The organism is Pandoraea pnomenusa, assembly GCF_040391475.1.
Classification (GTDB): domain Bacteria; phylum Pseudomonadota; class Gammaproteobacteria; order Burkholderiales; family Burkholderiaceae; genus Pandoraea; species Pandoraea pnomenusa_C.
Genome location: NZ_JBEBXS010000007.1, coordinates 57,269 through 239,564, shown reverse-complemented (window position 1 = coordinate 239,564; position 182,296 = coordinate 57,269). Strand labels below are relative to the sequence as shown.

The 182,296-nt window shown below is 64.1% G+C and carries 159 protein-coding genes, 2 tRNA genes and 3 pseudogenes; 79 read left to right on the top strand and 85 right to left on the bottom strand.

The features are described from left to right. The 11 genes from ABWO90_RS10470 to ABWO90_RS10420 all read right to left on the bottom strand — a co-directional run. A partial coding sequence (locus ABWO90_RS10470) for a glycine--tRNA ligase subunit alpha (protein ID WP_353191147.1) occupies positions 1 to 385 on the bottom strand: 385 nt, incomplete at its 3' end. Between the two features lie 250 nt (positions 386 to 635). After that, on the bottom strand, positions 636 to 2,192 hold the full coding sequence (lnt, locus tag ABWO90_RS10465) for an apolipoprotein N-acyltransferase (protein ID WP_353191163.1): 1,557 nt from the start codon (positions 2,190 to 2,192) through the stop codon (positions 636 to 638). Positions 2,193 to 2,216: 24 nt separating this feature from the next. Further along, positions 2,217 to 3,092, bottom strand: a complete 876-nt coding sequence (locus ABWO90_RS10460; RefSeq protein WP_353191146.1) for a CorC family transporter — start codon at positions 3,090 to 3,092, stop codon at positions 2,217 to 2,219. Positions 3,093 to 3,245: 153 nt separating this feature from the next. Then, complete coding sequence (locus ABWO90_RS10455) at positions 3,246 to 3,941, bottom strand: gamma-glutamylcyclotransferase (RefSeq protein WP_353191145.1); 696 nt, start codon at positions 3,939 to 3,941, stop codon at positions 3,246 to 3,248. A 13-nt stretch (positions 3,942 to 3,954) separates the two neighbouring features. Continuing rightward, complete coding sequence (ybeY, locus tag ABWO90_RS10450) at positions 3,955 to 4,542, bottom strand: rRNA maturation RNase YbeY (protein WP_353191144.1); 588 nt, start codon at positions 4,540 to 4,542, stop codon at positions 3,955 to 3,957. Next, positions 4,539 to 5,582 (bottom strand): PhoH family protein, encoded by a 1,044-nt coding sequence (locus tag ABWO90_RS10445; RefSeq protein ID WP_353191143.1) that lies wholly within the window; start codon positions 5,580 to 5,582, stop codon positions 4,539 to 4,541. The genes ybeY and ABWO90_RS10445 overlap by 4 nt, the downstream gene beginning before the upstream one ends. Positions 5,583 to 5,705: 123 nt before the next feature. Continuing rightward, positions 5,706 to 7,049, bottom strand: a complete 1,344-nt coding sequence (miaB, locus tag ABWO90_RS10440) for a tRNA (N6-isopentenyl adenosine(37)-C2)-methylthiotransferase MiaB (protein WP_353191142.1) — start codon at positions 7,047 to 7,049, stop codon at positions 5,706 to 5,708. A gap of 197 nt (positions 7,050 to 7,246) precedes the next feature. Then, entirely contained in the window at positions 7,247 to 8,191 is a 945-nt protein-coding gene (locus tag ABWO90_RS10435) for a metal ABC transporter substrate-binding protein (RefSeq protein WP_353191141.1), read from the bottom strand. 11 nt (positions 8,192 to 8,202) lie between these two features. Then, positions 8,203 to 9,066 carry a metal ABC transporter permease gene (locus ABWO90_RS10430; RefSeq protein ID WP_353191140.1) on the bottom strand — a complete coding sequence of 288 codons (864 nt, stop codon included), beginning with the start codon at positions 9,064 to 9,066 and terminating at the stop codon, positions 8,203 to 8,205. Further along, positions 9,063 to 9,869 carry a metal ABC transporter ATP-binding protein gene (locus ABWO90_RS10425; protein ID WP_353191139.1) on the bottom strand — a complete coding sequence of 269 codons (807 nt, stop codon included), beginning with the start codon at positions 9,867 to 9,869 and terminating at the stop codon, positions 9,063 to 9,065. Before ABWO90_RS10425 ends, ABWO90_RS10430 begins: the two co-directional genes overlap by 4 nt. Continuing rightward, positions 9,866 to 9,988, bottom strand: a complete 123-nt coding sequence (locus tag ABWO90_RS10420; protein WP_353191138.1) for a hypothetical protein — start codon at positions 9,986 to 9,988, stop codon at positions 9,866 to 9,868. Before ABWO90_RS10420 ends, ABWO90_RS10425 begins: the two co-directional genes overlap by 4 nt. A 1,065-nt stretch (positions 9,989 to 11,053) precedes the next feature. On the opposite strand from ABWO90_RS10420, the gene ABWO90_RS10415 reads away from it, so the two are divergent. From ABWO90_RS10415 to ABWO90_RS10400, 4 genes are read left to right on the top strand one after another with little or no spacing between them, the layout of a single operon-like run. Then, on the top strand, positions 11,054 to 12,976 hold the full coding sequence (locus tag ABWO90_RS10415; RefSeq protein ID WP_353191137.1) for a PrkA family serine protein kinase: 1,923 nt from the start codon (positions 11,054 to 11,056) through the stop codon (positions 12,974 to 12,976). Between the two features lie 15 nt (positions 12,977 to 12,991). Continuing rightward, positions 12,992 to 14,254 (top strand): YeaH/YhbH family protein, encoded by a 1,263-nt coding sequence (locus ABWO90_RS10410; RefSeq protein ID WP_353191136.1) that lies wholly within the window; start codon positions 12,992 to 12,994, stop codon positions 14,252 to 14,254. A gap of 37 nt (positions 14,255 to 14,291) precedes the next feature. Next, a complete protein-coding gene (locus ABWO90_RS10405; protein WP_353191135.1) occupies positions 14,292 to 15,836 on the top strand; it encodes a SpoVR family protein in 1,545 nt (514 codons plus the stop codon). Further along, positions 15,836 to 16,255, top strand: coding sequence for a VOC family protein (locus ABWO90_RS10400; RefSeq protein ID WP_353191134.1), 420 nt, complete (start codon positions 15,836 to 15,838; stop codon positions 16,253 to 16,255). Before ABWO90_RS10405 ends, ABWO90_RS10400 begins: the two co-directional genes overlap by 1 nt. A gap of 116 nt (positions 16,256 to 16,371) precedes the next feature. On the opposite strand, the gene ABWO90_RS10395 is transcribed toward ABWO90_RS10400, so the two are convergent. Further along, a complete protein-coding gene (locus ABWO90_RS10395; protein ID WP_353191133.1) occupies positions 16,372 to 17,739 on the bottom strand; it encodes a GGDEF domain-containing protein in 1,368 nt (455 codons plus the stop codon). A gap of 881 nt (positions 17,740 to 18,620) precedes the next feature. On the opposite strand from ABWO90_RS10395, the gene ABWO90_RS10390 reads away from it, so the two are divergent. The 7 genes from ABWO90_RS10390 (at position 18,621) to ABWO90_RS10360 (ending at position 24,259) form a co-directional block, all read left to right on the top strand. Continuing rightward, entirely contained in the window at positions 18,621 to 19,355 is a 735-nt protein-coding gene (locus ABWO90_RS10390) for an ABC transporter permease (RefSeq protein ID WP_353191162.1), read from the top strand. 68 nt (positions 19,356 to 19,423) lie between these two features. Beyond that, positions 19,424 to 20,308: a glycine betaine ABC transporter substrate-binding protein gene (locus tag ABWO90_RS10385; RefSeq protein ID WP_353191161.1), complete on the top strand. Its 885-nt coding sequence runs from the start codon at positions 19,424 to 19,426 to the stop codon at positions 20,306 to 20,308. 56 nt (positions 20,309 to 20,364) lie between these two features. After that, positions 20,365 to 21,012, top strand: a complete 648-nt coding sequence (locus ABWO90_RS10380; protein ID WP_353191132.1) for an ABC transporter permease — start codon at positions 20,365 to 20,367, stop codon at positions 21,010 to 21,012. Further along, entirely contained in the window at positions 21,009 to 22,208 is a 1,200-nt protein-coding gene (locus ABWO90_RS10375; protein WP_353191131.1) for an osmoprotectant ABC transporter ATP-binding protein OsmV, read from the top strand. Before ABWO90_RS10380 ends, ABWO90_RS10375 begins: the two co-directional genes overlap by 4 nt. A gap of 198 nt (positions 22,209 to 22,406) precedes the next feature. Then, positions 22,407 to 23,645, top strand: coding sequence for a mechanosensitive ion channel family protein (locus ABWO90_RS10370; protein ID WP_353191130.1), 1,239 nt, complete (start codon positions 22,407 to 22,409; stop codon positions 23,643 to 23,645). A gap of 132 nt (positions 23,646 to 23,777) precedes the next feature. After that, positions 23,778 to 23,921: a hypothetical protein gene (locus ABWO90_RS10365; RefSeq protein WP_353191129.1), complete on the top strand. Its 144-nt coding sequence runs from the start codon at positions 23,778 to 23,780 to the stop codon at positions 23,919 to 23,921. Beyond that, positions 23,915 to 24,259 carry a type II toxin-antitoxin system PemK/MazF family toxin gene (locus ABWO90_RS10360; RefSeq protein WP_353191160.1) on the top strand — a complete coding sequence of 115 codons (345 nt, stop codon included), beginning with the start codon at positions 23,915 to 23,917 and terminating at the stop codon, positions 24,257 to 24,259. The genes ABWO90_RS10365 and ABWO90_RS10360 overlap by 7 nt, the downstream gene beginning before the upstream one ends. Positions 24,260 to 24,354: 95 nt before the next feature. Here ABWO90_RS10360 and ABWO90_RS10355 read toward each other — a convergent pair whose 3' ends face one another. Both ABWO90_RS10355 and ABWO90_RS10350 read right to left on the bottom strand, forming a co-directional pair. Then, entirely contained in the window at positions 24,355 to 25,479 is a 1,125-nt protein-coding gene (locus ABWO90_RS10355) for an alkene reductase (protein WP_353191128.1), read from the bottom strand. A 178-nt stretch (positions 25,480 to 25,657) separates the two neighbouring features. Next, positions 25,658 to 26,944, bottom strand: a complete 1,287-nt coding sequence (locus ABWO90_RS10350) for an MFS transporter (protein ID WP_353191127.1) — start codon at positions 26,942 to 26,944, stop codon at positions 25,658 to 25,660. 225 nt (positions 26,945 to 27,169) lie between these two features. Here ABWO90_RS10350 and ABWO90_RS10345 point away from each other — a divergent pair, with 225 nt between their 5' ends. After that, on the top strand, positions 27,170 to 27,886 hold the full coding sequence (locus ABWO90_RS10345; protein WP_353191126.1) for a TetR/AcrR family transcriptional regulator: 717 nt from the start codon (positions 27,170 to 27,172) through the stop codon (positions 27,884 to 27,886). A 70-nt stretch (positions 27,887 to 27,956) separates the two neighbouring features. On the opposite strand, the gene ABWO90_RS10340 is transcribed toward ABWO90_RS10345, so the two are convergent. Together ABWO90_RS10340 and ABWO90_RS10335 are read right to left on the bottom strand one after the other, a co-directional pair. Then, positions 27,957 to 29,582: a methyl-accepting chemotaxis protein gene (locus ABWO90_RS10340; RefSeq protein ID WP_502922590.1), complete on the bottom strand. Its 1,626-nt coding sequence runs from the start codon at positions 29,580 to 29,582 to the stop codon at positions 27,957 to 27,959. Between the two features lie 272 nt (positions 29,583 to 29,854). Beyond that, positions 29,855 to 30,445 carry a helix-turn-helix domain-containing protein gene (locus tag ABWO90_RS10335; protein WP_353191124.1) on the bottom strand — a complete coding sequence of 197 codons (591 nt, stop codon included), beginning with the start codon at positions 30,443 to 30,445 and terminating at the stop codon, positions 29,855 to 29,857. 218 nt (positions 30,446 to 30,663) lie between these two features. Between ABWO90_RS10335 and kbl the strand changes: the two genes are divergently transcribed. Continuing rightward, positions 30,664 to 31,881 carry a glycine C-acetyltransferase gene (gene kbl, locus ABWO90_RS10330; protein ID WP_353191123.1) on the top strand — a complete coding sequence of 406 codons (1,218 nt, stop codon included), beginning with the start codon at positions 30,664 to 30,666 and terminating at the stop codon, positions 31,879 to 31,881. Between the two features lie 2 nt (positions 31,882 to 31,883). After that, positions 31,884 to 32,846, top strand: coding sequence for an NAD-dependent epimerase/dehydratase family protein (locus ABWO90_RS10325; protein WP_353191122.1), 963 nt, complete (start codon positions 31,884 to 31,886; stop codon positions 32,844 to 32,846). A 196-nt stretch (positions 32,847 to 33,042) separates the two neighbouring features. On the opposite strand, the gene ABWO90_RS10320 is transcribed toward ABWO90_RS10325, so the two are convergent. After that, the gene (locus ABWO90_RS10320; protein ID WP_353191121.1) at positions 33,043 to 33,186 is read right to left on the bottom strand and encodes a hypothetical protein; all 144 of its coding nucleotides are present in this window, start codon (positions 33,184 to 33,186) and stop codon (positions 33,043 to 33,045) included. 444 nt (positions 33,187 to 33,630) lie between these two features. Between ABWO90_RS10320 and ABWO90_RS10315 the strand changes: the two genes are divergently transcribed. After that, positions 33,631 to 34,542 (top strand): hypothetical protein, encoded by a 912-nt coding sequence (locus ABWO90_RS10315; protein ID WP_353191120.1) that lies wholly within the window; start codon positions 33,631 to 33,633, stop codon positions 34,540 to 34,542. Positions 34,543 to 34,652: 110 nt separating this feature from the next. Here the strand turns inward: ABWO90_RS10315 and ABWO90_RS10310 are convergent, their stop codons facing one another. The 3 genes and pseudogenes from ABWO90_RS10310 to ABWO90_RS25045 form a co-directional block, all read right to left on the bottom strand. Then, on the bottom strand, positions 34,653 to 35,969 hold the full coding sequence (locus ABWO90_RS10310; RefSeq protein WP_353191119.1) for an ABC transporter ATP-binding protein: 1,317 nt from the start codon (positions 35,967 to 35,969) through the stop codon (positions 34,653 to 34,655). Between the two features lie 10 nt (positions 35,970 to 35,979). After that, positions 35,980 to 36,624 (bottom strand): annotated as a pseudogene (locus ABWO90_RS25050) (ABC transporter permease subunit); the annotation flags it as partial. Positions 36,625 to 36,710: 86 nt separating this feature from the next. Then, positions 36,711 to 37,719 (bottom strand): annotated as a pseudogene (locus ABWO90_RS25045) (ABC transporter permease subunit); the annotation flags it as partial. A 534-nt stretch (positions 37,720 to 38,253) separates the two neighbouring features. On the opposite strand from ABWO90_RS25045, the gene ABWO90_RS10300 reads away from it, so the two are divergent. Further along, complete coding sequence (locus ABWO90_RS10300; RefSeq protein ID WP_353191117.1) at positions 38,254 to 39,840, top strand: tetratricopeptide repeat protein; 1,587 nt, start codon at positions 38,254 to 38,256, stop codon at positions 39,838 to 39,840. A gap of 51 nt (positions 39,841 to 39,891) precedes the next feature. Here ABWO90_RS10300 and ABWO90_RS10295 read toward each other — a convergent pair whose 3' ends face one another. Continuing rightward, positions 39,892 to 40,965: an AI-2E family transporter gene (locus tag ABWO90_RS10295; RefSeq protein WP_353191116.1), complete on the bottom strand. Its 1,074-nt coding sequence runs from the start codon at positions 40,963 to 40,965 to the stop codon at positions 39,892 to 39,894. Then, a complete protein-coding gene (locus ABWO90_RS10290) occupies positions 40,952 to 41,911 on the bottom strand; it encodes a LysR substrate-binding domain-containing protein (RefSeq protein ID WP_353191115.1) in 960 nt (319 codons plus the stop codon). Before ABWO90_RS10290 ends, ABWO90_RS10295 begins: the two co-directional genes overlap by 14 nt. 190 nt (positions 41,912 to 42,101) lie before the next feature. Between ABWO90_RS10290 and ABWO90_RS10285 the strand changes: the two genes are divergently transcribed. Together ABWO90_RS10285 and ABWO90_RS10280 are read left to right on the top strand one after the other, a co-directional pair. Continuing rightward, positions 42,102 to 42,902: a TerC family protein gene (locus tag ABWO90_RS10285; protein WP_353191114.1), complete on the top strand. Its 801-nt coding sequence runs from the start codon at positions 42,102 to 42,104 to the stop codon at positions 42,900 to 42,902. A gap of 194 nt (positions 42,903 to 43,096) precedes the next feature. Then, positions 43,097 to 43,453, top strand: coding sequence for a TFIIB-type zinc ribbon-containing protein (locus ABWO90_RS10280; protein WP_353191113.1), 357 nt, complete (start codon positions 43,097 to 43,099; stop codon positions 43,451 to 43,453). Positions 43,454 to 43,530: 77 nt separating this feature from the next. On the opposite strand, the gene ABWO90_RS10275 is transcribed toward ABWO90_RS10280, so the two are convergent. The 4 genes from ABWO90_RS10275 to ABWO90_RS10260 form a co-directional block, all read right to left on the bottom strand. Beyond that, positions 43,531 to 43,607 (bottom strand) — tRNA-Met (locus ABWO90_RS10275). Positions 43,608 to 43,805: 198 nt separating this feature from the next. Next, the gene (locus ABWO90_RS10270; RefSeq protein ID WP_353191112.1) at positions 43,806 to 45,464 is read right to left on the bottom strand and encodes an MFS transporter; all 1,659 of its coding nucleotides are present in this window, start codon (positions 45,462 to 45,464) and stop codon (positions 43,806 to 43,808) included. A gap of 171 nt (positions 45,465 to 45,635) precedes the next feature. Further along, positions 45,636 to 47,297 (bottom strand): sensor histidine kinase, encoded by a 1,662-nt coding sequence (locus ABWO90_RS10265; protein ID WP_353191111.1) that lies wholly within the window; start codon positions 47,295 to 47,297, stop codon positions 45,636 to 45,638. 134 nt (positions 47,298 to 47,431) lie between these two features. Continuing rightward, positions 47,432 to 48,121 (bottom strand): response regulator transcription factor, encoded by a 690-nt coding sequence (locus ABWO90_RS10260; RefSeq protein WP_039393077.1) that lies wholly within the window; start codon positions 48,119 to 48,121, stop codon positions 47,432 to 47,434. Positions 48,122 to 48,323: 202 nt separating this feature from the next. On the opposite strand from ABWO90_RS10260, the gene recA reads away from it, so the two are divergent. The 8 genes from recA to ABWO90_RS10220 all read left to right on the top strand — a co-directional run bounded on the left by recA (position 48,324) and on the right by ABWO90_RS10220 (position 56,795). Beyond that, entirely contained in the window at positions 48,324 to 49,385 is a 1,062-nt protein-coding gene (gene recA, locus ABWO90_RS10255) for a recombinase RecA (RefSeq protein ID WP_353191110.1), read from the top strand. 187 nt (positions 49,386 to 49,572) lie between these two features. Continuing rightward, on the top strand, positions 49,573 to 50,118 hold the full coding sequence (gene recX, locus ABWO90_RS10250) for a recombination regulator RecX (protein WP_353191109.1): 546 nt from the start codon (positions 49,573 to 49,575) through the stop codon (positions 50,116 to 50,118). A gap of 307 nt (positions 50,119 to 50,425) precedes the next feature. Then, on the top strand, positions 50,426 to 51,112 hold the full coding sequence (locus ABWO90_RS10245) for a DUF2889 domain-containing protein (protein WP_353191108.1): 687 nt from the start codon (positions 50,426 to 50,428) through the stop codon (positions 51,110 to 51,112). Then, entirely contained in the window at positions 51,109 to 52,275 is a 1,167-nt protein-coding gene (sucC, locus tag ABWO90_RS10240) for an ADP-forming succinate--CoA ligase subunit beta (RefSeq protein ID WP_353191107.1), read from the top strand. Before ABWO90_RS10245 ends, sucC begins: the two co-directional genes overlap by 4 nt. 79 nt (positions 52,276 to 52,354) lie before the next feature. Continuing rightward, complete coding sequence (gene sucD / locus ABWO90_RS10235; RefSeq protein WP_353191106.1) at positions 52,355 to 53,236, top strand: succinate--CoA ligase subunit alpha; 882 nt, start codon at positions 52,355 to 52,357, stop codon at positions 53,234 to 53,236. A 191-nt stretch (positions 53,237 to 53,427) separates the two neighbouring features. Next, complete coding sequence (locus ABWO90_RS10230; protein WP_353191105.1) at positions 53,428 to 54,156, top strand: TerC family protein; 729 nt, start codon at positions 53,428 to 53,430, stop codon at positions 54,154 to 54,156. Positions 54,157 to 54,380: 224 nt separating this feature from the next. After that, on the top strand, positions 54,381 to 54,902 hold the full coding sequence (locus ABWO90_RS10225; RefSeq protein ID WP_353191104.1) for a pilin: 522 nt from the start codon (positions 54,381 to 54,383) through the stop codon (positions 54,900 to 54,902). A gap of 87 nt (positions 54,903 to 54,989) precedes the next feature. Further along, positions 54,990 to 56,795, top strand: a complete 1,806-nt coding sequence (locus ABWO90_RS10220) for a Wzy polymerase domain-containing protein (protein WP_353191103.1) — start codon at positions 54,990 to 54,992, stop codon at positions 56,793 to 56,795. A gap of 127 nt (positions 56,796 to 56,922) precedes the next feature. On the opposite strand, the gene thiD is transcribed toward ABWO90_RS10220, so the two are convergent. Beyond that, positions 56,923 to 57,759 (bottom strand): bifunctional hydroxymethylpyrimidine kinase/phosphomethylpyrimidine kinase, encoded by an 837-nt coding sequence (thiD, locus tag ABWO90_RS10215; RefSeq protein WP_353191102.1) that lies wholly within the window; start codon positions 57,757 to 57,759, stop codon positions 56,923 to 56,925. A gap of 211 nt (positions 57,760 to 57,970) precedes the next feature. Here thiD and ABWO90_RS10210 point away from each other — a divergent pair, with 211 nt between their 5' ends. The 7 genes and pseudogenes from ABWO90_RS10210 to ABWO90_RS10180 all read left to right on the top strand — a co-directional run bounded on the left by ABWO90_RS10210 (position 57,971) and on the right by ABWO90_RS10180 (position 63,937). Further along, a complete protein-coding gene (locus ABWO90_RS10210; protein WP_006400971.1) occupies positions 57,971 to 58,141 on the top strand; it encodes a rubredoxin in 171 nt (56 codons plus the stop codon). A 39-nt stretch (positions 58,142 to 58,180) separates the two neighbouring features. Then, the gene (locus tag ABWO90_RS10205; protein ID WP_353191101.1) at positions 58,181 to 59,632 is read left to right on the top strand and encodes a hypothetical protein; all 1,452 of its coding nucleotides are present in this window, start codon (positions 58,181 to 58,183) and stop codon (positions 59,630 to 59,632) included. Between the two features lie 151 nt (positions 59,633 to 59,783). Beyond that, a complete protein-coding gene (locus ABWO90_RS10200; RefSeq protein ID WP_353191100.1) occupies positions 59,784 to 60,353 on the top strand; it encodes a YqgE/AlgH family protein in 570 nt (189 codons plus the stop codon). Further along, complete coding sequence (gene ruvX / locus ABWO90_RS10195) at positions 60,350 to 60,778, top strand: Holliday junction resolvase RuvX (protein ID WP_353191099.1); 429 nt, start codon at positions 60,350 to 60,352, stop codon at positions 60,776 to 60,778. The genes ABWO90_RS10200 and ruvX overlap by 4 nt, the downstream gene beginning before the upstream one ends. Positions 60,779 to 60,864: 86 nt before the next feature. Next, positions 60,865 to 61,818, top strand: a pseudogene (locus tag ABWO90_RS10190) (aspartate carbamoyltransferase catalytic subunit); the annotation flags it as partial. Between the two features lie 7 nt (positions 61,819 to 61,825). Beyond that, on the top strand, positions 61,826 to 63,094 hold the full coding sequence (locus ABWO90_RS10185; protein WP_353191098.1) for a dihydroorotase: 1,269 nt from the start codon (positions 61,826 to 61,828) through the stop codon (positions 63,092 to 63,094). A gap of 6 nt (positions 63,095 to 63,100) precedes the next feature. Then, complete coding sequence (locus ABWO90_RS10180) at positions 63,101 to 63,937, top strand: lysophospholipid acyltransferase family protein (RefSeq protein WP_353191097.1); 837 nt, start codon at positions 63,101 to 63,103, stop codon at positions 63,935 to 63,937. Positions 63,938 to 64,098: 161 nt separating this feature from the next. Here the strand turns inward: ABWO90_RS10180 and ABWO90_RS10175 are convergent, their stop codons facing one another. The 6 genes from ABWO90_RS10175 to ABWO90_RS10150 all read right to left on the bottom strand — a co-directional run bounded on the left by ABWO90_RS10175 (position 64,099) and on the right by ABWO90_RS10150 (position 71,038). After that, complete coding sequence (locus ABWO90_RS10175; protein ID WP_353191096.1) at positions 64,099 to 65,148, bottom strand: symmetrical bis(5'-nucleosyl)-tetraphosphatase; 1,050 nt, start codon at positions 65,146 to 65,148, stop codon at positions 64,099 to 64,101. 127 nt (positions 65,149 to 65,275) lie between these two features. Then, positions 65,276 to 66,367 (bottom strand): MraY family glycosyltransferase, encoded by a 1,092-nt coding sequence (locus tag ABWO90_RS10170; RefSeq protein ID WP_353191095.1) that lies wholly within the window; start codon positions 66,365 to 66,367, stop codon positions 65,276 to 65,278. Continuing rightward, positions 66,361 to 67,503 (bottom strand): glycosyltransferase family 4 protein, encoded by a 1,143-nt coding sequence (locus ABWO90_RS10165; RefSeq protein ID WP_353191094.1) that lies wholly within the window; start codon positions 67,501 to 67,503, stop codon positions 66,361 to 66,363. The genes ABWO90_RS10170 and ABWO90_RS10165 overlap by 7 nt, the downstream gene beginning before the upstream one ends. 19 nt (positions 67,504 to 67,522) lie before the next feature. Next, complete coding sequence (locus ABWO90_RS10160; RefSeq protein WP_353191093.1) at positions 67,523 to 68,653, bottom strand: glycosyltransferase; 1,131 nt, start codon at positions 68,651 to 68,653, stop codon at positions 67,523 to 67,525. After that, on the bottom strand, positions 68,650 to 69,789 hold the full coding sequence (locus ABWO90_RS10155; RefSeq protein ID WP_353191092.1) for a glycosyltransferase family 4 protein: 1,140 nt from the start codon (positions 69,787 to 69,789) through the stop codon (positions 68,650 to 68,652). Before ABWO90_RS10155 ends, ABWO90_RS10160 begins: the two co-directional genes overlap by 4 nt. A gap of 13 nt (positions 69,790 to 69,802) precedes the next feature. After that, complete coding sequence (locus tag ABWO90_RS10150) at positions 69,803 to 71,038, bottom strand: oligosaccharide flippase family protein (RefSeq protein ID WP_353191091.1); 1,236 nt, start codon at positions 71,036 to 71,038, stop codon at positions 69,803 to 69,805. 341 nt (positions 71,039 to 71,379) lie between these two features. Between ABWO90_RS10150 and ABWO90_RS10145 the strand changes: the two genes are divergently transcribed. From ABWO90_RS10145 to waaA, 4 genes are all read left to right on the top strand, one after another. Next, a complete protein-coding gene (locus ABWO90_RS10145) occupies positions 71,380 to 72,777 on the top strand; it encodes a phosphomannomutase/phosphoglucomutase (RefSeq protein ID WP_353191090.1) in 1,398 nt (465 codons plus the stop codon). 200 nt (positions 72,778 to 72,977) lie between these two features. After that, positions 72,978 to 73,946, top strand: coding sequence for a lipopolysaccharide heptosyltransferase I (gene waaC, locus ABWO90_RS10140; protein WP_353191159.1), 969 nt, complete (start codon positions 72,978 to 72,980; stop codon positions 73,944 to 73,946). Beyond that, positions 73,943 to 74,857, top strand: a complete 915-nt coding sequence (gene kdoO / locus ABWO90_RS10135) for a Kdo hydroxylase KdoO (protein WP_353191089.1) — start codon at positions 73,943 to 73,945, stop codon at positions 74,855 to 74,857. The genes waaC and kdoO overlap by 4 nt, the downstream gene beginning before the upstream one ends. Positions 74,858 to 74,860: 3 nt before the next feature. After that, positions 74,861 to 76,168, top strand: coding sequence for a lipid IV(A) 3-deoxy-D-manno-octulosonic acid transferase (waaA, locus tag ABWO90_RS10130; protein WP_353191158.1), 1,308 nt, complete (start codon positions 74,861 to 74,863; stop codon positions 76,166 to 76,168). Positions 76,169 to 76,296: 128 nt separating this feature from the next. Here waaA and ABWO90_RS10125 read toward each other — a convergent pair whose 3' ends face one another. The 4 genes from ABWO90_RS10125 to ABWO90_RS10110 all read right to left on the bottom strand — a co-directional run bounded on the left by ABWO90_RS10125 (position 76,297) and on the right by ABWO90_RS10110 (position 79,864). Next, a complete protein-coding gene (locus ABWO90_RS10125; protein ID WP_353191088.1) occupies positions 76,297 to 77,838 on the bottom strand; it encodes a TolC family outer membrane protein in 1,542 nt (513 codons plus the stop codon). A gap of 11 nt (positions 77,839 to 77,849) precedes the next feature. Then, positions 77,850 to 78,173 (bottom strand): rhodanese-like domain-containing protein, encoded by a 324-nt coding sequence (locus ABWO90_RS10120; protein ID WP_353191087.1) that lies wholly within the window; start codon positions 78,171 to 78,173, stop codon positions 77,850 to 77,852. 160 nt (positions 78,174 to 78,333) lie between these two features. Beyond that, entirely contained in the window at positions 78,334 to 79,002 is a 669-nt protein-coding gene (locus tag ABWO90_RS10115; RefSeq protein WP_353191086.1) for a protein-L-isoaspartate O-methyltransferase family protein, read from the bottom strand. Between the two features lie 118 nt (positions 79,003 to 79,120). Further along, a complete protein-coding gene (locus tag ABWO90_RS10110; protein ID WP_353191085.1) occupies positions 79,121 to 79,864 on the bottom strand; it encodes a TetR/AcrR family transcriptional regulator in 744 nt (247 codons plus the stop codon). A gap of 98 nt (positions 79,865 to 79,962) precedes the next feature. Between ABWO90_RS10110 and ABWO90_RS10105 the strand changes: the two genes are divergently transcribed. The 4 genes from ABWO90_RS10105 (at position 79,963) to ABWO90_RS10090 (ending at position 82,885) form a co-directional block, all read left to right on the top strand. Further along, a complete protein-coding gene (locus tag ABWO90_RS10105; RefSeq protein ID WP_353191084.1) occupies positions 79,963 to 80,745 on the top strand; it encodes an SDR family NAD(P)-dependent oxidoreductase in 783 nt (260 codons plus the stop codon). Between the two features lie 166 nt (positions 80,746 to 80,911). Continuing rightward, entirely contained in the window at positions 80,912 to 81,178 is a 267-nt protein-coding gene (locus ABWO90_RS10100) for a YkgJ family cysteine cluster protein (protein WP_353191083.1), read from the top strand. A 117-nt stretch (positions 81,179 to 81,295) separates the two neighbouring features. Beyond that, complete coding sequence (locus tag ABWO90_RS10095) at positions 81,296 to 81,934, top strand: DUF1439 domain-containing protein (protein WP_353191082.1); 639 nt, start codon at positions 81,296 to 81,298, stop codon at positions 81,932 to 81,934. A gap of 108 nt (positions 81,935 to 82,042) precedes the next feature. Beyond that, positions 82,043 to 82,885: an undecaprenyl-diphosphate phosphatase gene (locus tag ABWO90_RS10090; RefSeq protein WP_353191081.1), complete on the top strand. Its 843-nt coding sequence runs from the start codon at positions 82,043 to 82,045 to the stop codon at positions 82,883 to 82,885. Positions 82,886 to 82,958: 73 nt separating this feature from the next. Here ABWO90_RS10090 and trmB read toward each other — a convergent pair whose 3' ends face one another. Both trmB and ABWO90_RS10080 read right to left on the bottom strand, forming a co-directional pair. Continuing rightward, the gene (trmB, locus tag ABWO90_RS10085; RefSeq protein ID WP_353191080.1) at positions 82,959 to 83,753 is read right to left on the bottom strand and encodes a tRNA (guanosine(46)-N7)-methyltransferase TrmB; all 795 of its coding nucleotides are present in this window, start codon (positions 83,751 to 83,753) and stop codon (positions 82,959 to 82,961) included. A gap of 206 nt (positions 83,754 to 83,959) precedes the next feature. Then, positions 83,960 to 84,436, bottom strand: coding sequence for a winged helix-turn-helix transcriptional regulator (locus ABWO90_RS10080; RefSeq protein ID WP_353191079.1), 477 nt, complete (start codon positions 84,434 to 84,436; stop codon positions 83,960 to 83,962). A 91-nt stretch (positions 84,437 to 84,527) separates the two neighbouring features. Between ABWO90_RS10080 and ABWO90_RS10075 the strand changes: the two genes are divergently transcribed. Continuing rightward, positions 84,528 to 85,814 carry an MFS transporter gene (locus ABWO90_RS10075; RefSeq protein ID WP_502922589.1) on the top strand — a complete coding sequence of 429 codons (1,287 nt, stop codon included), beginning with the start codon at positions 84,528 to 84,530 and terminating at the stop codon, positions 85,812 to 85,814. Here ABWO90_RS10075 and ABWO90_RS10070 read toward each other — a convergent pair. The 7 genes from ABWO90_RS10070 to ABWO90_RS10040 all read right to left on the bottom strand — a co-directional run bounded on the left by ABWO90_RS10070 (position 85,794) and on the right by ABWO90_RS10040 (position 94,073). Then, a complete protein-coding gene (locus ABWO90_RS10070; protein ID WP_353191078.1) occupies positions 85,794 to 86,645 on the bottom strand; it encodes a DUF2894 domain-containing protein in 852 nt (283 codons plus the stop codon). The genes ABWO90_RS10075 and ABWO90_RS10070 overlap by 21 nt on opposite strands. Continuing rightward, positions 86,638 to 87,306 (bottom strand): OmpA family protein, encoded by a 669-nt coding sequence (locus ABWO90_RS10065; RefSeq protein WP_353191077.1) that lies wholly within the window; start codon positions 87,304 to 87,306, stop codon positions 86,638 to 86,640. The genes ABWO90_RS10070 and ABWO90_RS10065 overlap by 8 nt, the downstream gene beginning before the upstream one ends. Beyond that, positions 87,303 to 90,329: a DUF802 domain-containing protein gene (locus ABWO90_RS10060; protein WP_353191076.1), complete on the bottom strand. Its 3,027-nt coding sequence runs from the start codon at positions 90,327 to 90,329 to the stop codon at positions 87,303 to 87,305. Before ABWO90_RS10060 ends, ABWO90_RS10065 begins: the two co-directional genes overlap by 4 nt. Further along, positions 90,310 to 91,107: a DUF3348 domain-containing protein gene (locus ABWO90_RS10055; protein ID WP_353191075.1), complete on the bottom strand. Its 798-nt coding sequence runs from the start codon at positions 91,105 to 91,107 to the stop codon at positions 90,310 to 90,312. Before ABWO90_RS10055 ends, ABWO90_RS10060 begins: the two co-directional genes overlap by 20 nt. 796 nt (positions 91,108 to 91,903) lie before the next feature. After that, positions 91,904 to 93,085, bottom strand: coding sequence for an MFS transporter (locus tag ABWO90_RS10050; protein ID WP_353191074.1), 1,182 nt, complete (start codon positions 93,083 to 93,085; stop codon positions 91,904 to 91,906). Between the two features lie 128 nt (positions 93,086 to 93,213). After that, entirely contained in the window at positions 93,214 to 93,795 is a 582-nt protein-coding gene (locus ABWO90_RS10045; RefSeq protein ID WP_353191073.1) for a TetR/AcrR family transcriptional regulator, read from the bottom strand. A gap of 204 nt (positions 93,796 to 93,999) precedes the next feature. After that, a tRNA-Gly gene (locus ABWO90_RS10040) sits at positions 94,000 to 94,073 on the bottom strand. An 856-nt stretch (positions 94,074 to 94,929) separates the two neighbouring features. Here ABWO90_RS10040 and ABWO90_RS10035 point away from each other — a divergent pair. Then, positions 94,930 to 95,328, top strand: a complete 399-nt coding sequence (locus ABWO90_RS10035; RefSeq protein WP_353191072.1) for a hypothetical protein — start codon at positions 94,930 to 94,932, stop codon at positions 95,326 to 95,328. An 89-nt stretch (positions 95,329 to 95,417) separates the two neighbouring features. Here the strand turns inward: ABWO90_RS10035 and ABWO90_RS10030 are convergent, their stop codons facing one another. From ABWO90_RS10030 to ABWO90_RS10005, 6 genes are all read right to left on the bottom strand, one after another. After that, entirely contained in the window at positions 95,418 to 95,660 is a 243-nt protein-coding gene (locus ABWO90_RS10030) for a helix-turn-helix domain-containing protein (RefSeq protein WP_353191071.1), read from the bottom strand. Positions 95,661 to 95,733: 73 nt separating this feature from the next. Further along, the gene (locus ABWO90_RS10025; RefSeq protein WP_353191070.1) at positions 95,734 to 96,321 is read right to left on the bottom strand and encodes a hypothetical protein; all 588 of its coding nucleotides are present in this window, start codon (positions 96,319 to 96,321) and stop codon (positions 95,734 to 95,736) included. A gap of 1 nt (position 96,322) precedes the next feature. Beyond that, complete coding sequence (locus tag ABWO90_RS10020; protein ID WP_353191069.1) at positions 96,323 to 97,192, bottom strand: DUF4747 family protein; 870 nt, start codon at positions 97,190 to 97,192, stop codon at positions 96,323 to 96,325. Positions 97,193 to 97,654: 462 nt separating this feature from the next. Next, a complete protein-coding gene (locus ABWO90_RS10015; protein WP_353191068.1) occupies positions 97,655 to 100,147 on the bottom strand; it encodes an autotransporter family protein in 2,493 nt (830 codons plus the stop codon). Between the two features lie 405 nt (positions 100,148 to 100,552). After that, complete coding sequence (locus ABWO90_RS10010; RefSeq protein WP_353191067.1) at positions 100,553 to 101,104, bottom strand: hypothetical protein; 552 nt, start codon at positions 101,102 to 101,104, stop codon at positions 100,553 to 100,555. 416 nt (positions 101,105 to 101,520) lie between these two features. Beyond that, positions 101,521 to 103,737 carry a TonB-dependent siderophore receptor gene (locus ABWO90_RS10005; protein ID WP_353191066.1) on the bottom strand — a complete coding sequence of 739 codons (2,217 nt, stop codon included), beginning with the start codon at positions 103,735 to 103,737 and terminating at the stop codon, positions 101,521 to 101,523. Between the two features lie 254 nt (positions 103,738 to 103,991). Between ABWO90_RS10005 and ABWO90_RS10000 the strand changes: the two genes are divergently transcribed. Then, positions 103,992 to 104,804, top strand: coding sequence for an AraC family transcriptional regulator (locus tag ABWO90_RS10000; RefSeq protein ID WP_353191065.1), 813 nt, complete (start codon positions 103,992 to 103,994; stop codon positions 104,802 to 104,804). Positions 104,805 to 104,845: 41 nt separating this feature from the next. Here ABWO90_RS10000 and ABWO90_RS09995 read toward each other — a convergent pair whose 3' ends face one another. Next, positions 104,846 to 105,460, bottom strand: coding sequence for a pyridoxamine 5'-phosphate oxidase family protein (locus tag ABWO90_RS09995; RefSeq protein WP_353191064.1), 615 nt, complete (start codon positions 105,458 to 105,460; stop codon positions 104,846 to 104,848). A gap of 231 nt (positions 105,461 to 105,691) precedes the next feature. On the opposite strand from ABWO90_RS09995, the gene ABWO90_RS09990 reads away from it, so the two are divergent. Both ABWO90_RS09990 and ggt read left to right on the top strand, forming a co-directional pair. Beyond that, positions 105,692 to 106,594, top strand: a complete 903-nt coding sequence (locus ABWO90_RS09990) for an HNH endonuclease (RefSeq protein WP_353191063.1) — start codon at positions 105,692 to 105,694, stop codon at positions 106,592 to 106,594. Positions 106,595 to 106,835: 241 nt separating this feature from the next. Further along, positions 106,836 to 108,578 (top strand): gamma-glutamyltransferase, encoded by a 1,743-nt coding sequence (gene ggt, locus ABWO90_RS09985; protein WP_502922588.1) that lies wholly within the window; start codon positions 106,836 to 106,838, stop codon positions 108,576 to 108,578. Between the two features lie 49 nt (positions 108,579 to 108,627). Here ggt and ABWO90_RS09980 read toward each other — a convergent pair whose 3' ends face one another. Beyond that, the gene (locus ABWO90_RS09980; protein WP_353191062.1) at positions 108,628 to 109,278 is read right to left on the bottom strand and encodes a glutathione S-transferase family protein; all 651 of its coding nucleotides are present in this window, start codon (positions 109,276 to 109,278) and stop codon (positions 108,628 to 108,630) included. A 115-nt stretch (positions 109,279 to 109,393) separates the two neighbouring features. Between ABWO90_RS09980 and ABWO90_RS09975 the strand changes: the two genes are divergently transcribed. Further along, positions 109,394 to 110,548, top strand: coding sequence for a pyruvate dehydrogenase (locus ABWO90_RS09975; RefSeq protein ID WP_353191061.1), 1,155 nt, complete (start codon positions 109,394 to 109,396; stop codon positions 110,546 to 110,548). On the opposite strand, the gene ABWO90_RS09970 is transcribed toward ABWO90_RS09975, so the two are convergent. Continuing rightward, a complete protein-coding gene (locus tag ABWO90_RS09970) occupies positions 110,545 to 111,003 on the bottom strand; it encodes a MarR family winged helix-turn-helix transcriptional regulator (protein ID WP_353191060.1) in 459 nt (152 codons plus the stop codon). The genes ABWO90_RS09975 and ABWO90_RS09970 overlap by 4 nt on opposite strands. Positions 111,004 to 111,189: 186 nt before the next feature. Here ABWO90_RS09970 and aceE point away from each other — a divergent pair, with 186 nt between their 5' ends. Then, a complete protein-coding gene (gene aceE / locus ABWO90_RS09965; protein WP_353191059.1) occupies positions 111,190 to 113,877 on the top strand; it encodes a pyruvate dehydrogenase (acetyl-transferring), homodimeric type in 2,688 nt (895 codons plus the stop codon). Positions 113,878 to 113,920: 43 nt separating this feature from the next. Here the strand turns inward: aceE and ABWO90_RS09960 are convergent, their stop codons facing one another. Both ABWO90_RS09960 and ABWO90_RS09955 read right to left on the bottom strand, forming a co-directional pair. After that, complete coding sequence (locus ABWO90_RS09960; RefSeq protein ID WP_353191058.1) at positions 113,921 to 114,547, bottom strand: LysE family translocator; 627 nt, start codon at positions 114,545 to 114,547, stop codon at positions 113,921 to 113,923. 129 nt (positions 114,548 to 114,676) lie between these two features. Continuing rightward, a complete protein-coding gene (locus ABWO90_RS09955) occupies positions 114,677 to 115,453 on the bottom strand; it encodes an NAD(P)H-dependent oxidoreductase (RefSeq protein ID WP_353191057.1) in 777 nt (258 codons plus the stop codon). Positions 115,454 to 115,543: 90 nt separating this feature from the next. Between ABWO90_RS09955 and ABWO90_RS09950 the strand changes: the two genes are divergently transcribed. After that, positions 115,544 to 116,452: a LysR family transcriptional regulator gene (locus ABWO90_RS09950; RefSeq protein ID WP_502922587.1), complete on the top strand. Its 909-nt coding sequence runs from the start codon at positions 115,544 to 115,546 to the stop codon at positions 116,450 to 116,452. Between the two features lie 23 nt (positions 116,453 to 116,475). Here the strand turns inward: ABWO90_RS09950 and zapE are convergent, their stop codons facing one another. Next, positions 116,476 to 117,516 (bottom strand): cell division protein ZapE, encoded by a 1,041-nt coding sequence (zapE, locus tag ABWO90_RS09945; protein ID WP_353191055.1) that lies wholly within the window; start codon positions 117,514 to 117,516, stop codon positions 116,476 to 116,478. Between the two features lie 337 nt (positions 117,517 to 117,853). On the opposite strand from zapE, the gene ABWO90_RS09940 reads away from it, so the two are divergent. Continuing rightward, positions 117,854 to 118,387 carry a glyoxalase superfamily protein gene (locus ABWO90_RS09940; RefSeq protein ID WP_353191054.1) on the top strand — a complete coding sequence of 178 codons (534 nt, stop codon included), beginning with the start codon at positions 117,854 to 117,856 and terminating at the stop codon, positions 118,385 to 118,387. Between the two features lie 52 nt (positions 118,388 to 118,439). On the opposite strand, the gene ABWO90_RS09935 is transcribed toward ABWO90_RS09940, so the two are convergent. After that, positions 118,440 to 118,877: a GFA family protein gene (locus ABWO90_RS09935; protein ID WP_353191053.1), complete on the bottom strand. Its 438-nt coding sequence runs from the start codon at positions 118,875 to 118,877 to the stop codon at positions 118,440 to 118,442. 199 nt (positions 118,878 to 119,076) lie between these two features. Between ABWO90_RS09935 and ABWO90_RS09930 the strand changes: the two genes are divergently transcribed. Continuing rightward, a complete protein-coding gene (locus ABWO90_RS09930; protein WP_353191052.1) occupies positions 119,077 to 119,934 on the top strand; it encodes an arylamine N-acetyltransferase family protein in 858 nt (285 codons plus the stop codon). Positions 119,935 to 119,955: 21 nt separating this feature from the next. Here ABWO90_RS09930 and ABWO90_RS09925 read toward each other — a convergent pair whose 3' ends face one another. Then, positions 119,956 to 121,182: an MFS transporter gene (locus ABWO90_RS09925; RefSeq protein WP_353191051.1), complete on the bottom strand. Its 1,227-nt coding sequence runs from the start codon at positions 121,180 to 121,182 to the stop codon at positions 119,956 to 119,958. A 120-nt stretch (positions 121,183 to 121,302) separates the two neighbouring features. On the opposite strand from ABWO90_RS09925, the gene ABWO90_RS09920 reads away from it, so the two are divergent. Next, positions 121,303 to 122,292, top strand: a complete 990-nt coding sequence (locus ABWO90_RS09920; RefSeq protein WP_502922586.1) for a LysR family transcriptional regulator — start codon at positions 121,303 to 121,305, stop codon at positions 122,290 to 122,292. Positions 122,293 to 122,325: 33 nt separating this feature from the next. Here the strand turns inward: ABWO90_RS09920 and ABWO90_RS09915 are convergent, their stop codons facing one another. Next, complete coding sequence (locus ABWO90_RS09915) at positions 122,326 to 123,303, bottom strand: LysR family transcriptional regulator (protein WP_353191050.1); 978 nt, start codon at positions 123,301 to 123,303, stop codon at positions 122,326 to 122,328. 152 nt (positions 123,304 to 123,455) lie between these two features. Here ABWO90_RS09915 and ABWO90_RS09910 point away from each other — a divergent pair, with 152 nt between their 5' ends. From ABWO90_RS09910 to ABWO90_RS09880, 7 genes are all read left to right on the top strand, one after another. Continuing rightward, a complete protein-coding gene (locus ABWO90_RS09910) occupies positions 123,456 to 124,694 on the top strand; it encodes an ABC transporter substrate-binding protein (RefSeq protein WP_502922585.1) in 1,239 nt (412 codons plus the stop codon). A 50-nt stretch (positions 124,695 to 124,744) separates the two neighbouring features. Next, a complete protein-coding gene (locus ABWO90_RS09905; protein ID WP_353191049.1) occupies positions 124,745 to 126,244 on the top strand; it encodes a CoA-acylating methylmalonate-semialdehyde dehydrogenase in 1,500 nt (499 codons plus the stop codon). Positions 126,245 to 126,277: 33 nt separating this feature from the next. Further along, positions 126,278 to 127,207, top strand: coding sequence for a 3-hydroxyisobutyrate dehydrogenase (gene mmsB / locus ABWO90_RS09900; protein ID WP_353191048.1), 930 nt, complete (start codon positions 126,278 to 126,280; stop codon positions 127,205 to 127,207). Positions 127,208 to 127,426: 219 nt separating this feature from the next. Further along, positions 127,427 to 128,338, top strand: a complete 912-nt coding sequence (locus ABWO90_RS09895; protein ID WP_353191047.1) for a bestrophin family protein — start codon at positions 127,427 to 127,429, stop codon at positions 128,336 to 128,338. Between the two features lie 68 nt (positions 128,339 to 128,406). Beyond that, entirely contained in the window at positions 128,407 to 128,763 is a 357-nt protein-coding gene (locus ABWO90_RS09890; RefSeq protein ID WP_353191046.1) for an ArsR/SmtB family transcription factor, read from the top strand. Next, positions 128,747 to 129,700 carry an SRPBCC family protein gene (locus ABWO90_RS09885; RefSeq protein ID WP_353191045.1) on the top strand — a complete coding sequence of 318 codons (954 nt, stop codon included), beginning with the start codon at positions 128,747 to 128,749 and terminating at the stop codon, positions 129,698 to 129,700. The genes ABWO90_RS09890 and ABWO90_RS09885 overlap by 17 nt, the downstream gene beginning before the upstream one ends. A 236-nt stretch (positions 129,701 to 129,936) precedes the next feature. Beyond that, complete coding sequence (locus ABWO90_RS09880) at positions 129,937 to 130,344, top strand: DUF4148 domain-containing protein (RefSeq protein WP_353191044.1); 408 nt, start codon at positions 129,937 to 129,939, stop codon at positions 130,342 to 130,344. Between the two features lie 117 nt (positions 130,345 to 130,461). Here the strand turns inward: ABWO90_RS09880 and ABWO90_RS09875 are convergent, their stop codons facing one another. Next, positions 130,462 to 131,364, bottom strand: coding sequence for a ferritin-like domain-containing protein (locus ABWO90_RS09875; RefSeq protein ID WP_353191153.1), 903 nt, complete (start codon positions 131,362 to 131,364; stop codon positions 130,462 to 130,464). 254 nt (positions 131,365 to 131,618) lie between these two features. On the opposite strand from ABWO90_RS09875, the gene ABWO90_RS09870 reads away from it, so the two are divergent. Beyond that, positions 131,619 to 132,062, top strand: coding sequence for a hypothetical protein (locus ABWO90_RS09870; protein WP_353191043.1), 444 nt, complete (start codon positions 131,619 to 131,621; stop codon positions 132,060 to 132,062). Between the two features lie 71 nt (positions 132,063 to 132,133). Here ABWO90_RS09870 and kefC read toward each other — a convergent pair whose 3' ends face one another. Both kefC and kefF read right to left on the bottom strand, forming a co-directional pair. Continuing rightward, positions 132,134 to 134,068 carry a glutathione-regulated potassium-efflux system protein KefC gene (kefC, locus tag ABWO90_RS09865; protein WP_353191042.1) on the bottom strand — a complete coding sequence of 645 codons (1,935 nt, stop codon included), beginning with the start codon at positions 134,066 to 134,068 and terminating at the stop codon, positions 132,134 to 132,136. Then, positions 134,068 to 134,817 (bottom strand): glutathione-regulated potassium-efflux system oxidoreductase KefF, encoded by a 750-nt coding sequence (kefF, locus tag ABWO90_RS09860; protein ID WP_353191041.1) that lies wholly within the window; start codon positions 134,815 to 134,817, stop codon positions 134,068 to 134,070. Before kefF ends, kefC begins: the two co-directional genes overlap by 1 nt. Before the next feature lie 232 nt (positions 134,818 to 135,049). On the opposite strand from kefF, the gene ABWO90_RS09855 reads away from it, so the two are divergent. Continuing rightward, positions 135,050 to 135,343 carry a hypothetical protein gene (locus ABWO90_RS09855; RefSeq protein ID WP_353191040.1) on the top strand — a complete coding sequence of 98 codons (294 nt, stop codon included), beginning with the start codon at positions 135,050 to 135,052 and terminating at the stop codon, positions 135,341 to 135,343. Positions 135,344 to 135,397: 54 nt separating this feature from the next. Here the strand turns inward: ABWO90_RS09855 and ABWO90_RS09850 are convergent, their stop codons facing one another. From ABWO90_RS09850 to ABWO90_RS09820, 7 genes are all read right to left on the bottom strand, one after another. Beyond that, positions 135,398 to 135,856 (bottom strand): cupin domain-containing protein, encoded by a 459-nt coding sequence (locus ABWO90_RS09850; RefSeq protein WP_353191039.1) that lies wholly within the window; start codon positions 135,854 to 135,856, stop codon positions 135,398 to 135,400. Positions 135,857 to 136,055: 199 nt separating this feature from the next. Then, on the bottom strand, positions 136,056 to 137,471 hold the full coding sequence (bcaP, locus tag ABWO90_RS09845) for a branched-chain amino acid transporter BcaP (protein WP_353191038.1): 1,416 nt from the start codon (positions 137,469 to 137,471) through the stop codon (positions 136,056 to 136,058). A 621-nt stretch (positions 137,472 to 138,092) separates the two neighbouring features. Next, complete coding sequence (locus ABWO90_RS09840; RefSeq protein WP_353191037.1) at positions 138,093 to 138,941, bottom strand: SH3 domain-containing protein; 849 nt, start codon at positions 138,939 to 138,941, stop codon at positions 138,093 to 138,095. Between the two features lie 159 nt (positions 138,942 to 139,100). Next, entirely contained in the window at positions 139,101 to 140,774 is a 1,674-nt protein-coding gene (locus ABWO90_RS09835) for an inorganic phosphate transporter (RefSeq protein WP_353191036.1), read from the bottom strand. 40 nt (positions 140,775 to 140,814) lie between these two features. Continuing rightward, on the bottom strand, positions 140,815 to 141,921 hold the full coding sequence (locus ABWO90_RS09830) for an S-(hydroxymethyl)glutathione dehydrogenase/class III alcohol dehydrogenase (RefSeq protein WP_353191035.1): 1,107 nt from the start codon (positions 141,919 to 141,921) through the stop codon (positions 140,815 to 140,817). A gap of 143 nt (positions 141,922 to 142,064) precedes the next feature. Beyond that, complete coding sequence (locus tag ABWO90_RS09825) at positions 142,065 to 142,739, bottom strand: cupin domain-containing protein (RefSeq protein ID WP_353191034.1); 675 nt, start codon at positions 142,737 to 142,739, stop codon at positions 142,065 to 142,067. A 101-nt stretch (positions 142,740 to 142,840) separates the two neighbouring features. Then, the gene (locus ABWO90_RS09820) at positions 142,841 to 144,562 is read right to left on the bottom strand and encodes a putative bifunctional diguanylate cyclase/phosphodiesterase (protein ID WP_353191033.1); all 1,722 of its coding nucleotides are present in this window, start codon (positions 144,560 to 144,562) and stop codon (positions 142,841 to 142,843) included. Between the two features lie 506 nt (positions 144,563 to 145,068). Here ABWO90_RS09820 and yfiR point away from each other — a divergent pair. From yfiR to ABWO90_RS09800, 4 genes are all read left to right on the top strand, one after another. After that, positions 145,069 to 145,644: a regulatory sequestration protein YfiR gene (yfiR, locus tag ABWO90_RS09815; protein WP_353191032.1), complete on the top strand. Its 576-nt coding sequence runs from the start codon at positions 145,069 to 145,071 to the stop codon at positions 145,642 to 145,644. Then, the gene (gene dgcN / locus ABWO90_RS09810) at positions 145,641 to 147,032 is read left to right on the top strand and encodes a diguanylate cyclase DgcN/YfiN (RefSeq protein ID WP_353191031.1); all 1,392 of its coding nucleotides are present in this window, start codon (positions 145,641 to 145,643) and stop codon (positions 147,030 to 147,032) included. The genes yfiR and dgcN overlap by 4 nt, the downstream gene beginning before the upstream one ends. A gap of 65 nt (positions 147,033 to 147,097) precedes the next feature. After that, complete coding sequence (gene yfiB, locus ABWO90_RS09805) at positions 147,098 to 147,688, top strand: outer membrane lipoprotein YfiB (RefSeq protein WP_353191030.1); 591 nt, start codon at positions 147,098 to 147,100, stop codon at positions 147,686 to 147,688. Between the two features lie 268 nt (positions 147,689 to 147,956). Next, a complete protein-coding gene (locus tag ABWO90_RS09800; protein ID WP_353191029.1) occupies positions 147,957 to 149,240 on the top strand; it encodes an SGNH/GDSL hydrolase family protein in 1,284 nt (427 codons plus the stop codon). Between the two features lie 80 nt (positions 149,241 to 149,320). On the opposite strand, the gene ABWO90_RS09795 is transcribed toward ABWO90_RS09800, so the two are convergent. Beyond that, positions 149,321 to 149,977, bottom strand: a complete 657-nt coding sequence (locus ABWO90_RS09795; protein WP_353191028.1) for a 2-hydroxychromene-2-carboxylate isomerase — start codon at positions 149,975 to 149,977, stop codon at positions 149,321 to 149,323. 261 nt (positions 149,978 to 150,238) lie between these two features. Between ABWO90_RS09795 and ABWO90_RS09790 the strand changes: the two genes are divergently transcribed. Then, complete coding sequence (locus ABWO90_RS09790) at positions 150,239 to 151,291, top strand: YeiH family protein (protein WP_353191027.1); 1,053 nt, start codon at positions 150,239 to 150,241, stop codon at positions 151,289 to 151,291. Positions 151,292 to 151,446: 155 nt separating this feature from the next. Then, complete coding sequence (locus tag ABWO90_RS09785) at positions 151,447 to 151,617, top strand: hypothetical protein (RefSeq protein ID WP_353191026.1); 171 nt, start codon at positions 151,447 to 151,449, stop codon at positions 151,615 to 151,617. Positions 151,618 to 151,693: 76 nt separating this feature from the next. Here the strand turns inward: ABWO90_RS09785 and ABWO90_RS09780 are convergent, their stop codons facing one another. From ABWO90_RS09780 to ABWO90_RS09745, 8 genes are all read right to left on the bottom strand, one after another. After that, positions 151,694 to 152,587 (bottom strand): glycosyltransferase family 2 protein, encoded by an 894-nt coding sequence (locus ABWO90_RS09780; RefSeq protein ID WP_353191025.1) that lies wholly within the window; start codon positions 152,585 to 152,587, stop codon positions 151,694 to 151,696. Positions 152,588 to 152,602: 15 nt separating this feature from the next. Further along, positions 152,603 to 153,904 (bottom strand): O-antigen ligase family protein, encoded by a 1,302-nt coding sequence (locus ABWO90_RS09775; RefSeq protein WP_353191024.1) that lies wholly within the window; start codon positions 153,902 to 153,904, stop codon positions 152,603 to 152,605. 119 nt (positions 153,905 to 154,023) lie between these two features. Further along, a complete protein-coding gene (locus ABWO90_RS09770; protein WP_353191023.1) occupies positions 154,024 to 154,371 on the bottom strand; it encodes a hypothetical protein in 348 nt (115 codons plus the stop codon). A gap of 58 nt (positions 154,372 to 154,429) precedes the next feature. Next, positions 154,430 to 154,642: a hypothetical protein gene (locus ABWO90_RS09765; RefSeq protein ID WP_353191022.1), complete on the bottom strand. Its 213-nt coding sequence runs from the start codon at positions 154,640 to 154,642 to the stop codon at positions 154,430 to 154,432. 332 nt (positions 154,643 to 154,974) lie between these two features. Then, positions 154,975 to 157,752 carry a hybrid sensor histidine kinase/response regulator gene (locus tag ABWO90_RS09760; RefSeq protein WP_353191021.1) on the bottom strand — a complete coding sequence of 926 codons (2,778 nt, stop codon included), beginning with the start codon at positions 157,750 to 157,752 and terminating at the stop codon, positions 154,975 to 154,977. After that, complete coding sequence (locus tag ABWO90_RS09755; RefSeq protein ID WP_502922592.1) at positions 157,749 to 158,552, bottom strand: response regulator transcription factor; 804 nt, start codon at positions 158,550 to 158,552, stop codon at positions 157,749 to 157,751. Before ABWO90_RS09755 ends, ABWO90_RS09760 begins: the two co-directional genes overlap by 4 nt. Positions 158,553 to 158,978: 426 nt before the next feature. Next, a complete protein-coding gene (locus ABWO90_RS09750; RefSeq protein ID WP_353191019.1) occupies positions 158,979 to 160,280 on the bottom strand; it encodes a UDP-N-acetylglucosamine 1-carboxyvinyltransferase in 1,302 nt (433 codons plus the stop codon). A gap of 227 nt (positions 160,281 to 160,507) precedes the next feature. After that, complete coding sequence (locus tag ABWO90_RS09745) at positions 160,508 to 161,290, bottom strand: GntR family transcriptional regulator (RefSeq protein WP_353191018.1); 783 nt, start codon at positions 161,288 to 161,290, stop codon at positions 160,508 to 160,510. Between the two features lie 472 nt (positions 161,291 to 161,762). On the opposite strand from ABWO90_RS09745, the gene ABWO90_RS09740 reads away from it, so the two are divergent. From ABWO90_RS09740 to ABWO90_RS09715, 6 genes are all read left to right on the top strand, one after another. Next, positions 161,763 to 162,005 carry a DUF3311 domain-containing protein gene (locus ABWO90_RS09740; protein ID WP_353191017.1) on the top strand — a complete coding sequence of 81 codons (243 nt, stop codon included), beginning with the start codon at positions 161,763 to 161,765 and terminating at the stop codon, positions 162,003 to 162,005. Then, positions 162,002 to 163,480, top strand: a complete 1,479-nt coding sequence (locus ABWO90_RS09735; protein WP_353191016.1) for a sodium:solute symporter family protein — start codon at positions 162,002 to 162,004, stop codon at positions 163,478 to 163,480. The genes ABWO90_RS09740 and ABWO90_RS09735 overlap by 4 nt, the downstream gene beginning before the upstream one ends. Continuing rightward, positions 163,477 to 164,676, top strand: coding sequence for an amidohydrolase family protein (locus tag ABWO90_RS09730; protein WP_353191015.1), 1,200 nt, complete (start codon positions 163,477 to 163,479; stop codon positions 164,674 to 164,676). The genes ABWO90_RS09735 and ABWO90_RS09730 overlap by 4 nt, the downstream gene beginning before the upstream one ends. Then, the gene (locus ABWO90_RS09725; RefSeq protein ID WP_353191014.1) at positions 164,673 to 165,929 is read left to right on the top strand and encodes a cyanate transporter; all 1,257 of its coding nucleotides are present in this window, start codon (positions 164,673 to 164,675) and stop codon (positions 165,927 to 165,929) included. The genes ABWO90_RS09730 and ABWO90_RS09725 overlap by 4 nt, the downstream gene beginning before the upstream one ends. Before the next feature lie 235 nt (positions 165,930 to 166,164). Further along, positions 166,165 to 167,184, top strand: coding sequence for an alpha/beta hydrolase family protein (locus tag ABWO90_RS09720; RefSeq protein WP_353191013.1), 1,020 nt, complete (start codon positions 166,165 to 166,167; stop codon positions 167,182 to 167,184). Between the two features lie 6 nt (positions 167,185 to 167,190). Continuing rightward, complete coding sequence (locus ABWO90_RS09715) at positions 167,191 to 168,669, top strand: MATE family efflux transporter (protein ID WP_353191012.1); 1,479 nt, start codon at positions 167,191 to 167,193, stop codon at positions 168,667 to 168,669. Positions 168,670 to 168,678: 9 nt separating this feature from the next. Here the strand turns inward: ABWO90_RS09715 and ABWO90_RS09710 are convergent, their stop codons facing one another. Beyond that, positions 168,679 to 169,590: a LysR substrate-binding domain-containing protein gene (locus ABWO90_RS09710; RefSeq protein WP_353191011.1), complete on the bottom strand. Its 912-nt coding sequence runs from the start codon at positions 169,588 to 169,590 to the stop codon at positions 168,679 to 168,681. 250 nt (positions 169,591 to 169,840) lie between these two features. Between ABWO90_RS09710 and ABWO90_RS09705 the strand changes: the two genes are divergently transcribed. The 3 genes from ABWO90_RS09705 (at position 169,841) to mdoH (ending at position 175,024) form a co-directional block, all read left to right on the top strand. Continuing rightward, the gene (locus ABWO90_RS09705) at positions 169,841 to 170,494 is read left to right on the top strand and encodes a LysE family translocator (RefSeq protein WP_353191010.1); all 654 of its coding nucleotides are present in this window, start codon (positions 169,841 to 169,843) and stop codon (positions 170,492 to 170,494) included. 358 nt (positions 170,495 to 170,852) lie between these two features. Next, positions 170,853 to 172,406, top strand: a complete 1,554-nt coding sequence (locus ABWO90_RS09700; RefSeq protein WP_353191009.1) for a glucan biosynthesis protein G — start codon at positions 170,853 to 170,855, stop codon at positions 172,404 to 172,406. Continuing rightward, positions 172,403 to 175,024, top strand: a complete 2,622-nt coding sequence (gene mdoH, locus ABWO90_RS09695) for a glucans biosynthesis glucosyltransferase MdoH (protein ID WP_353191008.1) — start codon at positions 172,403 to 172,405, stop codon at positions 175,022 to 175,024. The genes ABWO90_RS09700 and mdoH overlap by 4 nt, the downstream gene beginning before the upstream one ends. Positions 175,025 to 175,103: 79 nt before the next feature. Here the strand turns inward: mdoH and ABWO90_RS09690 are convergent, their stop codons facing one another. Further along, positions 175,104 to 175,913, bottom strand: coding sequence for a peptidoglycan DD-metalloendopeptidase family protein (locus ABWO90_RS09690; protein ID WP_353191007.1), 810 nt, complete (start codon positions 175,911 to 175,913; stop codon positions 175,104 to 175,106). A 449-nt stretch (positions 175,914 to 176,362) separates the two neighbouring features. Here ABWO90_RS09690 and ABWO90_RS09685 point away from each other — a divergent pair, with 449 nt between their 5' ends. The 3 genes from ABWO90_RS09685 (at position 176,363) to ABWO90_RS09675 (ending at position 178,449) form a co-directional block, all read left to right on the top strand. Continuing rightward, positions 176,363 to 176,566, top strand: coding sequence for a cold-shock protein (locus tag ABWO90_RS09685; RefSeq protein ID WP_353191006.1), 204 nt, complete (start codon positions 176,363 to 176,365; stop codon positions 176,564 to 176,566). 232 nt (positions 176,567 to 176,798) lie between these two features. After that, positions 176,799 to 177,434 (top strand): LysE family translocator, encoded by a 636-nt coding sequence (locus tag ABWO90_RS09680; protein ID WP_353191005.1) that lies wholly within the window; start codon positions 176,799 to 176,801, stop codon positions 177,432 to 177,434. A 247-nt stretch (positions 177,435 to 177,681) separates the two neighbouring features. Then, the gene (locus ABWO90_RS09675) at positions 177,682 to 178,449 is read left to right on the top strand and encodes a flagellar brake protein (protein WP_353191004.1); all 768 of its coding nucleotides are present in this window, start codon (positions 177,682 to 177,684) and stop codon (positions 178,447 to 178,449) included. Between the two features lie 89 nt (positions 178,450 to 178,538). Here ABWO90_RS09675 and ABWO90_RS09670 read toward each other — a convergent pair whose 3' ends face one another. The 3 genes from ABWO90_RS09670 to ABWO90_RS09660 all read right to left on the bottom strand — a co-directional run bounded on the left by ABWO90_RS09670 (position 178,539) and on the right by ABWO90_RS09660 (position 182,239). After that, positions 178,539 to 179,678 carry a helix-turn-helix transcriptional regulator gene (locus ABWO90_RS09670; protein ID WP_353191003.1) on the bottom strand — a complete coding sequence of 380 codons (1,140 nt, stop codon included), beginning with the start codon at positions 179,676 to 179,678 and terminating at the stop codon, positions 178,539 to 178,541. A gap of 134 nt (positions 179,679 to 179,812) precedes the next feature. Then, on the bottom strand, positions 179,813 to 181,171 hold the full coding sequence (locus ABWO90_RS09665) for a hemolysin family protein (protein WP_353191002.1): 1,359 nt from the start codon (positions 181,169 to 181,171) through the stop codon (positions 179,813 to 179,815). 156 nt (positions 181,172 to 181,327) lie between these two features. Next, a complete protein-coding gene (locus ABWO90_RS09660) occupies positions 181,328 to 182,239 on the bottom strand; it encodes a LysR family transcriptional regulator (RefSeq protein WP_353191001.1) in 912 nt (303 codons plus the stop codon). Positions 182,240 to 182,296 lie beyond the last annotated feature (57 nt).

The following is a 182,296-nucleotide window of genomic DNA, read 5'->3' as shown; positions in this document are numbered from 1 at the left end:
CCCAGCCCAGGCCCCAGGCGCCGAGCGTGGGGTTTTCCCAGTCGTCTTCCACGAAACGCACGTCGTTTTCGTTCAGATCGAGACCGAGCGCGCGCAGCGAACCCAGATACAGGTCGAGAATGTTCTCCGGGGCCGGCTTGAGCACCACCTGGTACTGGTAGTAGTGCTGCATGCGGTTCGGATTCTCGCCGTAACGGCCATCCTTGGGACGGCGCGACGGCTGCACATAGGCGGCGCGCCACGGCTCCGGGCCGATCGCGCGCAGGAACGTGGCAGTGTGCGAGGTACCGGCGCCGACCTCCATGTCGTAAGGCTGGAGCAACGCACAGCCTTGCTTGTCCCAGTAATCCTGCAACGTCAGGATGACTTGTTGAAAGGTAAGCATGATGAATTCGCGCGGACGAACAGAGAAAAATGCGGATTTTGCGCAGTCTTTCGGCCCGGCCGCGAGCGCGGCCGAAAAACTAAAACATTGAATTTTAGCGGGAATTCGACCCGAATGGGGCGTCGGTGCCCAACGGCCGCGGCACGGCGAATTTTCGCCGCCGCGCTGGCCGAAGGCACTTGCATTCCGTGGCTCCGGTTCGATGACTCGCATCGACCGGCCGATGACGCGTGCGGCGCCGGCGCGCGACTCAGCGAGCGCGGCGCGAAATGGCTGTCACGACCAGTCCGAGGCCCAGCGCCACGAGCGCGAGCACCAGTGCGGGCACGTTGCCGAAGCGGATGTAGGGCGTGAGGCCGCTGTATGGCTGCACGCTGCCGGTGAGCACGCCGGTCGTCATGGCGGGCAGGCGGGCTTGCACACGCCCGTGGGCGTCGATGATCGCCGTGGCGCCGGTGTTCGTGGCGCGCAGCATCGGTCGTCCCGTCTCCAGTGTGCGCATGCGCGCGATCTGCAGATGCTGGTCGAGCGCGATGGTGTCGCCGAACCATGCGAGGTTGGTCGAGTTGGCGAGCACGGTGGCGGGCTCGGGCATGTTGCGCAGTGCCTGCGCAATCTCCTCGCCGAACAAGTCTTCGTAGCAGATGTTGAGCGCCACGCGCTGATCGCGCACGACGAACCCGCCCGGCGTGGCGGTGCCACGCAGGAAGTCGCCCAGCGGGATATGCATCATGTCGACGAACCAGCGAAAGCCCCACGGCACGAATTCGCCGAAGGGCACGAGATGGTGTTTGTCGTAGCGGTAGAGCGTCGGGTCGCGCGGGGTCACGCCGAACAAGCTGTTGGTGAGGTCGGTCGGGCCGTTCGGGGTAAGCGTGGCGCCAACGGCGCCGAGCACGACGTGAGAGCCGGTCTTGTCGGCGAAGTCGCGGATCGACTGCGCGATGTCGGGCGGAATGCCCTGCTGCAGTACCGGGAACGCCGTCTCCGGGGTCATGATGAAATCGGCCGGTGCGGCCACGATCATGTCGCGATACAGCGTCATGGCGTGTTCGATACCGGCGCGCTCGAACTTCATGTCCTGCGCGATATTGCCCTGGAGCAGGCGAACGGTCAGGGGGTTGCCCGACGGCGCGGTCCACGCGTGGCGCGTCAGTCCCGCGCCGATGCCCAGCAGCGCGAGCACGCCCGCGACCGCGGCCAGACGCCGGGCCAGACGCACCGTCGCGACGAGAGGCAGCACGGCGCGTGCGAACCACGCCGCCGTGAGGGCCGCAAGTCCGCCGATCCCATAGACACCGACGAGCGGCGCGAAACCGGCGAGCGGGCCGTCGACATGGGCATAACCCGGCGAGAGCCACGGGAAGCCGGTAAACACCGTGCCGCGCAGCCATTCCGCGAGCGTCCATGCGCCGGCGAACGCCAGCGCGCGCCACGGACCTGCCGGTCCGACCCAGCGCGTGGCGAAGGTCGCGAGCGCCGGATAGAGGGCGAGATAGATCGAGAACAGCACCACCGCCGCGCCCGCCATGATGGCGGGCATGCCGCCGTAGGTGTGCATGCTGACGTACAACCACCAGATGCCGGAGACGAACGATGCCACGCCGAAGCAGCCGCCGAGCCAGGCGGCGTCGCGGCGCGAGGCGCTGCGCTCGACGAGCGCGAACAGCCCCGCCATGGCGAGCAGTTGCAGCCACCAGATGTCGCGCGGCGCGAAGGCCAGCGTCTGTGCAATGCCGGCCAGACCGGCGAGCGCACGGGCACGCCAGGCCGGCCACGTGCGCCCCTCGGGCGCGTGGACGGTCATTTCCTGCATGGATCGATCGATGGGTTAGTCAGGCTGGGCGGCAGGTGTCGGTTCCACGCGGCGCAGCAGCAGCATGTGAACCTGACGGCCGTCGGCACGCAGCACTTCGAACACGAGATTTCCGACGCGCATGCGCTCACCGCGGCGCGGCACGCGACCGAACTGGTGCGTGATCATACCGCCGATCGTGTCGTTTTCGTCATCGTGGAACTGGGTGCCGAACGCTTCGTTGAATTGCTCGATCTCGGTGAGCGCGCGAATGCGATACGAGCCGTCGGGCGCGGCGATGATGTTGTCTTCTTCCTCATCGAAGTCGTATTCGTCCTCGATGTCGCCGACGATCTGTTCGAGCACGTCCTCGATCGTGATGAGGCCTGCCACGCCGCCGTATTCGTCCACGACGATGGCGATGTGATTGCGGTTCACGCGGAAGTCGTGCAACAGCACGTTCAGACGCTTCGACTCGGGAATGAACACGGCCGGGCGCAGCATGTCGCGCACGTCAAAATCGTGGTTGGCGTAGTAACGCAGCAGATCCTTCGCGAGCAGAATGCCGATGATGTTGTCACGATTGCCTTCGTAGACCGGATAGCGCGAGTGCGCCTGCTCCAGCACGAACGGGACGAATTCTTCGGGGGTCTGTTCGATGTTGATGGCGTCCATTTGCGCGCGCGGCACCATGATGTCGCGGGCGCACAGATCGGCCACCTGGAATACGCCCTCGATCATCGCCAGGGAATCGGCGTCCATCAGGTTGCGGGCGTGAGCGTCTTGCAGAATTTCGAGCAACTCTGCGCGCGACTCCGGTTCCGGGGAAATCAGGTCGGTGAGGCGTTCGAGCAGAGAGCGAGGTTTTTCGGTGTTTTTTCGACCGGGTCGACTGGGATAAGGGTCGTTCATGACGGCGCGTCCAAGTTGGGCGGACGCCGAGCTGTTTCAGGAACCCCAAGGATACACCAGATGTGCGGCAACACCGCGACAGGCGTCGGGGCCATTCGGTGTCGTTTGTTGCGTTTGGTTTCGTCGACTTGAGCGATGTCAAACGCGGGCGTGTCAGTCTTCGCGCGGCGCACCGCAACGGTGCAGCACGGCTTCGAGCGCCGGATCGGCCATGCCGGCTTCGCGCAGTGCCTTGACCGTGCGGGCGACGTAATCGTGCGTGGTGCCGTAGCGACCCTGCGCGCAGTCGAACACCTGGCGGATGATCGGGTCGGGCAGGCGGCCCGCGTAGCTCTTCACGTCGCGGCGCATCACGAAGGCGAGCGCCGGGCGCGTCGTGCCGTCGGCAAGGCGGCAGTTCAACCATGCCGGACGATAGGAACCCATCGCCATCTCGCGATACCAGAGCGTTTCGAGTTCGGCGCGCGCCCTGGCCGCCGACAGCCGCAATGCCACGCCGGCGCACGAGCCGCCCCGGTCGAGCGCCAGGACGAGACCGGGCTGCTCGGGTGTGCCGCGATTGACGCGCGACCACAGATACAAGCCGCGGTGGTAACCGTGGACACGGGCGTGCTGGCTCTCCTCGACGGGCATGCCCGGATTCCAGATGAGCGAACCGTAGGCAAAGATCCAGAGGTCGCGGCGGCCATCCCAGTCGACGAGTGCACGGTCCAGCGAGCCGATCAGTTCGTCGTGGCTCAAATGACGAGGCGCGCCGAGATCGGGGGGGTATTGATCGCATGCCGGCCCACTCGATGCGCGGGCCGGGGCAGGTGCGCTGGCGTTCGGCGGGTCGGGGATGCGGTCCATGCTGTGAGCGGGCTCAGGTGCGGCGCGGCTTGGCCGGGCCAGTGGATTTGGGGGGCTTGGCGGCCTTCGCGGCCTTCGCAGCGTGCGCCGGTGCCGCGACGGACTTCTCGGCGGCGTAGGGATCGGCGTAGCCCAGTCCGGCGAGAATCTCCGTTTCCAGGCCTTCCATCTCCTGCGCTTCGTCGTCTTCCTCGTGGTCGTAGCCCTGCGCGTGCAGCACGCCGTGCACGATCAGATGCGCGTAATGCGCTTCGAGCGTGATGCCTTGCTCGTTCGCTTCTCGCTCGACCACCGGGCAGCACAGCACGATGTCACCACTGACCGGATCGCTTTCGTCTTGCGCGTAGGCGAACGTCAGCACATTGGTGGCGTAATCCTTGCCGCGATAGCCGCGATTGAGTGACTGGCCTTCCTCGGCGTCGACGAACCGGAACGTGAGTTCGGCGTCGGCCAGCAGGGCCGCCTGCACCCAGCGGCGCAACGTCGTGCGCGAGAGCAGCGCCTTGTGTTCGGCGAACGCCGGGCCCGCCACGAACTGGCTCGTGAGCGTGAGCGCGTGGCGTGGCGCACGCCCGGCGCGCTCACCAGTGCGCTCACTCATGCCTTGCCTCGGGAGGCGCGCGCAGCCGGGGCTTCGGGCAGATCGAGGCCGGCCTCGGCGTGTTGCGTGTGTGCGTCGTAAGCCTCGACGATGCGGGCAACCAGCGGGTGGCGCACCACGTCAACGCTCGTGAAGCGGGTCATGGCGATGCCGCGCACGTTTTTCAGAATCACCTGCGCTTCCATCAGGCCACTCTTCTGACCGCGCGGCAGGTCGACCTGGGTGGTATCGCCCGTGACGACCGCCTTGCTGCCGAAACCGATACGCGTGAGGAACATCTTCATCTGCTCGGGCGTGGTGTTCTGCGCCTCGTCGAGAATGATGAAGGCGTGATTGAGCGTGCGCCCGCGCATGTACGCCAGCGGTGCGATCTCGATCATCTGCTTCTCGAAGTATTTCTGCGTCTTGTCGAAACCGAGCAGATCGTAGAGCGCGTCGTAGAGCGGACGCAGGTACGGGTCGACCTTCTGCGCGAGATCGCCGGGCAGGAAGCCCAGGCGTTCGCCGGCTTCCACGGCCGGACGCGTGAGCACGATGCGCTTGACTGCGTCGCGCTCGAGCGCGTCGACGGCGCACGCGACCGCCAGGTAGGTCTTGCCGGTACCGGCCGGGCCGATGCCGAACGTCACGTCGTGCGAGAGGATCTGCTTGAGGTACTCGCGCTGCGCCGGGGTGCGGCCGTGCAGGTCGCTGCGGCGCGTGTGCAGCACGGGCGAGCCGTCTTCCGTCTCGCCGGCGGCGAACGGGTTGTCGTCGCCGTGACGCACGGTCGGGGCGAGGCCCTGGCGCGTCTCGACCAGACCCAGCTGGATATCGTCGACGGACAGCGGTTCGGTGGCGCGGTTGTAGAAGCTCTCGAGCGCCTGCGTGGCAATGACGGCGCTCCTGCCGCGAACGGAGAAGCGATGCCCGCGGCGGGTAATCGAGACGTCGAGTGCCTGTTCGATCTGGCGGAGGTTTTCGTCGAGCGGGCCGCAAAGGTTGGCCAGACGGCGGTTGTCGTCGCGCGGGGCGGTGAATTCTTGGACGGGTGCTTTCAAGATGATCCGGTCGGGTGCCTGTTCAGGTCGTTCGATGGAGTCGCCGGGGGCGGCATTGGGCAAACGGTGCGTGTGCGCCGTTCGTCGATTGCCGCCGGGTCCGTTCATGTTTGCAGATTTCGTTCAGTGTGTGGTGACCAGTTCGCCACGCAGCGAGTGCGGATAGGCGAACGTGATCACGACGTCGGTCATCTGACCGATGAGGCCGGCGCGCTGGGATTCCGGGGCGGGGAAGTTCACCACGCGGTTGTTCTCGGTGCGGCCCTGCAGTTCGTTCGGGTCTTTGCGCGATACGCCTTCGACCAGAATGCGCTGGCGCGAGCCGACCATGCGCTGGCTGATGCGCGCGGCGTTTTCCTCGATGACGGCCTGCAGGTGCTGCAAGCGGCGCAGCTTGACTTCGCGCGGCGTGTCGTCGGGCAAGTTGGCCGCAGGCGTGCCCGGGCGCGGGCTGTAGATGAACGAGAAGCTCGTGTCGTAGCCGATGTCGTGAATCATCGCCATGAGCTTCTCGAAGTCTTCTTCCGTCTCGCCGGGGAAACCGACGATAAAGTCCGACGACATCGACATGTCCGGGCGCACCTGACGCAGGCGGCGGATGATCGACTTGTATTCGAGCACGGTGTAGCCGCGCTTCATGGCCGAGAGTACGCGGTCGGCGCCATGCTGCACCGGCAGGTGCAGATGGCTCACGAGCTTGGGCACCTTGGCGTAGGTGTCGATCAGGCGCTGCGTGAATTCCTTCGGGTGGCTCGTGGTGTAGCGAATGCGCTCGATACCCGGCACTTCTGCCACGTACTCGATGAGCAGCGCAAAGTCGGCGATCTCGCCGTCGGCCATCAGGCCGCGATAGGCGTTCACGTTCTGACCCAGCAGCGTGATCTCGCGCACCCCTTGCTCGGCCAGGCCGGCGATCTCGGTAAGCACGTCCTCGAACGGGCGCGAAACTTCATCGCCGCGCGTGTACGGCACCACGCAGTAGCTGCAGTACTTCGAGCAGCCTTCCATGATCGAGACGAACGCCGTGGCGCCTTCGACCTTGGCCGGCGGCAGGTGGTCGAACTTCTCGATTTCCGGGAACGAGATGTCGACCTGCGAGCGGCCGGTCGAGCGACGCGCTTCGAGCATCTGCGGCAGGCGGTGCAGGGTTTGCGGGCCGAACACCACATCGACGTAAGGAGCGCGTTGCACGATGGCCGCGCCTTCCTGGCTGGCCACGCAGCCGCCCACGCCGATCACCAGGTCCGGCTTGATTTCCTTCAGGGCGCGCATGCGTCCCAGATCCGAGAACACCTTCTCCTGCGCCTTTTCGCGCACCGAGCAGGTGTTGAACAGGATGACGTCGGCGTCTTCGGGGGTGTCGGTCTTTTCGAGACCTTCGGCTGCGCCGAGCACGTCCGCCATCTTGTCGGAGTCGTACTCGTTCATCTGACAGCCGAACGTCTTGATGTAAATCTTCTTTGCCATTGAGTGTGCGCCGTTCGCAGTGGTTGACCTGGGGGCGTCCGCAGTGATGTTTCAGGGGTTCATCGGCTCGGGTCGCGACGAAAAAGCGGCGGCCCAAACGCAAAAGCCGGCGTGGCCGGCCTGTCCGGACCTCCGTAGCGGGGCCGGTGTGTGGTGCACGCATTATACCGCGTGCACCGGCGGGGGATACCTGACGACTAGCGGTTGTCCTTCATCGCGGCGGCAACGGCCCGGATGTTGTGCTGGAACAACTGGAGATAAGTCGACGCTTCCGGATTCTGGGACAGCGCGTCGGAGTACAGCTTGCCGTCGACCGTGACCTTGGCGTCGCGTGCAATGCGCTGCACCAGTCGCGGATTCGAGATGTTTTCCATGAAGACCGCCTTGATGCCGGTGCGGCGGATCACGCGGATCAGGTTCGCCACGTCCTTGGCGCTCGCTTCGCTCTCCGTCGACACGCCTTCCGGCGCCAGGAACTTGATGCCGAAGCGCTGGCCGAGGTAGCCGAACGCGTCGTGCGAGGTCAGCACCACGCGGCGCGACGGCGGAATCGGCGCGAGCTGCTTGTTGGCCCAGGTGATGAGGTCGTCGAGGGCGCCACGGTAGTTCTTCGCGCGATCGGCGTAATACGTGGCGCCCGCCGGATCGGCCTGCGACAGGGCGGCCGCAATGTTGTCGACCATCGTCTTCACGCGCTCCGGATCCTGGAACATGTGCGGATCGGACACCGTTTTGCCTTCGTCTACCATGGTGCGCGGCTTGAGGCCCTTGGTGACCGTGACGAGCGTACCGGGATAGTGGCTCGCCTTGATCAGGCGGGGCAACCAGCCTTCGAAACCCAGACCGTTGACGAAGAAGAGCTTGGTGCCGGAAATCTTGGCGACGTCCGCCGGGGTGGGCTCGTAGACGTGGGTGTCCTGATCGGGGCCGACGAGCGTGGCCACGTCGACCCGGTCGCCGCCGACCACCTTCACGATGTCGGCCAGGATGCTGAAGCTCGCACCGACCGGCAGACGCGTGTCTTGCGCGCGTGCCGGGCCGGCGAGGGTCAGCGCGAGGGCGACCAGTGTGGCGAAAAGCCCAGCACCAAGCCACGACTTGCCGCCCGACGCGTTGCTGCCCCTTTGACCCAATCCGAACATGTTTTCCTCTCTTAAGGCGCCGGGGCTTTCGCAGTCGCTGCGCTGCCCGGCGAAATCAGCAGGGCGCCCAGATAGGCGATCCCTGCCGTCAATACGATGGCCGGCCCGGAAGGGCAGGCCAGGTAATACGACAACAACAGACCAATCACGCTCGACGCGCTGGCCACCAGCCACGCGACGAGCAGCATGCCCGGCAGTGTGCGAGCGACGAGCCGGGCGGTGGCCGCCGGCAGCATCATCAGCCCCACGGCCATGAGCGTGCCCATCGCCTGGAACCCCGCGACGAGGTTCATGACCGTGAGCACGGTGAAGCCGAGGTGATAGCGCATGACGCTCTTGCCCTGGCTCTGGCCGAGGAACGTCGGGTCGGCGCTATCCAGCACGAGACCGCGATAATGCCACCCGAACCAAAGGAGCGTCACCGTCGCGATCGCCGCCACCAGGATCAGCGACGGGTCGTCGACGGCCAGCACCGAACCGAAGAGCAGATGCATCAGGTCGACGCTGTTGCCCCATTTCGACACGATCACCACACCGCCGGCGAGCGCCAGCAAATAGAAACCTGCAAACGATGCCCCCTCGTCGAGCCGGGTACGGCGGCTCGACAGCCCGGCGAGCAGTGCCACGAGCAAACCCGCCACCATGCCGCCGCCCGCCATCCACGGCAGCGACAGGCCGCCGATCAGATATCCGACGGCCGCGCCAGGCAGCACCGCGTGCGAGAGCGAGTCGCCCATCAGGCTCATGCGGCGCAACAGCAGGAAGACGCCTACCGGCGTGCAACCCAGCGACAGCGCGAGGCTGCCGACGAGCGCATGCCGCATGAAGTCGAATTCCGCGAACGGGCCGACGAGCAAATCGAGCACGACGCTCATCGATGACCTCCGCGCGGGGGAGCGATCGCGCCCGGGATGGCACCCGGCGCAGGCGCCGCGGGTCCGCCGGCGGTAAAGGCGGTATAGCCGCCGGCGCCCGACAGGCCCGTATGTGCGCCGCCTCCAGTGCCGCCCGACCCATCCGCAGGCGGGAAGGCGCCGTGCAGGCATTCGGCCGGTGCACCCGATGACACCAGTCGTCCGGCCATCACGGCAACGTGCGCGAAGCGTTCAAGCACTAGCGGCAGGTCGTGGAGTACGGTCACCACCGTGCGTCCCTCGTTGCGCCATTGATCCAGCAAGGCCAGCAACAGTTCCGCTGACGGTACGTCAATACCGGTCAGTGGTTCGTCCAGCAAAACGATCGGCGCGTCTTCCACGATCAGACGCGCGAAGCGCGCGCGCTGCCATTGCCCGCCGGAGAGGACTTCCAGCGCCTGCGTGCGCTTGTCGGCGAGACCCACGCGGGCCAGGGCGTCGCGGGCGCGCTCGAACTCGTCGTGCCCGAGACGGCGCGCGTCGCCGGTGCGCCGCCATGTGCCGGTCAGCACGTATTCCTCGACGCACATGGGAAAACGGTGATCGGTCTCGGGGCGCTGCGACAGATAGGCGACGGGGCCGTCGCAGACGATGCGGCCGGCCGAGGCCTTCTGCAGGCCGGCCAGCGCGCGCAGCAGGGTCGTCTTGCCGCCGCCGTTGGGGCCGACCACGGCCGAGAGCACGCCGGGCGCAAACGTGGCGCTCACGCCCTCGAGCGCGACATTGGGGCCGAAGCGGACCGAGAGGTCCTGGCAACCGATCACGAGGCGACTCCTTGCACTGCCCAATAGACGAGCGCCCAGAGCGGAACCAGCACGAGCAACATCAGTGCCGTGCGTTCCCAGCCAGCGAGACGGTATAGCCAGACGGAAAAGCGGATCATGGAAGAGACGGGCGATGCCCAGCCACAGTTTGCAACTGTGTAATAAATGCAACAAAGTTGCATTATTGCATGAAATGACGCCCCCGCGTTCCGGCCTGCTCAGACCGAAGCGCAGGGCGATGCTCGAGGTGTCCGGTGGGGCGAACCTCGGCGACGGGCGAGCGGGCATCGAGGGGACACACCGCGTTACATATCCGCGCAGCACATTTTGGCTAACCGGCGTAACATGGGTTCACGCTCGATCGACTGGCACGGCGTTCGCTTCATTCCATAGATCGGCAATTTGCAAGGTTTCGATGAGACGTCGGCATGGTGCAGTGCCGCGACCCGGCCGGTGCTCCGGCGAACGCGGTCGAGGTGCCCGCGAACGTGCCGATATCGCCGAGGAGGTTTGCCCGTTCGGACATCCATCAGCCGTCGACTTTTCACTCGCGTTCGCCATGCACAGGGCATGCCGTTCGCACGACCTTCGCGACATCGCGCCGTCGCGTTGCTTCGACAGGAAAGCACTCTCTCTCGCGCCCACGTCTTCGCATGCGTCGACGTCGCTGGGCGACCCACTTTTTTTCCCAACAACATTGCACGACCACGATCGAACGATCGTCCGATAGTTTGGTGATTAAATAGGATTCCTTAATGATTTTCGAGCGAGGAAGTGCAGACAAACCCGAATGCGCAATGCGTGCGAGGGTATTGGAAAAAACGCTCGAAAATCGACGAATCTCAGTGAGCGTGCGCAATGCGTAGAGTGCGTGGAAACCCTTGTGAAAAGGGGGTTATCGCGATTGGTTGCGATTGGTTAGCGCTGCGGAAAATATCTAGCGACAGTTTTTTTGTTTTGAGCATATGATGAGTTAACGGTTGCAATTTTCACTGACACGTTTAAAGTCAACCTAAACCGATTTTGAGTCGTTCATGTGAGGGAGGGGACAGTGCGAAAGGTTTCGCGACAGTCGCTCCGGCATGCAGTGAGCCAGGTCGAAACCATTGCGCAGTCATCCGGGTCTTAGGCAACAGAGCGGGCATCGCGTCGCGATGTTTTCCGATGAAGCGGGGGTGAGGCATATGGATATTTTCAGCCACTACACGACACGTTTCGAAGCACGCAAGGAAGAGGAATACAGCATCCAGGAATATCTGGAGATCTGTAAGAAGGATGCGACGGCTTATGCCACGGCCGCCGAACGCATGCTGCGCGCCATCGGTGAGCCGGAACTCATCGACACGCACCACGACCCGCGACTCTCGCGGCTGTTCTCGAACAAGATCATCAAGATCTATCCTGCCTTCCGTGACTTCTACGGCATGGAAGACACGATCGAGCAAATCGTTTCGTTCTTCAAGCATGCCGCCCAGGGGCTCGAAGAACGCAAACAGATCCTGTACCTGCTCGGGCCCCCGGGCGGCGGCAAGTCGTCGCTGGCCGAGAAGCTCAAAGCGTTGATGGAAGACGTGCCCATCTATTGCCTGAAGGGATCGCCGGTGCACGAGTCGCCTCTGGGTCTGTTCTCGCCCGAGGAAGACGGCAAGATTCTCGAAGAGGACTTCGGCATTCCGGTGCGGTATCTCAATACGATCCCGTCGCCGTGGGCCACCAAGCGTCTGAACGAGTTCAACGGCGACATCACCAAGTTCCGTGTGGTGAAGGTGCGCCCGTCGGTGCTCCAGCAGATTGCGATAGCCAAGACCGAGCCGGGAGACGAAAACAACCAGGACATCTCGTCGCTGGTCGGCAAGGTCGACATCCGCAAGCTCGAGGAATTCCCGCAGGACGACCCGGACGCTTACTCGTACTCCGGCGGCCTGTGCCTGGCCAACCGTGGCCTGCTCGAGTTCGTCGAAATGTTCAAGGCGCCGATCAAGGTACTCCACCCGCTGCTCACGGCCACGCAGGAAGGCAACTACAAGGGCACGGAAGGGTTCGGGGCGATTCCGTTCGACGGTATCGTGCTCGCCCACTCGAACGAAGCGGAATGGCAGAGCTTCAAGGGCAATCGGAACAACGAGGCTTTCCTCGATCGTATCTACATCGTGAAGGTGCCGTACTGCCTGCGCGTGACCGACGAGGTGAAGATCTACGAGAAGCTCGTGAAGAACAGCTCGCTCGCCAATGCCCCGCGCGCGCCGAACGTGCTCAAGATGCTCGCCCAGTTCGCCGTGCTCACGCGGCTGAAAGAGCCGGAAAACTCCAACATCTTCTCCAAGGTCCGTGTCTACGACGGTGAGAACCTCAAGGACATCGACCCGAAGGCCAAGTCGTATCAGGAGTACCGCGACTACGCCGGGGTGGACGAGGGCATGACGGGCATGTCCACGCGTTTCGCCTTCAAGGTGCTCTCGAAGGTTTTCAACTTCGACAACACCGAAGTGGCGGCGAACCCGGTGCACATGTTGTATGTGCTCGAACAGCAGATCGAGCGCGAACAGTATGCGGGCGAAGTCGAGAAGCGCTATCTCGCCTACATCAAGGAATACCTGACGGCCCCGTTCGTCGAGTTCATCGGCAAGGAGATCCAGACGGCCTACCTCGAGTCGTATTCCGAGTACGGCCAGAACATCTTCGATCGCTACGTGAACTTCGCAGACCTCTGGATTCAGGATCAGGAGTATCGCGATCCGAACACCGGGGAAATTCTGGATCGCACCGCGCTGAACGACGAACTGGAGAAAGTCGAAAAGCCGGCCGGGATCACCAACCCGAAGGACTTCCGCAACGAGATCGTCAACTTCGTCCTGCGCGCACGTGCGAACAACGCGGGCAAGAATCCGCTCTGGACGAGTTACGAAAAGCTGCGGGCGGTCATCGAGAAGCGCATGTTCTCCACGACCGAGGATCTGCTGCCGGTGATTTCGTTCAATGCGAAGTCGTCCAAGGAGGATCAGGAAAAGCACGCCAACTTCGTCAACCGTATGGTGGAAAAGGGCTATACCCCGAAGCAGGTTCGCCTGCTTGTGGAATGGTATCTGCGCGTGCGCAAATCCTCGTAACCCATCGGGGCCACTATGTCAGCAATCATCGACAGACGGCAAAACGGCAAGAACAAAAGCGCCATCAACCAGCAGCGTTTCATCAAACGCTACCGCGAGCAGATTCGTCGCGCGGTGGCGAAGGCGGTGGGCGGGCGCAAGATTACCGATATCGATGGCAGCGGACAGGTCTCGATCCCGGTGAAGGACATTTCGGAACCGTTGTTCCACCACGGGCCCGGCGGGCGACGGGAGATGGTGCATCCCGGCAACCGCGAGTTCGTGGTGGGAGACAACTTCGAGCGTCCGCCATCGGGCGCGGGCGGCGGCGGCAGCCGTGCCAGCGACTCGGGAGAGGGCGAGGACGACTTCGTCTTCAACCTCTCGCGCGAGGAGTTTCTGAAATTCTTCTTCGAGGACATGGCCCTGCCGGACCTCGCCAAGCGTCGGCTGGCGCAGATTCCGGAGTTCCGCAAGGTTCGCGCGGGCTATTCCATCGACGGCACGCCGTCGAACCTGAACGTGATTCGCACGATGCGCAGCTCGCTGGGCCGTCGTATCGCGCTCACGGCGCCGTATCGCAAACAGTTGCGCGAGCTCGAAGCCGAGTATGCGGATGTCGTCTCGCGCGAGGGCGATACGTCGCCCAGAGCGCTTGCGCTGGCCCATGAGATCACGCATCTCCGCACGCGCGTCGAGGCGATTCCCTACATCGAGAAGCTCGACCTGCGCTACTCGAATCGGGTCATGCAGCCGCGTCCGCAGGCGCAGGCGGTCATGTTCTGTCTGATGGACGTCTCGGGCTCCATGGACCAGAGCCGCAAGGATCTCGCCAAGCGCTTCTTCATGTTGCTCTATCTGTTCCTGCGGCATAACTACGAGCGCATCGACCTGGTGCTCATCCGTCACCACACCACGGCCAAGGAAGTCAACGAAGACGACTTCTTCTATGCGCGCGAATCGGGCGGCACGGTGGTGTCGAGTGCGCTCAAGCTCATGGCGGAAGTCATCGCCGACCGGTACTCGCCGAGCGACTGGAATATCTACGGCGCGCAGGTCTCCGATGGCGACAACTGGGACGGCGATTCGCCCATCTGCCGCGACATTCTCAACCAGACGATCATGCCTGCCGTGCAGTACTTTGCGTATGTGGAGGTGGCGAGCGCCGAGCCGCAGAATCTGTGGAACGAATACCTGTCGGTCAAGCAGCAGCACCCCAATTTCGCGATGCAGCGCATCATGGAAGCGGCCGAAATCTACCCCGTACTGCACGACCTGTTCAAGAAGAAGGCGGCCTGAAAGCCGTTCGGGGCGGGCACCGCAACGAGGACGCATCATGGCGTACATATCCACCGGTTCCGAATGGACGTTCGAGCTGATTCAGCGGTACGAGCATGAGATCGCGCGCATTGCGAGCGACTTCAAGCTCGACACGTACCCGAACCAGATCGAGATCATCACCGCCGAGCAGATGCTCGACGCCTACGCGACCGTCGGTCTGCCCATCGGCTATCACCACTGGTCGTATGGCAAGCACTTCCTGTCGTCGGAGCGCGGATACAAGCGCGGGCAGATGGGGCTGGCCTACGAGATCGTCATCAACTCGAACCCTTGCATCGCGTATCTGATGGAAGAGAACAGCATGACCATGCAGGCGCTGACCATCGCGCACGCCAGCTACGGTCATAACTCGTTCTTCAAGGGCAACTATCTGTTCCGCACGTGGACCAGCGCCGACGCCATCGTCGACTACCTGCTGTTCGCGCGCAACTACATTACCGAATGCGAGCAGCGCTACGGCGAGCAGTCGGTCGAACTGCTGCTCGATTCGTGTCACGCGCTCATGAACTATGGTGTGGATCGCTACAAGCGGCCGAAACGCCTGTCGCTCGCGCAGGAGCAGGCGCGCCAGAAGGAGCGCGAGAACTACCTGCAGATGCAGATCAACGATCTGTGGCGCACGCTGCCCCATCATGCGTTGCGTGACGACGATGAGGACGATGGCCTCGATCCGACAGAGTCCGACGAGCCGCCGTTCCCGGGCGAGCCGCAGGAGAACCTGCTGTATTTCTTCGAGAAGAACGCGCCGAAGCTGGCACCGTGGCAGCGCGAGATCGTGCGCATCGTGCGCAAGCTCGCACAGTACTTCTATCCGCAGCGTCAGACCAAGGTGATGAACGAGGGTTGGGCGACGTTCTGGCACTACACGATTCTCCAGCAGCTCTACAAGGAGAAGCTCGTGAACGACGCGTTCATGATGGAGTTTCTGCACGCGCACACGAACGTGGTGTATCAGCCGTCGTTCGACAGTCCGTACTACAGCGGACTCAATCCGTATGCGCTGGGCTTCGCGATGTTCCAGGACATCCGTCGCATGTGTGAGGAGCCGACCGAGGAGGATCGCCGTTGGGCGCCGGATATTGCCGGCAGCGACTGGATCAAGACGCTCGACTTCGCAATGCGCAACTTCAAGGACGAGAGTTTCATCCAGCAGTTCCTGTCGCCCAAGGTCATTCGCGATCTCAAGCTGTTTTCCGTGCTCGATGACGATCGCGACAGCCGACTGCGCGTCACCGCAATTCACAACGATTCGGGCTATCGCGAAATTCGGGAAATGCTGGCGCAGCAGTACAACCTGAGCGAGCTGGAGCCAAACATCCAGGTCTCGCAGGTGGACCTGCACGGCGACCGTTCGCTCACGCTGCGTCACGTGCAAAGCGATCGCCGTCCGCTCGATGACGGCTTCGAGGAAGTGCTCAAGCACGTGGCCCGCCTCTGGGGCTTCACGGTGCGGCTCGAAACGGTCTTCGAAGACGGTCGCAGCGAAATGACGCACGAGACCAAGGTCGAGAAGCGGCGGCGCTACGCGTTGAGCGCGTGATGAAGATTCCGTTCGTCGCGCTCGATCATGTGGTGCTGCGTACCAACGACATTGCCCGGCTCGAACACTTCTACATCGACGTGCTCGGCTGCACTCGGGAGAAGGTGCAGGCCGACATCGGGCTGGTGCAATTGAGGGCGGGCGATGCGTTGATCGATCTGGTCGATGTGAGCGGCGTGATCGGGCGTCAGGGCGGCGCCGCGCCGGGGCCGGAAGGCCACAATCTCGATCACTTCTGTTTGCGCGTGGAACCGTTCGACGACGACGCGATCCGGCGGGGGCTTGCCGCCCATGGCGTAACGTTGGGAGACGTCGTGCAACGCTACGGTGCGCACGGGGAAGGGCCGTCTTGCTATCTCAACGATCCGGACGGCAATACCGTCGAACTCAAAGGACCGCCGACGCGGCCTCGTGTCTGAACATCCCTCCGAACGGCGCGTGTTGCAGCGGATCTGTTCGCTGCATTGACACGCCGGACACGCCTGAAACAGCCGAAGTCCCCCAAGTCCCTCAGTCCCTCAGTCCCTCAGGTCCCTCAAGCGGCCATTTGTCCAAGCACGCTCTGATCACGCCCTTTGTGCTTGGCCTGATAGAGCGCCTTGTCGGCGCGCTCGAGCATGGCGCTGATGACGAGCGGCTCGCCCGGCTGCCAGGACGCAATCCCCACGCTGATCGTGATCGATTCGCCGTCGTCGCGCGCCTGCGTCGGCAGCATGTCGGTGCTCGTTCGCTTGACCGACTCGCGGATGCGGTCCGCCACACGCAGCGCCGCGTGCTGATCGATTTCAGGAAGTACCACTGCAAACTCCTCGCCGCCCAGACGCACCGCGAAGTCGCTGGGCAAGCGAATGCAGTGCTGAATCGTGTTGGCAATGCGTTGCAGCACGGCGTCGCCGAACGGGTGTCCGTAACGGTCGTTCACCTGCTTGAAGAAATCGATATCGATCAGCAGCACCGACAGCGGAATCGCATGTTGTTGTACGCGATCGGCAACGAGCCGGATACGGTTATCGAAGTAGCGCCGGTTATAGATGTGCGTGAGCGGGTCGATGAAGACCTTCTCGACCAGATCGGTATTCGTGAGCGCGAGCGACTGATACTGCCGCGTAATTTCCCAGACCAGGGCAAGCGTTGCCACACCGGGCGACGCCAGCGCCAGCAGGCGGGCGGCGTACCACTGATACGACGCCTCGTTCGGCGCCGTGAGCGACAACACCAATTGGCACAGCGATATGGAAACGACAACCCACACGAGCAAAAACAGCTTGTGCGACAACCGTGTCACCGCCGCGATGCGCCACCACAGTGCAACATACGCCACGAAAAGCGCACCGATGGCGAGCGTCTCGACGTCGATGCTGCCCGCAATGTGCGGCGTGACAAGCGAGCGTCCGGCCGCGACGACCGACAGCGAGACCGTCACCCAGACGATCAGCACCGTTGCACCGTAGCGTGCGGCTTCGGAGTAACCGGGGCGCGTGTGCGGATCGCTGCGCGTGCGCGAATAGCTTCGCACGCTGAGCATCACATACGCGGCGAAACTGGCTTCGGCGACGAGCCACAGCCAGAACGGTGCGCGCGTGACATTCGTGGAGATGCCCGCCAGCTGATTGGCGAGCAGCACGCCTTCGGTGAACATGAACAAACCGCGCAGCAAGAACGCGCAGCCGAATTGCGCGAAATAGCGTTTGCCGTTGTAGAGATACTGCACGCCGAGCAGACACGCCGTGGACAGATTGAGGATGCCGCCAGCAGAGACGAGAAAGAACGTCAGCAGCGGATTCACCGTGCCTTCGAGCGCACGTGTGAGAAATCCTGCGAGGGTGAGAGCGGCGCACGCGACCAGAATGGTGGTCGCGGCAACGCGATTGCCCTGTTCGGTACGGCTGATGGAACTTTTCATAGTTGTTATTCGCCGATCAACGACCTCGTGCCTCGCGCACGATCGCGTTTTCCTACGTTTCAACCAGCGCGCCGCAACTCGCCGCAAGGTCATGGCCTCGCGTTATCGTCACGTTTCCCCGATTCACGCTAAATGGTTGAAAACTAAGATAAACCTTGGAGAATACACGAGTTTTTACGCGTTGACACCCGTTTCCAGGGACGCATTCCATTTTCCTGTCTCGTTGACGTAAACACGGGGATTTCGGGGTGCTTCAAACGGTCGATTGAATGGTCGGGGACACAGATTCCGGGCGTCGGAAAATAAATCAATGCGGCACGGTGATCCGCTCTGCGGAATGTTAAAACGGCCGATTTCGAGACGGGGAATGCGGGGCGTGTGTCAGCCCAGTGATGGCGGGGGATTGCCGTGTGTGCAATTAATTCGGAGTCCGATTCATATGAAGAATATGCACCGTAAGCGTGTGTAAATGCGCCGGATTCTTCACTAAAATCGTGCTACGGGTTGGCATCGACGCACTATCTGTACTAGAATAAAAAAAGCTAATCGCTGCGATTGGCCCATAGAAACAAAAGCGTTGCCGGTGTTCCTCGTTGCGCCGGCGATCAGTTCCATCACGCAATGAGCTCGTGCAGTAAAACATTCGCGCGCTTTCAATAAGCGTGCATCGAGAGGCCCAGGCGCCCACGGCGTCGAAAGCTCGTCTCTCATGTCGCATTCCGCGACGCCTGGTTCGTCACCGTCGTCTTCCACAGACCTTCGGAGCGAACACTTCACAATTCGCAAGGCAGCTAACAGTTGTCATGCTTGTTTGACCGCGTTGTCACGCGGGGCGAATGCTATTGCCTCGCGCCAACGCTGCCAACCCATTCAAAGGGAGCATGAACGTGGCGAAGCAGTATCGCATTCTCTATCTGGCCGGCTTCGGACTGCTCGGTGTCGCCGCCGCAGTCACCGGTCTGGTGTATTGGCTGGGCGTGGACGCGCTCGTCAAATACCAGGGCGACCTGGTGTACTACACCCAGCAGCACCTGAAGCTCGTGGCGATTTCGATGGCGATGGCCATCCTGGTCGGCGTGCCTGCCGGTGTGCTTATCTCGCGACCGAAGTTCGAGAAACACGCCGAACGCGCCGTGCAGATCTTCAACATCGGCAATACGCTGCCGTCGCTCGCCGTGCTGGCGTTGTCGATGGCGGTGCTCGGCATCGGCGATCGTCCCGCCATTCTGGCGCTGTGGCTCGCATCGTTGCTGCCCATCGTGCGTAACGCGTACGAGGGCTTGCGGCAGGTGCCGCCCGCGCTGCGGGAATCGGCGCGCGGCATGGGCATGACGCCGGCGCAGGTGCTGTTCCGCGTCGATCTGCCCAATGCCATGCCGGTGATTATCGGCGGCGTTCGCACCGCGCTCGCGATCAACGTCGGCACGGCGCCGCTCGCGTTCCTGATCGGCGCGGACAGCCTGGGACAACTGATTTTCCCGGGCATCTATCTGAACGACCAGACCAAGCTGCTTCTCGGCGCTGCCGGGACCGCGCTGCTCGCCCTTGTGCTCGACGGCATCGTCGCCTTCGCGAGCGGGCTCTGGTTCGCACGTCACGGCGCCCCAGCGCGCTGAGACAAAGGAGACCCACACGTATGCAAGCAACGAAATCTCGAACACTGGGCGGTGTGCCCTCGCGCTGGATGCGCCGGATCGGCACCGCCGTCGTGGCGCTGGGCGTCATGGTGGCAAGCGCTGCGGCCGGTGCAGCCACGCTGACCATCGGCGGCAAGAACTTTACCGAACAGCTCATTCTCTCGGAGATGACGGCACAGTACCTGCGTAGCAAAGGGTACGACGTCGAGCTCAAGAACGGCCTGGGCAGCGTGGTCATGCGCCAGGGGATGGAGAGCAACCAGCTCGACATCGTCTGGGAGTACACCGGCACGTCGCTGATCGTCTACAACAAGGTGACCGAGAAGCTCGACCCGCAACAGACCTATGAGCGCGTGAAGGAGCTCGACGGCAAGATCGGCATCGTCTGGCTCAACCCGTCGACGTTGAACAACACGTACGCATTCGCGATGCCGGGCAAGATCGCCCGGGAGGAAGGCGTCGAGACGGTCTCGCAGCTCATCGACCGATTCCGTGCGAATCCGAAGATGCAATTCGCCTTCGACATGGAGTTCGTCGGCCGCTCCGACGGCCTGGAGCCGATGGAGCAGCTCTACGACTTCCATCTCGAGCGTCGCAACATCAAGCAGATGGATCCGGGCCTGGTCTATACGGCGCTGAAGAACGAGCAGATCGACGCCGGCCTCGTCTACACGAGTGACGGCCGCAACAAGGGTTTCGACCTGAAGGTGCTGGCCGACGACAAGGGCTTCTTCCCGGCCTATGCCGCCACGCCCGTGGTGCGCAAGGAAGTGCTCGACGCCAATCCCCAACTCGCCGACGAACTCAATGCGTTGTCCGCGAAGATCAACGACGAGAACATGCGCGACATGAATGCCCGGGTGGACATCGACCATCAGGCCGTGGCGCGAGTGGCGAGCGACTTCCTCAAGCAGGAAGGACTGGTGCAGTGAGCGCAAGCGTTCATTCGCTCGCCAAGGCACCTGAAGCAAACTGATCGAGGAGTCCCATGATTGAATTTTTGACGCATAACTGGCACCGCATCCTGACCCTTACGGGCCAGCATGCGTGGCTGGTGGCCGCTTCGGTCGGGGCGGCCATCGTGGTCGGCGTGCCGTTGGGCGTGCTGGTCACGCGCTTTCGCTGGCTGTCGGGCCTGGTGCTCGGGCTGGCCACCGTCGTGCTCACCATCCCGTCGATCGCGCTGTTCGGCCTGATGATCCCGGCCCTGTCGGTCTATGGCATGGGCATCGGCCCCGCGCCGGCCGTGGCCGCCGTGTTCCTGTATTCGCTGCTGCCGATCATGCGTAACACGAGCCTCGCGTTGCGGCAGATCGACCCGAGCATTCGCGAAGCGGGCATCGGCATCGGCATGACGTTCTGGCAGCGTCTGCGCCTGGTGGAATTGCCGCTGGCCGTGCCGGTGGTACTGGGCGGCGTGCGCACTGCCGTCGTGATGAATATTGGCGTGATGGCCATTGGCGCCATCGTCGGGGCCGGCGGTCTCGGGGTGTTGATCACCCAGGGGATCAGCCAGAGCGATACCCGGCAGCTTGTCGTGGGTGCGGTCATGGTGAGTCTGCTCGCCATCGTTGCCGACACCCTGTTGCACCGCCTGCAGCGCGTGCTGACACCGAAAGGAATCCGAACCGTATGATTACACTCGACAATCTCACCAAAAGCTTCGTCCAGAAGGACGGCACGCCTGTCACGGCCGTGAATTCGGTCAGCCTCGAGGTGCCGCCGGGCGAAATCTGCGTCTTCCTCGGCCCGTCGGGGTGCGGCAAGACGACCACGCTCAAGATGATCAACCGGCTCATCAAGCCGACATCCGGGCGCATTCTGCTCAACGGCGAAGACACCGGCAACATCAACGAAATCGAACTGCGCCGCCACATCGGCTACGTGATTCAGCAGATCGGTCTGTTCCCGAACATGACCATCGAAGAGAACATCACGGTGGTGCCGCGTCTGCTCGGTTGGGACAAGAAGCGCTGCCGCGAACGCGCGACCGAACTGATGGGCATGGTTGCACTCGACCCGAAGCGTTATCTGTCCCGCTATCCGCGTGAGCTCTCCGGTGGCCAGCAGCAGCGTATCGGCGTGATCCGTGCGCTGGCGGCCGATCCGCCCGTGCTACTCATGGACGAGCCGTTCGGTGCCGTCGATCCGATCAACCGCGAATCGATTCAGAACGAATTCCTGCAGATGCAGCGCCAGTTGGGCAAGACCGTCATCATGGTCAGTCACGATATCGACGAGGCGATCAAACTGGCGGACCGCATTGCGATCTTCCGTCAGGGGCGTCTGGTGCAATATGCGCAACCGGATGCGCTGCTCGCGCGACCGGTCGACGAATTCGTCGCGAGCTTCGTGGGGCACGACCGCATTCTCAAGCGTTTGCTGCTGGTGCGCGCGGAAGACGCGGCCACGCCGCAGCCGACCGTCAAGCCGCAGACGACGCTGGCCGAAGCCTACGGCATGATGGACGAGCTCGACACGCGCTCGTTGGTCGTCGTCGACGAAAGCGCCCGCGCATTGGGCTACATTGCGCGACGCGACACGCGCCATGCGCAGGGCACGTGCGGCGAGCGGGTGCGCGACTTCAAGGCATCGGCGGTGGCCGGCGACAACCTTCGGGTGCTGCTTTCGCGCATGTACGAGCACAATCTGGCGTCGCTGCCGGTGCTCGGCGACGACAATCAGTATCTCGGCGAAGTGACGCAGGATTCCATCGCCGACTATCTGAGTTCGGGCAAGTCGCGCGGCAATGGCGGTGGCACGATTTCGGCGCCGTCGCTCCCGGGTGCGCCGAATGTGGTCGCGAGCGTGCCGTTCGGCGCGTCGATGTAAGCGTTTTGTCCGGTCGTGGCGCATGGGGATGCCATGCGTCCGCCGGACTTGAGGGAAGCGAGCGCCTTGCCGGCGTTCGCTTGCTGGGAAATCGATGACGGTCCGGTGCGGCCGTCATTTTTGCATTTGCGCATGCGGTCGGTGGCGGGAAAACACCATCGTGGTAATCGGCACTGTGTGTCGTCAAGGAGTAGCGGGATGACGTGGGAAGCGATGTTGGCGTGGGTCGACAAGGCGCCGTGGGCACGGCTGGTCGTAGCGTTGGCGATACTGATCGTGGTCGCACTGCTGGTGCAGGCCGTGGCGCAGTTCCTGATCGTGCGCGTGGTGCGCATCGTCGTGCAGCGCACGGCCAACCGCTGGGACGACGCGTTGCTCGCGCATCGCGTGTTCCACCGTGTCGCGCATATTCTGCCTTACGTGGTCGTTCAGTTCGGCATCTCGTGGGTGCCCGATCTGCCGCCCAAGGCGGTGCTGGTCATTGCCAATGTCGCGCTGGCCATGTCGCTCCTGTATGCGACGCTCGCCGTCGCCGGCATGCTCGACGCCGCGCAGTCGGTCTACGCGCATTCCGAACACGCGCGCACGCGTTCGATCAAGGGCTACGTGCAACTGGGCAAGATCGCGTTGTACGTGGTGGCGACGATTGCGATCGTCGCGACGATCATCGATCGTTCGCCGTGGTTGCTGCTCTCCGGGCTCGGCGCAATGTCGGCGGTGTTGTTGCTGGTGTTCAAGGACACCATCATGTCGTTTGTTGCGAGCGTGCAGTTGACGTCCAACGACATGCTGCGCGTGGGTGACTGGATCGAAATGCCGCAGGTAGGGGCCGATGGCGACGTGGTCGACATTGCGCTGCACACGGTGAAGGTGCAGAACTGGGACAAGACCATCACGACGATTCCGACGTGGCGTCTGATCTCCGAGAGTTTCCGCAACTGGCGCGGCATGCAGCAGTCCGGTGGGCGGCGCATCAAGCGCACGCTTTGTATCGACGCCGGGAGCGTCGGGTTTCTGGACGAGCAGGAGATCGCACGCTTGTCGACGTTGCATCTGCTTGCGCCCTATCTGACGGAGAAGCAGCGTTCGCTGGCAGACGCCAATGCGGCGCTGGGCACGGCGGCGGGCGTGGTGGCGAACACGCGCCGTCTGACGAACATCGGCACGTTCCGCGCGTATGCGCTGGCGTATCTGAAGGCGCATCCGAACATTCACGAGGGCATGACTTGCATGGTGCGTTCGCTGCAACCGTCGGCGACGGGCATCCCGATCGAGCTGTACTGCTTCACGAACACGATCGTCTGGGCCGAGTACGAGCGCGTACAGGGCGACGTGTTCGATCACTTGCTTGCGATCCTTCCCGAATTCGGCCTGCGCATGTACCAGAATCCGGCGGGCGCGGACTTCGTGCGCTGGCAGGGAACGAGCGCGACGTAATCGACTTGCTGTCGTGGCGCTTCAGGAAAATTCCGGAATACTTTCGAGTCTGTTTACTTTGAAGTGCTGCACTGCGACGATGTTTCTCAATCCACGTGAGAGGGAGAGCGGGGTATCGAATCGGAGTGCAGGATGAATCAGGGTATGGAGTTGAGCACCACGGCGGATGCAGGAAAGGAAGCGTTCGTGTTTGGGCCGGTCGACGATGAGAGCGAAGAGGAACTGGCATTGTGGGATTCCGCCAGTGACTTCGACGATGAGGAGTGGACATGGTGAGGCGTGGAGAAGTCTGGGTCGTATCGCTGGATCCTGCCGTGGGAAGCGAAACGAAAAAGACGCGTCCTTGTGTCGTTGTCTCGCCTGAAGATATGCATCGGCAACAGCAGACAGTGATCGTCGCACCTTTGACATCGTCGCCGCAGGCGTCACGCTTTCGTATTCCGACGATGTTTCGCGGGCAACCCGGTGCGGTGAACGTCGGTCAAGTGAGGACGATTGATCGGAGGCGTCTCGTGCGCCGTACCGGCGCGTTGGATGTGTCGTCGTTGCGCGGGACGCTTAGCGGGTTGCGAAACGCGTTCGCGGATGACATGTGTGGCGACCATCGCGAATAGTGCGGCACAGACAAAAGGGCTCCTGACGGAGCCCTTTTTCATTCGTTGGCGTCACATCGTCGAGCACCGTGTGGTGCAGACGACGCGACATCGCTTCATGCCGACGCTTCATCCAGCGTCGGATAGTCGACGTAACCGCGGGCGTCGCCGCCGTAGAGGGTGTCGCGATCCAGGGCGTTGAACGGACCGCCGCGCTTGAGGCGTTCCACGAGGTCCGGGTTCGCGATGAACGGCTTGCCGAAGGCGATCAGGTCGGCCAGGTTTTCCTTGCGGGCCTTGAGCGCCAGCGCGAGATCATAGCCGTTGTTCGCCATGAACGTGCCCTTGAAGAGGCGGTGAAGCTTCTGCAGATCGAAGCCGTTCTCCACTTCACGCGGACCGCCCGTCGCGCCCTCGACGACGTGCAGATACACGAGGCCGAAGCGGTTGAGTTGTTCGACGGCATAGGTAAAGACCGGCTCGGGATTGCTGTCGCCGCAGTCGTTCGCCGGGCTGATCGGCGAAAGGCGAATGCCGACACGATCGGCGCCCCAGACGTCGACGACGGCCTGAGTGACTTCCAGCGTCAGGCGCACGCGGTTCTCGATGCTGCCGCCGTACTGGTCGGTGCGATGGTTCGTCTTGTCGCGCATGAACTGGTCGAGCAGATAACCATTCGCCGCGTGAATCTCGACACCGTCGAACCCGGCACGCTTCGCGCACTCGGCCGCGTGACGATACTGTTCGACGATGCCGGGGATTTCAGACGTTTCCAGCGCACGCGGCGTCGGGTGCGGCTGGAAGCCCTGTTCGGTGAACGCCTTGCCGGCCGGTTGCACGGCCGACGGTGCCACGGGCAGTGCGCCGTCGGGTTGCAGCGACGGGTGCGAGATGCGGCCCACGTGCCACAGTTGGCAGAAGATCTTGCCGCCCTTGGCGTGCAGCGCGTCCGTCACCTGCTTCCAGCCGGCGACCTGCTCGTCGGTGTAAATGCCGGGCGTGTAGGCGTAGCCTTTGCCTTGCTGCGAAATGTTGGTGGCTTCGCTGATGATGAGGCCGGCCGACGCGCGTTGCGCGTAGTACTCGGCGACCATCGGGCCGGGTACGTCACCGGTGCTCGCGCGGCTGCGCGTGAGCGGCGCCATCACGATGCGATTGCTCAGTTCGAGCGGGCCGAGGGTATACGGCGAAAAGAGATCCGTATCCAGTGCGGCGAGGGGAGTGTGTTGCGAGTCCGTCATTGCTGAAGGTCCTGTGAAAGTGGGGATGCTGTGCTGCACAAAACTTGCACAGGTTACGGCAATTCCCGCGGGTTTGCTGATGGCGCCAAACCTTGCCGGCGTGTCAGCGTGTCGCCATCGGTGCTGGATGCGCTGCGCCAGTGAAGGGCAGCGCATCGCGACGTAACGCTGTCCGCTCTCAGGCGCTGGCCGGCACCGGCTTGGCCGGGGCGTGCCGCGCAATGCGCAGCACCATGAACGCGCCGATGATGCACACCCCGCCCGAGAGCATCGACGCCATCGTGTAATTGCCGAGCGTGGCGCGCAACGAGCCGGCAACGAGCGCTGCGGTGGCGGCGCCGAGCTGATGGCCGGCCACGATCCAGCCGAACACGATCGGGGCCATCGTCTTGCCGAAGACATCGGTCGTCAGGCGCACCGTCGGCGGCACCGTCGCGATCCAGTCGAGTCCGTAGAACAAGGCGAAGAGCGGCAGGCCGAAGAAGTCGAAGCCGAAGGCATACGGCAGATAGATCAGCGACAGTCCGCGCAGTCCGTAGTACCAGAACAGCAGCACGCGGCTGTTGTAGCGATCGGAGAGCCATCCCGAGAGCGTGGTGCCCACGAGATCGAGCATGCCCATCGCGGCGAGAATGCCGGCGCCCTTGACTTCGGAGATGCCGTAATCGCCGCACATCGCGATGAAGTGCGTTCCGATGTAACCGTTGGTGCTTGCGCCGCAAATGAAGAAACTGAAGAAGAGCAGCCAGAAGTCGCGCTTGCCGGCGGCCATGCGCAGCACGGAGAGGGCATGGGCAAGCGGATTGCCCTGACCGAGCGGTACGTCGGGGGTGTCCTCCGGCGCGCCGACGGGACGCAGCCCGACCGAGCCCGGACGCTCGGGCACGAGCAAGGCTACGAGCGGCAGCACGGCTGCGGCGACGATGGCCACGATCAGCACGACCGGTCGCCAGCCGAAGCGCTCGGTTATCGCCGCCATCATCGGCAGGAACACCATTTGTCCCGTCGCCGAACTCGCCGTCAGAATGCCCATCGCCAAGCCGCGATGCGTATGGAACCAGCGGTTTGCCACCGTTGCCGCCAGGGTAACGGCAGCGACCCCGGTGCCGCCGCCCACCATCACGCCCCAGATCAGCACCATCTGCCACGGCGCGGTCATCAGCGACGAAAGCGCCGTACCGGATGCCAGCAGCAACAACGCGACCATCACGGTCGGACGAATGCCGAATCGCTGCATCGCGGCTGCCGCAAACGGGCCGGTCAGCCCATACAACGCCAGGTTGACGGAGATCGCGAGCGAAATCGTGGCACGGCTCCATCCGAAGTCGTGCTCGAGGGGCACCATCATCACGCTAGGGGTCGCGCGAATGCCCGCCGACGCGAGGAGGACCAGAAAAATGACACCGACCACAATCCACCCGTAGTGGAAGCGGCCGTCGATGCGCCTTGCAAGTGCTGCCTTCATGGCGAGATTCCTTGGCGTCCGGTGGCGAATTGGGTTGCCATGCCGGGAACGTTTGCGAGGGGCGGGCTGTCTACGCTCATTCGGATGTTTGTGACAGCTCGGTAACATGAGGTTGCCATGTTATGAACCGATCGGTAACATGTCAAGTATTCCATTGCGACGGCAGGGCTATCATCGCTCGATGCCGCCAATCATCGGATTCACCGTTCAGGGAGCGCCAGACGAATGGCCAAATCGACAACGCCAGGCACGCCGCAAACCGTGACGGGCCAGGGCACGAGCAGCGAGGGCACGGCGACACCGGTGCGTCGACGCCGCGCGGTGTCGCGTTCGGGCAAGACGGCACGACACGTCACGCCTGCGCCGATAGCGCAGCAGCACCTGCTGGATGCCGCCGTGGAGCTGTTCCACACGGAGGGCGTGCGTGCGGTGGGGGTGGACGCCGTCGTCAAGCGCGCGGGCGTGAACAAGATGAGCCTGTACCGCCAGTTCGCGTCGAAGGACGAGCTGATTCTGGCGTACCTCGATCACATGCAGACGGCGAGTCTCGCACGCATCGACGCGAGTATCGCGAAACACGAGGGCGAACCGCGTGCGCAATTGCTGCAGATTTTCGTGGACCTCGCCGAGCGGGCGAGTCAGTGCGGCTATCGCGGTTGTCCGTTCGTGAACGTGGCGGCCGAATTCCCGGACCCCGAACATGCGGCGCGCAAGTCGGTGGTGAATTACAAGGCGGAAGTCGTGCAGCGTTTCACGACGCTGGTGACGGCGGCCGGCGTGCAGGCACCGGCGCCGCTGGTTGACGCGCTATCGCTGATTCTCGAAGGGGCGTACGCCGCGAGCCAGACCTTCGGGCCGGGCTCGGCGCCGCTGCGTATTCTGCCGACGGTCGCGCGTCAGATCATCGATGCCGGGCTGGCCGGCGAGTTGAACGCGGCGTGAGCGCGCCGGGGGCGCCGGGCGCGCCGGGCGCACGTCAGGCGCCCACCGAAGCGACATCCGGACTGCGGGATCAGGCGGCGAGGCGTTGTCGCGCTACGGCGGCGGTGCCGTGCGCGCCGTCATCGAGGGCGGCGCTGACGAACTGACTCTCCGACGTCATGCGAAACGCGGCTACTGCCTGGTCGAGCAAACGCGCCTGATCTTCCATCGACGCGGCAGCGGCAGCAGCCTGCTCGACGAGCGCCGCGTTCTGCTGCGTCACCTCGTCCATCTGCGTCACCGCCCGGCCGACTTGCTCGATGCCGTGGCTCTGCTCCTCGGACGCTGCCGAAATCTCCCCCATGATGTCCGTCACCCGGCGCACGGCCTGCACCACGTCGTGCATCGTCTGACCGGCCTGCGCGACGAGAACCGAACCGTCCTGCACGCGACCGTTCGAGGCTTCGATCAGCTCCTTGATTTCCCTGGCGGCGGCAGCGCTGCGCTGGGCAAGCGTGCGCACCTCGCCGGCGACCACGGCGAATCCGCGTCCTTGTTCGCCGGCCCGCGCGGCTTCCACGGCAGCGTTCAACGCAAGAATGTTGGTCTGAAAGGCAATGCCGTCGATCACGCTGATGATGTCGACGACCTTGCCCGAGCTTTGCGAGATCCCTTCCATCGTGGCCACGACCTGATCGACCACCTGACCGCCGCGCACGGCGATCGAGGAGGCGTTCTCGGCGAGTTGACGGGCCTGACGCGCGTTATCGGCGTTCTGGCGCACGGTCGACGTCAGTTCCTCCATCGACGACGCCGTCTCCTCCAGTGCCGCCGCTTGTTGTTCGGTGCGTGCCGACAGATCGGTGTTGCCTTCGGCAATTTCGCGCGCCGCGATCGTGATCGCGCTGGTGCCGCCCCGGATGCGTCCGATCATCTGCTGAAGGTTGGCTTGCATGCGTTGCATCGCAAACAGCAAGCTGGCGCCGTCGCCGCGGCGCAGACGCACCTGCGTGAGCAGGTCGCCGTCGGCAATGCGAGTGGCGATATCGGCGGCATATTCCGGCTCGCCGCCAAGACTGTCCTGCACGTTACGAATGATGAGCAGCATCACGCCCGACACGGCCAGACCGATGACGGCCAGCATCGCGCCCCAGCGCAACAGCGCACCCACGAAGGCGGCATTGATGTCGTCGACGTAGACGCCGGTGGTCAGATACCAGTCCCACGGCGAATACGCGCCCACACGGCTGATCTTCTCGACCGGCTTCTCCGAGCCGGGCTTGGGCCAAAGATACGTGACGAACGGATCATTGGTGCGCGCGGCGGCGACGATGTCCGAAAACATGAGCTTGCCCGACGGATCGCGGAACTGACTCATGTCCTTGCCTTCGAGCTTGGGATTGACGGCGTTCAGCACGATGATGCGCTGCGAGTTCAAGATACCGAAATAGTTGTCGCCGTCGTAGCGAATCGCCCCGATCTGTTCGCGGGCGAGTTTCTGCGCTTCGGCGACGGGGATTTCCCCGCGCTCGGCGCGCGCGGCGTAATGCTTGACCAGACTCAGGCCGGAATCGACCACGTGTGTCAGCCCTTCGCGACGCTCGGCGAGCATCGTGTTGCGCTGTGCCCAGGCACCCCAGACGGCCATCGCGAGCAAACTCACCCACATCAATGCCACGGCAGACCACAACTTCGTTTTCAAACTCAACTGCTGCATCACTTCGTCTTCCCCACTGATTCCGCTTCGGTGTTTGCCGCTGGTATCACGGCTGCGGCGGCTGCGCGTGACGTGCGACCTTGTCCGCGCGGTCCGATTGTCGATCGATTGTCAGTGCTCATGATGAAAGCACGGACCGAACGTGTGCTAACGGCAGTTCGTGCGTGGACTTGAGTGAGGCGCATGCGTGAGCGCGCCGCGCGGCCGGGGTGACCCGGGCGGCGGCGCTGGGGCTCGAGCAGGCTTCAGGGGAGACGACGAGCGGGGTGCGCTCAGCCGTGGATGACCACCATCAGGCCGCGTGCGACGGACTTGCCGACGTTGCGGATCGCGTGGGCGCGGTCGGCAGGGTAGCGGGCGGTTTCGCCCGGTTTGGCGCGTCGGGCGTAGTGCTCGACCTCGATGTCGATCTGGCCGTCGAACACTGTGAAGTGCTCGCGCGTGCCCGGATCGTGCGGCTCGGAGACCAGTGCGGCGCCGGGTTGCAGCGTCAGCTCGTACCACTCGAATTTGCCCGCGAGCTCCATGGGACCGAGGATCTTCAGTTGGTAGGTATGGTCGGTGCCGGCGAGCGTCGGCGTTTCATGCTTGCCGACGATGCGTACCGGTTCCGGGTCGCCCGCCGGGGCGCCGAGCAACTGGTCGAGCCGCACGCCCAGTGCATTGGCCAGGCGCCACGCCACGGCGATGGTCGGGTTGGCCTTGTCGCGCTCGATCTGCGAGAGCATGGACTTCGAGACGCCGGAAGCGCGCGAGAGCGTCTCGAGCGTCATGCCGCGCTCCTTGCGCAGTTGCTGAATCATGTCGCCGACGGGCGGCGGGGTGCTCGGCGCCGACGCCGTGGCAGATGGGGTACTTGCCATAAGGGTTCCGGGATATTAGAATTTTTCAATATATTGAAACTTGTTCAATATAAAGTATAGTTTCCGATAAGGTGGATGGCGCAATAGTAGCAGAGCACGCCGCGCTGTCCTGCCCGATATTCATGGCTTCAGAACGCTGCCCGTCCATCGACGCCGGCAGCGTTCCCCCGGCGGCGCCGCACAACGGTGCCGCCGTCCGCACAAAGGAGATGCGCACGATGACCGCACAAACCCCGGAGGCCCGCGAGGGCTTCTACCGGCAACTGACCGAACGACTGGAAGACACGCGCCGCCAGGGCCTTTTCAAGCAGGAACGCGTGCTCATGTCGCGGCAGGGGCCGGAGGTCATGTGCGACGACGGGCAGACACGCATCAACCTGTGCGCCAACAACTATCTCGGGCTCTCGGGCAGCGAGGTACTCGTCAAGGCCGGTCAGAAGGCGCTGGAAGACTTCGGCTTCGGCCTGTCGTCGGTGCGTTTCATCTGCGGCACGCAGGGCCCTCACAAGGAACTCGAAGCGCGCATCGCCGCCTACCTCGGCACGGAAGATGCCATCCTCTATGCTGCAGCCTTCGACGCCAACGGCGGTGTGTTCGAACCGTTGTTCGACGAACAGGACGCCATCATTTCCGACGCGCTGAATCACGCCTCGATCATCGACGGCGTGCGTCTTTGCAAGGCACAGCGCCTGCGCTATGCGCATAACGACATGGACGACCTGGAGCGCCAGCTGCAGGCGGCTGCCGGGGCGCGTCATCGCATCATCGTCACCGACGGCGTGTTTTCGATGGACGGCACCATCGCGCAGCTCGATCGCATTGTGGCGCTGGCCGAGCAGTACGGCGCGCTCATCATGATCGACGAGTGTCATGCGACCGGATTCATGGGGCCGACGGGCCGAGGTACGCACGAGCATCACGGCGTGCTGGGCAAGATCGACATCATCACCGGTACGCTGGGCAAGGCGCTCGGCGGCGCGATGGGCGGCTTCACGGCCGGCCGTCGCGAGGTGATTGAGACGCTGCGTCAGCGTTCGCGTCCGTATCTCTTCTCGAACAGCCTCGCCCCGGCGATCGTGGGCACGTCGCTCGCGGTGTTCGACGAACTCGAGCATTCGTCCGCACGACGCGAGCAACTGCACGCGAACACGGCATTTTTCCGTCAGGAGGTGGCGGCGCTCGGCTTCACGATCAAGCCGGGCACGCACCCGATCGTGCCCGTCATGCTGTTCGACGCCACGCTCGCGCAGCGTTTCGCACAGCGTCTGTACGAACTCGGTGTGATCGCCACCGGCTTCTTCTACCCGGTGGTGCCGCAGGGGCAGGCGCGCGTACGCGTTCAGCTCTCGGCGGCGCACACCCGTGAACACCTGACCCGTGCGCTGGCGGCATTCGCTCAGGCCGGCAACGAACTCGGCATTCTCAAGCAAGGTTGAACATGGAACGCATCCTCATCATCGGCGCCAACGGGCAGATCGGCAGCGAGTTGGTCGAGGCCCTGGCGGCCCAGTACGGCAACGAGAATGTCATCGCCTCGGATATCGCGCCCGGACCGTCGCGTCACCCGGTCCATTACGAGACGCTCGACGTCCTCGACGCGGGGCGTCTGGCCGCGTTGGTCGAGCGCTTCGGCATCACGCAGATCTTCCACCTGGCCGCGCTGCTGTCGGCCACGGGCGAAACCCGCCCGCTGCAGGCCTGGACCCTCAACATGAACGGCTTGCTCAACGTGCTCGAACTCGCACGCGAGCGCAAGCTGCGCGTGTTCTGGCCGTCGTCGATTGCCGCGTTCGGGCCGCATACGCCGGCGGTCGAAACGCCGCAGCTCGCCATCATGGACCCGACCACGATGTACGGCATCAGCAAGCAGGCGGGCGAGCGCCTGTGCGAGTACTACTTCACGAAGTTCGGCGTGGACGTGCGCAGCTTGCGCTATCCGGGCGTGATCAGCTACAAGACGCCGCCGGGCGGTGGCACGACCGACTATGCGATCGACATCTTCCAGGCAGCGCGACGCGGCGAGACCTATACGTGTTTCCTGAAGGAAGATGCCACGCTGCCGATGATCCACATGCCGGACGCCGTGCGCGCCACGCTGGAATTGATGAACGCCGACGCTGCGCGACTGCGCGTGCGCTCGTCGTATAACGTGGCCGGGGTCAGCTTCGACCCGGCGACGCTCGCGGCAGCCATTGCGCGTCGGGTGCCTGGTTTCACGGTGAAATACGCGCCCGACTTTCGCCAGGCGATCGCCGAGACGTGGCCGCACACGCTCGACGACACGCACGCGCGTTACGACTGGGGCTGGAAGCCGGCTTACGATCTCGACGCGATGGTCGACGACATGCTCGCTAACGTGCCGCTGGACTGGCATGCCCCCGCATTGGGAAACGCCGCCTGAAGGGAGGGCCGAAGCGCAGAAATGAGCGGGGGCGGCGATGACTATGCCGCGCGACGTCCGACGTGACGTAGGGGGTCGGGCGAGACGCCGGTCACTGACTCGGCGACGGTGAATTTTGAAGACGGCTCGAGCAAGGCGCGTGCGATGTTTCGTCGTACGCGCCTTGTTGCATTTGGCGCCGGGTTTGCCTTGCCGCTTACCTTGGGTGATGGACCGCGTAGTAAGCGAGCGCGGCGATGACCGCACACGTCACGGCGAACGCGCGCCGACGCCAACGATAGGCAGGACTCAGGCTGATGGCGCGAACCCGGCCTTCTTCTTTCGAGTGGTAGTAGCTCATATTGCGTCTTCTCGGATCTGGTGCACGGTCTTCGCCGCGAAAAGAACCCGCGCGACAGTGTGTCGATGCGCCCCCCGGCGCATGGTTCGCGAGTTCTGAATCGATTATGCGACCGCACAAAAACGACCGCGAATCAGTATCTATACCGATAGGTGTGGCCTTTTTGACACGGTTCGTGTGGTGCACAACGCGTTTCGACGGAGCCTTCGGATCGTGTTTTTCCATGATTTTCGAATGCAAGTGGCGGTCGCCGGAGCGTGGCGGTGCGGCTTCTCGGGCGAATCGCTCGAACCGCGAGATTCTCGAAATGCGAAGTTCATGCAGAATCCACAATTCCCCGCTTGCATGCCGCGTGGCGCGCTGAAACAATGCCCGAAAACGACGGCCGCACGCAGTGGCCGCTTTCAGATCGTCGTTGAGCTCACGCCTGGGGAGGGTTGTGCCATGACGCCGAAATCGTGCCGCACCATCGCATGCGGCCAGTGCGGAACCGCCGTCCGGCGCGCCGCCTGTTCGACTTTTTCCTTCGTCGCCGCGAGCCTGGGCGCCGTCATTGCCATGCACACGGCCGATGTGCACGCACAGGAAGCCATGCTGCGCGCCAACAATCAGGTCTGGCTGGGCGCCGGCGCCCAGCAGTTGCACTACTGGGAGACCATCGCACCGGGCAAGAGCGATTCCGAACGCGGCACCACGGCGGCATTCGCCCTGGGCGCATCGACGCAGCGACAACTGTTCGGCGTGTCGAACCTCTATTTCAGCGGCACGGTGCGCGTGGCGCACGGCAATGTCGACTACGGCGGCTACTTGCAGGATCTGACAGGCCGGGTCGTTCAGCCGAACTATCAAATGACGACGCGCTCCACGGCCACGGACGTCACGCTCAAGGCCGGCAAGGCGTTCCCGTTTCATCTGGGCACCTGGAACGCGCAGGTGGTGCCTTATGTGAGCTACAGCTACCACGACTGGATTCGCGACAGCAGTCGCGACCCGTATGGCTTCTACGAACGCTATCGGCATCACGTGGTCGGCGGCGGGCTCATGGGGCAACTGGAAGTGACGCCCAGGCTCGTGGCGACCGCCGATATCCGGGCGGGCGCGATGGTCGGGGCGTCAATGACGCAGGCGGGCTCGCAGAATACGTTCAGCCTCGGCAACAAACCGGTGGTGGTGGCCGGGCTGGGGCTCGACTACGCCGTGGCGCGCAACTTCCACGTGAACGCGACGTATGAGTGGTCGCGCTTTCAGTACGGCCGCTCCGGCGTCACGCAGGTCGCGCCGGGCATGAACGCCTACGAGCCCGACTCGAAGACGATTACCCAGACGTGGATGATCGGCGCGGGTTACGCGTTCTGACACGCCACGCGCTGCGGCTGCCGACGGCCGCATGCCAGCCGTGATCCCAAACGACAACGCCGCGCGGCTGGAAAGCTCGCGCGGCGTTGTCGTTAGAGGCGGATCGGCGATCAGGTTGCGCCTTCGACGTCCTCGAGACTGAACGTCTCCGTATGGTCGTTGTACGAGAAGATCTCGGCGTAACGTCCCCAGTTGATGGCGGTATCGAGCGTTTCCTGAGCGAGATCGTCCGACATCGAGTCTTCCAGCTCCTGCTCGAAACGCACGCGCGGCGCCCGTTGTCCGCGACGCTCCTGCAACACGGCGCGGATCTTCGCGGCGAGCGGCACGTGACGCAGCAGATGCTCGGCAAACAGTACCTTGCGCTCCTGCGTGCTCACGTCCACGAAACGCTTGCCTGCGGGCGTGAGCAGAATGTCGCCCTCCTTGAGTTCCGCGAAACCCAACTGGTCGAGAATTTCCGCCACGGGGAAGAGATCGTCGACTTCGAGCAGCAGCGTCTGCGCGATGTCCGGCAAGTCGGCGCGGCCGTTGTAGGGCGGCACGGCAAGCGCTTCGAGCAGACCGGCCATCAGGTTGGTCGAGACCTCATGCAACGGGCTCGACAGTTCCAGCGGCATCTTCTGCGTGGTGTGTGCATTGCGGCGCGAGGTCATCAGCGCGTAGATGTCGTCGACCATCTTGCGGAAGGCCGGATCGAGGCGGTTGCGACGATGCGCGAACGGCACCTTGATCTCGGCGACCACGCGGCCCGGATTCGACGACAGCACGAGGATCCGGTCGCACATGAACACGGCTTCCTCGATGTTGTGCGTGACGATCAGGATCGACTTGATCGGCAACTGACGCTGGCTCCACAGGTCGAGCAGGTCGGTACGCAGCGTCTCGGCCGTGAGCACGTCGAGCGCGGAGAACGGTTCGTCCATGAGCAGCAGCGTGGGGTTGACCACGAGGGCGCGGGCGAAGCCCACGCGCTGACGCATCCCGCCGGAGAGTTCGCGCGGATAGGCGTTTTCGAAGCCGTCCAGACCGATCAGGTCGATGGCGGCCAGCGCACGTTTGCGACGCTCCTTCGGCTCGACGCCGAGCGCTTCGAGTCCGGCTTCCACGTTCTGCAGCACGGTGAGCCACGGGAACAGCGCGAACGTCTGGAACACCATCGCCACACCTTCGGGCGGGCCTTCGAGCGGTTGTCCCAGGTAGCGGATGTCACCGGCGCTCGGCTGGATCAGGCCCGCGATGATGCGCAGCAGGGTCGACTTGCCCGAGCCGGAGCGGCCGAGCAGGCCGACGATCTCGCCTTCGTGCAGTTGCAGATTCACACCGTCGAGGACCTGACGTTCGTCGCTGCCCTTGCGGAAACCGCGGCTGACGTTGGCGAGCGAGAAGATCTCTTTTCCGGCAATCGGTTGGGTATCGTTCGGCATCACGGTCCCTTCAATTCAGGCGAAGCTTGTTTTCGGCGATGGCGTACATGGGGCGCCACAGCAAGCGGTTGAACAGTACGACGAACAGCGCCATCACGGCGATGCCCAGCAAAATGCGCGGATAGTCGCCCGCGGCCGTGGTTTGCGCGATGTATGCGCCCAGCCCGTGCGCGGCAACCTTGTCGTCGCCCCACTGCACCCATTCCGAGACGATCGAGGCGTTCCATGCGCCGCCCGAGGCCGTGATCGCGCCCGTCACGTAGTACGGGAAGATGCCGGGCAGCATCACCTGACGCCACCACTGCCAGCCGCGAATGCGGAAGTTGGTGGCGGCTTCCTTGAAGTCGTTCGGGAACGTCGTGGCGCCGGCGATGACATTGAACAGGATGTACCACTGCGTGCCCAGCACGATGAGCGGCGAGAGCCAGATGTCCGGATTCGCGTGGAAGTGGACGATGGCGACCACGAAGATCGGGAACAGCAGGTTGGCCGGGAACGCGGCGAGGAATTGGGCCAGCGGCTGGATACGCTCGGCCAGCTTCGGACGCAACCCGATCAACACGCCCAGCGGCACCCAGATGGCCGAGGCGATGGCGATCAGGACCATCACGCGTACCAGCGTGATCAGGCCGAGACCGAACACGCGCAGCACCTCGGAGAAGCCGACCTCGGCGAGCACGAAGTCGCAGATCTTCCAGGCGGCCCACACCCCCATCACCACGAGCACCGTGGCCCACAACCAGTCGATCACGCGCGAGAGACGGGTGTTCGATTCCGAGTGGATCGCTGCGGGCAGCGAGATGGGCATGCGCATGCGGGCGATCGTGCGCAGCAGCTTGCCGAACGGGCGCAGCAGGTACTGGATCGCGCGCGTGCGCTGGATCATGTTCAGCACCCACGACTCGGGCGCGGCTTGCGAGACGGTGTCTTCCAGGCGGAACTTGTCGGACCACGCGACCATCGGGCGGAACAGGAACTGGTCGTAGATGATGATGACGACCGTCATCGCCAGGATCACCCAGCCCACGGCGTGCAGGTCACGCTGGAGGATGGCCGTGGCGAGATACGCGCCGACGCCCGGCAGCGTGACCGTCTTGTCGCCCACGGTGATGGCCTCGGACGCCACCACGAAGAACCAGCCGCCCGACATGCTCATCATCATGTTCCAGATGAGGCCGGGCATCGAGTAGGGGACGTCCAGTTTCCAGAACCGTTGCCACGGCGAGAGGCGCAGGTTCACGGCCACTTCCGCCAGATCGCGCGGCTGGGTGCGCATCGACTGGTAGAAGGAGAAGGTCATGTTCCACGCCTGGCTCGTGAAGATTGCGAAGATGGCGGCGCATTCGGCGCCGAGCACGCGTCCCGGGAAGAGGGCGAGGAAGAACGTGACGGTAAATGAGATATAGCCCAGCACCGGCACCGACTGGAGGATGTCGAGCATCGGCACGAGCAGCTTCTCGGCACGTCGGCTCTTGGCGGCGAGCGTGCCATAGACGAGCGTGAAGACGAGCGACGCGATCATGGCCGCGAGCATGCGCAGCGTGGTGCGCAAGGCATACTCGGGCAGATTCGACGGGTCCAGCGATATGACTTCGGTCTGCAGGTCGGCCAGCGGCGCCCAGGTCTGGCGAATGCCCGACGAACTGACCATCAGAAAGCCGATGATGATCGGGAAGGCGATGAAATCCCAGCGATTGGGCAGCAGGCGTCGCGCAGTGGCGGGGATGAACGGACGGGCTACGCGCGTCATCAAGACCTCGAGAGATTGAGGGTTCGGACGAACAACAGGACTCGGCGTCGGGATGCGGCGCGGGCGGCGACAGGCACGCGCGCAAGGACGGCAGCGGATGCTACCAGATTGCCCCGTAAAAAGATGTTAAAGCGCATGGTACAGGCTGGCAAACCGGGCACCGTATGCCCGATTGTGGTTTTTATGCTGCACTGCGCAAAGTCGTGGTTTCGATGGGCGATACTCCGCGTCGAGGGCGACGGGTATCGCGGGTGGTGAGCGGACGGTGAGCGGACGGTGAGCGGGCGCCGGAAGTCCGTCGGACCGACGTCGGAACCCGGGTCCGGATGCGAAATCGATGTGCTGAAGATGTGAACTTTATGGGCATTGCGCAGACCAATCCCCGCGGCTTGCTTCGCGCCGTGCGGTGGTGTAGTGTGCACCGCTCGATCGGGCCACGGCGCTGCTTGCCGGGGCGGCGAGATGCCATTCCGGTGGTTATGCGGCATGCCGGCCCGTCCCCCTCCAATTCCAAGACAAGCAAGGATGCGCCGCATGACGACGCCATTAGACGCGCGTTGCGAGCGTGCACGACAACTGAGTGCCGCCGGCCGGCTCGACGAGGCGATCGCCGAGTTGCGTCAAGTTCTGAAACAATCCCCCGAATTTCTGCCCGCCCTTGAAGGGCTTGCCTATGTCTCGCTGCGCATGAGTGCGTTCGAGGCGGCGGCCGACGCGTTCGACCGTGTGCTCGCGCTCGTGCCACAGCCCGGCGCGCAAGCCTGTTTCGATGCCGCGATGGCCAGCCTTCAGGCCGGGCGTCAGATGCGCGCCGAAGCGCTCTTCGAAGCCACGGTGCAGCAGTCGCCGGACATGATCGGCACGATGCACACCGTGGGCCTGACCTGGGCGCAGGCGGGCGATAACGCCCGGGCGCTCGTCTGGTTCGAGCGCACGGCCGCGAAAGCGCCGGCGCTGTGGCAAGCCCATTTCAATCGAGGGCGCGCGTTGGGCGCCCTCGGGCGTTACGACGAAGAGATTACGGCCTACCGTCTGGCCAACGCCATCGCCCCGCAGCAACCCGATCCGCTCGTGAATCTGGGCGTGGCGCTGCGCGAGCAGCACGCGTTCGCCGACGCGCTGCAATGCCTGCAAGACGCGGTGAAGCTGGCCCCTGACCATGCGGGTGCGCGTACCAACCGGGCGCAGACCAACCTGCTGCTCGGCGATTTTGAGCATGGCTGGCACGACTATGAGTGGCGCTGGGACGGCGACGGGCAGAAGCGGCGCTTTACCGACCGTCTCTGGGACGGGCGCACGTCGCTCGAAGGCAAGACCATATTCGTCTACTGCGAGCCGGGCTTCGGCGATACCCTGCAGTTCGTGCGCTTCCTGCCGCGTCTGGTGAAGATGGGGGCGAATGTGGTGCTGTCGGTGCAGGCGCCGCTCGTTACGCTGCTCGGTGGCGTGGCCCGAGGCGTGACGGTGCTTGGCGAACACATGCCGGTCCCGTCGTTCGACTGGCAGGTCCCGTTGCTCAGTCTGCCGCATCTGCTGGGTGTAGGGGGCGACGTGGCGGTGCATTCGCCGTATCTGCGCTCCAGCGCGTCGCGCGAAATCATCTGGCGTTCGATGCTGGGCGCAAAGCCCGAAGGCGCGTTGCGAGTCGGGTTCGTGTGGCGCGCACGCCCGTTCCCGCCGCATCGCGACGTGGCGCTCGCGCATTGGGCGCCTGTCTTCGAATCCGGCGCGCAGTGCTTTTCGTTGCAGGTCGACGCGACCGACGAAGAGCGCGCCGAGCTGGCCCGTTATCCGAATGTGCGCGATATCGGCGCAAAGCTCAGCGATTTCGCGGAGACCGCGGCCGTCATTGCGCAGATGGATGTCGTGATTGCCGTCGACACGGCAGTGCTGCACGTGGCAGGCGCGTTGGGTAAGCCGGTTTGGGGGCTGCTCAATTTCACCCCGGACTGGCGCTGGCAATTGACGCGTCGCGACAGTGACTGGTATCCGTCGGTCACGCTCTATCGTCAGCCCGAACGCGGCGATTGGGACGGCGTGATGGCGCAGGTCGGCCAGGATCTGGCCGCGCTCGCGCGCGGCGAATCGACGAGGCTGGCCGCCGAAGTGGCGCAGTCATAGTGTCTTGCCAGCACGCCGTGCCGGGTGGCGCGGCGCGCTGGCGTGCGGACGTCAGCCGGCATCGGCCTGATCGTCCTCTTCGTCGCGCATGCGCGTGTAGATGTTCCAGCACGAGATGAAGAGGGCGGCGACGAGCGGGCCGATCACGAAGCCCGTCAGGCCGATGAGCGACATGCCGCCGAGCGTGGAGATCAGCACGAGCCAGTCGGGCAGCTTGGTGTCCTTGCCGACGAGGATCGGACGCAGCACGTTGTCCACGAGACTCACGATGGTGCCGCAGAACGCGAACAGCACCACCCCCTTCCAGATCGCTCCCGACAGCAACAGCCAGATGCCGACCGGCACCCACACCACGGCTGCCCCCACCGCCGGCAGCAGCGACAGAAACGCCATCACCACGGCGGCGAGCACGTATCCCTGAATGCCGAGCACTGCAAAGATGAAACCGCCGAGCGCGCCCTGTGCGACCGCTACGGCGATGTTGCCTTTGACCGTGGCTCGCACGACCGTCGTAAATTGCCGGATCAACTGGCTCTTGTGACGCTCGTCGAGAGGGAGTCCACGGCGGATCCATGCGCCGAGCACGGTACCGTCGCGTAGCAGGAAGAACAGCAGATAGAGCATCACGCCGAAGCTCACCAGCAACTGCGCGGTGTTCTGGCCGATGCTCACTGCGTAGACGGCCACCAGGCGCCCGATTTGCGCCGCGCCATCGCCGAGCTTGAGCTGAATGGCGTTGATGTCCTGCACCCCGGCGAGATCCATGATGCGATGCACGCTGGCGGGCAGGCGATCGAGCAGGTGCTGGAAGTCGACGGTGAGCTGGGGCAAATCGGTACGGAAGCGCACGAGCGCCGTGCTGACTTCCTGCGTGAGCATGCCGACCACGATGGTGAGTGGCAGGATCACGATCAGCAGCACGATCGCGAGCGTGGTGAGGGCGGCGAGATTGCGCCGTCCGCGCATGCGAAGCAGTATGCGCCGCTGCACCGGCTGGAACAGCAGGGCGAGGATCGTTCCCCAGAAAATGGCGCCGAACAGCGGAAACATGATCCATCCGAACGCGACCGTGACAACGAACAGCATGAGGTGAAAGAACTTGCGCTGGTCGCTACGACTCGACATGGGGCTTCCTCGCAGATGACGACGGCGCGGGCGGCGCGTCTGGGGTTCTTATAGCAGAATCGGACGTCTCGCCGATGGATTGGATGATGCGCAGCACGAGCGGATGCCCCTCGCCGCGACGCGACCGGATCGCGTGGATCTCTTCATGCACGCTGTCCGGACGCCCGAGCCAGCGCAGGCCCCGCAGCATCGAGACGTCGCCGGCCCCCGCCTCGCTCAGGGGAAAGACACCCATACCGCGCGTGGCGAACACCGCCATGAGCGCGCTGTCTTCGAACTCGCCGACGATATTGGGGCGGATACCCTGGGTTTCGAACCACTGGTCCAGCCTGGCCCGCAGCGCGGAGTGGCCGGTCGGCAGGAGCACGGGCAGATCGGCGAGGCATTGCGGGAACGCCTCGCGCGACGCGTTGCGCACCACCGAGGCCGGCCCATACCAGTCGACCGGCGATTCGACGAGGCGTTCGCTCGCGAGTCGCAGCGTCGGGTTGTACGGTGCAGGCTGGCTGGCGAGTACCAGATCGAGCTTGTGCAATGCGAGTTCGGCGAGCAACTGCTCGTGCTCGCCCTCGTGGCAGACGAGCCGCAGGGCAGGGGTGTCGAGCACCGGTGCGAGGATGGCGTGCGCGGCGAGCTTGGAGATGCCGTCGGCGAGTCCGATGGCCAGACGCGCCACGCGCCCGCTGGCCGCTTCCCGAACTTCGTCCGGAATCGACTGGCCCAGGCGGAAGATCTCTTCGGCGCGGCGAAACGCGGCCTGCCCGGGCTCGGTCATCGTCACGCCGCGGCCTGCGGGCTTGAGCAACTGGTGGCCGAGCGACTTTTCCAGTTCGCGCACCTGCGCACTGATTGTCTGAACCGCCATGTCGAGCCGCTCTGCCGCGCGGGCAAAGCCGCCTTCCTTGACGACGACCCAAAAATAGTAAAGATGTCGGTAGTTCAACATGTTGATGTAACTTCGAAAAAACCGAACTAGCACGAAGTATATAGCTGGTTTTTGCGAAGCATGAGTTCGACGATGATGCTGTCCTGAGCTCGCATCCTACGTTTGGTGCGGGGAGACTGAAGGGAAGGAAACGGGAGACGCGCCGTACGGGCGGCTGTCCCGATAACCATACGGAAACTCTGGCGCACAAATGGACTATTTACTTGCTTTGGCGGCCGACCCCGCGGTGTGGGCATCGCTGGTCACCCTGGTGGTCATGGAGGTCGTGCTCGGCATCGACAACCTGATCTTCATCTCGATCCTGAGTAACAAGCTGCCGTTGTCGATGCGTGCGCGCACACAGCGCATGGGTATCGGGCTGGCGCTGGTCATGCGTCTCGGGCTGCTCAGCACCGTGGCCTGGATCGCGAAGCTGACGACGCCGCTGTTCGAAATGTTCGACCATGCGTTCTCGTGGCGCGACCTGATTCTGATTGCGGGTGGTCTCTTCCTCGTGTGGAAAGCGACGAAGGAGATGCATCACCACGTGGCGAACGGTGCGGACGATGCGGACGATGAGGCCGGGGCATCGGCGGATGGCGAGACGCCGTCGAGCACCGGCACGCTGGTCACGATCACGGCACGTGCTGCGGTGATGCAGATCCTGATGCTGGACCTGGTGTTCTCGATCGACAGCATCGTGACCGCTGTGGGCATGACCGAGCATATCCCGATCATGTTCGTGGCAGTGATTGCCGCAGTGACGGCCATGCTGTTTATGGCGGGCCCCCTCTCGCGTTTCATTGCGGCGAATCCGACGGTAGTGATGCTGGCGCTGGGCTTCCTGCTGGTGATCGGTATGACGCTGATTGCGGAAGGCTTCGGGTCGCATGTGCCGAAGGGCTACATCTATGCGGCGATGGCGTTCTCTGCATTCGTGGAAGCACTGAACATGATTACGCGGCGAGCCAAGGCGCGTCGCCAGGCGGAGAAGGCGCGCGTGCTGCACTGAACGGTGTAAGGCGGCAACGGAAGCCGTGACGTGAATCCGAGGCGGCGCCGGTGAAAACCGGCGCCGCTTTTCCATTTGCACGACGGCGCTTCCGTTCGGATTTTTCGATGTCGGGTGAATGAAAATGCAGGTTTTTCCGTTACGCGACGCCCGATACATTGAGGGCGTTGTCTTTTACGTGACGGAGCGAAACGATGAAATGCCCTGTGTGCGGTACCCCGGACTTGCTGATGACGGAGCGTCAGGGGGTAGAGATCGACTATTGCCCGACGTGTCGCGGGGTTTGGCTCGATCGTGGCGAGCTGGACAAGCTGATAGAGCGCACCGATGGCGGGCCGGCGATGACGTCGCCGGCACAGTCGGCACGCAGCTACGAGCGAAAGCCGCGTCCCGAGCGCGAGGTGCGGGAGCGAGACGACGACACCCGGTTCGGCCATCATCGCGAATCGCATGATCGGCGCGATGCTCACCACGGCCACGACGATCGCCGACGTCACTACGATCAGCCGCGTAAAAAGAAGTCGCTGCTCGAGATGTTCGACTTCGATTGATGCCAGCGGTCAGCGGGTGAGGTGAATTCGACGGACGAAAAAAAACGGCTTCCATCGCTGGAAGCCGTTCTCAAATTTGGTGGCGAATCAGGGACTCGAACCCCGGACCTGCGGATTATGATTCCGTCGCTCTAACCGACTGAGCTAATTCGCCGTAGAAGAAAGATTATAGGTAGGCCCCCATAGGCTGTCAACATCTTTTTTGCGATACCGATAAAAAACATGCAACCGGCATCGCGAAGCGGTGGCCGGAGGTCATCCATCGCTGCTTCAAATGACAACGCCGGGGCCCAAGGGCCCCGGCGTTGAGGATCTGTCGATCCATGAACACCGTGTCTGGCGGGGTGACCCGTCAGTCGTTGGCGTAGATGTCGACGTCCTTGGTCTCCTTGATGAACAGCGTACCGATCACGAAGGTGATGAGGGCGATGATGATCGGATACCAGAGGCCCGAGTAGATGTTGCCCTTGGCAGCCACGATGGCGAATGCGGTTGCCGGCAGGAAGCCACCGAACCAGCCGTTACCGATGTGATACGGCAGCGACATCGACGTGTAGCGAATGCGCGTCGGGAACATTTCCACCAGCATGGCGGCGATCGGGCCGTACACCATCGTCACGAAGATCACGAGAATGGCCAGCAGTACCACGACCATCGGCTTGTTCATCTGCGCCGGGTCGGCCTTCGCAGGATAACCGTCGGCCTTGAGCGTGGCCGCCATGTTCGTCTCGAACGCCTTGATCTGATCCTTCGCGTCGGCGGCGCGGCCGTCGACCGACGGGATCACCTTGTCGCCGATTCGCACGCTGGCCATGGTGCCGGCCGGTGCTGCCTCGTTGTTGTAGTTCAGACCGGAGCGCGACAGGAAGCTCTTCGCGATATCGCACGAGCTCGTGAAGCGCGACGTGCCCACCGGGTTGAACTGGAACGAGCACTCGTTCGGATCCGCAATGACGGTGATCGGCGAGCGTGCCGTAGCCGCTTCGAGCGCCGGGTTGGCGTAGTGCGTGAGCGCCTTGAAGATCGGGAAGTACAGCAGCGCCGCGAGCAGGCAGCCGGCCATGATGATCGGCTTGCGGCCGATCTTGTCCGACAGCGCGCCGAAGAACACGAAGAACGGGGTGCCGATCAGCAGGCCCAGCGCGACCATGATGTTCGCGGTGTTGCCGTCGACCTTGAGCACCTGCGTCATGAAGAACAGCGAGTAGAACTGGCCCGTGTACCAGACCACTGCCTGACCGGCCGTGAGACCGACCAGCGCCAGGATCACGATCTTCAGGTTCTTCCACTCACCGAACGACTCCTTGAGCGGTGCCTTCGAGGTCTTGCCTTCGGCCTTCATGCGCTGGAATGCCGGCGATTCGCTCAGTTGCAGACGAATCCACAGCGAGACCAGCAGCAGCACGATCGAGAGCACGAACGGCACGCGCCAGCCCCACTCACCGAATGCGTCCTCGCCCATCACCATGCGGGTACCGAGAATCACGAGCAGCGAGAGGAACAGACCGAGCGTGGCGGTCGTCTGGATCCACGCCGTGTAGAAGCCGCGACGGCCATGCGGCGCATGCTCGGCAACGTACGTGGCAGCACCGCCGTACTCGCCGCCGAGCGCCAGGCCCTGCAGCAAGCGCATGGCGATGAAGATCACCGGTGCGGCGATACCCCACGACGCATAGCTCGGCAACAGACCGACGACCAGCGTGGACAGACCCATCAGCGTGATGGTCACGAGGAACGTGTACTTACGACCCACGAGGTCACCGATGCGGCCGAACACGATCGCGCCGAACGGACGCACCGCGAAGCCCGCCGCAAACGACAGCAGCGTAAAGATGAACGCGGCCGTGGGATTGATGCCCGAGAAGAAGTGCTTGCTGATGAAGGCGGCCAACGAACCGGCCAGGTAAAAGTCGTACCACTCGAACACCGTGCCCAGCGACGACGCGAAGATGACTTTTCTTTCTTCTTTCGTCATCGGCGCGTGGGAGGTGGCTGTCGTTGCAGTAGCCATGCGGTTGTCTCCTGTAATGTAAGCACGCCCCTGGGACGCACCCGGGCCGTTGCATTTGATTATTGGAGGACAACCTTACCGCCGTCTGACGCCAAACTGACTCGAAGCTTACGCCCCTAGGGAATTACCCTCGACTTTGGCGGGAAATTGAACGTATTTCGCGTGATTTCGTCACGCATGAGGGTTTTCGATAGGCGCATCGGCGAGCGGTAACGTCACGCGAATGAGCGTGCCGGTTGCTTCGGGGTGCTGCGCGTCGACATGGTCGAGCACGCTCACATCGCCGCGATGGATCTGCACGATCTCGCGCACGATCGCGAGGCCGAGTCCGCTGCCGTCGCTGTCGCTGCCGAGAATGCGGTAGAAGCGCTCGAACACACGCGGGCGCTCCGAGGACGGAATGCCCGGCCCGGTGTCTTCGACTTCGAGATGCACGAAGCCGTCGGATGCCTCGTGCCGCAGGCGCACCGTCACCTTGCCGCCTGCGGGCGTGTAACGGATCGCGTTGTCGATCAGGTTGTTGAGCATCTCGCGCAGCATGACCGACTGGCCGGACATATGCACCGGGAAGGGCGGTTCTTCGAAGCCGAGATCGATGCGCTTCGCGAAGGCTGCCTGGAACCAGTCCTGCATGGCACTGCGCGCGAGCACGCTGAGGTTGACCGGCGTGAACGCGGCGGCGTCGTTCGCACTGTTTTCCGCGCGTGCCAGTGCCAGCAACTGATTGACGAGGCGCGCCGCCTGCTCCGAGCTCACCGCGATTTGCGAGAGCGAGCGCCGCAGTTCGTCGGGCGATGTCTGGCGCAGCGCAAGCTCGGCCTGCATGCGCAGTCCGGCCAGCGGCGTCTTGAGTTGATGGGCGGCGTCCGCAATGAAGCGCTGCTGGAGTTTCATGTTCTGCTCGAGACGTTCGAGCAGATCGTTCAGCGAATTGACGAGCGGCGCGATCTCCGGCGGTGCCTGACGCGCTTCAAGCGGTGACAGATCGTCGGGGCGTCGGGCACGGATGTGCTCCTGCAACGCATGCAGCGGGGCGAGCCCGCGCGACAGCCCGAACCACACGAGGATGATGGCGAGCGGAAGAATCACGAACTGCGGCAGGATCACGCCCTTGATGATCTCGTTGGCCAGTTGGCTTCGCTTGTCGAGTGTCTCCGCCACCTGCACCAGCGCCATACTGCCGGGCGGCTCCATACGCGGCAGGTCGACGTAGGTGAACGCAACGCGAATGTCGTTGCCGCCAACCGTCTCGTCGCGAAACTGCACTACGCCGGGCTGCGGACGGTCGTCTTCATGTGGCAGCGGGAGTTCGGCGGTGCCCGCGACGAGCTCGCCCTTCGCGCCGAGTACCTGAAAGTACACGTTGTCGGTGGCGTCGGCGCGCAGCAGGTCGCGCGCGGGCATCGGCAGCGTGAGCGTGACCTGTCCGCGATCGGCGTGGACTTGTTGGGCGAGCACGTAGGTATTGGTTTCCAGCGCCCGGTCGAACGGGCCGTTGGCAATCGACTTGGCGACGAGATACGTCACGGCGATGCTCATCGGCCATAGCAGCAGCAGTGGCGCCAGCATCCAGTCGAGAATTTCGCCGAAGAGCGAGCGCGGTGGTGGCTCGGCCTCACGCTCCAGCGGCGCGCCGAACCCAGGGCGCACGAACGGATCGGCGTAAGGATCGAACGGATCGGCGGCGTCGGCGGTGTCGGGTCCCTCGGAGGCGTCGTGTCGCGAGGCGCCGTCACGTCTCCCGAAACGCGAGAACGCACGATTCCCGGTGCGCGACGGCGCGTCAGGATCCGCGTGCGCGGGGCGATTCGGGTGACGGAAGCTCAGGCGCATCGGGCGGGGAGGCGAAAGCGGCCGGGGGCCGGGGTAGCGGGAAATTGCCGGGAGGGGTTGGCGCGCGAGACATTCGCGCACCGCTCATGTGCCCGTGCGCCGCATGGATGGGAAATACGGAAACCCGAGACCCCCTACGCGGCGTTGGCGGGCGCGGCCGCCGGCTTCTCCAGACAATACCCCAAGCCGCGGATCGTGGCGATGCGCACGCCGCTCGGCTCGATCTTCTTGCGCAGCCGGTGCATGTACACCTCGATGGCGTTGTTGCTCACTTCCTCGCCCCAACCGCACAGATGGTCGACGAGCTGCTCCTTCGACACGAGCCGGCCCGTGCGCAACAACAGTACCTCTAGCAACTCGAGTTCGCGCGCCGACAGGTCGAGCATCTGCTCATTGATATAGGCGGTGCGTCCGACCTGATCGAAGCTGAGCGGACCGTGCCGGATGACCGTGGAGCCGCCGCCGGCGCCGCGCCGGGTGAGCGCACGCACGCGGGCTTCGAGTTCGGCCAGTGCGAAGGGCTTCGCCATATAGTCGTCGGCACCGAGATCGAGACCCTTCACGCGAGCGTCGACGCTGTCGGAGGCCGTCAGGATCAGCACGGGCAGATGAGAATTGCGGGCTCGCAGTCTGCGCAGGACTTCATGGCCGGGCAGGCGGGGCAGGCCGAGGTCGAGAATCAGCAGGTCGAACGTCTGGGCGGATAATGCGGAATCGGCTTCGAGCCCGGTCTTGACGTGATCGACGGCGTAGCCCCCCTGGCGCAGTGAGCGGGTCAGGGCGTCGGCCAGAATGCTGTCATCCTCTGCGATGAGAATTCGCATGGGCGTGATAGGCTTGTGTAGGCACCGTTGCCTGACGGCAGCGGTGAGTCTCCTGTGATGTTGCGGCGCGTGGTTCGCGGCTTTTTTAGTCGTTTCGGCGTTTTCGGACAACAGGTACTTGCAAAGAGCACTGGTTTTTTATACAGTACCGGCAGTCACGCGTCACTCGAGCCGTCTCGCTCATCATATCAAAGGACGATTCATGGAAGAAAGCAAGAAAGGGTCTGCCAACCTGTCGGCCGAGAAAGGCAAAGCGCTCGCCGCTGCCCTCGCGCAGATCGAGAAGCAATTCGGCAAGGGCTCGATCATGCGTCTGGGCGACGGCGAGGTCGAAGCGGACATCCAGGTCGTCTCGACCGGCTCGCTGGGTCTGGACATCGCGCTTGGCGTCGGTGGCCTGCCGCGCGGTCGCGTGATCGAAATCTACGGTCCGGAATCGTCGGGCAAGACCACGCTCACGCTGCAAGTCGTGGCGGAGATGCAGAAGATCGGCGGTACGTGCGCGTTCATTGATGCCGAGCACGCGCTCGACGTCGGCTACGCCAACAAGCTGGGCGTTTCGGTGCCGGAACTGCTGATCTCGCAGCCGGACACGGGCGAACAGGCCCTCGAAATCGCCGACGCGCTGGTGCGTTCGGGCTCGATCGACCTCATCATCATCGACTCGGTGGCGGCGCTGGTGCCGAAGGCCGAAATCGAAGGCGAAATGGGCGACTCGTTGCCGGGTCTGCAGGCACGTCTGATGTCGCAGGCGCTGCGCAAGCTGACCGGTACCATCAAGCGTACGAACTGCACGGTCATCTTCATCAACCAGATTCGTATGAAGATCGGTGTGATGTTCGGCAACCCGGAAACGACGACGGGCGGTAACGCACTGAAGTTCTACTCGTCGGTGCGTCTGGACATCCGTCGTATCGGCTCGATCAAGAAGGGCGACGAGGTGGTCGGTAACGAAACCCGCGTCAAGGTCGTGAAGAACAAGGTGTCGCCGCCGTTCCGCGAAGCGATTTTCGACATCCTCTACGGTCAGGGTATTTCGCGTGAAGGCGAGATCATCGACCTGGGCGTGAATGCGAAGATCGTCGAAAAGGCCGGCGCCTGGTACAGCTATAACGGCGAGAAGATCGGCCAGGGCAAGGACAACGCGCGTGAGTTCCTGCGTGAAAATCCGGACATCGCCCACGAGATCGAGAACAAGGTACGTGCTTCGCTCGGCGTGACGGCGATCAACGAGACCGGCGAGATCGAAGAAGACGAGGCGTAAGCCCTTCGCTTCGGCAGTCTTCGGAACGGCAACGCGAAGCCTCACGGCGGCGCGTTGCCGTTTTTGCTTTCCGGCGCAGAACCGACATGTCGATGCCGGACGAGTTGCCGTCCCGATGGCATTGTTCGTGTCACATCCGTCAAGTGTGCCGCTTGCTTCCCTTGCCTCCCTTAGTCACGATGCGTTCATGATCCATCGCCGTCCTCCCCGAGATTCCAACGCACCGCCACCCCCTCCCGGTGACGATGCCGTCGCGGCCAAGCGGTCGCGCAAACCGACGCTGAGCCTCAAGGGGCGCGCGCTGTCCTATCTTGCACGTCGTGAATACAGCCGTGCCGAGCTGCGTCGCAAGCTCTCGCCATATGCCAACGAAGAGGACCCCGAAGCACTCGATCGCTTGCTCGACAGTCTTGAGCAGGAGCGCTGGCTGTCCAATGAGCGATTCGCGGAAAGTGTGGTGAACCGCCGCGCCTCGCGTCTGGGGACGACGCGCATCGTCGGCGAGCTCAAACAGCATCAGGTCGATCCCGAGACGGTGGCCGCCCTGACGGAACAACTGCGCAGTACCGAGCTCGCGCGTGCCCGCGCCGTGTGGCAGAAGAAGTTCGGCGAAGTGGCCACCACGCCTGAGGCGCGAGCCAAACAGATGCGATTTCTCGCGTCGCGCGGTTTCTCGAGTACCGTTATCAGCAAAATCGTGCGTGGCGCGGACGAGTACTCCGACGACCGGTGAGCATCGTCTCATCGTTTTCCTCATGAATCGTCGAGGATTCATCGGCAAAGTACCGGCTCGATGCGCGAGCGTGTAAGCCGCATGAATGCTGGCATGACATTCAGATAAATGTCACACGATACGTGCTGTCACGCTTATCGCGATATGGCGTTGCACCATGCGTGCCGTTCCCGGGGATTTTTGAAAAACCGACCGGCGGGTCGGCGAATTCCGCCTTATGCGGCGGGCTTCTGCTGCACTGCGGAAGGCGTCGCCTCCGCCTATGCTAGAATCAAGATCTTTCCGCGTTCATGCATTGCACACTCGCATGCCGCTCTCTGAGCCAGCCCCTCGTACCCTGCGTCACCGCCGCTCGATCGCTGTCGAAGCGTATTCGCGCGATGACGGCCTATGGGACATTGAAGCCCGTCTGACTGATCACAAGGATCGGGATTTCGCATTGGCGACGGGACTTCGCAAGGAGGGCACGCCGATTCACGAGCTTTGGCTGCGTTTGACGATCGACGAAGATTTCGAAGTGCATGACGCTGAGGCCGTTTCCGATTGGGTGCCGTATCCCGGCATTTGCGATCAGATCGGCCAGCAATACCGTCAATTGATCGGACTTAACCTGCGTCGCGGTTTCCGCCACGCGGTGCGCGAGCGCCTTGGCGGCGCCGCGGGTTGTACGCATTTGACCGAACTATGCAGTGTCCTGCCCACGGCAGCGATCCAGGCCTTCGCCGGCGTGGTGATCCACACCCCCGACACGGCGCTCAAGGCCGCCAACGACGCGCAGGCGTCGACACCCCCTTTCCAACTCGGACATTGTCACGCCCTGCGGTTTGATGGCGAGGCGGTGCGCCGGTTTTACCCGCGCTGGTTCAACGGCCGCGCAAACGATCGAGCGAACGAGCCCACGACGCCCGTCACAACAGAAGCGGTGCGCGATGGTGCCTCGACTCGCAAGCTCGAACCCAAACTTCCAACTCAGCAAGAAGGGAATCACGCATGAAGATTCATGAGTATCAAGGCAAGGAAATCCTCCGGAAATTCGGAGTCGCGGTGCCCCGCGGCATTCCGGCGTTTTCCGTGGACGAGGCCGTGAAGGCAGCCGAAGAACTCGGCGGTCCGGTTTGGGTGGTCAAGGCCCAGATTCACGCAGGCGGTCGCGGTAAGGGCGGCGGCGTGAAGGTGGCCAAGTCGCTCGAGCAAGTGCGCGAATACGCCAACCAGATCCTCGGCATGCAACTGGTCACGCACCAGACCGGTCCGGAAGGTCAGAAGGTCAATCGCCTGCTGATCGAAGAAGGCGCCGACATCAAGAACGAACTGTACGTCAGCCTCGTGGTTGACCGCGTCACGCAGAAGATCGTGCTGATGGGTTCGAGCGAAGGCGGCATGGACATCGAAGAAGTCGCCGAAAAGCATCCGGAACTGATCCACAAGGTCATCGTCGAGCCGTCGATCGGCCTGACCGATGCCCAGGCCGACGACCTGGCCAAGAAGATCGGTATCCCCGACGCTTCGCTCTCGCAAGCCCGCACGATCCTGCAAGGTCTGTACAAGGCCTTCTGGGAAACGGACGCTTCGCTGGCCGAAATCAACCCGCTGAACGTGAGCAGCAACGGCACGGTTACCGCGCTGGACGCCAAGTTCAACTTCGATTCGAACGCCCTGTTCCGTCACCCGGAAATCGTTGCGTACCGCGACCTGGACGAAGAAGATCCGGCTGAAGTCGAAGCCTCGAAGTTCGATCTGGCCTACATCTCGCTCGACGGCAACATCGGCTGCCTGGTGAACGGTGCCGGTCTGGCAATGGCCACGATGGACACCATCAAGCTGTTCGGCGGCGAGCCGGCGAACTTCCTGGACGTGGGCGGTGGCGCCACGACCGAGAAGGTCACCGAAGCGTTCAAGATCATGCTGAAGAACCCGAACCTGACCGCCATTCTGGTCAACATCTTCGGCGGCATCATGCGTTGCGACGTGATCGCCGAAGGCGTGATCGCTGCCTCGAAGGCCGTCTCGCTGAAGGTACCGCTGGTCGTGCGCATGAAGGGCACGAACGAGGACCTGGGCAAGAAGATGCTCGCCGAATCCGGCCTGCCGATCATCTCCGCGGACAGCATGGAAGAAGCTGCCCAGAAGGTTGTCGCGGCTGCCGCAGGCAAGTAACCAGAACAGTCGAAGCCTGCAGCGGCGCCGCCCCGAGGGGCAGGCGAGCGCTGGGCAACCAGACGAAGGAAATCAAGCAATGTCGATTCTGATCAACAAAGATACCAAGGTCATCACCCAGGGTATTACTGGCAAAACCGGCCAGTTCCATACCCGCATGTGCCGCGAATACGCGAACGGCAAGAACGCGTTCGTCGCTGGCGTGAACCCGAAGAAGGCCGGCGAAGACTTCGAAGGCATTCCCATTTTCGGTTCGGTCAAGGACGCGAAGGCCCAGACCGGCGCCACCGTGTCGGTGATCTACGTGCCGCCCGCAGGTGCTGCTGCTGCCATCTGGGAAGCCGTCGAGGCCGATCTGGACCTGGCGATCTGTATCACGGAAGGCATTCCGGTTCGTGACATGATCGAAGTGAAGGACCGCATGCGTCGCGAAGGTCGCAAGACCCTGCTGCTCGGACCGAACTGCCCGGGCGTGATCACGCCGGACGAACTGAAGATCGGCATCATGCCGGGTCACATCCACAAGAAGGGTCGCATCGGCGTGGTGTCGCGCTCGGGTACCCTGACGTACGAAGCCGTTGGTCAGCTGACGGCTCTGGGTCTGGGCCAGTCGACCGCCGTCGGTATCGGTGGCGACCCGATCAACGGTCTGAAGCACATCGATGTCATGCAGATGTTCAACGACGATCCGGATACGGACGCCGTGATCATGATCGGTGAAATCGGTGGCCCGGACGAAGCCAACGCGGCCGAGTGGATCAAGGGCAACATGAAGAAGCCGGTCGTCGGCTTCATCGCAGGCGTGACGGCGCCTCCGGGCAAGCGCATGGGCCACGCCGGCGCGCTGATCTCGGGCGGTGCCGATACGGCCGAAGCCAAGCTGGAAATCATGGATGCCTGCGGCATCAAGGTGACCCGCAACCCGTCGGAAATGGGCCGTCTGCTGAAGTCGATCCTGTAATTTCCGCTGGATGACCGTGGTGCAGCCGCCGGAACCGGCGGCTGTGCACACAGTCGAAAAAAGGGAGCCCGGAGCATCGGGCTCTTTTTTTTGCCAAGGCGCCTTGCGCGTCGTCGGCGGCATCCTTCGGGTTTGCTGCCCTCGCTGCAAACATTTGGTTCGTACCGCCTGTTTTCGAGGATATCCCCGCCATGCTTGCGTTTTTTGCCGAGCTGAATTGGGCTGCGGTCCTGCAGATCATCATAATCGACATCCTGCTGGGTGGCGACAATGCCGTGGTGATCGCGCTTGCCTGCCGTAACCTGCCGGCCAAACAACGATTGCAGGGCGTGATGTGGGGCACTGCCGGCGCCATCGTCCTGCGCGTGATCCTGATTGCGTTCGCCGTCACGTTGCTTGCCGTGCCGTATCTCAAGGCCTTGGGCGGGTTGTTGCTGCTCTGGATCGGTACCAAATTGCTGGTGCCCGACCATGACGCGCACGACTCCGTGAAGCCGGCCGACAAACTCTGGACGGCAGTGAAGACCATCATCGTGGCCGATCTGGTCATGAGCATCGACAACGTGATCGCCATCGCCGGTGCGGCGGAAGGCGCCGCCGGTCATCATCAGTTGCCGCTCGTGATCTTCGGTCTTGTCGTGAGCATTCCGCTGATCGTCTGGGGCTCCCAACTGGTACTCAAGGCGCTCGACCGGTTCCCGTTCATCGTGATCGCCGGGGCGGCACTGCTCGGCTGGATCGCGGGCGGACTCATCGTTTCCGATCCGGGGATCGGCCACCTGCTGCACCTGCCGGGCGACGCCGAGGACTACACCCACTATGTGGCGTCGGCGATCGGCGCGGTGCTGGTCGTGGCGCTCGGGCTCGCGCTCAAGCGTCGCAGCGACGCGCGTCAGTCACGTGCAACCTCTTCGGAATAAACGGGTCCATTTTCGGGATCTCGGCATTCCGCGATCTCATTCCGGGAGCTTCGCTCCCGATTCGGACGAATCGTCCCATCGTTGGATAGGACGATTCTCCCAAGCCATACGGCGCCGCCTGATTTGATCTATGGCAGGACGTTCGCCGTTGGGGGTGTGGCATACTCCGCCCACTTCCCCCCGAAGTCCCTTTCGTTTTCATTGCTTTCGCAGGGAGTTACACAATGCGTCGTTTCGGCCACCGGACCACCGGTCTCGCCAAGTCCCGGGGATTCACCCTTATCGAGTTGATGATCGTGCTCGCGATCATCGGCGTGCTGGTCACGGCAGCCGTTCCGTATCTGCAGAACTATCTGGTGCGTGCGCGCGTCGTCGAAGGGCTGGGCGCCGCGGCGTCGGCCAAGGCGCTCGTGAGCGAGAACGCCATGCATGGCGCGCCGTTCAACAGCGGCTGGCAGGCACCTAGTGCGACCGACAACGTCAACGCCGTGAGCATCGATTCGGTGAGCGGCAATGTCACGGTCGCCTACACGCAGCGTGCCGGCGACGGTGCCCTCGTGCTGGTGCCGACGAGCGCGGGTGCCAACGGCACACCTACGGCGCTGACGGTCGGCAAGGCCCCCGAAGGCCAGATCGTGTGGACCTGCTATGCGCAGGGTCGCGCGGGCGCACCGGGCGGCGCGACGTTGCCGGGCAAGCTGGCCCCGGCCGAGTGCCGCGGCGCCGAGGCGCCCAAGGCGGGCTGAGCCCAGCCCTTGAAATGGCCGCCACCTGGCGGTCATTTTTCGTTATGCTTGCGCATCTTCCAACCGGTGCACTGCACGGCGGCGATCTTGTTTCCTCCTCTGCTTCTCTCATTGATCGGGCTGACCCTCGCCCTGATCTGGGCCTTGCCCTACAACCTCGTCAAGCACACCTATCCGATCTCCACCTTCTATGCCGAAGCGTTGGCGTTCTCGCTCTTCGCGGTCCTCGGTGTGCTGTCGATGATTGCCGTGTGGCAGCGCGACGCGCGCGCGCTGCGCATGCCACGTATTACGTGGATGCCGCTGGCGTTCGTGGCGATCATCCTCGTGCAGCGGGCCGCGATGCCCACCGAACTGCCACAGTTGATGATGACGGCGCTGTTGTACGGCGTGGCGATGATCGTGGCGGTAAATGCGGGGTTCTGGCTGGCGCAACTCGGCTGGCGCGGCGTGCTGATGCGCTGGAGTGCCGCAGCGCTCACCCTCGGCGGCCTGTATGCGGTCGGCGCACAACTGGTGCAGGCATTCCATCTGGAAGCCCACGTGCCGTGGTTCGTGGCCAAGTACACGGTGACGGTCGCACGACGTCTGTTCGGCAACATGTATCAGCCGAATCATCTGGCGACGTACCTCTCGCTTGCCAGCGCAGGCGCGTTCTACCTCTGGTACTTGCGCAAGATGCCGGCGTGGCTTTGGGTGGTGGTGTGTGCAGCGTTCGACGTGGGCATCTGCCTGACCGGATCGCGCACGCCGTGGCTGCAACTGGCGCTGCTTTCGGCGTTCGGCCTGTGGATGGTGTGGACGGAGCGCGCCGATCCGACGCGTACCATGCGCCGCTCCATGCGCTGGTTCGTGCCGGTGGCGATCCTGCCGTTGCTCGCCCTGGTGACGATGTTCGTCGGCTGGGCCAACGTTGCGTGGGGATGGCAGCTTGACGGGAGTGCGGTCGCACGGATGCATCAGGCCGGACAAGTGACCGGACGTCTGAATCTGTGGGAATACGGGCTGGCGATCTTCCGTGAGCACTGGTGGTTCGGTGCGGGCTGGTCGAACTACATCGACGCGCAGTTCGCGCTGGTCGACAAGCTCGGTCCCGTGGAGATGGCCGATAACGCGCACAACGTACTGCTCGACCTGCTCGCCAAAACGGGCATCGTCGGTACGCTGGCCGTGTTGGTGCCGCTCGGCTTCTGGTTCGCGCGCGCCGTGCGCGACATCAAGAATGCCCCGATTGCGCTCGCCTTCGTGCTGCTCGGCATGCTGGCGATCCACGCCATGCTCGAGTATCCGCAGCACTACGCCTTCTTCCTGCTGCCGGCACTGTTCCTGCTCGGCTTTTGCGAGACGAAAGCGATCGACAGTGTTTCGCCGACGGCCACCGGGGCCATCAACGGCGTGATCGTGTTGTTCGCGTGCGTGGCGATTCCGTGGTTGATCGCCGATTACCAGCGCGTGGAAGTCGCGTACCGCGCGGGCAAGATCGACACCTACCGCACCGATCCGGCGCTTTTCTTCGCGCCGTATGGCGATTACGCGGTCACCGGCGCGTTGCTGCTCAATCGCGATCAGCTCGACCATAAGCTCGCGGCGCATCGTGAGGCACTGGCGCTCGGTGCCGGCCCAACGATGATCAAGCGCTACATCGTGCTGCTCGCGCTCGCGGGACGCGACGACGAAGCGTTACTCGACATTCAACGTCTGAAGAACTACAACACATCGATCTTCCCCGGTCAGTATGCGGCGCTCGTTCGTATGCTGCGCGATCAGGGCGACGATCTGAAGCCGTTCGTCAAGCGGGTGATCGAGGCCTGGGGACGACCGAAGGGCGAGTCGGACGACGCGAGCGAGCACGCCATGCTCGGGCCGCAAGGCATGCGCCTTCGTCTGTCGTGACCGCCGCGCGCAGCTTCGGCTGCCAGCCCGAGTCGTCATGATGCAAAGCAAAAACGCCCGCGAATCTCGCGGGCGTTTTTTGTTTTGCGGCTCGGCGCAGGTCATGCGCGATGAACGGCGAGGCGGCTTAAGCCTCCGGCGTGCTGCCTTCCTGTTCGGTCTCTTCGCTACGCGCCCAGAAGAAACGGTCGGGGAAGTGCCTCCCCATACCCGGGCGGAACGCATTCTCCAGCACCTGTTGCAGGTACTCCTGCGCTTCGCGCACGGCTTCCGGCACGGCAAGACCGCTGGCGATCATCGCGGTAACGGCGGCGGCCAGCGTGTCGATGGCACCGGCCACGTTGTGCGGCGGACGATCCCAGGCGTCTTCGCGAACCATGCCGCCGTCGGAATACAGCGTGTGCGTGAATTGCGGCGCATTGTTGTCGCTCACGAGCACGAACTCGCAGCCGTTTTCCAACAGGACCGACACCGCTTCGTCGAGCGACAGGTTTTCGTTTTCGGTGATCGTCTGGGCCAGTGCGATGGCGCTGGGCGGACTCACCACCAGCACGCTTGCCTGCGGCACCAGCAGGCTGGCCGTTGCTTCACGCAATTCGTCGGCCGAGAGCAGATGCTCGCCGGCCAGCCCGAAGTCGGGCGCCACCACGAGTGGCGTCTCGTCATAATCGGCCACGATCTCGGCGATGGCCGCCACGTTATCGGAGTTGACCGCACTGCCGACCTTGAAGGCGGCCACGGGCATGTCTTCGAGCAACATGCGCGCCTGGTCGGCAATCCAGTCCGGGTCGATCGGCTGTACTTCGTCGCAGGTACGCGAGTCTTGCGACGAATAGCCGGTCAGCACCGATACGCCATAGCCGCCCATGCTGGCGAACGTAAGCAGGTCGGCCTGGACGCCGGTGGCCGAAGTGGGATCGGAGAGCCCGAAGGTCAGCAGAATGGGTGGGGATTCAGTGTGCATGGAGGCAGGATAGACGGCGATCTGGTCAGGCCTTGGGTTCGTTGGTACCATCACGCCTTAAATGCCCGTTTCGGAGCGCTGGCAAGCGCCGTGGGCTTCACCCGCCGGACAATGCACCGGCAGGGTTCCCACAACACCGTGCGACCTTGGTCGCCGGGACCCGAAGCGGTTGACAAGCCATTGTAACGGAACGCTCGTCGCTGAAGAAAGAATGGAATACAAGAGCTGGATGTGCCTCATTTGCGGTTGGATCTACGACGAAGAGGCAGGACTGCCCGATGAGGGCATTGCGCCCGGCACGCGCTGGGAAGATGTGCCCATCAACTGGACCTGTCCTGAGTGCGGCGCACGCAAGGAAGACTTCGAGATGGTACAGATCTGACGACGCACGAAGACCGGCCGCACGGCCAGGAGATGGCCCATGGTGACGCCGCAAACGCCGTCCGAGACGTCTGACACGTTCGACACGTCCGACAGGTCTGACACGCCCGATACCTCCGGCACCGCCCAGACGATCCCCGGAACCCCCGCGCGCGAGACACGCGATGCCCCTTTGTGGCGCCTGCCCGAAGTGGCGGACGCGTTGACCGAGGCGTCCGACGCCTGGTCCAACGGCCCGGCGGCGGCGCTCGGCCCGCTGCGGCGCGCGAACCGTCTGCTGCACGCGAGCGGCCACGCAGACTGGGCGTTGCAAGGCGAGCGCCTGGTTCAGGCGATTGCCGAGGCGGCCTATGGCCAGCCGGGCACGCAGGACTCCGCCCAGCGCAATGCGCTGCGACAGTTCGAGCGCGACATCTGGCAAGCCGGTGTGTCGCCGGCGCTGGCGCCGACGTCGGCGACCGGCGCGACCGGGCAGGGCGACTCGCCCGCTGCGGTCGAGAACTGGCCCGGTGCCCCGACGCTCGGCGAACTGCGTATGGCCGGATGGGTCGTCGCGCGGCCACGATTGCATGGCCTTCCCGCAGGCACGGCCCCGCTGCGGGCGGACGTCGAGCGCGTGCTGCTCCGCCTGCTGCGTCCCGACGGCGACGTGACGGACACCACGGCAGCCCTTGGCCAACTCGCCGATCTGGCGGCCGATCTGCATCGCGCCGGGGCCACGGCACCCCTCGATTACTGGCGGTTGGCCGCCGCGTGGTTGCGCTTCGTGCGCGCGCCGCTGAGTCTGGCGGACAAGCGTCAGATCGGGCGCATGAACCTGGCGCTACGCAAGCAATTGACCCCACCGACCGCCCCGAGCGATCCGTCGGCGGGCGGCAGCGCGAGCGCGTCGACCGGCAAGGCGGCAACCGAGGTGATTCCCGGCCACGATCTGCTCGAAGCGCTGGCGACCTGGCATGCCCAGGCCCCGGACAGCTGGCTGGGCACGCTGTTGGCCGATTTCGGCGTATTGCGCCGCGCCGGCCATCTGCCCGAACCGCTGGCCGACGCTGCGCAGGCGGCACAAAAGCAGGGCGCGGGAAGCAGTGCGCGCGATTGGCTGCGTATTGGCCCGTTGGCGGTTCGTCAGGATGTCTGTCAGACGTTCCTGAGTCTCGCAGACGAGGCGCTGCCGAATTTGAACGAACCGGCCGTGGCCGCCAAGGTGGCGGAATACTCGGCGGCGATCGGGCTCGCCCCGGTGGCGCGACTGGCGGCCGCGGTGGCGGCGACCGGGGAGCGGCTCGCCGCATCGCCCCCTGCGGAGCCGGGCGGGCCGGCGGCGCTGGCCATGACGGTCAAGGCACTTCGGGGCATGCTGCATCAGTTCGCAGCCGATGCGTATCCTGAAGCGCGCCCCGACCTGATCGCGGAAATGGCGATGTGGCGCGAGCGCGCGCTGGACGCCAGCGTGTTCGGACAGCGGCTCGTCACCGGGCGCGACGTTCCGTGATAAAGTCGGCAAAAAGGTCGCCCATCGCTTCCTAATGCGCCTCAAGGCGGCCGACGCCGTACCACGATGCGGAAAAAGTTCGTCTGTTGGCCGGTGCGCTGCGCGCCACCGGGGACAGACCGTCAAACAGGATCCGATAAACTCTGGCCCTATGCCGACCGACCGTATCAATCTCACGAATCAATTTCTCATCGCCATGCCGGGCATGGCCGATCCCACCTTTTCCGGCACCGTCGTCTACCTGTGCGAGCATAGCGAAAAGGGCGCGATCGGACTGGTCATCAATCGGCCGACCGACATCGATCTGCAGTCGCTCTTCGAGCGCCTCGACCTGAAGCTCGAAATCGATCCGCTTGCGCATCAGCCGGTATTCTTCGGTGGTCCGGTGCAGACCGAGCGCGGCTTCGTGCTGCATGAGGCGACCGGCACGTCGTACAGCTCGTCGCTGTCGGTGCCGGGCGGACTGGAGATGACGACGTCGAAGGATGTGCTCGAGGCTGTCGCCAACGGACAGGGGCCGAACCGTTTCCTGCTCACGCTGGGGCACTCGGGCTGGAGCGCCGGGCAACTGGAAGACGAGATCAGCCGTAACGGCTGGCTGACCGTGGCCGCCGATCCGGGCATCGTCTTCGACGTGCCGCCGGCCGAACGCTTCGACGCCGCGCTGGCGCTGCTTGGCGTCACGTCGTCGATGCTCTCTGCCGACGCGGGTCACGCATGACGGCTGGCAGCGCCACGGTGCTCGCCTTCGATTACGGCGAGCGCCGGATCGGCGTGGCGATCGGCAATCTCATGCTGCGTGAGGCACGCGCGCTGACCGTCGTGGCCAATCTCAATCGTGAAGTCCGTTTTGCCGAGACCGGCAAGCTCATTGCCGAATGGCAGCCTGAACTGATCGTCGTCGGTCTTCCGTGTCATCCCGACGGCACCCCGCACGAGATGACGCAGCAGGCCAAGCGCTTCGGTAATCAGGTCAACGGACGCTTCAACCTGCCCGTGGTCTGGGTCGACGAGCGTTATTCTTCGGTGGCTGCCGCAGCCGCGCTGGCAGAAGCCGGCATCAAGGTATCCCAGAAGACGTCGCTCGACGCCGAAGCCGCCCGCATCATCCTCCAGCAATATTTCGACGAGCATGTGCCTGCCTGATCTCCTGTCCTGTCTCGCGCAGCACGGCCACGCAATGCGCCATGGCGCGCCGGAGCGCCGGCATGGCTAACGGCATTCTCGGTCGGCGCGGCCATCCCCAACTCAACCGGAACGGCGAGCTGAAGCATTTGCTGACGGTGGAGGGACTGCCGCGCGCCGTCCTCATGCACATTCTCGACACCGCCACGCAATTCGTGAGCGTGAACGATGCCGACGTCAAGAAAGTGCCGCTGCTGCGTGGCAAATCGGTCTTCAATCTGTTCTTCGAGAACTCGACGCGCACGCGCACTACGTTCGAAATTGCGGCAGCGCGCCTGTCGGCCGATGTGTTGAATCTGAATATCAACGCGTCCTCGACGAGCAAGGGCGAAACGCTGCTCGACACCATCGGCAATCTCTCGGCGATGCATGCGGACCTGTTCGTCGTGCGTCACGCGCAATCGGGTGCGCCGTATCTGATCGCCGAGCATTGCGCGCCACATGTCCACGTGATCAACGCGGGCGACGGACGGCATGCGCACCCCACGCAGGGGTTGCTCGACATGTACACGATTCGCCACCACAAGGGCGATTTCCAGAATCTGACGGTCGCGATCGTCGGCGACATCCTGCACTCGCGGGTGGCACGTTCGGACATTCACGCGCTGACCACGCTCGGCGTGCCGGAAGTGCGCGCCATCGGCCCGCGCACGCTGCTACCCGCGGGCCTCGAACAACTCGGCGTGCGTGTGTTCCACGACATGGACGAAGGGCTGCGCGATGTCGACGTCATCATCATGCTGCGCTTGCAGAACGAGCGGATGAGCGGGGCATTGCTGCCTTCGGCGTCCGAGTATTTCCAGTATTACGGGCTGACGCCGGCGCGTCTCGCGCTGGCGCGGCCGGATGCCATCGTCATGCATCCCGGCCCGATGAACCGGGGCGTGGAGATCGATTCGGCGGTAGCGGACGGCCCGCAGTCGGTCATTCTCGAACAAGTGTCGTTCGGCATTGCCGTGCGCATGGCGGTGATGAGTATCGTCGCCGCAACGCAAGGATGAGCGCGCCATGAAGCTGCTTCTGACGGGCGGCCGGGTCATCGACCCGGCAACGCGAACCGATCAACGACAGGACGTCTTCATCGCCGACGGCAAGATCGTCGCGCTCGGCGCCACGCCGGCCGATTTCACGGTCGAGCGCACTATCGACGTCAAGGGACAGGTGGTGATCCCGGGTCTCGTGGATCTGGCTGCACGCCGTGTCACGGCGGCGAGCGAAGCGGCGGCGGCGTTGGCGGGTGGGGTCACGCGCGTCGTCTGTCCGCCGGATACCGACCCGATCCTCGACGAGGCCGACCTGGTGGAAATGCTGCAACTGCGTGCGCGGGCGACGCATCACGCGCAGGTGCATCCGCTGGGCGCGCTCACCGTCGGGCTGGCCGGCCGCGAGCTCACGGAGATGGCGCAGCTCACGCAAGCCGGATGCATCGGGCTGTCGCAGGCAAACGCACCGATCGCGGACAACCGCACGCTGCTACGCGCCTTGCAGTATGCGGGCACGTTCGGCCTGAGTGTGTGGCTGCGTGCGCAAGACGCCGCATTGGCGGCGGGCGGTGTGGCGGCGAGCGGCGCCGTGGCTTCCCGGCTGGGGCTCGCGGGTATCCCGGTCGCTGCGGAAACCATCGCGCTGCACACCATTCTCGAACTCGTGCGCGTCACGGGCACTCGCGTCCATCTGTGCCGGGTCTCGTCTGCCGCCGGCATTGCGCTCGTTCGTGCGGCCAAAGCCGAGGGATTGCCGGTGACGTGCGACATTGCCGCGCATCATCTCCACCTGACGGACATGGACATCGGGTATTTTGATGCCCAGTACCGGCTCGATCCGCCGCTGCGCTCGCAACGCGACCGTGAAGTGCTGCGCGACGCGGCACGCGACGGGACCGTCGATGCCGTCTGTTCGGATCACACGCCGCTGGCGGCCGACGCGCGTCTCGTACCGTTCGCCGAAGCGCTGCCGGGCGCGAGCGGGCTGGAATTGCTGCTGTCGCTGGTGTTGAAGTGGGCCGACGAGTCGCGTGTGCCGCTGGTCGACGCGTTGGCGCGTGTGACCCATGCACCGGGACAGCGACTGGCGTCGGTGGCCCCCGGGGCGGGGCGTCTCGCGCCGGGACAACCGGCGGATGTTTGCGTGTTTTCGCCGTCGGAGTACTGGACCGTGTCCGCGCAGGTGCTGCGCAGTGCCGGTCACAATAGCCCGTTTCTGGGATACGAATTACCGGGGCGTGTCCGTCTCACGTTGGTCGGTGGCCACGTGGCGCACGAAACCCTCGCCGTCTAGGATGCGATGACCGTGCTGTTGATCAAGAAACTTCGTCTGGGGCTGCATCTTTCGCGCGGCATGCTGGTGGCGCTGCTGATCTTCCCGTTCCTGTCGGAAGCGGCGAAGCATCGCCGTATTCGCGCCTGGTCGCAAAAGCTGCTGCGCCTGTGCGGCATGCGCCTCGAAGTCGAGCAGCGCGCGCCATTGCCCGACAGCGGCGTGATGCTGCTGTGCAATCACGTGTCGTGGATCGACATTTTCGCGATCAACGCCTGGCAGCCGGTACGTTTCGTTGCCAAGGCGGAGATCCGGCATTGGCCGCTGGTCGGCTGGTTGTGCGTGCAGACGCGCACGATCTTCCTGCAGCGCGAGCGCCGTGCCGACGCACGCCGCATCATGCACTACCTCTCGGATTGCCTGCGTGACGGCGACATCATCACTGTGTTTCCGGAAGGCACCACGACGGACGGACGCAGCCTGCTGCCGTTTCATGCCAACCTGCTCCAGGCGCCCGTCACCACGGTGAAACCGGTGCAGCCGTTGTGCCTGTTCTACACCGACGCTGCAAGTGGACGTCACACGATGGCACCCGCTTACATTGGCGAGATGAGCCTGATCGAATCCATCGACATGATCCTGCGCGCGCCGCCCATGACGGTGCGGTTGTCGATCGGGGAGCCCCGGTTCCCGCAGGAAGGGCAACACCGACGCGAGTTCGCGTTGGGTGCGCAGCAGGCCGTGGGTGAAGCGTTGCAAGGGTTCTTGCCCGAGGCGGTGCTGCCGGAGAACGGTTCGGTCGGTTCGCGCGACTCGGTGTTGGGCGACGAGGAAGGCGACGCTGCGCAGGCGGTGCAGGCCTGAGTCGTGGGGCTGGCGGAACGTCGGCTCACACAAGCATGAAAAAAACGGCGTCCTTCGAGACGCCGTTTTGCTTGGGACTTCCCTGTCGCAGATGCCGCGTGGACAACTGAGGCAATGCCATCGTTGGAGACATCGTCCGTGCGATGAAGACCCGCCGGAGGTCACTCGCCCTTTCGCTTCGGCACTTTGTCGGCCTTCTCGCCTTTATCTCCTTTATCGCCTTTATCGCCTTTATCGCCCTTCTCAGCCTTCTCAGCCTTGGCAGGCTTTTCCGACTTCTCGACTTTGCGTGACGGCTTGCCCAACTTCTCGGCCTTCGCGGCCTTGAGCGCGTCCTCAGCCTTGTCGGCCTTCTTGATCTTGTTGCGTTTCTTGCCGTCCGCGGTGGCGAACGGATCGCGAATCTGCGGGCAATCGATCTGAATCAACTCGCGTCCCGAAGGCGAATCGGCGAGTTTCACCGCCGTCAGCTTGCCACCCCAGACACAGCCGGTGTCGAGACCGAGCACGTTGTCGCGCATCACGAGCCCCAGCGCCGACCAGTGACCGAAAACCAGGGTCACGTCAGCCGTGCGGCGGCCCGGGGCGTCGAACCACGGCTTGAGTTCGTCGGTTGCGGCGTCGGCCCCTTCCTTGATCTTGAAATCGATGCGTCCGTCGGCCGTGCAGAAACGCATGCGCGTCAGCGCGTTGATCGTCAGCCGCCGGCGGTCTTCGTCGCTTAACCCTTCATGCCATTGATCCGGCTGATTGCCGAACATGCGCGAGAGGAACCCTTTCCAGTCGGGGCCGCGCAATTGAGACTCGACGTCGCGTGCAAGGGCGACTACCTGTTCCGCATCCCATTGCGGCAGCACGCCGGCGTGCACCATCAGATAACCGTGCGCGAAATGGGCAAGTGGCTGGCGGCGCACCCAGTCGATGAGGGCGTCGCGGTCGGGGGCGTTGAGAATGTCGTCGAGGGTGTCGCTGCCGTGCGCCTGTCGCACGCCGACCGCCACGGCCAGCAGATGGAGGTCGTGATTGCCGAGCACCACCGTGACGCGATCGCCCAACGCGATGACCTGACGCAGCGTATCGAGCGAACGCGGGCCACGGTTGATGAGATCGCCCGCGAGCCATAGATCCGCGTCTTGCGGCAAGCGCGCGAGCAGTTGTTCAAACGACGTTTGGCAACCCTGAAGGTCGCCGATGGCATAGATGTCACGCATTGCGTTGGTGGCGCTGTCTTGTCTTGTTGTCCCGATCGGGGGGGCGTCCGTGTGCCTCGGTCGCGCGTCGCCGGTGCCTCGACATCAAACCGACGTCAAACCGAAGATGTGCGTCCCCCGTGGTCGTTCATTTTTTGTAGATCAGCCAGCGAGGTGCCTTGAAGCGAACGATGCGCAGGTACAGCCAGACATACGTCACCATGAAGGCGACGCAGCACAGTGCGAGTACCAGGCTGTGTCGCCAGAAGACCGTGGCCGGGATCACTGCCAACAAGCATAGCAGCCAAAGGTACGGTGACGTCAAGGAGTTACGTTGCGTCAGCGCACTGGCCGTGCGCGCGCCGGCGGCCCATCGCATGAGGCGTTTGTAGACGAGCATGTGCAGGTGCACGCCGTCGGGGATGCCGGGCGAAATGCCGCGCACGAAGCGTTTGCGGTAGATCGAGAAACAGACCTCGAAGGCCGGATAGATCACCATCAGTGCGGGATACCACGGCGAGACCTGCGGGTTGCGCATGACGAGCAGCACGGCGATTTCCGCGAGCATGAAGCCGAGGAAGTAGGCGCCGCCGTCGCCGAGGAAGATCAGGCCGCCGGGAAAGTTGAAGATGAAGAACCCGAGAATGGCGCCGACCATGATCATCGACGTGGTGAGCACGATCGGGTCCTGCACCTGGAACCCGACATAGCCGAGCGACGCGAACATGATCATGGCGACCATGGCGGCGAGCCCGTTGAAGCCGTCGATGATGTTCACGGCATTGGCCATGCCGGCCACGCACAGCACGGTGAGCGGCACCGATACGGCGGCGAGCATCAGCGCGCGGTCGACCACGGCGATGTCGACGCGGGTGATGTGGATGTCGAGCACGAACCAGGCCAGCAGGGCGGCGAACATCGTGCAGACGAGCCGGATCGTCGGCGTGACCTTCTTGGTCAGATCCTCGATGAAGCCGGACAGGAACGCGGGCAGGCCGCATGCCACCAGCAGGAGAATGTCGCGCGAGACCTTGGGGTACGAAACGGCCAGTGCCGTGGCGGCGACGAGCAGTCCCGCCAGAATGCCGACGCCACCGATGCGCGGCACCGGACGAACGTGGAATTTCTGTACGCCGGCGACATCGCTATCGCCGGAAAAGCGGGAGTGAACGTGCGCGTAACGCACGATCAACAGCGTCGCGATAAACGACACGACGAGGGCGATGGCAAGACTCAGCATGGTGCGGGGAGAGATCCGAGGATCCGAAAGTACTCGGCAATGACGACGTGCTCGTCGAATTCGCGCGCTACTTTAGCACGCCCGGCGTCGCCCATTCGCCGGAGCATGGCGGCTGGCGTGCGGGCGATGTCGCGCAGGCAGGTCGTCAGCGCAGCCGCGTCGCGCGCAGGTACGAGCCTGCCGGTCACGCCGTCGTCGATCACGTCGCGGCATCCGGGCACATCGCTTGCGACGAGCGGCCGGCCCATGGCGCTGGCTTCGAGCAACGTTCGGGAGAGCCCTTCGCGGTACGACGGCAACACGACGCAATGTGCATTGGCGATGATCGGTCGGACATCGGTGGTCGTGCCGAGGTAGTCGATCACGCCTTCGCGTTGCCAGTCATCGACCTCACGGCGCGTAATGGCTGTCGGGTTTTCGACATCGGTCGCACCGAGCAACTGGAAGGTGACGTGAGGCATCTCGGCGCGCAGGGTGCGCGCTGCTGCCACGTACTCCAGCACGCCTTTGTCGCGTAACAGACGTGCAATCAGCAGGAATCTCATGGGGGAAGGGGCGTCCTCGGGCGATTCCCCGGACGCCGGCCAGGGGGCCTTGGCGAAATGCGTCAGGTCGACGCCCTCGCCGGGCAGCAGCCGGGTCTTGCCGATGGCGACGAGCCCGCCTTCGACGAAGGCACGATGATCTTCAACGTTCAGGAACCAGTTTTCGAGCGTGTGACGGAACGCCACCCGGTAGAGCTGGCGGGCCAGGCGTGTGGTCAGCGATTCGCGGATAAAGACATAACCGAGGCCGGTGGTCATCGATACCGCCGGGATTCCCGCGAAGCGGGCGGCGATCGATCCGTAAATGTTGGGCTTGATCGTGTAGTGAAAGATCACGGCTGGACGCACTTGCCGATAAAGCCGGTAAAGTCGCCACATCAGGCCGAGATCCTGCAGTGGATTCTGGCCCTTGGCCGCCATTGGGACGAGATGGACAATGCAACCCATCGCGGCAAGCTTTTCGGCGAATGCATCGTCGGGCGCCGCGACGTGAACGGGATGCCCGGCCGCCAGCAGTGCTGCGATGGGGCCTCGCCGGAAGTTGTAGATCGACCAGAAGGTATTGGAGCAGAGCAGGACCGGGGATGTCATTGACGTTGCCGCGACGAAATCAGGAATCCGTGCGCTGTGCGTTGCGCAAACGGGCATACCACTCGAGCCACCGTGTCACGATGGCGTCGAGCGAATAACGGGTGACGATGCGTTCTCGATTCGCAGCGGCAATGGCCTGACGCTCCTCCGGCGAGATTCGCAATTGACGGATCAGGGCGGCGCCGAGTGCCTTGGCGTCGCCGACCGGCACCAGGGCGTTGCCCGCCACATCGCCGAGCAATTCCCTCACCCCGCCACAGTCGGTCGAGACGACCGGCAAACCACTCGCCATCGCTTCGCCGATGACGAGCGGCAGCCCTTCCCACGCCGACGACATGGCATACGCATCGGCCGCACACATCCATTGGGCGACGTCGTCGCGTCGGCCGAGCAGGGTTGCGGCATGGGCAAGTCCGAGGGTATCGATGCGTGCCTGCACCAGCGCGCGCGTCGGTCCGTCGCCGGCAACGAACAGTCGTGCCTCCGGGATCGCCTCTAGCACGTGCGCGAATGCATCGATCAGCGTCGGATAGTCCTTCGCTTCGGCCATTCGTCCGGCGGCGAAGACGATGGGCGTGGTGTCCGACGGTGTCCCCGGCATGGCTGCACGGGATTGCGCACGCGTTGGGGCGTCAGGACGATAGCGCGCCGTGTCGATGCCGTTGGGCATGCTCACGATGCGTGCCGCCGGGGCCGCGCGTTGTGCGACGAACGCCGCGACCGCATCGTCGCTGACATTGGTCGTGAGGTCGGTGCAACGGTCGGTGAGTCGATAGGCGAGCATCAGCGCACGGCCACCCTCGTTGCGGCTGTGCGCGCTCGTCACCAGCACCGGCATCGGCGCGAAACAGCGCGCGACACGCGCGATCAGATTGGCGTGCACCATGTGGGCGTGCACGACGTCCGGACGCCAGGTGCGCAGATGCGACGCCAGACGCCGAACGGCACAGGCCAGCGACCACGGTGTCTTGCTAGCCTTGAGTTCGACGAGCGTGAGATGCGGCGACATTGGCAGCGAAATGGTGCAGTCACCGGTCACGGAGATCAGCATGACGTCGTGGCCGCGTGCGAGAAATCCACGGGCGAGATCGGCGACTTGCGTTTCGGCGCCGCCCAACTGGAGGCCGGTGGTGAGCAGAGCGATCCTCATTGCGCGACTCCCGATGACGCATCGCCATCCGTCCACAACGCTTCCCACCGCATTGCAATCGCGTCGGGGCGGAAGTCCTGTGCGTGGGCATAACCGGCAAGGCCCAGCCGTCGACGCAGGGCGGCGTCGGCCATCAGACGCGACAACGCACTGGCCAATGCGCCGATATCGCCGTCGTCGACCACGAGACTGTCCACGCCGTCATGCAAGAGTGCGCGCGGTCCTGCGTCGGCGGCGTAAGCCACGACGGGCAACGCAAACGCCTTCGCTTCGAGCAGCACGAGTCCGAAGCTCTCGCGTCGCGACGGCAGGCAATAGATGGACGCCCGCGCGTAATGCTGCGCGATGTCGGCCACTGCGGGCAGCACCTCGACGCTGTCGCCAACGCCGGCTTCGCGCGCCTGTGCGAGCAGCGCGTCGCGCAATGACCCATCGCCGACGATGCGGACATACCAGCCCGGCGCGTCACGGGCGATGCGCGCCCAGGCGTCGATCAGCCGGTCGAAGCCCTTCTCGGGCACCAGACGACCGACGGCCAGGATGCAGCGTGCGTCATCGACCTCGGGCGGCGGCGCTTCCGCCATCGCAATGCCGAGCGGATTCGGCAGCGTGACGAACGTGGCGCGAGCATGCGGGTGATGCGTTTGCCACGCGTGACGGTCTGCGTCGGTGAGTACCACGACGGCGTCGTAGCGGCGTGCCGCGAGGGCACGTGCCCAGCGCCGCGCTCGACGGCCGAGATCGCTGGCGAAGGTGCTGTGCTCCCACGCAATGCGCCGCAGCGGGAGACCGAACGTCGCGGGCACGGTATAGAGCGCGAGCATCGGGTCGACGTCGATCATGACCTCGATGCCGTGCTTGCGCATGTAGCGCCGCACTTGCCGCACGATGGCGAGATAGTGATGCTTGAACGCCACGCGCTCGGCGAACAGCGCGTGATGCGCGACACCGGGCGCGAGCGGAAAGACGGGCGTTTGTCCCCACAGCGCGAGCACATGCACGTTGTGCCCGCGGGCCGCCAGGGCATTGGCGAGTGTCGCGGTGGCACGTTCGGCACCGGCGAAGGCAGCCAGGGTGCCGGTGAACAGGCACACCGTGCGCTTGCGGGAGGGGGGGGGCGAGTGCAAGGCGGTCATGGCATCGCTCCCGTCAGTCGCGTCGAAGCAGCCAGACGCCGAGCACCAGCGCGGCCGCGTAACCCGCGCCGTATCCCAGCGCTCCGGCAAGCGCGCCGAACTGCGGTGCGAGGCTGCGCACGACAACGAAGGCGACGACCGCCGCGCAGGCCCACTTCGTGATGACCCAGCGCCCGGCGCCGCGACGAATCAGCGTGAGGTTCAGGGCGGCGTCGGCAAACACGAGTATCCCCATGAGTGCCGACACCCGCAGAATCTCGGCCGACTGTGCGAAACCGGCCCCGTAGATCAGATGCACGATCCACGGCGCGAGCAGCGCGATGGGCACCGCCAGGCACGTGCCTGCCGCCACCATCAACCAGACGGCGCGTACCGTATTGCGTTGCGCAGTGGCATTGTCCGCCGTCTGGAAAATCAGTTGCGGTGCCAGCGAATTCGCGATGATCGGCGCCACCAGCACGAAGTTCTCCGTGACTTGCATCGCCGCGGCGTAGGCGCCGAGTTCGGAGAGCGGGATGATCGGCTTGAGCACCAGTTGATCGATCCGCTTGAACAGGATCATGAGCATCAGCCCGCCCCAGAAGCTCGTGCCGCTCGCAAGCAGGTCGAGCAGCAGCTTGCGCCGCCAGACGACCGGGGTCTTCGGCGAATGGGCGAAGTAGTAACGAACGAGCAGCGCGGCCGCCACGATGGCTTCGACGGCATAGACGATGGCGAAGGCGGTCACGTCGGCGTGCGTCGCGAACAGCACCCCGACGAGAGCCAGCTTCACGCCAAGCGCGCACAGGTTGGCCGTCACGCTCGGCCGGTTGAACGTGCGCGCCTGCAACCAGGCGATCACGATGCCCGACGGCTCGCGGAACCACAGCGCCACGCCCAGCCAGAGCGTAACGGCGACGAGCGACGACTCGGCAAAGCCGATGACGTAGACGGCGAGGAGTGTGTAGGCCACGGCGGCGGCGGCCAGACGCAGCACGAAGGCGTGGGCAATGACCGTGCGCTGCTCGGCTTCCGGCTTGCCGACCAGGCGGGGCACCACGACTTCGCTGCCGCACAGCAGCGTGAGCGATGCCGCGAGGAATACCAGCGATTGGGCGTATTGAAACAACCCGAACTGGGCGGCGCCGAGGCTGCGTGCGAGCAACCCGGAGACCGCGATGCCGCCGGCGATCTGCGCGCCGCGCTCGGTCAGCATCCAGAGGATGTTGCGAATGATGGTCCGATAGGGCATGTGGCGCGCGCGGCTCACGCGTTCTCGATATAAGCAAAACCGGCCTTGCAAGGCCGGTGCGGGAAGACGTCATCCCCTTGTCACGGTAGGTGACCGACGATTGTAGGCGGCCACTGACACGGGTTTCGGGACATGCCGCAGTGCGGCGAAGTCCCGTATAATTTTAGCGTAATGCAGCCGTTCCCGGCCGGGCTTCCCGCCGGGATTTCACGTTTGCGGCGCGGCTGGCGGGTTTTCCGCCACTGCGGCACTCGACATTGGGCACGTACCGGGTCGGGCAGGGTGCGAGGACTCCCCCCAGCCAGGCTCAGCCATGGTGCACGTCCGTTTCTTCCCTCGTTTCCGAGAGACCCTTTCCCATGACGCAAACCACGCAAGTTTCGCCTGCGATTTTCAAGGCTTACGACATTCGCGGCATCGTCGGCAAGACCCTCGATGCCAACGTCGCGCACCTGATCGGGCGCGCCTTCGGCACGGCGCTGCGTCGCGAAGGCGGCAATGCCGTCGTGGTCGGCCGTGACGGCCGCCTGTCCGGCCCCGAACTGGTCGGTGCGCTGTCCGAAGGCCTGCGTGCCGCAGGTGTCGACGTGGTCGACATCGGCGTCGTTGTCACGCCGATGGTGTACTTCGCGACGAACGTCACGCTGCACGGGCGTGTCGTCGACTCCGGCATCATGGTCACGGGCAGCCACAACCCGCCCGACTACAACGGCTTCAAGATGGTGTTGCGCGGCCGGGCCATCTACGGTGACGCCATCCAGGGCCTGGCCAAGCTGATCGAACAGCAGGACTTCGAGACCGGCCAGGGCACGTACACGGCCGACGAGATCGGCGAGTCGTATCGTGCGCGCATCGTCAACGACGTGCATCTGTCGCGTCCGATGAAGATTGCCGTCGACTGCGGCAACGGTGTGGCGGGCGCCTACGCCCCGGGGCTGTTCCAGGCGCTCGGCTGCGACGTCATCGAACTGTTCTGCGACGTGGACGGCACGTTCCCGAACCATCACCCGGACCCGGCGCACCCGGAAAACCTGCAAGACCTGATCAAGACGCTGCAAACGACCGACGCCGAGATCGGCCTCGCGTTCGACGGCGACGGCGATCGTCTGGGCGTGGTCACCAAGGACGGCCAGATCATCTATCCGGACCGTCAGCTCATGCTCTTCGCCGCCGAGGTGCTGAGCCGCAATCCGGGCGAGAAGATCATTTACGACGTGAAGTGCACGCGTAATCTGGCCGACTGGGTGCGCAAGCATGGCGGCGAGCCCGTCATGTGGAAGACGGGGCATTCGCTGGTCAAGGCCAAGCTCAAGGAAACGGGCGCGCCGCTTGCCGGCGAAATGAGCGGCCACGTGTTCTTCAAGGACCGCTGGTATGGGTTCGACGACGGCCTGTACACGGGCGCGCGTCTGCTCGAAATCCTGTCGAAGTCGGCCGACCCGAGCGCCGTGCTCAACGCGCTGCCGAACTCGATCTCCACGCCGGAGTTGCAGATTCCGCTGGCCGAAGGCGAGAACTTCGCGCTGATCGACAAGCTGCGCGAGACCGCGAAGTTCGACGGCGCGCAGGAGGTCATCAAGATCGACGGCGTGCGCGTGGAGTATCCCGACGGCTTCGGTCTGGCCCGTTCGTCGAACACCACGCCGGTGGTCGTGCTGCGTTTCGAAGCCGACAGCGATGTGGCGATCAAGCGCATTCAGGAAGACTTCCGTCGTGCCATTCTGGCCGTCAAGCCGGACGCGAAGCTGCCGTTCTGACGGATCGCGCCGTGATGGACGGGGTAGCCTTCGGGAGACCGTAAGGCGCCCGTCCCGTGCACGGTGGGAACAAACGTGTCCGGCACGCCGGGTCGGGGTAAAATCGCGGTTTTGCTCACGAGGCCCGGCCGAACCGCCGGGGCGTTCGGTTGCAGGTTCTGATCGTCAAAGTCTCGTCGCTCGGCGACGTTGTCCATAACATGCCCGTGGTGCAGGACATCCTGCGCCAGTATCCCGACGCCCAGATCGACTGGGTCGTGGAAGAGGGCTTCGTCGACCTCGTCAAACTCGTGCGCGGTGTGCGCCGGGTCATCCCCTTCGCATTGCGCCGTTGGCGCAAGAAGCCGCTCGCGGCAGACACCTGGCAGGAAATCGGTGCCTTCCGACGCGCGTTGCGCGAGACCCCCTACGACTATGTGATCGACACCCAGGGACTGGTGAAGACCGGCTGGATCGCACGTACCGCGCGAGGCGCCGTGTGGGGGTTGGGCAATCGCACCGAAGGCGCCAGTTACGAATGGCCGGTGCGGTATCTCTACCGTCACATGGTGCGCATCGAGCCGCATACGCATGTGGTTACGCGTTCGCGGGTGCTGGTTGCCGAAGCGATGGGCTTCAAGGTGCCCGGCGAGATCGACTTCGGCATCGCCACCGAGCGGGCGGATCACAGCCAGTGTCCGGATCGTCCGTATGCCGTGTTCGTGCATGCCACGTCGCGCGACGATAAGACGTGGCCCGAGGCCGACTGGATCGCGCTGGGGCACGACCTCGCCGCACAAGGCTTCCTGATCGTGCTGCCGTGGGGCAGTGCGGCGGAACGTGAGGTGTCGGAACGGCTGGCGGCTGCACTGGGCGAGCATGCCTGGGTGCCGCCGAAGATGAACCTGTCGCAGGTGGTCGGCCTGATCGATCGCGGCGCGATCACGGTGGGCGTGGACACCGGTCTGGTACATATTGCCGCAGCGCTGAACCGTCCGACCGTCGAGTTATACAATTTCAGCACCGCGTGGCGTACCGGGGGATTCTGGTCGCCGCGCATCGTCAATCTCGGCGACGCCGAACACAAACCCACGCTTGCCCAGGTACGCGACGCCGTGCGCCAACTCGCGCCGTCCGCAGCACCTGTGCCGGGGGCGGCGGCCGCGCCTAGCGAGGACCGAAGCGCATGAGCCAAATCAACGAAAACCATGCTGGCAAAGCCAGCGGCCAGATCGTCACGGTCGAATCGGGCGACTGGCAGGGCGGACAACTGTCCGTGCCGCGCGAGGCGCTCGTCGCCGACGTCGAAGCCGGCAAGGTGCTGTACTTCCCGCATCTGGCCTTTGCCATCGACGCCGCCGAGCAGCGCCTGCTCGACCCGTCGATCGCCGATCCGAAGCGCAAGAACATCAGCCTCGATCCGAAGACCGACGTGCTCGTCGGCGTGGCGTCCGACGACGCCACGCAACGCGCCGTGCACGCCCTGGTCAAGCGCTACTACACGCAGGCGTGCAGCCTGATCGACGGCCTGTTGCCGGAGTATCGCGGCAAGCTGCGCGCTGCGCCCACGAGTCTGCGCCTGCATCAGGTGGAGACGCGCCAGACGTCGTGGCGCAAGGACGACAGCCGCCTGCACGTCGATGCGTTCCCGTCGCGTCCGAACTACGGCGAGCGCATTCTGCGCGTGTTCACCAACGTCAATCCCTCGGGACAGCCGCGGGTGTGGCGCGTGGGCGAGCCGTTCGAAGATGTCGCCAAGCGGTTCCTGCCGAAGGTGCCCACGCAGTGGCCGGGCTCGGCGTGGCTGCAGAACGCCGTGGGCATTACCAAGCGTCCGCGCAGCGGGTACGACCACATCATGCTGCACCTGCACGACGGCATGAAGGCCGACATGGGCTATCAGCACGACGCCGATCAGCAGACCATGCCGTTCCCGCCGGGCAGTGTCTGGGTCTGCTTCTCGGATCAGACGTCGCACGCGGTGATGTCGGGGCAGTTCATGATGGAACAGACCTTCTTCCTGCCGGCCGACGCAATGGTGCACCCCGAGTGCTCGCCGCTCGCCGTGTTGCAACGCCTCACGCATCGCGCGCTGATCTGAATGTTGCTGCGCCTCGTCTATCGCGCCCTCTGGTGGATCGTTGCACCGCTGGCGGTCGTGCGCCTGTGGTGGCGCGGCCGTTTCGAGCCGGGCTATCGTCGTCACATCGGTGAGCGCTTCGGGTTCTACGACACGCCGCCCTACACCGGACGTCCGCTGATCTGGGTGCACGCGGTCTCCGTCGGAGAGACGCGCGCCGCGCAGCCGCTTATCGAAGCGCTGCTCGAGCGCTATCCGTCGCATGGCATTCTGCTCACGCACATGACGCCCACCGGGCGCGCCACGGGCGAAAGCCTGTTCGGCGACCGTGTCATGCGCTGCTATCTGCCCTACGACATGGTTGGCCCGATCCGTCGTTTTCTGAAGCAATGGCGCCCCAGCGTCGGCGTGGTGATGGAAACGGAAGTCTGGCCGAACCTGATCTTCACGTGCCGTGAGAGCGGGGTGCCGCTGGTGCTCACCAACGCACGCATGTCGGCACGTTCGTTCCGTCGTGCGGCTCGATTCGGCGATGCTGCCAAACCTGTCTTCGGTGGGTTCAGCCGTGTGTTCGCGCAAAGCGACGCCGACGCCGAGCGTCTGCGTATGCTGGGCGCGAGCGACGTCGACGTGATGGGCAACCTGAAGTTCGACATGACGCCGCCGCCGGCACTCCTCGCACTGGGTGCGCGCTGGCGCGAGCGATTCGGCGAGCGCAAGGTCTGGCTCGCAGCGAGCACGCGCGATGGCGAGGAAGCGCTGGTGCTGCAGGCGCGTGCCATGCTTGCGGCGGCTTCCGATGTGGGGCGTCGCTCGTTGCTGGTGCTTGTGCCGCGCCATCCGCAGCGCTTCGACGAAGTGGCCGCGATGCTCGAAAAAGTGCGTCTGAACTATGTGCGCCGCAGCGCCTGGCCGGACGACGACACGCCGCTGCCCGCCGATGTCGATGTGGTTCTCGGCGACTCGATGGGCGAGATGGCGGCGTATTTCTCGGCGGCCGACGTGGCGTTCATCGGCGGGAGTCTGCTGCCGTTGGGCGGACAGAACCTGATCGAAGCCTGTGCGGCCGGCACGCCGGTCGTCTTCGGTCCGCACATGTTCAACTTCACGCAGGCCAGCGAAAACGCGCTGACAGCCGGCGCCGCGCGGCGCGTGAGCGACGCGGGCGAGCTTGCCACGGCGCTGGCCGATCTGCTGCTCAACGACGACCGTCGCCTTGCCATGCGCACTGCCGCAATGCTGTTCGCAAAGCAGCATCAGGGCGCCACCGCACGCACCGTCACGGCGCTGGGTCGGTGGCTCGATACCGGACTCGCCAGCCCGCGCGACTGAAGGGTCACCGGACCACCGGAATGCCGCGGATCGAGCCGCGCCGGAATACAAAAATGCCTCGCATGCCGAAACGGCCATGCGAGGCATTTTGTTTTGACGGGTCGCGTGCTGCGAGACCCGGGCGACGATTATCGCCGCACCGGCGCTGTCGTTCCCGGTCGCACACCGCGCTCGGGCAGTCCGGCCCCGGCGTTGGCAGGCGTCGCTTCGCGCGCACCGGCCATTGCTGCCGAAGCGCCCGGATTGTCGGTCAGCAACGCGTTGAGCAGTTGCAGATCGGTGTCGACGAGCGTGGCCGCACTGGCCTTCAACTGCAGGCTCGAGAGGAGCGTGCTGTAGCGTGCCTTGGAGAGATCGCGCCGCGTGGTGAACAGCTTGTCTTCGGCGTTGAGCACATCCGCGTTGATGCGAATGCCCACCTGGTAGCCGAGCTTGTTCGACGCGACCGACGACTGCGCCGATTGCTCGGCCGCCTCGAGTGCCTTGACCTGTGCCAGACCGCTCGACACGCCGAGATACGACTGACGCGCGTTCAGTATCGCCAGCCGGCGTGCGTCGTCCAGATCGCTCTGTGCCTTGTCTTCGAGCGCGAGCGTCTGACGCAGCTTGCTCTGCACCGAGCCGCCCGAGAAGATCGGAATGCTGATCTGAATGCCGATCTGTCCGGCCGAACTCGGGCCAGTGCCCTGACTCGACGGACTCGACATGGCCGACGTCAGCAGGCTGTTTGCATTGCCGGTATTCGAGTGCGCACCGGCAGCCACGAGATCGATGGACGGCATGTAGCCCGACTTCGCCTTCGACGTTTCGCGCCGGGCAGTCTCCAACGTCAACGCCTGCAACTGCACACCGTAGTTCGCCTGCTCGGCCTGCGCGACCCAGTCGGCCACGTTGTTCGGTTCGGGCGACGGCAGCGTCGATCCGGCGCGCAGCGTGGCCAGCGAGCCGACCGGATGGCCGACGATCCGCGCGAAGGCTGCGCGTCGCACGTCGAGCGTGTTCTGGGCGGCGATTTCCTGCGCCGTCGCCAGATCGAAGCTGGCTTGCGCTTCGTTCGTGTCGACGATGGTCGCGTTACCGACTTCGAAATTCCGTTTGGCAGATGCCAGCTGTTCCGCGATGGCTTGCTTGTGTGTGCCGGCCAACGCGAGGTCGTCCTGTGCGGCGAGCACGTCGAAGTAGGCCGTCGCCACGCGCAAGATCAGGTCCTGCTGCGCCTGCGCGAACGACGCTTCGGCGCTCGCGACCGTGAGCTTGCCCTGCTGATACGACTGCCAGCTGTCCCAATGGAAGATGGGTTGCGTGAGCGCAAGGCTGTAGCCGGTGCTGCCGAACGTGTTCGAGATGTTGCTCGAGCCGTAGTGCGTGTTGACCGAACCCCAGCGCGCGGTGACCTGCGGCAGCAGTGCGGCGCGTGCCTGCGGCAGCGCTTCGATGTTGGCGAGATAGGCGGAGCGGGCACTGGCGATCAGTGCGTCGCGGCCCTGGGCCTCGCTGTAGAGCTGGATCAGGTCGGTGGCGTTTGCCGGGGAGGCAACGCCTGCCAGGACCGTGAATGCCGCGAATGCCGATGCCGTTGCGATAGCGTTCGCAGCGGCGCGGCCCATCGTGCGGGAGACAGGCGCACGCCTGGCCGCGCGCACCGGCGCGGCGAGCCTCAAGGGGCGCACGGGGCCCTGGCTCAGTAAGTCGGCATCGACGGATCGACCTGGCGAGCCCAGGCATCGATTCCGCCGTCCAGATTGAACAGCTGGGTAAAACCTTGTTGTTCCAGGAACATGGCCGCACGGGCGCTGCGCATGCCGTGATGGCAGATGCACACGATGGGCGCGTCGGTGTCGAGTTCCGTCAGGCGCGCAGGCACGTCGCCGAGCGGCACGTTCTTGCTCTGCGCAATGTGGCAGGTTTGCACTTCCCAATCCTCACGCACGTCGAGGAGCGTGGGTTGGCCGCGTTCCCCATCCGCGAGCCACTGGGCCAATTGCGCCGGTGTAATGTTTTGCATGATGTTCGTGTGTCGTAAGGTCGGCTGACCTTGTTGGCGTCCGGTCCTCGTTCAATTCCGCACGCATTCGTCCCCAAAAAACGGGCGCGGGACCGGTTCGCTCACGGCATTCCGGGCACAGGCCGTCCGTTGCCGGATGGCCCTTGCCCGGTCGCCGGGCTTAGAACTTGAAGCTCGACGGTTGCGGTGCGACCAGATAGGTCACCTGCGTCTCGAACAGATTCTCGCGGCGGTATTCGTTCTCGGACACGCGCGTGATGAGCACGGCTTCCATGACCGGGCTGCCACCGACGAATGCGGCCAGACGGCCACCGACCTTGAGCTGGTCGAGGAAGGCTTGCGGCAGAACGGCGAGGGCGCCGGAGATGGCGATCACGTCGTACGGAGCGGCGGCACTCCAGCCTTGTGCGCCGTCGGCGTTGATCACTTCCACGTTGGTCACGCCGTTGGCGCGCAGCGTCTGCTGGGCACTCTGGGCGAGGTTCGCGTCGAACTCGAGGCTCGTGACATGGTGGGCGTTGTAGGCGAGCAGGGCGGCCATGTAGCCCGAGCCGGTGCCGATTTCCAGCACGTTCTCGTTCTTCTTGGGCGCGAGCGCCTGCAGAATGCGCGCTTCCACGCGCGGGAACATCATGTGCTGGCTCTTGTTGGCGATCGCGGCGCCCGTGAGCGGCAGCTCGACGTCGGTGAATGCGATGTCGCGATGCACCGCCGGCACGAAGTTTTCGCGCTTGACGATGTGGAGCAGATTGAGCACGTCCTGGTCGAGCACGTCCCAGGGACGGATTTGCTGCTCGATCATGTTAAAGCGGGCCTGTTCGTAATTCATTTCGATTACCGTGGGTAGTAGGCGAACACAACCCGGCATTTTACCAGTTCCGGGGCGCAGACATTATGACGCGTGCACTTTTGCCGCACCGCCGTCCAAAGAACGGGACGCGCGGCGCTCAGGCGGCCTTTTCCGGGGGTATCGACGTGCTTGTCGGGCGACGTGTCGAATCTTTCGAATCCTTACGATCCGCCGACCCGGCGGCACCGCTCGCCAGTGCGGGCTGGGCCACGCACTGCAGATACGCGCCGCACATCGTGGCCATCTGATCGGCAATTTGACTCGCGAGCGTCTCGGAGCAGGCTGCCGGCGCGCGATTCTCCAGAATGGCCTTGATCGGCCCGGACATCGAGTTCAGGAAGACGAAGCCGACCGTCTCCGGATCGTCGAAGCGCGCGTTGCGTGCCGTCCGGAGCATGTCGACCACGGCGGCGTGCATGCGCGAGGACGCGTCGGCGAACACTTCGCGCCCGTCGAGATCCTCCGAGAGCCGGTACAGCGCCTGTGCTTCTTCGATATCCGTCATCTTCGCGCCCACGTAGGCCTTCGCCAGCGACTGCGCCATCACCTCCAGCGGCTGGCCATGCGACGCGAGGCACGTGGTTTGCACCGTGCAGACGATCCGGTCGATGTGACGCCCGAGCACCGCATAGAGCAGCACCTGCTTGTTCTGGAAGTACTGATACAGGGTGCCGACGGATACGCCCGCACGTTCGGCCACGCGCGTGGTCGTCAACTGACGTCCGCCGTCGAGCAGCAAAACCTGAAGCGCCGCTTCGAAAATGGCGTCGATCGTGACCCGCGAACGCGCCTGCTGGGGCGTTTTACGGGGCGTTGCGGGCGCTTGGCTGTCAGGTTTCATATGCGAATGGAAAAACTGAAGGATTCTTCATAAACTCGATGCTAACAAATTTGCGTGCAGTCGGGCGCAGCAAAACAAGTCTTTCGACGGGAGCAGTGATGAAACGGGACGCCATCGAGAACGCGGTACGCGAGGACGCCGAACGCCATGTGGGCAACGTGGCCCTGGTGACTGGCGCCACGCGAGGCATTGGACTGGAAGTCGCGAGGGCCCTTGCCGAAGCCGGCATGACGGTACTCGTGGGTGCTAGGGACGAAGCGAAGGGCGACGAAGTGGTCGCGCCGTTGCGCAAGGCGGGATTTCAGGTCGAGACGCTGGTCATCGACCTGCTGCGACCGGAGACGTTGCATGCCGCCGCGTATCGCATCGGTCGCTATCACGGACGGCTCGACGTACTGGTGAACAACGCGGCAGTGACCGATCCGCGCGACGATGTGCCGGAGAAGGCCTCCATCGAAGCCGTCGAGCGGGTCTTCGCGACCAACTTCTTCGGCACGTTGCGCGTGACGCAGGCGATGCTGCCGTGGCTGTCGCGCTCCGAGCGCGCGCGAATCGTGAACGTGTCGAGCGGGCTGGGATCGCTGGCGCACAACAACGATCCGGCGTGGGAGCACGCGGCATTCCGGCAGATCGGGTTCAACGCGTCGAAGGCGGCGCTGAACATGCTCACGGTGCAGCTCTCGCACACGCTGCGCGAGACAGCGATCACGGTGAACTCGGTCGACCCGGGCGCGCCTGCCGATCTGGCGGTGGACGCCCACGGCAAGCGCCCGCGTCAGGGCATGGCCGAAGGGGCGCGCAGCGTGCTGATGCTGGCGCTGGGCGAGCGTGGGCCGGTGACGGGCGGCTTCTTCGACGGCGCGGGTACGCTGCCGTGGTGAGGGGCGAACGGGCACGTGGGCGCGCCGGGGTGCACCATGGGGCGCGCTACGTCATCGTGTTTCATTTCACTCGCGGTAAAATGCACGCCCTGAAGCGGCGCCGCCTCGCCTTGCGCGGATCGCGCCGCGCCATTCGTCGTGACGCTTCCGATCCCCGCAATTTCTCATGAACTGTCGTCCCCGCTGCGCGGCCTGCTGTATCGCGCCTTCCATCTCCACGCCCATTCCCGGCATGCCGAACGGCAAGCCCGCGAACACGCGTTGCGTGCAACTGGATGAGGACGATCGGTGCGCGATCTTCGGCAGCCCGCAACGCCCGGCCGTGTGCGGTTCGTTGCAGCCGTCTGTCGAGATGTGCGGTAACGACGCGGGGCAGGCCATTGCCTGGCTCACACGGCTCGAAACGATGACCGCGCCCGAGGCGGCGCGATAGGTGGATCGGCGACACATCGGCCGCTCGATGGCGATGCAGGTGCGCCACAAACCACGTCACATCCGGGTGCTATAGTCGCGCGTATCGGACGCCCCGCGTCCAGCAGCGGAACGCGATATGCCCGGTAGTCTTCAGCCAGAATCTCCGAATCGTCAGCAGTGCGAGGCACTTGCCTCACCAGGTATCACGAGTGCGCCGCCGGTATCGCGCCGTCGCTGGCTGGCGTTGACCGGCGCGGCGGCGCTCGCTGCCGGGCTCGCCGCCTGTGCGGGACTGCCGTTCGGCAACGAATACACCTTCTCGGAAGCGCAGCTGCAGCGGGCGCTGGATCGCAAGTTCCCGTTCGACCGCCGCGCACTCGCGGTGCTCGACATCAATCTCTCGCATCCGCGTCTCACGCTGCTGCCGGATCGCAACCGTCTCGCGGTCTCGGTCGACGCTACGGTGACGCATCCGCTCGGCGGCGCGCCGTTGACCGGCACGCTGGCCATCGACAGTGCACTCGCCTACGACCCGGCCACGATGGCGGTCGTGTTGCGCGACCCCGAGGTCGAGACCTTCACCATCGACGGCCTGCCCGAGCGCTGGGCACGGCAGTTGAATGCCGCAGGGGCGCTCATCGCGACACAGCTGTTGCAAGGCGCGCCGATCTACACGTTCAAGCCCGAGCAACTCACGATCGGCGGCGTGCCGCGGCAGCCGGGCACGATCACCGTGCTCTCGCACGGCGTCAACGTCAAATTCGATGGGCGCTGACCGTCGCAAACCGAAGCAGCCGACCTCGGTACGCTTGTCGGTTCGACGGACCTGATCGCCCCCCAACGTGACTTATTCGCTATCCACGACTTTTCAGGAACTCATTGCATGGATCTGTTGCTGTTGTTCAAAGCCGTCATTCTCGGTGTGGTCGAAGGGCTGACCGAATTTCTGCCGATCTCCTCGACCGGTCACCTGATTCTGGTCGGCAGTCTGCTCAACTTCAACGACGAGAAGGGCAAGGTCTTCGAGATCGTGATTCAGTTCGGCGCGATCCTGGCCGTGTGCTGGGAATTCCGTGTGAAGATCGCGCAGGTGATCGCCGGTCTCGGTAGCGACGTCAAGGCGCGCCGCTTCGCGGTGAACGTGATCGTGGCGTGCATTCCGGCCGTCGTGCTGGGCCTGCTGTTCGGCAAGCACATCAAGGCGGTGCTGTTCAATCCGATCGTCGTGGCCACGGCGTTCATCATCGGTGGCGTGATCATCCTGCTGGTCGAGCGGCACAACCGGGGCAACGTCGAGGCGGGCAAACTGCCGCGCGTGAATTCCATCGACGACCTGTCGCTCACCGACGCCCTGAAGGTGGGCTTCGCCCAGTGCCTCGCGCTCGTGCCCGGCACGTCGCGCTCGGGCGCCACGATCATCGGCGGCATGATGTTCGGACTGGAACGTCGTGTGGCGACCGAATTCTCGTTCTTCCTCGCGATCCCGATTCTGTTCGGCGCGACCGTCTACGAACTCTACAAGTCGCGCTCGATCCTGGCGGTCGACGACATCGGCCTGTTCGGTGTCGGCTTCGTGGCGGCCTTCATCAGCGCGTTCATTTGCGTGCGCTGGCTGCTGCGTTACATCGCGTCGCACGACTTCACGGCGTTCGCCTGGTATCGCATCGCGTTCGGCTTGCTGGTGCTGTTCACGGCCTACAGCGGACTGGTCGTCTGGGCGGACTGAACACCGCGCTGTCAGCGACACGTAACAAAAAAGGGCACCGTGGGGTGCCCTTTTTCATTTGTCGGCGAAACGCTCAGGCGCGTTTGCGGAACACGAGATCCCACACGCCGTGACCGAGGCGCAGACCACGGTTCTCGAACTTCGTCACGGGACGATAGTCCGGACGCGGCGCGTAATCGGCTGCCGTGTTCTCGAGCGACGCTTCGCCGCCGAGCACTTCGAGCATCTGCTCGGCGTACTCCTGCCAGTCGGTGGCGCAGTGCAGGTAGCCGCCCGGCTTCAGGCGCGACGCCAGCAATGCCACGAACGGCGGTTGCAACAGCCGGCGCTTGTGGTGACGCTTCTTGTGCCACGGATCGGGGAAGAAGACATGCACGCCGTCGAGCGAGCCTTCGGGCAGCATGTGCTGAACGACTTCCACGGCGTCGTGCTGGACGATGCGAACGTTCGAGAGCGGCGTCGTGCCGATGAGCTTCAGCAGCGCGCCCACGCCGGGCTCGTGGACTTCCACGCCGAGGAAGTCGTCGGCCGGACGCAGCTTCGCGATGTGCGCGGTGCCGTCACCCATGCCGAAACCGATTTCCAGAATGCGCGGGGCGTCGGCGCGCTCGAATGCGGCGGGCCAGTCGAGCGTGTCCGGGGTATACGGCAGCACGAACTTCGGGCCGAGCTCGTCGAAGGCGCGCTTCTGCGCTTCCGAACTGCGTCCGGCGCGACGCACGAAACTGCGAATGCGGCGCGGGTGAGCCACGCCGTCCGGGCCGACGAACGTCTCGTCGTCGCCCGAGTCTTGGGAGGTCGACGAATCGATCTCGTCGTCGTGGGCCGGTTGCGCGTCGTCAGCCGGCGGTTGTCCGTGGTTCGTCATGGAAACAAAAAGCCGTCTGGACGACGGCTTGTCGAGGAATGCTGCGGCGGGCGGCGGCCGCTATTGCGGTGTCGGCGCCCAACACGATGATTTTTCAAAGGATTTTCCCTCGCCGTGGCGCCGGGAACGGGCTCGATTATCCACCGGAACCCCGGTCACTGGCAAGTTGGCGCCCCGGTGCGCCCGCAGCGCCCTGTCTGCGCCGCTCAGGCGGGACGGACCACCTGCGTGTCTTCCGGTGCGACGGGGAGCCCGTCCGCTGTCGTAGGGCGCAGCTCGGCCAGCGGTTCGCCCGTGCGCGCATCGATAAGCGTCGAGTGCGCCTCCTGACGCCCGAACTGGTACTTCTCGCCCCATTGCCGCAACGCGACGATCAACGTGAAGAGCTCGCGGCCCTGCGGCGTGAGCACGTATTCCTGATACGACGTGCCGTCCGAGGCGGGCTGGACGGACAGGATGCCGGCGTCGACCAGCGCCCGCAGTCGCGTCGTGAGCATGCTGCGCGCCATGCCGAGACTGCGCAGGAAGTCGCCGAAGCGCCGCACGCCATCAAATGCGTCGCGCACGATCAGCAGGCTCCAGCGGTCGCCGACGATGTCCAAGGTCCGTGCGACAGGACAGGTGTCGCGCGCGGGGGCCGAGGGTGCGGTAGCGGTGGTCTTCGGGGAGGCGGTCCGAGGCATGGCGAAAGAGGATCGTAAATTAAGTTTCATTTTAAGACTGGTTTGGTTAATATCCAACTGGTATTAATTTGAAACCAGATTGGGAGATCCCATGTCATCGTGTCAATCCACAAGCCCGGCGTGCGCGTTGCCCACCGCACAGACGCCCGGCGCCGCCACGCGAATGCCGCGTGCGCTGGTGGCCATCTTTGCCTGCGCGGCGGGGCTGAGCGTCGCCAACGTCTACTACGCGCAGCCACTGCTCGATGCGCTTGCCGACGATTTCGGCATCTCCCACGGCGCGGCGGGCGGTGTCGTCACCGCCACGCAGGCGGGGTGCGCGCTGGCGCTGCTGTTCCTGGTGCCGTTGGGCGATCAGTGGGAGCGGCGGCGGCTCATGCTCGTGCAACTCGTGCTGTTGACGGTGAGCTTGCTGGGGGTGTCGGCCGCTACGTCGGCGGTGGCGTTGCTGATCGGCATGACGGCCGTCGGCATGCTGGGTACGGCCATGACGCAAGGGCTGATTGCGTACGCCTCGAGCGCGGCGGGCGACCACGAGCGCGGACGTGTCGTCGGCGCCACGCAGGGCGGGGTGGTCGTCGGCCTGTTGCTGGCGCGCGTGATGTCCGGCGGCATCGCGGATATCGCGGGATGGCGCGGCGTCTACCTGACATCTGCGGTGACGATGCTGGTGCTGGGAGCGGTGCTATGGCGCGCGTTGCCGCGTCAGGACGTGCCGGGCACGCGCCAGCGTTACGGCGTCTTGCTGAGGTCGATGTTCAGTCTGCTGCGCGAGGAGCGCACGTTGCAGATTCGCGGGGCGATCGCGCTGTTGATGTTCATGGCATTCAGTGTCTTCTGGAGCGCGTTGGTCCTGCCACTGTCGGCACCGCCGTTTCACTTCTCGCACACGATGGTGGGCGCCTTCGGTCTGGCCGGTGCGGCGGGCGCGCTGGCGGCGGCGCGTGCCGGGTATTGGGCGGATCGCGGATGGGCGCAGCGCACCACGGGTGTCTCGCTGGTGCTGCTGATGCTCTCGTGGCTGCCGCTGGCGGCATTGCCTGTCTCGCTCGGCTGGCTCGTGTTCGGCGTGGTGCTGCTCGATCTGGCCGGGCAGGCGATCCACGTCACGAACCAGAGCATGATCTTCGCTGCGCGAACGGATGCGCCGAGTCGTCTGGTCGGAGCCTACATGCTGTTCTATGCGACGGGCAGTGGTTTGGGCGCCGTAGCGTCGACGGCGATGTATGCGGCCTACGGATGGACCGGCGTGTGCGTGCTCGGTGCTGCCGTGAGTCTGGTGGCGCTGGTGTTCTGGGCAGCGACGCTGCGCTGGATGCCCGACGTTCCCGATGTTCCCGACGTCACGAGACAGACGTCAGCGAGCCTTGGTACGTGAGGGCTTGGCGACGACGCCGGCGCGCGCGGCGCTTTTGTTACCGAGCACACCGGCGGTCTCCATGTCTTCGAGCCAGGACAGGGCGTCGGCATGGCGCAGGAAGTGCCGCAGATAGTCGGGCGAGACGTCGTGCATGAGCGAGAGCGCGCGATGCACGAGATGGCTGGAGTTGAGCGGCCCGGCGTTTTCCGGCACCTGTGCCAGCGACTGGCGCAGATTGCCGTCGGTGCTGAGTTTCGACCACGTCTCACGGAAGTATTCGAGGACATCGAGGTCTTCGAATGCGTCGTCGGTGGCGATGACGGTCGGGGTCATGGCGACGGGCGTGGGGGCAACGGCGGGGCGCCTGACCGGTGCCGCGGAGGCGTTGTCCGCTTCGCTCGAACGTGCGGGACGCGGCGTCGGTATTGCCGCTTGAACGCCGGGCGTCGCGGGTTTCGCGGGCGTGAGGGTGCGAGGCGCGGCAGATGTCGCCGGGCGTTCCGCCGCGCCGATGCGCTGCGTGATGTCGGCGGTCAGGGCGGCGAGTGCAGACGGCGAGGCGGCGCTGCTTGTGGCCTGCACGTCGGCGGCGAGCGCTTGCGTGAACGCGTCGACGAGTACCGCCAGACGTTCGTCGAGCACACGCCGCACGTCTGCATCATAGGCGTTGCGGCGGCGCGCCAGCGCCTCGATGCGATGAAAGCGGGCGGGCGAGCGCTTGTCGACGCCTTGCTCGCGCCAGACGGCGAGCTGTGCGTCGATGTCGGAAAGGCCGGGGACATCGGCGCGAGGCGCCTCGTCCGTGCCGTCGACGGCTGTCGTCTCGTCGCGCATCGCTTCGTCACGCATTCGGTTTGCCCGCGCTACTTGCACTGCTGCGCGGCATCGGCGCGATTTCCACGCGGCGGTTCTTCGCGCGTCCCGCCTCGTCGACATTCGACGTGACGGGCTGTTCCGCCCCGAACGCCGCCGAGAAGATCGACGACGGCGGCACACCGGCCGCGATCAGTTCGCGCGTGACGGTCAGTGCGCGTTGGGCCGACAGTTCCCAGTTATCAGCGAAACGGCGATTCGTCTCGCGCACCTGCTGATCGTCGGTAAAGCCGCTGACCATGAGGATCTCGTCGCTGGCGCGCAGATAGGCGGTGAGTGGCGCGGCGAGGCTGCGCAGCACGTCGCGGCCCTGCGGCTGCAACTGGTCCGAGTTCAGTGCGAAGAGCACGTTGCCGCTGATGCCGATACGACCGTTCACGAGCGTGACGCGTCCGCCGGCGAGCGGCCCGGCCAGCGCCTTCTCCAGCGTTTCGCGGCGTTGCGTTTCGGCACGACGTTCCTTCACTTCGCGTTCGAGCTTGGCCGAGAGTTCGATCTGCACGCCGATCACGCCGAGCATGATGAGCACGAACGCACCGAGCATCACCGACATCAGATCGCCGAAGACGGCCCACGTCGGCGCGGCGGCCCCGACGTCGCCGCTGTCCGCGATATCCGCGTCGAAGTCGTCTCTCATGCTGCCACGCTACCCGGTTGTGCACGCGTTTGCGCCAGATCCTGCAGGTTCTCGAGGATCTGCTTTTGCGACATCACACTGAGTTCGACCACTTCGCGCGCTTGCGCAACGTAGTAGCCGAGTTGCTCGTCGCTGCGTGCCATCGACTTGTCGAGCGCGGCTTCGATGCGTTGCAGATGGTCGAGCAACTGGGTGTTCGACTCGCCGAATGCCTGCACGGCGGCGCCGAAGGCATCGCCCAGGCTCGCGATCTCCACGGCACTGCCGGTGACCTGTGCCGACGCGGCGGCGAGCTTCTCCGTCTGGGCGGCGATGGCGTCGCCCAGATTGGCGCCGGCGCGCTCGAGCAATTGTGCGGACGTCGTGACCAGTTCGTCGACGGCGGCGCGTTGTTCGTTGCCCGCATGCTTGACGGTGTCGAGCAGCGTGCCCAACGTGTCGAGCAAACGCGAGCGCTCTTCGAGCATGGCGTTGTCGCGCACCATGCTGTCCGAGAGCTTCTGACGCAATTCACCGATGATCTCGGCGGCGGCCTTCGGCGCTTCGGATGCGGTCTGCACCAGACGCGAGATCTCCGCAATGGTGTCGCTCGCGTTGGCACGCGTTTGCTCCGACATCTCCAGCGCGGTGCGTGCGAGCGTGTCGCAGATCGCCTGCTGCTGGCTCGCGGTCTGCGCGCCGACCTGTTGCCATTCGGTGCGCAGCGTGGCGAGCGTGCCTTCGAGCGTTTCCGTCCAGGCGGACAGGCGCTGCGTCTCGCGCTCGGCCGTGGCGTCGTGATGCGCGGCGTTGGCGGCGCTGAGTGCCTCCATCAGCGACGCGCTGTGCTCGGCGAAGGCGCTGGTCGTCGCCGACACCAGTTGCTGGCTGCCGTCGGCGAGGCGTTCGTTGCTGCGCGCGTGTTCCGCGACGGCGTCACGCCACGTTTGTGCGACGTTTGCCGACGTCGAATCCATCTGCGCGGCCACGCTTTGCAGCAGTTGTGCGGCACGCGTCTCGAAGGTTTGCGCGAAGCGCTCGAGCGCGGCGCCGAGATCGCGGGCCAGCACATCGTTCGCGGCTTGCTGTGCGGTCAGTGCCTGCTTCCACTCGCCGGACACGACGGCAGCCGTCTTCGACACGTTGTGCATCGCGCCTTCGGTGCGCTGGCTCACGCCGTCGATCAGGTGGGCGGAGCGTTGCTCGAAGGTGTCGGTGAAGCGGGTGAGGGCTGCGGCGAGTTCCGTGTTGAGTGCGGCGTTGGCCTGCTGTTGGAGCAAGATCGAGTGATCCCAGGCTTGCGCCACACGCTCGTGCGCACCGCTGACGTTGCCGCTGGCGGCGTCGAGCTTCGCGGCGACATCGCCGAGCAGGGTGTTGGCGCGCGTTTCGAACGTCTGGGCAAAGCGCTCCAGCGCGGTGCCGAGGTCTTGCGTGAGTGCGTCATGCGAGCGTTGCTGCTGCGCGAGCGCCTGTTCCCAGGCCTGTGCGACGGTTGTCTGCGCCGTCGCGATACTGCCCGTGGCGTTGTCGAGTCGCGTGGTGACATCGGTGAGCAACCCGGCCGAGCGCGTCTCGAAGGTCTGCGCGAACTGCGCGAGCGTGGCGCCGAGGTCTTTCGCGAGGGCGTCGTTCGTGTGCTGCTGTGTGGCGAGCGACGTCTCCCAGGTTTTCGCGACCCCCGTGTGTGCGGCGCTGACCTGATCCGTTGCCGATTCGAGGCGAGCGGACACCTCGTCGACCAGCTTGGCAGAACGCGACTCGAACGTCTGTGCGAATTGCACGAGCGCGGCCCCGAGTTCCTTCGCGAGCGCGTCGTTGGTGCGCTGTTGTGCCGCGAGCGACGTCTCCCAGGTTTGCGCCACACCGGCGTGTGCGCTACTGACTTGTCCGGTGGCCGTTTCCAGACGCGTGGCGACGTCGTCGATCAGCCGCGACGAGCGGGTCTCGAACGTTTGCGTGAACTCGCCCAACGCCGAGCGCAGGTCGGTTGCGAGCGATTCGTTGGTGCGCAACTGGGCGTCGAGCGAATCCTTCCAGACGTTGGCCACGCGTGCCGTGGTGGCTTCGAAGCGATCGGACAGGCCGTCCATGCGGTCTTGCATCGCCGATGACACCGTCTGGTGCCACGACGCCGTCTCGCGTGCGAGGCTGGCCATCGTCGCTTCCACTTCCGGACGTATCGCGGCCCCGGCAGCGCTGGCGGTCGTGGTCACGCTGTCCTTCAGATACTGCTGCATGGCGTTGGTGAGTTGCGCGTACGACGCGTCGGTCTTGGCGTGCAGCGCGTCCTGATTCGCGACGAGACGTTCGCCGAGCGTCTGACTCTGACGCTCCATCGCCGCCATCATGTCCTGAAGGCGGTCGACGAGCGCGGGCATGACCGTCGCCTGTTGTTGCAGCAGTTGCAGCGTGGTCTCGCGTTGATGCTGCTGCGAGAAGCCGCGTAGCGTGGTGACAATACGTGCGTCGAGCGCTTGCACGACCTGTGCGCGTTCCTTGCGGGCGAGCGCGGCGAGCAGACCGAGCATGGCCGACGTGGCGACGCCGGCGACCGAGGTGCCGAAGGCGAAGCCGAGGCCTTTGACGGGCGATGCGAGCGAGGCGCGGATGGCTTGCAGATCGGTGGCGCCTTCGAGCGCGATACCGGTGCCGCGCAGCGTGGCGGCCATGCCGAGGAAGGTGCCGAGCATGCCGAGCAGCACGAGCAGGCCGACGAGATACGGTGTGAGTGCGGGACCGGGCAGGCCGACACGTTCGCCTTCAACGCGCAGACGCACGGCGGTGCGTACGCCGACGGGCAGCGTGTCGAGCCACGAGGGCAGCGACACGGGCGCGGCGTTCAGACCGGAGACGGCACTGGCGAGGGCGTTCGTCGTCTGATGAAAGCGTTTGAGTTCGAGCGCCCCGATGAGATAGACGGCGGCGATCAGCAGCGCGACGGCGAGCGCGAGGGTGTTGGTGCCGGCATAGCCGATGGCAATCCAGGCGACGACCGCCAGTCCGGCGATAAAGGCAACGAGATCAACGAGGTAACGGGTCATGTTGTCCGGGTTCACTTACGTTTTCGCCATGTCGAACGGACGCGAGGGCGGCGATCAGCCCTTCGATCGGTTCGAGGCGGATATCGAGTTCCGCGAGCAGGATGCTCTGCATATCCCGGTGGAAGGTGTCGAGCCACGTGCCGGCGGGCGCGAGCGGCGGGGCGCCGGGTACACGCGGGGCGGCCATCGCCGCCTGTTCCGTATCGCGCAGCCGCACGAAGTGTCCTTCGAGCAGGTTCGGCACGCTGGCGAGCAGTGTGCGCTCACGTGCGCCCATCACGCGCTCCATGACGGCGTCGACGCTGGCGAGCCGCGCGGCCTCCGGCGACTGCGTGGCCAATTGCGCCCGCAGGCGGGTGCGCAGGGCGCTGATCGCGGTGTCCATCGTCTGCTGCGACGTCGCATAGCGTTGACGATAGGCCGGGAAGTCCGCGAACGAGGCGGCGCGCTGACGTTCTGCTGCGCTCAGGGCGCGAATCTGCCCGCCGGGCGCGGCGGCCAGACCGCAGTCGCGAGCGATGGCGGCGGCGAGATCGGCGCGCACACGTGTCAATTCGCCGGCCGGATCCTGGGCAGCCGCACGCGCGCCGGGCGTTGAGGCCGGCGGGGTGGCTTTGAGGGCCGACGACAGGGCGATGGCGTCGGTCCAGCCCAGCCACTGACTCATGCGGTCCGAGAGCGACGGCGCAGCCTCAGGCGGTGCGAACGTGCTCAGGCGGGCCAGCGAGCGTATGAGTGTGGGGGCGCTGATTACGGGACGCCGAGACACTTGCACCATTCCACTGGGGGGTCGAAAACCCAGCAGTTTACACTGCGCGCGCCGCTCGGCCCCCGTCGGCCGGTCGGGCGAGGGATTGACGGGCACGGCGAGGTCTGCATCGCGGCGAGCCGGGGTCATCCGTCGGCCCTGTGACACCTGCGCGCCGCCGTCGTGCCTCCCTGGCGCCACGGAGGATTTCGCCGACTGTGATTTATCTCAGTTTTCACGTTCCGACCCGGGGTATATCGTTGACCCAACTCGCGACAAACGCGAAACAACGAAGCAAAAACCGGAGGTGTGAAATGGCTGCAATTGGACCGATCTGCGACGCACTGGTGACCGTTGGCACGTGGGCAAGCCGGGCTGCTCCGGTAGCGAAGTTCTTCTCCGACGTGGCTGAACTCTTCATGTAACGCGCGACAAGCGAATCCGAACCGACTAACGAGTGGAGGTGTGAAATGGGCTGGGGACTTTTCTGCGATGGACTGGTGACGGTGGGTACCTGGGCAATGCGGATCAAGCCGTTTGCGAATTTCATCGCCGACGTGGCGGGTGTTTTGTAATCCGGCGGCAAGCAAACGCGTATCGATCAACACCACGAGGTGCGAAATGGCAGCGATCTACAACCTGTTTTCGATGGGTGCGGGGTGGGCGAGCAAGCTGGCGCCGATTACCAAACTCCTCGCTGATACGGCGAGCAGCATGTTCTGAGGCGATGGACTGGCGCAGTGAGTGCTGACTGAGGTGCTGCGCGAGCGCAGCGTTCCGTCAGTCAGCGAAAGGGAGGGGAAAGGGAGGGGAAAGCGCGGGACGTTCAGGAAGTCGAGCAGGCCGTTTCCGGCGCCTGCACCAGACCTGAACGAAGGTAAGGCAACAGGCTGGCGAGGCCGAGCGTGGCCATCGCGGCGCCGATCCACAGCGGGGCGCGCATGCCGTAGCCCGCGTCGATGGCGGCGCCACCGGCCCAGGTGCCGAATGCGAGGCCCGCCGTAATCACGGACGTGTGCATCGTATTGACGAGCGGCCCCGGCGGCGCGGCGCGCATCACGCGCGCAACCATGGCCGGATTGAGCGATACCCCGGTCAGTCCGATGGCCGCGAAGGCGGCGATACCTGCGGGCGTGAAGTGAGCCCAAAGCGCGAAGCTCACCAGCGCGAGTGTGAGTACCGACAAACCGGCGACCAGCACGGTCAGCGTATGACGATCGGCGAAGCGTCCCGTCACTGCGTTCCCGATGATGTTGGCGATGCCGTACATGGCGAGCAGATTCGGAATCGCGCCGGTCGACATGCCGGCCTCGTTCAGGAAGATCGGCGAGAAGTAGCTGAAGGCGGCGAACGTGGCGCCGATGATGAGACCACTGGTGGCAAACGCTGCCCACAGTGCGCGGTTGCGCAACGAACCGAATTCGGCGGCGAGGCTGACCGACTCGCGATCCTGCTTCTCCGAGGTGGGCGCCCACAGCGCGACGGCCACCGTACACAGCGCAGCAAGCGCGGCCACGAGCCAGAAGCTGGCGCGCCAGCCATAGTGCTGTTCGATGAAAGCGGTGAGCGGCACACCGACGACCGGCGAGAACATCAGGCCGCCGAGCACGAACGACGCGGCGCGTCCGCGTACCGACGGCGCCACGAGATCGGCGCACAACGTCAGCGCGACGCCGAAGGTCGCCGAGCTTGCCACGCCCATGATGATCCGGGCGAGGGCCATGACTTCGTAGCGCGTGGCAAGCGCGGCGAGCGCGCCACCGGCCACATTGATCGTGAGCAACGCGATGAGCGCACGCTTGTGTGGTGTGCGCAGCGCGAGCAACAAGGCCGTGAGCACCGGGCCGCCGATGGCCATGCCCAGCGCATAGAGCGAGATCAGATTGCCGATGTCGCCGATGCCGACGTTCATCGCCTGGGACAGGGCGGGCATCATGCCGGCCACCATGAATTCCGCCGTCGTCATTGCGAAGACGGTCAGTCCTAACAGGTAAACGACCGGTGGCATTGCAGATTTCTGTGACATATTTATAACAATCATTCCAGAATCGGGAGTTGGGGGGGGCGACTCGCGAAGGTTTGGGCGAGAGGGGCTGGGTGTCCTTGCTGAATTCGAGGGAAGTCTGGCGCCGGATGTCAGAGTTGGGCCAGCGAGCCTTCCATGACGTCTTCGAGAAAAGCGCGGTCGGTGACGGTGCGTCCGAGCGTGCGCAGGCCGTAGTAGCTTGCCAGGAATGTGCGGGCGACGAGCACGGGTGAGCGCTCGGTGGCGAGCTCGCCGTTGTGTTGTCCGATGGCGATCAGATGCACGACGACCTGTTCGACGCGTGCGAGATACGCCTGACTGAACTGACGCACCTTGGGGTCTTTTCCGCCGCGCTCGAAGGCGGCCAGGACGGCCATGCAGCCGCGCTGCTTCTCGGGATCGAGGTCTTCATCGATACCCCATTGCATGAGCGCGCGCAGGCGGGCCTTGACGGGGCCGGGCGCATTCAGGATTTCGGCTTGCTTTTGCAGTCCGAGCGCCTGATAGCGCTCGAGGGCTTCGTGATAGAGGTTGAGCTTGCTGCCGAAGGCGTTGTAGAGGCTGCCGCGTCCGAGCCCGGTGCACTCGACGAGCGCTTGCGCCGACGTGCCTTCGTAGCCGTGCGTCCAGAAGACGTCCATCGCGGCGTCGATGACGGCGGCGTCATCGAACTCTCTCGGTCTTCCGCTCATGATGGGCCTCGTGAATCGGGTGGAAATGACAGGGGCGGCATGCCGTCCGTGTGCAGTCGATGGCATGACTATAGGTTATTTTTGACTGGTCGTTCAAATAACCGGATTTGAGATGTGGGTTTGGTCGACGGGGAAGATGCTGAGGGATGGGCGGACCAGGCAGAAAACAAAAAAGCCGTCACAAGGACGGCTTTTCGCGAATTCTGGAGCGGGCGATGGGAATCGAACCCACGGCTCTAGCTTGGGAAGCTAGGGTATTACCATTATACGACGCCCGCGAAGAGCGCCATTTTACGCGGGGATTGGGGCGTTTGGCAATCCGCGTGTTTGACAGGTGGGTACGATTCTGGGGTGAGAGTCTTGGGATCGATTCCCATCGCAGGCGCTTTTCCAGTTTCCCTTTGGCCCGGTTTCAGGCGGTGTTGGGACTTTCCTGGTCGCCGATCGCCAACGAATTCAAATGACATCAGGGCATACGCAACAACTGACTAGCTGTTGTGAATACGCTAACAGCACCTATTCCCGCCCAGATGCGAGCAACGTAAAACATAGGGCGCCAAGCGACATTGTGTGCGCAACGCCAGATGGCGACCACTATCCACACACCAAAGATGCAGTACAGCAGGGTCCCAATGAAGAGTTCAGTAGTACTGCCTGTGCTTACCGATCTTTCACTGAGGATACGGAAAAGCACGTAGAAGGCGATGGCACATGGCAAATACACTAGCCAAAATACCTTCCATGCGCGCTCTTCGCCCGCATAGCACCGCGAAAGAAATCCCCTGCTTCGATTTATTTCCATTGGACGTTTTGAATGGTGGGGGGCTTGTAAGAGCGACAAAGATGTTTCTTTCGTGACGATCTTGACCGGTGGTCGAATTTTCCTGTGTAACGCGGTTGTTGTCAAAACGGTTGTTTTCGCAGCACATCATTACCAGAAACTACCCCACCTCGAATGCTGGTTGCTCGCGACACCACTGAGTGCGCGAATCTACCGATCTAGGTTTGCAGCTAATCAATCTAAGGACGTACCTAAAGCAATGGTGAAGTGCCAGCAGAGACAGCTTGCAGTCTCAATTTCCCGGTCAATCCGCCGATAACTGAGATGTCGTACCCATATACGGAGGCATGTGAATGAGGGACATGAATGTCGGCGGCGGTATTAACGTAGGGCGGGATTTCATCATTAATGATGAGTCCCGAAACGAGAGCAAGCTTCTGATCAACTGTTCAAGCGACGAACTGGTCCTAGAAGAACGGCATCGAAGATCACTGTTGTCCAAAGAGAGGAGCAGGAAGAATGGCCGGCTCTTCAAGATCCTATTGGTGGCGACGGTCGTGTTTCTTTGTTGTCTCGGGTACTACTACTGGACGGGGCACACGAACTTGGTCACGTTCTTGATCAGTGGAGCTAGCCTTGCAGCAGCCGTAGGGGCGCTCAAGGGACATGAGAGGCCGACGGAGTTCGAGCTGCGCCAACTTGCGGCGCTGAAGGAGATTCAATATATCTTGCGGGAGCGCGGTGTAAGATAGCTCGTTGAACGCCGCCTGCGGGATAACGAGAAGAAAAAATATAATAATTATGCGTTCTGTTATCCCATCCGAGTCTCTAAAGGGGCATATCAGGTTCTTTGCTGGTAGAGGTTGACGAGCTCAACCATGTCGATCCCAAGGGCATCAGCGATATCAACGAGTTCGGGAAGGCCGAGACGGTACTTGCCTGACTCGTAGTCAAGAACGAATGCCTCAGGTTTCCCAAGTCGGGCGGCAACCTGTTTTGTTGTCAAGCGATTGGCTTGCCGGAACGTGACAAGAATTCCTGCAAGGGCGTCGACGCGGCGTTGATGATGGGGAAAGAGGTTCATGCCTTGCGATCTCCATGGCGAAAGATCGCACCGTCTCCGCGATTACTCTGTCTAGCAACGAGAACAAACTACGTCACTTAGAGCTCTCCTCTTTCGCGTTTTCTCTACGCTTTTCGTCAGCGACGAATAAATCGTACCATCGAGCAAGACGGAAGACCCTTAGCGTCGCTTTCAGGGCGAGGGAAAGGGAGTAAATGAAGAGAAAATATCCCACGCACGATGAAATTATGTATCCGGCATGCAGATAAACTGCTATGCGGGACAGGGGTTCTGGTGTCGGAAAGTGTAGAGATTTCGTGACGATAGCGCAGAGAATCGACAGGATCTGGAAGAATACGAATATGACGAACGCTGCAGCCACTGAGAGGTAGGGGGATTCCTTAGTATCGCCATCCTCTTTTCCCGCCAGAAGGCTCTTAAAACGCTCATCTCCAAATCCGAGGAAAATTGCGAACCCCCCAAGTGTGAAGCCGAGCACGTTCGGCATCACACTGAGCACTTGTTCGTACCATTCACACTTGATCCAGAAACGCGCACACAGTACGGTGACCAAGACCGCGATATGAAACTCCCTGGAGCGAAACGCATCGCTCCAACCACCGGATATCCCCCAGGCAAAACGTAATAGGGCGACGTTGGTAAGCTTCTCGGGAGCGTTCATCTCATTTTTCTTGATGAGCCATGACAGTTGATATCAATGCTTGCCATAAGGTCTGGATGTTCGGATCGTATTGGCCGTTTATGTGCATCGGAAACTCGGTGGAAGACGCTGAGTCTCGCTGGAACTGAGGGTTTTTCCCCTTAACGATAACCTCGCCGTTGTTTGCCGCTACTTTTGCCTCCCGATTCATGTCCGCGTCGGGCGTGACAGATGATGCACCGGGCGCCTTCTTGTACACATGAGTCTCAGATACGACGTTGCGTCGTCGCAGTCTACGAAAAACGGCTTCATCGTCCTCTTCGTCGTTGGGGTTTGGCCGCTCGACATGAATTGTGAGTGACGAAATGACAGGCCATTTGAGCATCGCTTCCACCGCTCCGACCTCGGTGAGAACCGTGATATCGACCTTTTGAAACCGATCTTTGACCGATTTCGCTGCGGTAAGCTTCTCAAACAGACGGTGAACGGAGGCAGGTGCGACGCCTCCGTCTTTTTCTTTTCGAATGAAGTAAAATCGATGCTTTTTTACGTCAAAGAAGTACGGGATTTCCTTTAAATTTGGTTTGAGGGCCGGGGGAATACTCACCTCTTCGACTTCTTTGTCAGTGGCTTTTTTGTGAGCTACGATGTTGAACCAAGGATCATTCGGGTCTATGTTGAGGAATCGGTATAGATATCCGTAAAGGCCGTCTTCTGGAGATCCATCGTTAACTTCCTTAACATCGCCAATCATCAGGGCCGTGGGGCCATGAGTGATTGGCCTCTTCAAGGCATGGAGAGAGTTCCACAAGCTCACATACTCCGACCAATGATGCTGCGTATGGACGCGCACATTAATTCCGGAAGCGGAAAACTGCCGACTTCTCCCCATTTTTGAATTCCCCGTATATTTAATGATCGTGCAATGCTAGCCGATAGCTAAAAAAAATGCACGTAAGAGGGGCGTCAGGTATCAGATGAAGATGCTGGATGAAAGAGTCTGGATGCTTGCCGCATATATCGTCATGGTGACGTCGGGGGGGGCATCAGTTCCAGCCTCCGCTCTAGGAGGAGCCGGTCGGTTTCCAAGGCTCGTCCGTGATCGAGCCACGCTGGCAAGTTTTCACGGAATCGATAGCCGGTGCTGCCTCTTGTAGTTGAGGCCCACTGCATTTGGTTGGATTGAGTCGGGAGGCAATCGAACGCTTGAAACAGTTTGCCGACGCTTTCGCTCATTTCGACGTACCTGTCGATAGCTCGGAGCTCGGCGGGGAAGTGGCTCATAGGTAATGCAAGGAAGTGCAGGAACGTACGGTAGCGGGGCACGGGGCAGATGGGCCCATGCCCCGCCATCTCAAAACCGCTGCTGCAACCGCAGACTCCCTGTCTGTGACACGAATCGGGAGCCGGCCTGAACTTCGTAGCGTGCGGTGAGCGATAGCAGATTGCTTCGCATCAGCGTGACGCCAAGCGTGAAATTCGCGAGATCGCGTACCGGTGTCGCGCCCACGGTCGTGAAGGCCGTCTCGCCCGTAACATCCCCAGCATAGCTCGCACCCGTTACGGCCGACGAGTTCACGAACTCGTGTATCCACTGCAGTTGAACGAACGGCACAACATCCCCATAGCGAGTCGCGACCGCTTTCTCCAGCCGAGCGCCCAATGCGCTGCGAAGCGAAATCGCATGGGCGCTGCCGACAGCGAGCGCAGCGCCATTGCCGCCCGTCTCCGTGTAAGCGCTTTGATGCAGATAGCTGTAAGTGAGGCTGACCAACGGTGTGAGCGTCGCGCTTCCCAGCGGCAGCGGATAGCCCATCTCGGTGCGCGCCACGTACTGCTGCCCGGTGAACGCGCCGTTTGCCGTACCGGAGAACCCGGTGAAGTCGACCACGCGCGTGGTGTTGTAGCGTTGCTGAACCACGCCGCCGGACAGATTGACGTACCAAGGCGAGCCGGCGTAACTCGCATAACCGAGCAACCCGTAGCCGTTGACCTGTGTGGTACTGCCGGCATTCTCGTCGGAACCGTTGATGCGGGTGTGGCTGTACGAGAACGCGCCACCGACTGTCCATCGTTCATTCAGTGCACGGTCGATACCGACCAGCAATCCACCGTAGTTCGCGCTGTAGCCCGGGATGTCGTCAACCATGCCCTGACTCGCATGGCCGCCGAACGCCTGTCCCCACACACCGTAATCCGGCGTGCCATCTCCCGTGGCAATGCCGTTGCGGGCGCCGCTCGCGATTCGCAGGCCGTCGATGCGGGTGCCGAGGAGATTCATGGCGTCGACGATGGGCGCGGCGGCGGCGCGCGATGCCGCCAACTGTTGTGTCGGCGACAACTGCGCGCCTGCGCGGTTGGCTTCGGCAGTGCTCCCCAACGCCAGCGACGCATTGTAGAGATTCAGCAATCCGGGATCGCTGACGCCGGTATAGCTCCGTAACCCGCCGAGCGATGCAATGGCGTTACGTGTTGTCGGAGAGATGGGGGCGGCAGGTGCGGTACCCCCCGGGCCAGGAGGCGCGACGGTATCGGGAAGCAGATCTCCCACGCGTAACACGAGATCGTGATTGCCTGATACAGGATCGGTCACTTCTGCGCCGGAGAGCGAGTAGCGCGAGCCGACAATGCCATAGGTCAACTGGTCCACGTTGTAGTTCGCGGTGCCCGTCGCCTGAATGACCACAAAGCGCTGTCCTTTGGCAAAGGCATAGGCACTGCCGGTGCTGGTCAGTTTGACCGTGGCGCCAGGCTCGAGCGTTACATCACCCTGACGAGGGCCGGGGCCCGGCGTATAACCAATCTGTCCGTCAGTGATCATCAACCGGCCATATCCGGTGTCGCTCTCGGCACCCGCGGCCATTGCGCCACTGGAAACGCCGATGAGCAGTGTGCCGTTGGCGCGCAGCGTGTAGTTACCAATGATCGTGAGCGGATTGTCCACCCGCAGATTTCCCGCTTCGCTGAAGAGCGTCTTTGAGGAGAACGTGACGAGGTTGACGTGATCGTTCAGGACCTGGTTGCCAGTGATGGTGAGATTGCCACGGGCGTTGTCAATCGCCCCGATGGTGCCGTTTGCTCCGGTCAACGTGCCGAATACCGTTCCCGTTCCGCCGATGATGGTCATATCGTGCGGGCTTGTATTACCGATCGCGCCGGCAATGACGCCGGTATTCGTGATTGTGGAAAGCGATGCCCCCTCCGGAGGGGAATATCCGGAGAGGATGGCTATCCCGGGACTGGAAATCAGACCTGTGTTGACGATCGAACCGATTGATCCGTAAACATTGTTGGCTATGGCGGCCCCGCCGCCGATCGTTCCGCCCCCACCACTGATCGTGCCGTTATTGACGAGTGTGCCGATGGACCCGATGTTATAGATTCCAGCAATGCCCCCGTTAATCGATCCGTCGTTTCGCAGCAACGTGATGCTGCCACTATTCGAAACACCCCACTCGGCGGCGTTAATGGTGGCGCCAACGTTGTTGATCAATGCGCCAACGCTGCTGGAAGTGGCGTTGGCGAAACCGTTCTGTCCACCGAGATAACCCCCATTCGCATTAATGAATGCGGCTACCGTGCCGGAGCTTGCAACCGCGAGATTGTTGCTAGAAATGTGCCGGGCGTTCGAGACGGTGCCGACGGCGCCGAGGGTGCCGATGATTTGCATCCCGATGACATTCGAAACGTTGATGTCGGCGCCCTGCGATATCGTGCAATCCCCCCCAGTGACGACCACAGGGTATCCTGCCGATCCGTTCCAGGTGGCGAGGCAATCCGCAGGTGCCACAGCCATCGCCTCGTGCGGCGCAAGGTTCGCGACGAATGCAGAAACGGCAAGGGCCAAGGCTTTGCGCCTCGGTTGGAGGGGGCTGGAAGGCATAAGGTCTACCGTCGATAGTCATGGGGCATGAGCTGCGCGACGAAAAGCCTGTTCTGCCGATGCGTCTCGTCGCCTGTGAGCACAGGCTAGTGCGGTAACCGAGCGCCCACCATGGACTAAAGTCGTAGTCCGACGAATTTATTTTTCACCCGAAACCCAATCGGGCGTTGCTCAGCCGCCCTCCGAACAATCTGTGCGTTTCGTCGGTGGATACGATTCTGGCGCCAGAGCAAGCATTGGCGGCGATTCCCATCGCCGGCGCTTGCGGAAAGTCGATTGGGGTCACGCTGACGGCCGGCCCCGACATTCAAAAAAAATCCCCCGGCATTTTGTGCCGGAGGATCTCCGAGAAGGATCAGGCCGCAGCTGTTACTTGCCGGCCACCGTCGCGAACTGCGGATTGGTTACGACCTGTTTGAGCAGCTCCTGCACGGCAGGCCCGAAGGCATCGGCCACGTTCTTGCAGGCCGAGATTGCCGTAAAGCTCGTCTCAAACGGGAAATTGACCGAAACCTTATATCCGGCCGACTTAGCCGACTTCACCGTCATCGAAATCTTCCAGTTCGCGGGCGCTACGGAACTGAAAGACAGCTCGTCAATACTGCCTTCGATAGCGGGTCCCTTCGTGTCATAGGCCTGGGCCAGGAACAGTTCTTCCTGAAGCGCTTCCTTGATGTATTGCGGCAACGTCTTGCCCGGCGCAACTTTGACGGGGCCCATCAAACGGCACAGCGGGTTCTCCTCTACACCGCTCGCCAGTTTGATGTCCGCTACGCTCACCTTTGCGGGCTGCAACGCTTGCTGAATGGCAATGACATTCGATGTCGACGCCTTGTAGGGAATGGAATTCGTTGTTTCACATCCCGAAAGCAGAAGAGCGGAGAAACACATGCCAATTGCAATTGCAGTCTTATTCTTCATCACTTGATCCTCGTTTTGATTATTTTCCCCGTGCGGAGCTTGTGAATGCGCACCCAGAGTTAGCGAGATCGCGAAAGTCAGACCAAATAAGGTACGAATCCCGATTTCAGAGGGTGTTTTCCTGCGGTGGTTTGTTCGTATGAACGCCCCCAGCGCGTATAACGGAAGAATCACGGGAATCTGAAGGGCATTCGATGGCAGTTCTATCGAATCGAGACGGATTGGTTGCGTACGAATGACGCGAACTCAAGATTGTCCCGATAACCGATGCGCGCGATACTCCCGGCGACTGGCCGGACCTTGCCAAGTCCTCACGTGCATCGTATTGGCGCGGACGATCTTCCGACCGTCGCGGCGCGGTGAGCGAGCCGTTCATTGCGAACGGCCCGCAGAACATCAAGACCACAATCGCGCGTTTACCACCGATACTTCGCCGTCCCGATCACCGTCGCGGTCGAGCCGTAATAGCAGGCACCCCCCGAGCAATACGCCGCGTACTTCCGGTTGAATATATTGCTGCCGTTGATCCCGAAGGTCCAATTGCCGGTGTCGTAGTGCACGGCGGCGTCGACGAGGGCGACCGCGGGCACATCGAACGTGTTTTGCACGTCGCCGGCCGACGGTCCGATCACGCGCACGCCCGCCCCGAAGCCAAACCCGCGCAACGGGCCGCCATGCAACGTGTAGTCGAGCCAGAGCGACGTCAGATAGCGCGGCATCATGGTCGGACGCTTGCCCAACTGCGAAGCCGTATTCGTCTGCGTCACGGTCTGATTCAAATACGTGTACGAGCCGATCGCGCTGAGCGAGCGGGTCACCTGCACGCGCGCCTCAAGCTCCACACCCCGCGCGCGCACTTCCCCCGTCTGCACAATCGCGCCCGTGTGCGCCGGATCGGCCGTGCTCACGTTCTGCTGCGTCAGGTTGTAGAACGCGATGGTGTACAGCGCGTTGTACGACTTCGGCTGGTACTTGATACCGACTTCGTACTGTTCGCCGGTCGTCGGCCTGAGCGCCTGGTTGAAATAGTCGACGCCTGCCGTCGGCTGGAACGATTTCGCGTAGCTGAAGTACGGCGCAATGCCCGTGTCGAACAGGTACGACAGCCCGCCGCGCCACGTGAACGCATGCGGCGACTGATTCTGGATGTTCGCACCCGTGGTCGTTTGCGTCTGGACGTTCATCGACGTCCAGTCCTGGCGCAGGCCCAGCAGCGCGGTCCATCCGCCATACGTGATCTGATCCTGCGCGTAAACGCCGATCTGATCGGTCGACGTATCCACGCGCTTGTTCGTCGTCGTGATCCGTCCGAGCGTGCTGTAGTCCGGGGCGAAGACATTCAGTGTGCCGATGGAACCGGTGCCGCTGCTCGTGCCGCTCAACAGACGCTGATAGTCGAGCCCGACAAGCATCGTGTGCTGCAACGGCCCCGTCGACAGCCTGGCTTCGACATTGTTGTCCCACGCGAACTGACTCAGATGCTCGCGATCGAGAAACGCGTTCATCGATACCGTCGAGGTCGAGCCGCTCAGGTAGTTCAGGAAGAACGACTGGTGATAGTCGACGTCGTCGTGCAGATAACGCGCCTTCGAGCGGAATTTGAGCCGGTCGCCGAAGGCATGCTCGAACTGATACCCGAACGAATACTGCGTGCGGCGGAAATAATCGGCGTTCGGATTGCCCACATAGGTGCCAGGGTCGATCTTGCCGTTGGGGTTCCCGCTCACGACGCCGCTCACCGGCAGCGAGTTGAACAGACCGCCTGCCGGGTCGCGTTGATACGTGGCGAAGAGCGTGAGCGACGTGTCGCGCGATGGCCGGAACGTCACGCTCGGTGCAATGGCCAGACGCTGGTCCTTGATGCCGTCGACTTGAGAATCGGCATTGCGCGCGAGCCCGGTCACCCGGTAGAGGATCGTGCCATCGTCGGTCACCTTGCCGCCCATGTCGAACCCGGCCTCGATGCGACTATGGCTGCCGATGCGCAGCATCAGCTCGTGCACCGGCTCCTCGCCGGGCATCTTCGAAATCATGTTGACGATACCGGCTGGACTGCCCGCGCCGTAGAGCACCGATGCCGGTCCGCGCAGTACTTCGATCCGCTCCAGGAAATACGGATCGATACGCGGGTTCGCATAGAACGCGTTGGGCTGGAGAATCAACCCGTCCAGATACTGGTCATACGGAAAGCCGCGCCCGCGAAGCTGATCGAAGCGAAAGTCGGTCGCGTCCTGCGACGAGACGCCCGGCGTATAACGCAGCGCCTGATCGATGGTCGTGGCGCCCTGCGCGTCCATCTGATCTCGCGTGACGACGGAAACCGACTGCGGCACACGCACGAGCGGCGCGTCGGTCTTCGTGGCCGACACACTGCGCTTGGCCACCACGCCGTCGGTGCGTCCGGTCGGCGACTCCTCTCGCTGCGCGCGGACTTCTTGCGCGGGCAGCGCCACGCTCTGTTGCTGATCGACGCTTTGGGCATGTGCGACACCGGTCAGTGCCGCGACGGCAAACGGCAGCGGCAGCCATGTCAGCCGGATGCCCGGCGGCGTCGATCGACGCGACGAATGCTTCCCCCGAACCTGCGATACCTGCAATGGCCGTGCCGTGACGTTATCGTGTGTGTTGGTCATATAAATAAAAATGCGTATCATTAACTTTCTGCGTGCAGCATCGTCCCCGGCGTTCTGAGGGGCCGTGGTACGGAGGGTTTGGCGGGGGAGACTGCGTTGTGAGCCGCGACGGATCTGGCCGAGCGCTGGCGTCAATGAATGCCTGACGGGAGCCGATGATAGCGTCGTTGCCGCCGGGTGCGGGCGACAACTATTACCGCGAACACGACAGATTTTGTCCGGTCCGGACGGATTTGCAGGGGTTATCAATCGAGATGGACATCAAGCGAGCGCCAGTCACGGCTTCGGCGCGGCGTGCATTGCCGCCGGTCATCGCCAATGCGATCGACTATCCGCATGGCACGCGCGAGCCTGCGCACACGCATCCTCGCGCGCAACTCATCTATTCGACGTCCGGCATGATCCGGGTGCGCACGCCCGGTGCGTCGTGGGTCGTTACACCCACGGTGGGTCTGCTGGTCATGCCGTTTGTTTCGCACGAACTGGAGATGGTGGGCGACGTGGCGTTCCGCACGCTCTATCTCACCCGGTACGAAGCGGCAAAGGAGAACCCGGAGGGACTGTCCGTGCCGGTGAGCGGTCTGATGCGCGAGGCCATCGTGACGATGACGGAGGCACCGGTGGAGTACGCGGAAGACAGCGTGCCGGGCGTGCTTGCCGATCTGATCGAGCGGCTATTGCGCGAGGTGCGTCCGGGCGCGTTGGGGGCTCACTGGCGACTCCCCATGCCGGCGCACCCGCGCTTGCGCAGAATCTGCGAAGCCTTGCTGGCCGAGCCGGGCAACAACGACACACTTGAGCGCTGGGCTGACCGGATAGGCGCCAGCTCGCGAACCGTATCGCGGCTGTTTCAGCGGGAAACCGGGGTGGCGTTTGCGAAGTGGCGCGAGCACATGCGGGTTTGCGAGGCGATGTGCCGGCTCTCGACGGGAGGAACGCCGGGCGATGTCGCCTCCGCGCTGGGCTATGCAGATACGGCGACGTTTGCCACCATGTTTCGAAGGGTGCTCGGTGTTGCCCCACATCGATATCGGAGTGGCCTCGCGGCGGCCGACGGCGTCGGTTGAAGCCAACGCGCGGCCGAAGATTGCCGCTCGGCGGTTCGTCCTCAGTACAGCCCTGCCAACGTGTTTTTTACGAGGTCCCGGTCGTAGGTATCGGCATCGAAATGGCCGCCGCTCAGACGTCGATGCATGGCACCTGTGCTCGGCAACGATTCCCGCGGAATTTGCGATGCCGGGTCCCATAGCCGGGAGCGGACAATCGCCTTGGCGCAGTGGAAGTACACGGCGTCGATTGACACGACGATGACCGTTCGCGGCAATTTGCCGGCGACTTCGAAACGCGAGAGCAGATCCGGGTCGACCGAAATGCGGGCGCGTCCGTTCACGCGCAGGGTCTCGCCGATGCCCGGCGTCAGGAACAGCACCGACACGCGGGGATCGGCGACGATATTGCGCAGATTGTCGATCCGGTTATTGCCGGGACGGTCGGGAATCGCGAGGGTCTTGTCGTCAAGAATCTGCACAAAGCCCGCGGCATCGCCTTTCGGCGAGCAGTCGGTGCCTTGTTCGCCGACAGACGCGAGTATCACGAACGGACATACCCGGACGAACGCCTGATAGTCCTCATTGAGATAGCTCAACTCTTTCCATATCGCGCGCTCGCCCGGCTGGCCGTAGATCGCTTCGAGCTGTTCTGCGCTGGTGACATCATGGGTCATACGGCGTTCTCATAGAAGGCCATGTCGGTTGCGATGGCCGATGGACAGATCAACAGATGTTAACTCATTGGACTCCCGAGCACCGCCCCACCGTTGCGTTCAGTGTTACGCAGGGGAACCCGTTCGGCCGATGTATCGCGGCCCGCGTCGTCGTGCGATTGTTGGGAATCTTCCCAGCAGAAGGAAATGATTGTAACGTTACGCAAACAAGGCTCTGGAGCGTAACGGGGAATGAGGTTCTATTGGGTCAACGTCGGTCTTACGATAAAGGAAGTGCGCGTCGGCAACTTCCTTTGGGCGCCGGAATCGACGCAAACGAAGTCCGGCAAGGTAAAGCACTTAGATCACTGGGATAACGTTGCAGCCATCCGCAAAGGCGACCTGGTCTTCTGTTGCCACGACAAGTCCATTTCGTATATCGCAATAGCGACGGCGGATGCCTATCAAGCACCACGTCCAGCTGAGCGTTCGTTTTCCACTTGGGGAAATGTTGGCAGTCGGGTGGATGTCAGCCTTCACGAGCTTCAGGCGCCCCTAGCCCGTGACGACATTGCCGAGGACTTCATCTCCCGCTTCGATGCCCGTTGCGTGCCGCGTGTCTTTACTAGCGGCGCGACGTTAAAGCAAATCTACATGGCCAGCTTGCCCGCGGATGCTGGCGTGTATTTGCTCGAGATGGCGGAAGCGATCGGTCTCTTTGAGGCTTCCCTGTTCAGTCAAAGCAATGAAGGAAAAAAGGTCGGCAAGACGGTGCGGGACGCCATCGTGAAGGCTCGAATCGGACAGGGAGCGTTTAGAGCTGAACTTCTGCGTCGTTGGAACCGTCGGTGTTCCCTGACCGGGCTTTCGAATACTGATCTTTTGGTTGCCTCGCATATTCACGCATGGAGCTTGTGCAGCAACGACGAACGCATCGACCCGGAGAATGGTCTTTTGCTTGCCGCGCATATTGACCGACTTTTCGATCGTGGGCTGATCTCGTTTGACGACGGCGGAGCGTTGTTGATTAGCCAGTTGCTGACGGATGCCGATAGAGCCTTGCTGGCCCTAGATCGATGCACAAAGTTGCGTCAAATCTCGCCTGGGAATCGAAAATTCCTTGCAAGACATCGCGCTTACTACGGCTTCGAATGAGCGAAGTTGAGCATGACGGCATCCCCCGCCGCTGAGATTCGTACGCGTCACGCTAGCGGGGTACACGCCTGAAGCCTCCCATCTGAATCATTCCCTTTCCTCATGTGCGGATGCGATCAGTATTTTTGCGTACTGATCGCACGTAGCATTGCGGATTCACCGATGTTTTTGATCGGATATATCTAACTCGTAATTCAAAAGGAGATGGTTAGTTAAACGAAATAGATAAAGGGAGACATCGATGAACGGCATTCCTCTGTACATGCGTTGGGTGGCCGCAGCCGGATTGGCGACACTGTCCTCTGGGGCGATGTCGGCGGATTCCATGAGCCCGTACTGCGAAACCGTCGCGCAATGCACGAACCCGATGGCCACCGGCGGCATGGTCACATCGTCGAACCATCTGGCGACGCAGGCCGGATTGAAGGTGCTTCAGCAAGGTGGGAATGCCGTCGATGCGGCCATTGCCGTCGCGTCCACCATCGCGGTCGTCTACCCGCAGATGAACACCATCGGCGGCGACAACTTCTGGCTCATCTACAACGCCAGGACCCACGAGCTTCGCGCACTGAACGCCAGTGGCCGAGCCGGCGAACGCGCCACCATTCAGTTCTACAAAGACAAGGGCCTGACCACAATTCCGCCGCGCGGTTACCTGTCGGTCAACACCGTGCCCGGGGTCGTCTCCGGATGGGACGAGGCCTATCGATACGCCCACACCAGCATGGGACGAAGCCTCCCGTGGCGCGACCTGCTGCGTGACGCCATTCACTACGCCAAGGACGGATTCATTGTCACGCCGTCGCTGGCCAAGTGGTCGGCGATCAACGTCGATACCACCGATAAGGTGTTTCGCAACCTTCAACAGTTCGACGGTTTCCGGCAAGTCTTCCTGAAGCCCGACGGTACGCCCTATCAAACCGGAGAGCGCCTCAACCAACCGGAACTGGCGAACACGCTCACGCAGATTGCCGAGCAAGGCGCGCAGGTGTTTTACACGGGCGAGGTCGCCGAGAAGATCGTCAAGGACCTGCAGGCCAACGGCGGATTGCTCACGCGCAACGATTTCGCCAGCCATCGCGCCGATTGGGTGAAACCGATCTCGGTGAAATATCGCGGCTTCGACGCCTACAATTTCCCGCCGAATACCCAAGGGTTTGCCTCGCTCGAAATTCTGAACATCCTGAATCGATTCGATGTGAAGGCGATGGGCGAAGGCTCGGCCGACTACTATCATCTTCTCGTGGAGGCGACCAGGCAGGCCTTCGCAGACCGCGACAAATACCTGACCGATCCGGACTTCGTCGATATTCCGCTGGCCGACCTGCTCTCTGTCAAACACGGTACGGCGCAGGCCGCGCGCATCGACATGCGCCGCGCCAACAATGACGTCAAGCCGATGGACCCGAAGGGCGATACGGTCTGGTTCGGCGTGGTTGATGGCGACGGAAACGCCGTCTCGCTGATCCAGAGCATCTATTACGACTTCGGCTCCGGCATCGTGCCGAAGGGGACCGGCATTCTCCTGCAGAATCGCGGCTCGTTCTTCTCGCTCGACCCGAACCACATCAATCACCTCGCACCCCACAAACGCACGTTCCATACGCTCAACCCCGCCATGCTGATGAAGGACGGCAAGCCATATCTGGTCTACGGAACGATGGGCGGCGAGGGACAGCCGCAGACGCAAGCGGCCATCGTCACGCGCATCGTCGACTTCGGCCTCTCGCCGCAGGCTGCGATCAATGCGCCGCGCTGGCTGTACGGCCGCACCTGGGGCGTGTCGTCGAACGATCTCAAAATCGAATCGCGCGTACCGGCGACGGTCTCGGAGGCACTGACGCGGCGGGGCCACCCCGTCAAGGTTGTCGAGCCCTTCACCGATACGATGGGCCACGCGGGGGCCATTCTGATCGATCCGACCTCGGGCGTGCTGCAAGGCGCATCCGATCCGCGCGGTGACGGATTGGCGGCAGGCTACTGAGCCCGACGCGCGCCGGACCTCCGCATGAGGTCCGGCATTGCGCGTGAGATCACGCCTGCCGCAGGCTCGCTTGCCCGCGATTGGCGACGATGGCCGACTGTACCGCCGGACGCGCTTCGATCTGCGCCAGCCATCGCCGCATGTGCGGGAAGGGCGTCACGTCGAGCGCCAGCTCGTGATGCGTGCGCAGCCACGCGAACGCCGCAATGTCTGCGATGGAGTATTCGTCCGTCGCGAGATAGGCAGACTGCGCGAGCCGTGCCTCCACCACGCCCATGAGCCGCAACGATTCCTTGCAATAGCGCTCGATGGCCTCCCGATTGCCCGTTCTCGAAGCGTGTATGAACCACCAAAGCTGCCCGAGTATCGGACCGATGCCGCCGATCTGGAAGTGCAGCCATTGATCGACCGCGAGCGCCTTGGCTTGCGTCATCGGCTGCAGAACGCCGGTCTTCTGCGCGAGATACGTCAGGATAGCCCCCGACTCGAAGAGGGTCAGGTCGCGCTCGTGATCGACGATCACGGGAATCTTGCCGTTGGGATTCATGCGCAGGAATTCGGGGCGCTTCTGTTCCCCGGCAGACAGATCGACGTTCACCTGTCGATAAGCCAGCGACGCCTCATGCAGATAGAGACTGACCTTCAGGCCGTTGGGCGTGTCGGCGGTGTAGAGCGTGAGCGGTGCGGTTGACGGATTCATGGGGTTCCTCGGGACACATTGTCGGATTCTACGATTGCAAATACAATGATTGCAATTGCAATCGTAGAACGTTCTCGATCGAATCACAAGACAGGGAGGCATGGTGATGACGGCGATGTCCGGACGAATCCGTCCGATGGCGGATGGACGGATGCGGCAGGCAGCGCTCGCCTGCATCGGAAGACTGGGTGCGCTGTGGTGCGACAGCATCGGTGCCGGTTCGCCGAGCGGTGCGCTTGCGGATATCGCCACGGCGTTCACGCAGGCAGATATGTCGAACCGGATCTGGGTTGTGGAGGCGCAGACGAAGGTGGCGGCGTCGGGGCGAGCGCCGATGTCGAGTGCCGTCGCCACGTGGTTTCGCGGCGTCGGGACCTTCGAGCGCCCGCTGCTCTACCTGTTGCACTCGCCGGCCTTGCGGGACGTGCTGGTGGCGGGCGCCGAAGCGACAGGGTTGCACGGTCCCCGTGAGCCATCGCCGGCAAGACGAGGCATCTTTCTCAACGACGCGAACCTGACATTGCGCGATCGTCGGGCGCGTGTACGTCCCGAGCTGCCCTTGTGGCTGGCCGCGCAGACGGACTGGCTGCCTTACGATCCCGCCTCCGCACAGGAACTGAAGGCACTGCTATGTGCCGCCCTCGACGCCCTGTACGTGCGCGGCGAATCGGGCTTTTGTTATTTGAGCGCTCACGACGTTCCGTGCCCGGACGCTTCGCCGCTTGGTCCAGCCGACGCAAGCGACGCCTTTCGCGGCATGTACCGCCTGCACACCCTGCCGCAGACGCATCCACCTTACGTCATGCGCCTGTGCGGCGCGGGGCGCGCACTGGCGAGCGTTCGAGAGGCGGCGCGGTGGTTGCAACTGGATTGGGGCGTGGCCAGCGAAGTGTGGAGTTGCCCGAGCTACACGCGTCTGGCGCGCGAGGCGGGGGTGGCTGCACATCGGGCGATGCTGGGTGGCGCCCCCATCGTCGACAACGCCCATCTGATGCGATGTCTCACGCAGCGCACGGCCGCACCCAATGCGCCGGTGCTGGCCGTCACCGGGTACGCGCGTCACATCGCCGATCAGATCGGCGCATTCGTACCTGCACGCTTCGCGGCGCTGGGTTGCGACGATCTCGACGTCAGGGCCGACGACATCTCACCGGGTGAGGCACCCGGCGTGCGCTGGATCGTGCTTAATTCGTTGCGCCTGCTTGCCGACGACGGCGTTTTCGCGCGCACGCGTCTTGCCGAGGCGACGCGCCGCTACGGACTGGCTTAACGTTTCGTGTCCGTCAGAAATTCCTTTGCGGCGGCGCTGGCGCGATCCAGCGCCTCGGCCAGGGGGGCGACATCCCGTTCCCGGAACTGACCGAGGAACAACTCCGAGACGGTCGACTGATAGACCTTCCACATCTTCTTGCGCAACGCCCGGCCCTTGTCGGTGATCGTGGCGTAAGCGGCACGGCCGTCGTCGGGGTCGCGCATGCGCGTGACGAGGCCCTCCTGTTCTAGGCGATCGATCAGCCGCGTGAGGTTGTAGCGCTCGATGGCAAGCACGTCCGCCAGCTCGTGCATGCGACGTGTGCCCTGCGGACCGCTCTCCAGTCCCCAAAGGGCGTCGTACCACGCGTAGGCAGGCAGACCGGCCAGCGCCAGACGGCGCTCGATCTCGCGAATCATCGTGCGGTGCGCCCGCACGAAAGAGAACCAAAGATCGGGTTCGGTGGTGCTCATGAATGTCCTCGTCGTGATGCCATGTGAGTTGCAGTTGCAATTGTACATCGTTAGAATGACCGGCAATACGATTGCAAATGCAATTCATGTGACTGCCATTGAGGGCCCGTGCCGGTCGTCGTTGTCATGGTGGTCATGCCGACTGGGGCACCCGACCGGTGCCTCGCGATCTCCAGGAGACCTGTCATGACTCAACCGCCCGTGGTGGCGTGCACCGATACCGACATTCAGGAAACGCGCGAGTGGCTCGACGCCCTCGAAGGCGTCACGACCGTGGAGGGCCGCTCGCGCGCGCACTTCCTGATCGACCGGCTCGCGGCGTGGGACTTCGACCGTCACGGCGACTTCCACGGCCGCGTGACGACCGATTACGTCAACACGATTCCGACGTCGCGTCAGCCGGTCTATCCGGGCGACCTCTTGATCGAGCGGCGTCTGAACGCGTTCATCCGCTGGAATGCGATGGTGATGGTGCTGCGCGCAGGCAAGCATTCGAATGTCGGCGGACACATCGCGACCTACCAGTCGGCGGCCGTGCTTTACGACGTCGGCTTCGATCACTTCTTCCGCGGCCGCACCGAAACGTTCGACGGGGACATGATTTACGTTCAGGGGCACTCTGCGCCGGGCATCTACGCAAGGGCCTACGTTGAGGGCCGCATCTCCGACGAGCAACTCGACAATTTCCGCCGCGAAGCCGGACATCGTGGCAGCCGGGGCATTCCGTCGTATCCGCATCCGCGCCTGATGCCGGACTTCTGGCAATTCCCCACGGTGTCGATGGGCCTCGGCCCGATCACGGCGGCCTATCAGGCGCGCTACCTGCGCTATCTCGAGTACCGCGGACTCAAGACGCACCAGGGGCGCAAGGTCTGGGCGTTCCTCGGCGACGGCGAGATGGATCAGCCGGAAGCGCTTGCCGCCATTTCGCTCGGCGGACGCGAGCGGCTCGACAACCTGATCTTCGTCGTCAACTGCAACCTGCAACGCCTGGACGGGCCGGTGCGTGGCAACGGCAAGGTCATTCAGGAACTGGAAGGCACCTTCCGCGCTGCCGGCTGGAACGTCATCAAGGTCATTTGGGGCAGCGGCTGGGACGCCCTCCTCGAGAGCGATACCCACGGCTTGCTGCGCGAACGGATGATGGCGTGTGTCGACGGCGACTATCAGACGTTCAAGTCGCAGAACGGCGCCTACGTTCGCGAGCATTTCTTCGGGACGTCGCCGGAACTGCTCGCGATGGTGGCGCACCTGAGCGACGACGAAATCTGGCAACTCGCACGCGGCGGTCACGACGCCCTGAAGGTCTACGCCGCCTACGCGCAGGCAATGAAAACGGAAGGGCGTCCGAGCGTGATTCTCGCGAAGACGGTGAAGGGCTTCGGCATGGGCGAGGCGGGCGAAGGCCAGAACGTCAATCACCAGCTCAAGAAGATGAGTGTCGACGCGGTACGCGCCTTCCGCGATCGCTTCGACCTGCCGGTCAGCGATGACCGTCTGGCGGAAATGCCGTATCTGCGTCCCGAGCCGGACAGTCCGGAGGGACGATACTTCGCCGCGCGCCGCGCAGCGATGGGCGGCCGCCAGCCCGCACGCTTCGGCTTGCGCGCACCGCTTGCGATTCCGCCACTGGGCACGTTTGCGGGACAGCTCAAGGATTCCGGCGAGCGAGAGCTGTCGACGACGATGGCGTTCGTGCGCATTCTCACGACGTTGCTCAAGGATCCGGAAATCGGCAAGCGGGTCATCCCCATCGTGCCCGACGAGTCACGCACGTTCGGCATGGAGCCGCTCTTCCGCCAGATCGGCATCCACTCGTATCTCGGCCAGCGCTACACGCCGCAGGACGCCGGGCAGCTCAGCTACTACAAGGAAGCGAAGGACGGTCAGATCCTTCAGGAAGGCATCAACGAGTCGGGGGCCATGGCGTCGTGGATCGCGGCGGGCACGTCATACAGCACGCACGATTTCGCCACGATTCCGTTCTACATCTTCTATTCGATGTTCGGCCTGCAACGCGTGGGCGACCTGGCGTGGGCGGCGGGCGACGCGCGCACGCGCGGCTTCCTGCTGGGCGCCACGTCCGGGCGCACCACGCTCATGGGCGAGGGGTTGCAGCACGACGACGGCCATAGCCATGTGCTGGCCTCGGTGATCCCGAACTGCGTCGCGTACGACCCGACGTTCCAGTACGAACTCGCAGTCATCGTGCAGGACGGCATGCGGCGCATGTATGCGCAGGACGAGGATGTCTACTACTACGTCACGCTGCTCAACGAGAACTACGCGCACCCGGCCATGCCGGAGGGCGCCGAGGCGGGCATTCTCAAAGGACTGTATCTGCTGCGCGAGGGCGCACAAGCGGGGAAAGACAGCCCGCGTGTCCAGTTGATGGGCAGTGGCGCGATCCTTCGCGAAGTCATGGCCGCGAGCGATCTGCTGCGCGACGACTTCGGCGTGCAAAGCGACATCTGGAGCGCGACGAGCCTGACCGAAGTGCGCCGGGATGGCCTTGCGGCCGAACGCTGGAACCTGCTTCATCCGGATCAGACGCCGCGAGTGCCGTACGTCCGGCAATGTCTCGAAGATCGCATCGGGCCGGTGGTGGTGGCCACGGACTATATGAAGATCGTGGCGGACCAGATTCGTCCGTTCGTTCAGGATCGCCGGTTCGTGTCGCTGGGCACCGACGGCTTCGGCTGCTCGGACACCCGCGAATCGCTGCGCACGTATTTCGAAGTGGATCGCCACTTCATCGTGCTGGCGGCGCTCGGCGCGCTGGCCGATTCGGGGCAGGTGCCGCGTGCGTCGGTGGGCGAGGCGATTCGCAAGTACGGCATCGATCCGGAGAAGATCGACCCGTCGACGGTGTGATGCGCACGCTGGACGGCACCGGTTGCCGTCTGCCGCAGTGGCTTCAGTTGCCGGCCTTGCGGTAGAGCGCCAGGCCGCCCGCGAGCGAGAACATGACGACGGCGCACGCGCGGTTCAGGCGCTTCAGGCCGCGTGCCGTCATCAGGCGCGCGGCCTGTACGCCGCCGGTGGCATACAGCGTCATCACCACGATATCGACACCGGCCGACACGACGGCCAGTACGGCATACTGCGGTGCAAGCGGCATCGACGTATCGACGAACTGCGGCAGAAAGGCCGAGAAGAACAGCAGAATTTTCGGATTCGTCAGTGCGACACCGAAGCTGCGCAGGAAGACGCGGCGCGCGCTCAGGTCGGACTTGATGCGCACCTGGCTCAAATCCTGCGGATGGCTGCGCCACAACTGGAAGGCGAGCCAGACAAGATAGGCGACGCCGACCCATTTGACGGTGGCGAACAGCGTGGCAGACGCCATCAGCAGCGCGCCGAGACCGGCGCCGACCGCCGCCACGACGAGCATGTCGGAGAGCGCGGCACCGCACATGCCCACCAGCACTACGCGCCAGTTGCCGGAGATGCCGTTCGCGAGGGCGAGCAGCGTCGTGGGGCCGGGAATCAGGCCGCCGATGAGGGCGGCCGTGGCGTAAATCGCAAGCGTGGACAGGTGCATGTCGACATACCGGTGGCGGAAGGGAAGTACCAGTCTTGCAGATACCGTGGGTGTCGGCAAGCAAGACCCGCCTGTCCTTCCCTCATCCGGTCGGTCCGGCATCGCCGGGACCCGCGCGTCGGCGATCGTTCAGGCGATATGCGCGGCGTAGCCCGTCTGGCCGGCGGCGATGTCCTCCTTGAGCGTGAGCGCCGGAATTTCGTAGGCACCAAAGTTCTGTCGACGATAGGGAATCGGCGCGGTTGTCGTGAGCGAGTCGAGACGCGCACCGAGTTCGTGCTCGATCTCCGACCATCGCACGGCGTTGACCTTGCCGGTACGGTAGACGACGTAAGGCGGCAGCACGTCAAAGCCGGGGTAGAACAGCATGCCGTGCTGAATCGGGAACAACACGTCGTCGATCGGACCGTTGATACCACGAGGGCTGTAGTGCGACACCCAGCCGCCCGCCGTGACGATGAGCATGGCGCGCTTGCCCGACATGGAGCCTTCGCCGTAACGCGTGCCCCAATGCGTGTCGGAGTGCTCCCCCACGCCGTAGGCGAACCCGCAGGCGTACACGCGGTCGATCCAGCCCTTCATGATCGCGGGCATCGAAAACCACCACAGCGGGAACTGGAAGATCACCGTATCGGCCCAGCGCAGCTTGTCCTGCTCACGTGCGATGTCGTCGCTTTGCGTGCCCTCGGCGTACGCGCGCTTGGAATCGAGCGACGTGTCGAACGGTAGGCTCGCGTCGCGCTGCGGCGCGTCGTGTTCGTCGAGTGTGGTCTTCCACTGCATGGCGTAAAGATCCGAGACCTGCACGGTGTGTCCGGCGGCTTCCAGATGCTGGACGGCAAAGTCGCGCAGCGCGCCGTTCAACGAGCGAGGCTGCGGGTGGGCGTAGACGATCAGGACATTCATTTTCTGGCTCCGTTGCTGTTGGGCGTATTCGTTTCAGGGGACGAATGCAGCTTAGGCAAGGTCAAGGTATATTGAAAATGAATTCCTGATATGGCAGGTATAACAATGGATAATTTACGTCGAATCGATCTGAATCTTCTCGTGACGCTCGACGTCCTGCTCGTGGAGCAGAACGTGACGCGGGCGGCCGAGCGTCTGCATATGTCGCAACCCGCGGTGAGCGTGCATCTGGCGAAGCTGCGCGATTTGCTTGGCGACCCGCTGCTGTTGCCCGGGCCGCGCGGCATGCGTCCCACGACGCGAGCCGAGGCACTGCGTGCGCCGCTGCGCGAGGCCCTCGAGTCGCTCTCGCGTGCCGTGGCGGCCGATGCGCCGTTCGACCCGGACGACGCCGAGGTGACATGGCGAATCGCCGCGACCGATTACACGGAGTCGACCATCGTGTTGCCGGTGTTGCAGCGACTGCGTGATGTGGCGCCGCGCACGCGACTGGCGATCTTCGACTTGTCGCCATCGCGCATTGCCCGGCAGGCGGAGCAGGGCGTCATTGACATCGCTTTTCATACGACGGACGGCTCGCCCGAAGGCATGCGCCGCAAGGCGTTGTTCCACGAGCGATATGTACTGGCGGCGCGCCGCGATCATCCGAAGCTAAGACGCAAGCCGACGCTCAAACAGTTCTGCGAACTCGAACACGCAGTGGTGTCGCAGGACGGTGGTGGCTTCCACGCTGGCACCGACGACGCACTCGCCCAACTCGGCATGTCGCGACGCGTCGTCTTTTCCGCGCCGCATTTTCTGTTCTTGCGCGCGGCGCTCGCCCATACGGATCTCGTCGCGATGGCGCCGGAGCGCCTCGTTCGCGACGATCCCGCATTGCAGGTGATGACGGCACCCGTGGACGTACCTGGGTTCGAAATCTCGATGCTGTGGCACGAGCGTGTGCATCGTGATCCGGCGCATCGCTGGATACGCGAGTGCATCGCTGGTGTCGTGTGAGTTCGTGAATTGCCCGGAATTCGTCAGCGCCCTCGCACGAGCGTGCGGCGTTCGTAATCGAGCGATCCCATTTCGGCCAGACGGCTGATGGTGCGCGAGAGATCGCGCCAGTCGCTGAGCGCGTCGAGTGCCGGAATGAGCGGAGCGTCTGACGCAATCAGCAGCGTGCGATGCCGGTCGTAGCAGATGTCGATGAGCCACAGGAAACGCTGCAACGTATCGGGACGGCGCAATTGGTCGACCTGCAAGTCGTCGACGATCAACGTCTGCCACTGTTCGGCCAGCGAGAGGTAATCGAGATGCGAGCGATGCGCGACGCAAAGGTCGTCGAAACTCGCCCACAACACGCGATTGCCTGCGCTTTTCGCCGGTAGTGTCCGGCCAGCGAGCGAGACGTTCGTCGGCGCGTTGGGCGGCATGCCTTCGAGCACCTGGTAGCGCGTTGGCAAGATGTGTCGAGCGGCTTCCAGCGGTGAGATCCAGCGCGTTATCGTTGCGGCCTCGCCGCCCATGCGGTAATCGGTGGCCCCGTCGAAATGGACGATCGCGAAGCGTTGCAGGATCACCGCGATGGTCGGCTCGAAGCGCTCGTGGAACTCCGGATCGGGCAGCAACTGCTGCGGCGCGTAGTTCGACGTCAACACCAAACGCACGCCGCGCGCCAGTGCGATGTCGAGGAAGCGGCCGATCAGGAAGGCGTCGGCAATGTCGTGCACGTGGAATTCGTCGAAGCAAAGCAGCTCGACACCATCGAGCCAACGATGGGCGACGGCGGCGAGGCGGTCGTCGCACTTCGGCTCGCGCACGAGTTGGCGATGGATGTCGCGCAGGAATTCGTGAAAATGCACGCGCCGTTTTTCGCAGACGGCGACGGCGAACGCGGCGTCGACCACGAGGCTCTTTCCCCGGCCGGGCAGGCCGTAACAGTACACACCGTCGAAAGCGGGCTGGCCGTGCCTGGGTGGCATCAGTCGGGTCAGTGCCGCGAGCGCTTCGCGCTGGCGGAGATCGGGGTGGATGTGGCGCTCGGCCAGCGCTTGCGTCACGCGCGCGGCGTCGATCATGAAAAGGGGACTCCGGAGAATGACGGCCGGCGCGCAGGGCCGGTCGACAGGGCAACGAGCGCCACTATACCGGCGCGCCGCGCGCCCGGCCAATAGCGAATTCGGCACCGGTCCATCGCATTTCGGCATCGCGCAGGTGGCGTCTGTAGTCCGCAGATTACTGCTAGAATCGGCGCGAGGCCGTTGCTGCCTGCCGCTCGCACCCGCGCATGCCATGCCGGGCACGGTGAAAGCATCGCAGTTCATGCATGTCCGTCCCGTGCTTCAGGCGACGAGCTTCAGCAACGCGAGCCCTGATCGATTTCGTCGCCACCGAACGCTAACCAGGATGGCCAGCATGCGAACCTATCTCGACGCCAAAGTCATGGCGAAGTCCCTGCGCGAACGTCTTGCGCGCGAGGGGATCGATCTCTCCCACGCGCAGGCACTGGAATCCGTTGCCGCCCAGTTCGGCTTTGCGGACTGGAACGTGCTCGCCGCGAAGCTTGTCGCCGCGCAGGGCGACGGTATCGTCTTCGACACGGTCGCGCCGATTCACCGCATTTTCGACGAAGCGAAGGCGCGCGAATTCTACGTCGACTTTCTGGGCTTCAAACTCGACTGGGAGCACCGCTTTGCCGACGGCATGCCGTTGTACTGCCAGGTCTCGCGTGCAGGCATGACGCTGCACCTGTCCGGTCATTTCGGCGACGCCAGCCCCGGCGCAACGACGTTCGTGTTCATGCACGGTGTCGAGGCCTACCAGCGCGAGTTGAGCGGCAAGCGTTACCCGAACATGAACCCCGGCATCGAGGCACTCGACTGGGGCAAGCAGATGACGGTGACCGATCCGTTCAACAATCGCATTCGCTTCTGCGAATCGTCGGACTGAATCGTTCGCCGAGCCCGGCGGCACCGCACTCATGTTGCGGTGCCTGTGCGGCTTATTCCCCGTAAAGCGGTCCGTCCCAGCCGTCGAGGTATTTGGGCAATGCGTCGTGCACGTCGAGTGTGCGGTGCCGATAGAACAGATGCATCGCCGGTTGCAGTTCGGCCGGCAGCGTGCCGCCGTTCGCGCGCGCGAGGAGGGCGTTCGGCACCACGCACATGTCCAGACGGTTCGTGCCGTGCAGCGTCTCGCCGCAAGCGTCGCAAAAGCGACGCGTCATTTTGCGCGAGGGGTGCGCAAACGTTCGGGTGCTGCCCGTGAGGACGACCTGGGCGGGCGACCAGGCCGTCGCGGCGAGGACGGCGCTGCCGTAGAAGTCACGACACGCATGGCAGTGACACAGCGCTCGCGCGGCCGGTTTGCCGCGAAGCGACAGGGTGACGCCACCGCATTGGCAGGCAACGGTGATCGTCGGGTGTGACGAAACGGTCATGGCTCGACAGGGAAGGCGCACGCGGCGCGACGGCGTAAGCATACGAGGTCGACGCGCTCACGTGTCCCTGCCAAAAGTCGGGGGTACCACGCACGGCGGAAATGCCCCCCGGGATCAACGGGGCATTGCACGGGGACACACCGGATGCGCTACCGTATGTGCACTGCGTATGTCCGCATCCCGTGAGAGGAAGTCCGGCATGTCCCATCCCTTCGATCCCGAGCGCTATTTCCGGCGCATCGGCTACACCGGCCCGCGCGAAGCGACGCTCGACGTCTTGCGCACGGTGCACGCTCTGCATCCGCTGGCCATTCCGTTCGAAAATCTCGACCCGATTCGCGGCCGGCCGGTGGAGGTGGATCTGCCATCGATCGTGGCGAAATTGCTCGACGGCGGCCGCGGCGGCTACTGCTTCGAGCAGAACGCCCTGCTGGCCAACGCGCTCACGCATCTCGGCTTCACCGTCACGCCGCTCATCGCGCGCGTTGCGTGGGGACGCAGCTTCGAATCCGAATCAGCCGCCACCCATATGGCGTTGCGTGTCGATCTGGAGGGCGAGGCCTGGCTGGCCGATGTCGGTTTCGGGTCCGTCACGCTCACTGCGCCGCTGCGGCTGAACGTCAGCGACGAACAACCGACACGACTCGAGACCTATCAGTTGGAGACGGTGCGCGCCGGCGGCGCCGAGACGCTGACTGAATATCGGCTGAGCGTGAAATCGGGGCAAGCATGGATGCCGACTTACCGCTTCACCCTGCGCCCGGCGGAATGGATCGATTACAAGCTGAGCAACTGGTACACGTCGAGTGCGCCCGACTCGCTTTTCCGGAACCACCTGATCGTCTGCCGCGCCCTGCCACAAGGGCGGATTGCGTTGCTCGACACGAAGCTCACGGAGCGTGGCCAGCAGGGGGATGTCATTGCCGAGACCTCGATCACGTCGGCGTCGCAACTGTCGCAACTGCTCGACGGCCGCTTTGGCCTCAACCTCGAAGGTGTCGACGCCAACGCGCTGTTCGAAAAGGCAAGGGCCTGCGCGGCAGCGTCGGAAGGGTGATCGCCCTTCCGACGCATTCGTTCAATGGGCCGCAGTGGTGCCCGGCCACAGGCGCACGGTCAGTGCGCCGAGTGCGGCCAGCGTTGCGAGCGACGCCACACCTGTCCAGCCCCAGTGTGCCAGCGCTTGCGCACCGAGCGCGGCGCCGACGGCCATGCCGATAAACACGCCGACGAAGAGCACTGCGTTCAAGCGGCTGCGTGCGGCCGGCTCGATCCCGTACACGATGGTCTGGTGCGACACCAGCGCCACCTGCACACCGAGATCGAAGCCGATGGCGGCCAATCCGATCAACCACAACTGCGCATGTGCCCCGAGCAGCGGTGCGAATAGCATCGCTGCGAACGACACGGCGACAAGCCCGGCGCCGAGGCGCGTCACGATCTGCGGTCCCTTGCGGTCGGCGATGCGACCGGCCAGCGGTGCGCCCAGTGCGCCGGCCGCGCCGGCCAGGCCGAATGCCCCCGCCGCCGCAGCGCCCAGATGGAACGGTGCGTCGTGCAGCATGACCGCGAGCGTTGACCAGAAGGCGGAGAAGCCGACCGACAACAAGCCCTGAGCGAATGCGGCGCGGCGCAGCGCCGGATGACGACGCCACAGGTCGGCGACCGACCCGATCAGGCGACGATAGGTCATCTGCGTGGTCGGGTGGAACGACGGCAGCGCGCGCCATGCCACCACGCCAAACCCGGCGACACTGATCGCCGCGACGACGTACATGGCCCGCCAACCGAAGTTCTGTGCGACGAAGCCCGACACCACCCGCGAAAGCAGAATGCCCAGCAGCAGGCCGGTCATGACCGTGCCGACCACGCGACCTCGAATGGACTCGGGGGCAATCGCTGCAGCGGCGGGCACGATGTCCTGCGCCATGGTCGCGGTCAGCCCGATCGCCAGACTGGCGGCGAGCAACGTGCCGATGCCCGGCGCGGCGGCGGCGGCCAGCAACGCGAGCGTGAGAATCGCCCCCTTGATCAGCACGATGCGACGCCGGTCGATGATGTCCCCCAGCGGCACGAGCAGCAAAATGCCGAGCGCGTAGCCGAGTTGCGTGAGCGTGGGCACCCAGCCGACGGCCGTGTTCGACGCATGAATGTCGTCGGTCATGATGCCGAGCATCGGCTGCGCGTAGTACAGCGAGGCGACGGTCAGGCCCGTGCCAGTCGCCAGCAGCAGAATCAGCCGGGCCGAGAGTTCGGCCTGGGGGCGCGCCCCTGTGGCGGGATTGGAAATTTGCGCGGAACTCATGAAGTGTGGCTCCTGTGGTCCGGTAAGTGGGGACGTATTAGTCAGTACGGGGCGTAGTGTCGCGCTTGGTGCGGTGCAGCGGTAGACCTATAATCCGTACAACCTTTATGCGTAGCGCGTATGACCGAGCCCATCCAACCCCCGCTTTTGCCGCCATCGACGTATGACGCCCAGTCAAGCCGGGCCAGCGGTGCCGACCGTGTCGAACTCATGCAGACCTTCGTGCGCATCGTCGAGGCCGGGAGTCTGTCGGCCGCCGCGACGCTGCTGGGCACCACGCAGCCAACGGTCAGCCGCCGGTTGCAGATGCTCGAGCGTTTGCTGGGCCTGCGTTTGCTCCAGCGTTCGACGCACCGCATGAAACTCACCGAAGACGGCGAGCGATGCTTTGCGCGCGCGAAGGAGCTGGTCACGAGTTGGGAAGCGTTCGAGGCCGACGTACGGGGCACGGGGCGGGACCCGGAGGGCACCCTGCGGGTGCTGGCGCCGCACGCTTTCGGGCAGGAGATGATGATCGGCCCGTTGGCGGATTTTCTCGAGCGCTACACCGGCATGAAGATCCACTGGTTCCTGCAGGATCGCGAACCGGATTTCATCGCCGAGGGGATCGACTGCGCGATTCACGTGGGGGAGCTGCACGACCCGTCGAACGTCGCGATCCTGCTCACCGACGTGCCGCGCATCGTGGTGGCGTCTCCCGATCTGCTGGCGGGGCGGCCGGTGCCGGAGCATCCGTCGATGCTGACGTCGATGCCGTGGCTCTCGCTCACGACGTTCTATCGCAACGAGCTCACCCTCACGCACGAGCAGACGCGCGAAGCGGCGCGGCTGACATTCGATCCGCGCATGAGTACGGACAATCTCTACGCATTGCGCAGTGCCACATTGTGTGGGCTGGGAGTGGGGTGCTGTTCCGCGTGGCTGATGGCCGAGGACGTGGCACAAGGGCGGCTGATCCAGCTCGTGCCGCAGTGGCGCTCGACAGCGCTGCCAATGTATCTCATCTACCCGTACGCGAAGTTCTATCCCGCGCGCCTGCTGCGATTCGTCGAAGCCATGCGCGCCGCGATTCCCGAAGTGATCGACGCCGAACAGCGCAAGATTCGCTGATCGTGCCGGCCGAGCGTTCACTGCGGTGGATCATCACGTCAATTGCAACCGACCGGCCTTGCCTTGCAGCAGGGCGTCGTTGCGCTGGGCGGCGTCGCGCAGGTAATCCCATAGCACCGTAATGCGCTTGAGTGTGCGCAACTCTTCGTGGCAGTAAATCCAGAAGCTGCGGGTGACGACCACCTCGTCGACCAGCAGCGGCACGAGCCGGGGATCCTGTGCGGCCATGAAGCAGGGCAGAATCGCCAGCGCTTCGCCTTGCAACGCCGCCTGATATTGCGCAATCACGCTGGTGCTGCGCAGCACGACGTCGCAGCCGGGCACGATGTCTTCCAGATAGCGTAGTTCGTTGCTGAACGAGAGTTCGTCGACGTAGCTGATGAAGCGGCGTCCGCTCAGGTCGGCGAACGTCTGCACGTCGCCGTATTGCGCGAGGTAGCCGGGCGTGGCGTACAACTGCAACCGGTAGTCGCATAGCTTGCTGCACACGTAAGGGCCGCGCTGCGGACGTTCGATGGTGATGGCCAGGTCGGCCTCGCGCTTGGACAAGCTGACGAAGCGCGGCACCGGCAGCACGTCGAAGTCGATGGCCGGGTATTCGCGCTGAAAACGCGAGAGGACCGGCGTCACGAAATAGGTGCCGAACGCTTCCGTCGAGCCGATGCGCACATGACCGGAGAGCGTTTGCCCCAGACCGGCCACCTGCTCGCAGGCCGATTGCAGCGCCGTCTCCATCTGCTCCGCGTGCACCAGCAACTGTTGCCCCTCGGGCGTGAGCGCAAAGCCCGCATTGCGCGACTTGTCGAACAGCAGCGTGCCGAGCGACTGTTCGAGCGCGCGAACCCGCCGCGACACCGTGGTGTGATCCACGCCCAGACGCTGCGCCGCGGCACTCACGCGCTGCGTGCGAGCCACCTCCAGAAAGTATCGAAGATCGTCCCAGTCGGGGCGCGGCTCTGCGCCCGGCGGGCTGGCAATGCGCGACGGTCGTGTGGCGGCGGTGCGGGGCATCGTCCGGTCTCCTATGTGCATTTATGCACAAAGTAGATGCAGAGATGCGCTATGTAAAGCAAATTCGCACAAATACAATTTATGAGCGCCGCGCATAGACGCTGGCGACGAAAGCATAAAAAAACCTGTAGGACCTGAAGGAGACAAAAGCGATGAAGATCAAGCCGTGGCTGCTCGCGCTGGGACTCGGTGCGGGCTTGGGGGTAGCGTCGTCGGCCGGTATGGCGCAGTTGCCGGATCGTCCGGTGAAGGTGGGCGTGCTCACCGACATGTCGGGCACGTATTCCGCAATGGGCGGCGCCGGGTCGGTGGTGGCCGCACAGATGGCCATCGACGACTGTCTGGCCGCCGAGTGCAAGGGCATGAAGATCGATCTGGTCTCGGCCGACAACCAGAACAAGGCCGACGTTGCCGCGAACAAGGCGCGCGAATGGTTCGATCGCGACAACGTCGATGCGATCGCCGACCTGACCAACTCCGCTGCGGCGCTCGCCGTGCAGAAGCTGGCGATGGACAAGCAGCGCGTGGTGATGTTCTCGGGACCGGCGACCACGCGTCTGACGAACGAAGACTGTTCACCCACCGGCTTCCACTGGATGTTCGACACGTACTCGCAGTCTGCCGCGACGGCCCGCGCCGTGGTCGGCAACGGCGGCAAGTCGTGGTACTTCATCACCGTCGACTATGCGTTCGGGCACTCGCTCGAAAAAGACGCTGCCGACATCGTGAAGTCGCTCGGCGGTTCGGTCGTCGGCCAGTCGCGCCACCCGCTCAACGCGTCCGATTACGCGTCGTTCCTGTTGCAGGCGCAAAGTTCGAAGGCCCAGGTCGTCGCGCTCGCCAACGGCGGCCAGGACACCGTGAACGTCCTCAAGCAGGCGCGCGAGTTCGGTATCGTCCAGCGCGGCCAGAAGCTCGCGGCGCTGCTGGTGTTCCTGTCGGACGTGCATGCACTGGGGCTGAACACCGCGCAGGGCCTGATGTTCACGGACGGCTTCTATTGGGACTTCGACGACGCCTCGCGCACGTGGTCGGCCCGCTTCCAGAAGAAGTACAAGGACCTGAAGCCGACGATGGTGCAGGCCGGCGTGTACTCGAGCGTGTTGCACTACCTGCGCGCCGTGGCGGCAGCACAGAGCGTCGATGCCAAGACGGTTGCGCAAAAAATGCGTGAAATGCCGATTCGCGACCCGATCATGCACAACGCATCGATTCGCCCCGACGGTCGCGTGATTCACGACATGTATCTGTTCCGCGTGAAGGCCCCCGCCGAGTCCAAGGGCCCGTGGGATTACTACACTAAAGTTGCCACCGTCCCCGCGACGGAAGCCTTCCAGCCGCTGTCGAAGTCGACCTGTTCGCTCGTGAAGACGAGCACGGCAGCGAAGTGATTCTCTTAACTCGAATTCCCCTGCATTCGTTTTGATCCGGAGAGCGTGTCATGTCCCTACCTACCATTCCGCTGCTGATCGACGGCAAACGTGTCGAGTCGAAGACCTCGCAGTGGCGCGATGTCGTGAACCCCGCGACGCAGGAAGTCGTTGCGCGCGTGCCGTTCGCGACACCTGACGAACTCAATGCGGCCGTGGCGTCGGCCAAGGCCGCCTACAAGTCGTGGCGCAACACGTCGCAAGCGAACCGCATGCGCGTGATGCTGCGCTTCCAGCAACTGTTGCGCGATCACACCGGCGAACTGGCCGAGCTGATCACGCGCGAACATGGCAAGACGCTGCCCGACGCCGAAGGCGAAGTCGGGCGCGGCCTCGAAGTCGTGGAGCACGCGTGTTCGATTGCGTCGCTGCAACTGGGCGAGTACGCGCAGAACGCGGCAGGCGGTGTCGACGTCTACACCCTCATCGAACCGCTGGGCGTGTGCGCAGGCATTACGGCCTTCAACTTCCCGGTGATGCTGCCGTGTTTCATGTTCCCGCTGGCCGTGGCCACGGGCAACACGTTCGTGCTCAAGCCCTCGGAGCAGGACCCGAGCGCGTCGCTGCGTCTGGCCGAGCTGGCGCTCGAAGCCGGTCTGCCCCCGGGCGTGCTCAACGTGGTGCACGGCGGGCCGGACACGGCCAACGGCATTTGCGATCACCCGGACATCAAGGCGGTGTCGTTCATCGGTTCGACGCACGTCGGCACGCATATCTACCGTCGCGCGTCGGAAGCGGGCAAGCGCTGTCAGGCGATGATGGGTGCAAAGAACCACTGCGTGATCCTGCCGGACGCCGACCGCGAACAGGCCATGAATCACCTGCTCGGCGCGGCTTTCGGTGCGGCGGGACAACGCTGCATGGCGACGTCCGTTGCCGTGCTCGTCGGCGAGGCCCGCGAGTGGGTGCCCGAACTGGTCGAACGCGCGCGTGCGCTGAAGGTTGGCCCGGGCACGGACCGCAAGGCGGATCTCGGCCCGGTCGTGTCGAAGCAGGCGCGTGCGCGCATCGAGAAGCTCATCGGCGCCGGCGTGGAAGAGGGCGCGAAGCTGCTGCTCGACGGGCGCGGCCATACGGTCAAGGAAGCCCCCGAAGGCAACTTCGTCGGCCCGACGATCTTCGATGGCGTGACGGCGGAAATGTCGATCTATCGCGACGAGATCTTCGGCCCGGTGCTGTGCATGGCCGGTGTCGACACCCTCGATGAAGCGATCGCCTTCGTCAATGCGAACCCGAACGGCAACGGGGTGGCGCTGTTCACGCAGGACGGCGGCGCTGCGCGTCAGTTCCAGAACGAGATCGACGTCGGCCAGGTCGGCATCAACCTGCCGATTCCGGTACCGGTGGCCTGGTTCAGCTTCACCGGTTCGCGTGCGTCGAAGCTGGGCGATCTCGGCCCGAACGGCAAGCAGGCCATCCTGTTCTGGACGCAGACCAAGACGGTGACGGCACGCTGGCAGGCACGCGGCACCGGCCCGGCGGGCGTGAACACAACGATCACGCTGAAGTAACGCGCACGATTCACGACCACTCGGAGACAAACGATGGCTACGGAAACTCAACAAGGGCCGCTGCGGGTCGCGTTCATCGGGCTGGGCAACATGGGCGGGCCGATGGCCGCGAATCTGGTGAAGGCCGGACACGCGGTACTCGGTTTCGATTTGTCCGGTCCCGCGCTCGAGCGCTTGGCGGCCGCGGGCGGCAAAGCGGCCACGTCGATCGCCGATGCCGTGCGCGACGCGCAGGTGGTCATCACGATGTTGCCCGCAGGCGAGCACGTGCTGGCCGCTTACGACGGGCCGCAGGGCGTGTTGGCGAACGCGGCGCCCGACGCGGTGCTGATCGACAGCAGCACGGTGCCGCCGGAGATTCCGCGCCAGCTCGCCAAACTCGCACGCCCGGGCACGCTGCTGCTCGATGCGCCGGTATCGGGCGGCACGGCCGGGGCGGCGGCGGGGACGCTCACGTTCATGGTGGGTGGTGATGCCGCGCTCGTCGACCGCATGCGTGGGTTGCTCGGCACCATGGGGCGGGCGATTCATCACGGCGGGCCGCTCGGCGCGGGGCAGACACTCAAGCTGTGCAACAACATGCTGCTGGGCATTCTGATGGCGGGCACGAGCGAGGCGTTGCGTCTGGGCATTGCCAACGGGCTCGATCCGAAGGTGCTCTCGGCCGTCATGCAGCAAAGCTCGGGGCGCAACTGGACGCTGGAGGTCTACAACCCGTGTCCGGGCGTGATGGAGAACGCGGCGTCGTCGCGCGGGTACACGGGCGGCTTTGCCACGGACCTGATGGCGAAGGATCTGCGTCTGGCGCACGGGGCGGCGCTGTCGAGCGATGTGGCCACGCCGCTCGGCGATCTCGCCCGGCGCATCTTCGAAGTGCATCGCGTCAACGGTCACGGGGGGCTTGATTTCTCTAGCATCTTCCAGGACCCGGTCACGCTCGCGCAGGCATTGGACGTGAAGTAGGCGCATTTCGGTTGACGCGACAGCGAAACGCCCGTCGGCTTTGCAGCCGGCGGGCGTTTTTGCGACGGTATCGAGCGACAGAGGGACGTGGAAAGGCATCGGCGCGAGTTATCAGGAGGTTTCAGTCATTTCAAACGTACCAATATCGGCGTATCATCGCGCCGCAATGGCTCCCCCCACGGCCTGTCTTACTGCGCTTGCAAGCGCCCCCTGTTTGCCATGATCGTCCGACCCAACCTGCATTGGCTGCGCATGCTTTTCGTCGTGCGTGGCTCGATCTTGCCCAAGATCGCCCCGCAGCTCATTTTCACCACGATCATCTCGATTGCCGTCACCGTGGCACACGGGCGCATCTTCGAATGGAAGATTCCGCTTACCTTCATCCCGTTTTCGCTGATCGGCATCACCCTGGCCATCTTTCTCGGGTTCCGGAACACCACGAGCTATGCCCGCTACTGGGAAGCCCGGATGCTCTGGGGCAGCGTACTCAACGAGACGCGCGCACTCGCCCGTCAGTCGATGACGCTGGTGTCCGATACGTCGGATTCGCCGCGCTTCGTCGCCTATCTCATCGCGTTCGTGCACGGTATGCGCCATCAACTGCGCGGTACCGACCCGCGCGCGGACTTCGATCGGCTGCTCGACGAAAAAGACGTGGCATGTCTCGCACGCAAGCAGTTCAAGCCGATCACGCTGCTGCTCATGGCCGGTGAGTGGCTGCGCGAGCGACGCATGCGTGGGCAGATCGAGGCCCCGCTGGCGCAGGTCATGGAGATGCACCTGGATCGTCTGGGCGAAGCTATCGGCGGCTGCGAGCGCATTGCCACCACGCCGATTCCATTCACCTACGGGGTCATCCTGCACCGCGTGACCTATCTCTACAGCCTGTTGTTGCCGTTCGGGCTGATCGACTCCATTGGTCCGATGACACCCGTGATCGTGGCCTTCATCTCCTATACCTTCTTCGCGCTGGAAGCCGTGAGCGCGGAAATCGAAGAGCCTTTCGGGCTGGAACCCAACGATCTGGCGCTCGACGCCATGTCCGAGACCATCGAGCAGTCGCTGCGCGAGATTCTCCACCGCTCGCATACGGCCCGCCTGCCGGCGCGCGAGCATCACATCATTACCTGAACGTTCCTTCGCAGGACTTTAATACTAAAGTTCTTGCTTTACTTTTCTGAGCGATTATACTCAAGTACATGCTTGACCATGACAACGCCCTCGATCTGACTTTCCAGGCACTGGCCGACACCTCCCGGCGCGCGATGCTCGCGCGTCTGGCGCAGGGACCGGCCTCGGTGAGTGCCCTTGCGCAGCCGTTGGCCATGTCGTTGCAGGCGGTCATGCAGCATCTGGCCGTACTCGAGAGTGCGGGGCTGGTGCGAACGGAAAAGGCCGGACGTGTGCGCACGTGCCGGATCGAACCCCAGGCGCTGAGCCTCGCCGAGCGATGGATCAATCAGCGCCGTCACGAGTGGGAGGGCCATCTCGACCGATTGGGCGAGTATCTGGCCAGCCTGCCGCCCGAAGGAGACGTTCATGAGGACAGCAAGTGAAGCCAAGCTGGCGGCGCAGCCGCGTTTGCAGCCACTGACGATCGGCCGGACCTACGCCGCCACGCGCGAAGTGGTATTCGGTGCGTGGACGAACACCGAGGCGGTCAAACGGTGGTTCTGCCCGACGGGCTATACGGTGCCCGAAGCCAACATCGACGCCCGCGCCGGCGGCGCTTTCGAGCTCCGCATGCAATCGCCCGAGGGCGAGTCGCACTGGATCCGCGGGCGTTTCGTCGAAGTCGATGCACCCAATCGTCTCGTGATCGACATGGAAGTGACCGACGCGAAGGGGCTGGCCCTGTTCGGTGCGCTCACGACCGCCGGTTTTACCGACGTGCCGGAAGGCACGCGACTCGACGTCGAACAGCGCTACACGGTGCACGATCCGGCATTCGCCTGGATGCCCGAGGGTGCCGGAGAGGGCTGGAAGCAGACACTCGACAAGCTCGGACGCGAAGTGCTGCGTGATCTGGTCGCTCCGTCGGCGCGCAGTGTCGTGCATGCGACGTTCCGCATCGAGCGGCACTATCCGGCGTCGCCCGCACGCGTGTTTCGCGCCCTGACCGACCGCGAAGCCAAGGATCGCTGGTTCAAAGGGGGCAACGGCTACACGATGATCGAGCGATCGATGGACGTGCGCCCCGGCGGGCATGAGCGCGCCAAGGGACGCTGGGCGAGCGGCATGGTGTCGACATTCGATGCCACTTACTACGACGTCGTGCCCGATACGCGACTCGTCTACAGCTACGAGATGCATCTGGATACGCGCAAGATTTCCGTGTCGCTCGCCACGATGGACTTGCGCGCGCAAGATGGCGGCACGCTTCTCGTGTTGACCGAGCAGGGCGCCTATCTCGATGGTTATGACGACGCCGGGTCGCGTGAGCGCGGCTCACAGCAATTGCTCGAGTTACTGGGTGCATCGCTGACCGACTGAGCCGTAGCACGGCTATCCCACGGCAGCCTTCCCATGCCGTCAGCCCCGATTCACGGGGCTGACGGCATTTTTCATTCCCGGTCTGCACCGAAACAGTTCGGGCGATTCTCATCGAAATACGCAATAGTTCCTCGACAGATTTCGCATTTTTCATTGCGAGGCGGAGTTCTAGACTTCCTTCCATCGACGGCGCAAGTGAAAAAAAAGTCGTCGCAACCAAGACAGGAGTTTTGAAAATGAACCGCAAGAACATCGCTATCGCCCTTATCGCCGCCGTCACTTCGCTGGGTGCTGTTGCCAGCAACGCCGCTGAAAACGGTAACAACTATCCTGAAGTCGCTTCGCAAGGTCAGCCGCTCACGCGTGCTGCCGTGCTGGCCGATCTGGCACAAGCCCGCTCGCAAGGACTGATCCCGCACGGTGACGCCGACTACCCGGTGTACGTGGCGTCGGGCCCGGCCAAGAGCCGTGCCGACGTGAAGAGCGAGCTGGCTCAGGCTCGCGCCGAAGGCCTGATGGCACAGAACGACGTCGACTACCCGATCGTCGCCACGCAAGGCCAGAGCGCCTCGCGCGCCGATGTGAAGCAGGAACTGGCTCGCGCCCGTGCTGCTGGCGAACTGAACGTCAGCCAAGGCAGCTAAGTCTTCAGGCGTAAAGTCGCAGGCATTAAAAAAGCCGTCCCGGGCGAGAAGCCCGGGACGGCTTTTTGTCGTTCATGGCCTCCGGTTCGGTGCCATGCAGCGAAATCCGGCGGGCGCTCAGCCTTTCAGGAAGCGCAGCGCGAAACGGGCGAGTTTAGGGACGAATGTCGGGCGCAACAGCCGCTTGTCGTAGCCGTCCATGCGTCGTGCGTCTTCTTCGAGGCAAAGCAGAATTAGCGCACGGGGGTTGAGCGATTCACCGAGGTCGGCCGTACCGGTGGCAAGGAAATTGGCGTCGTGCGCAACGCCGTCGGTATCGATACCCTTGGCGATGGCCACGCGATCCCAGATCAACGCCACCCAGACCGCGGCGACGCGAGCGTAGAACCACGGTCGCTTCCAGAGCGGCAGGTTGCGGCGATGCCAGGCGAACCAGTTCGTGAAGAATAGAATATGGCGCGCCTCCTCCTGCACCACGGGCTCGAAGGTTTCCACGAGCGCTTCGGGGAAGTAGCCGGAACGCTGGGCCGAGCGGAACAGGCCAAACGCCATGAAGCTGTCGATGCATTCGCTGAAGCCGGTTTTCATCCAGGCCCATTCGGCATCTTTCGGCGCCGGGTACGAGGGTTCCGGCGCGAGTTCGATGCCGTACACCTCCACGAGCCGGCCGAGCACCATCTTGTGACGGGCTTCTTCTTCGCCGTCCATGACCATCGCCCGACGCAACAGCGGGTCCCGAAGGGTCGCCGCATAAGTGGCCACTCGAATCGACGCGCGGCCTTCCGTTTGCACGGCGATGTCCCAGATGGGCAGCGCCGTCAAACGTTTGAGCGCATCGGGCGGCAGGATCGGCCAGTCGATGATCGCAGGCTTGTAGGGGTTGTGGGACTCCAGCAGCATGTGGCAGAACATGCGTTTATGGGAGTCCGAACCAATGTCGATGGGCCCATCGACATCGTATTGCCAATGGCGCATGACATGGTCGGCCTGTGCGACGGCAAGTGCTTGCGTGTCGGACATCTGGTCGGGATATCGCATGAAAGATGAGTCTTGTCTGCGTCGCCAAAAATCATAACACCATGCGGTATCTGTGCGCCGCGCAGGGTGGGCGGTGCCACGACGTTCCCCTGGCGCATGACACAGTGAAATACTTCGTAATTGTTGCGGCGCACGCAACGCAGGTCGTCACTCAGTAGCGTTTATCGGTACGAGGGCCGTGCATAGACTGTGGAGTCCGCTGTCGCAGTTTCACAGCTTTTCGCAATGGAACCCTCATGACGCCGACCCTTGAGCAACTCTTTCCGCAACATCGTCCCGAAGGCGAGGCCGTGGCTACGGCGCTCGACAGTCACGCTGTCGTCCAGGCGCTGTCGCTTGCCGTCGCCCATCACCCGGTCGCCTTGCTGCGCATGATGTACCCGTCCACCGACGCGACCACGCACCGCAGCCGCGACGAGCTCACCGAAGTGCTGCATCGCCATGGCCTGCATCAGGTGGCGGGGTTGATCGAAGAAGCATCGCCGTATCTGTTGTTCACGTCGGCCGAGCATGCGCACCTCACGCTCGTGGAAATCCGTCGTTACTCGGCAGCCATCGCCGTGCACCTTTACTACCGGGGGCTGGCAGGCAGCGACGCCGAAGCGCGTCTGCGTTCCGACGCTACCGCACCGGCAGAAGGCCATTTCCGTCCGTTCGACGGTTTTGCTCGTGCCATGTGAGCGCGAAGGAGGGGTGTTGGCCAGGTGCTTCGGATGGCGAAACACCCCGGCGAGCGATGCACGCCCCGCGCTCAGGCGCGGGTGTCGTTCCGCCCCCGCCCGGCTTCGTTCTCCGGCGGTGCTGCATTCGATGCGGTGGATGGGGTGGGCGGTGTCGGCGTCTTGTCGTCGGGCGAGCGCTCGCCGTCCCAGCCGAATGTGACCTGCCGTTGCGCGCGCCGCTGTTCGCGCTCGCGCGCCATCTGCTCCTCGAACTGACGGCGGCCTTCCTTCGCCGTCGCAATCATCTTGTTGCGATCCTGATACGACGGGTACATCTCGTCGGTCAGTTGCAGATTTGCGCGACGAAACGCCATCGTCGCGTCGCGGGCCTCGGCAGCCGGCCAGCCGAGTTCTTCGAGCACCGAGCGCGCGCTGCGCAGCGACGACTCGAAAACCTCGCGTTCGATATGCTTCACGCCCCGGTCGCGCAACTGGAACAGATGGCCCACGTTGCGCGCCCGCGCCACAACGGGCACCTCCGGGAAATGCTCGCGCATCAGGTCGACGATCTCCAGCGACTGATCGATGTCGTCCACGGCCACGACGACGGCGCGCGCATGGGCCACGCCGGCAATGCGCAGAAGATCGAGTCGCGTTGCGTCGCCGTAGAACACGCGAAAGCCGATCTGGCGCAGGCTTTCGATGGTGTCCGGGTCGTGGTCGAGCACGGTGACCGATACGCCTTGCGGCACCAGTGCGCGCCCGACGATCTGACCGTAGCGTCCGAACCCGCAGATCACCACGCTGGCCGATTGCGGCTCCTCGATCTCCTTCATGCGCGGCGATCCCTTCACGCTGTAGCGCGGCAGCAGCCACTTGTCGATGGCGACGAGCAGCAGCGGAGAGATCAGCATCGACAGCGCTACGGCCCCGATCAGGAATGACGACACGGCCGGCGGCAGCACCTGCGGGCCCGCCGACTGGAACACCACGAACGCGAATTCGCCGCCCTGAGCAAGCAGCAACGTGAAGATCGGACGCTCCTGATACGGCAGTTGCATCAGTCGAGACAGCCCGAAAATGGCCAACCCCTTGAGTGCCATGAAGCCGACCACCACGGCGATCATGCGCAACGGCTGGGCGAGCAATACGCCGAAGTCGATGCTCATGCCCACGGCGATGAAGAACAATCCCAGCAGCAAGCCCTTGAACGGTTCGATGTCGGTTTCCAGCTCGCGGCGGTACTCGCTCTCGGCGAGCAAGACGCCGGCGAGGAAGGCACCGAGCGCCATCGACAGTCCGACCAGTTGCATCAGCGTGGCAATGGCGACCACGAGCAACAGCGACGCCGCCGTGAAGATCTCGGGCGTGCGGCTGTTGGCGATCCAGCGCAGCAACGGGCGCAATGCCAGACGGCCGCCGAGGATGATCGCCGCGATCACGCCGACGATCTTCAGTCCTTCGAGCGCGCGCTGTGTGCCCGTGAGCGTGTGACTGTCGACCGAGTTCGCGAGCAGGGGCAGCAGGGCGAGAATCGGAATGGCGGCAACGTCCTGAAACAGCAGGATCGAAAAGCCCGCCTGCCCGCTCGGGGTGGCGAGCAGGTTGCGCTCGGCCATCACCTGCAAAGCGATGGCTGTCGACGAGAGGGCGAGACCGAGGGCTGCCACGAGCGCGATGCGCCACGGCGCCCCCAGCGCAACGCCGGCGGCGAAGAGGACGACGGCGCACCCGACGACTTGCGCCGAGCCCCAGCCGAAGATCGGACGTCGCAAATTCCACAACCGGCGCGGCTCCAGTTCGAGGCCGACGAGGAACAGCATCAGCACCACACCGAACTCGGCGAAGTGCAGCACGTCTTCCACGCGCGAGACCAGACCGAGGCCCCAGGGGCCGATGGCGATGCCCGCGGCGAGGTAGCCGATGATCGCGCCGAGCCCCAGGGCACGGGACAGCGGCACGACGATGACGGCCGCGGCGAGATAGATCAGGCTGGCGAGCAACCAGGCGGGGACGTGTTCCATCAGGCGGCTCTACCCGTGTTGGCTTCGTCGCCGGCCAGACGATTGTCCGGGCTGGCGGTCTGGGTTGCGGCGTCGCCCTCCGGTGCGGCGCGCGGGCGGTCAGTGGCCGGGATGACGCAGCACTCGGGCGCGTCTGCCATCGAGATCAACTCGGGCCACTGCGGATACGTCGTCAGCCGTCCGGCGAATTCGCCGATATGGGCGTCAAGCGTGGCGTCGTCGCTGCGTCGCGCGCCGTAAAACACATGCGGTGGCAGAAAGCGCATGCCGCACAGGCGCGCGGTTTGTTCGTAGGCGGGCAGGAAGGCGGCGAAGTCGTGCTGGTTATAGCCTTCCGGCCGATAGCTTTCCTGCGGGCCGCCGGTACTGGCCACGAGCCAGAGGTCCTTGTTGGCCAGCGCATGGCCGTCGTGGCCATAGGCCCAGCCCCACGAGAGCACTTCGTCGAACCAGAGTTTTTGCAGCGGCGGCATGCTGTACCAGTAGATCGGGTGCACGAGCACGACCAGGTCGGCGCGCGCCACGCGCTGCTGTTCGGCAGCGATGTCGATGCTGAAGTCGGGATAGGTCGAGTACAGATCGTTGACGTCGACACCTGCGATGCTTCGTGCGGCGTCGAGCAGGCGACGGTTCACGCGTGAGTCGCGCCAGCGCGGATGTGCCGCGACGACGTAGATGGCGCGCCCGGGGGCATCGGCCGTGATGCCTTGGGTGGCGCTCGATAGACGGGTGGAAGCGGGGGCTGTCATGCGGGGGAGAATACCGCATTCATCTGGCGGCAGGCATGACAGCGTGCGCTTGACCCGCGTCGAATGGTTTCACAATTAAAGAGTACGGTAGCGAAAGCCGTTAAGTGTGGTTAAGCTCTGCTAGCTTTCGAGAACCACGATGTGCGCTCAGGCGCCTCGCGGGTCAAAGGACCGATAACAATAACTTCCTGCGCCGGTGCGGCTTCACCGTACACGAGCGCCCCTTACCGACATGTCGCCGCAAGCCTTTCGTACTACCGTCAATCTGATTTATCACGGCCGCAATGTGGCGCTGGCGTTGTTGCTCGTCGCCTTGCTCTACAACCAGACGTTCTGGGTGTTCATCAGCGCCGTGGCGGCGGCGCTTTGCACCGGCGCCCTGCACGAAGCGGGACGCATGCCGGAGGACGAAGACATGCCGCCGCGCCCGCTCGTCATTCAGGTGTTGCGCATTTCGGTGCCGCTGCTGCTGACAATGTTCGCGATCGGCTACGGCGCCGTGTGGCTCAATCGCAATCTCGGCTGACGGGTCGGACGGACGCGCTCGCGATCCGTCCCGCACGTCGACTTCCCCGGCGCGCTACTTGACGAACTGAATGTCGTTGGGCGCCTGCGGCGGCAGCTTCACGGCCAGCACCTTGAATTCGCCGCTCGTGTTCTGCGACCCAGCATGCACGGTGCCGCGCGGAATGATGATCAGATCTCCCGGATGCACTTCGCGCTGCTGGTCACCTAGCCAGAACGTGCCGCTGCCGGAAATCACATACTGAATCTCGTCGGCGTCCTGATGCGTGTGACGCGGCACGTTGCCGCTTTGTACCGCGATCGTGCCGTTGGACGTCGCCACCAGCGTGCGCGTGCGCAGCGTGCCGACGTTCGGCACGAGATTGCCGATCTGTTCGTTGGTCATGGCGCCCACGTCGATGATCTGTGCGGTGAGGGCGGGAGCCTGCGCCAGCGCGGACGGTACGAGGTGGGAGGAGAAGACGCCGGCGGCGAACGCAGCGGGCACGGCGGCAAGCAGGACATAACGACGCATGTTCTTTTTCCTTTGCGAGGACGTGAGGTGACGACAGCAAGGGGAAGCACGGACGAACGACTTGCGTGATGCGGGAAGACGAAATCCGCCCGGAGGGGGCGGAAAGGGCTCGCGACACAGAACGTGTCGCGAGCCCTTGTGCCGGACTATACGCGCTCTCGCGCGCTCGCGCGAGGCGGTACCGTCGCAGGCTGACGTATCAGCGCGGCGTGCGCGCGGCGTCGCCCTGCTTGTGGAGCACGGCGTTACGGCGGGCGTAGGTGAAATAGATCACCATGCCGATGGCGAGCCACACGACGAAGGCAATCCAGGTCGCTGCTTGCAGGTGCGCCATCAGGAACAGACACAGGCCGGCCGAGATGAGCGGCACGACCGGCGCGCCGGGTACGCGGAACGCACGCGGCAGGTCCGGACGCGTGCGACGCAGCACCAGCACGGCGATCGACACGAGCGCAAACGCCGACAGGGTGCCGATGTTGATCAGCTCGGCGAGCACGCCCAGCGGCACGAAGCCCGCGATCAGCGCGAACACCACGCCGATGATCCACGTGGCGGCAAACGGGGTCTTGTGCGTCGGGTGAATGCTCGAGAGCATCGGCGGCAGCAGACCGTCGCGCGACATGGCGTAGGTGATGCGCGTCTGGCCGTAGGTCATCACGAGGATCACGGTCGTCATGCCGAGAATCGCACCCAGATCGACGAAGCCCGCGACCCAGTTCTGACCGGCGTATTGCAGCGCCAGCGACACCGGGTGATCGACGCCTTCGAAGTTCGCGAACGGCACGATGCCGGTCATGATCGCGGCCACGGCCACGTACAGCACCGTGCAGACGATCAGCGAGCCGATGATGCCGATCGGCAAATCACGGCCCGGGTTGCGTACTTCTTCGGCAGCCGATGTCACGGCGTCGAAACCGATGAACGCAAAGAAGACGAGCGCTGCGGCATTGAACATGCCGCTCGTGCCGAACGGCATGAACGGTGTCCAGTTCGCGGGCTTCACGTGCCATACGCCCGCGGCGATGAACAGCACCACCACGCTGATCTTGATCGCCACCATCAGGTTGTTGATGCGGGTCGACTCACGCACGCCGTACGACAGTACCCACGTGATGAGCAGCATGATGACGACGGCGGGCAGGTTGATGAAGGTGGTCACCCCCGGCACGCTGCCCGGGGCCGCCGTGATCGCGGTGGGCAGATACAGTCCGAAGCCGGCGGCGAGCGACTGGAAGTAGCCCGACCAGCCGACCGATACGGCCGATGACGCGAGACCGTACTCGAGCATCAGATCCCAGCCGATGATCCACGCGACGATTTCGCCGAGCGTGGCATAGCTGTAAGTGTAGATGGAGCCCGAGACGGGAATCGTCGAGGCAAACTCGGCGTAGCACAGGGCTGCGAAGCCGCAGGCCAGGGCCGCGATGACGAAGGAGAGGGTAAGGGCCGGGCCGGCGGTGAGCGCGCCGGTGCCGGTCAGGACGAAAATACCGGTACCGATGATGGCGCCAATGCCCATCAGGACCAGGTCGACCGGACCCAGTACCTTCTTGAGACTGCCGGTGCGACTCGCGACCAGCATGTTCTCGATGCTTTTGGTTCGAAAAAGACTCATGACCTGCTAAAGGTTCCTGCAACGTATGCCCTCGGGGTTCGCTTGACGAACGCCGTCGGGAATTCCACGGGAGACATGTCCCGCGACCTGGCTGCAAGGGCACCCCGGGCTTGTGGCCGCTCGTTCCCATGCCTGGCGGATGGCCACAGGGCCACACGGGACGTTATGAACCACGTCATTGCACCAACGCTGCTCACGCGCGAGGCATGGGCATACCGGCCGCCAACCCACGCGGAGGTAACGCGTGTCGGAAGCGGCGTGGCGATGGGCAATAGACTGCCGCGACGTGCCAAAAGCACGTCGGGCGGGACGAACACGATGGAGACGTACGGAGGATCCTGCCGGAGTGCCGTGACTGCCGCGATGTTCGCGACGTTCGCGACGGCACACCGGAGAAAGATCTGCTTTGGGCGCGCTCACGAGATTGGCATCCACGTGAACAGGCGCTTGGTCTTCAATGTGAGGGTCCGCACATGCCAGAGGCGACGTGCGGGTAAGGCTCGCTGTCCTGCGCTCCGGCCACTGGCGCCTGATCGGCGCCTCCGCCTGGCCGGAATTGCTCACATTTTAAGCGTTTTTCCCAAAGCGCGTGCAGGAGTTGCTGAATTTGGGGTCAGGACGTTAGCGGTCACCGCCGGGGCCGCCGCCGGGCGGGCGTCCCCCGCCATGACCGCCGCCACCTCCCCCGCCGTGTCCGCCGCCACCCCCACCGCCGTGTCCGCCGCCCCCCTGTCCGCCACCGGGCGGGCGCGGGCCGGGACCGGCGCCTTGGTTTCCGCCGCCGGGCGGGCGTGGGCCGGGACCGGCGCCGTGGTTTCCGCCACCGGGCGGGCGTGGGCCGGGACCTGCGCCGTGATTTCCGCCACCGGGCGGGCGTGGGCCGGGACCGGCGTTATGTCCCGGTGGGCGCGGTCCGGGGCCCTGGTTGCCCCATTGTCCGGGCGGGCGCGGCCCGGGACCTGCACCGTGACCCGGCGGTCGGGGCGCCGGGCCCGGATAGTATCCCGGAGGACGCGGTCCCGGGCCGCCCCAGGCCGGCGGGCGAGGCCCCGGTGGCGGCCGGTTCCAGTAGCGCTGATCGTTGTACCAGGGGCGATTGCGGTAATAGTTACCCCAGTACGAGCCGATGGAGAACGTGACGATCGGCAGGCCGATCATCGCGCCGTAGTTCATGATCGGGACAGGATTGCCCTGGTACGGGTAGCTGAGCAACGCGGCGTAGACCCAGCCGCGTGCGCCCGGCAGGCCGATGTCGCACCACGAGTAATCGGACAAGCAGCCGTAGACCGTGACCGGCATGCCCGGTGCGACCTGCGCGACGACCGGGAAGTCGCCCGCCGGGCCCGCCCGCACATTGGCCGATGAATTGATCACCGCCTGTCCCGACTGGGCCATCGCCGTGCCCGGCACCGCCAGCGCGACCAGCGACGTTGCGCCCGCGAGCACGAGCGGCAAAGTCCAATGTTTCATGTTCGTCTCCCTTTCACGTTCGGTGACCATCACCTGCATGCCGGTTCGACCGGCCGCATCGGCAGATGGTTTTGCGGTAACGCGTAACGAAACCGGGGGAAATGTTTGTTTGCGTTACGGCGCTTACAAATTCGCGACGGTGGCGGGGCGCGCCGGGCGTCAGAAGAGCTGCCGGAACACCCAGTACAGCCCGCCCGCGAGCACGATGGCGGCGGGCAACGTCAAAATCCATGCGAGTAACAGATTGCGGATGGTGTCCCACTGCAAGCCGGAGCCGTTGATGGTCATGGTGCCGGCCACGCCCGACGAGAGCACGTGGGTGGTGGACACCGGCAGGCCATACATGTCGGCGGCGCCGATGGTCAGCATTGCGACGACTTCGGCCGATGCGCCCTGGGCGTATGTCAGGTGCTTCTTGCCGATACGCTCGCCAACGGTCACCACGATACGCCGCCATCCGACCATCGTCCCGAGGCCCAGCGCGATGGCCACCGCGACCTTGACCCAGAAGGGGATGTACTTCGTCGCTTCGTCGAGCTTGCCGCGAAACGCGCGGAGATCGCGTGCCGTTGCGGGGTCGAGTTGCAGGCCATGCTGTCGTTCGAGCAGCCGGATCGTCTCGGAAGCGATATACATGTCGTTACGCACGTTGGCGACCGAGGCCGCAGGCATGCGGGCGAACGAGCCATGATTCGCCACTTCCTGCGCAATGTCGCCGGTGAGTTCGGAGAGCGCGGGAATGACGCCCGGCGCGAGCCGTTCGGTGCGAATGAAGGCGGTCAGCACATCGCGCGCAGGCAGGCCGGGGGCCGCAGGCGTTGCCGGGAGTGCAAGGGCGCCATTGCCATTCACCGCCGTCAGTGGCGGATGTGCGGCGAGCGAACGCTGCGCGGCCTGAGCCGTCGCCGCGAACTGCGCCACCTGCGCGTCCGGCATGGCGTGGTTGAGTGCGTAGGCGATCGGCACGGTGCCGACCAGAATCAGCATGATGAGGCCCATGCCTTTCTGGCCATCGTTGGAGCCATGTGCGAACGAGACGCCCGTACACGTGAGAATCAGTATGCTGCGGATCCACCAGGGTGGCGGTTTGTGTGCTTCAGGCGATGCGTAGAGCGCCGGGTTGCGCACGCAGAACCGGAGCACGACGAACAACGCGGCAGCGAGCCCGAAGCCGACCACCGGTGAGAGCAGGAGCGAATAGCCGACGGTCGACACCTGCGACCAGTCGATGCCGCTCGTGCCGTTGCGTCCGTGCATGAGGGCATTGGCAATGCCCACGCCGACAATCGAGCCGATGAGCGTGTGAGACGACGACGCCGGCAGCCCGAGCCACCAGGTCGCGGCATTCCACACGATGGCGGCGATCAGCAGCGCGAACACCATGGCAAAGCCCGCCGACGACCCCACCTGCAGGATCAGCTCGACCGGCAGCAACGACACGACGCTGAACGCCACGGCCCCGCTCGAGAGCAGTACGCCGAGAAAGTTGAACAGGCCCGACCACATCACGGCGACGTTGGGCGGCAGCGAGTTGGTATAGATGACCGTGGCGACGGCGTTGGCCGTGTCGTGAAACCCGTTGACGAACTCGAAGCCGAGCGCGATGAGCAGCGCTACGACAAGCAACAGGAACGGCAGTAGTGTCAGGGTGGTGTCGCCGGCTCGGCCGACGTCGCGCACGAGACTGAAGGTGGTGAAGACAAGCCCGGCGCCGAGCAGTGTCAGGAAAACCGCGAGGCGCAGGCGTTGCCGACGGCGACGTGCCTGCGCGAGCGGCCCGCCGGTCTCGCCGGCGGGCGGTTCGGGCGGGTCGAGTACGCCGCCGCGTGACATGGTAGCGATCGACGACCGCTGCGCTTGCGGGATCGGTAAATCAGTAGAGGACGACCGAGCGGATCGACTCGCCGCGCTTCATCAGGTCGAAGCCCTCGTTGATCTGATCGAGGCGCAGCGTGTGCGTGATGAGGTCGTCGATGTTGATCTTGCCTTCCATGTACCAGTCGACGATCTTCGGCACGTCCGTGCGTCCGCGGGCGCCGCCGAAGGCCGAACCCTTCCACTCGCGGCCCGTCACCAGCTGGAACGGACGCGTGCTGATTTCCTGACCGGCCGCCGCCACGCCGATGATGAACGACTGGCCCCAGCCCTTGTGGCAGCACTCGAGCGCCTGACGCATCGTCGTGACGTTGCCGATGCACTCGAACGAGTAATCGGCGCCGCCGTCGGTCAGTTGCACGATGGTGTCGACCACGTTCTCGACGTCGTTCGGGTTGATGAAGTGCGTCATGCCGAACTTCCTGGCCAGTTCGACGCGGCCCGGGTTGATGTCGACGCCGATGATCTTGTCGGCACCCACCATCTTCGCGCCCTGGATCACGTTCAGGCCGATGCCGCCCAGCCCGAACACGACCACGTTCGCACCCGCTTCGACCTTCGCCGAGTAGACGACGGCGCCCACGCCGGTCGTCACACCGCAGCCGATGTAGCAGACCTTGTCGAACGGCGCGTCGGAGCGCACCTTCGCGACGGCGATTTCCGGCACGACGATGTAGTTCGAGAACGTGGACGTGCCCATGTAGTGGAAGATGGGCTTGCCGTCGAGCGAGAAACGCGAGGTGGCGTCGGGCATCAGGCCGCGGCCCTGCGTGCTGCGAATCGCCTGGCAAAGGTTGGTCTTGCGCGACAGGCAGAACTTGCACTGGCGGCATTCCGGCGTGTACAGCGGAATGACGTGATCGTCTTTCTTGAGCGTGGTCACGCCGGGGCCGACGTCGACGATCACGCCCGCGCCCTCATGGCCCAGAATGGCCGGGAAGATCCCTTCCGGATCGGCGCCGGAGAGTGTGTAGTAGTCCGTATGGCAGATGCCCGTGGCCTTGACCTCGATCAGCACCTCGCCGGCGCGCGGCCCTTCCAGATCGACTTCCTCGATGGTCAGGGGCTTGCCCGCTTCCCAGGCAATGGCGGCTTTGGTTTTCATGGCGATATTCCTCGTTGCGACGTCGTTCGGGAGAATCCCTTCGCGACGTACCTTACCGCGTTCTAAAGTCACGCGCGAGTCTTGACACGCCATGTGAGCACAAAAAGCGGCGCCGGGGGCAGCAATTACCGGTCCTGCCGGGCTCAGGACGGCTGCGCGGCGGGCTCGTAGATCGTGAGCGGTCCGCAGTTCTCTTCCGTGACGAAGAACGCCAGCAGGCGCGCCGGATGCGCCGGGTCGGGATTCTCCGCGAGCGTGTGAAGCGTGCCCGGCGGTTCGAACCAGGTCTGGTTGACGGTGTAATTGACGGGGGCTTCGGCGTTCAGCTGGGAGCGGATGGTGCCTTCGATCACGACCGCCGTCACGGCGCCGGGGTGGCGATGCGGGGGCGAGAAGGCCAGCGGCGGAAACTCCACGATGGCGGTGGTGACCGATTTGCCCGGTGCGTTCGCAAGCGGCTCGCACGACAACGGTTTGACGACCGTGGCCGGCCGTGCGGCCGCGCCGCTGCCCGCCGAGCCAGTCGCCATGGCGGCCCACTGTGGCTGGTCCGTCTGCGGTGTGACACGTTGCGCCACTGCGTGATTGACCCCGAGCGTTAGCGTGCAGAGCGTGTCGAACCAGCCGGGCAGGGCGCGTTGCGCGGGCGGTGTCAGCGCGAGTCCGACGGCGGCCACACCCAGCGCGGCGAGCGAAGCGGCAGTGCGGTGCGCTGGCGGCGAGGCGGGCGAAGGCGCGCCGGTGCTTCCGGCGCCTCCCTCAGACCGCGGGGTGGTAGCGCGCAAGAGGGCGCGCGACAGTTGGGTCAAAGGCAACATGGCAAGGCTTCCCGGGTTGGATGACAGAGTCCCCAGCTTAGGGAGCCCTTGTCATGTCCGGAAGCGCCAAAAATCGATCACTCGACTGGGCCATCCAGCGCTCAACGCCGGGCGCCACTGCCAAGCGGTGCCACGAGGTGATAGAAGCCCTGCATTTCGACGGGGCGGGCGAACCAGTAGCCCTGCGCTTCGTCGCAGCCCAGCGCCGTGAGGCGCTCGGCCTGGGCTTGCGTCTCGACCCCCTCAGCGGTCACGCGCAGACCGAGCGAATGCGCCATCGCAATGACCGCGCTCACGATGGCGTGGCTCGGTGCGTGCGTGAGCATGTCGCGCACGAACGTCCGGTCGATCTTCAGGCGGTCGACGGGAAAGCGCGTCAGATAGGAGAGGCTCGCGTAGCCGGTGCCGAAATCGTCCACCGCAATCTCGACGCCCATGTCATGCAGCGAGCGAAGGCTGTCCAACGCCACGCGCCAATCCCCGAGCAAGACGGTCTCCGTGATCTCGATTTCCAGGTGGCGCGGCTCCAGCGCGTGCGCCTTGAGTGCGCGCTCGACCATGCCCGCGACGTCCTGCCGCGCGAACTGTTGCGCCGAGACGTTGATCGACATTCTCGGCAAGTGGCCGCACCGTCGCAGCAGGCGGCTCGCTTCGCGGCACGCGGTCTGCATGACCCATTCGCCCAGCGTCAGGATCAGCCCCGACGTTTCCGCGATGGGCACGAACTCGCTCGGCCCGATGGCGCCCAATGTCGGATGCCGCCAGCGCAGCAGGGCCTCCGCGTGGCGTATTTCGCCATCCGAAAGGCTGACCTGCGGCTGGTAGACGAGATGAAGCTGGGCGCGTGAGCGGTCGTGGATCGCTGCGCGCAACTGGCTCTCGAGTTCGTTGCGCCGCCTTGCCTGCGCGTCCATCTCGCTGCTGAAAAAGCGTAGCCCGCCGCCGGCGGCGCTGGCATTGCCGAGGGCGACGTGCGCGCGTCGCAGCAGCGCTTCGGGCGTGCTGCCGTGCTCGGGATAGCTGACGGCACCGATGCTTGCGTCGAGCGCCACCGCGTTCTGATCGACGTCGGCCCATTGGGCGAGGCGCGACTGAATCCGGTCGACCAGCAGGCGCGCACCGTCGCCCGTCTCGTTGGTGACGATGACGAACTGGCTGCCGCCCAGGCAGGCAAGCGCGTCTTCGGGGTCGCTCGCTTCGCGCAGACGCTCTGCGGCGATGCGCAGTGCCAGTTCGGCCGCCGGTGCGCCAAACGTGCTGTGCAGCTTGCGCAGGTGATCCAGCTCGACAAGCAGTACGGTCAGGCCGACCTGCTGCCGGGCACATCGGTGAATGGCAAGTTCGAGGCGTTCGTTGAGCAGGGTCTGGTTCGGCAGCCGCGTGACCGGGTCGTGGTGCGTGACGTACCAGAGCTTCGACGCGACCTGCACCTGCTGAGACAGGTCGAGCACGATGCCGACCCAGCGCCGCTCGCCGGGGGCGTGATCGACACAGGACAACGCGAGCCGGATCGGCAACCAGCTGCGCACATGCGTGAGCAGGTGCCACTCGTCGTCGTAGGGCACGGTTTCGTGCGGCGACAGGCTGGCCAGCGCGGGCAGCCGACGTCGGGCCAGTTCCGAGGGATCGAGCAGCGACAGGAAGCTGCGCTTGCCCAACAGATCGGCACCTTGATAGCCGGTCAGGCGCGTGAACGCGGCGTTCATGCGCTCGAGCATGCCGTCGTCGGTGCAGACGAACATGGCATACGGGGCGCTGTCGAGCGCCGCACGGCTCAACTCAGCCTGCACGTCGGGTACCCGACGAGGCACGGAATCACTCATGTCCGTGCCTCCCGAAGCCGGTTGCGCCGGCGTTCAGGTACGTCATGCAACACCTCCCTGGCGTCGCGATTTTTATCTCGACAATCGAACGAATCAATCGCTCGATTCCTTTTGTTTTTCAATCGGTTATGGCCGATATTCTGCCACGATGCAAGGCCGTGGGGACAAGGGAAAACGCGGGGGATGAAAGGCTTTCGAAAACGTGTCGGCACGCGCATGCTGTAGATATCCGGCGGGGACGGGGCGTGCTGGCGCGCGGCGTTTGCCGATCGCGAAGCGCCGGAGCGTCTCATCCGGGTGGCCTGAGATCGAGCCCTTCGGTATGATGCGGCCTGACTCGCGCGGGGTGATGTGCGACGGCGAAGGGAATGGCCGTCGAGGCGCCATCGGTGCCGCGTGTCGTACAGCCGCAACTCATCAGACATTTCGGTAAAAGGAAGACGGCGTTGCATTGTGTCCGGACATCGACGACCCGCATGGCAGGAGGCTTCTGGCAATCGCGCCGGATGTCCCGTCGTCTGCGCGCGCGTCTGACGCTCTGGCTGTTGCTTGCCGGCTGCGTTGCGCTGGGCAATACCGTGGAGGCGCTGGCGCAGACACCCGATCCCGGTGCGGCTGGCAGCACGCCGCTCAGCGTGCGCGATGCCAACGTGCGGCAGGTGGTGCTCGGCATCATCAGCTTTACCCGCTGGCCGACGTCGCCCGCCAAGGTGCGTCTGTGTGTGAGTGCCAATCCCGAATACGCGCGCGATCTGCTCGCCGGCCCGCAGCCGGTCAGCGGCTTGCCGGTGGAAGCGCGCCGCATCTCCGTCGTTGAACCGGCAATTGGTTCGTTATGCGACGCGTTGTATCTCGGTGCCATGAGCGACGCCGAGCGCCGGCAACTGCTGGCCAATATCGCTGGTCATCCGGTATTGACGATCAGCGAGCGCAATGACACGTGTACCTCCGGGACGATGTTCTGCCTGAACGTCGATCCCGACCGAGTGACATTCGACATCAACCTCGACACCGTCGCGCGCAGCGGCGTACGTGTCCACCCGAACGTGCTGAGGCTGGCGCGAAAACCGGGGACACCATGACGACTCAGCTCCCCCCAACTCATCCCCCCCCTTCCGGCAACGGCGTGCCCGCGGCCGGTCTGCTTTCGTCGCAGATACCCCCGCAGGCCGTTGCTGCGGAGGCGTCGCCGGTCGGCGATTCGTCCAGGTCATCGCCGGGCACGGCGCCGGCAGCGGTTCGCCGTCGCGGGCCGTCGCTGCAACGCGTGCTGCGACGCACGCATCTGCGTCTGGCGGTTTCCGCCGTGGTGCTCGCCGCCGTGTCGCTGTCGCTGGTGGCGTGGCTCGCCCTGCGCGCCTATGCAGAGAACAACCTGATGCTCATCGGCCGGTCGCTGGCCTACACCACTGAGGCCGCCGTGGTGTTCGGCGACCGGGTGGCGGCGCAGGAAGCGATCGCGCTCATCGCCGACGACGAGGACGTGGTGCAAGTCCGTGTGCTCGATGCGACGGGCGCGCAGTTTGCACTGTGGCGCCGCCGCGACGGGGGTACACTCGCGCGGGTGGAGCGCACGGTGGCCGACGCGGCCTTGCCGGGGCCGGTCACGCTGCCGATTCGCCATGACGACAAGATCGTGGGTCATATCGAGGTACAGGGGCAGGGGCATCAATTCTTCCTGTTCCTGATCAGCGGGATCGGCGGGGTGCTGGCGTGCCTGCTGGTCACGTTTGCGGTGGCCCACTTTCTGGCCAAACGGATGCACCGCGACATCGTGAAGCCATTGCGGGCGCTGGCGGAGGTGGCGCACGCGGTGCGTCGCGAGCGGGCATTCCATCAGCGTGTGGCGGCCACGCCGCTGGCGGAACTCAAGGAGCTCGGCGACGATTTCAACGCCTTGCTCGACGAATTCGAGGGCTGGCAGAACCACTTGCGAGCGCAGAACGCGACGCTGGCGCATCAGGCGAATCACGATCCGCTGACGGGGTTGCCGAATCGGGCGTTCTTCGAGTCGAGGCTGGCACAGGCACTGGTCGAAGCGCGCGAACTCGGCACGCACGTCGCGCTGTTGTATCTGGACAGCGACCGCTTCAAGGAGATCAACGACCAGTTGGGCCATGAAGCCGGCGACGCGGTACTCGTGGCGATCGCCGAGCGTCTGCGCAACCCGTTGCGCGAAGGCGACCTCGTGGCGCGTCTGGGCGGCGACGAATTCGCCGTCATGCTGCCGGGCGTGCGTCAGACGTCGAATGCCGTGCGTCTTGCGCAGAGCCTGCTCGTGGCGATGGAAAAACCGATTGCGCTGCCTCACGGCGGCGAAATCGTCACGTCGATGAGCATCGGCGTGGCGCTGTATCCGACGCACGCCGGCGACGCCTCCGCGCTGCTGCGCGCGGCAGATGCGGCGATGTATCAGGCCAAGCGTGCCGGTGTAGGCACCTGGCATGTTGCGGAAAGCCCCAAGACATAAGGCGGCGCGCAACACCTATAAACAATAAATGACGACCGGAATACACACCGCAATGGGGATTCACTTTGGACTTCGCTGTTGACACACACGACTCGCGTGCCCGTCTCTCACGTCACGCACCGGCGCGCAAACGCGCGTTCGTTTCCACATTCACGTCTGGCCTGACGACCTTCGTGCGTCGCCTGATGTGCCTCGCCTGCCTGCTGGGCATCGGCGCGCTGGCAGGCTGCCAGACCACACCCGTTCACGGCCTGACCGCCGAGCAGATCGCCGCCCTCAAGGCCGAGGGCTTCGTACAGACCGACGACGGCTGGGAATTCGGCCTGTCCGATACGGTGCTGTTCGATACCGACAAGTTCGTGCTACGTGATGCCGCTCGTCAGACCGTCATGCGTATTGGTGCCACGCTCGCGCGTGTCGGCCTGGATTCCGTGCGTGTCTATGGCTACACGGACGCCGTGGGCAGCGACACCTACAACGAACAACTCTCCGCACGCCGCGCCGACGCCGTGGCCAGCGTGCTGGTCGACGCCGGGTTGCAACGCGCAGGCATTCAGACGATCGGCGCCGGCAAGCGCAATCCGGTCGGGGACAACAGTACGCCCGCCGGGCGCGCACAGAACCGACGCGTCGCCATCGTGATCTCCACACGCTGACGTTCGGGCACGCGATGCGCCCGGGGGCGTCGCCGCCGTATCATTGCGCCAAACCGCATGCCGCATCGATGCACCGGCGGGGAACGCCTGCCGGTTCGCGTGATCACAATGAGGCACAATGACGGCTTTCACCGGGCGACCATGGCCGCCGGTCCCGTCGGTGCCGAGAATGACCCGAATGACCCGAATGGCCTGAATTGTTCTCGTTGTCCTGATGTCCCCGACATTTCCGATCCACCGGTCTTCTTCCGCTGACGATTCGCTCCGAATGCCTCGCGCGCCACGTGTTGTCTCAAGTGTTCTGACGCTGCTCGCCGCGATGGCGGTGTGCGTCGCGGGAATGGTGTCGCCCGCGTTTGCGCAGCACGCCCGCGTCGGCACATGGGCCACGGCGCCGCAGGCCGTGGCGCAGCATCCCGCCGCGCCGTCGTTCAACCGCGCACCGGCGGTGGGCGGACGCACCGTGCGTCAGATCGTCTATCCGACGCTCTCCGGCAACGACGTGAAGGTGCGCTTCTCGAATGCCTACGGCACACAGCCGCTGGTGATCGATCGTGCGAGCCTCGCGGTGTCCTCTGTGCCATTGCGCGGCGCGGCGGTCGACGCCACCACGTTGCGCGCGCTGACCTTCGGCGGTCAGCCGGCGGCGAAGATCGCGCCGGGCGCGTCGCTCGACAGCGATCCGTTGCCGTTCGCCGTGCGCGCGGGTACGCCGCTGGCGGTGACGCTCTTCACGCGTGAAGCGAAGACACCGACGACCTGGCACAAGATCGCGCAACAGACCGCGTTCCTCAGCGGGGCGGGCGATTTCGTGGATGCGCCGCAGGCATCGGCCTTCCCCACGCGATTTACGAACACGTTGTGGCTGTCGGGACTCAGCGTGGTGCCGGACGCACCTGCGCACGCCATCGTCGCCATCGGCGATTCGATCACGGACGGCATGCGCAGTACGCTCAACGCGAACCGTCGTTGGCCGGACGGACTGGCGAAGCGTCTGGAAAGTGCGGGACGCCGCGACGTTGCCGTGCTCAATCTCGGCATCAGCGGAAATCGTCTGCTGCACGATTCGGCCTGCTACGGCGAGCGCCTGGTTGCCCGTTTCCGGCGCGACGCGCTGGAGCAGCCGGGCGTACGGACCGTCGTCGTGCAGATCGGCATCAACGACATCAACTTCGGATATGTGCCACCGCATGGCGGACTGGATTGCGATGTACCGCACGTGATCGTGACAGCGCCCGAGATGATCGCCGGCTATCAGTCGCTGATCGCGGCGGCGTGCTCGCGTAACGTGCGGATTATCGGCACGACCATCCCGCCGGGGAAATTGCCGCCCGAGCGCGAGGCCGTACGTGAGGCCGTCAATCAATGGGTGCGCAGCAGTGGCGCGTTCGACGGGGTGATCGATTTCGACGCCGCGTTGCGCGATCCGGCGCAGCCCACGCGTATGCTGCCGCGTCTCGATAGCGGCGACGGCACGCACCCGAGCGACGCGGGATATGCCGCCATGGCCGAGGCCGTTCCGCTGTCGCTGCTACTCGGCGCTGCGAAGTGAGCATTGCAGCCGCCCATCAACGAACCCACGGATTCCGCCGGTCGGCGGGTTTGGGGGGTAGTGGGCTATGGGGTTAGGGGTCAGCGCTCGCGGCGCACGCCGATCGTTACGTGTTGCAGGCGTTCGACTTCCGGCGAGCGCAGCCACTCCGGGTGCGAGAGGCAGTGACGGAACAGCGCCGTCGCATCGTCTCCCCAGAACAATTCCCCTTCGAACGCAAACGTCGGCACGCCGAATACGCCCGCGGCAATGGCGCCATCGGTGTTCTCGCGCAGGGCGACCTTCACTTCCGGCGCGTCGGCGCGCGCAATGGCGTCGTCGGCCGATAACCCCAGACGCTCGCTCAGATCCTGCCAGCCTTGCACGTCGGTGACGTCGCGCCCCTCTGCCCAGATGAAACGGAAGATCGTCTGCACGACGTCATGTGTGGCGCCCAACGCTACGGCCAGACGCAGCACGCGGATCGGATGGAACGGATGGACGGGCGGCATCCGGAACGCAATGCCGTCCTGCTCGGCCCGGAACTGGGCCATCCGATAGGTGAACAGACGCTTGTGGGGCGTTTCCGCCGGTCCCTGCGTTTGCAGATGCGCGAGGATTGCGCCGAGCACGATCGGCTTGAGATCGATGGCGAGTGAATCGGGCAATCCGCCGAAACGCTCGAATTGCAGGTACGCGAACGGCGAGGCGAAATCGAAATACCACTGGGCCCGGCGGTCGGGGGCGGTTTGCGACATGAACAGGGGTCTCCGGTGTAGCGGTTCTGGATGGCGCTTTTCGGTGGGTGCGGCTGGGGTGGCTGGGAACAGTGTAACGGGCGAGGCCACGTCCTTGTGGTGCCCATCGACCGCCCGTTGCCGGAAAAGTCACGACAATTCATGAGGTTACCGGCATTGCCGAGAAACATCGGATTTTTGGATGTTTCGTATTCAATATAACGATTTTTATTATTTAATCGAAGTTTTTAGACTTGCAGTCATTCCAAAGGAGTGTCTGCGATGACAACAAAAACCCACACCGACCGCGCCGCCACTGTCAGCCGTCCCGATACGCTGGTGCCGGATCAACAGAATCCGTGGGCCGGGCTGATCCTGTCGACGGTCATCGCTTTTGTTGCGTTGCTGCTGGGTCGCCAACTCCCGCTCGTCGGTGGTCCGGTGTTCGGCATTCTGCTCGGCATTCTCGTTCGTAATCTGTTTGCCCCCGGCGCGCGCTACGAAGCGGGCATCAAGTTCGCCTCGAAGTACGTGCTCCAGTGGTCGATCATTGCGCTCGGCTTCGGCCTGAGCCTCTCGCAGGTCGCTCACACGGGGCTCGAGTCGCTCGCCGTCACGGCTGTGACGATCACCGCCGCCGGTCTGTCGGCATGGGGGCTGGGACGCCTGCTCGGTGTCGGCGACAAACTCAAGTTGCTCATCGGCGTGGGAACCGCGATCTGCGGCGGTTCGGCGATTGCGGCCGTCACGCCGATCGTGAAGCCCGACGACCACGAGACGGCGTTCGCCATCTCGACGATTTTCCTGTTCAACATTGCCGCCGTGCTGCTGTTCCCGATGCTCGGTCACATGCTGCACTTGTCCGATCTGGGCTTCGGCATGTGGGCGGGCACGGCGATCAACGATACGTCGTCGGTGGTGGCCGCCGGTTACAGCTACAGCAAGGCCGCGGGCGACTACGCGACCATCGTGAAGCTCACGCGTGCCACCCTCATCATCCCGATCTGCCTGACGCTGGCCGCGATCGTGGCGTACCGCGCCAAACGCTCGGGGGCCGGTAACTTCAGCCTCGCTCGCATCTTCCCGTGGTTCATTCTCGGCTTCCTGATCGCGTCGGCGGTGCGCACGGCAGGTTTCGTTCCGGCGCCGCTGCAACCGTGGATTCACGACGCCGCCGAGTTCCTGATCATCGTGGCACTCACCGCCATCGGCCTGTCGTCGAACCTGCGTCGCATGGCGTCGACGGGCGTGCGTCCGATCCTGCTGGGACTCGGGGTGTGGGCTGCGGTGTCGGTGAGCAGCCTCGCCGTGCAACTGGTGATGGGGCAGCTCTGATCCACGCCTGCCCCCGACGTATGGATCGATACGGGGGCCGACCGGCGGCTTAGGGCAGACCCGGCGGGCAAGCCGGGCTGCGTCGCCTAGAATGCAATCACGGACGGCCTCGGACCGTCCGTGAAGCCTTTTTGGGGCGCATTCTCGGAGGCATCATGGCAACCTCTTTCGGTGAAATCTGGTACACGATCGCGGCGCTGGTCGTGATCGCGGTGCTGGCCGGTATGGTGTGGGAGCTGGGGGTGTGGTGGACGCGCCACCCGGACAGTCGCGCCGTGCAACGGCTGGAACACGCCTGGGCACGCATTCGTCATCCGAGACATTGAGTCTCGTTGATCGCTGTGTGTCGGGGAGGTCGCGCGGCTGACGGGTGTCAGCCGGCGCAGAGGTGCGCGATGCGCGTCAGTCCAGCTTCAGGTGGCGCGGCACGTTGGTGTCCCAACGCGCCAGATCTTCCAGCGGATACGGCTTGCTGCCGTGCAAGGCGCGCTTGATGCGGCTCTTGCCGCTGGGCAGGGGAACGTTAGGCAGATTGGCGCCGGCCGGCGTGCCCGCCAGATCGAGATAGTCGCGCTTGAACTCTGCCTGCGTCATGCCCCACTTCATCAGGAACTCGCGGCTGCCGCGATTCTTCACGACACGGCCCGTCGAGCGGCAACCGAAGTGATATACGACGCTCTTGCCGACGATACGGAACGTGCGGCAGCCCACGAGCCACAACTTCATCAGGAAGTCGTCGTCGCTGCTCATGCCTGGCCCGAATTCGATGCTGTAGCCGCCCACGAGGTGCCACAGGGCGCGGCTGACCAACGTGGGCTGTGTCGGCACGCCATTCACATCGCTACGTCCCAGTGAGGCGGCGAACGCCAGCAGGGCGTTCTCGTCGAACGTCTGCGGCGTGGTGCCGAAATCCTGCGACACGACCTGTTTGCTGACACCGGCGTTCGGTTCGATCATCACCGACGAGAGGTAATAGACCGGCGTGTCGAGCGCGCGAGCCGCATCGATGAGCGCCGTATCCCAGCCGGGCGTGACGAACATGTCGTCGTTGAGGAACAGCAACTGATCGTGCGAAGCGAGCGGCGCGAGCTGGTTGAGCGCCAGGCAGACGCCGACGTTGCCGACGCTATGCGTGTGGCGCAATCCCTGCTCCCGTACCCATTCCAGCGTGCCGTCGCTGCCGTCGTTCACGTGAACCAGGATCTCGTGCGCTTCGCCGGAATGGCGGCGCACGCTATCGATGCACAGCTTGAGGAACGGCAGGTTGTTCCAGGTCGGGATCAGGATGCTTAGCATGAAGAGGGGACCGCGTTACTTCAGGGTGGCCGGCGTGTCATGACCGGAATCGCCGTCAGGATATGCGAAGGCCGCTAACACCGCCAGCATCGTTGCGTAGAACGCGACCGTGACCTTCAGATTGAACGTCTCGACCGTGAGGCCGTAGACGGCGAACGCGACGGCGGTCATCAGGCCCATGAGGGCGGCGCGATGTTCAGGGCGGGCGTGACGTATGCGTGCGGCGCGAATGAAGAAGTACGCCGGCCCGATGTAAATCGCCAGAATACTGATCAGGCCGAGTACGCCGTAGTCGACGACAAAGGCGAGGATCTGGTTGTGAACTTCACCTTTGCCGAGGTCGGCCGCTGTCGGCGTCAGCTCTCCCGATTTCGCCATCTCGGGCATGGCGTTCCGGTAACCGTGAGCGCCCAGCCCGAGCAACGGGTGATCGGCGATGAGCTTGGTCGCCGCTTTCCACAGTTCGAAACGGATGCCCGTCGACGTGTCGGACTTGCCGACCGCAAGACTGGAGATATCTGTCTGAATCTGGACAAAGCGACTTCGAACCATCTGTGAAGAAAAGGCACTTGCCAGAAGGAGCACGGCGACGACGGTGATGATGCCCCGCTTCGCAGGACTGACCGGATGGCTGCGCCAAACGGCCCAAACCACCAGCAGACAGGGCAGTGCAATCCAGCCACCGCGCGACTGACTCGCCCACGAAGCGTAGCAACCGGCGATGGCGCCCAGGATCTTGAAGGCGACCACCCACCGGTTGTCGTGCGAGAACCAGTGGATCGATACCACGGACAAAATCCCGAGTAGCAGCGCGATATCGCCAAAGTGGATCGGGTTGAGAAACGAGCTTTCGGCTCTGGCCGCGAGCAGATCCGTGGTCGAGTACAACGCCATCAGGGCGGCACAGATGGCCCCCGCGCTAAATGTCAGGTCGACCCGTTCCGGAATCCACGGGACGACTTTTCGCATTCCGAGAAACACGACGATCGCCAGCACGAAGCGCAGGGGCGAGTCGAGCGTGTTCGCCACGATCTTGCCGTGAAGTAACTCGACGATCAGGATGGCGAAAAAAGGCAGGCAAAGCGACAGGATGAACACGCGCGCGCGAATGTCGTTTCTGACGAGCGCACAAATCTCACCCCGTTGACGCTCCGTGAACAGAATGATGGCTCCCAACGCGACGGTCAGGAACATAACAGTATTCCCGCCGCGCGGAATCACGAGCGCAGCAGCGGGAAACAACAGGATTAAAGCGCAGAAAATCTTGGCAAACAGAGGCCGGTTGGACTTCCGCGACGGCGCGGCGGACTGACTCATTGGGGTGACGGGCAGACTTCAAGTTTACTTTGCACGAAGTATGCCAGAAATGCCCCCTGTGCCGCGTTTTCGTCATCCGGGCGCAACGTTTATGCCTAAGGACTGGCGGAAATTTGCAACTACAGGTTCATGGCGCCGAGTACGCCGCACAGGTGAAGCGCCACGTGGGTCCAGGCCGACTCGTCATAGGCGTCGCCCTGGCGCGCGAGTTGTTGCGCCTCGTGAAATGCGCGCCACAGGGCCGCCGCACTCGATGGCGTGCCCCCGGCCAACTGGTATTGCCGTTGCAGGGCTTCGGCGAGCCAGGGTTGTTCGTGAGCGCACGCTTGCGCGTAGGCTTCAACGGCTACCCGGGCATAAGGATCGGCCGCCGGCTCGAGCACGACCGGCGCGTGTGCTGCCGGGCGAGGGATGGCGGACAGGGCATGGCGCTCGGCGGCGCGGTGGCGTGTGTGGTGATGTTTCATGAGGGTCTCGTCTCGTTGACCGCGCCAGGGCCGCCGGCGCGGGTTCACTTACGTGGACTCAATGGCTTTCCAGATCCCGGATGAACAGCATGGCGGCTTGTTTGGCCTGATCGATACTCGTGAATGTCCGGCCATCCATGGGCCAAATGTCGACCAGCACGGCATAGTTGCCGGGGTTTTCGGCCTGCATGATGCGGATGTAATGCTGCCGGAACACGCAGCGCGCGAGTTCCACGGTCGGATGCGGTCGGCGAAAGTGGGCGGTTGCCATGACAGTCTCCAGAAGTTCGGCCCTCCGGCCTCGACGGGCCGTTGCCAGACATTCAGCAAATCCCATGCCAGACTTCTCGAGACGTTTAACTGCTTGATTTGTAAGGTGCCGCGTTATGTGACTCGCGCGGGAACGTCGCGAAACGTTACGAAAACGAAACATCGCCGGAACGCCGACCCGTAACAACGACGTCGCAACGACATGGCAATCCGACCGAGTCGCCCCGCGCCCGCGCCGATGCCTTCGACGACATCGACGACATCAACGCTATTCGGACCGTTGGTCGGACTTTTTGACGTTTGCGCCAGGAGGAGAGGTGCCTGAGAGACGATTCAGGCGGAGGGGGTGTCGCACAACGCCGCCAATCCGGCCAGATCGCCGCGTTGCGCGAGCTGGTGGACATGCCGTGCAAATACGTCGAACTGCGGCGCGTGCTGACTCAGATCGCGCGCCCAGTCCATCAGGTCGGTGATGGCCCCCATCGCGATCAACTGCCGTGCCTGGACCAGGCGTTCGCGCGACGGCAGCACGAGCGGCTGATCGGCGTCGGCGCTCGGAGGGGCGGCGCTCGTGGGCGCGTCGTCGCGATGCAGATCGAGCAGGCGCACGAGCGTATTGCGCAGATCCGCCAGTTCGATGGGCTTGAGCAGGCATGCGTCGTAGCCCGTGCCTTCCACGACCTGCGGCGACGCGGAGACGGCCAGTACCGGTACGTCGGGCCAGCGTCGGCGCGTGGCGCGGGCAACGGCCAGACCGTCGGCGTTCGGCATCATGTGATCGGTCACCACGAGATCGGGTGGTGCCTCCTTCAGGCTGCCCAGCGTGGAGATCAGCGCCACGCCGTCGGGGAACGTGCGCACCGTGAAACCGAGGCTCGCCAGTTCGTCATGCAGGAATTGGCGGATTTCCGGCGAGTCTTCCGCCAGCCAGATGTGGTACCCGCTGCCGTCGAGCGACGGCAACGCATGGGCCATGCCCGTGAACGAGTGCGGTACGAGATCCGCTTCGCGCGCCACGCGCAGCGGCAACGTGAACGCCACGCGCGTGCCGACATCAGGCGCGCTGTCGATGGTGATCGTGCCGTTCATGCGTTCGACCCACTGCTTGACGATGGCCAGCCCGAGGCCCACGCCCGGCACGCGTCGCGCCCGGTCGAGCCGCGCGAAGGGCTCGAATACGCGCGACAGGTCGTCGTTTGCGATGCCGCAACCGGAGTCTTCCACACCGAATCGAACGTGCACGACGTCGGTTCGGGTCTTGTCGGGCGTGCTCAGCAGCGACAACGTGATCGTGCCGTGGGTCGTGTACTTCGCCGCGTTGTCCAGCAGGTTCCCCAGCACCTGACGCACGCGCTTGGCATCGAATTCGAGCAGCGGCGGCAACGGCGTACGCACCTCGAGCAGGAACGCGTTGTCGTGCTTGCGCGCGAGGCTCATGCCCTCGTGGGTCATGGCGTCGATGAACGCATGCGTGTAGACGGGCGCGACGTGCAGTGCGTCGGCCGCGCCGCCGCCCGCGTACTCGATCAGGTCGTTGACCATCGCGAGCATGTGATGGGCGCTGCGGCGAATGATGCGGCCCCGGTCGGCGTCTTCGCGACCGCCGGCCTGCACCAGATCGGCAAAGCCGATGATCGACGTGAGCGGGGTGCGCAGATCGTGGCTGATGCGCGCCAGGAAGTCGCTCTTCGCGCTGTTGGCTTCGTCGGCTGCGATGAGCGCCGCTTGCAGTTCTCGCGTACGGGTGTCGACCGCATTGGCGAGTCGCGCCTGCTCTTCGCGGCGTGTCTGCAACACCTCATGCTGCGCGGCACGTTGCTCACGCACGAGTTCGCGCGAACGCCCGGCAACGATGATCGTGAGCATGAGCAGCACCGAAAAGTTGGTGCTCCACGCCATTGCCGTATTCGCGAGCCAGTCTTCGGGCAGCAGGCCATAGATGATCGCCAGGCGCCAGAACAGCACGCCGCAGCCCGGCGAGAACGAGAGCAGCGACAACCCGGCATTGGGGCAGCCGCGACGCCAGCCGTCGATCAGCGATACCACCCAGATCACGTTGAACGCGGTGAGCAGGCGCAGGTGCGTCAGGGCCGCCGCGCGGTGATCGCCGAAGGCAACCCAGAGCGTCATGCAAGCCATGACGGCGATCATGACGCGATAGGTCCAGCGCCATAGCGGTACGCGTCGCAGCCCCGCGAAGATCATCAGCATGGCGCTGAAGAAGCCGGCCGTGAGCGTCGAGAAGAAGCTGGGCGCGCGCACGATGAACTCGCCGCCTTGCGGCATCAGATAGCGGTACAGGAAACCCTGGAACGCCATGTCCTGCGCCACCTGCGTGAGCGTGATGAGGGCCAGCAGGATGAACACCGTGTCGCGGCGTGCGACGCCGAGCACGAGGGCATACAGCGCGATGGACAACATGGAGCCGGCGAGCAGCATGGCCACCATGGCGTTGCGCGACTCGGCGGTGCGGAAGTCGTCCGGGCTCCAAAGCTCCGGCACGATGCTGACCGACGAGCGCGACTCGACGCGCACGAGGTACGTCATGCGCTCGCCCGGCGCGAGCGTGATGGGAAAGACCGTGGTTTCGGAGGTGACCGGGTGACGGGCGAGCGGCACGGTGTGACCGGCGAGCCAGGAGACGGTGGGCTGGGTGGTGCCGTGAGGCATGGCGTAGAAGCGCACGTCTTCGAGCCGCACGATGCCGATACTCAACCAGCGGGTGATGGGTTCCTTGCCGAGATTGCCGATGTCGCCCATCAGCCAGAAGGCCGAGCGGCTGTAGCCCGGATTGAGCATGCGGGGCGCGACGTTACGCCAGTCTGGCGCAGCCAGCACCTGCGAGGGGCTCAGGCTGGCCGACGGATCTTCCAGAATGCGCAATTGCCGGTCGAGCTTGAGCGGCGAGGCCGCGTGCGAGATGTCGACGAAGGCGGGGGGCGCGGCCACGGCGGTGGCCGGTGCACCCGGGGGCACCGGCGCGGGTGTCGAGGCGAATGCCGCACTGACGACGATCAGCATCGACACCGCGAGCAAGACGATCAGCGCGAGCAGGACAACGGTTGTCCTGCGTACCGCGTCGGCCCGTAGATGGTTTGGCGCAGCGCTCATGACTGCGCGGATGGCCCCGGCGAGTCGGGGACCGCCATCGTGTCGGGGGGCGTCTGCAGCGTTTGTGCGCCGAGTTCGCGAAAGCCGCTCGGCGGCATGCCGAACCGCTCGCGGAACGCCGTGGCGAAGTTCGCCGCGCTGGCGAACCCCACGGCGCTGGCGATGTCCTGAACGTCGAGCGATGTTTCGGAGAGCAGGCGCCGTGCTTCCTTCATGCGCTCTTCGCGCAGGAAGTCGAACACCGTCACGCCGACACACCGGCGAAACGCCAGGTTCAGACGCCGCGTGTTGGTGCCGACCGCGCTGGCCAGCCCGGCAAGTTCGGGGGTGACGTCGAGCCGATCGAGCAGCAATGCGCGGGTGGCGCGAAAGAGCACGGCGTCGAGCGTATGCGCCTGTACGGGCAGCGGCGCGAGCTTGTTGCCGTCGTTCGTCGATGCGGCTCCCGGTACGGCACCCGGGGAACCGGCCGGTGCCGTGGACTTCAGATGGATCGACAGGCGCAGGCGCACTTCCTCGAAGTCGTACGGCTTGGTGACGTAATCGACCGCACCGGCCGACAGCCCGGCCACGCGCTCGCCCGGCAGGGCGGCGGCGGTCAGGAAAATCAGCGGAATGTGGCGCGTGCCGGGGTCGGCCTTGAGCAGGCGGCAGGCGCCGAGGCCGTCGCAGACCGGCATGCGGATATCCATGAGGATCAGGTCGGGCTGCACGGTGCGGGCTTTCGTGTAGCCGTCGCGACCGTCCTGCGCGATATACACGCGGCAACCCTGCTGACTGAGGAAGTCCATCAGCAGCATGCGGTCTTCCTGATTGTCGTCGACGACGAGCACGCGCACGCCCGACAGCTGGCGGGCATGCGGCGAGGCGGGCCAGGTGCCGCCCGGATGACCGGCGGCGGACGTGGCAAGCGGCTGCGAGGGCAGGGGACGATCGCTCATGATGGTCGCCATTCTTTCACAATCGCCGGATCGTGCCGTGCGCATTTGGTGCGAATGCCGGCACGCGGGAAATATTTTTCCGGCGGGCAAACGACTCTTGCCGTCGCGCAAAAGCGGGGGAATTTTCGGGCGAGAACGGCTCGGGTAAGGTCAGCCGTCGGGTTCGCGAAGGTGAAGACCGGCGTGCGGGCGATCGGGGGGTTGTCTGCCGCAGGCTAGCCGCCCAGTGGCGGGCCCGACCCCCTTGGGGAGCCGGGACACACAAAGACTGCGAGGAACGCCCGGTTACTCGGTCGGCGTCCAGACGACGTTGGCACCCACGGAGCACAGGTTTTCCACGAAACGCGGATGAGCGCGTCGGATCGGATCGGCGTTCTTGATCGTCGACTGGCCGTCGATGCTGGCCGCGACCATGAGCAGGGCAATCGCCACGCGGATGATGTACGGACTCTCCACCACGGCCGGCGACAGCGGCACACCCCCGAACGTGATCAGACGGTGCGGATCCGACTGGAACACGTGGGCGCCAAACTTCGACAGTTCCGTCGACCAGCCCATCGCGCCGTCGTAGACCTTGTTCCAGAACATCGCGCTGCCTTCGGCCTTCACGCCGAGCGCAATGAAGATCGGCAGCAGATCGACCGGGAAATACGGCCACGGAGCGGCTTCCACCTTGGTCAGAATATTCTGCGTAAAGGGTGTCTGGACCTTGAGCTTGCCCTGCGCGGTCGCCGTCGACCAGCCGTCGCGATGTTCGACCTTCACGCCGAACTTGGCGAAGGTGCGATCGATGAGCGGAAACTGCTCGGCGCCGGTGTTCTTGACCGTGATCTCGCCACCGGTGATGGCGCCCAGCGCCAGGAACGTGGTGATTTCATGGAAGTCTTCGGCAAAGCGGAATTCACCACCGCCGAAGCGCTCCACCCCTTCGATCGCAAGCTGCGATGTGCCCACGCCCTCGATGGGCACGCCCAGCATCTGCATGAAGCGGCAGAACTCCTGCACGTGCGGCTCCGACGCCGCATTGTTCAACTGCGAGCGGCCGTTGGCCGTGGAGGCGCACAGCACGAAGTTCTCGGTCGTCGTGACCGACGCGTAATCGAGCCAGTGGTGGATGGCGGGGCGCGATTCGTCGGCATGAATCAGCAGCGAGCCCTGGCTGCGCTCGACGCGTCCGCCGAAATGGCGCAGCACTTCGATATGCGGGTCGATTTCGCGCACGCCGAGCGTGCAGCCCTTCACGTTGTCTTCGATGCGCGCAACGCCGAAACGCGCGAGCAACGGCGGCACGAGCATGATCGACGAGCGCATCTCTTCGGGCAGATGGTCGGTGCGCGGGTCGAATCGGGTGTTCTTGTGGTGGACGTCGAGCGTGCCGGTATCGAAGTCGACGTTCACGTCGCTGCCGAGCTGACGGAAGATGTCGAGGATCTTGCGGACGTCGGTAATCTCGGGCACGCCGATCAGTCGCACGGGCTGGTCGGTGAGCAGCGTGGCGCAAAGGATCGGGAGGACGGCGTTCTTGTTGGCGGAGGGGGTGATGCGGCCGCGGAGCGGCTGGCCGCCGTGGACTACCAGATGGGACATGGGCTTCCTTCGGGCTTCTTGGCTTCGAGCGTCGAGCGGGGGGGAGAAATTTGCGGGCCTCGGGCCTGTCGCAAGTAGCCGCAATATACCCCCATTGAGACGCGTGTGCCACGCGAATCCCCACCTGCGTGGTGGGATTGCCGCGCCGCTTGACGGGCGACAACCGGCGCGCTCACGCGGCCCCGCTCATCGCTCGCAGAAGGCGGCCAGGACCGGGCTGGCGAACGTTACGATCCCGCGCCGGCAAAGGCCTCGGCGAAGATCGCGCGGAAGTCCGGCGTCTCGGCCGCCGCGGCGCGCGTGAGCACCCGGGCTTCGAGTTCGTCGAGATGCGCGGTTGCCAGTGCAATGGCGGCCTGCGTCTTTCCGTCGCGCAATTGACCGACGAGCTGCGCATGCTCGGTCGGCGCGCAATGGATGAACTCCGCCGGATCGTACAGCGCCTTGTAGAGTTCCGTCTTCGCGACGAGCTGCCGGGCGAACGCGTCGAGTTCGGCGCTGTCCGCCATGCCGATCAACGTCAGATGGAATTCCCCGGCGAGACGGATCGAACGTTCGTGTGTGCCGTCGGCATGCGACTGCGCTTCCGTGGCGACGTGTGTGTCGAGCGCCGCGAGTTGCCCGGCGCTCAGGCGTCCGCACACGCTGGCAATCACCCCGGTCTCCAGCACGCGACGGGCGCGATACGTCTGACGGATGTCGTCGAGCGACGGCTGCGGTACGAACGCGCCGCGATTGGGCTCCAACACCAGCTTGCCTTCGAATCCGAGCCGGGCGAGGACCTTGCGCACCGCACCGCGCGTGCAGTCGAATGCCTGCGCCAGATTGCGCTCGCGCAGCGGCATCCCGGGGCGGAGCTTGCCGGAGAGCAGGGCCTGCGAGATCGCTTGATAGACACGTGTCTCGATCTGCTGCCCCGCGCTGCCGGACGTCGCATCGTCGGCCGTGGCAGGCGTTGCCTCTGTGCGGGACGCGTCGCGCGGCGACGCCGGTGCTGCGGTGCGGCTCAAGCCTCTTCTCCTCTATTGACACGATGGCAACGTTAGCCGGCAGTGGTCCGCCGGGGGTTGCCGTGGTTCGCGGCGGTGTGGGCGCATTGTACCCGCGTCGCCTTGGGGTGCTACGTCGTCCGGGGGCGCCGCAACGCCGCCTGCCGGCCCGACGGTGGCCTCGCGCAACGCCGTCACCTGCGCTCATCATGCCGCGCTCCATGCCTGTAAACCCTCGATTCCGCCAGGACTTGCGGTCGCGACCTTGCTTTTCGGCAATTCGTTGCCGATAATGGTCAACAAAAATGGTTAACCATTTTGTGGATTTTGGTTGATGATATGGCAAATCAAGGCGTCATGTCATCCAGCCTGTCAGGGCCATTCGAGGCATCCGGGCATTTTGGGCCGGTCGGCCAGGATCCACAGACGGGTGCAAGCCACCGGGCCGCGCGACAGCGGCCGTCCATTGCTTCCCAAAGGGTCTGGAGACGTCATGAAACCTGTGCATTGTCTGGCCGCGCTTCCCATCGCGGCGTTTTACAGCGGCGGCTGGCTCGCCGAACACGTGGGCACCCGGCTGGCCGGTCTGCCGTTCCTGATGACGTGGAACATCGTCTGGCTGTTGCTGACGTCGGTCGTCATGGTCGTGATGTTCCGCTTCGACGGCTCGCGCGATGCCGCGCCGACCGTGCAAGGTGGCGCAAAGTCCGGCGCCCGCGACGGAGCGCCGTCATGAATGCCGCGCTGGCCGTCATCGCGGCGTTTCTCGCCTTCGCCCTTTTCGTGGGCCTTCGCGCGCGGCGCGGACGCACGATGAGCCTGGAGCAATGGGCCGTCGGTGGCCGGGGCTTCGGCACGTTGCTCGTCTTCCTGCTGATGGCGGGCGAGGCGTTTTCGACGTTCACGTTCCTCGGCGCGAGCGGATGGGCGTACAGCAAGGGGCCGCCCGCGTTCTACATCCTGGCGTACGGTGCGCTCGCGTATCTGCTCGGTTACTGGATGCTGCCTGCGGCGTGGCGTCACGCCACGCGGCACAAATGCGTGTCGTTCTCGGACTTCTTTGCCTCGGCCTACGGTTCGCGCGCGCTGGGCGTGGTCGTCTCGCTCGTCGCCGTGCTCGGCATGAGCGCACTGCTGATCATTCAGCTGCGCGGTCTGGGGATCATCGTGTCGGAGGCGTCGTATGGCAGCATTCCGCCCGCGGTGGCGATCTGGGGCGGCGCGATTGCAATGGTGCTCTATATCACCGTCTCGGGCATTCACGGCTCCGCGAGCATCGCTATCTACAAGGACATTCTGATCCTCGTCATCGCGGTGTTCCTCGGCATTTACCTGCCGTTGCACTACTTCGGCGGCTTTGGCGAAATGTTCGACCGCATCGAGGCGGCGCGTCCGGGCTTCCTGCAAATGCCCACGAGCGGCCTGACGCTGTCCTGGTACAACTCGACGATTCTGCTCACGTCGCTCGGCTACTACCTGTATCCGTACGTGTTCACCTCCGTGTACGCGGCGAAGACGGAGAATGCCGTGCGCAAGAATACGATCCTGATGCCGCTGTACCAGATGGTCATCGCGTTCATGTTCTTCGTGGGCTTCGCGGCGATTCTGCAGGTGCCGGGCCTGAGCGGTGCGGACTCGGATCTGGCACTGCTGCGCATCGTCAAGCAGACCTTCTCGCCGTGGTTCGTTGGCGTGATCGGCGGCGTCGGGGTGTTGACCGCGCTGGTGCCGGGTTCGATGATTCTGCTCAACGCGTCGACGCTGATCGCGAAGAACATCTATCGCGACGGCTTTGCGCCGCACGCGAGCGAAGCCACGGTGGGCAAGGTTGCCAAGCGGGTGTTGCCGCTGTTCGGGCTGGTCGCCGTATTCTTCGTGCTGCGCGGCGGCGCGACATTCGTGGCGCTGGCGCTGTTTGCGTCGAGCCTGCTCACCCAACTGTTCCCGTCGTTCGTGGCGAGCCTGCTGCCGCGTCCGTTCGGCAACAAATACGGCGCGTTCGCGGGCATCGGTGCCGGGGCGGTCGTGCTGGCTGCGTCGGTCGGTTTCGACGTCAACCTGCATACCCTGTTGCCGGGCGCGCCCGATTCGGTGGCGTCGATCAACATGGGGCTGGTTGCACTGGCGGTCAACGCCGTCACGTTCGTGACGGTCAGCATGCTGACACGCTCGCGCAACGTCGCCGGAGATATCCAACTGAGGAAGGCATGACAACACTGGAAATATGCAACGCTCGCGCACTCGACGGCGCGCCGGTCGACGTGCGCGTCGAGCATGGCCGGATCGCCGCAATCGGCGCTTCGCTCTCGACGCCACCGGGTACGCCCGACGGCGCAAGCCAGCGCATCGATGCGCAGGGCGCCTTGCTGCTGCCGGGGCTGGTCGAGTCGCACACGCATCTCGACAAGACCGTGTGGGGCATGCCGTGGTACGTCAACGAATGCGGGTCGCGGCTCATCGACCGGATCGACAACGAGCGTCAGTGGCGTGCGAGCAGCGGGCACGACGCCGGCGCCGCGTCGCTGGCGCTCGGCCGCGCGTTTCTTGCTGCGGGGACCACCCGCCTGCGGACGCACGTCGATATCGATACCGATGCGGGTCTGCGCCATCTCGACGGCGTGCTCGCCACGCGCGAGACGCTGGCCGACACGCTCGACATGCAGATCGTGGCGTTCCCGCAATCGGGCGTGCTCGATCGCGCGGGCACCGTCGAGCTGCTCGACGCGTCGCTCTCGCGCGGTGCGGATGTGCTCGGCTGGCTCGACCCGTGCGCCATCGACCGTGACCCGAAGGCGTCGCTCGATGCCATGTTCGCGCTGGCGGACAAACATGGATGCCCCGTCGATATCCATCTGCACGAGCCCGGCGAGATGGGCGTGTTCTCGTTCGAGCTGATGCTCGAGCGCATTGCGGCGCTCGGCATGCAGGGCAAGGTCGCCGTGTCGCACGCGTTCTGTCTCGGCGAACTCGATGCCGCGCGCGCCGATGCCATGCTCGCGCGGCTGGCCGACGCCGGTGTGGCGCTGATTACCTCGGCGCCGCCGTCGCGCATCGTACCGCCGCTCATGGCGTGCCGTCGCGCCGGCGTGCCGCTCGCGGGCGGCAACGACGGCATTCGCGACACGTGGACACCTTACGGTACGCCCGACATGCTCGAGCGCGCCATGCTGATCGGCATGCGCTACAACCTGCGTCGCGACGACGAACTGGAGATTGCGCTCGATTGCGTGACTTACCAGGGCGCACGCACCTGCTGGTTCGAGGACTACGGTTTGCACGTCGGGGCGCGCGCCGACCTGGTGCTGGTCGATGCGCTCAACGCCGCGCAGGCCATCGCCACGCGTGCGCCGCGCCGTTGGGTGATCGCGGGCGGGCAGGTGGTGGTGCGTGAGGGTGTGGCGGTATGACACTCTGGTTGGCCATCGTCGCGGTCGGGCTGACATTGCGCCCGACACTCACTTCCATCAGTCCGCTGCTGCCGCAGATCCGTGAAGCCACGGGCATGACCTACCCCGTGGCGGCGCTGCTCACGTCGCTGCCCGTGCTCGCGATGGGCGCGGGGGCGTTCGCGGCGAGCGGCCTTACGCGCCGCTTTGGCGAGCGACGCGGCGTGCTGCTTGGGCTGGCGGCGCTGGCGCTGGCGTGCGGCGTGCGCTTCGTGGCCGACGACACCGTGACGATGATTGCCACCGCGCTTGCGTCCGGCATCGGCATTGCCGTCATTCAGGCATTGCTGCCGGGCGTGGTGAAGGCCAACTACAGCGCTGCGCGCATGACGTCGATGATGGGGTTGTACTCGGCCGCCCTCATGGGCGGTGGTGGACTCGGTGCTGCCGCGAGTCCGTGGGCGGCATCGGAAGCGGGCGACTGGCGCGTCGGCCTGGGCATGTGGTTGCTCGTGGTGCTGGTGGCGGCGCTGGCGTGGGCGAGAGCACCGCTCGCGGCGTCGCGCTCCCCCGCGAGCGCGGCCGACCTGCGTGCGGCATGTGAAGTCGCGAGCGAGCGCGTCGCGATTTCGGCGGGCGGCGCCCCGTCGATGCTGAAGCTGCTGCGCAAGCATCGGGCGTGGACGCTCGCCGTGTACTTCGGCCTCATCAACTGCACCTACACGACGATGGTGGCCTGGCTGCCGCCGTTCTACCAGCAGCGCGGCATGAGTGCGACGCAGAGCGGCGCATTGCTGGCCGGACTCACCGTGTGTCAGGTCGTGGCGGCGTTGCTGCTCCCCTGGCTCGCGCGACGCAACGTCGACCGCCGTCGCTGGCTCACGCTCGCGCTCGTCGCGACGCTGGGCGGACTCGCCGGACTCGCGGTGGCACCGGACGCACTGGCGTGGGTCTGGATCGGCGGCATCGGTTTCGGATTGGGCGGTACCTTCTCGCTGGGCCTCGTGCTTGCGCTCGATCATCACGCGCATCCGCGCCACGCGGCGGCACTCGCGGCCTTCATGCAGGGCGTGGGCTTCTGCATCGCCGCGCTCGCGCCGTTCGCGGCCGGTGCCGTGCTCGCGGCGACCGGCAGTTTCCTGCCGTCGTGGGTCGGACTCATCGTCGTCAACGTGGCGTTGATCGCGTTGACATGGCGCTTCGATCCGGCGGGCTACGCGCGCGCACTCGGCTTGTCGCGCGACGCACACGGCGGCCATCATCAGCGCGCCTGACGTGTACGCAGGGCGTCACGCGCGTTGCATACGCGAGACACGGACTGCGTATGCAAAATTCATGCGAATCCCTACGCAATCCGCGCTAAGATGGCTCATCGTGTGATGTCGCAGCGGGACTTCGGCGCGAGGGCGCCGCTCCCGGTCCTGTCCGGGCTTTCGGCTTGCCGGGCCCATTGGCTGCGTACCATCTACGCATAAGGAAACGAAGCCAAAGGGAGAACGGATGCTCGGAATGTCGCGCTGCGCCGTGGGACGACCGTTCGCGACGAAGCTCGTCGCGCGCGGTGCCTGCAGCGCCGGCGCCGCCGTTCTGCTGTCCGCACTGACCCTCTCCCTGATCACTTTCGCGCCGCGCGTTCTGGCTGCCGACACGACCTTGCCGGGCAAAGCGCCGGCCAAGCCCGCACCGGCGTCTGCGCCGGCCGCTGCCTCGGCACCGGTCGCGTCCGGCGTCAAAGCCACGCCGCCCTGGGGGGCCGACCAGCGCGTGTTGCGCAGTGATGGCGCCTACGTCAACCTCCACGTTTTCCGTCCACCGTCCGCATGCAACGGCGTTGTCGTATTGAGTCCCGGGGCGGGCGACGATCGCGACGCGTTGTCGTGGCTCGGCCGGGCGCTGTCGCAATACGGATGGCTGGCGGTCACGATGGCGCATAAAGAGGGAGGACGTGACGACTTGCGGGATCGCGTGCGCAACGGTGGAATGCGAGATGGCCTGCTGGCACTCACTACGGACCCCGAAGCGTATGACGACCGTCTCGAGGACACCGGCGCGGCGCTGCACTGGGCGCGCACGCAATGCCGTTCGGGACCGTCCGTATTCGCCGGGCATTCCATGGGCGCGGTGACCGTCATGATCGAGGCGGGCGCGAAGAACAAGCTTGGCGTCGACGGCGACGACCGCTTCGATGCCTACATCGCGCTGTCGCCGCAGGGCACGGGGGCGCTCTTCCCGTCGGGGGCGTGGCATGACATCCACAAGCCCGTGCTGCTTGTGACCGGCACGCGTGACGCGCCGCTCGACGGCAAATGGCAGACACGCACCGAGCCATTTGCCGATCTGCCGCCGGGATGTCATTGGTTGGCTGTCGTCGACAATGCCACCCACTTCAACTTCGCGGGCTTCGGCTACGGACATGGCGACATCGAGGCGAAAGTGTTGCCGCTCATCCAGCGCTTTCTCGACAACGTGCGCGGCCACCGGTGTGCCGTGCCCACGCCGGCCACCGGCGTGAAATTCGACGCCAAGTAACGCATCATGGCCGAACAGGACCTCACACGCGGCCCCATTGGCAAGACGCTGTTCTGGTTCTCGCTGCCCGTGCTCGGCAGCAACGTGCTTCAGTCGCTAAACGCCTCGATCAACGCCATGTGGATCGGGCACTACCTCGGCGAGTCTGCGCTCACTGCGGCGTCGAACGCCAACATCCTGCTGTTCTTTCTGCTGGGGGTCGTGTTCGGCATCAGCATGGCCAACACCATTCTCATCGGCCAGTCCATCGGTGCGAAGAACCATGTGCTGACCCAGCGCATCGTCGGTACCAGTGCGACCTTCTTCGTCCTGATGTCCACCGCCGTGGCCGTCTTTGGCTACATCTTCACACCCGAGCTTCTTAACGCCCTCGGTACCCCGAGCGATGCGCGCGACTTTGCGGTCTCCTACCTGCGCATCATCTTCGTGGCGTTGCCGGTGATGTACTTCTACAACTTCGTCATGATGGCGTTGCGCGGGGCGGGCGATGCGCGCACGCCGTTCCGTTTCATGCTGCTCTCGGCGGGGCTCGACGTGGCGCTCAATCCCTTGCTCATCTTTGGCTGGGGACCCATTCCGCCGTTCGGCATTGCGGGGTCGGCGGGGGCAACCCTCATCGCGCAGACCGTCAGCCTGGCGGCCTTGATGTACACCCTCTACCGTCGCCACGATCCGTTGTGGCTGGCGCGCAAAGACTGGAAATACCTGCGAATCGATCCGGGACTGCTGCGACTCATCGTCGTCAAGGGATTGCCGATGGGCTTGCAGATGGTCGTCATCTCCTCGTCGGCCATGGTCATGATGGGGTTCGTGAACGGCTATGGCTCCCAGACGACAGCGGCGTATGGTGTCGCCTCGCAACTGTGGACCTACGTCCAGATGCCTGCGCTGGCCATTGGTGCGGGCGTGTCGTCCATGACAGCGCAGAACGTCGGTGCGGGGTTATGGGATCGCGTGTCGAGGATCGGGCGTGTGGGGGTCGGACTCAACTTCGTCATGACGGGCGCCCTGGTGATGGCGATCCTGCTCTTCAATCGTCAGTTCATGAACGCGTTCCTGCCCGGCGACGGCTATGCCATCGCTGCGGCACAACACATCAATGCTGTCGTCGCGTGGTCCTTCGTGTTGTTCGGGGTGACCATCGTGCTCTTCGGCGTTGTGCGTGCGACCGGCGCGGTGACGGCACCGCTCGTCATCCTGTTCGTGTCCCAGTGGGTCATTCGGTTGCCGTTCGCGTGGCAGATGCAGAAACATTGGGGCGCCGAGGCGATCTGGTGGAGCTTCCCGCTGGGTTTCGCCGTGTCGCTCGTCATGGCGCTCGCGTATTACAAATGGGGCAATTGGCGGGGTGTGCGGATGCTGCCGGGCGGTGGTGCGCCACCGGTGACGCCTGTCAAAGATGCCGTGAGCGCGTCGGCCGGGCCGTCGCCGGTCATGACCCCGCCGCTCGAGAGCGACGCGCAGTCCGACGATCCCCGCGCGTAGCAGCGCGTATCACCGGGTGTCGAGCGCAACCTTGTCGACCGTCCATCGTGCCGCCGATGCTGCCAGTTCGGCGCGCAGCCAATCCACCAGCGCCCTGCTGGGGGAATCCGCCACGAGCGGTTCACGCGTGAGTGCCACATAAGCCGAGCCGTCGCGGACGAATCCGAAGGGGGCGATCAGGCGTCCGGCATTGAGTTCGTCACTCACCATGTAGACCGACCCGATGGCGGCGCCGAGACCTGCGCCTGCGGCTTGCAGACTCAAATAGAAGTGTTCGAAGGGGGGCGTGCCGGGCCGGGTGGCAAAGATGGGTTGCCGGGCAGACCGCATGGCCCGTTGCCAGTCCTGCCAGGCGTTGGGACGCGTGCGCGTATGGAGTTGCGGCGCGGGAGATGTCTCGAACATGGCGGGCAGGCCGACGGGGCCGATCCATTCGTCGGCGAGCGTTTCGGCGCTCAGCGAGTGTCCCCAGAAAAAATCATTGCGACGGATCGCGACGTCTACGCCGGCGCTGGCGAGATCGAGGGGGCCGCCGGCCGAGTGGAGGTGGAGGGCGATGTCGGGGTGGGTGTTCGCGAAGGTGCCGAGGCGGGGGATGAGCCAGCGCATGGCGAGGGTGGGTTCGCAGGAGACGACGAGGGTGCGGGCTGAGGGGGGCGGTTGGAGGCTGGCGACGGTGGCGGCGAGGTGTTCGAACATTTGCCGGGTGGTGGCGTGGAGGCGTTCGCCGGCGGGGGTGAGAAAGACGGCGCGATTGCGGCGTTCGAAGAGGGGGAGGCCGAGGGCGTCTTCGAGGGAGCGGATTTGGCGGCTGACGGCGCCATGCGTGACGAAGAGTCGATCGGCGGCGCGGGCGAAGCTCAGTTCGCTGGCGGCGACGTCGAAGACGTGGAGGGCATTGAGGGGAAGGGATCGCGTCATGCGTGAGAAATTATCACGAATGGGTCAGCGTAATGATCGTTTTTCAAACAGCGACCAAGCATCGAAAATACGAAAAAAAGGCATCCCAAGCGTAAGCACATTAAGTCGGAGGGTGCGAAGAGCAGCGGATCGGGGCCCTGTTCCGAACCGAGTTGGGTCTATGTCTGAGGGGCGGAACAGGGTCCCGGTCCGCTGCGGGGAAGTTGCGAAGTTCGGAGAATCACCGAACGGGAATGAGTGAGAAAAAGGCATGCAAGAGCTATTGGCGGTGATGACGATCACGGTATTGGCGGTGATCAGTCCGGGCGCGGATTTCGCGATGGTGACGCGGGCGAGTTGGCGGCATGGACGGCGGGCGGGGTTGTGGTCGGCGGTGGGGATTGCGGCGGGCGTGCAGGTACATGTCTTCTACACGTTGGTAGGCGTGGGTTTGTTGATCGCGAAGTTGCCGTGGTTGTTCGGCGTAATCAAATGGGTGGGTGCGGCCTATTTGATCTACATCGGCTGGCGCACCTTGCGGGACCGTTCGGTCGTGGGGGACGTGACGCAGGAGGATTCGTCGAGCGAGGCGAGGGGTGCTACCGACGACGGACGCGCGCGGTGGGGCGAAGCGTGTCAGGCGTTGCGTACGGGCTTCTTCACCAATGCGTTGAATCCGAAGACGACGTTGTTCGTCGTGAGCACGTTCACGCAGGTCGTACATCCGGGCACGGGCTGGACGCTCGGGCTGGCGTATGGGGCGTTCATGTCGTTCGCGCACTGGGCGTGGTTCAGCCTTGTGGCGTTGGGGTTTTCGGCGGGGTGGATGCGCGCGGCGATGGTGCGTCGGCAGCAGGCGGTGCGCCGGACCATTGGCGGGGCCCTCATGGCGCTCGGCGGGTTGTTGGCGATGGCCAGCCGGTAGTCGTTGTGTCGTGGCTTGGCGTTACCGGCATCGAATGATAATCAAGTTATAACAAAATGCTAACCATGCGCGTGTGTCCTCAAATGCGCCGAAATGGCGCGAAAATGACGCTTGAATGGCGAGAAACCGGCAGAAAAGGCGATAAAACCCTTTCAAATTCCCCGTTAGTCACAAATAGTCACAAATTTGTGACTCCCGCGAAGCACCGTCATAGCTGACGATAGGGGTGATGTGAGCGCCCGCTTCGAAGGTTTTGCCGATGCATCTTTAGTCAATCGGTAAATGAACGGGTAAAATTGCGCGTTCAGCGCACGCTGGCTGCGGCCAGTACGCGCGTTACACGCTACCCCCATTGCCGATGGAATTCCTGCACAACGCGAGTTTCCGCTCGATATCCCACCGTGCCCTGCACCTGGCGCTCGCCGGTGTGCTCAGTGTCTGCGCGTTGGCGTCCGGCGCGGCACATGCTTTTTCGTTCGACGATGTCGCCAAGCTGGCGCGCACGCAAGCCAACAATCGATACAAGCCCACGGATCCGAACCTTCCCAAAGCGCTTCAGAACCTGACGTACGATCGCTACCGCAATATTCGCTTCCGGCCCGAAAAGGCCCTGTGGCGTTCGCAGCGCCTGCCGTTCGAACTCATGTTCTTCCATGAGGGCTCGTACTACGACCGTCCGGTCAAGATCAACGAAGTCGCCGGCAACACCGTGCGCGAAGTGCGCTACAGCCCCGACATGTTCGACTTCGGCGCGCTCAAGGTCGACCCCAAACAATTGAAGGGCCTCGGCTTCGCCGGCTTCCGTGTGCACTATCCCGTGAACACGCCGAAGTACAAAGACGAAGTCATGGTCTTTCTCGGTGCGAGCTACTTCCGTGCGCTCGGCAAGAACCAGACCTACGGCCTGTCCGCCCGTGGCCTGGCGCTCGACACCGCGCTCAATTCCGGCGAAGAGTTTCCGCGCTTCACCGAATTCTGGATTCAGCGTCCCGCGCCCGGCGCCAAGGACCTGATCATCTACGCGCTGCTCGACTCGCCGCGCGCCACCGGCGCGTATCGCTTCACCCTGCGCCCCGGCGTCGACACCGTCGTCGACGTCAAGGCGGAGCTGTTCCTGCGCGAGAACGTCACCAAGCTCGGCATTGCACCGCTCACCAGCATGTACTTCTTCGGTGAGAACCAGCCGCCGGCCGTGCCCGACTATCGCCCCGAAGTGCATGACTCGGATGGCCTGTCCATCCAGTCCGGCACCGGCGAATGGATCTGGCGTCCGCTCGTCAATCCCAAGCGCCTGCTCGTCTCGTCCTTCGCGTTGTCCAACCCGGCCGGCTTCGGTCTGGTGCAGCGCGACCGCGACTTCAGCAACTACCAGGATCTCGAAGACCACTACGAGTCGCGTCCGAGCGCGTGGGTCGAGCCCAAGGGAAAATGGGGGCAGGGCCGCGTGGAGCTTGTGCAGATCCCCACGCCGGACGAAACCAACGATAATATCGTCGCGTATTGGGTGCCCGACGCGCCGCCCAAACCCAAACAACCGTATTCGCTCGAATACCGTCTTTCGTGGCTCAAGGAAAACGATAAGCGCCCGCCGATGGCGTGGGTATCGCAAAGCCGTCGTGGACATGGCTACCGGGGAAAACCAGACGACAGTCTGCTGTTCGCACTCGATTTCGAGGGCCCCGCGCTCAAGAAACTGCCGGATGACGCCAAGGTCGAAGGAAACGTATCCATCGACGGCAATGGCAAGATCCTCGAAGTGCAGACGCAGCGCAATGACGTCACGGGAGGCTATCGCGTCATGCTCCGCATGCGCCGCCTCGATTCCGAGAAACCCGTCGAAATGCGCGCTTACCTGCGCAACGGCAGTAACACCCTATCCGAAACGTGGAGCTACCTGTTACCCCCCGAGTGAGCGACCGCTCCGACATCCCGGTCGACGAGTTGTACGTCGACCGGTTGCCCCTGCCCGCCGAAAAACGCCGTGCCCTGCTCGCGCAAGCGAAGCGTGACGGCGGCGATTCGCTCGACGTTCTCACTCGCCTCCAACGCCTGCTCGCCACGCGCGTGACGGGCGCGACAGGCGAGGGTGCGTCACCCGACGCCGATGCATTGCCTGCGCTCGCTGCGGCAACCGCCGGGGGCGGTGGTGAAACCACGGTGCTTGCCGACGCCCCCGTGGCTGCGGCATGGCATAGCCACGACATCACCGAAATCGAGTCCGACAGCGATGCCGTGCTCGCCTCGCAACCGGTGCGTCTCGCGCTGACCGAAGGCGGTTCGCTGGCCGCTGCGGCCGGGCTCAACGACGTGCGTGGCGTGCAGACGCTGCGCGTTGCGCCGCCCGTGCGTCGTGCGTCGCTCATTCCGCGCGAATGGTCGCTCAATCCGCTCGCGCGTCTGTGGCGCAAGCTGACCGGCCGCAAAGACCCCGATCCGCTCGTGCGCGACGCGCCCGATCCCAAGGGGAAATGGTCGCAGGCAGGACGCCGCCGTCGCTGGATGTTGCTCGCGCTGATGATCGCGCAGACCGCACTCGCCACGCACTTCATGGCGTCCGTGCTGCCGTATCACGGCGCCGATCCGCTCGAATTCTCCGTGCTCGTGCTGTTCGTGCTGCTGTTCGGCTGGGTCTCCGCAGGGTTCTGGACGGCCATCTTCGGCTTCTTCGTCCTGCTGTTCGGCGGCGAGCGTCACATGATCTCGAAGATGGCCGCCGGCGATGCGCCCATCGAGTCCGACGCGCGTACCGCCATCGTCATGCCGATCTGTAACGAAGACGTTGGCCGCGTGTTCGCCGGATTGCGTGCCACCTACGAGTCGCTCGCGAAGACCGATTCGCTCGAACGCTTCGACTTCTTCATTCTGTCCGACTCGAACGAGGCCGATAACTGCACCGCCGAAGTCGATGCCTGGCAGGCGCTGTGCCGCGAAGTCGGCGGGTTCGGCCGCATCTTCTATCGTCGTCGCAAGCGTCGCGTGAAGCGCAAGAGCGGCAACCTCGACGACTTCTGCCGTCGTTGGGGCAGCAACTATCGCTACATGATCGTGCTCGACGCCGACAGCGTGATGAGCGGCGAATGCCTGACCAAGCTCGTGCGCATGATGGAGTCGCACCCGAGCGCCGGCCTGATCCAGACGGCCCCGCTCGCCGCCGGTCGCGAAACGTTCTACGCGCGACTGCAACAGTGGGCCGGTCGCGTCTACGGGCCGTTGTTCACCGCCGGTCTGCACTACTGGCAGCTTGGTGAATCGCACTACTGGGGCCATAACGCGATCATTCGCATGAAGCCGTTCATGGACCACTGCGCACTCGCCCCGCTGCCGGGCAAGGGCGCAATGTCCGGCGCCATCCTGTCGCATGACTTCGTCGAGGCGGCACTCATGCGGCGCGCCGGATGGGGCGTGTGGATCGCCTACGATCTGCCGGGCAGCTACGAGGAAATGCCGCCCAACCTGCTCGACGAACTCAAGCGCGACCGTCGCTGGTGTCAGGGCAACCTGATGAACTTCCGGCTGTTCCTGGCCGAAGGCATGCATCCCGTGCATCGCGCCGTGTTCGTGACGGGGGCAATGGCCTACGTGTCTGCACCGCTGTGGTTCATCTTCCTGATCCTCTCGACGTGCCTGCTCGCCAAGCACACGCTGGTCGTGCCCGAGTACTTCACCACGCCGCGTCAGTTGTTCCCGGTCTGGCCGGAGTGGCATCCCGAGCGCGCGCTGGCGTTGTTCTCGGCGACCGCCACGTTGCTCTTCCTGCCGAAGATCCTGGCGGTGCTGCTGATCTGCGTGAAGGGCGCCAAGCGTTTCGGTGGCGCGTTTGCCATCACCGTGAGCATGATCATCGAGTTCGTGTTTTCGGCCGTGCTCGCGCCGGTGCGCATGCTGTTTCATACCCAGTTCGTGCTTGCTGCACTGACCGGCATCGCCATTCAATGGAAGTCGCCACCGCGTGAAGACGCCGAGACGCATTGGGGTGAAGCCATTCGCCGCCACGGCCTGCAAACCATCATCGGCATGGGGTGGGGCGGCGTCGTCTATTGGCTCAACCCGGACTTCATCTGGTGGCTCATGCCGATCGTCGGCTCAATGATGATCTCGATCCCGGTATCGGTGTTCTCCAGTCGCGTGTCGATCGGACGCGGACTCAAGCGCGCGCGCCTGTTCCTCATTCCCGAGGAGTCGTGGCCGCCGAAGGAGCTGCGCATGACGGAGAAGTACACCGAGGAGGCGCGCAAGTATGTCGACTTCGTCGACGCCGTGGTCGACCCGATGGCCAATGCGCTCGTGGCCTCGAGCGTGGCACCGACGCTGGACGACGCCAAACGCGACGCGGTGCGTGCCGGCCGTGTCGAGACGGCGCTCCTCAAAGGGCCCGACAAGCTGACCAACACGCAGAAGTGGGAGTTGCTCAACGATCCGCGCGCACTCGCGGCGTTGCACCTGCTGGTGTGGACCGATCCGCGTGCACACAAGACGTGGTGCGACGCCCGGGCCAACGGGATGTCGCAAGGCTTCCTCGCCTCGGCCTGACTCGGCGAGGTCGCATAAAAAAAACGGCAAGGCATCGCGCCTTGCCGTTTTTGTTTGCACGTCGACGCGACGTCGCCGATCAGCGCGACGGCAGGAAGTCGCGCGGATTGAACGGCGTGCCTTTCTGGCGCACCTCGAAGTGCAGTTTGATCGTGCCGTGAGAGTCGGTGTCTCCCATGGCGGCAATCTTCTGCCCCTTGCTGACCGACTGCCCTTCCTTGACCGAAATGGCGCTGTTGTGCGCGTAGGCGGTGAGATAGCCGTTCTCGTGCTGCACCATGACCAGGTTGCCGTAGCCGCGCAGTCCGTTGCCCGCGTAGACCACCTTCCCGGCAGCGGCGGCATAGACCGGATCGCCGGATTTTCCGCCGATGTCGACACCCTTGTTGCTGCTGCCGTTGTAGTTCGCCAGCACGGGGCCGTCCGCCGGCCAGACCATCGGGATCTTGTTGGTTGCCGTGCGCGGTGCGGCGGGCGCCGGGGCAGGCTTGGGTGCCGGTTTGGCCTGGGCGCGCGGTTTTGCGGCGCCGGACGACGCGCTGCCGCCAGCGGACGCGGCAGCCGCGGGTGCACCCGACGACCCGGCTGGCGGGACGACGCGCAGCACCTGACCGACTTCGATCTTGTCGGGATCGGTGAGCCCGTTCCAGCGCACCAGATCGGCGGTGCTGGCGTTATTGGCGCGGGCGATGCCATACAGGGTGTCGCCCGACTGCACGCGATAGCTCCCGGCGGGCACCGGGCCGTAGGTCGGCGATCCGGCGCAGGCGGCCAGTGTGAGGCAGACGGCCAGACTGAGCGCGTGGGTGCGGCAACGCGTCAGCCACGGGTTCGACTGGCGCGATGGTCGGGATTGGCGGACTTCAGAGTGCGACCGTGTGGATCGCATGAGACGGTTAGGCTCCATCCGTAGGCAGGTTAGAGGCCCAGAGGCAAAACGCGGAACGTGGCGGCAAAGCGCGAGGCGGCAAATGCCGAATAGGGGAAACCACCCCGAAAACGGCTTCAGACAGCACAAAACGCGGGCCGGACGCGCGAGAGCGGCATGGGCGCGGAACAAAACGCCCATTGTACGGGCAGTGGAACGAGGTCGGACTGGCAATGAGCGCCCAAATTCCCCGTTAATTGCATAAATTGTTACTTATTTTGCGGTATTTACCCTGTTGACAAGCGTTGCCGCTACACGTATAAAACGAACTGCAGATTGTCAAGCCGCGAAGTTGTTGTCCGACGTAGTTTTCCTGCTTCTCGCTGGTTTCTAGTCCTTCATTTTCCCTTGATTGTCAGCGCTGGACGGGGTCATTCCGATCCCAGGCTATTGTTTTATTAGGAAAAAACATGGAAACCGGTATTGTTAAGTGGTTCAACGACGCAAAGGGCTTCGGCTTCATCACCCCGGACGCCGGCGGTGAAGACCTGTTCGCTCACTTCTCGGAAGTGAAGGTTGACGGCTTCAAGTCGCTGCAAGAAAACCAACGCGTGTCGTTCGAAGTGAAGACTGGCCCGAAGGGCAAGCAAGCTGCGAACATCAAGCCGCTGTAAGCGTCTTGCTCGCATTCACGTGATGTTGTGCTCGCCTTAGGGCGAGACGGTATCCCGCGATCAACAGGCCCGATGGCGAAAGTCATCGGGCCTGTTTGTTTTTTGATCGGCCGCACGCGTGGTTGCCCCGGCGGCGCCATGCGCACGAGACGTGCACGCGATCCATGTCACCGTCACGGTTCGACGCTACAATGCCAGATCGAATTCGTGTCAGCATTTTTCCGAGGCAATCATGAGCCTGCAAACCTGGTGGCTGTATGTAGTCACCGTTTTTTTCGTCTCCGCAACGCCGGGACCGAACATGTTGCTCGTCATGACGCACGGCGCGCGTCATGGGCTGCGGCCGTCGCTGGGCACCATGGCAGGTTGCATGACGGCGCTCATCGCCATGATGTCGATCTCGGCTGCGGGTCTGGGCGCGGTGCTCAAGGCCTGGCCGATGCTCTTTGACACGCTGCGCTATGTGGGCGCGGCCTATCTCGTCTATCTCGGCTACAAGAGCTGGCGCTCGCCGGTCGACACGAATGAAGCGGCCGCCCGTCTCGGTGCGCCGCTGGCCGCCGATTCGAGCTTCGGCAAGCTGTTCAAGGCGGGCTTCCTGGTCGCCGCCAGCAATCCGAAGGCCATTCTCTTCGCGGCCGCGTTCCTTCCGCAATTCATCGATCCGTCCGCTGCGAAGCTGCCGCAGTTTTCGATTCTGCTCGGCACGTTCGCCGTGATCGAAATGAGCTGGTACATGGTGTACGCGACCGGTGGACTGCGCATTGCGCCGTACTTGCGCGAAGCGCGCGTGCTCAAGGCATTCAACCGCATCAGCGGTGGCGTGTTCATGGGGTTCGGCGCGTTGATGGCAGCGGTGCATCGCTGATCGGTCGGCGTCACAGCAGTACGCAGTCACTGTAGCAACCGAAGCAGGGTGTCTGGGAACGCCCGGGTGGGAGCGCACGACACGGGGGGCAGTTTGTTCGTGCGCCGCAGATTCACTCAATATTTCCGGCCGGCGACCGTTAACGTCCATGACCAGATGCATGGCGCGGTATCGTGTGTCGCAAAGGCTTTCATACGTACGGTTACGCCGCTTGGCGGCCGTCACGGGGACAAATAGAAGATCAGGTATGGAAACGACAGAACCGCAGGTGACACCGGCGCCCACGGACGATGAGTCTCAACTGCATGACTCGTATCGCATCAGCAACCCGCTGGAGATCGGTGGCGTGCTGCGTCATCTGGCGACGCGCGGCGACTTCATGACGGTGTATTTCGCGAACGGCCAGCGCCAGCTCGTCACGCGTTTGCTCAAGGTCGAGCCGCAAGCGCGCGGCTTCTACTTCGATTGGGGCGGTGTGGAGACGGAGAACCGCGCACTGCTCGCCAACAAGCGCGCCCTGTTCGTTGGCGTGCCCGAAGGCATCCAGGTGCATTTCCCGATCGGCGACGTGGAGGAGCGCGAGTTCGAAGGCTATCCCGCGTTCTATTCGACGTACCCGGAAACGCTCGTGCGCTTGCAGCGGCGCGACAACTTCCGCGTGAAGACGCCGATCCTCGATCCGTATCAGTGCACCGTGAAATTCCCGGACGACACGCCGATGCGCCTGTCGGTGTTCGATCTCTCGCTCGGTGGGGTGGGGCTGCGCACGAAGGCGGAAGCCGCCATCGACATTCCCAAGGGCTCGATGCTCATGCACGCGGAAATCGAACTGCGTGACTACGGCACCGTGCAGGTGGATCTCGAAGTGTGCGCGGTGCGCAGCGTACCGCTCGCAAAGGATGTCGAGTATCACATCGGCTGCCGTTTCATCGCGCTCTCGCGCACGGCGGAGTCGCGTTTGCAAAAGCTCATCACGCAGCTCGAACTCAATCGCAAGGCATTCGTGCGCGGCTGAGTCGCGGTTGGCGCGCTACGGAAAAAGGGCAACCCGAGGGTTGCCCTTTTGCATGGCTGCCATCGATTGCGCAGGCATCGCGACGGCGACTATCCGGGAGAGTGGATGCGCAGCGCAGGGATGGCGTGCAGCAAACGCAGCAGATCCACCTGCCTGCGGCAGCCCGTCTTGTCGAAAATGTGCCGCAACTGCGTGCGCGCCGTGTTGATGGCGATGTTCGCGTCCAGCGCGTACTGGTTGAGGTCCCTGCCCTCGGCCAGCGCCTGCGCGAGCCGCGCCTCGGCGGGCGACAAGCCGAACAGCACCTTGAGCGTGTACGGCCCGATCGTCACGCGACGATCTAGCTCGCCAATGGTGAGCATGGCCATCGGACGCTCCCACGGTGCGGCGCACGCGTGCGATTCGCTCAGCGGCAAGGCGGTCACGACCCAGTGCTGTTGATTGTCGCCATGCAGACGATGACTGCCCGCGACCGGCATCCTGGCCGTTGCATTGACGATCAGGCGACGCAGCGCCTGGTCGTCGCTCGGCAGCAGCGCCGTGAGCTTGCCGCTGCGAATGCTCACGTTGCGAGTCGCGGCGAGCCGTTGATGCGCTGCCGCATTCAGATAGTGCGCGTGACCCGTTTCGTCCGTGATGACGATCGACATCTCCAGATGATCGAGCACCGCCATGCCGATGGCCGCCTGCGCCTGCAGATGGCGCGTGCCCGCCCGCAGGCGCGCGGCCCGCGCAACGTGCTTCGTCAGGATTTCCAGCAGGGGGACGTTATCCGCGTCTTCGAACGGCGGCTGGTCGGGGCCGCGCAGAATGGCCAGCAACTCGCTGGTGCCGTCGGCGCCGTCGAGATTGAGGCCGTACATGTAGCGCACGCCGTTGGGAATGAGGAAGTCGTTATACAGCTCGCTGCGGGCCACGTACCGTTCGCTCAGGTGGTGGTGGCAGCGCATGGCATGGCCGACCGGCTGGCGAAGCATGAGCGCCACGCGCGGATCGGTCGGGGCGAGCTTGTCGAGGAACTCCTGAATGAGATCGTCGGAGACTTCGAGAGAATTGGATTCGCGCGTTGCGCAGTGGCGTATGCGGTCCCAGGTCACCGAATGGAAACCGATGCCACCGGCAAGCCGGTTGAAATCGCGCAATGCCTGATCCCAGCGTGCTTCGTCGAGCACGCCGTCGTAACAGGCGCTGATCAGCGCGTCGAGAGACAGCTTCCCCGTGTCTTCCACCGTATCGCTCCCCTGGCGCGATCGACGTCGCCAGTGTTGCCAGAACCCCGCACGGCCCTCGCGTCGCCGCCTCTGCGGACGGACGACACGTTGAGCCTATTCTGGCAACGGACCTTCCGGGGAGCAATCCGGGATTAATCCTCGCGTTGTTGCACCGCCACATTGTGCGCTTGCGGCGCGTCGCCCCGGGCTTCACGGATGCCGTCCGGGTAGATGCGCACCAGTACGATACGCGGACCCTGCATCTTCTTGACGACGACCGAGAAGCCGTCGAAGTCGACCTTCTGGCCTTCGCGCGGCAGATAGCCGAGCGCGTTCATGATGAGGCCGCCCACCGATTCCGCGTGCTCGCTCGGAATCTCGAGGCCCAGCGCGCGTTCGAGCGTGAGGATCGGCAAGCTGCCACGGCCGATGAGCGTGCCGTCTTCCATGCGCGTCCAGTCGTCTTCCGTCTGACGGAATTCGTCGCGGATCTTGCCGACCAGCGCCGAGAGCAGGTTGTCCAGCGTGAGGAAGCCGATCGGCTTCTGATCGGGCCATCCGACGATAGCGAAGTGCGGCGCGCCCCGCCGGAAGCGGCTGAACAGCTCGCGCGCGGGCATGTCGGGCTTCACGCGCTCGACCGGACGCGCCATGCTGCCGAGGTCTTCGATGGACTGGCCGTGGTGTTCGGCCAGAAACAGATCCTTCAGGTGGACCACGCCGAGCACGGTTTCGCCGTCGTGATCGAAGAACGGATAGCGGCTATAGCGGTGGCGATAGGCCGTGTCCATGTTCTCGGCGAACGTGGCATCGCGTCGGAATGCGGCGACTTCGCTCATCGGACGCATCAGGTCCGACACGGTCAGGTCGCTGAAGTCGATGGCGTAGGCCACGACATTCCAGTCGTCGCGCGAGAGCTTCTCGCTCGTCGAGCCGCGACGCACGATCAACTTGATTTCGTCGGCCGAGTAATGGGCGTCGGTGCCATGCGACGGGTCGAGCCCGGTCCAGCGCAGCAGGCGGTTCGCGCTGTGGTTGAGCACCCAGATGGCGGGGAACATCAGCCAGTAGAAGCCGTAGAGCGGCGCGGCCGTCCAGATCGAAATGGCTTCCGGCATGCGCAGCGCCATCGACTTCGGCGCGAGTTCGCCCACGACGATGTGCAGATACGAGATCGTGAAAAACGCGATGAAGAAGGCGAGCGCGTGGATCAGTTCCGCCGAATTCACGCCCAGCGCAGCGAACAGCGGCGTGAGAATGCGTGCGAACGCCGGTTCACCGATCCAGCCCAGACCGAGTGAGGCGAGGGTGATGCCGAGCTGGCAGGCCGAGAGGTAGGTATCGAGTTGGCCGTGGACCTTGGCCAGGATACGGCCGCGCCAACCGCGTTGGCGGGCTATGACATGAACGCGCGTCTGGCGCAGTTTGACGAGGCCGAATTCCGCCGCCACGAAAAAGCCGTTGAGCAACACGAGCAGGATCGCAGCGACGATCAGTAAGAAGTTTTCCAAAATATCTGAAATGGGACAACAGGCCCGTCAGTATAAGGGACATTTGCCCCGCGTCATAATTTGTCGCGGAGTTCCTGTGTTTTGCCGGTCACTTGCGGGTGATTCAGGGGGCTTTCGCGGCGGATGCAGGCAAGTTTGCGGTAACGCGAAGGGGCATCAACGTGCGTCGACCGCCCGCCAGCCGGGCATTGCGAATGCCTCGACGAGAAAATCGATGAGCACGCGAACCTTGGCGCTCAGGTATTTGCGCGTGGGATAGACCACGTAGATTCCTGTCTCCCCCTGCGTGTATTCGGGCAGGAATTCGACCAGCTGTCCGTCGCGCAGGGCGTCCTGCACGAGAAAGGCCGGTTGCAGGATGATGCCCGCGCCCGCCACCGCGGCCGCCAGGCACGTGTCGCCGTTATCGGCAATCAGCCGGGCATGCGTGCGTACGGAGACGGGGCCGTCGGGGCCGTCGAAGCGCCATTCGCGTCGATGTGAGAAATAGCTGTAGCCCACCGTCTCGTGATGCGCCAGCTCGCTCGGATGCTTCGGCATGCCATGCCGCGCGAGATAGTCGGGGGCGGCGCACAGTACCATCCGCGTGCCCGCCAGACGGCGGTGTACGAGCGATGAATCGGGCAGGCGCGTGATCCGGATCGCCAGATCGTAGCCCTCGTCGACGATATCGACGAGACGGTCGCTCAGCGTGATATCGAGCGAGACCTGCGGGTGTTTTGCCAGAAACGTCGGCCATAGCGGCGCGAGATGAAGCACGCCGAACGTGTGAGGGGCGTTGATGCGCAGCGGCCCGGCAGGTTGTCCGTCCTGCTCGCCGGCCATGGCATCGGCTTCGTCGAGTTCCGTGAGGATCTGACGGCATCGTTCCACGTACCGTTGGCCGGGCTCGGTGAGCGACAGGCGTCGCGTGGTGCGTTGAAGCAGCCGGGTGCCCAGTCGCGCCTCGAGGTCGGCTACGTAGCGCGAGATGGCCGTCTTCGAGATGCCGAGCGCAGCCGCTGCCTTCACGAAGCTGCCGGACTCGACCACAGCGATGAAGCACTCGATCTCGCGAAGTTTGTTCATGCCCGGCCGGGCTCCTGAGATATGTGTTGTCGGGGCGTTGTCGGGCCGATGGGGGCG

What these genes read in the sequence shown, in the direction of transcription:
- lnt (WP_353191163.1), bottom strand. Translation starts at nt 2,192, where the DNA reads ATGACCGTCCACGCGCCCGAGGGGCGCACGTGGCCGGCCTGGCGTGCC.
- ABWO90_RS10460 (WP_353191146.1), bottom strand. Translation starts at nt 3,092, where the DNA reads ATGAACGACCCTTATCCCAGTCGACCCGGTCGAAAAAACACCGAAAAA.
- ABWO90_RS10455 (WP_353191145.1), bottom strand. Translation starts at nt 3,941, where the DNA reads ATGGACCGCATCCCCGACCCGCCGAACGCCAGCGCACCTGCCCCGGCC.
- ybeY (WP_353191144.1), bottom strand. Translation starts at nt 4,542, where the DNA reads ATGAGTGAGCGCACTGGTGAGCGCGCCGGGCGTGCGCCACGCCACGCG.
- miaB (WP_353191142.1), bottom strand. Translation starts at nt 7,049, where the DNA reads ATGGCAAAGAAGATTTACATCAAGACGTTCGGCTGTCAGATGAACGAG.
- ABWO90_RS10435 (WP_353191141.1), bottom strand. Translation starts at nt 8,191, where the DNA reads ATGTTCGGATTGGGTCAAAGGGGCAGCAACGCGTCGGGCGGCAAGTCG.
- ABWO90_RS10430 (WP_353191140.1), bottom strand. Translation starts at nt 9,066, where the DNA reads ATGAGCGTCGTGCTCGATTTGCTCGTCGGCCCGTTCGCGGAATTCGAC.
- ABWO90_RS10420 (WP_353191138.1), bottom strand. Translation starts at nt 9,988, where the DNA reads ATGATCCGCTTTTCCGTCTGGCTATACCGTCTCGCTGGCTGGGAACGC.
- ABWO90_RS10415 (WP_353191137.1), top strand. Translation starts at nt 11,054, where the DNA reads ATGGATATTTTCAGCCACTACACGACACGTTTCGAAGCACGCAAGGAA.
- ABWO90_RS10410 (WP_353191136.1), top strand. Translation starts at nt 12,992, where the DNA reads ATGTCAGCAATCATCGACAGACGGCAAAACGGCAAGAACAAAAGCGCC.
- ABWO90_RS10405 (WP_353191135.1), top strand. Translation starts at nt 14,292, where the DNA reads ATGGCGTACATATCCACCGGTTCCGAATGGACGTTCGAGCTGATTCAG.
- ABWO90_RS10400 (WP_353191134.1), top strand. Translation starts at nt 15,836, where the DNA reads ATGAAGATTCCGTTCGTCGCGCTCGATCATGTGGTGCTGCGTACCAAC.
- ABWO90_RS10395 (WP_353191133.1), bottom strand. Translation starts at nt 17,739, where the DNA reads ATGAAAAGTTCCATCAGCCGTACCGAACAGGGCAATCGCGTTGCCGCG.
- ABWO90_RS10390 (WP_353191162.1), top strand. Translation starts at nt 18,621, where the DNA reads ATGAACGTGGCGAAGCAGTATCGCATTCTCTATCTGGCCGGCTTCGGA.
- ABWO90_RS10385 (WP_353191161.1), top strand. Translation starts at nt 19,424, where the DNA reads ATGCGCCGGATCGGCACCGCCGTCGTGGCGCTGGGCGTCATGGTGGCA.
- ABWO90_RS10380 (WP_353191132.1), top strand. Translation starts at nt 20,365, where the DNA reads ATGATTGAATTTTTGACGCATAACTGGCACCGCATCCTGACCCTTACG.
- ABWO90_RS10375 (WP_353191131.1), top strand. Translation starts at nt 21,009, where the DNA reads ATGATTACACTCGACAATCTCACCAAAAGCTTCGTCCAGAAGGACGGC.
- ABWO90_RS10370 (WP_353191130.1), top strand. Translation starts at nt 22,407, where the DNA reads ATGACGTGGGAAGCGATGTTGGCGTGGGTCGACAAGGCGCCGTGGGCA.
- ABWO90_RS10365 (WP_353191129.1), top strand. Translation starts at nt 23,778, where the DNA reads ATGAATCAGGGTATGGAGTTGAGCACCACGGCGGATGCAGGAAAGGAA.
- ABWO90_RS10360 (WP_353191160.1), top strand. Translation starts at nt 23,915, where the DNA reads ATGGTGAGGCGTGGAGAAGTCTGGGTCGTATCGCTGGATCCTGCCGTG.
- ABWO90_RS10355 (WP_353191128.1), bottom strand. Translation starts at nt 25,479, where the DNA reads ATGACGGACTCGCAACACACTCCCCTCGCCGCACTGGATACGGATCTC.
- ABWO90_RS10350 (WP_353191127.1), bottom strand. Translation starts at nt 26,944, where the DNA reads ATGAAGGCAGCACTTGCAAGGCGCATCGACGGCCGCTTCCACTACGGG.
- ABWO90_RS10345 (WP_353191126.1), top strand. Translation starts at nt 27,170, where the DNA reads ATGGCCAAATCGACAACGCCAGGCACGCCGCAAACCGTGACGGGCCAG.
- ABWO90_RS10340 (WP_502922590.1), bottom strand. Translation starts at nt 29,582, where the DNA reads ATGCAGCAGTTGAGTTTGAAAACGAAGTTGTGGTCTGCCGTGGCATTG.
- ABWO90_RS10335 (WP_353191124.1), bottom strand. Translation starts at nt 30,445, where the DNA reads ATGGCAAGTACCCCATCTGCCACGGCGTCGGCGCCGAGCACCCCGCCG.
- kbl (WP_353191123.1), top strand. Translation starts at nt 30,664, where the DNA reads ATGACCGCACAAACCCCGGAGGCCCGCGAGGGCTTCTACCGGCAACTG.
- ABWO90_RS10325 (WP_353191122.1), top strand. Translation starts at nt 31,884, where the DNA reads ATGGAACGCATCCTCATCATCGGCGCCAACGGGCAGATCGGCAGCGAG.
- ABWO90_RS10320 (WP_353191121.1), bottom strand. Translation starts at nt 33,186, where the DNA reads ATGAGCTACTACCACTCGAAAGAAGAAGGCCGGGTTCGCGCCATCAGC.
- ABWO90_RS10315 (WP_353191120.1), top strand. Translation starts at nt 33,631, where the DNA reads ATGACGCCGAAATCGTGCCGCACCATCGCATGCGGCCAGTGCGGAACC.
- ABWO90_RS10310 (WP_353191119.1), bottom strand. Translation starts at nt 35,969, where the DNA reads ATGCCGAACGATACCCAACCGATTGCCGGAAAAGAGATCTTCTCGCTC.
- ABWO90_RS10300 (WP_353191117.1), top strand. Translation starts at nt 38,254, where the DNA reads ATGACGACGCCATTAGACGCGCGTTGCGAGCGTGCACGACAACTGAGT.
- ABWO90_RS10295 (WP_353191116.1), bottom strand. Translation starts at nt 40,965, where the DNA reads ATGTCGAGTCGTAGCGACCAGCGCAAGTTCTTTCACCTCATGCTGTTC.
- ABWO90_RS10290 (WP_353191115.1), bottom strand. Translation starts at nt 41,911, where the DNA reads ATGTTGAACTACCGACATCTTTACTATTTTTGGGTCGTCGTCAAGGAA.
- ABWO90_RS10285 (WP_353191114.1), top strand. Translation starts at nt 42,102, where the DNA reads ATGGACTATTTACTTGCTTTGGCGGCCGACCCCGCGGTGTGGGCATCG.
- ABWO90_RS10280 (WP_353191113.1), top strand. Translation starts at nt 43,097, where the DNA reads ATGAAATGCCCTGTGTGCGGTACCCCGGACTTGCTGATGACGGAGCGT.
- ABWO90_RS10270 (WP_353191112.1), bottom strand. Translation starts at nt 45,464, where the DNA reads ATGGCTACTGCAACGACAGCCACCTCCCACGCGCCGATGACGAAAGAA.
- ABWO90_RS10265 (WP_353191111.1), bottom strand. Translation starts at nt 47,297, where the DNA reads ATGCGCCTGAGCTTCCGTCACCCGAATCGCCCCGCGCACGCGGATCCT.
- ABWO90_RS10260 (WP_039393077.1), bottom strand. Translation starts at nt 48,121, where the DNA reads ATGCGAATTCTCATCGCAGAGGATGACAGCATTCTGGCCGACGCCCTG.
- recA (WP_353191110.1), top strand. Translation starts at nt 48,324, where the DNA reads ATGGAAGAAAGCAAGAAAGGGTCTGCCAACCTGTCGGCCGAGAAAGGC.
- recX (WP_353191109.1), top strand. Translation starts at nt 49,573, where the DNA reads ATGATCCATCGCCGTCCTCCCCGAGATTCCAACGCACCGCCACCCCCT.
- ABWO90_RS10245 (WP_353191108.1), top strand. Translation starts at nt 50,426, where the DNA reads ATGCCGCTCTCTGAGCCAGCCCCTCGTACCCTGCGTCACCGCCGCTCG.
- sucC (WP_353191107.1), top strand. Translation starts at nt 51,109, where the DNA reads ATGAAGATTCATGAGTATCAAGGCAAGGAAATCCTCCGGAAATTCGGA.
- sucD (WP_353191106.1), top strand. Translation starts at nt 52,355, where the DNA reads ATGTCGATTCTGATCAACAAAGATACCAAGGTCATCACCCAGGGTATT.
- ABWO90_RS10230 (WP_353191105.1), top strand. Translation starts at nt 53,428, where the DNA reads ATGCTTGCGTTTTTTGCCGAGCTGAATTGGGCTGCGGTCCTGCAGATC.
- ABWO90_RS10225 (WP_353191104.1), top strand. Translation starts at nt 54,381, where the DNA reads ATGCGTCGTTTCGGCCACCGGACCACCGGTCTCGCCAAGTCCCGGGGA.
- thiD (WP_353191102.1), bottom strand. Translation starts at nt 57,759, where the DNA reads ATGCACACTGAATCCCCACCCATTCTGCTGACCTTCGGGCTCTCCGAT.
- ABWO90_RS10210 (WP_006400971.1), top strand. Translation starts at nt 57,971, where the DNA reads ATGGAATACAAGAGCTGGATGTGCCTCATTTGCGGTTGGATCTACGAC.
- ABWO90_RS10205 (WP_353191101.1), top strand. Translation starts at nt 58,181, where the DNA reads ATGGTGACGCCGCAAACGCCGTCCGAGACGTCTGACACGTTCGACACG.
- ABWO90_RS10200 (WP_353191100.1), top strand. Translation starts at nt 59,784, where the DNA reads ATGCCGACCGACCGTATCAATCTCACGAATCAATTTCTCATCGCCATG.
- ruvX (WP_353191099.1), top strand. Translation starts at nt 60,350, where the DNA reads ATGACGGCTGGCAGCGCCACGGTGCTCGCCTTCGATTACGGCGAGCGC.
- ABWO90_RS10185 (WP_353191098.1), top strand. Translation starts at nt 61,826, where the DNA reads ATGAAGCTGCTTCTGACGGGCGGCCGGGTCATCGACCCGGCAACGCGA.
- ABWO90_RS10180 (WP_353191097.1), top strand. Translation starts at nt 63,101, where the DNA reads ATGACCGTGCTGTTGATCAAGAAACTTCGTCTGGGGCTGCATCTTTCG.
- ABWO90_RS10175 (WP_353191096.1), bottom strand. Translation starts at nt 65,148, where the DNA reads ATGCGTGACATCTATGCCATCGGCGACCTTCAGGGTTGCCAAACGTCG.
- ABWO90_RS10170 (WP_353191095.1), bottom strand. Translation starts at nt 66,367, where the DNA reads ATGCTGAGTCTTGCCATCGCCCTCGTCGTGTCGTTTATCGCGACGCTG.
- ABWO90_RS10165 (WP_353191094.1), bottom strand. Translation starts at nt 67,503, where the DNA reads ATGACATCCCCGGTCCTGCTCTGCTCCAATACCTTCTGGTCGATCTAC.
- ABWO90_RS10160 (WP_353191093.1), bottom strand. Translation starts at nt 68,653, where the DNA reads ATGAGGATCGCTCTGCTCACCACCGGCCTCCAGTTGGGCGGCGCCGAA.
- ABWO90_RS10155 (WP_353191092.1), bottom strand. Translation starts at nt 69,789, where the DNA reads ATGACCGCCTTGCACTCGCCCCCCCCCTCCCGCAAGCGCACGGTGTGC.
- ABWO90_RS10145 (WP_353191090.1), top strand. Translation starts at nt 71,380, where the DNA reads ATGACGCAAACCACGCAAGTTTCGCCTGCGATTTTCAAGGCTTACGAC.
- waaC (WP_353191159.1), top strand. Translation starts at nt 72,978, where the DNA reads ATGCCCGTGGTGCAGGACATCCTGCGCCAGTATCCCGACGCCCAGATC.
- kdoO (WP_353191089.1), top strand. Translation starts at nt 73,943, where the DNA reads ATGAGCCAAATCAACGAAAACCATGCTGGCAAAGCCAGCGGCCAGATC.
- ABWO90_RS10120 (WP_353191087.1), bottom strand. Translation starts at nt 78,173, where the DNA reads ATGCAAAACATTACACCGGCGCAATTGGCCCAGTGGCTCGCGGATGGG.
- ABWO90_RS10115 (WP_353191086.1), bottom strand. Translation starts at nt 79,002, where the DNA reads ATGAATTACGAACAGGCCCGCTTTAACATGATCGAGCAGCAAATCCGT.
- ABWO90_RS10110 (WP_353191085.1), bottom strand. Translation starts at nt 79,864, where the DNA reads ATGAAACCTGACAGCCAAGCGCCCGCAACGCCCCGTAAAACGCCCCAG.
- ABWO90_RS10105 (WP_353191084.1), top strand. Translation starts at nt 79,963, where the DNA reads ATGAAACGGGACGCCATCGAGAACGCGGTACGCGAGGACGCCGAACGC.
- ABWO90_RS10100 (WP_353191083.1), top strand. Translation starts at nt 80,912, where the DNA reads ATGAACTGTCGTCCCCGCTGCGCGGCCTGCTGTATCGCGCCTTCCATC.
- ABWO90_RS10095 (WP_353191082.1), top strand. Translation starts at nt 81,296, where the DNA reads ATGCCCGGTAGTCTTCAGCCAGAATCTCCGAATCGTCAGCAGTGCGAG.
- ABWO90_RS10090 (WP_353191081.1), top strand. Translation starts at nt 82,043, where the DNA reads ATGGATCTGTTGCTGTTGTTCAAAGCCGTCATTCTCGGTGTGGTCGAA.
- trmB (WP_353191080.1), bottom strand. Translation starts at nt 83,753, where the DNA reads ATGACGAACCACGGACAACCGCCGGCTGACGACGCGCAACCGGCCCAC.
- ABWO90_RS10080 (WP_353191079.1), bottom strand. Translation starts at nt 84,436, where the DNA reads ATGCCTCGGACCGCCTCCCCGAAGACCACCGCTACCGCACCCTCGGCC.
- ABWO90_RS10075 (WP_502922589.1), top strand. Translation starts at nt 84,528, where the DNA reads ATGTCATCGTGTCAATCCACAAGCCCGGCGTGCGCGTTGCCCACCGCA.
- ABWO90_RS10070 (WP_353191078.1), bottom strand. Translation starts at nt 86,645, where the DNA reads ATGCGTGACGAAGCGATGCGCGACGAGACGACAGCCGTCGACGGCACG.
- ABWO90_RS10065 (WP_353191077.1), bottom strand. Translation starts at nt 87,306, where the DNA reads ATGAGAGACGACTTCGACGCGGATATCGCGGACAGCGGCGACGTCGGG.
- ABWO90_RS10060 (WP_353191076.1), bottom strand. Translation starts at nt 90,329, where the DNA reads ATGACCCGTTACCTCGTTGATCTCGTTGCCTTTATCGCCGGACTGGCG.
- ABWO90_RS10055 (WP_353191075.1), bottom strand. Translation starts at nt 91,107, where the DNA reads ATGGTGCAAGTGTCTCGGCGTCCCGTAATCAGCGCCCCCACACTCATA.
- ABWO90_RS10050 (WP_353191074.1), bottom strand. Translation starts at nt 93,085, where the DNA reads ATGCCACCGGTCGTTTACCTGTTAGGACTGACCGTCTTCGCAATGACG.
- ABWO90_RS10045 (WP_353191073.1), bottom strand. Translation starts at nt 93,795, where the DNA reads ATGAGCGGAAGACCGAGAGAGTTCGATGACGCCGCCGTCATCGACGCC.
- ABWO90_RS10035 (WP_353191072.1), top strand. Translation starts at nt 94,930, where the DNA reads ATGAGGGACATGAATGTCGGCGGCGGTATTAACGTAGGGCGGGATTTC.
- ABWO90_RS10030 (WP_353191071.1), bottom strand. Translation starts at nt 95,660, where the DNA reads ATGAACCTCTTTCCCCATCATCAACGCCGCGTCGACGCCCTTGCAGGA.
- ABWO90_RS10025 (WP_353191070.1), bottom strand. Translation starts at nt 96,321, where the DNA reads ATGAACGCTCCCGAGAAGCTTACCAACGTCGCCCTATTACGTTTTGCC.
- ABWO90_RS10020 (WP_353191069.1), bottom strand. Translation starts at nt 97,192, where the DNA reads ATGGGGAGAAGTCGGCAGTTTTCCGCTTCCGGAATTAATGTGCGCGTC.
- ABWO90_RS10010 (WP_353191067.1), bottom strand. Translation starts at nt 101,104, where the DNA reads ATGAAGAATAAGACTGCAATTGCAATTGGCATGTGTTTCTCCGCTCTT.
- ABWO90_RS10005 (WP_353191066.1), bottom strand. Translation starts at nt 103,737, where the DNA reads ATGACCAACACACACGATAACGTCACGGCACGGCCATTGCAGGTATCG.
- ABWO90_RS10000 (WP_353191065.1), top strand. Translation starts at nt 103,992, where the DNA reads ATGGACATCAAGCGAGCGCCAGTCACGGCTTCGGCGCGGCGTGCATTG.
- ABWO90_RS09995 (WP_353191064.1), bottom strand. Translation starts at nt 105,460, where the DNA reads ATGACCCATGATGTCACCAGCGCAGAACAGCTCGAAGCGATCTACGGC.
- ABWO90_RS09990 (WP_353191063.1), top strand. Translation starts at nt 105,692, where the DNA reads ATGAGGTTCTATTGGGTCAACGTCGGTCTTACGATAAAGGAAGTGCGC.
- ggt (WP_502922588.1), top strand. Translation starts at nt 106,836, where the DNA reads ATGAACGGCATTCCTCTGTACATGCGTTGGGTGGCCGCAGCCGGATTG.
- ABWO90_RS09980 (WP_353191062.1), bottom strand. Translation starts at nt 109,278, where the DNA reads ATGAATCCGTCAACCGCACCGCTCACGCTCTACACCGCCGACACGCCC.
- ABWO90_RS09975 (WP_353191061.1), top strand. Translation starts at nt 109,394, where the DNA reads ATGTCCGGACGAATCCGTCCGATGGCGGATGGACGGATGCGGCAGGCA.
- ABWO90_RS09970 (WP_353191060.1), bottom strand. Translation starts at nt 111,003, where the DNA reads ATGAGCACCACCGAACCCGATCTTTGGTTCTCTTTCGTGCGGGCGCAC.
- aceE (WP_353191059.1), top strand. Translation starts at nt 111,190, where the DNA reads ATGACTCAACCGCCCGTGGTGGCGTGCACCGATACCGACATTCAGGAA.
- ABWO90_RS09960 (WP_353191058.1), bottom strand. Translation starts at nt 114,547, where the DNA reads ATGCACCTGTCCACGCTTGCGATTTACGCCACGGCCGCCCTCATCGGC.
- ABWO90_RS09955 (WP_353191057.1), bottom strand. Translation starts at nt 115,453, where the DNA reads ATGAATGTCCTGATCGTCTACGCCCACCCGCAGCCTCGCTCGTTGAAC.
- ABWO90_RS09950 (WP_502922587.1), top strand. Translation starts at nt 115,544, where the DNA reads ATGGCAGGTATAACAATGGATAATTTACGTCGAATCGATCTGAATCTT.
- zapE (WP_353191055.1), bottom strand. Translation starts at nt 117,516, where the DNA reads ATGATCGACGCCGCGCGCGTGACGCAAGCGCTGGCCGAGCGCCACATC.
- ABWO90_RS09940 (WP_353191054.1), top strand. Translation starts at nt 117,854, where the DNA reads ATGCGAACCTATCTCGACGCCAAAGTCATGGCGAAGTCCCTGCGCGAA.
- ABWO90_RS09935 (WP_353191053.1), bottom strand. Translation starts at nt 118,877, where the DNA reads ATGACCGTTTCGTCACACCCGACGATCACCGTTGCCTGCCAATGCGGT.
- ABWO90_RS09930 (WP_353191052.1), top strand. Translation starts at nt 119,077, where the DNA reads ATGTCCCATCCCTTCGATCCCGAGCGCTATTTCCGGCGCATCGGCTAC.
- ABWO90_RS09925 (WP_353191051.1), bottom strand. Translation starts at nt 121,182, where the DNA reads ATGAGTTCCGCGCAAATTTCCAATCCCGCCACAGGGGCGCGCCCCCAG.
- ABWO90_RS09920 (WP_502922586.1), top strand. Translation starts at nt 121,303, where the DNA reads ATGACCGAGCCCATCCAACCCCCGCTTTTGCCGCCATCGACGTATGAC.
- ABWO90_RS09915 (WP_353191050.1), bottom strand. Translation starts at nt 123,303, where the DNA reads ATGCCCCGCACCGCCGCCACACGACCGTCGCGCATTGCCAGCCCGCCG.
- ABWO90_RS09910 (WP_502922585.1), top strand. Translation starts at nt 123,456, where the DNA reads ATGAAGATCAAGCCGTGGCTGCTCGCGCTGGGACTCGGTGCGGGCTTG.
- ABWO90_RS09905 (WP_353191049.1), top strand. Translation starts at nt 124,745, where the DNA reads ATGTCCCTACCTACCATTCCGCTGCTGATCGACGGCAAACGTGTCGAG.
- mmsB (WP_353191048.1), top strand. Translation starts at nt 126,278, where the DNA reads ATGGCTACGGAAACTCAACAAGGGCCGCTGCGGGTCGCGTTCATCGGG.
- ABWO90_RS09895 (WP_353191047.1), top strand. Translation starts at nt 127,427, where the DNA reads ATGATCGTCCGACCCAACCTGCATTGGCTGCGCATGCTTTTCGTCGTG.
- ABWO90_RS09890 (WP_353191046.1), top strand. Translation starts at nt 128,407, where the DNA reads ATGCTTGACCATGACAACGCCCTCGATCTGACTTTCCAGGCACTGGCC.
- ABWO90_RS09885 (WP_353191045.1), top strand. Translation starts at nt 128,747, where the DNA reads ATGAGGACAGCAAGTGAAGCCAAGCTGGCGGCGCAGCCGCGTTTGCAG.
- ABWO90_RS09880 (WP_353191044.1), top strand. Translation starts at nt 129,937, where the DNA reads ATGAACCGCAAGAACATCGCTATCGCCCTTATCGCCGCCGTCACTTCG.
- ABWO90_RS09875 (WP_353191153.1), bottom strand. Translation starts at nt 131,364, where the DNA reads ATGTCCGACACGCAAGCACTTGCCGTCGCACAGGCCGACCATGTCATG.
- ABWO90_RS09870 (WP_353191043.1), top strand. Translation starts at nt 131,619, where the DNA reads ATGACGCCGACCCTTGAGCAACTCTTTCCGCAACATCGTCCCGAAGGC.
- kefC (WP_353191042.1), bottom strand. Translation starts at nt 134,068, where the DNA reads ATGGAACACGTCCCCGCCTGGTTGCTCGCCAGCCTGATCTATCTCGCC.
- kefF (WP_353191041.1), bottom strand. Translation starts at nt 134,817, where the DNA reads ATGACAGCCCCCGCTTCCACCCGTCTATCGAGCGCCACCCAAGGCATC.
- ABWO90_RS09855 (WP_353191040.1), top strand. Translation starts at nt 135,050, where the DNA reads ATGTCGCCGCAAGCCTTTCGTACTACCGTCAATCTGATTTATCACGGC.
- ABWO90_RS09850 (WP_353191039.1), bottom strand. Translation starts at nt 135,856, where the DNA reads ATGCGTCGTTATGTCCTGCTTGCCGCCGTGCCCGCTGCGTTCGCCGCC.
- bcaP (WP_353191038.1), bottom strand. Translation starts at nt 137,471, where the DNA reads ATGAGTCTTTTTCGAACCAAAAGCATCGAGAACATGCTGGTCGCGAGT.
- ABWO90_RS09840 (WP_353191037.1), bottom strand. Translation starts at nt 138,941, where the DNA reads ATGAAACATTGGACTTTGCCGCTCGTGCTCGCGGGCGCAACGTCGCTG.
- ABWO90_RS09835 (WP_353191036.1), bottom strand. Translation starts at nt 140,774, where the DNA reads ATGTCACGCGGCGGCGTACTCGACCCGCCCGAACCGCCCGCCGGCGAG.
- ABWO90_RS09830 (WP_353191035.1), bottom strand. Translation starts at nt 141,921, where the DNA reads ATGAAAACCAAAGCCGCCATTGCCTGGGAAGCGGGCAAGCCCCTGACC.
- ABWO90_RS09825 (WP_353191034.1), bottom strand. Translation starts at nt 142,739, where the DNA reads ATGTTGCCTTTGACCCAACTGTCGCGCGCCCTCTTGCGCGCTACCACC.
- ABWO90_RS09820 (WP_353191033.1), bottom strand. Translation starts at nt 144,562, where the DNA reads ATGAGTGATTCCGTGCCTCGTCGGGTACCCGACGTGCAGGCTGAGTTG.
- yfiR (WP_353191032.1), top strand. Translation starts at nt 145,069, where the DNA reads ATGTCCCGTCGTCTGCGCGCGCGTCTGACGCTCTGGCTGTTGCTTGCC.
- dgcN (WP_353191031.1), top strand. Translation starts at nt 145,641, where the DNA reads ATGACGACTCAGCTCCCCCCAACTCATCCCCCCCCTTCCGGCAACGGC.
- ABWO90_RS09800 (WP_353191029.1), top strand. Translation starts at nt 147,957, where the DNA reads ATGCCTCGCGCGCCACGTGTTGTCTCAAGTGTTCTGACGCTGCTCGCC.
- ABWO90_RS09795 (WP_353191028.1), bottom strand. Translation starts at nt 149,977, where the DNA reads ATGTCGCAAACCGCCCCCGACCGCCGGGCCCAGTGGTATTTCGATTTC.
- ABWO90_RS09790 (WP_353191027.1), top strand. Translation starts at nt 150,239, where the DNA reads ATGACAACAAAAACCCACACCGACCGCGCCGCCACTGTCAGCCGTCCC.
- ABWO90_RS09785 (WP_353191026.1), top strand. Translation starts at nt 151,447, where the DNA reads ATGGCAACCTCTTTCGGTGAAATCTGGTACACGATCGCGGCGCTGGTC.
- ABWO90_RS09780 (WP_353191025.1), bottom strand. Translation starts at nt 152,587, where the DNA reads ATGCTAAGCATCCTGATCCCGACCTGGAACAACCTGCCGTTCCTCAAG.
- ABWO90_RS09775 (WP_353191024.1), bottom strand. Translation starts at nt 153,904, where the DNA reads ATGAGTCAGTCCGCCGCGCCGTCGCGGAAGTCCAACCGGCCTCTGTTT.
- ABWO90_RS09770 (WP_353191023.1), bottom strand. Translation starts at nt 154,371, where the DNA reads ATGAAACATCACCACACACGCCACCGCGCCGCCGAGCGCCATGCCCTG.
- ABWO90_RS09765 (WP_353191022.1), bottom strand. Translation starts at nt 154,642, where the DNA reads ATGGCAACCGCCCACTTTCGCCGACCGCATCCGACCGTGGAACTCGCG.
- ABWO90_RS09760 (WP_353191021.1), bottom strand. Translation starts at nt 157,752, where the DNA reads ATGAGCGCTGCGCCAAACCATCTACGGGCCGACGCGGTACGCAGGACA.
- ABWO90_RS09755 (WP_502922592.1), bottom strand. Translation starts at nt 158,552, where the DNA reads ATGCTGCTGATGGACTTCCTCAGTCAGCAGGGTTGCCGCGTGTATATC.
- ABWO90_RS09750 (WP_353191019.1), bottom strand. Translation starts at nt 160,280, where the DNA reads ATGTCCCATCTGGTAGTCCACGGCGGCCAGCCGCTCCGCGGCCGCATC.
- ABWO90_RS09740 (WP_353191017.1), top strand. Translation starts at nt 161,763, where the DNA reads ATGAAACCTGTGCATTGTCTGGCCGCGCTTCCCATCGCGGCGTTTTAC.
- ABWO90_RS09735 (WP_353191016.1), top strand. Translation starts at nt 162,002, where the DNA reads ATGAATGCCGCGCTGGCCGTCATCGCGGCGTTTCTCGCCTTCGCCCTT.
- ABWO90_RS09730 (WP_353191015.1), top strand. Translation starts at nt 163,477, where the DNA reads ATGACAACACTGGAAATATGCAACGCTCGCGCACTCGACGGCGCGCCG.
- ABWO90_RS09725 (WP_353191014.1), top strand. Translation starts at nt 164,673, where the DNA reads ATGACACTCTGGTTGGCCATCGTCGCGGTCGGGCTGACATTGCGCCCG.
- ABWO90_RS09720 (WP_353191013.1), top strand. Translation starts at nt 166,165, where the DNA reads ATGTCGCGCTGCGCCGTGGGACGACCGTTCGCGACGAAGCTCGTCGCG.
- ABWO90_RS09715 (WP_353191012.1), top strand. Translation starts at nt 167,191, where the DNA reads ATGGCCGAACAGGACCTCACACGCGGCCCCATTGGCAAGACGCTGTTC.
- ABWO90_RS09710 (WP_353191011.1), bottom strand. Translation starts at nt 169,590, where the DNA reads ATGACGCGATCCCTTCCCCTCAATGCCCTCCACGTCTTCGACGTCGCC.
- ABWO90_RS09705 (WP_353191010.1), top strand. Translation starts at nt 169,841, where the DNA reads ATGCAAGAGCTATTGGCGGTGATGACGATCACGGTATTGGCGGTGATC.
- ABWO90_RS09700 (WP_353191009.1), top strand. Translation starts at nt 170,853, where the DNA reads ATGGAATTCCTGCACAACGCGAGTTTCCGCTCGATATCCCACCGTGCC.
- ABWO90_RS09690 (WP_353191007.1), bottom strand. Translation starts at nt 175,913, where the DNA reads ATGCGATCCACACGGTCGCACTCTGAAGTCCGCCAATCCCGACCATCG.
- ABWO90_RS09685 (WP_353191006.1), top strand. Translation starts at nt 176,363, where the DNA reads ATGGAAACCGGTATTGTTAAGTGGTTCAACGACGCAAAGGGCTTCGGC.
- ABWO90_RS09680 (WP_353191005.1), top strand. Translation starts at nt 176,799, where the DNA reads ATGAGCCTGCAAACCTGGTGGCTGTATGTAGTCACCGTTTTTTTCGTC.
- ABWO90_RS09675 (WP_353191004.1), top strand. Translation starts at nt 177,682, where the DNA reads ATGGAAACGACAGAACCGCAGGTGACACCGGCGCCCACGGACGATGAG.
- ABWO90_RS09660 (WP_353191001.1), bottom strand. Translation starts at nt 182,239, where the DNA reads ATGAACAAACTTCGCGAGATCGAGTGCTTCATCGCTGTGGTCGAGTCC.